The following is a 230686-nucleotide window of genomic DNA, read 5'->3' as shown; positions in this document are numbered from 1 at the left end:
TTGGACTTTACATCAGTCCGAAGAATCGTCTGATGAACTCTCTGCTTATCGCTCCGGGGCTTCCGGGTGGTATGATGGGAAGCCTTATGGCCGATCTCGAAACGAATCTGGAATCTATCAATAAATATAAAGCTAAACACAATTTGCCTTTCATGACGCAGGATCAGTTGTTGATTAAGCTTTTCAACGAAGTAGCTTATGTATGGCCGCGTGTCGGTTATCCTCCTTTAGTGACTCCGTTCAGCCAGTATGTTAAGAATTTAGCTATGATGAATGTGATAGCTATGGAGAAAGGTAAAGAGCGCTGGGGTATGATTGCTGATGACATTTGGGATATGATACTTGGCAAGGCTGGACGTTTGCCGGGTAAATTGGCTCCTGAGATTATAGAGAAAGCAGAGCGTGAAGGTCGTAAATTCTTTGAAGGCGATCCGCAGGATAATTATCCGGATGACCTTGATAAGTATCGCAAGTTGATGAAAGAGAATAAATGGGAAACAGGTGAAGATGACGAAGAGCTCTTTGAATACGCCATGCACCCTGCACAGTACGAGGCTTATAAGAGTGGTAAAGCGAAAGAAGATTTCCTTGCAGATGTGGCTAAACGTCGTGCAGAACGAGATAAGTCGCCACAGGAAGATGCGAAACCCAAGACACTTACTGTGCAGGTAGATGGACAGGCTTATCGCGTTACTGTGGCTTATGGTGATACCGAACTTTCTGCGACCCCTGCCGCCGCAGTAGGTGAGGGTAAAGAGGTACTTTCTCCGTTGGAAGGTAAATTCTTCCTTGTAAAGAATGCACAGGAGACAGCATTGAAAGTTGGGGATACTGTAAAAGAAGGAGATGTACTCTGCTATGTGGAAGCTATGAAGACGTATAATGCCATTCGTGCCGAGTTTGGTGGTACAGTGACGGCTATTTGCAGTAATCCGGGAGATACAGTTTCTGAAGATGACATATTAATGAAGATAGGATAATGAACGAGATATTTGAAAACTTATATGATATGACTGCTTTCAGCAATATCATTGCCGAACCGCAGTTTCTGATAATGTACGCCATCGCTTTCGTTCTGCTCTATCTGGGTATTAAGAAACAATACGAACCATTGTTATTGGTACCTATCGCTTTCGGTGTACTGCTTGCCAACTTCCCGGGAGGTGATATGGGGGTTATTCAGGCCGATGAGAACGGTATGGTGATGGTGAATGGTGTGATGAAGAGTATTTGGGAAATGCCTTTGCATGACATTGCCCATGAGTTAGGACTTATGAACTTCATCTATTATATGTTGATAAAGACGGGATTCCTGCCACCTATTATATTTATGGGAGTGGGTGCGTTGACTGACTTCGGACCGATGTTGCGTAATCTGCATCTTTCTATATTCGGGGCAGCTGCCCAGTTGGGTATTTTCACTGTGTTGCTGGTAGCTATCCTGATCGGTTTTACTCCCCAGGAAGCGGCTTCATTGGGCATTATCGGAGGGGCTGATGGTCCTACGGCTATCTTTACCACCATTAAACTGGCTCCTCATCTGTTAGGTCCGATTGCTATTGCCGCTTACTCTTACATGGCATTGGTTCCGGTGATTATTCCGATGGTAGTTCGCTTGCTATGTTCTAAAAAAGAGCTGAGTATCAATATGAAAGAGGAGGAGAAGAAGTATCCTTCAAAGACGGAAATTAAAAATCTGCGGGTATTGAAAATTATCTTCCCGATTGCAGTGACTACAGTTGTCGCCCTCTTTGTGCCCAGTGCTGTGCCATTGATTGGTATGTTGATGTTTGGTAACCTTGTAAAGGAAATAGGCAGCAATACCTTCCGTTTGTTTGATGCTGCTTCCAACAGCATTATGAATGCTGCAACCATTTTCCTGGGACTTTCCGTAGGGGCTACCATGACTGCCGAAGCTTTCCTGAACTGGACTACTATCGGTATTGTAGTCGGTGGTTTCCTTGCCTTTGCCCTGAGTATTACCGGTGGTATCTGTTTGGTGAAGTTGTTCAACCTCTTCTCTAAGAAAAAGATCAATCCGTTGATTGGTGCTACAGGATTGAGTGCTGTGCCGATGGCAAGCCGTGTGGCGAATGAAATTGCTTTGAAGTATGATTCAAAGAATCACGTGTTGCAGTATTGCATGGCAAGTAATATTTCCGGAGTTATCGGTTCGGCTGTAGCTGCAGGCGTATTGATTTCATTCCTTGCCTGATATCCTTTACCTCTGTGTGAGGTTTGTGAGTAAGTTTAAGAATGCCTCCCTAAAGTTTTGTCTCAACTTTAGGGAGGCATTCTTGCAATAAGCAGAGAGTTTTACTCTTTTATGCCTGCTTCAATGTAATAGAATTTATGTTAATAATCTGGTCGGATGAAATACAGTTGACTTGTATTTATGTTATTAATGTGAGTCAGTAGTTGGATATTTGATAAACAATGGAGTGATGTGCCAATATGTCAATGTGCCAATTGGATGTGTTGTACCGATACTCTTTTGTATAGCGCGGCTAATTGGCACATTATTTGTACCTGTTTCTGCATGATTACTTATCAACATGAGGACGGGATATTATGTATCTGATACTATCAATAATAGTAAGAGTTGTTATGTAACAATTGAGTGAAACTAATTTAATAAATAGAGCATAAAATGAATTTAGAAGAGGTCTTGAACTTCCGTCGTTCCGTACGAGTTTTTGATAAAGAAAAACCAATAAAACCGGAAACGGTGAAACACTGTCTGCAATTAGCAACTTTAGCTCCCAATAGCTCGAATATGCAATTGTGGGAGTTCTACCAAATAACGAACCCCGAATTGTTAGCGGAGATTTCAAAAGCCTGTCTTGGGCAGTCAGCTACTGCTACGGCTTCAGAAATAGTTGTTTTCGTTACACGTCAGGATCTGTATAAAAAGCGTGCAAAGTCCGTTCTTGAATTTGAAAAAGGAAATATCATGCGAAATAGTCCGAAAGAACGTCAGGAGAAACGTATCAAAGACCGGGAATTATATTATGGAAAACTAATGCCTTTCATTTACGCCCGTTTTTGGGGAATCTTAGGCTTTTTGAGGGTAATACTGGCTAAGAGTATCAGCTTATTCCGCCCGATGATGCGGGAAGTTTCTGAAAGTGATATGCGTGTGGTCGTTCATAAATCCTGTGCACTTGCTGCACAAACATTTATGATTGCTATGGCAAATGAAGGATATGATACTTGTCCTTTGGAAGGCTTTGATAGCAAACGAATCAAGAAGTTACTGAAACTACCTCATGGTGCCGGAATAAACATGGTAATTCCTTGTGGAATACGAAATGGAAATAAAGGAATCTGGGGAGAACGGGGGAGAGTACCGTTCAATGAAATCTATCACAGAATGTAGTATACAGTATCCAAAATCTAAAAGGGGATAGTAAAAAAGAATTGCTTATAAAAGTATGTCGGGGATTCTCCATTATTTGATAGCAATATATGCTTATTGCTTGGTTATTTTGTAGATAGCTAAGAAATTTGACTATTGATTAGTGTTGAGTCCAAGTAAAAAGATGAGGGAAGGCCGATTATCGGCCTCCCCTCTCACTTTTTATATACGTTATAGTAGTTTTACTGCTTAATTACTTTTACAACTGTCTCTTTATACTTCAATAGATATGTTCCGTTAGCGAGTTGTGTAGTATTAACCGTATTTTCTCCAGCTTTCAGGTTGAATATCATTATACTTTGTCCTGCTACATTGTAGAGTTCAGCTGTTCCGTTTTCCTGAACACGCACTACAAGGTGATCTTTGAATGGATTTTGCAGAACCGTTACTATGCTGTTTGCATCGATTTGTGTATCTTCGATACCTACCGGAGCACTTACTTTAACGGCAAAACTTGTGTCTACATACTTTCCGCCGTATTCATACATGTAGTTATCTTCACTGAATGCTACTGTATAACGCAGCGTGATTTGTGCAGTTCCGGTTTGTCCTTTGCTTGTAATGAGGACAAGTGAATCTGTTGTAACATCAATGCTGTCTGTTATCAGGATCGGGTTGTCATTAGCTACTACAGTTTTGGTAAATGTCTTTCCCCAAGTGCTGGTCGAAGGATATTTGAATACATCTTTCAAACTGAGTCTTAGCGTATCTACTTTAGTAGTGATAGCCGTATCTTTCAGGGCATTGACTACTAATGGTTTGTAGATCTCCGGCGTAATCTTGAGTTCAACTTGACGGCTGGCAGATAGTCCGACATTGTCAATGGCTTCGACAGTGAAAGTTACGAGAGAGTCGCTATCTACATCACCGCGATAGAACATTTTCAGTTCGATATCACCGTTGTCTTTATAGCCTTTCACATTGAGCCAATCGTTATACTGCTCGATGCTTCTTACATAGATGGAATAGTTGTTTTCTTTGTCGGTAAAGGCCGATTTTTGTAGAGTATAACTACCCGGTTCCGTCGCACGATCGTAAGGAGTAGAACCGTATCCGACACTACCTTTCGAAACTTTCGGCGCTTCATTATCGGCAACGTCGTTCATCATTTGTAAGTTAGCTGGTGTTTTACCTAAATTATAGATATCCTTCTGTTTGTTGAAATCTTTGTCATAGATAGCCCCTTGGTAATAAGTTACATCTTGGTCGGCATATGCCACATAATAATTACCGTTTGTAGTATCACGTATTGCTTCGGTAGGATAGATACGTTGGCCTTCCATAAATGTTCCGTCAAGAATTTCGCGTTTTTTGGTATTGTAAACCGAGAAACCTTTGTAGTTTGATAATAGGATAGAATCTCCTGTCATCGGTTTGATGGCTGTAGGTACTCCTTCGAAGAATGCCTCAATACCTCCTGTAGGAATAAGTGTAGAAGTATTATTAGTAGTGTTGAATTCGAGGATGGAAGCCTCTTCTTCTTTTACCGGATCATAGGCACGAATACCGTAAATCATGTTATCCTTGGCTACGAGTGTACTGGTATTCAATCCTTTTGTATTGAGAGTTACTTCTTTTTCAAGTTCAAAAGTATTTAGATTGATGATACCCATAGCGCTCTTTTCTTCGTTACTGATGATGAGATACAAGTTATCGCCAACTACTACCATGTCTTGGATTGGTTTAGATAGTTTGATTGTCCGTACCAGTTCCATATCTGTCTTATAGTAGATGGATATGGTATATGTTTCATTTGCTGTATGCGATGAGGCTATCAGCAAGTTACGGGTGGTTAATAATTTATCTACAGTTGCTTTGTTGAGTGTCTGTACTTTGTGTGTACATTCAGCTCCAGGAGTGTTATAACGGTAGAGACTATCATTAGTAGCAATATATGTAAAGGCTCCATCTGCAGTCAGGGCATGGATACTGTCAGCTTTCAGACCAGCTATGATTGCTTTTGTTTCATTACTTTCGGGAACATAGGCTTTCACTATATTCTTATCTGCAAAGAGCAAACGACGACTGGATGCCAATACATCTGGTGCATAGATTACAGGTAATTTTAATGTTTTCTTTTGACCATAGTGAGTAACGTTGAAAGTTAGTGTATCTGTCAGGTATTCACCTTGTGAATACTGATAGTTCAGGGCATTTTTTGCAAGTGTGTAAACCTTCTCTGTAATACCTTTTACATCTTCCAAATAAATAGTTGAGCTATTTCCGGCAGTGAAGAGAGCGCTACTGGTTAATATTCCTTCAGGCTCGTAGTAAGCTATCTTGAGCGGATCGGAAATAGGTGTAATTTGGGGAATGTCGTTTACAATTACCAATATTGAATCTGATAATTCTGGATTGCTGGTAGAGTATACATGTAACATGGTACGTCCTACTTTTTTACCGTGGAAAGAACCGTTGTTGATAATTCCAATCTCCGGATTAGAGGTGGTCCATCTGAATTTTTCGTAAATGTAACGGTTTCGGTTACGTCCGTTTAATGATTCGCCACGGCTGTCTTCACACTGTGTTTCGATATAGATAGTTTCGCCTAATATCATATTTATGCTATCGTTGGATACCGTACTTGCGTTTCCTTCAATATCGATGACTACCTTTTTCAGATCGACTACATCTATCTGGATAGAATCATGTGGTATATCTTCCTTTTGGCTAAAATAAATCCAAGTACTACCGAGACCGGTAGCACTGAATTTACCTGTATTGTCAATAGTACCTACTGTATCGGTCGATAACCACCATTTTTGCTCTCCTTCGTGTATCGGACGTCCATTTTTGAATAAGAAACCTTCGTATTGGCATTCTTGTCCACGGATGACCTGCAACTGAGTGATACCGATATAGTTCAGATAATAATCTTTAGGAACGTAATCGGGCTCAGGAGTAGTGATGGCAACTCCCAAAACTTCTGTTGACCATTCTCCCAGCCATCCGGCATTGGCACTACCGGCACAATATACTTTTACAAAGTCCACATGATCCAATTCTACATGGTTACCGTCTTTGTCGACAGCCCAGCTGATATCGAAACCATCTGCTGCGTTACCTCTTTCATCATTATAATAAGGGTTACTGGCTATAGTTAAATCTGTTTTATTATAACCTCTGTTATCACAATATCCGAAAGCTGGTGCACGATAGAATTCGATATAACTAGGTGAACTCATGTCAATAGAGCTACGGATAATATTACCACTATATGTCAGAGAATCGCGGTCGCATTCGAAATCAAATGGATCCGGGAAATAAGAGTGAGAGTGGAACTGATTGCTTAATACGGCTCCGGATTCTCCCTTATCGGTAGTCCAGGGCACAGTATAACGTTTGTCATAACTTGGATTATAGTAAGTCATTTCTACGTTATGTTTGGTAGTACTAAGCCAATAGTCCGATCCTGCTAATTCGTACCATGGTTCGTCCGGATCTGGTATTCCGTTACCATTTAAGTCCTGACAGACTTGTACTGCTCCCGGTTCTGTCCATACACCATACAAATTGGCAACGAAAGAGTTACCTCTAACGGTAAAGTCTACTCCATAAGGATGGCGAGGATCATTTTTTATTGGCTGGTCGAATCCGTAGATTACGTATCCACCGAACGATCCCAGGCTAATCATTCCTCCCTGATTTCCTAATGTCTTTTCTGCTGAATTCTTTTGGGCGATACCTTCATTCGTGAATTGTCCCGGAGCTGGCATGAAAGCAATAACTTTTGATGCATAAGCATTTTTGTGGATGTTGAATTTCACTATTGCTGAAGACGATTCGCTGCCATCGGCCAATGTTACGGTGTACTTCAGTTGATCAAAAGAGTAATTCTCCAAATCGGCATTGGGGATATACTGGATAGTATCTGGTTTTGTAGTACCTCCGGAGAGGATAGTGGCAGTACCATATACCGGTTGTTCGTCAATTGTCAATGTCGCTGTATTTTTGGCATTGTTATCCATAAAGTTATCATTAAACAATACGGGTGCTTTACATGTCTGTCCTAAATCTACCACATAATTGTCATCTTTGGCTATCATTGATACAATGTCTATTTTTAATAGATTTTCGACTTTTACACCGTTATATTCCAAAATAACTTTCACATCTGCTTTGCCAGTCTTTTTAGCTTTTTGTTGCAGATAGAGTTGTTGTACTTTTCCATAATTGTAGTATTCATATCTATATAAGCCTACTACTGTCTCATCGGTATATTCGAAAGTGGCTGTTACACCAGCTTCATCTAAATTGGCTGTTTTATCCATTCCGTCGGGATAAACAAATAAATCGGTCATCGGGATATTGATGGTTACATCCCAACTCTTTCCGATATCTGTGAAGGAGTAATCCTTCGGCACAAACTGATTACTGGCAAAAGTCCCAGCTACATACAGCCACGATACGAGTATCGCAACTGTAACCCTAAGAGTAATTTTTCTCATGTTGTTTTTACGTTAATAATTAATAAATCACTTTGTATTTTTGATTATCTATATTCAGGATATATACTTGGCCTCCGGGCAGTCCGTCAATACTTTCTCCGGGTTCTATGGTTATGGAACGAACCTTTAGTCCCTGTGCATTATATATAGTTACGTTAGATGTCTTTTGCAAGCCTTCGATATGAATCTGCCCGTTTTGTTCGAAAACTCTGATTTCATCCGCTTCTTTAGTCATGATGCCCGTAGTAGTGGAATTAATGTGGAGTATTTTGTCTACAAACTTTCCGTTTGAGTTGAAACGAACAGTGACATCTGTACTACCTTTTTTTAGAGGAGTTAGTTTTAGTCGGTTGTTCTTTATGGTAGCGGTTACTATTTCATTATTGCTGACTGACAGGATTTTTTTGGTAATGGCAATATCCAGGTTGTCTTTGTCAGTAGCCATAGTTGCCAGGTCAATTTCTACCGGTTCGTCTTTCAGGGTTATATCTGCGAAATCTTTAACCTCGGGTGCATAAATATCCGGAAAGATAAACATAGCAGGAAACCAATAACGGCGAATAGGTTCGTACTCTTGCAATACCTCGCCGGTGTTACTCATTTGGTATACCCAATAATTTTGTATGTTATTGTCTATATAAAGGGCACCATACAGCTTGTCGTCAAGAGGATTAATGCGTATGCCCGCACCATAAAAGTATCGTCCGTCTTCGCTACTGTCGTAAATAAGCTGAAAGCTCCTCCGATTGATATCGAACTTATACATTTGGGAAGTGGTAAACCAACTCCATTTGCTTGCATTGAATGTGAAATATAACACGTTTTCGTGTGTACTGGCACAGAGCGAACCGGCTGTCCAGGCATACCAGGTTTGATTGATGCCTCCTTGCGTGATAGCGATAGATTCGGTCTCCAATGTACCCGGATCTATTCTTAACAGTTCCGTGCCTTCCCAACACTCGCCACTGGAACCGTTTTCGCCGTACGGGTATTTCTGATAATCCATGTTGGTATTTCTACCTACCCAAATATTCCCGTCTTTGCTTTGTACCATTGTGCTGAAACACCCTTCGATGATTTTTTCTACTTTGTCGGTTTCGGGATTGATGACCAGTACTCCTTTATCCTGTTGAATGGCAAATACATAATCCGAAGAACGTAACATCATGCCAATCTGGTTTTGATAGAGAGGACCTACTCCGTCGGAATTTATTTCATCACCGGTGATTAACGGATTTTCTGTTCCTTCGATTTGCCGGGTAATTTCAAAATTATTGAAATCAAGGATATAGATACCGTTGGAGGTTCCTACGTAGCCTTTTGTTTCATCAACTCCTACAAAACCACGTCCGTCGGCAATAGATTGCCCCTTTCCATTAACCATGATTAATGGAATTCGTTTCTTTATTTCCATTGTTTGTGCGTCTGCGACAACGACTCTTCCTCCCCGACGCCCACTTTTATCACCTCCATCCTGGTCTTGTTTAGAGATAACGTAAAGATTGTCTCCATACACTGTCCCGAATTGTGAAGTACATCCCAAAGATTGTCCGTTATTGGCATTATTATTCTGAATGATATAATATAAAAAAGGCTCATCTATATTGTCGGGCCGTATGAAGTTTAAAGTACTGTTGTTATGACCATACCAATCTTCATTCAATAAAAAAACTCCATCTTTATAACTCTGAGCTTGCAAGCCCATTGAAATATACATGGCTGTTAATAAATGTAATGTCTTCCGGTTCATATAATAAATGTTTTTTTTATTATGGGTTAGGTAATGTTTCACCTCTTTTTTCAATATGTAAATCTTCGGCCCCGTTAATTTCGGTAGAGGTCTCTCCAAGCCAGCCACATGTCTGATTAACTCCGGTATATACCCGGATGAAGTCTGCTCCGGGCAGATATACGCTGTTTCCGTTTTTGTCAACAGCCCATCCTATGTCGAAACTTATTTTGTCTTCTTTATCATTGGGGTGGTTGTCTACGTATCCCCAATCGTAAGAGTATAATACAAAAAAACTGCCTTTTCCGCCACTCTCATCTACTGCATTATTTGCTAATTTGGTACCTGTAAACGTAATAGCATTAGCATCGCTCCATAGCGGGTAATAACTTTGTCCGTGATATTCGTTTTTTATTATATATCCCGTTTCCCCATAATTACTTTTCCATGCTATATAGGTAGTATCTGTTAATGGGGTTCCCGGCTTGGGAGTTGGTATCTTGTTTGGATCCGGGCGATAATAGGTGATTTGATATTCATGTTTGGTTTCCGGTTTGTAATATTCACTACCAGCCAGTTCATACCATTCATCATCCGGAATTCCGTTTTGGTTCAAGTCCAAAGAAACCATAACAATTCCCGGTTCACAACTCCCTCCCGATTTAGGAGCTTCCGGATTAGGATTAGCTTCTGCATAGAATGCATTTCCAAGTATCTTAAAATCTTTTTCTCCGGGAACATTTACTACTGTATGATCAAATCCGAAAGTAATATAACCTCCGTATCCTCCCAAAGATACCATTGCTCGCTCTTCTTCATTTCCGCTATTATTCTCGGAGTTAGCCAGACTTTCCTCTGCTTTTTGGCGCATGTCTTCTGCGGTATCACCTTTTTTATACAGAGGGAGGGTATTGATGAATTGCCCCGGTGCCGGACAATATTGATATACATTTGAAATATACCGGCTATAGAGTACCTCTTCTTCCTTTACAATAAAATGTATATCGTGTTCCACCGGATTTTCGCGGTCAATAATGTTCAGGCGGAGATAATATTCTCCGGGGTATTGGGCAAGAAAAACATAATCTCGTTCCTCGGATACGATAGAGTCTTTACCATTCTGGTCTTTCATAGTCCAACGATAACCTTCACCGGAATACTCTGGATGTAACACGGCTTTTCTCATACGCGACATGACATACAGATTATCTATGCCCAGACTGACCATAGGAATATCTTGTTGGCAAGCAACAAGCGTTGAAAGAAGTAAAATATAAATTCTGGTATGTAGTCGTTTCATATTCTTCTGTTTATTATTTCTTGTTTAAAAACACCATATGTCCGGGGATATCTCCGGTTCGTACACTCCACTTCTTTTTGCCATACCGGTCGTAACAGTGCAAGGCACCGCTTGATACGTAATTTTTAGCATCACTTATATAGATATCGCCATTGGTGGGATGTACTTTAATGCCATAGGGTATGACGATATTCTCTTCGGTTCCATCCGTAATAAAATGATCGGTTACTTTTTCTTTCGTTTTTACATTGATAATGCCATAGGATACTTTGTTTATCTGACTCGAACTATTCCAGGAAACACTGTAATAGTAGAGCGAATCGCCTTGTATATACATCTCTGAACACGGAATGTCGAAAGTGTCTTTCACTTCCATTTCGCGTGAATTTTTGTCTTTACGGTCAAGAACGTACAGGCGAGAAGGGATAGAGCCGTAATTTCCTCGTGAGGTGACCCACAATTTGCCGTATTTATCTTTTCGTACACGATGCAGGTTGATTCCTACGGGTATTTTTTGTATCTGCTTCATATCGTAGATTTCGACAACAGAAAGTGTACTGTCATAATCGGGAGCACGATATCCACCGGAGTTAGCTACATAAATATACTCTCCTATGATTTCCAGTTCGTCAGGCTGATAACCTACCGTAACTTTACGAGTCACCTTTAAAGAAGTGGTGTCAATTTCATAAACGGCTCCGGCTTGTGCTTGGGGATCTATTTGTACGGGAGCCACATAAGCCGAGACATAAGCTTTGCCCTTGGCAAAACGGATATACCGACAGTTGGGAATATCTATCTGACCGAGACGATGGCAAGTACGTGCATCCATCACTTCTACCTTGTGGGAACAATTGATAACGGCGTAAAGTTTATTACCATATATTTGTATATCATTTCCTACATCGCCCAGTTCTTTGATGACACTTGGATTACGTTCGGCATATAAATTACGTATGTAATAAGCATTTTGAAAATCCAAGTAATCTATGCTTGCTTTATTACTGCCCATATTACCTTCATTGAGTTGATACATACCCATAGGGTTAGCATTGGGTTGTATGTCAAATGGCAATAGTTCGTATTCGGTAGGTACTACCAATTCTATTTCACGGCATGAAATAATGCTTAGCAGGACAAAGGAGAGGATGATACTTATGATTTTTGTTGGTTTCATATCAGAATTCGGCAGTTATGCTAAAACGGTAATTACGCATTGGCATCGGATAATTCAGAATAACATCATAATCCTGATTCAGTAAATTGTTAACTTCAGCCGTACATTTTAAAAACACTTTCTTTATTTGCCATCTTTTCTGGAGAGACAAGTCGCTGGTATACCAAGGTTGTGTATGATTATATCGGATATTTTCTTGCTGATTATATCGTTCTCCTACGTAGATGAAACTATAATTGAGTGCCCAAGTATTCCAGTTGAGCATGACAATCGCCGAACCACTATGCCATGGGATATAAGGTATTTGATGACGATAATAATTATCAGAAGGATTGGTTATATCGATTGCTTCCTGATAAGTGTATTGCAATTTTCCAGTTATTGTCCAGTTATGAGGGAACTGACAGGTAGCCATGGCATTAGCATCTATTCCACGAATGTCTACTTTGCCTAAATTGAGAGTTGTCCAACGGAATTGCGGTCCTTGAGGCCATGATATAATTTTGTCTGTTACATAATTATAGTAGGCATCTGCTCCGATACGGAAATAGTTAAATGTTTTATTTTTACGGGTGAGTTCATAAGTTATTCCCACATTATATTGAGTTACTGTTTCAGGACGTAAAGCAGCATTTCCCATGTCCGTGTAATAGAGGTCATTAAATGTGGGCATACGGTAAGCTGTTTTATAAAAAGCTCTGAATATCAATTCGTGTTTTTTGAATGGTTGATAGGAGAGGAACAAACCGGGAGTGAGTTTCTTTTTATTAGGCGCTTTGTCAACTTGGTGGGCTTTTTCGTCAACAAAAGTCCCCAAAATACTGGCTTGCATTTTTAAACGGTCTGCCAGAGTAAATGCTGTAGCAAGTGATAGCCAATGAGTCCCACGGGTAGCTGCGTTGGAAATGTGTTCCATATTAACATCTTTAGCGGTGTCGAATACTTCTAAATCATTCCATTGAAAATCGTAGGATAAAGAAACGTCCCAGTTCGGATTAAGCGAATATTTGTTAGCCCATGACAGATACATTTCTTTTTGCTTATAAACATTGTTAGTTAGTTTGAGTAATATATCATTGTTTACATAACGTGTAAAATCATAGGCGTATTTAATATTGACACGGGTGCTGAGTTTAGGCAAGATATCTTGTTGATAAGTTCCTTGTGCGAACGAATTTCGATCCCATAATCGTTCTCCCCGTTTCCATACATTATTCACAATAGCTCCCGGAACTCCTCGTTCGGAAGTATAATGGTAAGCGAAAACACTCCATTTTCCTGTGTCGAATGTTCCATATAATCCGATATCCATTCGCATGGCATCCAGATCGCTGTTATGGCGGACAGCGGTGGTGTCATAAGCAAGCTCTCCTGCCGGAGTAACACGTCGGTACCGGAAACTGTATTTTCCACTTGAACTTATCCATTCGGCACTGATACTTGAACTTACTTTATCGTTGATTTTATGTTCGTAAAGGATAGCAGGATTGACAAGGCCGTAAGAGCCAGCTTTTAGCTTGGCTATCATATGGGCTGTTTCTCCATTATTGAATTTCGGATGGCGGGTGGTGAGATAAATACTTCCGGCAGAACCGAATTCCCGAGCGGATTGGAATATATCACTTTTTTGTCCGTTATACAAAGATACTTCTTCGATATTGTCGAGGGAAAATTTTCCTAAATCAACTTGGCCGTTCTGTGCGTTACCTAACTGTATTCCGTTATAATAAACTCCCATATGGTTGGTCCCCATACTACGGATGTTGATAGTTTTGAGTCCGCCTACACCACCATAATCTTTTATTTGTACTCCAGAAAAATAACGAATAGCGTCTGCAACTGAAAAGCTGTTCAATCGCTGCAATTCTTCTCCTTTTAAAATTTGTGCAGGTATAACTTCCTTATATTTTTTAGCTGTAACCACTACCTCATCCAGTCTTTGTATACTGTCCAGCTTGCTTTGTGCCTTTATGGACAAAACTAAAGTACACATTCCACATAGACACAGGAACCGTTTAAACGTAGTATTTCCCATTAATATATCTATTTGATAGTTATTTTATCCATCAAATAGCTTTAAAGAGTACCAATTATGTATGAATAATCATTTCTGTGACACATCACTCGTGTACAGATGATTGAATCCATAGCTTGTCCTCGAAAGCTATTGAACGTATTGCATGGCAGGTCTTCTGACTCGTTTCCGTAAGTAAACGCCTTCCCAATCGACTTAAAGCCTTTCAGTGGCATGAAGTATGTGTTTACTACGCTTGAATGAAACATACAGCAACGGGACTGTTCAGGATTCTCACCTGATTCCCTTTTAATCATTTTCTCCGAATGCATGGAGAAGATGAACCTATGCGGGGGCAAAGTTAGAAATTAATTGGGTAATAATGAAAGAGAAGGGAGGAAATATTTGTTTGTTCTGAAGGCAGGACTCGAGATATATTCAAAACGTATGGACATGAGTAAAAACCACCACAGAGTAACACAGAGTTCCACAGAGTACTATTTATTTGATGAAACGCGGATTAACACAGATTAAAAGACTATAGTTCTTTATCTTAGATTTGTTTCCCTTTGCGGGAATCTGCAATCATCTGCGTTTCAATAAAGATTTAGACTCTGTGGAACTCCGTGTTACTCTGTGGTGAAATACCATACAATAACGAAGATGATGGCCCTATCTTTTCGATGGCGGAGGTGCCCATAGACGGTATTGTTAGCCTTGCCCGGTGTTGTACTTTGTCTTTCTCAGAAAGGAACGTTCCTTTCCCCGGTGAGCAGCATTGTTTTACATGTACATGTTTCACTGCTTTAGATGTACATGTTTCACAGCTTTACATGTACATGTTTTACTGCTTTACATGTACATCTAAAACAACGTTACATACCGAGGCTTCATACGTTACTCTACGGGAGGGGGCTTTATCAATACCGGAGAAAGAGACGGATGGCAATGACAAACACCATTAGGCTCAAAACTGGATTTATTTACGATTAGACGATTTACGATGTACGATTGGGAGTACTTTGTCTCTGACAGCGCTGAAACAGGCTTTTAAAAGAGTAATCCCAATCGTACATCGTAAATCGTCTAATCGTAAATAAATTCGAAATGAATCGAACTTGCACAGAGTTTTTTATTTGGTGAAACGTGGATGATCGCAGATTAAAAGACTGTTGTTCCTCATCTTATACTTATTGTCCTTTGTGAAAATCTGCGTTCTGCATTTCAATTAGCCATCGCCCGGCGTACCTCCCCGTGCGGGAAGCACCTTAATAGCTTATCACCTTCTGGTATTCGGCTACTGCCATTTTAGCGGCAAGGTGTGCATTAATAAGATTTGAGTGTGCCTGCGTCCATGAAAGCTGGGCCGAAAGAACATCTACCATACTCGCTTTCCCTTCATTATAAGAGAAAGTGGCCAGACTGAGATTTTCTTCTGCCAAATCCATTGTTTCTTGTGCAGTAGTCACTTGATGTTCCGTTTCCGTTAGTTTGGTAAGAGCGGCTGAGAGTTCTTCGCTGATATTATCTGTCACATAACTTTGCTGTAACTTCTGAATACCAATATATGCTTTCTGCTGGCGGTTGGTTTTGAAGCGTGCGCCCCAGCGGAAAACAGGAATGTTCACGTTTAATCCCAAAATCGGAGTGAAAGCAACGTCATAGCCCATGTTGGGAGATGCAGTAGCCCATCCTCCGGATAGGAACATGTTCACTTGCGGGTTGTACTGGCTAAGGGCGGCCTTTCGTTGTGCTTCGCTTTTTTCTATGTTGATTTCCGTACTGGCGTAATCGGAACGGCGTTGCAGTACATCGTCCAGGCTAAGGAGTGTAACCGCTTCGCACGGTATTCCAATTTCATACAGACTGTCTACAGGAGTATTGGGACTTTCTCCCATCAGTATATTTAGCTTTTGTAAAGCCAACGTATAGTTCTGGCGTGCTTTGATGTATTGCAGTTCCGCTTCTTTTTTGCGGGTAGAAATCATCAGCAGATCCGTACGGCTTATCATTCCGTCGTCAAAACGGTCTTGGATAATATTGAATTGTTGCTGCACAATGTCCTCATATTGTTTGGCGGACAGGAGCATGGCATGGGCGGCAGAAGCATTCCAGTATACTGCATCACTTTGATAATGGATCTGATCGAGGGTGAGTTCCGTACTGAGCCGGTCTAACTTCTCATCTGCCTGAGCCACCTTGTTCCGGGCTTGCAGGGAACCACCGGTATAGAGAGGCTGAGCCACAACAAACGCCCCCTGATAGGTATGGTTACGATACTGTCCGGCAGGGCCGTTCCAGGCATCCATTTCTTTGAGATTCAATGTACCTTCTCCGGTGATATCTATCTGCGGCAGAAATCCGGTGAAGGCGATTTTACGTCCTTCGGTACTTGCCATACTTTTCAGCTTCTGTTGTTTTAGTACCTGACTGTAGTTCTCCACCCGGTCACGATAGGCTTCACGGGTGAGTTGTGCCGGTTGTGCCAGGAGGTTCAATCCGGAGCACAACCATGCGAATAGTATTATCTGAGTTTTCATTGTCATTATTTTAATCGTTTTAGTGATGATGATGCACTATGTGCGTCCGGCAACTTTGCGGGTACAAAGTTAATCCTATTTCACCAATCTTATCCTTTTATTTTCAGTATCGTGCAATAAGCTACCGGTAGTACAAACAGTGTCAGTGCCGATGCTACCAGTAAGCCTCCCATAATGGTTGCTGCCATACCGCCAAACATAGCGTCAAACAACAGCGGGAGCATACCTAAAATTGTGGTTCCCGAAGCCATTGCTACCGGAACAATACGGCTTACTGTAGCACTGACTACAGCGTCAAGAGGGGTTTTACCCGATTTTGCTTCAATGTCTATCTGATCTACTAATACAATTGCATTTTTGATATTCATACCAATCAATCCTAACAGACCGAGAACTGCAAAGAAGTCGAACGATTTGCCCAATACGAGTAAGCCCAATACGATACCAATAAAGATGAGCGGCAACATCAGCAGAATAACAATCGGTTTGCGATAGGTTTTGAACAGCAGCAGTAATACGGTAAACATCAGGAAGAATGTCAACGGCATGTTTGCTGCCAGTGCTTCGTTGGATTCTACCTGGCTCTCTTGTTCACCAAAATACTTCATGGTATATCCTTCCGGTACTTGTATTTCCTTTTGCACTTGAGACCATACCTGGTTGAAGGCAGTAATGGCATTCACTCCGCGACGTGGATCACACTGTGCCATCATCACCATCTGGCGATTGTAGTCTTTTACATTCGAGAAGCGATATTGGAAATCAAACTCCGATACTACCTGTTCGAGACTGGTGGTTTCTGTGCCTGTACCGAATACGGGTAACGTGCGGAGATCATTGATTTTGAATGAATCCACGGTATTTCCTTTCAGTAATATGGGAAGTACCTGATCGCCTTTGCGATATTCGCCTAAGGGCATGCCGTTTGTACCGATTTGGATACTTTGTGCCATTCCCTGGCGGGATACACCGAGTGGTTGGGCACGTTCCTGGCTATATATCGGTTTCCATACCGGGATCTTATTTCCCCAGGAGTTACGTATATTGATCAGATCGGGATTACGGTGCATTATTTCTAGTGCTTTATTGGTGAGCATCACCAACGTATCGACGTTATTGCCGATAAAACCAATTTCAATGGCGGCATCCACAGCCGGTGATAGTTTGAAGAGGCTGGTGCGGGTGATGGCATTCGGATAGTTTGCCTTCATGTATGCATCGAAATTCTCTTCCTGCTCTTTGGTGTATTTGCTGTCTTTAAGTTCTACCAGTATATTGCAGAAGTTAGGTTTGGGTCCTACGGAAGTAGATGCTAAGTAGTAACGCAGCGGGGTACTTCCGAAAGTGATGGATACTTTATCCACTTCCGGTTGTGCCAACAGATGTGCTTCAACCGCTTCCATCTCTTTGGCTACTTCATTGATACTGTAACCGTCGGGGTAGAAGACGTCTGCCCGATAATAAGGTTTATCGAGAGAAGGAAAGAAGTTTTGAGGCATCATTCCCATTATCACTAAGGAGGCTACAAAAAGAGCAATAACGGCACTTAGTGTCAATGCTTTTTTTCGTATCAGCACATGCAGGATAGAAGCAAATTTGTGATAGAACGGCTTATCGTATGGATCTTTTGCTCCGTTGGCAGGCTTTGCTTTCAGAATGAAATTACCGAATGTAGTGGTTTGTGTCAGTGCCAATACCCAACTGAGTCCGAGTGATATGGCAAGAACCACAAACAACGGTTTCACGATTTCTGCAACGGCGGAAGGTGCCAGATACAAAGGTAAGAAAGAGCAGATGGCGATGAATGTGGCGCCCAATAGTCCCCATTGTGGTCTGGTAGCTCCGTTAATCAGTGCTTTGCGTCGGTCCACGCCTCGCGCAATAGCTATTTGGGCATTGTCGGTTACCACAATGGCATTGTCTACCAGCATACCCATGGCTATGATAAATCCAGCCAGTGAGGTACGGTTTAGTCCTACTCCCAGGAAAGACATGATAAGCATTGTACCGCCGATAGAAAAGATCAGTGATGAACCGATAAGCACTCCGGCACGAAGCCCCATTACCAGCATGATGATGACGATAACGATAAGGATAGATTCTACCAGGTTGATAATAAATCCGTTGTTGGCCTCTTTGGCGATCACATTTTCCAGATAGAGTGGCTCCAGTTGCATTCCTACAGGTATGAGTGGCAGGAGTTCGGCAAGCTTGGCATCTACCATTTCGCCTGTTTGTACCACATCACGTTGCGGGTCGGTAGATACACCGATACCGATGGCACGTTTTCCATTGACACGCATAATGGTAGAGGCCGGATCCATATATCCACTTTCGATGACGGCAATATCACCCAGTTTTACTTGTCCGGCTTTAGTGGTGATCACCTGATTGCGTATATCGTCGACGGTGGTATACATCCCGTTTGCCACGACCCGTAGTTGCTGTTCACCGGCACTGATTTCGCCGGTATTGATAATCTGGTTCTGTGATTGCAGTAAGGATGCAAGTTGTTTGGGATCGATACCCATTCCCACCAGTTTGTTTACGGAAATGAAGATATTGACAACTTCCGTTTGTACACCGAACAGAGCAACTTTCATTACTCCATCAGCAGTGACTACCTGCGTTTTGATTCGTTCGGCCCAGTCGCGCATCTCTTCATAGCTGAACCCGTCATCGGCGGTCAGCCCGTAGTAAATGCCGAATACGTCTCCAAAGTCATCCGATACAGTAGGTACGGATGATCCGCTGGGGAGTTGAGGCTGTATATTGAGTACTTTGCGTCGCAGTTCGTCCCATTTTTGTGGGATGGAAGAGGCGGACAGGGAGGGTTGCAGTTCAAAAGTGATCTTTGAAAGACCATACATAGATTCGGACTTTATCTTATATACTCCGCTCATACTTTGTATTTCGCGTGAGATAGGTTCTGTGATGAGCCGTTCCACTTCTGCAGGTTCAGCTCCCGGATAGCGCGTCATGATGACGGCTGATTTGATGACAAACGGTGCATCTTCTTTCTTTCCCAAATTGCTAAAGGAGAAAATACCTCCAAGTAGCAATACGGCAAGGAAAAAATAGATGACTTTGGTGTTGTCTAATGAATATTTGGCTAAATTCATGAAAGTAGTGTTTAGTAAATTAGTGATTAGTGAGTAGTGATTAACGATTAGTGAGTAGTGATTAGTGATTAACGATTAGTGAGTGATAAGTGCTGGATGGTTAGTAACACTATAATGCCGCATGGCACTAATCACTAATCACTAATCACTAATCACTACTCACTACTCTAATCCTCTCTCCTTCTACGAGTTGGTTGACTCCTGCGGTGATTATCTTTTCTCCGGCTTTCAATCCTTTGGTGATGAATGCCTGTGCATCTCCGGTAGGGGACATGACGCTTACTTCGCGACGGTTTACTTTGTTGTCGTTTACTACCCATACATACATCTGTTTTCCATTGCCTTCACTAAACAGGGCACTCAAGGGGATTACAGTCATACTTTCTTCCAGGAACGGACCTACGTTGGCAGAGAAGCGGATGCTACATGTGAATCCCGGTTTTACGTCGTACAGTGCACGGTCAAATGCCGGATCGTCAATTGTGATTGTTACCGGAATACCTGTTCCGTCAGTTGATATATCCAGATATTCCTCTAATTTAGCATTGAATTTCTGACCTTTATATGTATCGAATTCTACGCGGAATTTCTGATCGCTGGAACGCAACAGATAGAGGTAAGCATCCGGAATGGTGAATTTGATACGTAGCTTTTTGGTATTTACCAGTTGGACGATACCTTCACCGGCATTGACGCGCTGGTAATTTTCTACCAGTCGTGTTTCGATAGATCCATCGAAAGGAGCGGTCAACTTGGTATCGCGCATATTGTTGGAGGATAATTCGAAAGCCGATTTGGCCCGTTGGTAGTTTGATAAACTGATTTCGTACTCTTGTACAGAGATAGCCTGCCGTGCCAGCAAACGTTTGTTACGTTCTACCTGAGCGGCAGCTGTTTCATAAGAAGATTTGTCTGCAGCATATTGCAAGGCGATGTCTCTGGGATCAATGGCAGCTATCAGCTGTCCTTTTTTCACTTTCTCTCCTTCGATGACCGGTAGGTTGATAATCTGTCCGCTCACGCGGAAAGCAAGCTTTACATAGTCTACTGCTTCTACAATTCCCGAAAAATCTTTGTTGATTTCCGATCGTGATTCTACTATTGCTGTCTTTACAGGTCGGATTGTAGTGCCGTTGTCTTCTTGTTTCTGTCCGCATGCAGCCAGAAGAAGGGCCGCAGTCAAAGCGATTACATAGTTTTTTTTCATACTCCCTTGGTTGGTTAAAGTCGTTTAAACAGGGGAGCGTGAGTAGTGATTAGTGAGTAAGTGATGAGTGATTAGTACCATGCGGTATGTAACGCAGCTATTAATCACTGATCACTAATCGTTAACCACTACTCACTAATCACTTTCACATCTCCTCTGGTGACATGATAAACAACTTTATGGATAAGGATGTTCAGTTCATCCCCTTCTATCATCGAGATTTTTATTTCGCTTTTTCCAATTCCTATCTGTAAGGTACATTGGCGGAAGTGGATTTTGAAGGTGTATCTGTTCCATTTTTCAGGGATGACAGGATTGAAGCAGAGCATATCGTCTTTTATTTGCATTCCTGCGAATCCGTGGACGATGGCAAGCCAGCTACCTGCCATACTTGTGATATGTAACCCCTGGTCCAGTTCATTGTTATAATCGTCCAGATCTAACCGGGTGGCATGGAGAAAAAGGTTATATGCTTTCGTTATATCGCCTATCCGGGAGGCGAGGATGGAATGTACATAAGGAGAGAGTGAAGACTCGTGCACCGTTCGTGGTTCATAGAACCGAAAATTACGTCGTACGGTTTCATCATCGAAGTTGGAATAATAAAGGTAAAGTCCCAATAGTACGTCACTTTGTTTGATGTAGCACGAACGCAGAATACGGTCCCACGACCAATGTTGATTAATAGGCATTTCTTCCGCAGGAATATCGTCTATTGTTTTCAGTTCCTTGTCCAGATACCCGTCGTTTTGTACAAATATTCCCAGTTCTCGGTCTTCGGGGAGGTACATGTTATCTATAATTTTTTGCCAGAGAGTCGTTTCCGGATATTGGAAACCGGTAACTCTACGGATGCGTGCATATTCGTCAGGATATTGATGCGCTACTAATTCTATGGTTTCAATAGTGGCTTTTAGTGTCTGTACACAAGAGTAATTGGTATACCAGTTATTGTCTACATTATTTTCATATTCGTTGGGCCCTGTTACTCCCAGTATCACATATTTCTGTTTAGGTTGTGAGAAAGAGACACGCTGGGCCCAGAAGCGCGAGATGGCTATCATTATCTCTAACCCATATCGGGCTATGAAATCAGTATGTCCTGTCATCGTTACATATTGCACTATTTCGTGCACGATGATATTATTGCGGTGTATCTCTTCAAAGGTGATCTCCCATTCGTTATGGCACTCATCTCCATTGAATGTCACCATAGGGTAGAGGGCTGCTCCGTCTTTAAAACCTAATTTCCGGGCATTGTCAATAGCTTTCGACAGTTGATTATAGCGATAGAGCAGCAGATTCTTGGCAGTCTCTTTGGGGCTGGACAGTAAGAAGAACGGTACGCAGCAAAGTTCTGTGTTCCATTGGGTGTTACCTCCGTATTTCTCGCCTGTAAATCCTTTCGGACCGATGTTGAGACGCGGATCGTCTCCACGGTAGCTTTGACTGAGCTGGAAAATATTGAAACGGATGCCTTGCTGTGCTTCCGGATCGCCTTCAATGGTGACATCTGTCTCATCCCAGATATGCTGCCATACATTTTGGTGGTCTTGCAGGAGTTTTTCCCATCCCTGTGCCTTGGCTTCTTTACTCTCTGCCACAGCGTGTTCTACGAGTTCCTGCCGGTCATAGTAGAGTGAGGAGAGGATAGTGGTATATTTGATAAGTGTAATTCGTTCACCCGGTTTGACGTCGGCACCGGCACTGAATCCGGTGAGTTTCTCTTTCTCTATTTTGATAGGACTGATGCTTAGCTCTTTACTGTTTTTGAAAACCTGATAAGTCATAGCGCAACACACTTGTGAGTCCTCTCGTTTGGTTTGTGTCCATAGATAAGCATATTCATTGGTGGTTTCGGCACGCAGTATATTCCACATCTTTTCGTTGAAGTTGGAGTTTTCGTGTTTCACATCTCCGTTAATGTAAGGGACAACGGAGATTTTACCTTCGTAATTGACAGAGGTTACGCTGTATTTAATGAGACACAAGTTCTGATGGGCCATGCTGTTGATATGTTCCACATGTATTTTCAGTGTATTCCCTTTGGGGGAAGTGACTTCAAAGTCGCGATAAGATATGCCCTTTTTCATGTCCAGCCGTCGTTCAAAGCTATCCACATCCCATTGGGCCAGATCTACTTCTTCATCAATGAGGCGCAGATGGATACCACTCCAGTTGGGAGCATTCGGTATACGTGAAAAGAAGTGGGGATATCCGTTTTTCCACCAACCAACGCGTGTACGGTCCAGAAAACTGATACCTGCCACATAGGAGCCTTGCAGACTGTCGCTGCTATAAGTTTCTTCAAAATTGCCTCGTTGCCCTAACCGTCCGTTGCCCAGGCTGAATATACTTTCTGATGCCCGAAGGTTATCTGCATGAAAACCTTCTTCTATAATGTTCCACTCGTCTGTCTTGAGGAATTTTTTCATAGCTATCTTCTTTATCATGTGTTTAATTGCGCAGAAAGATAGTGAAAAAAGTTGAAAGTTGAAAGTTGGGAGTTGAAAGTTAGCTGCACTGCCACGCTGTATAGCAACTTTTAACTTTCAACTCTCAACTACAACAGAGATGTTTTCAGTTTTTCGTTGAAAATGTCTCTGTTATGAAGTGTACACAAACAGCTCCTATAATTAATAGAACACCTGCCAATACAAGCATGTTGACCTGCTGACCACCTACCAGATGAAGTAATCCGCCGCCAATGATGGCAGCAACAATCTGGGGGATACAGATTGTCCCGTTGAATAATCCTAAGTATGCACCCATGTTCTTGCCCGATATTGAGTTGGTCAGGATGGTAAAAGGCATTGCCAGCATAGCTGCCCATGCGCAACCTATCAATAGATAGGAGATGAATAACAGATACTGGTTATCGAAGAACAAAGTAGAGATAAAGCCGATCCCACCTAACACAAGGCTCATTGAGTAAGCCAGTTTCCGGGCTTTGAACATAGGAAGGATAATTGCCCATATAACAGAACCAATGGCTTGTACGGCAAAGAGTACACCTACCCAGTTGCCTGCTTCCTGATATCCTGAAGCCTGTACGTCTGTTGTATTCCATACGGTTTCTGCGATGGCTCCGTTGGTATAAGTCCACATATACATAAATGCTGCCCAGCAGAAAAACTGTACCAGGCCGACTGTCCAGAATACTTTAGGTGCATGTTTCAGCAGATAGAAGAAATTTGTCTTTTCTTTCTTTTCGGCAGCGGTGATGCCATGGAACTCTTCAAACTCTTTGGGCGGCATTTCTTTTACCTTCAAAGTAGTGTAAATCACACAAAGAATGAGAATGGCTGCTCCAATATAGAAAGAATAGATTACAGAATCGGGGACGGTTCCTTTATCGGCAATGTTACTGATACCTATCCAAGTGAAAATAAACGGGAACAGGTAACCTACCAGACTTCCGGCATTGCAGAGGAAACTCTGGATGGAGTAGGCAAGCCCTTTTTGTTTTTCGTTCACCATGTCACCCACAAGCATCTTGAAAGGCTGCATAGCCATGTTGATAGATGTGTCGAGAAACATGAGTGACACAAGTCCGAATATCATAGCTGTACTGACTACCATGCCGAAACTTCCGGCATTGGGCAATAGGCACATAACCAATACAGCAACCAGTGAACCAACAAACAGATAGGGAATACGTCGTCCGAATCGTGTCCATGTTTTGTCACTGGCCGAACCAATGATGGGCTGTACAATAATTCCTGCCAATGGCGGTAATATCCAGAAATAACTCAAACTATGCGGATCGGCACCCAATGTGGCAAAGATACGGCTGATGTTAGCACTTTGCAGTGCATAGGCTATTTGTACGCCGAAAAAGCCAAAGCTGATATTCCACAGCTTCCAAAAACTCAGATCAGGTTTTACTTTCATGGTAATTAATAATGTGCCAATATGCCAATGTAGTAATATACCAATTGGGTGGCACTCGTTTTTTTAATTGGTTAATTATTTAGTTTCATTCTTTTTCCATTCAGTTTTAAATACAGCTCGCCACAGGTTTTCACAGATTTCTCACTGTAATCATCGCCTGGCGTACCTCCCCGTGCGGGAAGCACCTTATTTCGTTGTTCCTCTTACTACCAGGTTGGTTCTTACAATTTTGTTTGCACTTTTGGTATTGGGGTTCTCTTCTATTTTATCGATCAGGATATGTATGGCACTTTTTCCTACTTCCTCACCGTGCTGTTCTACCGTTGTTAGTTTAGGATCGGTACTTTGCGCAATTGCTCCGTCGGTAAATCCACAGATGGATACTTCATCCGGTACTTTCAGTCCCACCAGTTTGCAGGAGTATAGAATGCCCGAAGCAGTTTCGTCATTAATGGCGAAAAATCCATCCGGGCGGTCTTCTCTTTCCAGTATATCGGGGGTAATGGCAATGGCTTGTTCGCGGGTATCACAAAGTTTTATCATGCTCTCGTCCACAGGTATTTTATACTTTTTCATGGCATCCAGATAACCGTTTCTCCGGTTTTTTGAAATTTCGAGGTGGGGTGCAGCGCTATAAAAAAAGATGCGTTTGCAGCCTGTTTGTATCATATACTCCACAGCAGAAAATGAACCTGCGTAATCATCCACTACCACCCGTTCGGTATTAATACCCGTACAGATACGGTCATAAAAGACGATTGGAATATTATTGTCGAGTAATTCCTGATAATGATCATATTGAGAAGTATCTTTGGCGAGTGACGCAATAACACCACAAACCCGGGCTGCCTGAAAAGAGTGAACAATCTTAACCTCTTGCTCATATTTCTCGTTGCTTTGTGCTACAAGAATGTTGTATCCGGCCTGAGATGCCGTTTCCTCAATGCCACTCAATACACATGAAAAGAAATGATGTACCAGTTGCGGGATAATCACACCAATAGTATTGGAACGGCTGGTTCGGAGGTTTAGGGCCAGTGCATTTGGTTTATAATTATGTTCGCGTGCGTATGTATGTACAGCGTTTCGGGTTTCCTGGCTGATGTCCGGATTATCCTTCAGTGCCCTTGAGACAGTGGAAGGGGATACTCCCAATTCACGGGCTATGTCTTTGATGGTAATTTGCGGTTTGCTCATAGATTTCTATTAGTTTCAGCCAAAGGTACTTATCTTTGTCTTTATATGCAAAAATAAGAGAATTGGAAGGAAGAATTTTAAAGAATCTTCCGTTTCTGTATCAGAATTAAGTGCAAACGTTTGCATACTCTGCCGGATTGAAGATATAAATTTTATCTGAAATAGGGTATGTGCTTTTGTTGTTTTAGGTGCCCCCGACCTTCTTAATTGTATAAATACGTATTTAACTGTTACTTAAAATGCATATTAACAGTGTGTTAAAATGCATAGTTTGACCTTATAAAATACGTATTTTAATAATGTAGATTTACTAATGTTTTTTAAGAACAATCCTGTTTTCATAATCGTTTTATATTTGACATTAATAAAAATAAAATTGAATATGGAACAGTCATTTAAAAAAGGAGTTGTGCTCAATCTGGCTTCATTGGTAGAATATTCTGAAGGAGGAGTTATTAGTAAGCAGCTAATAAAAAGTCCGGCTGGAAATGTAACATTGTTTTCTTTTGATAAAGGAGAAGGACTCAGTGAACACCGTGCCCCGTTCGATGCTATTGTCCAGGTGCTGGAAGGTGTGGTAGATATTGTGTTGGATGGAAAAACATTTACCTTAAAAGCAGGAGAAAGCATTGTGTTTCCGGCTAATGCTCCACATGCTTTAACTGCTGTAGAAAAGTTTAAAATGTTACTGACTATGATGAAGGGATAAATACTCCCTGCCTCATGTAGGTAAAGAGTACCTGTGTATCATGTACAATAGTATATCTTTGTTTGTCTTAAATTGAATATTTATAAATAAACACAGTACAAAGATATCTTATTAAGAAAGTACTTTTATACGCGTACCTTGACTATATGCTTCTTTGGGGCTTTGCAATGCAAACGATTGCGTAGTTGCAAGCAGCGTTTTTCATATTTTTTCATTTGTTTGATTGACAATAAGTCTATTTTTGTTTCGTCGTAAGATAGGAACTTGAGTTACGTTCCTGTTTCGATAGAGAGAAATCATATTAATTTATATTGTTAACTTTAACTTATTAAATGCATGAAGCAAGTTAATCTTAGAATCTATCAAATGATTCTGCCCTTATTGTTGGGGCTATTCTTGTCATTAGGCGCTTATGCACAACAAATTTCTGTAAAAGGAAATGTGAAAGATGTTACAGGTGAACCTGTCATTGGTGCAAATGTCGTAGTCAAAGGTACTACTAATGGTTCAATTACTGATTTGGATGGTAATTTTCAACTACAGTCACCTCAAGGTGCAACACTCGTCGTTTCTTTTGTGGGATATCTTCCAGCCGAGGTAAAAGCAGCTTCTAGCGTAAATGTAGTGTTGCGTGAAGATTCTCAGTTACTTGACGATGTTGTAGTTATCGGTTATGCAACCGGTAGTCAGAGAACTATTTCAGGGGCAGTACAGAAGGTGGGGCGTGATGAAATGAATGCGGGTGTGGTGGTAAGTCCACTACAAGCCATTAAAGGAAAGATTGCTGGTGTAAATATCCAGAAGACCGGTGGCGACCCTACAGCTGGAGCCTCTATTCGTGTCAGAGGTACAACTTCTCTTTCCGGCGGTAATGATCCGTTAGTAATTATTGATGGTGTGTTTGGTGATTTAAACATGCTAAATGCTATTTCTCCCGCTGATATTGAAAGTTTTACTGTTTTGAAAGATGCTTCGGAAACTGCTCAGTATGGATCCCGTGGTGCAAGCGGTGTTATTGTAGTTACAACAATTAAAGGTAAAAATGGTACAAAAACATTAAGCTATGATGGTAGTTTCGGTGTTGAGACTGTTTACAAGAATCTGAAAATGCTTGACGGAAATGAATTTCGTAAAGTGGTTACAGACAGAGGTTATGCGAATGCTTTAGATGGGGGAGCTAATACTAACTTCATTGAAGAAATGCAGCGTATGGGTTATACTCAGAATCATCGCGTTTCATTTGGTGGAGGTACCGAAAGCTCAAACTATAGAGCCTCTATTGGTGTTATCGACCAGAAAGGTATCATCAAAAACAATTATATGCGTAATTATACTGCGAAGTTGGATGCTTCTCAAATGATGTTCAATAATAAACTGAAGATTGATTTTGGAATGTTTGCGGCAAGAAAGGATATGCGCTATCTTAATGATTATCAAAAGACATTCTATTCTGCCGCTTCTTTTAATCCTACACTTCCCAGTGTGGCGAATGCCGATGGTACATGGCCGGAAGATCCGAATGCAAATGAAACCCAGAACCCACTGGGACGTTTGACAATTGACGATCAGGAATCTAATTCGTATGTTAATGCAAATGCACGTTTGACGTGGACTGTTGTTGACGGTTTGAAATTGAGTGTATTTGGTTCGTATACTTATAATGTAAAAGAGAATTCCAAGTATGTTCCCAATAATATTAAAGAAGGAATTGGTACAAAAGGATTGGCTTCTAAAAATGACAATAAATCCAATATTCTTTTAGGTAACTTCACTGCTAATTATAAAAAATCTTTTGGAAAGCACTATATGGATGTATTGGGCTTGGCTGAAATACAGGATTATCAATATAGCGGATTTGGTTCGAATGCACGTTATTTTGCTACTAATTTCTTTGGTTTCAATAATCTGATGGCAGGAGCTGATATCAAACACGGAGATGCAACATCTTATGCCAACGGTAATAAACTGGTGTCGTTCATGGGACGTTTCAACTACTCTTATGCTGACAAGTATATTGCTACAATTAATATGCGTGGTGACGGTTCTTCAAAACTTGGAGCAAATAATAAATGGGGCTTCTTCCCTTCTGCTTCTTTGGCTTGGGTACTGAAAGAAGAAGATTTCCTGAAAGATGTAAGTGCTGTATCTAATTTGAAGGTGAGAGTTGGTTACGGATTGACCGGTAATCAGGATGCTATTTCTGCCTACAATTCTTTAATGCTCATGAGTCCTACGGGTACTACTACCGTTAATGGGAAGCCGGTGGTTACTTATGGTATTAATCGTAATGACAATCCTGATTTGCGTTGGGAGGTGAAGAAGATGTTTGATGCAGGTATTGACGCTTCTTTCTTTGATAACAGATTGTCTGCTACATTTGATTATTATTACTCAAAAACTACAGATTTGCTTTATAATTATTCTGTTCCTGTACCTCCGTTTGCATACGGTTCTATGCTTGCCAACTTGGGTTCTATGATGAATGAAGGTGTTGAATTTTCGGTTACGGCAATACCTTTGAAAAAGAAAGATATGGAATTAACTGTTTCTGCAAACTTCTCATGGCAGAGGAATGAATTACTTTCTTTGGATGGAACTTATAATGGGCAGCCTTTGAGTGCTGAAAAATATATGTCGCTCGCAAGTATGAATGGTGCAGGCTTTATTGGTGGTAATAACAAAGTTGTTTATCAGATGGTAGGTCAACCTGTTGGTGTTTTCTATTTGCCTAAGAGTGATGGTTTGGTTGATAAAGAAGGTAATGGCGTATATACATATCACGTTGTAAACTTAGATGGAAATAAGAAAATTGAACTTGAAGACGGAAAAGACCGTTATATCGCTGGTCAGGCAATGCCTAAGTTTTATTTAGGTGGTAACATTAGCTTCCGCTACAAACAGTTTGATATCCAGACTCAGTTTACTGGTGCTTTTGGACATAAGATTTATAATGGTACTTCTTTGACTTACATGAATATGAGCCAATTCCCTACTTATAATGTAATGACCGGTGCTCCCGAAAAGAATATTCATGATCAGACGGTTACTGATTATTGGTTGGAAAGAGGTGATTATGTTCATTTTGACTATGTTACACTTGGATGGAATCTGAATACAAAGAATTTAAAGAACGTCAACGCTTTACGTCTTACTTTCTCTGTAAATAATTTGGCTACTATTACGAATTATTCAGGACTTTCTCCTATGATTAACAGCTCTACGGTAGGTAGCGATCTTGGATTGGATGATAAACGCTTCTATCCTTTAACCCGTACTTATTCATTAGGACTTAGTGTTAACTTCTAAAAAGAAATATATCATGAAAAAAAGAATATTATATAGTTTTATTTTAGCGGCTTCTTTGAGCCTTGTCGGTTGCTCTTCATTCTTGGAGGAGGATCCAAAAGACCAGATGCCGGAATCGGAAGTGTACAAAAATCCCGATTTGATTTATCTGAATACTGTAGCGAATTTGTATACCATGATTGGTGCCGACTATGGTGGCGGTGGTCTCGCCGGTACTGACCGTGGGTTGTATGACCTGAATACATTTACAGCCGATGAGGCTATTCTGCCTACTCGTGATGGTGACTGGGATGATGGTGGGTTATGGCGTGATTTGTTTCAGCATAACTGGGGTACCAGTAATGATTTGGTGATTGGGACATGGGATTATTTGTATAAAGTGATCGTATCTTGTAATCAGTCAATCGATAAGTTAGTTATGTTGCAGAAAGAATATCCGGACAATGAGTTGTTTGGAACTTATAAATCGGAAGTTCGTGCGTTGCGCGCTATGTACTACTATTATTTGCTGGATATGTTTGCACGTGTGCCTATCGTAGAATCTTCTACTATTGAAATCAAAGATGTAAGACAATCCAAACGTTCTGAAGTATTTGCTTTTGTCAGAAAGGAATTGGAAGAGTCACTTCCTGATCTCTCTGATGCAAAAAGTGCAGCAGAAGGCGAATATTATGGACGAATGACTCAGTCTGTAGCGAATTATATTTTAGCTAAACTGGCTTTAAATGCAGAGATATATACCGATGATGACTGGACGGATGCTGTGAAGCCGGATGGAAAGAATATAAAATTTACCGTAGATGGTGAAGAAGTCAATTGCTGGGAAGCTACTGTGAAGTATTGTAATAGAATTACTGCATCGGGATATGCTCTGACTCAAGGTCTGAATGGTTTTTCTGCAAATTTTGCAGCAAAAAACGAAGGTTCTATAGAGAATATTTTTGTAATTCCGATGGATCCGACTCTATATAAAGCAAATATGATGTACCTTACTCGTTCTCGTCATTATGCTGTAGGAGCTGCTTTGGGTTTCGGTAATGGCGGATGGAACGGTTCATCAGCAACTTTGGAAGCAATGAAAGCCTTTGGCTATGGAACAGATACTCCGGATCCACGTTTGGATCGTACTTACTATACCGGCAAGGTGATGGTAAACGGACAATATGTGGAAGCGGATGGCAAAGTGCTTGAATATAAGCCATTGTCGGTGAAATTGAAATTTGATAAGAGTGATGCGGATATGAAAGTTGCGGGTGCGCGTATGTTTAAATATGAAGCTGATCCGGCTGCTACGAATGATGGCAAATTACAGCATAATGACTATGTGTTGTTCCGCTATTCGGATGTATTGTTAATGAAAGCTGAAGCTCTTTTCCGGGATGGAAAAGGCGGACAGTCCGAATTAAATCAGGTACGTGATCGTGTGGGTGCTTCTCAGGTTGTTATTAGTCTGGAAAATATTCTGAAAGAACGTTTACTCGAATTAGCTTGGGAAGGTGTTCGACGTCAGGATTTGATTCGATTTGGCGAGTTTACAAAAGCGATTACTGACAGGCCGAAGTCACAGGCATATAAAACGGTATTCCCGATTCATGAGAAAACTCTTTCTGTTAATAAGAATCTAAGTCAGAATCCAGGATACGGCAAATAAGTATAAGAATAACTAACTATTATAATAAAGAAATGTTATGAAAAAGATAATTCAATATATGGTAGCCGGACTGTTGCTTATGATGGTTAATACCAGTTGCAAGGATAATGAGAACTGGAGAATTATTCCTTATGAACCGGAACCACCTCAAACCATCAACATTACAGGTACTGCCACTGTTTATCCGCAAGTTGGAGAAGCTTCTCTTTTAAAAGAGATTCCTTTGGATAAAGGAGACGGATTCGATGAAAAAGCTGATATGATAGGTATCCTTACCTGGCTAAAAGCAAGTGGTGAATTTACTATTACCGATTCGGGGATTGCGTATGGAAAAGGAGATGTTACTTCTACCGATCCGTTTGAGACGGTTAACTTGAAAGAAGGTGGTGCAGGATTTACTGTTGCCGAAGATGGTTTGTATTATGTTGTTATGAATAATACAGAGCGCCAGTTGACTGTTATTCCTGCAAAAATAGGTATTATTGGCGATGCTACTCCTAATGCATGGAATGGTGAAACAGTAATGGAAATGTCTTTTGATCCTGCCGGATTGGTTGTTACTTCAAAATGGTCCGGTACGCTTAGTAATAAGCAGTTGAAATATCGCTTCTCGGGCGATTGGGGAGCTTCTCTTCCTTATGGCGATGTAAAAGCCAGGGTTCATACCAATTTTGGTAGTGTAGGAGAAAATGATGGCGATATTGAATTGGGAACAGAAGCGGTTCAATGTGTTGGCGGCGGTAAAAACTTTAAAATAGCCAAGAATGGCGAATATGATGTAACATTGGTTATTAATTTGAATACGCAGGATGTAACAGGAACAGCTAAGTTGACCAAAGAAGATACTTCAACAGCTACTTTACCGGAACATATGTATATTAACGGCAGTCCGTTCTCTGCGGATTGGAATTGGAGCGTTGCTCCCGAACTGACTTCGCTTCAGGATCTTGATGGAGTATTTTTCGGAATCTTCTATTTTGAAGCAGGTGCAGGCTTGAAATTTAACTCAAACAGAGACTGGGATGGCGGAGAATTTGGTGCAACAAACGATGAACCTTGTGACTATGGTGAACATGCTACTGGTGGATCTAATATGAATATTGCAGAAGCAGGTTTCTATCAGGTCGCTATTGTTTGTACCCTTTCTGAAGATAAACAATCGGTTTTGAAGAAGATTGTTCTGGAAAAAGTGAAACCTTTTCTGATTGGTGATTGTGTAGGTGCATGGGATATAAAGGAAACTAATGCGTTTACTCTTCAAGAAAATATTTTTATTTCTCCGGCTTGTCCTAATAATGGCGTGTTGCGTATGTGTGTAAAACTTCTTGATTGTCAGTGGTGGCAGTCTGAATTTACCTTGAAAGATGGTGAGATATTTTACCGTGGAAGGGGTGGGGAAGATGCAATGAAATTGACAGAAGTTGCTGCTGGTCAGACTGTAAGACTTGATTTTAAGACTGGTACAGGTAGCGTTAATTAATGGAATATTAAAATAACTATAAAGGTCATCCACACCGGATGACCTTTATAGTTAAAACATTTATGTTTATGCAGAAGATTTATTTTTTGTTATTGATCGTTTTCGGAGGAATTTTTACTGCCAGCGCCCAACTTGTGACAACTACTCCGGATTTTCCACTGGAAGGAAAAGAAGTAACTGTTGTTTTTGACGCTTCGTTGGGATCGGGTGGATTGATAGGATATACCGGAAATGTATATGCGCATACAGGTGTTATTACGAACAATAGTAAGAATGAATCCGATTGGAAATATGCTCCTTCCAAATGGGGAGATAATTCTGAAAAGTATAAAATGCGTTCATTGGGAAATAATAAATGGGAATTCAAGCTAACTCCCAGTATTCGCGAATATTATGGAGTACATGCTGGAGAGACAATTTTTAAGATGGCGTTTGTTTTTCGAAGTGAAGATGGCTCTAAAACAGGAAAAACTGCTGATGGAGGGGATATTTTTATTGATGTGCACAGAGAAGGAGTTACTGTTCGTTTTGAACAACCGGATGTTGCTACCACTTTGAATTTGGGTGATCTGCTTCCTATAAGAGCAAAAGCTTCTGTATTGGCAGATATGAAATTGTTTGTAGCAAATGAGCAGATTGTTTCCAGAACCAATGTTCAGGAAATAATATCATTACACACTTTTTCGCAGACCGGAACTTTTGAACTACGTGTGGAAGCTACGACGGGAGGTAAAACAGCTATTGCCACTCAAGTGGTAACTGTTTTGGGAGAAACAGAGCAGGGGATTCTCCCCCAGGGAGCACGTCCAGGTATAAATTATCTAAATGATACGCAGGCCACTTTGGTATTGCAGGCACCAGGAAAGAGAACCGTATATGTAGTTGGCGACTTTAATGATTGGCAATTTAAATCGGAATATCAACTGAAACAGGATGGAGAGTTTTTCTGGATTACATTGAGCGATCTGGAAAAAGGAAAGGAATATGCTTTTCAGTATGTAGTGGATGGTACGATTTATATAGCCGATCCGTACGCAGATAAAGTACTTGATCCCTGGAATGATCCATATATCTCTCCGGCTGTGTATCCCGACTTGAAACCGTATCCCACAGGCAAAGCAGAAGGTATCGTTTCTGTGCTTCAGACCGGGCAGACCCCTTATCAATGGCAGGTGACTGAATTTAGGAAACCTGATAGAAACCAGTTGATGGTATACGAGATGCATATCCGTGATTTTACTACAGAGCACTCTTTCAGTGCAGCAAAAGATAAATTGTCCTATTTAAAACAGTTGGGGATTAATGCCATTGAATTAATGCCTGTGAATGAGTTTGAAGGTAATAGTAGTTGGGGATACAATCCTTCATTCTATTTTGCGGTAGATAAGTATTATGGAGCAAAGAACGAGTTGCGTGCTTTTGTTGACGAATGTCACCAACAGGGGATGGCAGTGATTATAGACCTTGTTTTGAACCATAGTTTCGGACAATCTCCATTTTATTTACTCTATCGTGATGCTGATGGAACTCCTTCGGCGGATAATCCCTGGTATAATAAGGAATCCAATATTCCCAATAAGGATTTGCAGTGGGGGTATGATTTTAATCATCAAAGCACCTATACCCGTGCGTTGGTGGATAGTGTGGCCGGTTTTTGGATGAAAGAATATAAGGTAGATGGTTTTCGCTATGACTTTACCAAAGGATTTTCCAATACTCCTCAGGATACGTGGGCCAATAAGTACGATACGGAACGTATTGCGAACCTGAAACGGATTTCTTCAGAAATCTGGAAACGCAATTCGGATGCTTATGTCATTATAGAGCATCTGACGGATGGAACTACAGAAGAAAAAGAGTTGGGAGAGGCTGGCATTATGCTTTGGAGAAATATGAACTACGCTTATTGTGAGTCGGCTATGGGATGGCCCGATAAATCTAATTTTTCCGGGTTGTATGGAGGAACATCCAATATGCCTGTGAATAGCCTGATGGGCTATATGGAAAGTCACGATGAGGAACGTACTTCTTTTAAAGCCTGGAAATGGGGTACTGAAAGTATCAAGGGAGGAGGTACCAGTGCCAATCCGGTGAATGATAATAATCTGGAAAATCGTGTGAAACAACTTGCTACCAATGCTGCCTTCTTCTTTACAGTACCAGGACCTAAGATGATATGGCAATTGGGAGAATTAGGATATGACTATTCTATAAACAGTAATTCGGATGGAACAGTGGTTGATGATGGTGGTGCATATCGTACTGATCCTAAACCGATTCGCTGGGACTATTTTGAGAATACAACGCGTAAAGGATTGTATGATACGTATAGCAAGTTAATGGATCTGCGAACTTCGTATCCGGAACTCTTTACTCCTGATGTTGCTTTCAGCTGGAAAGTAAGTGGTAATACGAATTGGAATAAGGGACGTTTCATAACAATTACTACAGAGGATAGAGCCATTGTTATTGCTGGTAACTTTACGGCTGTTGCTGGTGACTATTCGGTTGTATTTCCTAAAACAGGTGTATGGTACGACTTTATGGATGAGAATTCTACACTGAATATCGCGTCGTCAACTGTAGCACAGAGCATTTCAGTTCCGGCTCATGAATTCCGTCTTTATACCAGTTTCAAACCGATACTTACCGGTATTGAGGAGAATGTAGCCAATTCGGATCAGATTCTAGGTTATTATAATAATAGTCTGGACGAATTGGTAATCAATGGAGAGGCTGATTTTGTAGAAATCTATTCTGTTAATGGCATGATGGTACAGAAGCAGGAAAATGTTACTTCTATGGGACTCTCTGTGTTACCCTCAGGATATTATGTAGCCCGTATTCAGACAAAAGATGGTAAAGTTGGTTCTTGTAAGATAATGAAGTAAACGAGCACGAATTACTTACAGGAATGTATCAAAAGCCTGATAAAGCTGTTAAAAGGCAGTTTTAGAAACACAGATTAACGCTAACTTACGCAAAGATTAAATCTGCGATAATTAGCGTTAATCTGTGTTTTCTTAAAAACTTGTAAGCATATCCTCTTCACTTCCTGCCAGACTATCGGGCAGGTATACCGTTATCGAATCTGTATCTTTGGGATGATAAATCCCTTGACAACCGTATGATTTATGGATTACCTCTTTAGGTTTAGGGAATTTTCCTCTATACTTTGTGAGATGTTTATCTTTTAATACACCCTCCATGAAGTAAGCAAAAACGGGTAGCGCAGTACGACTTCCTTGTCCCAACTCTCCGGTACGAAAGTGGATACTACGATGTTCGCTTCCTACCCACGAGCCTCCCACCAGGTTGGGAGTAACACCAACAAACCAGGCATCAGAATGATTGGAGGAGGTTCCTGTTTTACCTCCGAATTCTGTGTCATAGCGGAAAAGATCATACGCCCATAATGCTTTGGATGTACCACCCGGCTCAGTCAGTCCTCCTTTGAGCATGTCTGTAAGCAAGAAAGCGGTTTCGTAGGGAATAGCCTGTATTTCCTGCTGAGACTGGTACTTGAAAAGTTCCTTGCCATCTGCATTTTCAATACGGGTGATGAGTATCGGGTCATGTGCTCTTCCTTCATTAATAGCTGTTGTATAGGCATTAACAAGCTCAAGCAATGATACGTCAGAGGCTCCCAGGCTGAGTGCCGGTGTCTCTTCAAGCGGTGTGTTTATGCCCATGAGTCTGGCTGTCCGAGCCACTTCATGAATACCTGTTTCTTTGGCCACCTGTACCGCAATCGTGTTTACAGAACGGGCAAACGCACATTTTATTGACATGGTATCTCCGGTAGCCATTCCGTTCGCATTGTGGGGAATCCACTGGGTAGGTTTACCTTTTTCGATAACATCCCATACTACATTTTCATCAATTCGCTCGTCGCAAGGAGAAAGGCCTTTGTTTAATCCGGTGGCATAAACGAAAAGTTTAAAGGTAGATCCCGGTTGGCGTTTGGATAGAACTTTATCATATTTCCAGGAGTTGAAGTTTATATCACCCACCCATGCTTTTACATATCCGGTTTGTGGTTCTATGGCTACAAAGCTACAGTGCATAAAACGTTCCATATAGCGTATGGAATCCATAGTACTGATAGTCGTATCTCGTGTTCCGGTTTCATAATCAAACACCTTTAGGCGATGTGGCAGGTTCAGATAGTAGTGAATAGAGTCCGGCTGATCGGGATACTTTTCTGCCAGTTGTTTGTAGGCAATGGTGTGGGTGGCAAGGTCCTCTATAAAATGTGGAATTTCCTGATGGTTACGGTCGCGCCATGGATTCTGGTTACCCCAATGGTTGTCAAAATTGCGTTGTATCACTCGCATTTGTCTGTTCACAGCTGCTTCGGCATATTTTTGCATTCGGGCATTTACGGTTGTGTATATTTTCAATCCGTCGGCATAGAGATCTATCTTATTCTCTTTGCACCATTCTTCCAATTCTTCGGCAATGGCTTCGCGAAAGTACAGAGCTTGTCCGTCATAATTACTTTCAACGTTATAATTCAGCTTGATAGGAATCTGTTTGAGTGAATCAAACTCTTGTTGGCTTATAATCTGGTGAGTCAATAGATTTTCCAGTACTACATTACGACGTTTCAGACTGTTTTTGGGATTGAGACGTGGGTTGTAAGTGGTCGTTGCTTTCAGTAACCCCACAAGTGTAGCTGCCTGTTCATAAGTTATATCTTGAGGGTTGGTATGGAAATATGTACTGCTGGCTGTTTTGATGCCATAAGCATTACTGCCGAAGTCTACCGTATTGAGATACATGGTCAGGATCTCTTCTTTTGTATAAAAGCATTCTATCTTGACAGCAGTAATCCACTCTTTAGATTTCATTATCAGCAATTTCACTCCCGGGATTTTTCCTAATAGCCCTGTAGAATATTGAGAGCGCACCTTAAACATATTCTTTACCAGTTGTTGGGTAATGGTACTTGCGCCTCGTGCCTGCCCTCGTGCCATATCTTTAATGGCCGAGAAAACTCCTTGGATATCTATTCCGAAGTGATTATAAAACCGTTCGTCTTCTGTACATATCAGCGTCTTGATAAGTTTTGGAGATATCTCTTCGTACTTCACCGGACTACGGTTCTCACGAAAGAACTTACCGATAAGCACACTGTCCGCACTATAGATTTCTGAAGCTATCGGCTGACTCGGATTGTGTATGCTTGACAGGCTGGGAGATTTACCAAACATCCATAAAAAATTGATGTCCACCATACCCAAATAAAGCAGGAACAGAACAAGAAAAGTTGTACAAGAGAGGATTACTTTTTTATACCAACGAGCTTCGTGGTAAAGGTTTGTGTACCAGCTCCAAAAGGCTTTACATCGATCAGTAATAAAATGGAGGACGCTTTTGCTGCGTGATACCCATTTGTGGGAATCAAATGTTATCATATAAAGATATATAATAAAAACGGCTGCAAAAGTACGAAGGAGTTTTGGTATAGCAATGCGTTATACCAGAAAGTTTTATCATTGGGTTACAAAAATGTTTACCTCTTATAAAAGCGGATGTATAAATACAAACAGGCTTCCTTTTTTATACTCATTGTCAAGATAGAGGCTACCCTGAAGCCTTTGAACCAGAATCTGACAAAGAGATAATCCTAATCCGGAACCTTGTGTAAATGAATTTACTTTGTAGAATCGTTCAAAGACTTTCTTTTGTTCTTCTTTAGGAATACCTATTCCGGTATCACGTACCAGGAAATGGATTTCTTTTTTATCAGGAGTGATCTCATAACTTAGTTCAATTTCGCCTTCAGAGGTGAACTTTACAGCATTGTGCAATAAGTTGAACAGTATCTGATGAATCATTTTCTTGTCGGAGATCATTGTAAAGTCTTCTTCTTTGAGAGTGGCATGCAGATGAACATTGGTATTTGCAAACTCTTTAACTTCATCGATGACATGGTTGCAACATTCATTGACAGAGAAAGAACTCTTCATTGGTTCTTCACTGTCGCTGTCAAGACTTGCGATGGATAACATATCGCTGATAAGTCTTAAAAGATGGTCGCTGTTGGTTTTTATTGTGTTACTGATTTCTTTTATTTCATCAGAAGAAAAGGTGTTAGGAGTTGCCAGACAATCAGCGAAACCTACTATCGTGTTTAATGGAGTGCGGATTTCATGATTCATATTTTGTATGAATACATTTTTCATCTCATTTGCCTTTTGTATTTTTTCGTTTGCTGCAATCAATTGTAAATCCTGTTGGTGTATCTTGGCATTCAATTTTAATTGTCGTCTATAAACAGTCATGCGGAAAAACAGAATAAAGAGTAAGATTATACCAATACCAATGGTTAGTAATAATTGCATATTACGTGCTTTCAGACTGAGTTCCTGCTTCTCCAGTTTTAGCTTATTGACATCATATTTGGTCGATAGATAATTCAGCTGTTTCTGGGTCTTTTCCCATGAAAGGGTATCTCCCAACTCAATCACTGAAATCAGTTTGTGGTAGGCTTCATCGTATTTGTTTGCCATGGCAAGTGCATTTGCCCCGTTCAGATACATACGCCTCATATTCTCTTTACTGTTTCGCAATTTGTAGTAGTTGGCACACGAATCTATATAAGCAGCCTGCATAATATAATCTTTCATCAGATATGCGTAGGTCTGTTTGCTGTCAAATAGATAGAACCGGGGGATAGAAGGATATTTTCTATATACTTCTTCCAGCTCGGACAGATATTTTTTGAATGTTTTTATGTCGCCGCTACTGACGCATTTACCGAATACCAGATATTTGGTCATGGCAATATTTCTGGGTGGGAATCCATGTAATTTGCCTGCCAAAGCTAAATTGGCAAGTGAGTCTAATTGTTGGAATACTTTTTGAGATTCTGTTTCGCGATTTGCTGCCGACAGAAGAATTATCTCATTAGAGGCCAATACGGCATAGATATCCCATCGTTTCATCTGATAGAATTTCTGCATGGCCTGGATGAGGTATGGTTCTGCTTTTTGATTGTCTCTGGCTGCAAGATAACCGGAAGCAATGGCAAACTGATTGTATGCCATACCTGTTTCACTCTTGTTTTCTCTGGCATAGTTGTACATTTGTTCGTTTTCAAAAGTACCAGCCTTTCCATTTCCTACATTATTATAGCCTTCGCTAAGTAGGAGCCAGTTGTAATAAAATCCATGTATGTCTTTGTATTTCAGACATAGATCTTTTACTATGGCTGTGTATTTACGTAGACTGTCTATCTCTCCACCTATATAGTGAAAATAATTTCTGTCTTTGTACAAAAAGAACTCATCCCTTACACTATTTATTGAATCTGCCCTTGCCTTTAGTATATTCCAGTGTTTGATATATTCCTGGGGCTTTTGATAATATTCTTCGAGTGCTTGTATGGAAGCTGGTACAGAATCGGGATGAAATAAAAGAGAGTTACCGGCCTTGAGCGTAAGGCATGAGAATAAAAAGAGTATTAAGCCTGTACTTTGTATATAGGTCTTCATAGGAGAATATATTGCTTGTTGTTGTTTAGGATATGTTTTTGTATACAAAGATATATTTTTTACCCGGTTGATCAATGAATATCTATAAAAAAAGAGGAAGTTTCATTTGAAACTTCCTCTTTTTTATGGTCAACCGACTAACGGATTATTTTTTCTTACGGTCACCGTAACGGCTCATGAACTTATCAACGCGACCTGCTGTATCTACCAATGTAGATTTACCAGTGTAGAACGGGTGAGAAGTACTTGAGATTTCAATTTTCAGCAACGGATAAGTTTCACCTTCGAACTCGATGGTTTCTTTAGTGTTTACTGTTGATTGAGACAAAAACATATCACCATTTGACATATCTTTGAATACTACCGGACGGTATGATTCTGGATGAATACCTTTTTTCATTTCAGTATTTGTTTTTTTAATTATTATATCGTTTACTATTTGGTAAGAATAGTGTAATGGTCATTTTCAGTGCGCAAAGATAATGCTTTTCTGTGAAATAGAAAAAAGATTGGGAAAAAAACAATGATTCTCGCTTTTTTTTAAGACTTTTGTAGAGGATAATGTGCCATTGTGCCAATTGGCTTCGCTATGATGTTGCATAGTAATTGGCATATTATTATTTAGTACGATTAAGTAATCGTTCTAAATTATACGATATTATTATTGAAACGCAGAAACTCACAGATTCACGCAAAGCATATCATCGTTCAAGTATAGCGCAGCCATTTAATCTGCGAAAATCTGCGATCATGTGCGTTTCAATAAAACGCTGTCATAGTATGAACTAAATTTGAAATACTACTTATTAAATTATTTGTAATATGAAAAAATTGATTGTTGTATTAAACTTCTTGTTGCTGATTACTATTGGTGGACAGGCACAAGAATCCGACAAAGGCCTCTATAGTGTTGCGTTTTATAATCTTGAAAACTTGTTTGATACTATTCATGATGCCGGTAAGAACGACTTTGAGTATCTGCCGGACGGACCCAAACAGTGGGATACGGAAAAGTATATGGCAAAGTTAACGAATCTGGCGAAAGTGTTGAGTGAGATATCCCGGGATAAAGTGCCTGGCGGTCCTGCTGCTATCGGTGTGGCTGAAGCAGAAAACAGGAGGGTGCTTGATGACCTGGTGAAGCAACCTGCATTGGCTTCTTCCGGCTATGAGATTGTACATTATGAAGGACCGGATAAGCGGGGGATTGATTGTGCACTGCTTTATGATCCGAAACAATTTACGGTTTCATCAAGTAAATTGGTACTCTCTACCCCTTTTGAAGGAGATACGATACACAAAACACGGGGTTTTCTGATTGTAAATGGTAAGATGGCGGGAGATAACGTTTGTTTTATTGTAAACCACTGGCCTTCGCGTGGAGCTGCCGAACCTGTGCGTGTACATGCTGCCCGACAGGTACGTGCATTGATCGATTCTTTGCAACAAGATAATAAGAAATTGAAACTGATTGTTATGGGAGATATGAATGATGATCCGATGGATCAGAGTATGGCTACCCTGGGTGCAAAGAAATATAAGAAAGAGGTGAAGAAACATGATATGTTCAATCCCTGGTGGGAAACACTGGAAGATAAAGGAGTAGGCACGTTGCTTTATCGTGGCAAGTGGAACTTGTTTGATCAGATTGTTATTTCGCCTACGTTGCTCAATGCCAAAAAAGGATTGAAATACGATCACAATGAGGTCTTTATCCGTGAATATCTTTTTCAGCAGGATGGAAAGTACAAAGGTTCGCCTTTGCGTACACATGGCGGAAAACTTTGGCTGAATGGTTATAGTGATCATTTGCCGACTATTATTTATTTGAAGAAATAAGCTCTCCCTTTGCTACGTAGAGATTACAATCGACTATTAAATGATATTTAAGACTCTGAAATAGGATTGATTTGTACTCATTATCGAGGATATTTCTTACGCTTTGGTTTTGTATTAAAACTATAATGTGTACTTTTGCATAGAATTTTTATTCACTAACAATAAACTTTTAAACAAAATGGTAAATTACAAAGATTTAGGACTGGTAAACACAAGAGAGATGTTTGCTAAGGCTATTAAAGGCGGATATGCTATTCCTGCTTTTAACTTCAACAATATGGAACAGATGCAGGCCATTATCAAGGCTGCTGTAGAAACAAAATCTCCGGTTATTCTTCAGGTATCTAAAGGTGCTCGTCAGTATGCTAACGCTACTTTATTGCGTTATATGGCTCAGGGTGCTGTAGAATATGCAAAGGAATTGGGTTGCGCTCATCCTGAAATCGTTTTGCATCTTGACCACGGAGATACTTTTGAAACTTGCAAGAGCTGTATCGATTCAGGTTTCTCTTCAGTAATGATCGACGGTTCTCATCTTCCTTACGAAGAAAACGTTGCTCTGACTAAGAAGGTAGTAGACTATGCTCATCAGTTTGATGTAACTGTAGAAGGTGAGCTTGGTGTATTGGCAGGTGTTGAAGATGAAGTTTCTTCAGACCACCACACTTATACTGACCCTGAAGAAGTAATTGATTTCGCTACCCGTACAGGTTGTGATTCATTGGCTATTTCTATTGGTACTTCTCACGGTGCTTATAAGTTTACTCCGGAACAGTGCCACATTGATCCGAAGACTGGCCGTATGGTTCCTCCTCCTTTGGCATTTGAAGTATTGGATGCTGTAATGGAGAAACTTCCGGGCTTCCCAATCGTGCTTCACGGTTCATCTTCAGTTCCTGAAGAAGAAGTTGAAACTATCAACAAATATGGTGGTGCACTGAAAGCTGCTATCGGTATTCCTGAAGAAGAATTGCGTAAAGCTGCTAAGTCAGCAGTTTGCAAAATTAATATCGACTCTGATAGTCGTCTGGCTATGACTGCTGCTGTCCGTCAGGTATTTGCTGAAAAACCGGCTGAGTTCGACCCACGTAAATACTTAGGTCCGGCTCGTGACAATATGGAAAAACTGTACAAGCACAAAATCCTTAATGTACTTGGCTCAGACAATAAACTGGCTAAATAATTTTCCACTTTGATATATTAGAAAGCTGTACCTGCAAAATGGTACAGCTTTTTTTTTGTTTTTCTTGCTATAATGTATCTTTGATTCAGATTTTGTTTATATTTGTGGGTATAATAAGTAGTTGAGTGACAAACTTATTCTATTTTAATTGGAACATGCTATCCGATGCAGACAGTTTGTTGTCTGTTAGCCGGATGATAGCTGTGTTGTTTCTGGTTCATTGTAGAGCGCATCACACACGAATATACAGGGAGATCTTCCGGGAAATCACTCTTTGCATGGTGAGTATACCTCTTTCCGGAAGAAAAAAGAAAAGAATCGGCGGATGTTATTATCCAATACCTTCTGCAATGTTACTACTGTTAGCCGATTCTAACGGAGAATTGAGAAAACAGGGGCTGCTCTCTTAGCGTAAGGGAGCAGTCCCTGTCATTTTTATACCATATCATCTCCTGTTTTGACTACGGCCACCTTTATCGTTTTGTGGAATGTTCATGTTTCCCGATAGTATATGGGTGATATGTACCCTTTGTAGGAGATTGCTGAGCGGATATGCAAAAAAAGACCGGAGAAGCCATCACCTCTCCGGTCTATTGCAGTTTAACTGAAACTACTTTGTCATTATGTTTGTAAAGGTACGATAAAAAAGAGATATATCAAACTTTTCCCGGATTATATTCCTTCTCTTTCTTGAATAGTTTCCGTGAAAGTTTCAGGCTTTGCCGGTTAGTTGCTTTATAGCTCTATTACCAGAGACTCTCTCGGCGCCATTTTCAGTTCACCGTTTAGATTGATTATCTTTCCGGTCAGGATGTCTTTTCCCTGTACCTTATCTTTTAGAATTTCTTTGTAGAAAGTCAGTGGCAGAGTTGTTTCTTTATCTGTACCGTTTAGCATTACAAATACGGTTTTACCTTCATATTGGCGGGCATAAGCGTATACACCGTTTTGTACCATGAATTGTGTCATACTGCCTTTACCAATCACATCGTTGCCTTTACGCCAGTTCAGTAATGTTTTATAGAAGTTGTAACATTCGTTCTGCAATTTAGTACGTCCTTCGGCTGTCAGTGCATTCTCTTTATCACCTGCCCATCCGCCGGGAAAGTCTTTACGTACATAACCATCGCTTTTACTCTTTACTCCGTTCATCATGATTTCTGTTCCATAATACAGTTGTGGGATACGGCGCGTAGTCAATAATAGGGTAGAGGCTTGTTTCAGCATGGCCAGATTACTACCTTCACCTAAAAAACGATCTGTATCATGGTTTTCGATGAATGCCAGTACGGAAGTCGGGTTAGGGTAGAGGAAGTCGTATACAAAACTGTTATATACACGGTCCAGCCCTTTAAACCAAGTCTCTGTTTGTTCATTCTTTGCTGTATTGATCTTATCAAAGAAACTGAAATCCATAACTGTTTTCAGATTACTGTTTTGAGGAGCTGACAGCTTTGAGTCTTTCTGCCACCAGGCTGTATAAGCCGGTTCTGTCACCCATGTTTCGCCTACTGTGTTGTAGTTGGGGTATTCCTCGTTCAGTTCCTTCATCCAGTTACTCATGGCATCGTAATCTGCATACGGATATGTATCCATACGGATACCATCAATATTGGCATATTCAATCCACCAGAAACTATTTTGTACCAGATACCTATAAACATGTGGGTTTTTCTGGTTCAGGTCGGGCATTACTGTCACAAACCAACCATCGTTCATCTGATCGAAGTCATATTTAGAGGCGTATGGGTCAACGTGCGGAGTCAGTTTGAAAGAGGTCTGCACGAAGTTTTTCTCATGATCGGGATTATTGAAGAAATCCTTTGAAGGCATGTCTTTTATCCAAGGATGTTCTACACCGCAATGGTTGAAAATCATATCCATCACAATCTTTATGCCTCGTTCGTGAGATTTAGCAATGAGTTGGCGATACTCCTCATTTGTCCCGAAACGTGGGTCAACTTTGTAATAATCAGTAGTAGCATAGCCATGATAGGAACCACCTTCCATATTGTTTTCCAGTACCGGAGTAAACCAAAGAGCGGTTACACCTAAATCTTCAAAATAATCCAAGTGTTGCTCGATACCCGTCAGATCACCACCATGACGGGCGTTGGGATCATTACGATCTACTTTATAGGGTGACATACCCGGAATGTTATCATTGTCCGGATTTCCATTTGCAAAACGGTCCGGCATCAGCAGGTAGAGAGCGTCGGATGCATCGAAACCTTTGTGTTCGCATCCCTTTTTACTGCGTGCCTTCAGTTCGTATTCTTTTACCAGTTTCTTTTTTCCGATAGTAAAAGTAAGGGGCAGTTTACCGGGTTTCACCTCTTTATTCAGGTACAGGTAGACGAGCAGATAGTTATTACTTTCCAGCTTTACGGTGCTGCTGAGTGATACTCCGGGGTAGTTGACGGATACGGAGGCATCACCAATACCTTCACCGTAAACCATAAGCTGGAGTTCCGGATTCTTCATGCCGGCATACCAGAAAGGTGGATCGATTTTGTTCACATTCATAGCTGCATAAGTATTAAGAGACAGTAGAAAAGAACCTAAGATAAATAACAATTTCTTCATGATATTAGTGTGTTATGGATTTTACCGATGCTAATATAGGACAAATTCCTGAAATGAGTTATTTTCTTTTCCTGCTGTCTCTTATATATTTATGCAAACGTTTTCATTGTTGTGCCAGTGAGGGGGGAAGGTGTTGCCTGCATATAATAAAGGCGTTCCCTGCATATAGAGAACGCCTTTACTATTTTGATAATTAAATGATGGCTTACATAAGGAATCCTAACAAGATACCGGCGGCAACTGCTGAACCGATAACACCTGCCACGTTCGGGCCCATAGCATGCATCAACAGGTAGTTGGTCGGATCATATTCCAGACCTACAACCTGTGAAATACGTGCAGAGTCAGGAACTGCGGATACACCTGCATTACCAATCAGCGGATTGATCTTATTATCTTTCTTCAAGAAGAGGTTGAAGAATTTCACAAATAGAACACCAGCTGTTGTAGCAATAATAAATGAGATAGCACCCAGGATAAAGATCTGTACAGAACTCCAGGTTAAGAATTCGGAAGCCTGTGTAGAAGCACCTACCGTCAATCCTAATAAGATAGTGATTGTATCAATCAACGGACCACTGGCCGTATTTGCCAAACGACGGGTTACACCACTTTCTTTCAATAAATTACCGAAGAACAACATACCTAACAAAGGTAGACCTGAAGGAACAAGGAATGTTGTAAGCAACAGACCTACAATCGGGAAGATAACCTTTTCTGTATGAGATACGGTTCTTGGCGGTTTCATACGGATCACACGTTCTTTCTTAGTAGTCAACAGACGCATGATAGGCGGTTGTATCACCGGAACCAATGCCATGTATGAATAAGCCGACACGGCAATGGCACCCATCAGGTTCGGAGCTAATTTAGATGAAAGGAAGATAGCCGTAGGACCATCCGCACCACCGATAATACCGATAGCACCGGCCTGATTCGGCTCAAATCCCATAAGAAGTGCAATGATGTAAGCACCGAAAATACCAAATTGTGCAGCAGCTCCGATCAGCATCAGTTTCGGATTGGAGATCAGTGCCGAGAAGTCCGTCATGGCTCCGATACCCAGGAAAATGAGTGGCGGATACCAACCAGAGGTTACTCCCTGATAGAGTATATTCAGTACGGAACCTTCTTCATAGATGCCTATTTTTAGTCCGGCTTCCATGTTGAAGGGAATATTACCGATGAGGATACCAAAGCCAATAGGGATAAGAAGCATCGGTTCAAACTCTTTTGCTATTGCGAGATAGATAAAAAAGAGTCCAACCAACAGCATGACAAGATGTTCCGGCGTTGCATTTGCAAAACCCGTAAATCCCCAAAAGTCAATAAGGTTATTCCCCAAAAATGATAAGAAATCTCCCATAATTATTCAATGATTACGAGGTCTGTACCTTCCAGTACGGAATCTCCTTGTTTAACTTTGATTTCTACAACCTTTCCATCCTTGTGAGCGTTGATATTGTTTTCCATCTTCATAGCTTCAAGGATGATTACGGTCTGGCCTTTTTTCACTGTGTCGCCTTCTTTTATTTTAATATCAAGGATAACACCTGGTAGCGGAGATTTCACACCGTCTTTCTTTCCGGAACCAGTGTTTGCAGGACGTTGCACTACAGGTGCACCACTATCTGTTTTTGGAGCAGCAGCGGGACGGGTTACAGGTTTCGGAGCGACAGCAGGTTTTACCGGTTTGTCCAACTCCACTTTGTAAGGAGTTCCGTTTACCTCAACGTTCACGATATTTTCCTCCGGATCGTTTACTGTAACGTTGTAGAGGTTTCCGTTGATTTTATATTTATATTGTTTCATTGCTTCAATTTATTAGGGTTAATAATTATCTTTTAGGAGTCTGACGTAAAGTGTAGATCTTAGAACTCCAAGGTGAATAGGTACGTTTTACTTTATTGATAGTCAGAATCATGTCTTCAACATCGTGTGCATCATTCATGAATTCGTGCAGAGCCATAGCGATGGCGGCAGCTTCTTCTCCGGAATGACTACCTAAGTTCTTTTCTTTGGCTTCTGCCTTATCAGTGATACCAATTGCTTTCATTGCATTTTTCTTACCTAATTTAACTGCAATATTACCTACTATTTTGAATGAAACATACAATAATATCAAACCAATAAACACAACCGACATTGCAATGATAGCCATACCAAAACCATCCTCATCGTGTTTTTTGAAGTTTTCTATTTTTTCATTCTTGTCTTGAGTCATATTATTAGTACTCGGAGTTACATAACTGTGTTCTCCTCCTCCTTTAATCACCCAATTTGCACTTCCGTCCTCTTGGCGGGCATATGACTGGTCGGCAAGTATTCCGGCAGGAATAGTGACTTCGTCAATCAATGTTTTGCCGTTCGAATCATACAAAGCAATGTAATTTTCCTTATTGGGGTCAAGCGTAAAGTTCACATGGAATGTTCCACGATTTGGCATTCCGTCTGCCCAAAACAGAGTATGTTGGCGAGGTTTAATCTGCGTCAGTATATCTCCTTTAGGAATAGGATATTTTGTCGGATTATCTTTATCGTTCGTCAGATAGCAGCCTTCGATATTGACCGTAGCAAAAGAGGTGTTGAATATTTCTATCCATGCATTATGCAAGCCATAGTCATCTTGATAATTCTGTTCGTTGGTTACCAGAACTTCATTGATTTTAAGACTTGTAGCTCTTTGTGCGTTCAGTCCTAAGCAAACTACTGCTACTAACGCGATAAATATTCCAATTCTTTTTTTATTCATAACAATCAGGTTTTATTTGTTACAATGGAATATTGCCGTGCTTTTTGGCAGGGTTTGTTAGTTTCTTAGTCTGCAACTGTTGCAATGCACGGATGATGCGGAAACGAGTGTTTCTCGGTTCGATAACATCGTCAATGTAACCATATTTAGCCGCATTATACGGATTAGCAAATAGCTTAGTGTATTCTGCTTCTTTATCTGCCAGGAATTGAGCCGGGTTTTCCTGTTCTTTGGCTTCTTTTGCATACAATACTTCCACAGCACCTGCACCACCCATTACAGCAATTTCAGCTGTTGGCCATGCATAGTTCATGTCACCACGGAGTTGTTTGCAACTCATTACGATGTGTGAACCACCATATGATTTACGCAGTGTTACAGTTACTTTAGGCACAGTAGCTTCACCGTAAGCGTAAAGCAACTTCGCACCATGCAGAATAACACCATTGTATTCTTGTCCTGTTCCCGGAAGGAATCCCGGAACGTCTACCAGGGTTACCAAAGGAATATTGAATGCATCGCAGAAACGAACGAAGCGGGCACCCTTACGAGATGCATTGCTGTCAAGTACACCTGCCAGATATTTGGGCTGGTTGGCAACTACACCTACAGATTGTCCGTTCATACGGGCAAATCCGATGATAATATTTTTGGCATAATCTTTTTGTACTTCGAGGAATTCGCCATTATCGATGATAGCACCAATCACCTCATACATATCGTATGGCTTATTCGGGCTGTCCGGAATAATCTCATTCAGAAGATCATCCATACGGTCGATAGGATCTGTACACTCCATTAGCGGAGCTTCTTCAAGATTGTTCTGCGGGATAAAACTAAGAAGGTGGCGGATTATTGACAGACCTTCTTCACCGGTTTCGGCAGTAAAGTGAGTTACACCTGATTTGGTTGCATGAACACTTGCGCCACCGAGGTCTTCCTGCGATACGTCTTCGCCTGTCACAGTCTTTACCACTTTCGGACCAGTGAGGAACATATAAGAAGTTCCTTCAGTCATCAGTGTAAAGTCGGTCAGGGCAGGAGAGTAAACAGCACCACCTGCGCAAGGACCAAAGATACCAGAGATCTGTGGGATCACTCCTGATGCCATGATGTTACGCTGGAATATCTCAGCATAACCGGAAAGTGCATTGATACCTTCCTGAATACGTGCGCCACCCGAGTCGTTGATACCGATAACAGGAGCACCCATTTTCATGGCCATATCCATCACTTTACATATTTTCTGTGCCATGGTTTCCGACAGTGAACCACCGAATACAGTGAAATCCTGTGCGAAAACATATACTAATCTTCCTTCGATTGTTCCATACCCAGTTACAACACCGTCACCTAAGAAGTGCTTTTTTTCCTGGCCAAAGTTAGTACATCTGTGTTGTACGAACATATCCAATTCTTCGAAACTGCCTTCATCCAGCAGCTGTGCAATACGCTCGCGGGCAGTGTATTTGCCTTTTGCGTGTTGTTTTTCAATAGCCTTTTCGCCACCACCTAAACGAGCCTGAGCACGAAGTTCAATAAGCTCTTTTACTTTTTCAAGCTGGTTACTCATGAGTCTTTCTTGTTTTAAAGGATTTATAGAATTTACGATTAGACAATTTACGATTTACAATTGAAATAACTGTTAGTAATTTAGTAAAAGAAACTTCAATCGTAAATTGTCTAATCGTCAATGATTTTAGTGTTCACAAAGTTCAGTCAATACGCCCAGCGTTGATTTCGGGTGAAGGAAAGCGATGTTAAGTCCTTCGGCACCTTTACGGGGAGCTTTATCGATGAGACGAATTTCTTTACTTTCAGCTTCTGCCAATGCATTGGCTACGCCGTCTTCAACAGCAAATGCCACATGATGAACGCCTGCACCTTTATTTTCAATAAACTTAGCAATGGTACTTTCGGGACAGGTTGGTTCTAACAGTTCGATTTTTGTTTCGCCTACTTTAAGGAAAGCTGTTCTCACTTTCTGGTCTTCTACTGTTTCGATATTGTAACATTTCAGACCTAATACATTCTCGTAGTACGGTAGGGCTTCTTCAATGCTTTTTACAGCAATGCCCAAGTGTTCAATGTGTGAAATCTTCATAACTGTGTTCTTTATATTGGCTTTAAATTAGTTTTTTGGTTCCTTTTAAACCAGCACAAAGAAAATCAATTCTTCGTTAATAAAGAAATATTTCAGCATTTAATTTCAAAAGTCAATCAGCAGTCTGACGTTGATTTGACGAGATGTAAGGTAATTGGGTACTGCAAACTGGTTATTGTGCACATCAGTTACCCAATAATAGGAGTTAACGTTGCTGATATTGAGCAAATTGAAAACATCCAACCCTAACCACATGCTACGAATATTGCGTCCGAATCCGGTTTTGTGCTTGTCTGTATTGTCTATCAAAACACGAGACATACCAATGTCTACACGGCGATAGGAAGGCGTACGGAATACGGCTTCTTCACGTCCGCTGTGGGGAGGTCCGAAAGGAAGTCCACCGGCAAGAGTACCTTTGAGATTCATCTTCCATTTCGTACTTCCCGGAAAGTAATCAGTGAAGTAGAGCGAAAGATTATATCGCTGGTCGGTAGGGCGGGGGAGCCACTTGCCGTTTATCTTTTCTTCGGTTTTCATTACCGAAAATGTGAGCCACGAATCAGTTCCGGGTACGAACTCTCCAAACAGTTTCATATCGAGTCCTGTTGCGTAACCGCTTGCCATATTGCGTCCGTAGTAACTGACGCGGACGTTATCAACGTTATAAGGAATAAGATTGCTTAACGCTTTGTAGTACACCTCTGCCGTGAATTTGAATGGGCGTCCTACAGCCCGGAAACTGTAATCGCTTCCGGCAACAAAATGTATGGAACGTTGTGATTTGATATTCTTGTTGAGTGTTACGGTTGCCATTCCGTTCACCATAGTCGTATCGCGGAATTCTTTATAGAAAGGAGCCTGATAATATACACCTGCTGCTACCCGGATTGTAAACTTTTCGTTAAGTTTGGGGATGAGTGCAAGTGAGGCTCTTGGGCTTACGATAAATTCTTTGTTCCAGCTCCAGTAGCTGCCACGGATTCCTGCTGTAAGAGTGAATAGCCCTGCTCCGGTCTGAAACTTATAGCTATCTTGTGCATAAAGAGAGAGACGGCTACTATTGATATCATTTTTGGAGGAGAGGCTGTAAATCAACTCTGGGCCGTCCGGCACCTGTGGCAATGAATATCCGGCAGAGTCACGCATTTCCCACTCACGTAGTTTATCTTTGATACGTTCGGTCTTTAACTCCAATCCCCATTGGACGGCGTGGCGTTTGATACGATGGCGTCCTGTAAAGGAGTAACTTTGTACTTTGGCATTAAGATAGTTGCGGGCATGTTCCATATACGTACCTACCCCTATTGTTTCGCCTGTTTCAGTATCAGACTCTTCTCCGGAAGAGTCAAGCTCATTGAGCCAGTACTGTCCGCTGATGTCATAAGTTTCCTGTTCTTTGGTTTGGAAAGCAGAAGCCTGAAAGGTCAGGCTGTTACTTTCGTCAAAGTTATAAGTAGCATTGGCTGCACCAAAGAAAGTACGGAAAAGATCTCGTTCCTGTCCGTCAAAGTATACTTTGAATTCGCGTGCAGATTCTAATGTCCCGAATCGTGTGGTACGGTCCTCGGGTTGAAAGATATACTTGTTTTCAGATATATTCCCGATGAATCCTACTTCCCATCTTTTACTTGGTCTCCAGCTTATAAATGTTTGATAATCTATAAACTGTGGGTCATATTCTCCTTTTGTATCCAGTGTTCCCAGTAAGTAGCGGTTACTTTTATAACGGATACTGTTGGTCCATGAAAACTTCTTATTGCCAAAACCTGCATAAGCAGAAACTCCTAATAAGCTGAATGCTCCTGTTGCTTCAAAATGCTCTGGTTTTTTATAGGTGATATCCAGTACAGATGACATTTTGTCTCCGTATCGTGCTTCGTATCCACCCGATGAGAAACCTACGCTCTCCACCATATCCGGATTGATGAAGCTTAATCCTTCCTGTTGGCCGGAACGCACCAGCAACGGACGGTAAACTTCTATTCCGTTCACATAAACCATATTTTCGTCAAAACTTCCTCCACGTACATTATACTGAGAACTCAGTTCATTGTTTGAGCTTACTCCGGCTTGTGTTGCAATGATCGACTCGATATTTCCTCCTGACGCATCCGGCATCAGTTTATTGGCTTTCATGTCTATCTGTTGTACTGTGTTGGTTTGCCGGCGGCTTTCTGTAATGGTTACCTCTCCCAGTTCATATCCTAAAGCAGGCAGGGTCATATTGATACTGATATTTCCCTGTGGATTTACCAATACGCGTTTCCGGGTGTTATATCCTATCATTGAATATATCACCGTTACTGTATCTCTTGACGTAAATTTAAGTGAATATTTTCCTTTCAGATTACTGACAGTACCAATAGCTGTTCCCTCTATACGTACGGTAGCCAGTTCTACGGGTTCTCCGTTTTCATCAGTAATGACACCTCCTATCTTGACCTGTTGAGCCAGGACGGGGAAAGTGAATAGTAAAAATAGAAATAGATTTGAGAGACGCTTATTCATATCCGCTATCGTTGCCTAATGAGATAATAACGGAAAAATCGTTCTAAACGTATATCTTGGTAAATAAATTATTCAGCCACGTCCATCTGAAACGGAACCAGCGGCGTGTGCTGCTTTGTTTTCCGCCGAAACGAAGAACGAATTCACGATATCCGTGTTTTTTGAAAGGAAGCCCTACATCCATGAATTCCAAATGCCGGTATCCGCGTTCGTATGCATCTTTTAGTGCCATCCATACTGCCAAAATACCAGGATATTGCAATGCATATGTTTTTCGCATACCTCCCGAGAACCACAAGTAAGCACTGTCTCCCGAATAGATACATGCAGCCCCGCCAATGATTTTCTCTTTATATCGTACAATGAAAATTTTTCCCTGATCGCTATGCATCAATCTTTCTTCCATGTGGCGAAAGAATTCGATGTGAGGAAAATGTTTGCGTATATGCGATGAGTATATTTTATACAGCATGTGTGAGAATTCCTGTATTTCTTCTACCGAGTGCGCTTCTTCCACTTTAGCTCCGTTTCTAAGACCTTTCTTAATTTGCCGGATTCGTGAAGGACTGATTCGCTCTTCTGCCGTTTTCTGGCTATGCAATGAATTGCGTACCCGCAGCCAGTTGATGGGGAAGTACCCATTTGCCCTGAAATGTTTGTATCCGAATAGTGCATTATCCAGGTTACGAAATTCTATCATAAAAGAATCCCGTAGTACTTCCGCAGTAAGATGTTCAAGCATTTCTCCGAATATGGCTTCTTTGTCGGTGGTATCCTCTAACAGATATTCTCCCGTGCCATACACTTCACAACGACGAACGATAGAAGGAGGAAAGAGCCTTTTGTTTGTACGTATCCCCGCAAGCAGTCTGGCTATCGGTTTTCCGTTGTCAGTTGCAACGATAAACACCGGCGCATATCCTGGTGTTGCTTCATATATCAGAAACAACTCCTTGGAGTGAAATGTATTTTTTCCCGGTAGCTCGGGAATTTCACTCCCGCGATAATATGTAGTAAGCTTTAAGGGCATCTTGTGGCAAATTTACATCTTTTTATTTATCTTTTCAACAAGAAAGACGATTGTTTTGTTGTAACATAATGCAGATGTTTACTACATTTGTCATAACATTTAGAAATTGACTGAAATTATGGTAGAAGAAATTATTGCTTTTAACAAGCAGTTTGTAGAGAATAAGGGTTACGAAAAATATATAACTAATAAATACCCTGATAAGAAGCTTGCTATTCTTTCTTGTATGGATACCCGTTTGACAGAATTACTTCCTGCCGCTCTTGGTCTGAGAAATGGTGATGCAAAAATAATAAAGAATGCCGGGGCCGTTATTTCCCATCCTTTCGGTAGTGTTATCCGTAGTTTGTTGGTCGCTATCTATGAACTTGGTGTAGAGGAGATTATGGTTATTGCTCATTCTGATTGCGGAGCTCATCACATGGATAGCGAGGAGATCCTTGAACGAATGAAAGCCCGGGGAATTCGTGAAGATCTGATCGATATGATTCACTTTTGTGGTGTTGATTTTCATTCCTGGTTGGGTGGCTTTGATGATACGGAGAAATCTGTATGCGAAACTGTTGATTCTATTATTCGTCATCCGCTGATTCCTTCTGATGTTCGTGTGCATGGTTTTATCATTGACTCACTCACCGGAAAGCTTACGCAAATTGTATAAAAAAAGGCAGAGCCTTATCGCCTGCCTTCATCTTTTTGCGGTTATATACTTTTTTTGACTGGTGCACCCGTTTGTAGCAAATAGGATGACCGTACTTCTCAATTTCAGCCTCACGGCTGGCTTTACGATTCGCTTTGATGTAATCGTCTCGGGTTATTCGATTTTTCATAATGATAATTTGTTTATCAGTGCAAAGATACGGATTTTATTTCAATTTTAATAATAGCTTGGGAAAGAGGGATTTATCAAAATTACCCTATTTGTTAGAAGAGGTGAAATGTAAGGGGGAAGAGATAAAATGTAAACAGAAAGAGAGTATGAACTCAGAAAATGCGAACATTTTTCCTGTTCAGATGGAGTTGAGTCTGGAAAATGCAGACATTTTCAGACAAAGTAAAGTAAAAGAAAGTAAAGTAGAAGAAAAGAAAAAGAGGGGGGAAGATTCTGTTTTGCCTCCACCTCCGGAATATGCACTCAACAAAAAGACGCACAATTATGACGGATTGCTATTGACATTGGATCGAATTAAGGTGACGGACACCGGAGATATAAAGGCCATTCTACGAATGTCGAATTATGGGGAGATCGGTACTCCGGTGTGGAAGGTGCTGGCACAGACCTCGTGGGCAAAGATAGTGATGCCGGGAAAATATCTCATAAATATGCTTGTAAGTGGTTGATAATCAGTATTTATTAGATTGTACATCCTTACCATGCAAAAGTGTACAACCTTGCACTACAAAGCTGTACATTCTTGTCATACCAAAGTGTACAGTCTTGTTATATGACTTTCCAGTTTATAGCAAGCCTGCTGAACTATTTAGTTTTTCGGTTTTTATCCTTATCTTTGTCGAAAAGCGAAGATAAGCTGCACCTTGGCATAAAAAATGAACAAGTTCACTTTATTCTGTTCTCAGTTTGCATTATCTTTGCACTTGTCTTTGCAAGTATAAAGAAAGTAAAAATAGCATGGAAAATTTCAGTGAATTAATAAAGAACCGCCGCAGTATGCGGAAGTTTACCGACGAAGAACTCTCACAAGAGCAGGTAGTGACCTTGTTAAAAGCCGCACTGATGGCGCCTACCTCTAAACGTAGTAATGGTTGGCAGTTTATTGCCGTAGATGATAAAGAGACATTGGAGAAGCTTTCGCACTGTAAGGAACAGGCTTCTGCTTTTATTGCCGATGCTGCACTTGCCATTGTTGTTACTGCTGATCCATTGGTAAGTGACGTATGGATTGAAGATGCTTCTATTGCTTCTATTATGCTTCAATTGCAGGCTGAAGATCTGGGATTAGGTAGTTGCTGGGTACAAATCCGTGAACGCTATGCTGCTACCGGCATGCCGTCGGACGAATATGTGCGTAGCGTACTTGATATACCTTTGCAACTTCAGGTTCTGTCTGTTATCGCCATCGGACACAAAGGCATGGAACGTAAACCTTTTGACGAAAGCCACCTGCAGTGGGAGAAAATTCATATTAATAAATTCGGAGGAAAATAACAGTGAGTGCTGCTAAAGCCAACAACAATAGAGATACATACAAGGCAACTGCTGTCACTCTGATTGTGATAGGCGTGCTTTACCTGATTGACAAGCTGATACACTTTTCTGCCATTGGATTGCCGTGGGTGATGAATAAAGATAATTTCCTGCTGTATACAGCTGTTATTTTCTTATTTCTCAAACATGATAAATCTGTTGGTCTGGTGCTGATAGGGCTTTGGCTTGTGATGAATATCGGTCTGATTGTAGCTTTGTTAGGAAGTATGTCCGCCTATCTGCTGCCTTTGGCATTGCTGATAATCGGAGGAATATTGTATTTGATATCAACGCGATGAAAAGAAGTATAGAAGATACGCCAATTGTATTTATTGGTGCCGGAAATCTGGCGACAAACCTGGCTAAGGCATTGTATCGTAAAGGATTTCGTATCGTGCAGGTGTATAGTCGTACGGAAGATTCGGCCCGCCGGTTGGCAGAAGAAGTGGAAGCGGAATTTACTATTCATCCGGAAGATATAAATTCATTTGCCCGGCTGTATATCGTTTCGCTGAAAGATTCGGCTGTTGCGGAATTGCTTCCTGCAATTGTGTCTGGGAAGCGAAAAGAAGCTTTGATGGTACATACGGCTGGTAGTATCCCAATGAGTATCTGGGAGGGGCATGCAGAGCATTACGGTGTTTTTTATCCTATGCAGACGTTTAGTAAACAACGTGAAGTAGACTTCCGTGAGATTCCTTTCTTTATTGAAGCGTCCACACCGGAGGATACGGAACTACTCAAAGCTATCGCTGTCACTTTGTCCGAGCGTGTTTACGAAGCTACTTCCGAACAACGCAAGAGTTTGCATCTTGCTGCTGTGTTCACTTGTAACTTTACGAACCATATGTATGCGCTGGCAGCTGAATTGCTGGAGAAGTATAATCTCCCGTTCGATGTAATGCTTCCTTTGATTGACGAGACAGCCCGTAAAGTACATGAGTTGAGCCCTAAAGCTGCCCAAACCGGGCCTGCTATACGCTATGATGAAAATGTAATCAACAATCATCTCGCCATGCTCTCTGATGATCCCGGAATGCAGCAACTTTATGAGCTTATCAGCCGCAGTATTTTCAATCGTAAATCGTAAACCGTTTAATCGTAAATATCATTATGAGTACAATCAATTACGACCTCAAAAAGATAAAAGCCATTGCCTTTGATGTAGATGGGGTGTTGAGTGCGGATATGATTCCATTACATCCGTCGGGTGAGCCGATGCGTACTGTGAACATTAAAGATGGCTATGCTATCCAGTTGGCTGTAAAAAAAGGGTTGCGCATTGCCATTATTACTGGCGGGCGTACGGAGGCTGTGCGTATTCGTTTCTCAGCTTTGGGAGTGACTGATCTGTATATGGGTTCGGCTGTGAAGATACATGATTATCGTGAGTTTCGTGATAAATATGGTTTTACGGATGAGGAAATAATGTACATGGGAGATGATGTGCCCGATATTGAAGTGATGCAGGAATGTGGTCTTCCATGTTGCCCGAAAGATGCTGCTCCTGAAGTAAAGAAGGTGGCAAAATACATCTCTCACGCTGCAGGTGGTTACGGTTGTGGTCGTGATGTGATAGAACAGGTACTGAAGGTACACGGAAAATGGATGTCAGATGATGCCTTTGGGTGGTGAATGGAATTGGAATTTGGAATTTTGGAGTTGGTAGTTAGAATCCTCTGTGTATTGGAGTTGTGCCGAACGGATTCTGACTACTAACTACTGACTACTGACTACTAACTACTGACTACTTATTTATTATGCTTGATAATTTAAAGAAATACAATATTGTGTTAGCCTCTAATTCTCCTCGTAGAAAAGAGCTGATGTCTGGCCTGGGAGTGGATTATGTGGTAAAAACTCTTCCGGATGTAGACGAATCTTATCCCGATACTTTGCAGGGGACAGAAATTCCTGCTTATATCTCCCGTGAGAAAGCCGATGCTTATAAATCTCTTATTCAGCCGGATGAGTTACTTATTACAGCAGATACCATTGTGTGGTTGAATGGGGAGGTGCTTGGGAAACCCAAGGGTAGGGAAGGGGCTATAGATATGCTGCGCAAGCTCTCCGGAACTTCTCATCAGGTTATTACTGGGGTTTGCCTTACTACCAGTGATTGGCAGAAAAGTTTTACTGCTGTTACGGATGTAACATTTGCCACATTGACCGAAGAGGAAATCATTTATTACGTTGATAAATATACCCCGATGGATAAAGCCGGGGCTTATGGTGTGCAGGAGTGGATTGGTTTTATCGGTGTGGAATCTATCTCAGGAAGCTATTTTAATGTAATGGGATTGCCTATACAGCGGTTATATCAGGAGCTCAAACGGCTGTAATAGTGTGTGCCTGCTTTAAGGAATAATTCCAATAAACAAAAAAGGATATCGCCAAGCGATATCCTTTTCTTTCTTATCTCAGAGTTTAATCTTAATTTCTGGGCAATGCTTCTTTCACTACCATCGGACGGCCTGCATATTCTGCTCCGTTCAATTCTGTGATTGCATTTTTTGCTTCCGATGCTTCCGGCATTTCGATAAAGGCAAAACCTTTTGATCTTCTTGTGTCGCGGTCGGTGATGAGTTTTACAGATTCTACTGTTCCATACTCTTCCATTACTTGTCTCAAATCTGATTCCTTAACATTGTAGCTAAGGTTTCCAACATACATGTTCATAAACGTAAATATAAAAAAATTAATAATGCAATAAAAAAGTTTTGAGAAAAAGTAATCAGAATGGAAATACTCAATGTGGATAACTGAGGAGATACATATATGAAAGCAAATTATTATAAACCTCTTATTGTTTCGTACTGCAAAGAACGACATTCTTTTGGGATATCACACTATGTAAGGCTGTTTATTTGCTATATTATATCCTTTTTTGTGAATAAAGGTCATAAGTTAACGTTTGAGTCATTATAGGTATGTCAAAAGCCGGAAGGAAATTATCAATATGCAACTTTAGAAACGCAGATTAACGCTAATTATCACAAATATAATTTATTCTTTACGTAATTCAGTGTTAATCTGCGTTTTAATAATAGTTGATTTTACTATTGCCCCCCTCGATGAATTATAGTAAATCCAGCATTAACGGGATATCCTCTTTTTTTATTCCTTGCTTGATGAGGTAGACTTTATCTTTGTTGAACATATCCAGAAATATTTCCTGATCTCCGCTCATCTCTTTAGAACGGGCATAAAACTCTGCGGCCTTCTCTATATTTCCGGACACCCATGCTACGTGTCCGGCATTCAGATAATCTACTGCAAGTGGGGCTTTTTCTATCACCTTATTATAATAATTGATCGCTTGCTCCAGTTTACCACTGATGAATGAACACCAGCCGATACCTCTCCATGCCTTGATGCAATCGTTTTCCATGAAGTCAAGTTTGAAGAAGTAATTCAGTGCTTCTTCAAATTGTTGCAATTCGGCCAGGCAGCTACCTATATAAAACACAATACTATGATTCTCCGGCAAAGCTTCTTCGGCTTTCCGGTAATATTCCAGTGCTTTTTTGAAGTTGCGCAGCAGGCGGTAACAACTGGCCAGATGACGGTTTATCCATATATTATCCGGTTTTATGGTATCTGCCTTCAGGTAGGCAGCAATGGCTTCCTCCAATTTTTTCTGCTTTTGCAGAGCATAACCTAACTTCTGATAAAACTCCGACTGTGTGCTCAGAGGGCCGTTCATCTGCTCTATTTCCTTATATAGTTCAACAGTCTCTGCCCAATGTTCTTTTTTAAAGTGAAAATCTGCTATGGAGGTTAGTGTGCCCTCCTGGTACAGGAAATTTTTCAATGCTGATATTTTGTGTAACTCTATCTTTTCTTTGAATATATCTCTAAACTCACTTCTGCGTATGTTTAATTTGAAGAAGCGATACAAGTCATGCAGATATTGGCTACTGATCGTACCCGGACGTTCGGAAAACCTCTTTAGGGTTTCAGCTTTAGACTGTTCGGCAAACTCTTCCGCCTGTTGTTCGGTGAGTTGGCTGAAGATCAGATTGCGCTGTGACTGTGGAAATTGCTCCATAGTGAAGAAGAGCGAATACTTATCACTGCTGCAGAAGAATCCCGATTGCAGGAGTATGTCTATCATCCTGTTTTCTTTACTGGTTTCCTTTCGCATCATTTTGATAACATTTGACTGTTGTCTGTCGAAAGGATAAAACCAGTTGTGTAACTCCTTGAAGAAAGGGAAATTTTTCAATTGTGAAAATGTACTCATATATACATCGGCCCCCTCTATTTGCAGTTCGTTCATTTCGCGCAACTTATCGCCTAATGGTGAGTTTTCAAACACATTGCCCCAATCCGGATTTCGATCGTCTTTTTCTTCATCAGATTCTTCGAATCCAAATTTCATATTACGCATGGAAGAGACATTTTTCAGCATTTCCGGAATGATCTCTTCACGCATCTTCTTATCTATTTTTTCCGTTTCCTGACACAAGAGGAGTTGACGGTATATACGTGCGAGGTCTTCGTCTAATGGGAATTCTTCATTGACCAGGTCCAGACGCTTGCTGAATTCGGGGTATAGATCGAGCCGGGCATTATAGATGTGTAAAGCAAAAATGATTCCGATCAATGCCCGTTGGCTGACGTGTATATTATTGCATTGGTATGCATCTAACAACCACATCAACTTTCGCAGATCAAAGCACTCCATCAGACTCAACATTACAGCACTGGTAAACAGACACAGGTCATTGACCGGAAGTAGTTCCGACTTCAGCATAGCTTGTGCTTCGGCTTCATTTTCTACAGTCCAGCTACTATTTGACCAGGTTTGCAGAAGTAGGAATTTCTGTGTTTCCTCGTGTCTTTTCAGAACTTCATCCAAATTATTGTCTGACAACAATCCGCTGACTGCCAAATCGTCGTTAAAAGATTCCAATACATGCATCAGAACGCTTGTAGTATAAGGCGCTAACTCCTGTGTACGCTTGCTGCGTACTATGTGATAGAAATGCGTTGATACATCATCAAGCATCAATAGACGTCCCTTATCGGCTATTTCTAATGCATTAGCACGAAGTTTTGTATATAATTTTTCTCGTTCCGGATCGGCTATGCCCTGTTTCATATACTGTAGCATGAAATTATAGGAGGTTTGTAGCTGCTCCAGCTGGTGGCGGAGCTCCCAATCCGAACATTGCCACAGGAAAGACTCCAGTTGCATTAAAGCTTCTTTTAATCGTTTTTGTTCGATTAAATTACAAATGTATATATGTTGCTCGTTGATAGCTCTTTCGTTCATAATTTCAAGGTATTTGTACTGTTATCATAGTTAGTAGAACAAAAATAATGCCAAAAAGAAGTTATTTTCTTATTTATTATAAACGAAATTTGGCATTTATAATATTTATTGGCTGGTGTTTGGGGGGTAAGAGGGTATTTTATATGGAACGGTGAAGGTGGTGTCTATCAGATTTTCTCCCTGATAATGAGCTGGTATCCTGTTTTTTTCTTTCAACCATTTAAGAGTATTGTTGATCTCCTGAATGTTGGGCCGGCTGGCAGGGGTATAAGATGGTAACAAGATAAGCCTGGCCAGGTTTTCTGATATTCTGAATTCTTCGGCTAATAGAGTTGACACTTCTTGGGATGAATGTGTTTGTATGTACTTTACCCCAAGGTTATATCCCTGGATGAGTGATATTATCTCCGCTTTCTTCTCTTGTAGTGCAGCTTCTGTAAAAGCCGTTCCGGTGAGATGGATATTCAGTTCGCGGGTACTGATCAAGGATCTGTTTCCATCGTTCATAGCTATGGTTGCAAAAGGGTCGGGTAGGAAGGAAGCTTCTATTTGTCCATATTCCAGCATATTGAGGCGCAATGGGATTTGTGCTATTTCAGGCTTGTTTATTTCTTCTGTTTTGATACCGGATTTTGTACAAAACAGGTCGGTAGCATATTCTATCACAGTCCCGCGGGAGATGGCTATACTTTTCTTTTTTAATTGTTCCGGTTGGTTAACTCCGCTTTTCTTGCTTGATATAAAACAGAAATATCCGTTGTTTTCCATTATAACGGCTAATCCCGGATGATGCAATTGCAGCAATACAGCACTGGGGTAGTCGGTTATCATTCCGTCAATGCGACCTGCCTGAAGAGCAGCATCCCGGTCATTAGCTGAATTAAAACGCACTAAATTTACTTCCAGTCCCAGTGAATCATAAATGCCCTGCCGATGGGCAACGATAAACGGAAAACCATCCATGGTAGGCATCAACCCTAAAGTGACGGATTGAAGCTTGACTTGTGTGGTCGTTACCTCTTTGGATCCGCTATGACATGCAAGGATAAAGAGGGCAGATATACTGAGTAACAGTAGCTTTTTCATTATCGGAAAGGAAAAAGGCAACTCTTTTTTGTGTGAAAAAAGAGCTGCCTTTTATATTATAATGAAGATGTTTTTTTATTATTCTTCGATAGCAGCAATACCCGGAAGTATCTTTCCTTCGATAGCTTCAAGCAGTGCACCACCACCTGTAGAAACATAAGAAACACCATCGGCCAATCCGAACTTGTTGACACAAGCTACAGAGTCACCGCCACCTACGAGTGAGAAAGCACCTTTCTTGGTAGCTTCAACAATAGCTTCGCCTACTGTGCGAGAACCGTGAGTGAAGTTTTCGAATTCAAATACACCTGTTGGGCCATTCCAAAGAATTGTTTTAGAATTCTTGATAACTTCAGCGAAGATTTCTTCTGACTTCGGACCGATGTCAAGACCTTCCCATCCGTCAGGAATTTCGTTTACGGCACAGAATTTAGTGTTAGCATCATTAGAGAAAGAGTCAGCGATCTTAGCATCCACAGCCAATACCAGATTAACTCCTTTTTCTTTTGCTTTCTTCATCAGATCTAAAGCAAGATCAAGTTTGTCATCTTCTACGATAGACAGACCGATTTGGCCACCCTGAGCTTTGGTGAATGTATAAGTCATACCGCCGGTGATAATCAGGTTATCAACCTTGTTCAACAGGTTCTCAATGATTTCGATCTTTGAAGAAACTTTAGAACCACCCATGATAGCTGTGAACGGACGTTGGATGTCATTCAATATTTTATCTACTGCCTTTACTTCTTTCTCCATCAAGTAACCAAACATTTTGTTATCCTTGTCGAAGTATTTAGCAATCAGAGCTGTAGAAGCGTGTGCACGGTGAGCAGTACCGAATGCATCGTTTACATAACAGTCAGCATAAGAAGCCAATTTCTTTGTAAATTCTTTCTGGCTTTCTTTTACAGCTTTCTTGGCTGCAGCTTTTTCTTCATCTGTTGCATCGTCAGCAAGTCCTCTTGGTTTGCCTTCTTCTTCAGCATAGAATCGGAGGTTTTCGAGCAATAACACTTCGCCCGGTTGCAGAGCAGCAGCTTTAACAGCAGCTTCTTCGCCCATGCAGTCGTTTGCAAATTGAACTTCTACACCTAACAAGTCTGATACATGCTTAACAATGTGCTTCAGAGAGAACTTATCAGCAACGCCTTTCGGACGTCCCAAGTGAGAACCGATGATTACACTGCCACCATCTGCTAAAATCTTCTTCAGAGTAGGAAGAGCTGCACGAATACGTGTGTCGTCTGTAATGTTGAAGTTTTCGTCCAAGGGTACGTTGAAGTCAACGCGAACGAATGCCTTTTTACCAGCAAAGTTGAATTTGTCTATTGTCATAATACTCTATTATTTAAAAGTGTTAGTTTTTCTTTTTTTCAGTGCCCGCAAAGTTACTATTAATTTTTTAGAATATACCAGTCGGTAGTTAGAATTTAGTAGGCATTTGGCTTTAATTCTGACTACTTGCTACTTAATTTTGGCTTCTTGAAAATATTTACACATCATTTGCAAACCACAGGTGTCACATTTAGGGGTACGTGCCTGACAGATGTATCTCCCGTGAAGGATTAACCAATGATGGGCAATTGGTACCAGTTTCTCAGGGATATTTTTCATTAACTCCTTTTCAACACTAAAAGGAGTGGTATGGTTCGCACCTACTAATCCGATGCGGTGGCTTACACGGAAAACATGGGTGTCTACTGCCATTGCTGCCTTGTTGAATACAACAGACTGGATGACATTGGCGGTTTTTCGTCCTACGCCGGGTAATTTCACCAGTTCTTCCAGTGTGCCGGGAACTTCACTATTAAAGTCTTTTACCAGCATTTTTGCCATACCTACCAGATGCTTGGCTTTATTATTGGGATAAGAAACGCTGCGGATATATTCAAATATAACTTCTGGCGTACTGGCAGCCAATGCTTCCGGGGTAGGGAAGTCGTGAAAGAGTGGTGGAGTAATCATATTCACACGCTTGTCTGTGCATTGCGCAGACAAGATGACGGAGATTAGCAGTTCGAACGGATTGTTGTAATGCAGTTCCGTTTCTGCCACGGGTACATTTTCCTGAAACCAGGCGATTACTTTCTCATAACGTTCTTTTTTTCTCATCGTAATTTGTTTTTATGATAGTGAGGAGCCACTTTCAGTTTGAAATAAAAAATAGAAACTACTGTCAGGCAGGCACCAAAGAGATATGCCATATCAAAAGAAGTCAGCTGGGCAATATAACCTCCGGCTGTAAGTCCGATACCGATACCTACATCCCAGGAGGTGAGGTAGGTAGAGGTAGCTGTACCGCGTTGGCTGTTGGGTGCCAGGTTGACAAATAAAGTATTGAATGCCGGAAACATTGTGCCAAAGCCTACTCCTAATAACAATGCGATTATAAAGAAGAGTACTTCAGTGAATTCGGGGCTTATTTTCATCAGTTTGTCACAACCTGCAAGAAAGAAGAAGCAGATTGATACCAGATATAGTCCTAAGGTGATAACCTGTGTGATGCGTCCTTTGTCTACTTGTCGGCCTGAGAACATACGTGAAACGGCCATACCTACTGCCATAAAGGTGAAAAATAACCCTGAACTCAGTGTAATACCTATCTCTTTGGCATACATTGCTATGTAGGTACTTGTCATTCCGTAAGGAATAGAGAGCAGTAATAGGGCTATACCGGCAGGTATTCCTTTTATTAATACAAAGCGGTCTAATGATAATGGTTCTCGTTTTACGGATTGTTTAGGAGGAGTTTTCACAAGGCAGGCAGCGATAAATCCTAATATTCCTGCAATAAAGGAACAGAGAAAGATTGTTTCAAATGAATAGGCATCGTGCATGAACAGTCCTGTCATGGGACCGAAACTCATTGCCGTGTTATTCATTAATCCATAGTATCCTACCGCTTCACCCCGGCGTGATGAGGGAGTAATGTCAATTACGATCGTGTTTCCGGCCACTGTGACCATACCGAATGCTAATCCATGTGCTATGCGTAGCATGACGAATAAGGTCAATACCCCTGCCAGCATGTATCCGGCAAATATGGAAATAAAAATGAAATAAGCAATCAGGTAAAGAGGTTTTCGGGATAATGTATCCAGTAAATAACCGGAGAACGGACGGATACAGAGTGATGCAATGGTGTAACACGACAGAATAACTCCTATTGCCGCATTTCCGGTATGGAAAATCTCAGTCAGATAAAAAGGAAGGATGGGAAGTATCAGATAGAAGGCAAAATACAAAAGGAAGTTTGCCATTAGTATAAGGCAATATCCGGGAGTAACGAGCCTGTCTTTCATAAAATTGGGAACTTATTTAGTTGAGAATTAAAAGTTGAAAATTGACTGTGCTATCATGCTGAATAGTAATTTTCAACTTTCAATTCTCAACTTTCAACTTTTTTTGGTATGCTGCTTCTAAGACTATGTCTTTTATAACAAATTGGACAATTTACAAATTTCGATGTCTACCTGATTTATTGATAAATCAAAGTCTTTTTAATCGTAAATTGTAAATTGTCCAATTGTAAATTTAATAGGCTGCTTCGAATTCTTTCAGGAATCGTGTATCATTTTCTGAGAACATACGTAAGTCTTTTACCTGGTATTTTAAGTTTGTGATACGTTCAACACCCATACCAAGAGCATATCCGCTATATACTTTACTATCAATTCCGTTAGATTCGAGCACATTCGGATCTACCATACCACAACCCAGGATTTCTACCCAGCCGGTGTGTTTACAGAACGGACATCCTTTACCACCACAAATATTGCAACTGATATCCATTTCTGCACTTGGTTCGGTGAATGGGAAGTATGACGGACGCAGACGGATTTTTGTATCTGCACCAAACATTTCTTTGGCGAAGAGCAATAATACTTGTTTTAAGTCTGTGAACGATACATTTTTATCCACATACAGTGCCTCTACCTGATGAAAGAAACAATGCGCACGGTAGCTGATAGCTTCGTTACGGTATACACGTCCCGGGCAAATGATACGGATAGGAGGTTGCGACACTTCCATAACCCGTGTTTGTACAGAAGAAGTATGTGTGCGTAGCAAAATATCCGGGTGTGATTCGATGAAGAAAGTATCTTGCATGTCACGTGCCGGATGATCTTCAGCAAAGTTCAGTGCTGAAAATACATGCCAGTCGTCCTCTATTTCCGGACCTTCGGCAATGCTAAATCCCAAACGGGCGAAAATATCAATAATTTCGTTCTTTACGATAGAGAGTGGGTGACGTGTTCCCAACTCTACGGGATAAGCTGAACGGGTCAAGTCCAGTTCGCATGCGCCATTATCCTGACTTTCAAACTGTTCTTTCAGTGCATTGATTTTATCTAATGCTTTTGTTTTTAGTTCATTCAGTCTCATGCCGACTTCTTTCTTCTGCTCAGCCGCTACATTACGAAAGTCAGCCATTAGGTCATTGATGGCTCCTTTCTTACTGAGATACTTGATACGGAGTGCTTCAAGTTCTTCTGCATTGGTGGCTTTCAGTGCTTCAACTTCTTCGAGAAGTTGGTTAATCTTAGCTATCATATCTTTGGTTTATTGTTATTTTACAGTATAAAACGTTGCAAAGATAGTGGTTTTTATCTTATTCAGCTTCCAAACAGGCTATTGTTTTTATGAATATCTTATTGAAGTGTTAACAAATTTCTGGTATCTATTAAACGATGTTATAATTCTTACAAATATATGCAGAATATTTGCAAGTGTCCTGAAAGTCCGTATCTTTGTACTGTGTTTTTCATAGTATTAGATTTAAGGTTAACAAAGATTGGCTGTCTGGGATAGATAGCCTTTTTTTTTGTTAGCCTTTTGATTTATTTAATTCTTTGTTCTTCTTCTGAGAGAATGCTTCTTTTCTTCTTCGACAACTCACTTGTTTCTTAATATTGCTTTATTCGCCAATCTTTATAGATCTGTTTTCTGTTACGCTGTGTAATATGTAACAATAAAAATGAATCATTATGAGTGAAATGCATAAAATGTCATCTGATAAGCTGACAACGAGTGAACGAAAAGAGTTGGATACTTCAGAGTTTGGAATACCTGAATTACGAGAGTTTCCTATTCATGATGCTGCCCATGTAAGAGCGGCAGAAGCTTATTTCCGGTATGCTCCTGAAGAGTATAAAGCGCAGTTGGCACGTAATATACTGGCAAAGACACATTTGTTTGGGGTAAATGTGAAGAGTCCTGTGATCCTTGAGTGGGCAGAAAAATAATCAGATTTATACTGTAAATACTGTTATATGAGTATCTTGTGATGATGAACAGGTATTTTGTTTATGCGTATGTTTTCGTCGGTTTGAATAGAAGGAGTTTCTTTTTCAGACCGAGTGAAAACCTTTATCAGAACGATCAGTGGTGATTTTCAATTGATTTTTTATCCTTTTTTGTTCATTTGTTCTTTATTGTTTTCTGCATCATTGTCTGGTGGAGAAACAACATCTATTTCTTTCTTTACCTTATTGGCTTTTATTGCTGATTTTATCAGTGCGAATATAGTTATTGCTATGATAATTGCTATTATTATTTTCATGACTTTATATAATTAAGTATTGTAATCCTAATCTACTAATTTAAATTGGAACGTTCCAATGGCTTTTTTGTTCTGTGATTGTGTAATTACTGTTTTAACAAATGAGTGTTATGATGGATAATGTAGTGCGTTGATATTCTGTAATGTTAATTTATAGTTAATGGTATTAAATGAGCTATAGGTATAGTTATGATTAATTTTTGATTTAAGATCTTTGGCAACTGTAGAATGAGATGCAATCTGAAGAGCAGAGTTGTGATTAGCTTTCAAATTAGTATCTTTAAGAGGTGCACTTCATTTTTAGACACCCTCTTTTTTTTCAGTAGTTTACGGGCCTTGTTATATAGAAATTTTGGGGTGGAGGTAGTTACTTATTCTCTGTTATAAATGAAAGAAGTGGTTTGAATTGTAGGCTCCAAAACTATAAAATTTAGAGTTATAATCAATCTATAGATGAATGAAATATTTTTTATGATGATATTTCTTTCTTTAAAACTCTTGATGAAAGTATCTGATAGTGCTTCTAATACCAAATTGTTCTTTAGGACTTAGTAATAATGATAACTTATATTTGTGATTAATATAGAAAGATACAAAAACTATGCTGTATAACCTTTAGAAGAGGTGGAGAGTATCGGATTTTCCTCTATTGAAAAATAGAGGAATTATACCTTGAAAATTAACTACTTACTTCTTCATAATTATGGTTAATATTTTTTGATTTGTCCGATATTTGTCCTTATATACTATGCTACGGTGTTAAAATTGCTGTTATTGTTGTTTTAAAAGAATTTGAATGGTTCTTTCTTTCTCCTCAAGTAGTTGTTTAAGATGTACTAATTCCTTTTGACATTCACTTAAAGTAATATCTCCAGATACATTATTTCCACTACCATTAACGTGATGACCTATATTTATAGATGAGTTATCTGCCTCTCTATCAAAAAAATAATCCATTGATACTTTGAAAAAATCGGCAATCTTCTCAAGATTACCTACTCTTACATTTGCACCTGCAATTATTTTATCTAATCCCGGACCACTAATGCCAATAGAGGTGTATAAATTTACCTTAGTAATTTTCCTCTCTTCTAAAAGTTTATTTATTCTTTCACCTATAAACATAACTATAATTTATATTTTGTCTAAATAACACAATTAATAGATTATTTTATAAACAATAGTTTTGTTTTATAGCAACTATTGTTTATGTTTGCAGTATAAATATAGAACTAAAAATTGTACTGACATGGGAAAAACAGAAGAATCTCAAAAAATGGTACTTAAAGACCATTACGATGCTCTCTCTGATGAAAACAAAATTGCACTCCGAAAAGAGTATATGGATACCACAGGAATGGCGTATACCACTTTTTATACGAAACTACGTACTGACTCATTTAGACCATTAGAACGGCAACTCTTTGAAAAGATGATATTGGATTATAAGGTTCCAACATTAGTAAAGGCATAATTATGAAATATCGGAATGTAGAATTTTACAACACTCCTGATGGAGAAGTAATGATTAAAGAAGAGAACAAAGCTGCTCGTACATTCACAGAAATGGATCGAGAGTTGATTGATGATATCCTTTCTTTGATTCGTGATAGGTACACACAAGCTTATAATCAGTTACTTGAGATTTATTCGAAGAGTTCTCGCAACCGGACGTATTATGAATTCCGTATTGTACATCGATTCGTTAGATGCAATTTCGGCGAGTACGATCAATTCAATTATGATATTGATGCAATGGGAAATTATGACTTTGAGGAAGTCAAATGTCCAATGCGCGGTGAATGTTTATATGAAGGTGTCATTTGTAAGCCTAAACTTACCACTGAGTTAACCGAACGCGAAATGATGGTATTCCGCTTAATAGTTTCCAATATGCAAGCTGATGAAATATCACAGGAACTTGCAATATCTATTCCTACTGTCAATCGACATCGTGAAAATATCAAAGCTAAAATAGGTGTTAAGACTGTTTCTCAGATGATTAATTACTGGCATAATAACCACATGAAATAACCATGATGACAGAAGACGAAAAACAAGAAATCAAAAAGATTTTAAAGATAGCCGGTTGGTGTTTGTTTCTAATTGGGGCGGGATTAGCTTTATTCTATCGTGTGATTGAATACTTCATTTATATAGCAATTGATATATGAAAAAAAGGAGAAGAAATCATAAAACGAGACGATATCTTTCTTTGAAGGATATTAAGTTTCAACCTCGTTATAAATCAGGTGTCTGTCGATATTGTGGTTGTACGGATAATGATCCGTGTTATAATCCCAATTATGGTAATTGTTGGTGGGTTGATAAAGAGCATACAATATGTTCGCACTGTGCAGATGAATTAATTGTAAATGATGAAGGTACAATCCATTGTATTGTTTCTAAAGGACTTATTTAGAATAAACGACTCCATATAGAGTCACATTTTATTAATTACTTAAAGAGCCAACTGAAAGGACAGTTGTAGGGTAAAGCCCCTGTTAGGGTTTGTTTATTTTTATATAGGCCGGAATATTCCCGGTCTATATAGAAAAATCCTCAAAATAAATTAAATATGAGCGAAAGTTCTATTGTTATTCCTCGGAAGTTGGTTCATTCAGGAAAGAAGAGAGCATATCCATCAAGTTTTATTTGGGATTGTCCTTTATGTGGTCATTGGAATATTTGGAATACAAATAAACTGATAGGAAAGACAAACGTTAAGTGCATGGAATGTTTAAAACCTTTTGTTTTAGACAAATCCAATCCTAAAGAAGAAATTACCCGAACTAAGAAAATGAAGTCTATAATTGATTAATAACAAGATAGAAAGGAACAAAAATGAGAGTGGTAAGTGTTTTCGATGGAATAAGCTGTGGTCGTGTTGCGCTTGAACGAGCAGGAATAAAAGTTGATGAGTATTTCGCCTGTGAGATCAAGGAAGATGCTATCAAAGTAACACAAGCTAATTATCCCGATACAATTCAACTTGGTGATGTCCGCAATGTTGATTTTAAGAAAATAGGAAAGATAGATTTGTTTATTGGCGGCTCCCCATGTCAAGATATGAGTCAAGCCAATCGAGATAGAAAAGGACTGCAAGGTAATAAAAGCTCCTTGTTTTGGGAATATATGAGAGGATTAAACGAAACCCAAGCTCCATTTTTTCTTTTGGAAAATGTAGAAATGCCCGCAGCAGACTATGCTACTATATCTAATAAACTTGGAGTTTGTGCAACAAATATTAACTCTGAACTGGTTTCTGCTCAATTAAGGAATAGATACTATTGGACTAACATCGGTCCTAAACATACAGATATGTTTGGTATGAAATATTCAGCCATACCACTTCCAAAGGATCGGAAAATATATTTGCAGTCAATTCTTACGCATGGATATGCTGACAGGAAGAAAGCAAGATGTTTACTTGAAAGTGACAGTAGACCGTTAAGGACTGTTAGTAGAATGCTTTACAGATATTTCGATCAGGGATTTACAACGCTTGTGTTTGACGAAAAAGATGTAAAGGAGTCGTGCCGTTATCTCAATCAGATAGAGCTCGAACGCTGCCAAACTCTTCCGGATGGATATACAAGTGTATTGGATAGAGATAGGGCGGCGGGATGTATTGGTGATGGGTGGACGGTTGATGTGATTGCGCATATATTTTCTTTCATGAAAGAAAAATTGAATATTAACGTATCCTGAAAAGGTTTAAACCAATACAGAAAGGAATTAAATAGCCTTGGGCGGCTTTGTAAAACCCACTTGATAAGTAAATGAGAAAATTTAATTTATTCGACAAAGTAGAATTTACAGAGAAAAACACCGGAGAAAAGAATGTAGGTTGCATCGTAGGATTTACGACCGATGAAGAAGACGGCTGCATCATTGACAAAGAAAGCGGTACTTGCGTAGAACCGGATGAACACGCTTATCTTTTGCTCATAGGTGAGATGTCGCAGACAAAGAGCCGTTTTGAAGAGTTTATGGAAACTGAATTGAGTGTCCCAAACCTAAATTTACCCTTTGGGCAAGCTTTAGTCGCTCTCCAACAGGGTTTCAATATAGCTCGTAAAGAATGGGATGGTAAATGCTTTATTGTAAAGCAAATCAACTCTGATATAGCATCGGATATTGTTCCTAAGATGCAATCACTACCGGATGCAGCCAAGAAAGAAATCAGCAAGTGTGCGGACGGAACAATTCATTATCGTGAACAATGTTTGGTTATATATCCAGATGCAGAATGTGGCTGCATGGCTACAAACTACGTACCTGATTGGCAGGATATGTTTGCTAATGATTGGATGATAGTTGAGTAATCACATTGCCGTACGGCGGTTGAATGTCTGCCGTATGGTTCAATACGAATCAGAAATGAAAGAAATAGACGAAAATTATAATAAGCGTATTGCGGACGCTGAACGACTTACGAAAGAGGTACAAGCTATTTATTCAGATATTATGGTATTTGAAAATGCTTATAAAAAACAGATTACTCCACTTAAACAAAAAATCGCTCAACTGGAAGAATCTTTTTTGAATAAGTGGTTGGTTGATTCAACAGGAAGACCTGTTTGTAAAGGAATGGTTATTGAGAAAAATGGGAAACGGTTTAAGGTTCTTAACCGATATCAACAATGTATCTTTCAATATTTGGGTAATACAAGAGTTTCAGTTTTACCTGAAGGTAAAAAACGGGCAATTGATATTTTTCCCTCTGAATTAGTTGAATTTACTATTGTTGATTAGTGTAAATCTGAATAAATATGAAACAAGAAGCAGGATATGAGTGGCTGGATGATGTAAGCGATGAGGTTCGTGATATGTACTGCAAAAAGTGCCATTGCATCACGGAGCATGAGGTGAATCCCGTCACAACAGACGGCTGTGGACATATTGTTTTCGGCTGGACTTGTTTTGAGTGTGGAGATTGGGATGAAATGTACGAAAAAGAATAGATATGAAGAAGAAAACAGTAACAGTACTGGCGATTGAATATTCAAAAAGGGTGTGTGATCCTCAACCTGAATTTATTGATCGAATGGATGTAAGAGGATTGGTTATGAGTGCTTATAGAAGTGGATATAATAAGGCTCATTCAGAGCATGTAAAGCGCATCACCAATATCGTGGAGCTAAAGCCATCTGACATTGATTCCCCTGTGTTTACTCATACAAAAGAGTTTAGAGAACATTTTGATTACATAATGTCAAAAATCAAAGAACAATTTGCGTAAAACAAAATAGTTATGTATACAACAGATATATTTGAAACCGCCATTAACTCATGCGGCTATACAATCATTGAAATTAAGTATGTGAATAAAAACGAGGTTCATAAGGTTGAAGGGACGGTCCCTATCCCTAAAAAAGTAACCATTGACGGAAAGCGCCAGACAGTTATCCATGAGAAGAAAGTCCGTTGGGATGCTAACGGTTCCTGTTTCTCTTTGAGATCTAATATCCGCCAGCGCAACTTTGACTTACCTCTTTCAACAATAGCCGAATGGAAAAAACTGGAGAAGGAAAAACAGAATCTGGCCTAACGCTTCATCCGGATTGGGCCGATGTTGCCATTTTTAACATGGGTACCGCAGGCTTTAGCGAATATAAGCAACGTGTTTTCATGGCTTTGGATAAGTTGCAGCCTAACCATTATTATGATATAATAAGTTCAGTTCCGGTTTATCGTCGAGAAATATTTCTTGGCATTTGCTCCACCTATATCGATAGCCATCCGGATTATGAACTAACTGAAGATAATTGTCGAATTTATAACAGAAAAAGAAGATGAATAACGGTAGATGGACTCCTGAAGAGGAAGAATATATCCGGAAGAATGCCGGAAAAGCAACTTTGGCAGAAATGGCCGAACATGTCAGCCGGTCCGAATTGGCGGTTCAGTTATTCATGCATCGACGTAAGATCGTCGTTCGCCAGGTAGTGAAAAGAAATCTGGTGCAAGAAATATTGCGCATGAAGTTCAAACATCCGGAGAATTTCATGCCCAACCGTCCCTTTTATAAGGCCGTTGGCATTAATCAGATGCGTTTTTGGGATTTATATTACGGGCGTAAACCTATCACTCAAGAGGAATATCTTTCGCTCTGCGATTACTTCGGGATTACTCTCCAAGAAGCTTTCGAAGCGCGTCAGTTGAACATATTTAATAATGAGAATTATGATTGATAAACAGACCATTGACCGTGTAAAGTCAGCATTAAATATTGTTGATGTCATCGGTGAATTTGTCTCTCTCAAGAAAAAAGGATCCAATAGTTATGTTGGTATCTGTCCCTTCCATCCCGATAGCCATCCCTCAATGACAGTTAGTCCGGCCAGGCAAACCTTTAAATGTTTTGTCTGTGATAAAGGAGGAGACGTTATCGCTTTTGTCCAGGAACATGAAAACTTCTCCTTTGCTGAAGCACTTGAATGGTGTGCCAGGAAAGCTGGAATACAGATAGAAAATAAAGAGCTGACGGAAGAAGAAGTTCAAAAGGCAAAAGATATAGAAGCCATGAGGATCGCTCTTCGGGCCGCTGGAATCTTTTTTCAGAAGCATCTTCCGGAGGCACAGAATTATCTTGATCAGCGTGGATTTATATTAACCGATAAAGTCATTAAGAACTTTCAGATTGGTTATGCTCCGGAAGGGAACCTTGCACATAAAGAATTGATTCAGGCCGGTTATTCAGAAACCATATTGAAAAAAGTAGGTATTCTGGCCGAGAATGAACGGAAGTACATTTATGATGTATTCCGGGATAGAATCATGTTTCCTTTCATTGATTTGAATGGAAACATCATAGGTTTTTCCGGACGCTTCATTACTCCAAAGGAAAATATAGGGAAGTACGTAAATACCGGTGATACACCTGTTTTCAAAAAAGGTACACAGCTCTTCGGTCTTTATCAAGCCAAACGGGCTATTTCCCGTATGACTTTTGCTTATTTGGTCGAAGGGCAGTTCGATGTAATGTCCCTTCATGCTGCAGGAGTTGAAAACACAGTTGCTGGTTCCGGTACCGCTTTTACCCCGGAACAGATAAGATTACTTAGTCGTTTTACCCAATCTGTCACACTTGTGTATGATCCGGATCCGGCAGGAATTAAAGCCTCCTTAAGGATTTGTGAATTGTTTTTGCGTGCTGGATTTTCAGTACAATGTGTTCGTCTTCCTGAAGGCAAGGATCCGGATAATGTTGCTTCTGAAGAGAAGGATAATACTGCTAAATGGTTACTGAATCATCGTAAAGATTTTCCCACTTATTTTGCAGACGTCTTCTTAGATAACAATCCGGTTCCGGATCCGAATGAACAGGAAGAAGTTCTCAACACGATATGCAACCTTATCTCCTGCATATCTTCAGAGACTTCACGGCTGAACCATATACGTGCTTTGGCTGATCGATTTGATATGAATACGGAAATCCTGGGTCGTAAAGTTCGCGATATCCTTCGTAACCTGAAAGATGCTCCGAAACAAGAAGAACTGAAGCCCGGAGTTTATGGACTCGATTTGATTAAAGATTTGCGTAAAGAAGGGCAACCCTGTATTTTAACCTGTGATTTCTCGGAATTTCTTAATGCGTATGGTGATCTGCCAATACTTCTGATCAATGGTATTCCATCAGCGACAGACATTCAGGAGATCCGTCGTGAATGTACCTTTTTTACTACCGATTCTTACGGGTTATCTATCAATAAAGACGGTGACGAGTCCGAATACCTCTCTGCCCTGACTATGATATATCGGGCCGGTATGACTAATATTACAGTCACACTTCCTGCTGGAGAACAAGAACCGGAAGAAGAGGAAGATGAAGAAGGATATAATCAGGAAGTACAACGTTTTGATAAAAGCTTTACATTTATAAAATATTATGTACTTTTACATGGCAAATTCCTTCCGGGTTACTTCGGTGAACGTACTCCTTTTATCGAACGTTGTGCTGATCTGATTAGCTACGCGGACGATTCAGTCAGGATCGTTAATCTTAAGTTTTTTTACGAATGTCTTTTTTTAAATAAGGGAGCTTTCAATGAAATTCTAAAGCCCTACTTGGCCAAACGAAAATCCCGGATGGCTATCAATGCCCAGCGTACAGATGATGATGAAGAAGATTATGATCCGGATGAACTTCCCGGTTATGTCGATGATAACCCGGAATACAAGGAAATGTATCGGCAATGTGGCTTTTATCCCAAGCTTAATAAAGAAGGCGAGCCCGTGTGCTACATGTTCCGGCAAGAAAAAGGAGGTCATCTGCAGGTGGCCGATTTCTTCATGACCCCTCTTCTACATATCTATTCCGATGATAAAGACGCCAATAAGAGGGTACTCAAGATTAATCGCCGGTATTACAAAAATCCACTTTATATTGAAATCCCTTCCAGGGCACTTCTTAAGAAAGCAACTATCGAAGAGGAGCTGATCCAATTAGAGGCCGTCAACTTCACCTCCGGAGAAGAGAAACATTGGACTAAGATAAAAGAGTATATGTCCCGGCATTTTGTCACCTGCTATGAAATAATGACTTATGGAAATCAACAATCCGATGGAGCATCTCGCCAAGAGAGTAATATGTTTTTTGCTTTCTCCAACGGAATATTCCACATTGTCGATGAACAAGCACGTTTTGACCCGGTCAACGAGCTTGGGGTTGTTACCCACAATAACAAGAACTATTATCTTCCTGCATTCTCCACTATATATGCCGGTTCCGGGTACCAATCCGAAAAGTACGAACTTGTTTCGCAACTGGTATATAAAGATATCCCTGCCGAGAAACAGTGTTCTTTTGAACGATGGGCAAGTCTGATGGATCAAGTATATAAGATCAATGACAATGGAAAATGGGCTATTCTCTTTGCTATCATGTGCGCCTTCCGTAGTAACATCCATAACATCGACCGCCTGTTCACTGCTCCTTTTTTCATGGGTCCTATGTCCTCCGGAAAGACACAGATTGCCATTTCGATACGGTCTTTGTTCATCTCTCCTAAGATTCCGATCTTCAACCTAAATACGGGTACGCTTCCTGCGTTGTCCTCTCTTCTTTCAACTTTCCGGGATGTCCCTGCAGTACTCGATGAGTATAACAACAAAGATATAAAGGACATCATATTTCAGTATCTGAAAGGTGCTGTCTACGATGGCGATGGCCGTCAAAAAAGGAAGGGTACATCCGGTAAGGAAATAGAAGTCGAGAAAATATACGCCCCGGTTATCATTTGCGGGCAGGAGACACCCCAGCGTGATGACAATGCCCTTATGTCCCGTATCATCGTCTGCGAGGTTCCGAAACCCAAAAACCGTATTCCGGAGGAAGTTCAGCTATTTAATGAACTCAAGGACATCGAGGATCCCGCCAAAGTAGGGCTATCCAATGTTCTATTTGAAATTCTGAAGCTTCGCCCCATTGTCATGGATAATTTCCGAGCCCTCAAACAACAGTGCTATGATGAACTGAAAGAAGCACTTATCAATGCCGGAGAAATTGACCGTCTAATGAAAACCGCTTCATTATTTTTAGCCACATGTAAACTTATTGAAAATTATACAGATATGAAATTGCCATTTACTTACAAAAGTTTTTTTAAAATTGCCTGCGACAAGATTAAGTTCCAGGTAGAATTGATCAGCAAGACAGATAAGCTCGCCACCTTCTTTAAGGCCATGGACGTTATGATCGACAGCAAGGCCGTTCGCGAAGGCCGCGACTTCACGATCGACACCCCGGATCGCGTTACTATCAAGCTCCCCGGCGGCGAGAAAAAAGAAGTCACCTTCCCTGCCGGTACGCGTGTTCTGTTCCTACGCCTCAGTCCGATCTACACACAGTTTGCCCGCAGTTCCTACAACAGTGAGGAGTCCACTCAATCCACTATCGAACAGAACCTTCGTTCACATCCCAGTTACATCGGATTGATCCATGCCCGCCGTTTCAATTGGTACGATGTAGTCGAAGTACCTCGGGGGGGATTCGTCGCGGATGAGAATCTTCCTTTCCGACCGGAAGAAGGTGTCAAGATTGATAATACCATGGTGCGTAAGATGGAGAAGCAGACCACGAACTCAAGTTGTATCGCCCTCAACTACGATATCTTTCGCGAACTGTATGATATCGACCTTCAGCGAAAGCCTGACGACGAAAGCCAACAAGAACTTGGCGAACTCTAATGCATCTCGATTCCCGCTGCTCACCCGGCGGGAATCTTTGTTTTTCTCTTTTCCAATATACGGACATTTCTCACCCTAATTAACACTATCTATTATGATATCCTATTTCAATCCCCCACACCCCCTGAATAAAAAAAGAGGGAACATAGAAGCGAGAGTTTTGAAAAGAAAACTTTTCATAAAGTACGTCCAACCGTCCAACAGTCCAACAAGAAAAAACATTTTAAAAAGTAAAAGCCTGTAGGATAGTAGTATATCTATTTTATTAAAGTATATATATATCCTACACATCTGTTGTTTTGTAGGACGCTGTTGGACGTGTTGGATTTACCTCTCTCTACTATCCAACATTGAAAATTACGTTCTGTCCAACAAAAATGTGTTTTGTTGGACGTGTTGGACGTCCAACAACATAAACTTTAGTTGAGTAAATTTGCATAACTAAATAGAAATCAGTAACTTTAGTTTTGATTCAAACCCCATGTTGGACGGTTGGACAGTTGGAAGCAAAAACGAATAAAAACTATTTCAAAAAAATAATAAGAGAAAAAGCCATGATTACCACCAGTATTCAAATTGAGCCATACCTTGCAGAATATCTTCGCGGAAAGTTTAACAATGGTTCTGATGAACCTTTTCGTATTCCCGACAATACGGACCTGTATCACATCATATGGACATTGATGGCTAAAAGGCGTTCAGATCAGTCACCCGTCGACAATGGCAATTTGACTTTTATCCTTCCCGAACGGCGTATCGGGAAAGATCCTTTGGTTTATAATTACCTCTCTTCAAGATCAGCCAGGATCATAGAAATTGAAATACGTCGTATGTTTAACCGTGAACTTCATTCTGTAATGGACGAAAACGATCAGAACGGACACGAATTTAACAATCTGGATATAGTTCATAATTTCCTGTGTTCTTATTGTATAGAGAGTATATCTGAAGATGCACTTTTAAAGAACTTCTATCGGTGGCGTGAGAATATTCGTAAGAGGAAACGACGTCGGGAATATAAAAAGAAGTTAAAAAACGGCTGAAAAATCACCGACCAGACTATGCTTTTTGTCCCAAAATGGCGGACAAAATGTCCTATGTGTGGCGAACTTGTTGATTATAAATTAATTATGTTAATTATGAAAGAACTATCCATTATCATTTCAGTAACTCCGAAGAATAAAATGAAGAAATCATCTTATACCTTCATTGCTGATCCGTTTGATTTTAATTACACTATCGAAAAAACATCTGCTGGTAATTGCTTTAATTGTGATAAAGATATCACCATAGAATTACCCGACTCTGATATAGTACGTGAATTTTCTGTCACGCGCCAGGTGATTGTACATCTCCGTGATTCTTCCAATCGGATTATTAATCTCGGAACAACAGATATCCCGGCATCGGTAACTATAATTCCGTACCTTAATACTGCAACTCTTAATATTGTGTGTAAGATGCTCCGTTCTCCCTTTATTCCATAAAGCCACGGTTTACCGTCCTTCATAGCCTTCTGTTCATCCTCTATCTTCGCTGAAAAGATATTCAGATGAACAGAACTTATCTTCGCCAGCTTCTTCTTTCAAACAAACTTCTTATCACCGCAGAGGGTTATACCTCCGCGATGATGGAATGTTTTCCATTGATCTCGGCTGACCGTCCGTTACCGGGAGCATTTTTCTTTAATGAAAATCCTCCTACCTATCAAGAGCTTTCAAAAAAAGCCTTATCTAAACTTCTTAAGAGTATCGAAACTCATGCTGAAGCCCAAGGTATCAATATAACAGATGACTTCTCTTCTGAAGAGTTGCCTGAAGGCAGTATAGCTTATCACCGTATCTGGGGAATTGTAACCTCTTCATCTTGTTGGTATTTCTCAAGCAAACAATTTGAACAGGATCTGATAGCTGCCGAATCCAATCCGGCCATTGCTACCCATTTCTTACATATTAATACGCCGGGTGGTGAAGCCTGGTACCTTGACCGGCTATCTGAAACAATAAGTTCCCTTAAAAAGCCAATCGAAGTATTGATCGAGCGATGTTGTGCTTCTGCCGGATATTATATCGCATGTCATGGTACCAGAATCAATGCACTTACTCAGAATGATTCCATTGGTTGTATTGGCACTATGACAGATTACTGGGATTTCTCATCCTATTATGAAAGTCTTGGAGTTAAACATATTACAGCCAAATCTAACTATTCCGATCTGAAGAATAAAAAATATGAAGACCTGCGTGCCGGTAATAAGGAACAGTATATCAGTGAAGAACTGGATCCTCTTGCCGAACAGTTTATTTCCGAAGTGAAACGTTCCCGGACTAAACTGACTGAAACTGATCCCCCTGAAGATAATCCGATCTTCAGGGGAGAAACGTTCGATGCAACTCATTCTGTAACTAACGGTCTCATTGATAATATCCTCACTCTTCCTCAAGCTATTTCCGAAGCATACCGCCTCGGACAGGAATATCTCGACAATGAGGAACTCAAACAGCGTGCTCTCAGCTATGTATAATCAATAATTTCTTATCAGTATGAATGTAAAAGAAAAAATTCAAACCGTACTCCAAAAACTTAAACTCTTCGATAAAGCCAAGGCCAATACCTTGACTAATGAGGATTGGCAATCTATTGTCAACTCATACCAGCAGGAGTATAAGGTAACTCTTCAGGACGATATGGCAGCCGAACAAGCTGCACAGCAGAATCCTCTTGATCAGGACGCGTTAAACCAGGCACAAGCTATTCTTGCTGGAATTGTTTCAGGAGTTTCTACCAGTGAAGATCAGGAAAGTTCTGACACTCAGCAAGAGAACCCGAAGGCACCAGAGTCATCATCAACTCCGGCTACTCCTGAAACACTTGTTAAATTGACTCAAACCGTCAGTGACCTTGTTTCCACTATGAAAAGTCAGGCCGCTGCAGATATTCCTTTATCTGAAGCTCGTGTTTCAACAGTTAGTTTCATGGGGCCGGCAAGTACTTCTAAGTATCTTTTCGGTGTTGAAAATTCTATGTTCTCCATGGATTATCGTTGGAATAAGATTACCGCTAATCCTCGCGCGGCATCCAGTCTCGATGATGCTGACGAAGAAACAGATGGAGTCACTTTCCGAAAACAGGCTGTTGCCTATTCACGTTCTTTACAGAAACGTTACAACTATCTGCATGCCAATAGCATGCTTGACCCCAAACGTCTTGCTGCCGGTGAGTTTGTTACAAACTATGAAGAGGTCAATACTGCAGGTGTAGGAAATCAGCATGTAGTTCTTCGTCAGGATTATCTGATAGCCCGTGTATTGTCTAAACGCGATCTTACACAGTACTTCCCCGTAAGATATGGTATTCAAGATCATGACCTTGTTTTCAACGCCTTCTTCTCTGAGGTTTCCCAGGCTTATCAGGTAGGTGAGATCTGGAAAGGTGATATGAAACTCGAGAATGAGATGGGGCATGTAGACGATGCAATGATCAAGATAAAGTTTGGACCCATGAAAGAGCTCGAACGCATGTATATCGCCTATCTTAATAAAGAAGGATCCGATCCTATTAAGTGGTCTATGATTGAGTTTTGTATTCTCAATTCGCTTGAGACTGCTCAAGTAGAACAAAACAAACGTCGTATGCGCGGTATTTATGTGAAACCGAAATCTGGTGTTCCGGGAAGCTATTTAAACGCCGGTACCGGAATTCTGTACACCTTACTCCGCTATGTCCACGAGAATAAGTTGTTGTTGCATGATAATGAATCTTATCGTTCTTATACTTCAGCTGATATGCTTGAGTCCGTTCAGGAGTTTTGTTCCGATGTTGTTGCGTCTTGTACAGAAGATATGGATCTGGACAAACATGTTCTTTATCTGAATAAACTTCATCAACCTTGGTGGATCAAAAATATTCGTGATACGTATCGAAGAGATACTGACTTTACAGGTCCCGATAGTTATCTCAATACGGTTCCTGACACCTCCATCCGTATCATTTGGCTGCCATATCTGGGGCAACTGCCTTTCATGATGATGGACGTTCCTGGAAACCTTCAGTTTATTGAATATATTCCGGGTGAGATGTTTGCCATTAAAGCAAAGGAAGACATGGAACTTGTGAAAGCATGGTCCACTTGGAAAGAAGGTACGGCAGCTGCCTTCCTTGGCCGTCGTTTTGATTCCTTTGAGAAAATGCAGGCAAACAATTATGAATGGCAGCAGATTTTTATGAATAAATTTTCTGTTGACTTGGCAGCTGATGCTACCACAGTCGATGCAAAGGCTGGCTTTTGGCAAATTACTGTCGAGAATACCAAAGAGACTGCCATAACCGATATCACCGGTGCAAAAAAAGGTGTCGCTTATGTTATTGAGTGTGGCAATACAACCAATGCCACCACAATCGCGAAATCTGAAAAGTTCAAAAATATCACTGAGGCATATACTCCAACCAAAGTTGGCGATTATATAATGGTGATTCTCGATGACGAAGGAAACTTCCTCGAACTTGAACGTCAGGTAGGAGGCAATCGTAAGGTCAACGCAGCACTCCAACCGAACATTCCCGGCGTGCGATAGTCCATTTTTCATGTGTGTTTTAATAAGTTAGTTGTTTGTGGGCGGGTTTTATGGCCCGCCCTTCTTTTTAAATGAAAATTTTATGAAAGCAAGAAAAATTTCCAATCCTTATAAAAAGGGTAACGAGTACGCTCGTAAAATGTCTGTCAGGTTCTTCCTCTCATTGATGATGCTCCTGGCTATCGTCTTTGTTGTTGGCATGTTTATGGACCCGGACTCATTTTTATGTATCTCCGGTTTTGGTGGTACATCATTGGCAACTATGATGATCATCGGTGATGTGGGTGATGTTTCGGATCGCCAGACGCACGGTTCTAATATTGCATATAAAGTGTATCTGATTGAACTTTCCCAGATTAACCCTGATGTGAAGTTTCCCAAAAAGAATGCCAATCGCGAAGTTGGTACCATTCCGATGAAAGCCGGTGAGTATATGAAGTACTTCGAAGCCCATGATATACCTACATATACAGCTACTGGAGAGAAAGGGGATATTACCACATCCGGAGAAAACAACTTTGTAATCATTATGGGGGGGATGCGAGATCAGCTGCTCAACTTTATCGAAGAACACGCTGGGGGTAAATTTATAGTCTTGTTCAAAGAAGTAGGAGAGGAGCAGTGGTACATTATCGGTGAGTACGACCGGCCAATGATCCTGCAATCGTTTGAAGCAAAGAATGATAAAGATGGGCGTTATGTCACCTTTACCTTCAAGCGTACCTCTATTGATCAATATTGTAAATATACCGGTGCCATCGTTCGTACTCCGGCAGCAAAACATACGGCTTCAGCCACTACACTTGCCATCAAGCCAGAAAGCAACCGATATGAAATCCCGGATGGCACTGCTGCCACCTATGCCATTTCTGCTGTATCTGGAATCACCGCAAATGACAAAGGTCGTTATATAACTCTTGAAGGTACCGGTACTGACAAAGCCGCTACAATTGCTGATGGAGCATCATTCGTTCTTGAAGATGGAGCTACATGGACCGCCCGTGCAGGATCCGCGATTACATTCCGGATTATGGATACTACTACTCTCGTCGAGGTTCCTGGAACCCGTATTCAGACAGCATAGTTTATTTATTCATAGAGCAGAGAAATCTGCTCTTAATACTTACTAAAATGTACTCATTCAAAGAAAAGCAAAAACATTTTTCTGAACTTCAGAATCCGGATGCAGCTTCTTTAGACTTAAAACTCTTAACTCAGAAGACTCCCTCACATCCTCTTCTGAGAAAGTTTTCGAGAAGTCCGCAACGTTATGCTAACGAGATCTTGTACCAATTACTCGATGTTGCAGAGCGGGATGAGATTCGTAATAATCGCCGTCCACCTGTTTCCAAATCCAATGTAGTTAATGGCTCTCAGTCCTCCAAAAAGGAGACTGAAATACTTCTCATTGAGAAGTCTGAAAAGGTTGAAAATGTAACTTTTGAATCTTCTGATGCAGATCAGCAAGATAAGATATCTGATGTAACCGATCAAATAGTAGAAGCCGAAGAACATGTAGAGGAAGCCGAAGAACATGCAGTAGTAGCCGAAGAACGTGCAGAGGAAGCTGAAGAACGTGCAGAAGAAGCAGAACTTCGTGTAGAGGAAGCTGAAGAACGTGCAGAAGAAGCAGAACTTCGTGTAGAGGAAGCTGAAGAGCGTGCAGAAGAAGCCGAACTTCGTGCAGAGGAAGCCGAAGAGCGTGCGGATAATGCTGAAGCAGCGCTTGAACAAGAGAAAAAAAAAGTAGCCACTACTTCAAAACCGGTTTCAAATCCGAAAGTAAAGTCCAAAAGTGGGAAGAGTACCCGAAAATCGACTGGGACAACCTCTCCGACCCGCAAGTCCAGACAGCCACGATCATCTACAACGACCGGATCGTAACCTGGAAACAAATGAAGCAGCTCGACGAACAGCTGGATAAGAAACCGACTACACAAGCGGTCATTGATATGGCCGAACTACGTATTCGTAATCTTCTGGCGTTTGAAGAGCTGCAGTCGTTCAACGATACTGGGAAGTTCCGTTACAAGCATCCGTTCATAGCCCACCAGTCGGAGAGAGCACAACTGGAGGATCTGTTACGGAAAGATCCGCAAGAGTTTCTGCGGCGTCATAAAAATGTACTCGACAACATCCGCAGATACGAATCCTACCTGAAACGGGCCGACCGTGACAGTCGGCGCACTCAGGACAAAGAAAACCTTCGTCGTCATCGTGAGCGCGAAGCACTATTCAAAGCCATTCTCGAATCAACAACAAATAAAAATTAATCATGGAATCATTTGTACAGCGAATTATTGATGAAAAGGAAGAGCTTGATGAACGTATTGGCAAGCTAAAGATTTTTATTGCGTCAGACAGATTTAAAACTCTTAATACTGAAATGAGAGCATTAATGGAAGAGCAATACTTCACGATGGATCACTATTCTCAGATTCTAAGTAAGAGACTTCTGTTACTTGGATAATAACATTTATCGAATAAACAAATAAAAATTGATCATGGAAAAGCTAATAGAAGTATTTAATTTGGGTGGTTTGCCTACCGCCCCGCTGGATTCATTCTTAGAGCTTCAGGAAGACTTCAAAAAGTCGGATCCTGATAAGTTATCGAAACTACAGATGCTCATCATCACTCGTGGTTTCAAGTATGCATTTAAGGCTTGGAAGGACCCGGACGGAAAACTCTGGATCATCGATGCCCATCAACGTCGAAAGGCACTACTTGCACTACGAAAATCCGGCTTTACCATCCCGGAGATTCCGTATGAACCAATATTTGCTTCGGACAAGAAAGAGGCTGTCGAGGAGATTGCAGCCTACAACTCTGAGTTTGCAACTAAGAACCCGGATACCTTACTCTTCAAAAAATACAATATCGATACCGATACTCTTTCCCGGTTCAATCTTGGTTATGAAGTGAAAGCAATAGATTTCGGTCAAGTAACAACTCCGCTATTCGGATCAGAACACGAATCGACCGATATCCAAGAAGATGCCATTGATTTTTCAATTCCGGCTGAAGACGATACAAAGTCTGTATTTGTTCAGCCGGGTGATATTTGGTTACTTGGTGAACATCGTTTAATGTGCGGTGATTGTCGTTTAAAATCAGATGTCATAACACTGATGGATGGTCATTATGCAGACTTAATTGTAACTGATCCACCTTACAATGTCGCTTATGAAGGTGGTACAGAAGATGAACTCACCATTCAAAACGATTCCATGGAGAACGATTTGTTTATAACCTTTTTGAAGCAGGTGTTTACTGTTATGTATTCTATCTTAAAGCCAGGTGGATCCTATTATGTTTTCCATGCTGATATTGAAGGTGAGAATTTTCGTGCCTCTCTTAGGAAAGCAGGATTCAAAATAGCACAATGTTGTATTTGGGTAAAGAACAGTATGGTCATGGGACGCCAAGATTATCAATGGCAACACGAACCATGTTTATATGGATGGAAACCAGGAGCTGGTCACTTTTGGAATTCAGATCGAAAACAGACTACTGTTTGGAACTTCGATAAACCGCAACGTAATGCTATCCATCCGACAATGAAACCTATTGCTCTGATAGCTTATCCTATTTGTAATTCCAGTACATCTGGACAAATTGTAGCAGACTTCTTTTCCGGATCAGGTTCCACTCTAATGGCTTGTCAACAAACCGACCGTATCTGTCGCGCAATGGAGATAGATCCTCGTTACGTTTCAGGCACAGTTCATAGGTATCGTGCAATGTTCCCGGAACAGCCAGTTCGTTTAATTCGTGGTGGTGAACTTCTCACTGTTGAAGATACTTTTAAAATTATTTCATGAAACAAAATCTGACACCCACTTCTGATGTAGATAAAGCCATTCTGATTGGTGACGAATATGTCTCTCAAGTGCGTACGTTTGGCGCACTTGGATACTCTGCAGATCGCATCTGCAATCTCTTGGGTTTGCGTGGAAATGAAAAAATAGCTCTTAGTATCCGGATCACTCTGCCTGGTGATGTCTATAACGATGCTTACAACAATGGGCGTGTTTTGGGGGAGTACAATATTGATGCAGAGTTGGCGAAACGCGCTGAATCTGGAGAGATTGATGCTATTACTGCTTTAGAAACCCGCAAAAATGAACGTATAGAACTTGAACTTCGAAAGAATTTATTCGGCGTATGACACAACTTGATATACTTGATAAGATACATCCAGATATGATATCAGCTTTCCTGGTTTCAGGGAAAAGCGATGGCATACCGGCTGATGTGCAACTCTTCCTCAAGCAGCTGCAATGGGCTGCTGAAATATACGAATACGAACGGAACATTACCCGTGCTGCTAAATTACTAAAGCAGCGCATTAATGCCTTACAGCATCTTAATCTTGATGAACGTACCTGTAAAGCACGTATATATGCTGCCATCAACTACTTTTCGATTGATAATAATGTGTCTATCAAAGTTTGGGAGTCCAATTATGCAGATAAATATGAAGATCTTGCGAAGCTATGTTCCGTTCGCGGTGATTACAAAACACAGAAACAGTGCTATGATGCTGCCGCCGAATGTCGCCGACGGGCATCGGAAATTGCTGAAGCTGATCGTGATCTTGGTGTTGTTTTCTTGATTTCTCCGGATATCACTCCGGAGGAACTCGGGTACTCTAAGAAGTCGTTGAAAGAGATAGCGTCCAAGCATAACGCAGGTTTCTATTTGAACTTGATTGATAAGCTTCCCATCGAGAAAGAAGAGAAAAAACGCCTCTTACGTGATGCTGACATTCAAGAGGCTGAGTTTGAAGAAGTAAACGAAGAATAGTCATGTCAATAGAACTCTATTCCCAATCTCAAACGAAGCTTTCTGCAGGCTGTGATACCTTCGATGCCACTGCCTATTTTGAAAGTTACTACATGAACTCCATGCAGATTCAGGTGAATGTTCTGGATCCTAACAATATCTTTGTTGAAGGTGCTCGTGCTGTTGGTAAGACTGAAGGTGTTATGGGACCGCGTATTATCCGGGTAGCAAATGATATGCCTGGAGAACTTTCTTTCCTGGTACACAAAACTTATATTGCCCTAATGACCAATGTATGGCCTAATATCCAAGCGTACTTTTCCCGCCCTGTCACCGTTGCTGGTCGTGTTCGTCCGATGTTAGAATATGGCATAGACTATGTGGTGGGAGAGGCTAAGATACCATCTCACTTTCGCCGCCCACGTTACCCTATTGCCTATCCTAAACACAGTATTTTGTTTCGTGATGGCCATCACTTGCAGATGGTAAGCTCTGACCAACCAGAGTCTGTCGCCGGTCGTTCAGGTGTGCATGCTTTCATTGAAGAGATGAAACACAATAAAGGTGAGAAGTTAAAGACGCGACTATTTCCGTCACTTCGTGGATCTTCTGCCGAGATCCGTATGTCGCAATATTATCAGGGGGTAACAGGTGTGTCCGATACAGCTCGTGTAGATCTTGGCGAAGATGACTGGTTCGAAGAGTATGAAAACAATATTGACCAGGCACTTCTTGAGGAAATTGCTACAGTTTCTCTGCATGTTAATGCAGCTATGTACAAGCGTTACAAGCTGTTTGCCCAACAGAAACAAACAACGAATCCGGTTATACTCGAAGCTATCCGTCTCGAACTTCAGAAAGTAGAGCGAACTCTTGACTTATGGAAACCTCGTCTTGCTGATATGCGTCGCAATGCTACATTGTATGTGCGTGCCAGTTCGTTTTGTAACAAGGAAGTGTTAGGCCCTAAATTCTTTAAAACTCAGCTTGAAACTCTTGATATAGACGAGTTTCTTACTTCTATCTGTGCTATTCGACACAAAGAAGTTGTAAATAAATTCTTCGCTAATTATAAAAAAGAGTTTCACCAATTTTCCGACAGTTATATTTATGAGTCTATCCTGAAGCTCGACCTCCGGGAACACTTTATTCTAACAGCCCGTTATTTGAAGCATTATAATAAGCGTGATGAACTACTTGTTGGTTATGATCCCGGACACTTCTCCAGTCTGGTTGTTGGCCAGGAGAAAGACTATGGTTCAGAACTCAGGATACTGAAGGAGTTCTTCTGTTACTATCCGGATGAACAGCCTGAGCTTGCCCGTCAGTTCTACGAGTTCTTTGGTCAGGATGCTGTCAATAAACATATCATTCTATATCCGGACCGTGCCGGCAACAAGAAGAAAGAGGACTTGGAAAAGATAACTACCGACTCCCGTATTCTCAAGCGAGAGTTGGAGTCTTACGGCTTTACTGTTGAGCTGATGAACGAAGGCCAGGCGACAGTTTACCACTGGCAACAGTTCAAGCTCTTGCTTCTTATCTTTGGCAATCGCAGTAACGCATTACCCCGCGTTCTTATCGACGAAAACGAGTGCAAAAATTTATGTAGTGCTATTATGTTATCTCCCCTTAAAAAAACGGATGGTCGTATTGAATTGGACAAAAATTCAGAAGTGAAAGTACCGCTTAAACTTCAAGCCGGGCTTACAACACAGATACCAAGTGCACTTATTTACTTACTTTTTGGACGTTACGGTGACCGTGTTCAAAGTGAATTATCATCAATCCCGATAGATTTACCGGATAATTTCTCTATAAATTAATTATTAATTCTATGAAAAGTTTGTCTTTATCCATAATAATAGCCCTGTTTGACATTGAGAAATATGCTAATCTATTGAAACCTAATCTAATTACGTTTCAAAAGTTTATTTCTTTTTTTTCGTCAGACTCCTATCTCCACGCCCCGCTGATAATTCGATGTGAGGTGCATCCCTCTTCTTTTTACAGGAAATATGAGGGAGTGCCTCTTCCGGTCCTTTTGGAGGTGTTCTCAAACAAGTATTTTCGAGCATGGAAACTACAATGACAGGACCGCATGCACTGCAATGGGCAAAAGAGATATCGAAGCTTCCTGATGGATGTTTTACTATTGCATTCTTTCCTTATTCAAGGCAAAAGGGAGAGGCTTCTGATAAGCTAACCATCCGGGAGGGGTGTAAGTTCCGGACTCAGTTGCCACATGAAAGGTTTAGTATCGATGGTGAGAACTTGTTCCTCTTCAGTGATGCTGGTGGAGAACCAAAGATGTGCTACAGGATCCTGATTCGATACATGGGTTTTCCACAGGATAATTTTAAACTTCATAAAATCGATTGGTTATGAGTGACGTGAAGATGCTGGGTGACTATGGTTGCTACATCGATGAAAGTAATGTGATATCGTTCCAGGTTGGGGATAATCCTCGTATAGGAATGGAAGATCCTGGTTTTTCAGTGGAAGACTACAATTCGTTCCCTGATTTACAATGGCAGACGATTAACGGTTATCAAGTGTGTAGTCGTGGACACAATAACATGAAGTGTGAAGAGGTAGCTGCAGATCTTAAAAAGAACCGGTTGTTACCTCGCTTAATTACTAAGCAGATGAATATGCTGTATGGAAAGGGACCAGCAGTGTATAAAACAGTGTTTGCTGATGGTAAATTTAAGCGCGAATGGGTTGAGTGTCCGGAAATCATGAATTGGCTGGATTGTTGGAAAGATCGTGGACTTGAAAGTGACTATAAAGAAGTCGCAAAAGCTCTTATTAAAGACTTCTATTATTTTCGTGACTACTTTGTGAAGTGGAGATTTTCGGTCGGTAGAAACTTTGGAGCACTGCCTGTTGCTGGTATTGAGACGATGGAGAACAGGCATTGTAGACTGGCCACAACAAAGAAAGATGCCGCTACTGATTTGGTATACTATCGTGACTTTCGTTTTATAGCTGTTGGGCGTTGGAATTATGGGATATCCAATTTTAAGATTTATCCGAAATTTAATTTGGCTGATGTAGATAACTATAAGTATGCAGCTATTTCGCATCACCGGGAAAAATCAGTAGATGAGTTTTATGGTGTTAATGAGACACACGAAGGTACCAAAGAATATATTAGAGGGTCTAATGCAACTGCACGATATATTAACTCCTTTTTGCGTAATAGCTTGGCCGCAAAGATACATATCATTATTCCTAATGCATGGATCAATGCAAAACGCACTCAAATTCAGAAGCTTTGTGATGAGAATAAAAAACGGAATAAAGATGGAGTGAAATTGTATGTGTTTAATGGAATCGATATAGGTACTGAATTTAAAGAGTCTACACTGATTAAATATATTCAATCTGAACTTCGTAAGATATCTCAATACCTTTCTGGAGCTGACAACCAAGGTAAAGCGTATGCAACGATTAGTTTTAAAAGTGGTGGTACTGAAGAAGAACGTTGGAAGATTGAAACAGTGGATTTGAAATACAAAGAGTATATTGAATCGCTTATTACTTATGATAAGCGTGCTGATGAAGTGTTATTATCGAGTGTTGGTCTCGACTCTTCTATTTCCAGTGTTGGGAAGGATGGTGTGATATCCAAGTCCGGATCGGATGCATATTATAATTATCTGATTTATTTGATGTCTCTCACTCCGGACGAAGAAATCTGTTGTGAACCTTTTAATTGGGCTATTCAAATAAACTTTCCTTTATTATATAAAAAAGGATATAGAATTGGTTTCTACCGGGAAATTCCAAGTCGCCAGGAAGAAGTTAAACCGAACGAACGATTAAATCAGCAAGAGTCATGATTATATTAGAAGAGTTATTTAAAAATTTGACAGAATTTCGCCAATATGCACCTTATTCTGAAACAAATATTGAATTTAAGGACCTCAATAGCTCAGCATCGTCTGCTCGAAAGCAGATATGTATTATTATTTCTAAAAAGGTTTATGATATAATCGTTAAGAGGGAAGGAGAGATACATGATGCTTTACTGACTGCAATGGCCAACTTAACGTTGGCAAAACAGTTAGTTTTTGACGTTGTCAAGCAGCGCAAATCCGACATTGACATATACAAGTATGAAATGGAAGCTATGCGCCGATCTTATATTGAGAACTATTTTAGCGGAATGGATACTTTGATTCAGTTACTTGATCAAGAAAAATTAGAAGATTGGAGTGGATCCCGCTATTGTAAACTGCTTTCTTCTCTTCAGATACAGACTGCAGAGGACTTTGATTTTCTTTATTCAATTGATCTTTCCTATCTCTTTTTCTTCCGGATTATTCCACTTCAGAAAGAAGTACTTGACGAAGTCATGACCGGCTACTTCGAGCGTGTAGGTGATAATCAAGAGATAAAAGGTTTGCTGTTACATGCACTTGCAAAGGCTACAGTTGCTCTTGCATTGCGTCGATTGGATATTCTTGAGTTCCCGGCAACAATACGTAATCTTTTTGATGATTCTAAAACTAACCGATCCGGAAAAGATGAACAGGAACGTATGCTTACGCTTGCCAGTCAGTTAACCGACGAAGTACAATCTTTATTGAGAAGTGTCGATCTCATTTTATCTAACAATGATTCAGGGATAGTGGATACAGAAACTTCTTTTAATTCTCCGGACGATATAATCGTAATGCTGCCATGAAAGATACTATTGAATTTACGCTCCATGGGGACACCTACTTCATCCCTAATTCATGGGATCTCCTTACTCCGTTTTTATTTTCCAGTCTTGTACAAGATTTTAATCGGATGGTCAAAGGTGAACTTTCTCCGGCCATGGTGAGAGTAAACTATGTATGTAATGTCATGGGCTGGAAACCAAAGAAGATCAAAGACGAAGACTCTTTTCAGAATCTGGCTTTTCTTGCAGAGCAAGTAACATTCCCATTCGTTATCTTATATCCGGATAATGATTTGGACCTAAAAGATATGGATCCTGAAACCAGAAAGCTTTGCAAAAAAACTCCTCCTGAGCGACTAACCAGTCTCCCCATCGCACGATATCTCTCACGTTTGGACTATCAATTTACCTTGGATAGTTGCTTTTGCAAACAACTTGTACCGGAGGTGATTGTGAATGACGAAATTTATCCTGCATATTCCATTGATACAAGTTTTAATGTTTTGACCTGTTCATTAACTGCGTTGCAATATATAGAGGCTCGTGCTTTAATGGGAAAGTCTGTAGATATGCTTCCACTTCTGGCTGCTATCTTATATTACCCAGGTACGTATTCTTCCGCAGGTGCTCATCGGTTAGCTTCAGAGTTTGCCAGCTTGACAGAATATGAACTTCAGGCAATAGCTTTCAATTTTCAGGCTTTTAATAATTATCTGTTTTCTCAAACAGAGTTTCGGTTACTCACAGCATCGAAAGAAGGTAAGAATAGTACTATTAGTACCGGTGCTCTTGAATCTCTTTATAACTTGAGCAATGATGGACTTGGGGATATTACAGTCATCGAGCAGATGAATGTTATCAAGTACCTGACTATTCTCCGAAAGAAGATTATTGAAACTGTCCGTAGCATGAGTTCTATGAAAATGGAGAAAGTTGATATTGAGAAAGAAACAGGATTGCCTATTCACATCATTAACCAGATATTATGATACTTGATTTATTCTCTTATTTCGCAAAGTTCCCCTCTAAATCGGGGGTACTTTCCATCTTTAATAATGGTAGTAGTACTTATGCTCAGTATTCTGAACTGCACAATGTAATAACGAATCTTCCAGAACCTTTAGTTCCTGCGATTCAATCATACGTTTTTGGGCAATCATTTGAATCTGTCAAAGCACGTATCGATAACTTAACAGGTACTTATCTTTTTATCGATTACGGTGAGTTTTCTTCCAAGAGCGATTACCGGAATTCTATCGAAGATTCTCAAAAGTTGGCGGCTACTGTTGCAATGAAGCTATCGGATACTTCGGATCTTGTTGAAGAAGCCATTGCTTCGGATGTCTGTTTAGAGCTTCTTACTACTTTACGTACGTATTTTCTTTACGATGCGGAAAGTGGGAATATACCTTGGCTTAATCGCTCAACTATAAAGAATCATGATATTATTCCTTTTGTAGCGAAAGAATTGAAGTCAATTGGATGGACTATGATTTTCGAGGCAAATGCTTCTGATCTGTTTAATGTCAAAAGACGAGCTATGGTTTCTGATATTAAACAGTAATCGTAAATTTGTCAAAAAGAAAATAACGGACCTTTTTTATCTCCTTTTAGCTCAAGCTAAACAAAGCTAACTTGTTGATAATAAGTGAGTAATTGCTACGCTGTTCGCACTTATAGTGTTATCTTAGCTGTATAATAATAAAGGAGATAAAACATTATGAACGAGCAAATTAATAACATTCTTAACCAGCAAATAACGAAGACAGGTAAAATCCAGCAACTTCTTCTTTTAGGACTAACTCGCCGCCAGGTCGCTGACCTTGTAACAAACGGAAATTACGGTTTCGTACAGAACGTATATAAGCGCATGCTTGAAACCGGAGCCTTTCAGCCCACTACCAATAATATCAATACCTTTTCCGAAATAGACTACACTTTCAACCGCCGTTTTGGTGTTGAAATAGAAGCCTACAATTGCACTCGCGAACGCCTTGCTCAAGAACTTAGGGAAGCCGGGATAAACGTAGCTGTTGAAGGATATAACCACGATACCCGTAACCACTGGAAACTGGTAACCGACAGCAGCCTTTCCGGTTCAAATACTTTTGAACTTGTTAGCCCGATTCTCGAAGGCGAAGCTGGTCTTAAAGAGCTTGAAAAGGTATGTTGGGTACTTGATTATTGCGACGTAAAAGTAAACGACTCCTGCGGCCTTCATATCCATATGGATGCCGCCAATTTCACTCTCAATACCTGGAAGAACCTCATACTTACTTATCGGAGAGCAGAACGTGTGATTGACGCTTTTATGCCGGCATCGCGCCGGAACAACCCTTACTGTAGAGGAATACAATCCATAACAGAAAGCAGAATTCAAGAAGCCGCAAGCCTTAACGATTTGCGCATGGCTTTTGGGGGCGACCGCTACCATAAACTTAACCTTGAATCTTACTCCCGCCATCGTACGGTTGAGTTCCGCCAACATTCAGGAACAACGAATTTTACGAAAATGGAAAATTGGATACGCTTTATTGCCAATATGATTACCTTTGCGCAACAGACCAATATTACTACCGGAACAGCCTTGGCAAACTTGCCATTCCTGACTGCCGATCAAAAAACATATTTCAAACTTAGAACAAAAAAACTTAGCAGATAATGAATAAGACCTACACATTGCAGGATGGCGGTATAATTACCGCCACCTCCGCCACCGATTTTGTAACTAAACTCCGTCAGAGCAGTCATTTCGATTCAGAATGTACCGACCAGGAATATATGTATCGTTTTGCTGATCGTTTCCACGACCAAACCGGTATTGTTATCCGTGCCGATTCTCCGGAACATTTCTTCTCTGATTTGTTAAAGGCGAAATTTGTTTCAGAAAAAGAATAAAATAAATCCCTAAAAACTTGCATAATAACCAAAAGGTTATTATATTTGCATTGTCATTAAGAATCGCGATCTTTGTATGACTGAAGAAGAAGAGCTAAAGGCTCGGATTGAAGCTGCGGAGAAAGACCTTAGCTTCTTTTCCCTCTATTCCGATCAAGTTCTTGCAGAAGGATTTGCAACGAAAGAGGAGCTTGAAGATAGTATCAATGAAACCTTAGATGACTTAATTGATGCAAAGAACAAGCTGAATGAAAAAAAGTAGCCCTTCCCCCTTCGGGGGGGCTACTTCATTTCACTCACTGTAAAATATATAACTTATGGATGTACAAAAGGAATTAGAAAAATGGAAGGCTGAATTTCTTGCTGCAAAAACGCCAGAAGAGCAAACCGACCACAGGAAACGTTTTAATGCATTTCTCCAGTCTCTTTCTCCGGAAGATAAAAAAGCTTTTGCTATTGCTTTTGAAAAAGGTGCGAGAAAATCTATAGGTCAAGCCGAAGAAGTAATCAAGGTTGTTGAAATAAGAAAGAAGCTTGATCGGGTTTTAGATTTTGCTTCGATGTCATATATTGCAAAAAATTACTTCGGAAAAACCCGTCATTGGCTTTATCAGCGTATCAATGGTAATCTGGTAAACGGTAAGCCTGTTGATTTCACTCCGGAGGAACTCGATACACTATCTGTTGCTCTATCCGAGTTGGGCGACATTATGAAAGATACTTCTCGGTCTATCGCGAGACCGTAAGTCTTAATGACAACTTGAGAAGGGTTCTGGAAACAGGACCCTTTTTTTTATGCTGTTGTTTGCGAATGTAGACATTTTAATGTTAAATATTAGTTAATTGTGTGGTGTAATTATTTGATAGTCAAATTGTTATGCTATATTTGTGGCGGTTTTTCAAATAATTAATTAAAACAATTAGCATTATGGAAACAAAAATCTGTATTTTTAAGGAGAATCCGATCACTTTTGTATTGGATAAGAACAATGGTATGATGGTTAATGCAACAGAAATGGCGAAGCCATTTGGCCGGAAAGTAGAAGCGTTTATGAGAAATGAAGGTACAATTTCATTTGTTAATGAAGCTTTAAAAAGCGAGAATTCTCGCTTTTTAAAGCTTTTTTCACAGTCTGATTTATATTACTCAAGTCAGAATACAGGAACCTGGATGCATCGTGTTCTGGCATTAAAGTTTGCAGCTTGGTTAAATCCGGCTTTTGAGATCTGGGTATATTCCACTATTGAACGAATCCTTTTCGGAAAGCATGCACAACGTGAAGAATCTTTAGAACGTTCCTTGAAGTTTCAAAATGAATCAAAGCAGTTGAAAGATAAAGCTGATAAAACAGGAGAGGATTTTACGCGCTACTTAGAACTGGAACGTCAGTTGAAATATGAGAAGTCATTTCGTAAATCACTAACTGCAGCAGCTGTTACTGAAATGCGTAGTCTCTTCGAAGAAGATGAAGAGTAATTAAAAGAAAACAGCCGTGAGAGTACAGACTCACGGCTGGATATTAGTTTCCATAAATTCAATATCTATTTCTATTTATAGAGATAGTACTAAAAGTCTTATCCAGTAAAAGGGTAAGACTTTTTATATATGTTCTTTTTAAGTACAAATATTGTACTATAATTGGTTTATAACTATCTTTGGAACATCGATTATTTATAATTAAAATTGGATCAATGAAAAAAGTATTATTGTCTTTGTTATTAATGTTAGTCACTTTGACTGTCTTTTCACAAGAAGAATTGAAATTTTCTAAAGTAATTCAATCCGAATCCGAAGCGGATAAAACTACACTTTATTCTACACTACGCAGTTTTATTTCTACTTATTTCCATGATTCCAAGCAAGTCATTCAAATGGATGATAAAGATGCAGGTATCATTATTTGCAAAGCAACTTCAATATTTAATTCTCCAAGTCTAATGCTTTCAGCTTACGAAGGATGGATTGACTACAACCTGAAGTTACAAGCTCGTGATGGACGCGTTCGCATAGAAGTATTTCACTTCTTTCACCACAACAAGCCTGGTAATCAAGCTAAAGCACAACTGGGTATTCTCACCACCGCTGAAGAATATGCTAATAGTGGTATTCAAAAGAAATACCATAACAAAGTATGGCTGCTGCTTAAAGAACAGGCAGAAGATATTAGTAACAAAGTGTTTGCTGGAATAGAAAAGGCAATGAAAGAAGGCGCTACAATTAATTCTCAGGAAGAGGAGTGGTAAATATGAAGTGACCAAAGCTGAAAAATTATTTTTTATGAAAAAAATAATTTGCTTTTTTGCTATTTCAAATATTATCACCATCTTTGTAGAGCTAAACAGTACAAGGACTGATTCCTTGAAGGAGCATAGGATATGCTCAATTTATATGGGCTTTTTTTATGCCTATACAAGACATATAAATAGGCGGTTGCCTTTCCCAACACATTGTATTACTCTTTCGGGAGTGTCATTGTACTGTTTAGCGACACGGGAAATGGCAGCCGTTTTTTCTGCCTAAATGCTAAACAGTACAATGATATGAAAAAGAAAATCCCTTCCGGTAAAGTTCCGGTATCTAAGCTCCAGGCATTTCTTAGTGAGCTTTCTGGCATGTTATCTCAAGAGAGTAACGAGCTTTTTGTTTGTCATCCCAATGATGGCACTACTTCCATCCGCCTTTCTCAAGGTCAGTATTTAACCATTTCCGTACAGAAAGGTGATCGATCATGACTACTAATATTAATGGAGCTTTTATTACCGCTGAAGCGGTTGAAACCATTAAGTTTCTACAACAGGAAAATTATGTTGATCAAACTCTAAATCAAATTAATGAGGTTATAGATATCGTTATTGCTGAAGATATTCCGGCCGTTTTGGAATCAGATAAGGATTGTCTACGTATTGTGCGCAATCTTCGTTATCTTGCACAACATATATCATCATTTAAAAGACCTGATAACCATGAATAATAATCAAGAAGAGAAAATCACCGATGTCAGCATCTATATTGCTGGATTGCAAGCTACGTATCGTCCTGCACCTGATGCCCGGCATACTACTCATTGGTTCTCCACCGATGAAGTCTATACTGCCATTAAGAATCTGGATCCTTCGGCCTCTATTACTAAAGAGCAAGTCTTTCAGGCTATGATCGATGCCGGTTTTAAGTTCCAAAATCGTCCTGGTGCATCCGGATGCGATTTTCGCTGGATGTTTCAAGAGCGTAATCAATAATAAAAGGTCCGGGAACTACCTTCGTTTAATTCCGTTACACAAAAGATTGGCCGGTAGTTCCCGGCTTTTTTTGTGTCCTTTTCCCTCTATTTTTCCCTCGCTACATTCGCTGAAAATAAGTAGCGAATCATGATCACAGAAGACTTAATCAGAAAAAGATTTGTCCACGATACTATTTCTCAAGGAATTAATCAAATCTATCAAACTCAAGAAAGTGTAGTTAGTACTTATCTGCATACACGTTCTGGCAACTTATTGGCACATCTGCAACGACGTCCGTTTTCCTCTCATGTTTCGGACGCTAAAGCAGAGTATTTTATGCGCATTTTCCCCTATCTGCGATACTTGGACATCTCTTACAGAAAGAGCAATGATCGCATTTCCCGTCGCATCCGTAGTAATCTTGCTCTCTATAATAGAACGGTTTGGGGAGTTCTCTATCATGAAACCTTCCCGGAACTTCGATATGGTTTCAATGATGAAATCCGGAATTCCATCCGTAAAGAACTCGAGCAGGCACTTCAGTACACATCTTCAAATAGTTAAACCATGTCAAAGAAACATTTATCCGAAGACGAGATCAGATACATAGTATCAGCTGAGACAGGAAAAGCTCAACAGGAAATTCATGCTCTTACGAAAGAAACAAAGGATCTCAAGAAAGAAGAAAATGCACGTCGTAAGGCTATGGTCGATCTTGAGTCACAGGGAAAAAAGAATTCCAAAGAGTATAAGAACCTTGAAAAGGAAGTTAAAGAGTATTCTAATCGGATATGCGAAAACACTGATAAGGTCCGTAAGCTTACTCGGCAACTTGATGTTAATGCCATGTCAATGCGTCAGTTAAAGAAACTTGCAAAGGAGCTTACAGGAGAACTTGAAGATATGTCCGAGGCCGCAAATCCGGAAGAATATACAGCATTGAGTAATCAACTCCGTTCAGTTCGGATGCGGATGGATGATCTTCGGAATAAAGGTAGGAATATTAGTACCGAATTTGGTTCGGCAGAATCTATGCTTTCCAAATGGAAAATGGCAGCAAAGGCATTTATTGCTGTAAAACTTGTCGGATACCTCACTCAACTGAATTCAGCCGTTTATCGTACCCGTAAAGAGTTTGCAAAATATGAAGCCGTTTTACGCAATACTTTTCAGTCACAGGAGAAGGCTACTCAGGCAATGAAGATGCTCCAGCAATTGGCTGCTGATACTCCCGCCTCACTTAAGGAGTGGACCGAGGCCTATATAAAACTCGTTAATCGTGGTTTAAAGCCCACATCTCAGGAACTTACTAACATGGGTGACTTAGCTGCCTCTCAGGGTAAAAGTGTCGATCAGCTAATTGAAGCTATTCTTGATGCCATGACCGGAGAAAACGAGCGACTGAAGGAATTTGGTATTAAAGCAGCTAAAAATGGTGAAACCACTAAGTTTACATTTCGTGGGGTGACTACAGAAGTGAGAAATTCAGAACAAGCCATTAAAGATTACTTGCTCTCATTAGGGCAATTAGAGGGTGTAGTGGGTTCTATGGCCGTACAGATGCAAGAGTTGGAGGGGATGCAGTCTAACTTTGGTGATACGGTAGATTCTGTACTTAACAGGATTGGGAAAAAGATGGAACCTTTTTATAAAGGACTATTGCGTAGAGGAATCTCTTTCTTTTCTACAATTGATAAACTCTTTACTTCGCACACTGAAGTATACGAAAGTCATCTGGATCAGATGGTTCAGTTGGAATCTGCTGTACCACAATTGATGTCCCGTTATGAAGAGTTGAGTTCAAAGACGTCACTTAATACTACTGAGCAAAAGGAGTTGGCCGGTGTCATATCTCAGATAACATCTTTAATTCCTGGAGCAGTCTCTGCTTTTGATGATTTGGGAAATGCCATAGCTATTTCCGGAGAAAAAGTAGATGAATATTTAAAGAAGCAAAAAGCTCTCCTGGAGTTTGAAAATGCTCAGGCTATATCTGAGTTGGAAAAGCAGATAGAAGACTACACGAAAAAACGTGATGAGTTACAAAAACAATATAACCAGGGAGGTAAAACTGTTTTTCAGAGCAATGGCATGTTTGGAGGCTATACATCCTACGTAGATAACAGTAAGGAGGCTCTTGAACAGATTGATGCTGAGCTTAAAAAATATACAGCTCTTGTTATTGGTGCTAACGAAAAACTAAAGAAAATAAATGGTCAGACTTTAGAGGATGCCGTTCAACAACACAAAGACAAGGAAACAGCCCAGGAACGTTTCAATAATATGAATAAGTCCATGCTCTCCGCTTGGCTCAAGGACGAAAAGAATGCTGCTGATCAATACCGTGAGATAGCTGAAGAAATCTACAAAAGCCGGTTTCCCGATAAACCGGCAGATCCTAAAGCTGCGCAAAAAGCTCAAGCTGCTGCCGAAAAAGAAAAGAAAGCCGTCCTCGATACTGAGAAGGCTGCTATTCAGTCCATGGAGGCTCTTCGCGAAGAAGATTTGCAAAATCAACAGAAGTGGTATAACACTTCGGTCTCAGCATTAAATGCCGATCTTTCTGAAGAGCTAATTACTAAGGAGCAATATGAGCTTCTCATGATCGAACTCGACAAGCAGAATGCAGAGAACCGCCTGAAGATAGAGAAGTCATACCATCAGGATGCCCAGTCACTTGAGCTGAAGAACGCTGACCTCAAAGAAGATCTTGTCCGTAAATCCAATCAACGTGTACTTGATTCCGAAAAATCGGCTAACGCTGCCCGTGCTGTGGAACAGGCTAAGTTAAATGATCTAATCAAAGATTTTAAATCGCAGTTTAAAGTCACTACGGTAGAAGAGGATTTTCAGGCGCAAATGTCGGTACTTGAGGCTGCTTACCAGGCCCGAAAGGAAATGGCTGAGAAGAACAATCTCGATACCACTGAACTCGATAGAGCCTATTACGCAGCCAAAGAACAACTCGAAGCAGATCATCAGGCCAAGATATTGGCTATCCGCAATCAGTATGGCCTTTCTACCCAGCAAGAACGGTTCGATACCGAACTTTTACAACTGAAGACAGCACGTGATCAGCAGCTACTCACCGAAGAAGAATATGAACAAGCTGTTCAGAATCTGAAACGTGATTCCTACAAAAAACAATTCGATTACTATTCCGGCCTTTTTTCCGGTGCTGTTCAGGCACTTCAACAAGCTGAGATGGACAATGTCGATGCTCAATATGACGCTGAGATTGAAGCAGCAAAGGGTAACTCCAAAGAGGTAGAGCGTCTTGAAAACGAAAAGGCACAAAAGAAACTCGACATTCAAAAAAAATATGCTGATGTCAATTTCGCCATCAAAACCTCTCAAATCATTGCCGATACTGCAGTCTCTATAATGAAGGCTTTTTCCGATCTCGGTCCGATAGCCGGTGCCGTTGCAGCTGCACTCATGGGTATTACTGGTGCGGCCCAGATTGCGTCTGCCAATGCCGAGCGTAAAAAAGTCAAGAATATGACTCTTTCAGGAAGTTCCTCTTCTTCCAAAAGCGGTGCCCGTGTTGCTACTGGCCGTGAGTCCGGAGGAAAAATCGATGTCAAACGTGCCCAGGATGGTAAGTTCTTTCCCAATGCTGATTACGATCCCGACGCTCGTGGTTTCATTGATCGTCCTACCGTCATAGTAGGAGAGGGGCCTTCGGGACACTCTAAAGAATGGGTTGCCAGCAATGCTGCTGTATCCAATCCTACCATTGCTCCCATTCTCGATATACTTGATAAGTCCCAACAGGCAGGTACTATCCGCACGCTCGATCTGAATCAGGTTATTCGTGCTCGCATGGCCGGTTACTCCTCAGGGGGTACTATCTCTAAGACTACCGTTTCTTCACCAGATCCCGTATCTTCGGATTCGGGAGTAACACTTACTCCCGAACTTATGAGGCGGTTTGCCAATGCCATCATTAATATTGATGAATATGGAATTCCCGCCTCCGTTTCTCTTACCGAGTTTGAGGCAAAACAAAAACTACGCTCACGTTCTCGAGCAATAGGTTCTAAATAATAATATATAGTATGAAAATAGTCAATCTAAATTCCGGACTTCCATACCATCTTAATCCAGGTACACAACTCGAAGTTGAACGAACTAATTTATTCTTCAATGAATGGGGAGAGCAAACCTTGCCCGTTGATCTCCCGGATACAGATCATAACCGTCGGATGCTTGGATATCCTGATCTTTTGGGTTCTCTAAAGAAACCACTTACTCGAATTCCTGTTACTATTCAAGATGGAGAATATTTCATGTCTTGCCGGCAAGCTATCCTTGGAGCTCAGAGACGCAACAACATTTCTACATCATTCTATATGAACGAAGGCTCTTTCCTTTCACGCCTGTCAGATGTTTCGTTGGCCGATATCTTTGGGGAGGAAACTATACCTGGTATTACTTCTGTGGAACAGGGTATTGAATTTTGTCGCTCCCTGGTTTCAGGTTCTAATCCGCATTATGCTATTTTCCCTGTATTAATAGATTCCGAAGAAACCTATAGTAATGGATATCCCAAATACAAGTACATTAATCGTTGGGGATATGTCGATCAATGGGGGCAGTTTCGTGACTCTCTTCAGGCAGGTAAGGATGTTGATTTCTATAACTCCGTAGTGCGCTCAGAAACGATCAATGGTGAAACTATAACACTTAATCCCGGATTCTATATTACTCCTTTTATCAGAGGAAATTATTTGTTAACTCGTATTTTTAGCTACTTTGGATACACCATGTCCCCGAATTTCTTTACTCGTACAGTTCCTTTTCCCGACTTGGTGTTTGTGAATAATTGTGCCGACTCTTTAGTTAATGGTACTATTCGGGTTTTAGATTTATTGCCGGATAGTATGTGTACCACAATCCTTGAAGTTTATCGAAAAAAATTCTGCTGTGAGTTTATTCCGGATGAAGTCAATCAAACTGTCGATATTCAGCTTTTCTCAGAAGTTTCACAGGCTGATCCTGTTTATGACTTAACTCCACATCTTACTTCATTTCCTAAGATTGATACTCCTGAGCATTATCAGCAATTAATATTATCTTCCGAAGAACAAGTTTCCGACAGTCAAAGCGTAGAGAATATTGATTCCCTTCCCCTTTTGTTTTCAAAATATCCAGGTACACTATTAGATTATTATGAAGGGTATTTTAGTCGGACAGGATATGTCATTTCCAGAAAATCTTCGGGCTCAGATTATTATTTGAAAGCAATTAAAGAGATTGTAGCAAATTCATCCATGAGGTACTATGATGGTGGAAGTCTGAAAACGAAGGAAATTGTTGTTCCTGATAAACAACTTGAGTTTCGTAGGGTATATTTATCCGATTCAAGAGCTATGGACGATACATACGAAGAGTATTTACTTTATATCGGTGCTCCCAATTTTCTGAATTCAAAGATTCTTTCTTATACATCAACAGAAGAAGATGTGACCGAAACAAATCGGTCTGACAATACGAATTTGAAACCAATGGTTGCTTTTTTCTATTCAGTGAGAAATAATCCTCGTGGGACAATATGTAACTATGGTAGAATTGTGCAGAATGACGAAGGGACCTTTGTTAAAGGAGAGCGTCTTTTTGAATACACATTGTGCTATAATGGAGAAGATGGAATATTCGAGCGTTTCTATCGAAGGTACGACGATCTTCATCGTAATTCTTTGTTCGACGTCCAAGCTGATTTACTTTTACCCGATTCTGTCAAACAGTCATTGCCGGCACATTTACCGGTTTTACTTAATGGACAGAAACTTTTTATAAATACTTTGTCTTATCTTATCGGAGGGAAGCAACAACCGTTTTCCACTAAACTTCTCACAACAAAACTATATGAACCTTTATCCTCTGCCAAACAAATTACCAGCTATTATCCAGATTATAATTTTGATCCGGATAATTGGTATATCTGGGTCTTAAAAAATGTACTTACAGAGATTTCCAAAGCAGAATATGATGATTCTCCTTATAAGGACAAAGGGTTTGATGTCTTTTATCCCGATTATCCATCTGAAAAGTATGTAGGTCAACAGTTGTATAAACAGTACTATTTATGGGAAGCAAGTGGACATTATTATAAACGAACCTTTTGGTTGGAATCAATAAAGTTCATGGATCAATAGTTTTGTCCTTTTATTCCCACCCTCTTATTCCTACTTTCGTTTCAAAATAATAGCTATTGATATGACGATTCTTCAGCAACCAGATGCGTTATCTCTTTCCGGGAATATTAAGGATTTCCGCATTAGTACTTCCGGAAAAATTTCATTCGTACTCCTGCAGGGAGCTACTGAAATCTTGTCGCAAAGTTACGATCCCGGCCAGGATGGTCTTGTTACTATAAGTTTGAAAGATATCATTCATTCATGTCTCTCTTTTCAGCTTCAGGAGTTGTCTCAGGTCTATCTGCAACCAACCCTTGCCGATACGTTTACTGCCCGTTTTTCTGATGAGTATGTTGTCAATCCCGATGTTTCCGGAGATCCGGTTTATACCGATATCACTTTTCGTGCTGTTCGTGCAGGTATAGATCGTTTTGCCGATACAGCAACAAATTTTCTGACTCAGAACTTTCTTACCTGGCAGCCTACTGTTAAGCCGGTTACTTATTATTCACCGGAGTTTCTTACCTATTATGCAGTTGTCCCCTGCATCGTGAAGTTACGTGCATACTTTACCGATGATTCCGGATCCGTCATTACTCAGAAAGATATTACTCTTTCTGACTTCGAAGCTGGAAAAGCATATACCATTCCTTTGCAATATGCTTCTGTTGCAGGGAAACTCGACAATGAGCTTCCTGGTTATTATGACGTATGGATTGAAAATACAGAAGGTGTTCGTCTTACCTATATACAAAGATATTATGCCTCCGATATGTTATCCGAGCAAGAACAATGGATCCTATTCGAGAATTCTCTGGGAGGTATCGATACTTTCCGTGCATATGGTTCATGTGATTTCACTGGCGAACATACCCATAACATAGCCGAGATAGAAGACAACTCTTTGGAATATCGTGTTGACACCGAACGCAAATTTCAAAAAAATACCGGTTATCTTAATATCCAGGAACGTCGTTGGCTACTTGACTTTTTCCCCTCTTTGTCAAAGTACATCTATACCGGATCTTATCTTCGTCCGATTGTTGTAACAGAGAGCAACGTCACCTATACAGATCGTGAACTCCCCAGCAATTATACTTTCACTTACAAGTATGCCGATGCCCGACCCTTTCTTAACATTCCGCGAACCGAACCTGCCGGAGATTTAAATATCACCGTTCCCGGTGTCGGGTCTTTTACGGTGCCCCCTCGGCTTGTTGAATTTCCCCGCCTTCCACTCACCGAGGGGGCACTTTTTCCCGTGCAGGATCCTTATTCCGAAAAGTGGTATACCGCCACTTCAGGATCCTTAAGTGACTTTATCGCCGAACGCATCGCTAAGAACTATGTTGGGGGTGGTGGTATTGGTCACCAACACAATAATTTTAATCTTCTGGAATTACTTTCATATGGCGAAGAATACTTGCTTGTTTCCGGAAAGAAAATCAAATCTGGAATAGCTGACGAAGCTCATTCTTTTCATAAAGATACTGCCAGAAATCAGATATCTTTTCTTAAAGGCTTATCCTCAGAGAAGTTGATCGAAGCAAAAGAGGGGATACGTATTGGCGACGGACTTATAGAATGGGACCCTGAGTACAACATTCTTAGAATTTCAAAATCTGATGGTAGTGCTGCTGGTATAGCAGCTTCCGGTAGTGTATCTGCAAAAGGTTATTCGCCTGGTTCCGCGGGAGGAGTTGGCGGTGCTTCAGCTCTTTATCAATTGGTGGATGTCATTGCAAATTCTACTGGCACAGGAGTCGAAGGGGCCGTAGATGGCTCTATTCTGAAATATGATGCCTTAGCTGATAGATGGAAAGCAGGAGAAGCCGGATTGAATGAAAACCAACTTGCTGCTTACTTGTCTAAAAACAACTATGCCAAGAAATCGGATATTCCCTCCTTGGCCGGATATGCTACAGAGAAATGGGTTGCGGACAAAGGCTATCTCGCAGCTACTGCATCCGATAAAGCGAACTGGAATGCGGCCTACGGCTGGGGCAATCATGCTTTATCTGGCTATGCAAAACAGACAGATCTAAAGACTGTTTCGGATAAGCTAAACAGTTTCTTGTCCGGAGAAAGTATATCGGATACTATCGACAACTGGAAAGAGTTTCAGAAGGTATTCGAGAACTTCCCCGATTCTGCCAACATGGTTGAACTCCTTCGGGGAAAAGTAGATATCACAACCTCCGTCAAAGCTGGTACAGGTCTTACCGGTGGTGGAATACTATCTAAAGATATCACACTCTCATTAGGTGAGACTGGTGTTTCTGTCGGAACATATACAAAACTAACGGTTGATAAGTATGGCCGTGTTACTTCCGGCACATCTTTGATTGCATCTGATATTCCGTCTTTGGCAATCAGTAAGATCACAGGTCTGCAAGACGCTTTAAATAGTAAACTAAACTCTAATGATTTTCAGAGCAAATTTGACGCAGCCATAGCAGCCTGGTTTGTACGCGATGAAGATAATAAGGGTATCCGCCCTGCTACATATAAAGGTGAAGAGGTCGGGTTCTACAGTAACACTTATCTTTCTGCAAAAGGTCGTGCAGCCGGTTCCGGTGGTGGCGGAGGAGGTGCTTCTGCGTTATACCAGTTGTTAGATGTTATTCCTAATGCATCCGGTACGGGAGTTGAAGGGGTAGCAGATGGATATGTTCTGGCATACGATGCCTTGGCCGGTAAGTGGAAAGCTGCACAGCGACTTGATGAAACTGCTTTGAAGGCTTATCTTACCACTAACAAGTATGCAACGCAAGGTTGGGTATCAGGACAAGGATACCTTACTCAACATCAATCTTTAGCTAATTATGTTACACTTAATACTGCTCAGGAAATAACAGGAGATAAGACTTTTTTCAGCAGTAATGGTAATCTTAGGACTGTTATTAATGGTAGAGATATAATAACTGTTCACAATAGTAATTACGTCGGGGGCTGGACGAGAGGATTAATCTTTAGAAAAGCTGATGGCGCGACAAACTATGGAACCTTTGGCGCTTATGGCAGCGACCAAGCATTAAATTATTTATATATCGGACAGAATTATACAAATCCGTGGATTACCTTTAATGATACTCTTGTTAAGAGTAATGTTGCTTTTGAAGCTTCATCTATTAGAAAGACTGGCGGTACTTCTGCTCAGTTCTTAAAGGCTGATGGTAGTGTGGATAGCAGTACTTATTTGACTACTGTTTCTGCATCTTCTACTTATGTACGTAAAGTAGGAGATATCATGACCGGTGCTTTGACTGTTCCCAATCTTGTTATAAGTAGTACTGATGGAGTGAAACATATTGCTTTCAGTAGAGGTAGTTATAATTATATAACAACTCCTGCAAATTCTTTATTAGCTTTTGTAATGAATAATAAGGTTACTGATCCTAATAATGCAGATTTCATCATTACAAACAACGGGATATATTCCGGAGGCACGGGAATTGTTACCAATGGAACTAATGCCCACAGATGGTCTAACGTATTTTCTGTTTTAGGAAACTTTAGTGGTGTTATTACAGCAGGAAGTAGTATCAATGCAGCTGGTACCATTAATTCTGGTGGAAATGTTAATGCTGAGAATTATATTGTCACCAAAAAGGGTTGGTTTCAGAATGATTTAGTCGGAGGCGGATTGTATAACAAAGGTGGTGATGCACGTTGGTTCTATGACGGCTTTCAGTGGTACGCTGATAAAGCAGTTCTTTCCATATCAACAATCACTGGGACAAGGTTAGTATCTAATATTGCTAATGGAACTGCACCTCTTATTGTTAGTTCTTCCACAATGGTTAATAATTTGAATAGCCAGTATTTAGGTGGATACGATAGAGGTAGATATGTATATCATAATGCTTATAGTAATACTAATGGTTGTCTTGTTAGATTAACTGCCCGTGCCACAGAAGCATGTATGATAACTGTACATATTATTGGCAATTCGTATAATGCAAAAAATGTACCTATTGATACAACTATTCAGTTCTACAATTACCCACCGGAAAATAAGATAGTTAATCCATCTGCCGTTCACAATGGATATAATTTTGGCAGCATAGACGTTTTTAATTACGACGGGCAAGTATATCTCTGGTTTAAACAGACGGGGCTTTATCAATCTTTCAGTATAATTGCCAGATATACAAATGGTAATGGTAATTATTATGGAGTTAATGTAGTAGAAAGTATTACAAACGCTGCTAAGCCTACAGCGGAAGTTACAAGATCAGTAACTATAACTCCTTCTGTTTCTGCGTTGCTTACTGATAATGTCGCTTCTGCTACTAAATTAGCTAACAGTAGGAGAATATTCGGACAGTTATTCGATGGTACTACTGATGTATCTGGAGAAGCGTCTGGGATTACGAGAGTTAGTAATACTTCTGGTTCTAATTTATTCTTAGGTAATAGTGACGGTACAGGATGGGTACAAGCAGGAAATATGTGTGCCAGTTCTGGTACTACATATTGGTCTCTAAGAACAACAGGAGTTGGACATCTTAGAAGATTAAATTTAGGAGATTCAGAAAATGATGATTCAAATTATAGATTAGCAGTAGCAGGTAATCAGTATATAAATGGTAGTATAGTATCTCCTTATTATCGTATTAATTATAGTAATACTAATCCGTATTATAGCCTTACTAAAGGTGATTTAACAGCGCATTTCCAAATATCTGGTGAAAAAGCGTATGTAGGATTTGGAATTAATGGAGCAATTAATATAACTCAGGATGGTAAGGTCGGTATCGGTCTTGGTGCTACTACGCCCTCATATAGATTGCATGTAAACGGCGACTCATATTTTAATGGAAGTTTGATCATCAGTGCCAACAATGGAAAGAAATATCGAATCTCTGTGAACGAAGATTATAATGGGTTGGTAATATCAAGAGAAGATGGTACAGTTGCTAATCTTGTATCAACTGGTGGTATGTCTGCTAAGGGATATGCTTCAGGCTCAGGCGGCTCAGGCGGTGGACTTATTCAAAATGTGTATGGGTATGATGATCTTGGCAAATCATATAGTAGTACTGATTACACCAACACTTTCAATGCAGATACAACTAATAGACTTGCTGCTCGAATAGCTTCATTAGAGGGAGGAAGTGCCTTAAACTTTGTGACTGCCGGCACAGGGGAATTTTTAAAATCGGTTAGTAAAAGCGGAACTACTGTTACTTTTACTAAGGGAACGCCTAATTATATCAATTCTTCTACAACAGAACGTGGCGTAAAGCCTAATGCCACAGGAAATGGTCTACTTAAATTGTATTTTTTAAATGGTACACAATCAGGCATAGGCACAGGTACTTATTATGATGCTTTATACCTAAGTAGTTATGTAGATAATTCTGGTGGTGGTAGTAATCTTATTACTTTTAATAAAAGTAACGGTGAAATGGCTATTCACTATCAAGCGTTCGGGGCTACTGCATGGGGTACCCGTCGTGTCGTTCTTGACAGTGGTAATTTTGCTAATTATGCTCCTACGAAAACTGGTGGCGGTGCATCCGGTAGTTGGGGTATTAATATTACTGGTAATGCTGCTACTGCCAGTTCTGCTACGACAGCTAATAGTTCCAATGTCTTAACTGTTACCACAAACTTTGATCCTGCAAATTTAGCAGTAGACGCATTGAAAGTAAAGGCATACGATAGTTATACTATTGCCAACACTCCTTCTACTTATGGAAATGTACTTGAAATAAATGGTATTTCGGGGCATTGGAAACCTCAATTGTGGTTTGATGGAAGTTCTACCGGTAGTGTCAGACATAGAAACAGAAACTATAACGCTACTTCATGGGGAGCCTGGTATACATTATTAGATACCAATAATTACGCTGTTACTCTTGATCCTATATATTTGAAAAAAGCCGGTGGCATAATGACCGGAGCGTTGTCTGTACCTACTTTAACTATAACAAGTCAAAATCAAGAAGGTCATATAAAGTTCTCAAGGGCCGGCGTTAACTATATAACTTGTCCTGCTTCTGGTTATATGGCATTCGTATCCAATGGTAAAGCTGTAAGTGCTGCAAATTCGGATGTCATTATAAGTGGTGACAGAATATATCCCGGAACTCATAACTTAGTTGCTAATGGTACGGATGCCAATAGGTGGAAAAATGTTTATTCGGTATTAGGTAACTTCAGTGGCGCAGTAACAATGAGCGCAGGATTAAATGTTACTGGAAGTATTGTTTTAGCAACAGATTGGGTTAGATTTAGTAAAATCAACATTGGGTTATATAATACACAAGGTGACGCAAGATTTGTTTATGACGGAACTTATTGGAGAGCAGACAAGCATATTTATAGTACTAATAATATGTTGGCCAATCAATTTGTTTCAAATGTCGCCACAGGTGCTGCTCCGCTTATAATATCTTCTACTACTAAGGTAACAAATCTTCATGCTGACTTATTAGATGGTTATCATGCAACTACAAGTTCTTCTGCAAGTACTATTGTGGCAAGAGATAGCAGTAAATATGTTTATCTAAATTATATTAATAGTGATACTGGTAGAGGTGAAAATGGTGTATTAGATCAATTCATATGTACTAATAGTTCTGATAATTTCTATCGTAAATATAGTAGAGATTATGTAAGAGTACGATTAAATGATTTTATTAATAATTGCAAGACATTAGATTTAACTTCATTGGATCAGAACACTTATTACCCGTGTAGTGTCACTATTAGTGCCAAAGAACCTACTACCATTAATATCTTTGTTTCTCTTAACAGTGGTAGTAAACCATCATGGTCTACACATACGAACGGTTTTACCATGAATTTAAGTTGGCAAGTGTTTGGCGGTGGATGGGGAACTACTGCAATTCAGAGAAAAATATTTAATTACTATGTTTCCAGTGTTACTACCGGTGTTCAACCTTGTGGTGGAATTGAACAAAACGCATATGCATCTACTGAGATTGTTTACTTAAGAGGTGGGGCTAAATATCTATATACGATAAGCAACTCAACTTCTGCTATCGCTATAAATACAAACGGATACAGTTGGTCAAGCGGCAATTATAGTTATTCTGCACCATTAATATCTGCACCTAAGAAACACCCTTCATTATGCTATGAATCAAGTTCTATGTTAGGGTCTTATAATATTTATTGTGCATACTTACAAGTTGATGATATTAAGGTTAATGGTACTGTTACGGCTGCAACGTATAAGTCTGGAAAAAGCATGTTTCAGGACGGGCAACTGGAATTATCTGGTCCAACTCCTTATATTGATTTTCACTACAACAACTCTACGGCTGACTATACACACAGAATTATTGCTGCCACAGCTAATAGGATGGATATCACAACCAACTTGCAGGTCAATGGAGTTCTTTCTACCAATGCAGCTTATTTAGAAACGTCTAATCCCGGATTTAAGACGGGTAATGTTATATTCAGAGCTACCAATACTAATATTGCAGAGATATCTTCTTATAATGCTGAACTGATATTTAGTGGTGGTGGGACAATGGCAGTCAATGTTAGAGCGAGTGGATCCGGGAGAACTATTCCGACAAAATGGAATTGGCATAGAGGTGCTGCTAATACATGGGCTGATTTTGAGATAGGTCTGCTTACAACCCATGCATCTGCGCATTTAGGTGGGGATGTTACTATAACAGATGATCTTAACGTTAGTGGTAGTACTACATTTGCAGGACATGTAATAGCTGGAATGGGATTAGATGTAATTGATCTCACATACTTGCAGGATGATTTACAAGTTGATGGCTATTCTTCTTTTAATAGTGATGTTACTATTAATGCTAATTTAGGCATGAGGGGTACTATTGATTTAATAGGCGGAACAATCCGGGGTGATTCAAAAAGTAAAATAATATGTGATGGTATCGGTATTTCAACCGGAAATAAAGAATCCGGTTGCATAATCTCCGGTAACCCTTCTTCCTGGAACATCGCTTTCGACCACAACGATATTCAGGCCCGTAACAACGGTATCATGTCTGTATTGTATCTTAACGATTACGGTGGTGACGTGTCTATCACGAATGCATCCTCCGCCTATGGTGTGAAGATCTTGTCTACTAAAGCATCCACAAGTTATAGTAATGGAGCATTGACCGTAGGCGGCGGCATCGGTGTAGGTGGAAGTATCTATACACGTGGAAACGTAATTGCTGACGGTGGCATAAGTGCTAAATCAGCATCTGATCAACGTCTGAAAACAAACTTTGATAGGAATGTTCGATACGACGAAAGGCTGTTGTCTTTAGGCTGTGTACTTGATTATAGTTATAATGATCTCGCCTTGCAACGTGGCGAAGGTGGGGTTGACAGAAAAAGGCATACAGGACTCATATATCAAAATGTAGAGAAAATCATGCCTCATATTACATATAAGTCAGCAGATGGCTACGGCTCGATCAACTATATATCACCTGACTTTATAGCCACGATTGCCGGTGCTACACAACTCAATACATTAGGACTAAGATCAGTCGTAAGAAATGCCGCAAGTCTTGAAAGCAGAATCAATGCATTAGAGAAAGAGAATGAGAAACTTAAATCAGAAATAAAGAGATTGGGAGGTAGGATATGATAAAGAGGGCATTAGTCGTATATGGCAATCTATATATAGATGTTATAGATACAGAGAATATATACGCCCAGGGAGGAAGTATCATCAAGACTTCTAAAGAGATGATACAAGGTTTTCTCAAAGACTTTAATTCTTGTGATGTGAAGATTGCCTATGGTAATGTAAGGTACACCAATCTTATCATTGAGAATAATGTACAGCTTTTCATCTATGCAACTGGAAGTATCAACATGGGAGAAGTTGTTGCCGCCCGTATGAGATCTGTTAATTTGCAGGAAGAGCATATAGAACAATATACTGCTTTCTATGCACTTTCCTACAATGTCATCAATGCCCCCATTAATCTCTCAGAACCATACCAGGTTATTGGATTAGGGCAATACAACGGTTTTTGGGATACAGTATATGTAGCTAATTCAATTAAAGTAAATATACTTAGCAAGCATAAGCCTGTCGAAAGTAATAACCCTGCCATGGATATTGGGGTAGGAAACAATTACCGGGGAGAAAGCGGGCGATTGGGAATGTTACCAATATATACCGGATTACCAGCTTCCGGAGAAATCAATTCCGGTTTGATAGATACCATAACCCACGTTTGGCAAAAGAACACCCTTTTGCCATGGGGACGTTTAACGGATTTTGAAGGCTACTGTCATAGCGACGATTATACTTCTATAGCCGGACACAGACACCTGATATCGGTAGATGGTTTTGACCCTAAGTTCCAGATTACGTTAGAAGATGTTGTTGTTCCTCCTAAGATTGCCTTGTCTTGTTACCAGGGCACTAATGATGCATTATTAAGTATTAAGGATATATTAGGAGAGTATTACGATGCAGCTTACCTGACTTGTGTCGTCTACAATAAAACGAAGAACATAATACATAATTATAAGGATTCAGTACTACTGAAGAACAGACCGGAGACATTTGCTTTCTATCCTAATATAAGTTCCGATCACAAATGGATTGACTTTAACGACGAAGTCCTTATTGCCGTATGTATTACTTCCACCAACAGAGTGTATTCCATAAAGGCATATAATGTATCCGGCTACGAGGTGAAGAAGGAATACACTTCAGAGGTTTATCGAGCTTTAGACCTTCCGGGGCTGTATGTAGATTATACTGAGAGCTCCCAAGTCAGAACCTTAGAAATGGATAGTGTCCGCGAGTTGGTTTTCAATTTCTACAACAACAGCGATGTTGCAATATCTTCTCCGGCAAAAGTCAAAATAGTCGTTCAATCAACTGCAATTGTAACGCAGTTATCCTACTATAATACTCAGATCATAGAACTTAATAATCAAGGTACCATACAACCTTATGATTTCCGATATCAAACGGCTAAGATCTCAACAGCCGGCTTTGGCATATACTTCGCAAATACAACCTTGCAGAATCCTCGGTCCTGGACCATGTTCATCTACACGGTCGATTCAAACAACAATGAAGATAAACTGATAGGTGTGTACAATAGAGACGATTACAGAGGCGAGTTGTATCCAAGCCTGAATCATGCTACCTTCTTAAACGACGACAGCTTGACTTATAGAAAGTCATTGCAATACAGTAATAACACTTGGTACTGGCAGTTTACGGTTCTTCCCAATACGACCCATGAGAATTATAAAGTATGGTTTAAACTTAATGATCAAAAGACAGGAGAGGACTTCTTGCAATGGCAGGAAACAATAACCGTAATAAAAGGCAAGACTCAAACTTTCGGGGGTTCTTTTACCCAGACAGAACATTATATGAACCCTGCAACAGCTGTTATAAATGTTCAGGTTCAGGTATAAGCAAGGAAAAGATATTAACGTAGATATATTATATTATTAACTCATTAAACTAAAGAAACAATGAATGTAACAAAAGGTAAGACCATTAGCGCAAAGTATAGTTTTAGTGGTCAAGAAGGCGGATTTAAACTGAGTGCTGACTGTGAAAGTAGAGAAGGTGTATTAGCAGTCGTTGAAAACGGAACAATAGTCAATGCTGCAAATGTCCAGATTGGATCGTTTAACCAGCGTGATCAAACACTGAGCACAAATTTCTACGATTCCTCTCAGGCAGTTCCTGCTATTAGTGCAATAACAGGGTTTATTACCGCTGTCGAAGAACAGTTCGCAGCTGAATTGGCAACAAAGTAATTAACCGGGGCGGTTCTGTATCGTCCCACTTTAAAAAGAAGAATTAATCAATTAAAATATAAAGTTATGAAATACGCAGAAATTTTCAACAAAGCAGCTATCGTTAGAAACATTCCTCTGATATGTGAAGGAAGAGAGTTACCTTCCGGCATGAATGCCATTGTGGTTTTAACCCGTGTACAGTATGATAAGCATATGCATGCTTTTGAAGAAGAGATGAAGGATGTTCTGGAAAGCTTGAAAAAAGAAGGATTCGACGAGCGTTCAGAAAGACAGGAACGCCTGAAAGACATTGATTCCCGTGCAGAAGCCGCGAAGAAATGGAAAAAGGGCGATAAAGATGAAAATGGAAATCTTATCGAGAAACCGGCTGCACCAACTCCGGAAGAGCTTAAAGAAGCTGAAGAAATTCGTAAAGAGAAAGATGCCTATGACGAGGAGCTGGAAAAACTGAACTCAGACTACGGTGAAGCTCATGATAAGAAAATGGAGGAAGAGATCAAATTTGATGAACGTAAATTCACTGCTGAACAATTTGAGTCGATCATTAAAATGATCGGTATTGAAGGTGATATCGAGGTTAATGGAAATAAAATACCTAAAACTCACTTCATTAACATGATTGGAGCCTTGTTCGTAGAATAATCTTTCGTTGCCTGGTCTTATGACCGGGCAACAATTAATACAATAAGCGATGGGATTAAATGACTGGCTGGCAATTATCGGGGCTATAGGAGGTAGTTCTACGATCACATGGTTAATCACTTTCTGGGTGAATCGTAAGACGAATGCCCGGAAAGAAGACGCTTCTGCTGATGGGATGGAGATACAGAATCTATTGAATATTATCAATGCTCAGTCATCGCAGATTGATAATCAGGAGAAACGGATGGCTACCAGAGACGCTAAGGTTGATTTCCTTTATTCTGAGAATAATAAGTTGCGTTCTGAACAACTTGAATTGATAAAGGAAAGGCATGAACTTGAACTACGATTAAAAGAGGCCGAGATAAAGAAGTGTGATGTGAGAGGGTGTGCTAACCGGCAACCACCGAGTGATTACTAATTAATAAGAAAATAGAGACATGAATAAAATAGACTCCATTATTATCCACTGCTCGGCCACACGTGCCGGTCAGGATCTGCGTGCAAAGGACATTGATCGTATGCACAGACAGAGAGGCTTTTCCCAGATTGGTTATAACTTCGTAATTGATCTCGATGGTACTGTAGAGAACGGTCGCCCACTCTCTATTGATGGTGCACACTGCAATACGAAAGGATTCTCCGGGGTGTCATACAACAAACACTCAATCGGTATCTGCTACATTGGCGGACTTGATGTGAATGGCCACCCGGCAGACACTCGTACCGAAGCACAAAAGCGCGCCCTTCGTAATGTGGTAGCAAAACTATGCAAGGAATATGATATAGTTGAACTATTGGGCCACCGGGATACATCTCCTGATCTTAATGGAAATGGTGAGGTAGAACCGGCAGAATATATCAAGGTTTGCCCGTGTTTCGATGTACGTAGTGAATTTTGCAATTTTCTTCGTAATACAGTAGTGAAACCATGAAAGCGTTACCCTGGGTTTTAGTAACATTGTTGCTGATTGTTTGTGTGGCGGCTTGGTTCCGTCCACACAAGTCTGTTCCGGTAGAAGTGATTCGGGATACAGTAGAGTATTGGGATACAGTGAAAGAACCTGTTCCGTATCCGGTATATATTACTGAGGTTGATTCATATCCGGTATTAGTACCTGTATATATCAACCAATATGGTGATACTGTACACGATACGGTAACGGTGTTTGTTCCTATTTCGCAGTCAGTATACGAGACTGAACTTTACAAAGCATGGGTATCTGGATATAGGGCAAAGTTAGACAGTATTGATATATATAATAAAGTGCAGACAATCTATGTTCGGGAGCAGGCTAAAAAGAAACGATGGGGATTGGGTATACAAACCGGATATGGGTTGTGTCCTGGACAAACGGGCTTTTATGGAGGAATTGGAGTGAGTTATAACTTATTTATGTGGTAATTGTTATATATGTGTAGAAGCTTACTTGTAGAGACAAGTGGTAGCCTCGGTTCTTCGGAATCGAGGTTTTTAATTTGATTATTTTAAAGAATACTTTTTTAATATCCAAATAGTGATTATATTTGAAGACTGACAATATAATTCTTTATTGAAATATTGGATTTTGATTTATGGTAAAAATAAAAAGATATGTAAAAGATTGGCTCATTTTGGGAAGTGTTATTTTCGGATTAATCGCAGTAATTATTATGGTTGTCTATTTTTATCAAACGGGAAGTGATTTTGCAGATAAAAATATCGACTGGGGAGAGTTTGGTAGTGTAGTAGGAGCGATTAGTGGATTTATAGCATTCATTGGAGTTCTTTTTACATTAAGACAGAATAAACAGCAATTTTTGAATAGCGAGGACAGATCCGTCTTTTTTGAGTTACTTAGGATTTTTATTTCATATCGGGATACCTTACGAGTGAAAAGAATAGATTGGAAATACGATTCAGAGAAATTTCAATGGAAAATAACTCCATACAATGAGTTTGTTACACCTGAGAAAACTTACCGACAGATTTATGTAGAATTATACCATACTTTTTATTTGGAAATAAGAAGAGGTATTCCAAAGAATTTTTCCAAAGAGGAGTTCGCAGGTAGGATTATTCCCAAAAATATGTCAGAAAAGCAATGGATCTTGAGGTATAGCCATTTGGCGGTTGCCATTGATAACATTTATGCAGAACATAGATTTGAGATGTACGGTGGGAGGGTTACTATACAGCCCGTACATTTAAATTCCTATGATTACCTATGTTTGAATGCTATTAAAATTTATTTAGAACAGAAAAACTTTAAATCTATAGCTGAAGCTTGTACTAAAGCTGCAGACCATTGTTTTGCTCCATATAAAAATCAACTTGGTACATATTTTAGGAATGCTTACTATATTTTGGAAATGGCTTCGGAGTTCAACTCACCTAAAAATTACTCAAAGATATTTCGGGCACAACTATCAAAAGATGAACTAACTCTACTATTTTTCAATTCATTTAGTTCGCTATCAACTCCCAAGACACGAGAATTATACTTGAGTGCTGATCTATTCAATAACCTTGAATTAAAAGATATACGATTGCGGGAGGGGATAAATGATGAGTCTGTATCCCGTATGGAGTATCTAAACTTTCCATCCATTTTGTCTCAAACTGTGGTTGAAAATGAATATGTTTCCTGTGACCTTCTAAAGAAACTATACAATTCGGTTCAGATAGAAAACAATAAGAATGTTATAAAGCAGATTTAAAGGGAGGGCTGAACTTTCCCTTCATTATTACAAAAAATATGTTTCACACAGGCAATTTAATAGGGAAGTATAACAGAAGGTATATTTTAGTTTATAAATGGTACACTGTGGATTGAGAATAAGATAATAGTAGAAGCTTACTTGTAGCGACAAGTGACATTTCCCGGTTCTTAATGGATCGGGGATTTTTATTATATTTGCCGGAAAATTAAAAATCATGGCACATAATTACGACTACGAATCAGTACAAGAACTGCTCTCTTGGGCAAAGAATATGCTTGAAAATAAGACATATCCTGAAGCCCCCTATCAACTTAACAAGTGCACAAAGATACTTGATTGTGAAATCTATCTTAATAGTGCAATAGCCACAATTTCGTCTCATTGGGAGAATCCTACGTTCCATCCTACGATTGAACATCTGTGGGAGTTTAGAGAGAAGGTAGAAGGAAAGACTGAGTAATTACCTGGTCTATATAAACCAGGTAATTACTCAGCCATTTATATCTTGTAGGATGGTAGGACAGTAGATTCCATTTTAATATAACCAGATAATTTTTTTTATTAGAATGAACCATTAAAATGTTTTGTTTCCTCGTGCACTTTTAAATCAGTTCCTTTCAAATATTTATTTGTCGTTGATATATCCGAATGTCGTGCCTGATCTCTTGCTATTACAATCCCTTCCGCATTTGCCAAATCTCTAATTCCTGAATCTTTTAATGAATAAAACTGGTAACTTTTAGGAAATTTTAGAGGTATACGTATTTTGGTAAAATACTCTCTAAAAACTCGTGCATCAGTTTTCTTCTCTGCAGGTTGAAAGTTTCTACCAAATAGATAATAATGAGAAGGTGAATCGAAGGTCTTGAGATCAAGCATTAGTCTTATGAGTTCATCGTTGAGTCCCACCATTCCGTCTCTACGATTTTTAGAAATTGTTGAAGAGACGAAAACTTTCTGTTCCTTAATGTTGATATCACACAACCGAATGTTCGATAATTCGTCTGGACGAATTAGTGTATAGTATTCCATTCTGCAGGCAAGTAGAAAATATTTGTTTGTTTCCTCAAGATAATCCTTCATTCGTTTCAGATCCTCTTTTGTAATAGCAGATCTCTTTTTTTGCTCAGCAGATAAACTTTTTATTTTTTCTACAGGATTGTTTTCTAAGTATTGTTTTTCAAGTAACCAACCACAGAAAGAGGAGGCCCATATTCGATAATTGTTGCGTGTTCTTGCTGATGAGTCACGATCAAGAAGTATGTAATCCAAGAAATCGCTAATGAAAGATTGATTAAGTTGGTATATATATATAATAGGTGTTACTAAACTATTGTTGTATTCGACTAATACATTTAGTCGTGACTTATAATCTGTATTGGTTTTCTCTTTAATAGCCTTAGATATCATTAATTTATCCAAGTACTTTACGTAGATCTCGCAAATATCAGCCAGCTTAGTATACTGCCTGGAACCAGATACGTCTGCCCAGGGATTCCATCCGGATCGAAGTCTAAGAGTACAGTTAGTGATGATTTCAGTTGCACGTCTTTTTCGTTCTGATAATTTGGGAATAGAATCAAGCATATACTTTTTCCTTTTCATTTTTCCTTCAATAGGATCATAACATAAAAAGTCTATATACCAGTTTTTTCCGACATGTAATTTGGGGAGAGTGTAGTTGATTACTTCTGAAATAGAAGCTCCTTTTCTTGTTTTGTTATACATTTTTTTTACATTCTTTCAAATATGAAGAATGTAGCAGTTAGTAATCAATCATTTATATTGTCCGATTCGTGTCCGACTAAATAATAAAAATAACAATTAAATTTCTGATTTATAATATGTTATTTGTTGAATTGTGGAGAGTATCGGACTCGAACCGATCACCTCAACACTGCCAGTGTTGCGCTCTAGCCAGATGAGCTAACCCCCCAATTAAGTTACGTCAACGATTGCAGGCTTTGTTCCGTTTTCGTGGCGCAAATATAATGCATTATTCTGAAATAATTGCTATGTTTGCGGTAAATAATAATCAAAAAAGAAAATATGCTTATCTATAATACAACCTTTCAAGTGGATGATGAGATTCACGATAATTTTTTGATATGGATCAAAGAATGTTATATCCCTGAAATAGAGAAACATGGAGCGTTGAAGTCACCACGTCTTTGTCGGATACTAAGCCATCGGGATGAGGGTACATCTTATTCTTTACAGTGGGAAGTGGAGAGTAGTGGAGTGTTGCATCGCTGGCATTTGGAGCAAGGGGTGAAACTGAATGAAGAATTATCAAAAACATTTAAAGATAAAGCTATTGGATTTCCTACACTGATGGAGGTAATAGAGTGATACAGCCGGTCAAAGAAAAGATAATTCTGGGCATTGATCCTGGTACTACCATTATGGGATATGGGATTTTGCGAGTAACGGGCACAAAGCCTGAAATGGTTGCTATGGGGGTTATCGATTTGCGTAAATTTGGTGATCACTATTTGAAACTTAGACATATACACGAACGTGTATTAAGTATTATTGAGAGTTATTTGCCGGATGAACTGGCCATTGAGGCACCCTTCTTTGGGAAAAATGTACAGTCGATGCTGAAGCTCGGACGTGCGCAGGGAGTGGCAATGGCAGCAGCATTGAGCAGAGATATTCCGATTACGGAGTATGCTCCGCTAAAAATAAAAATGGCAATTACAGGTAATGGTCAAGCGTCTAAAGAGCAGGTGGCGGATATGTTGCAACGGATGCTCCATTTGGCAAAGGAAGAGATGCCTGTCTTTATGGATGCTACAGACGGATTGGCAGCAGCTTATTGCCATTTCCTTCAGATGGGACGCCCTACGATAGAAAAAGGTTACCACGGATGGAAAGATTTTATAGCTAAGAATCCGGACAAGGTAAGGTGAATTGTTTTAAAAACAGGAAATTTGGATTTTAATATATTAAGGATACTATGAAGTTTAATTATCTGGCAATAATTGGAGTGACAACAGTTGTGGCAATGAGTTGTACTCCTGCAAAAAAGGAATATACTTCTTATGAACTGTACCCCGTACGTTCGGGAAATCTGACGGAGATGGAATATACACCTGCTGCTACAAAGTTTTCTCTTTGGGCTCCAACCGCAGATGAAGTACGGTTGATGTTGTTTGAGGCCGGAGAAGGTGGGCATGCTTATGAAACAGTGCCATTAGTATCGGGCGAAGAAGGTATCTGGACGGTTACAGTGGATAAGGATTTACTGGGGAAATTTTATACTTTCAATGTAAAGGTGAATGATAAGTGGTTAGGCGATACCCCCGGAATTAATGCTAAAGCGGTAGGGGTGAATGGAAAGCGTGCTGCAATTATCAATATGAGGGATACCGATCCTGAGGGATGGGATACAGATACCCGTCCAGGATTGAAGTCGCCGGCGGATATTATTCTTTATGAGATGCATCACCGGGACTTTTCGGTAGATTCTGCTTCGGGGATTAAGAATAAAGGAAAATTCCTTGCATTGACAGAGCATGGTACTATGAATCCTGATAAATTGTCGACGGGAGTAGATCATTTGATAGAGTTGGGAGTGACCCATGTACACTTGTTGCCATCTTATGATTATGCTTCCGTGGATGAAACAAAGCTGAACGAGAATAAATATAACTGGGGATATGATCCTCAGAATTATAATGTACCGGATGGTTCATACTCTACTGATCCATACAATCCAGCTGTACGTATTAAGGAATTCAAACAGATGGTGCAGGCTCTTCACAAAGCAGGTATTCGTGTAGTACTTGATGTGGTCTACAATCATACATTCAACACGGCTGACAGTAACTTTGAGCGTACTGTGCCCGGCTATTTTTATCGTCATAAGGAAGATGGAACATTGGCCAATGGTTCCGGTTGCGGGAATGAGACTGCAAGTGACCGTGCCATGATGCGTAAGTATATGATTGAATCGGTATTGTACTGGATTAATGAATATCATATCGATGGTTTTCGTTTTGACCTGATGGGAATTCACGATATAGAGACAATGAACGAGATTCGTAAAGCGGTGGATAAAGTAGATCCTTCTATTTATATATATGGAGAAGGATGGGCGGCTGAGGCTCCTGAATATCCGGCCGATTCGTTGGCTATGAAGGCAAATGTGCATGAGATGCCAGGCATTGCTGCATTCTCAGATGAATTACGCGACGGGTTGAGAGGGCCTTTCAATGATAATCATAAAGGTGCATTCCTTGCTGGGCTACCCGGAGGAGAAGAAAGTCTGAAATTTGGTATCGTGGGAGCTATCCAACATCCGCAAATTAATTATGATTCGGTGAATTATAGTAAAGCACCGTGGGCATTACAGCCTACCCAAATGATTAGCTATGTATCTTGTCACGATGATATGTGTCTGGTAGATCGTTTGAAATCAAGTGTCCCGGAAATCACTCCGGATTTATTGGCACGTTTGGATAAGCTGGCTCAGACAGTAGTATTTACTTCACAAGGTGTGCCTTTTATTCAGGCAGGCGAAGAGGTCATGCGTGATAAAAAGGGAGTACACAATAGTTATGAGAGTCCGGATTCTATTAATGCTATCGACTGGAAACGCAAAACAACAAATAACGATGTGTTTACGTACTACAAACGGTTGATAGACTTACGTAAATCACATCCTGCTTTTCGTATGGGAGATGCTGATCTGGTACGTAAGCATCTGGAATTTATTCCTGTAGAAGGTAGTAACCTGGTGGCATTCCGTTTGAAAGATCATGCTAACGGAGATAAATGGGAAGAGATTGTTGTGGCCTATAATTCACGTAATACTCCGGCGAAGTTGACGGTACCGGAAGGTAAATATACAGTAGTTTGCCGTGACGGAGTGATTGATAGCCGTGGTATGGGAATGTTGTACGGACCAGAAGTTACTGTTCCTGCACAGTCGGCATTGATAATGTATAAATAAAACAGATGATACAGAATACTATTAGTATAGCGGGGGGCATAACACGCAACCCGCTTATTCGTTTGGCACAACCGGTAACGGTGGCACTGTCAGCAGGAGAACATATTGCCGTGGTGGGACCTAATGGAGGTGGAAAGAGCTTGTTGGTGGATACGCTTTTGGGAAAGTATCCGCTAAAGGAAGGAAGTTTAGTGTACGACTTCTCTCCGTCTGTTACCAATACGGTATATGACAATGTAAAATATATTGCTTTTCGTGATACTTATGGGGCAGCGGATGCCAATTATTACTATCAGCAGCGTTGGAATGCGCACGATCAGGAGGATGCACCCGAGGTTCGTGAAATGTTGGGAGAGATAAAAGATGAGGTTCTGAAACAGGAATTGTTTGAACTGTTTCGCATTGAACCAATGCTGGATAAGAAGATAATTCTGCTTTCGAGTGGGGAATTAAGAAAGTTTCAGCTGACAAAAGCGTTGCTTACTTCTCCACGGGTACTTGTTATGGATAATCCTTTTATCGGATTGGATGCACCTACGCGTGAACTGCTTTTCAGTCTGCTCGAACGTCTTACGAAGTTGTCGTCTGTACAGATCGTTCTCATACTATCAATGTTGGACGATGTGCCTTCGTTTATAACTCACGTTATTCCTGTAGATCATTTGACTGTGTATGATAAAATACCTCGTGAAGACTATTTGGAGAGATATCGCGAACATGTGATGGAAGAACCGTTCACAGAACTACAGCAACGTATTATCGATTTGCCTTACGAAAGTACGAATTATGATTCGGAAGAGGTCGTAAGATTAAACAAAGTCAGTATTCGTTATGGAGACCGTATTATTCTTAAAGAGCTTGACTGGGTTGTACGTCGGGGTGAAAAATGGGCGCTCAGTGGAGAGAATGGTGCAGGAAAGTCTACCTTGCTCAGTCTTGTTTGTGCCGACAATCCACAGTCGTATGCTTGCGATATTAACTTGTTTGGGCGTAAACGCGGTACGGGAGAAAGTATTTGGGAGATAAAAAAACACATTGGTTATGTGAGCCCTGAAATGCACCGGGCTTATTTGAAAAATCTGCCTACTATTGAGATTGTGGCAAGTGGATTGCATGATAGTATCGGACTTTATAAACGTCCGCAACAGGAGCAGATAGCGATATGTGAATGGTGGATGGATATTTTCGGCATTGTCCGGTTAAAAGATAAACCTTTCCTACAGTTATCGAGTGGTGAACAACGGCTGGCATTATTGGCACGTGCATTTGTTAAGGATCCTGAGTTACTGATTCTGGATGAGCCACTTCATGGACTCGATACATTTAATCGCCGGCGAGTGAAGAAGGTGATTGAAGCTTTTTGCCGTCGACGGGACAAAACGATGATCATGGTGACTCATTATGAATCTGAGTTACCAGATGTAATTTCAGATCGTATTTTCTTGAAAAGAAATAGATAAGAACAAGATTTTCTCTTGGATTCTTCAAGTTATGAATGGAATTTTAGTGGATAGAAGAGCAATAGTTTACTTCTTTCAAATGTGATGAATATTTGCGACTTCTATCCACTAAAATATATCAAAGCGTTATTTAGTTTAACGGGTGAGTGAACCAAAAACAAGAACCTTTACCTGGTTCTGATTCAAGACCAATTTTACCACCTAATTGTGCGACAATGCTTTGACAAATGGAAAGTCCTAAGCCGGTACCCAGGATAAAAGAGTTGAGCTTGACGAAGTGTTCGAATACTTCTTTTTGTTTTTAAATCGGCTTCCCACCAACCCATATTTGCTTTGTTCATCAGTTTAAAGATAAATTCGCTGTCTGACTGTTTGTTTGTCTTCAAAGTGGTATCTTTTTATTCGGTGTTTTAACGCTGTAAAAGTACACATTTGAATTGAGAAAGAAAATAATAAATCGGTATTTTGGGGTATTGACAACTTTATCTGTTATAGTGAACTTTGCTCTTGCTAAAAGTGTTGTATACTAAAACAGAAAGGAGTAATGGCAGATGAAAAAAATAGTTTTGCTTCGCCACGGAGAAAGTGCGTGGAATAAAGAGAATCGTTTCACCGGATGGACAGATGTAGACCTTACGGAAAAAGGCATTGCCGAAGCCAACAGAGCAGGTGAGTTACTGAAAGAAAATGGTTTTAATTTTGATAAAGCCTACACCTCTTATCTTAAGCGGGCAGTGAAGACATTAAATTGTGCATTGGATAAGTTAGATCAGGACTGGATTCCGGTAGAGAAAACTTGGCGTTTGAATGAGAAGCATTATGGTGCATTGCAAGGATTGAATAAAGCAGAAACGGCTGCTAAATACGGTGATGAACAAGTGTTGATCTGGCGTCGTAGCTATGATGTAGCTCCTCATGCATTGGCAGAAGATGATTCGCGCAATCCTCGTTTTGAAAATCGCTATAAGGAAGTTCCTGATACCGAATTACCCCGTACGGAGTCTCTTAAAGAAACCATTGAGCGTATTATGCCTTACTGGAAGTGTATCATTTTTCCAAATCTGAAAACTGCTGATCAGTTACTTGTTGTAGCTCATGGAAACAGTTTACGAGGGATTATCAAACATTTGAAACATATCTCTGATGAAGATATTGTGAATTTAAATCTTCCGACAGCAGTGCCTTATGTTTTCGAGTTCGACGATGATCTCAATTTGGTGAATGATTATTTTCTGGGTGATCCTGAAGAGATAAAAAAACTGATGGAAGCAGTGGCTAACCAGGGCAAGAAAAAGTAGTTGGGATGCTAACTTTCAACTACTGGTTTTATTAATTTTTAAAAAAACAACATTATGAGTAAAATAACAGATTTATTGGGTGACAAGGCCGCATATTACCTTGACCATACTTGCAAGACTATAGATAAATCGATGATTCATATTCCTTCTTCCGAAACGATTGATCGTATTTGGATAGATTCTGACCGTAATATACAGACTTTACGTAGTTTGCAAACAATTCTCGGACATGGTCGTCTGGCCAATACCGGTTATGTTTCTATTCTTCCTGTTGATCAGGATATTGAACATACTGCGGGTGCTTCCTTTGCTCCGAATCCGATTTATTTCGATCCGGAGAATATTGTGAAACTGGCTATTGAAGGAGGGTGCAACGCCGTAGCTTCTACCTTTGGTATATTGGGTGCTGTGGCACGTAAGTATGCACATAAGATTCCTTTTGTGGTGAAGCTGAATCATAACGAGTTGTTAAGCTATCCTACTACGTATGATCAGGTACTGTTTGGCACTGTGAAAGAAGCCTGGGAAATGGGAGCTGTAGCCGTAGGTGCTACTATTTATTTCGGTTCAGAACAGAGCCGGCGTCAATTGGTGGAGATAGCCGAAGCATTTGATTACGCCCATGAATTAGGTATGGCAACTATCTTGTGGTGTTATTTGCGTAATAGCGATTTCAAGAAAGATGGTGTGGATTATCATGCTGCTGCTGACCTTACCGGACAGGCTGACCGCCTTGGTGTGACTATCAAAGCTGATATTGTAAAACAGAAACTTCCTGTAAACAATGGTGGCTTTACTGCTATCGGTTTTGGTAAAACAGACGAACGTATGTATACACAGTTAGCTTCGGAACATCCTATTGATCTTTGTCGCTATCAGGTAGCCAATGGCTATATGGGACGCGTTGGATTAATAAATTCCGGTGGAGAATCTCATGGTTCTTCCGATTTAAGAGATGCCGTAGTTACAGCTGTTGTTAATAAACGCGCCGGAGGTATGGGGCTGATTAGTGGACGTAAAGCTTTCCAAAAGCCTATGAATAAAGGTGTCGAATTATTGAATGCCATTCAGGATGTTTATCTTGATCCGGCGGTGACGATAGCGTGATAAATAGTGGTAAGTGATTAGTGATGAGTGATTAGTGCCATGCGGCATAATAGCGCAGCCACTAATCACTCATCACTAATCACTCATCACTTCATTCATCATTCCCTCCTAATTTTCCCCCTTTCTCCTACAATTTTGTAGCTCTGTCCTTTCTGAGTTTTGAATGAGAGAGTTTGGTCACCATATTTAATAGTACAAGGTGTTCCGGCTTTTGATGTGACAGTTGCTTCTTTTAGTTGGTTATTTTCCCAGGCGATAGAGACCTCAAAATTACCTTTGGCACAAATGCCATTGATTGAACCTTCTTTCCAGGCATCAGGAAGTGCCGGCAACAATTGAATAAATCCCATATGGCTTTGTAACAACATCTCTGTAATGCCTGCTGTTCCTCCGAAGTTTCCATCAATCTGGAAGGGAGCATGGGTATCCCACAGATTATCTAAGGTTCCGTTCTTTAATAAATTTCCGAATAACATATAGGCGTGATTTCCATCTTGTAATCTTGCCCATTGATTTAATTTCCATCCCATACTCCAACCGGTAGCACCGTCACCACGGTGTTGTAATACTACTTTGGCAGCCTGAGCCAATTCCGGAGTCGTAATGGGAGATAGAGTATGTCCCGGGTGTAACCCGAATAAGTGGTTAACGTGGCGGTGTTTGTCGTCGGGATCATCCATATCTACTGACCATTCCATCAGTTGTCCGTATCGGCCAATCTGATAAGGAACCAGGTTCTTTAATATATTTTCCCATTGTTTGCGCTCTTTTGCGTCTACTCCTAATATCTTACTTGCTGAAATAGCATCTGAAAGGATTTCCCGTACGACTGCATGTACGAAGGTAGCACCCTGATCCACCGGACCATGTTCTGGGGAAGTAGAAGGGGCTGCTGTATATGTTCCATCCGGTTTATGCCACAAGTAGTCAGCAGTGAACTGTGCACTACTTTTTATCAGTGGATATCCTATTTCTGAAAGAAATTTTTTGTCGCGCGTATAATCATAATATTCCCAGATGTGTGTAGCCAGCCAGGGGCCGGCCATTGGGTTGAAGTTCCACTCCATCTGTTCACTGGATAGGGGAGCGGTGAATCCAAAGATATTTGCAGAAATAGAAGCCGTCCATCCACGCGCATTAAAATACGCCTTTGCTGTTTTTTCTCCGGGTTTCACTAATCCACGTATAAAGTCGATTAGAGGTAACATACATTCGTCCAGATTGGTAGAACAGGCAGGCCAGTAGTTCATCTGGATGTTAATGTTGTTATGATAATCTACCCTCCATGGGCCATCCAGGTTATTGTGCCATATACCTTGCAGGTTTGCCGGCATATTTCCGGGACGTGAACTGGCTATCAGCAGATAACGTCCGTATTGATAATAAAGTTGTTCTAAATAGTAGTCCGGAGTTCCCTGGCGATAATGCTTCAGCCGTTGATCAGTAGGCAGGTCTGCAATGGGCACTTGAGGGTTCAGACTCAATTTCACACGGTTGAAGAGTGCGGTATAGTCATTTTGGTGGCGAAGGTAAAGTACTTCGTAAGTCTTTGTTTCCGCTTGCTTCATCATGTTCCGGGTAGTTTCTGCCGGGTTATTTCCCACATACGTTTCCGGAGTGTTGAAGTCCGGGTTAAAGTTCATTTTATAATCCGTATCGGCTGTGAGTAGAAAGACAACTTCGTTTGCATCTTTTATCACGAGTTTTCCGTTTTCAACTCTTACTGTTCCTCCTTTGTTTATGGCGCGGAACCGAAGTGCAAACTTCATTTGATTGTTATTTAGCTTTCCGGCGTAGCAAAGACCGTTTGTTCCATCTGCTTCTATCTTTCCTTGTGCCTCAGTATTGGGGCTGTAGCTGAATGTGAGATTTTGCATTCCCGGTTTGTCCGCAGTAAATCTCATCACCATCACACTGTCCGGGTAAGAGATGAAATAGTTTCTTTGATATTTAATTCCGTCTTTAAGGAAGCGGACCGTTGCCGTGGCTGAATCCAATGACAAAATGCGTTTGTAATCACTCATGCCGATTTCACTTAATCCGGTTTCCACATATACCTCTCCCATGGTAGTGAACGAACCGAAGCGGAAGGGAGTCTCGTCCTTTTCTTCATAAGCTGCCAGACCATTAAAATTTTTGCGGGTCAGTGTCTCTGCCCGTTTTTGGTCACCAGCTGTGAATGCCTGGCGTATCTCTTTTAATATTGGTGCCGATTGTTTATTTACATTCCAATAATAGTCTGCTCCGCCGGAAGTATTTGGTCCGCCCTTCCATAGGGTCTTTTCGTTTAATGTAATACGTTCGGCAGCAATGGAACCCATAATGTTGGCTCCAAGACTACCATTTCCCAAAGGTAGTGAACTTGTTTCCCAAGCTTTGTCCGGGTTTTCACCTTTACCATCGGCTCTTTGCCAGATAGCGCGTCCATCAAGGTTGTTGGGGGTATCAAACCAGATGGAAAGAGGGGGGACGTTATCCGGTTTCTCTGCGCGGGCACCTACAATGAATAGGGCAGTCAGAATAGATAAATAGAGCTTTTTCATATAAATATGATTAATAATTTAGCAAAGATGATTATTCAATTGTAATAATAACGTGTGATTTATTTTCTTAGTATCGGATTTTCTTTGAAAAGCGGATAATAAAATTCGGATTGGATGACTTTGGACAAATTCGAACATATCAAAAGACAAAAATGGAAAAGCCTTTTCAAAGAAAACCTTATCTTTGTGACGAAAATCTTAAATATTAGTACATAATGAGAAACAGAATTTTATACGGAAGTGTATTACTTATCGGTTTTTCCGGAATTCAACCGGGCTTTGCACAGAAAAAGAAATCAAAAACTCCCCAACGTCCTAATGTTGTTTTTATTTTGGCTGATGACCTGGGGTACGGTGATCTGAGCTGTTACGGGCAAGAAAAATTTGATACTCCCAATATCGATTTGTTAGCTCAGAATGGAATGCGTTTCACGCAATGTTATTCCGGTACAACGGTCAGTGCTCCTTCACGATCATGCCTGTTGACAGGTACTCATAGCGGTCATACAGCTATCCGGGGAAATAAAGAATTAAATCCCGAAGGGCAGTTTCCTTTACCGGCAGACTCCCGTACTATTTTTCATTTGTTCAAAGATGCAGGTTATGAAACCGGTACGTTTGGTAAGTGGGGATTAGGATTCGTAGGTTCCACAGGTGACCCCAATAAGCAAGGCGTCGATCATTTTTATGGTTATAACTGTCAGTTACTGGCTCATAGTTATTATCCCGATCATTTATGGGAAAACGATCAACGTATTGAACTCAAAGATAATGTACTGGAAGTGGAATATGGCAAAGGAACCTATTCTCAGGACTTGATTCATTCTAAAGCACTTTCTTTTTTAGATAACAGGAAGCAGGAAGAACCTTTCTTCTTATTTTATCCTACTATCATCCCACATGCCGAACTGATTGTACCCGAGGATAGTATTATAAATAAATTTCGTGGTAAATTTCCGGAGGTTCCATACAAAGGCTTTGAACCCGGAAGCCCAGCATTTCGTAAGGGAGGGTATTGTACTCAACTCAATCCCCGTGCTACATTTGCTGCAATGGTCTATCGGCTCGATGTATACGTTGGTCAATTGGTACAAAAGCTGAAAGATAAGGGAATATACGATAATACGATTATTATCTTCGCCAGTGATAACGGGCCTCATAGAGAAGGGGGAGCTGATCCGGATTTCTTTAATAGTAATGGTATCTGGCGTGGTTATAAACGCGATTTGTATGAGGGAGGAATTCGTGTGCCTATGATTATTTCCTGGCCGGGACATATCCAGGCGGGTACGGAAACAAATTTTATGTGTTCTTTTTGGGATCTTATGCCTACTTTTGAAGAGCTTTTGAATCCAAAAGCTGCTGTCAAAGAGATGGATGGTGTGAGCATGCTTCCTTTGCTTGAAAATAGAAAAGGGCAGAAAGAACATGAATACCTGTATTTCGAGTTTCAGGAACTGAATGGGCGTCAGGCGGTACGCAAAGGCTCGTGGAAGTTAGTACACATGAATATCCGTGGTGAAAAGCCATATTATGAACTTTATAATCTGGCGGCAGATCCTTCTGAGAAGTATAATCTACTGAATAAATATCCGGAAAAGGCAGAAGAATTGAAAGCTATCATGCTGGAAGCTCATACGGATGATCCGAACTGGCCACTCTTTTAATACTCTTTTTTTGGTAGAAGAGAAAGAAACGTTTATTTTTGCCCTGATCACATACGAATCTTACTTATGAAAATATCTAATAACTTTCGTCTTTTTTGTTTGATAATAGGCTTGTTTCTTTATTCTAATGGTTTGAAAGCCAGTCATTATTATTTCAAACAGATATCCTTAAATGAGGGTTTACCCTCTACGGTTCGGTGTATTTATGCCGAAAAGAAAGGATTTGTATGGATCGGGACAAAAGCTGGTTTGGGGCGTTTCGACGGACATGAGTTAAAACATTATATACATCAGCCTGACAATCCTAATTCGTTGCCTCATAATCATGTTCATCAGATTATGGAGGACAGTCTGCATAATATCTGGATTATGACAGATAAAGGGATAGCCCGTTACCGACGCAGGAGTGATGATTTTGATGTTATTAAAAACCGGAACAATCAGAATATAATAGTTAATGCTTCATGTAGGATAAATCAGGGGATCTTGTTTGGTGCACGGAATAAAATCTACTTTTATAGCTATAAAGATGATTCCTTCACTCTTCTTCAGGATTTTACTTCCGATACTCAATTCTCCATTTCGTTTATTGGTATGTGGGATGCAGAAACACTGCTTTGTGCCAGTCGCTGGCAAGGTGTTTTACTGCTTAATCTCCGTTCCGGGCAAGTAATTTCTCCTCCTTTTGATTGTAGTAAGGAGATTATGGAAATAATGATAGACTCCCGGCAGCGTGTTTGGGTGGCTCCCTATAATAATGGGATTCGGTGTTTCTCAAAAGACGGTACTTTACTGGCCTCTTATACAACTCAGAATTCTCAGCTCAATAATGATGTGGTTCTGTGTATGACCGAAAGAGATGATCATATCTGGATAGGGACCGATGGTGGAGGAATCAATATATTAGATCCCGGATCAAATGAAATGTCTATTCTTGAGCATATTCCCGGTAATAGCTATTCCCTGCCTGTAAATTCAATTTTATGTCTGCACAATGATGTTAATAATAATATGTGGGCAGGTAGTATCCGGGGTGGTCTGATCAATATTCGTGAAATATCGATGAAAACCTATACGGATGTAGTACCAGGGAATGATGACGGGTTAAGTGACAATGCTGTTCTTAGTCTATACCAGGATTCTGTATCCGATGATATATGGATTGGTACGGATGGAGGCGGTCTGAACAGATTAAATCCTGAATCAGAGAAATTCCGGCATTATCCTACTACCTGGAAGGCTAAGGTTGCCTCTGTTACCGGCTATACGCCTAATGAATTGTTACTTTCTCTTTTCTCCAAAGGATTGTTTGTCTTTAACAAATCGACGGGAACTCTCAAACCGTTGGTCATTGACAACGAAGAAATAAACAATCTGCTCCGGTATAGTGGCAAGACAGTAAATGTTTGTCAGGTATCTTCGGGTTCTGTGCTATTGCTTGGCTCTCATATTTACCGGTATGATATCGCTTCCGGAAAGGTTGAAGCAGCTATCGAAGAGGAAGGAAATGATTTGGTCGGAACAATTCTTCCGGTAGCCCATGAAGCAGAGGTAAGTTATTTTTGTGATCTGAGGCGAATTTACGTATTAAATCACTCTACTAATAGGTTACATACGGTGTATACTTGTGGCAGAGATACGCTTATCAATGCCGTATCACGGGACGAACGTGGTGTTTTTTGGATTGGCAGCAACCAGGGGTTGAGCAGTTATAATCCGGAAACCCGTCAGTACAATCATTTACCTACCTCGCTTTTTGGTGAGATCACTTCCATAATGTGTGATCAGAGAGGTAAAATATGGATAGGTGCGGACAATATGTTGTTTGCATGGCTTGTCAATGAAAAGAGGTTTATTCTGTTTGGCGAGTCGGACGGAGTTTTTATAAACGAATATTTGTCTAAACCCAGACTGATTTCTACCCGGGGAGATATTTATATGGGTGGTATCAGAGGACTGTTGAGGATAGACAAGAATTTGCCGGTAGAAAGTTCAGAGTATCCACAAATGCAGTTGACGGATATACTGATTAACGGAGAGTCGGTAAGTGATGCGTTAAGTGCAAATCCCACCGGTATTTCCGTATCCTGGAGCAGTAAGTCTATTGCGGTTCGTGTAATGTCTTGTGAGAAAGATATTTTCCGTCAGAAAATATATCGTTACCAGATTGTCGGATTGAATAACCAGTACATTGATTCCTATAGTTCGGAGTTAGTCATTCGTTCGTTACCTCCCGGAGATTATCGGATTATGGCTTCATGCAGTACAAAAGATGGAAATTGGACTCCTTTACAACAGGTTTTGAGTTTGACCATATTACCACCGTGGTATCAGACGTGGTGGTTTATCCTATGTTGTATATTACTTGTATCCGGTGTCATTATTCAGGTCTTTCTGGTCACTATGCGCCGTAAAGAAAACAAGCTAAAGTGGGCGATGAAAGAGCATGAAAAGCAAATGTATGAAGAAAAAGTACGTTTTCTTATTAATATTAGTCATGAGCTTCGGACACCATTGACATTGATACATGCACCACTCAATCGTATACTGAAATCTTTGGCACCTACAGATTCCAATTATGTTCCGCTTAAAGGAATTTACAGGCAGTCACAGCGTATGAGAGACTTGCTTAATATGGTGTTGGATTTACGAAAAATGGAGGTTGGAGTCAGTAAGTTACAGGTCTACCCACAGCTATTAAATGACTGGGTATTAGAGGTCTCTGCCGATTTTATAAGTGAAGGAGAAGCACGGAACGTACATATACGCTATCAGTTGGATGAACAGATTACAGTGGTTAGTTTTGATAGGGAGAAATGTGAGATCATTCTTACCAATTTATTGATTAATGCCTTAAAACATAGTCCGGAGGGTGGTGAAATTTTGATTCAAACGCAGCTGCTGCCGGATGAGCAGTCGGTTCGCGTTTCCGTAGCCGATCAGGGTTGTGGATTGAAACAGGTAAATATACATAAACTCTTCACCCGATTCTACCAGGGAAGTGGTGAAAGGAATGGTACGGGTATTGGTTTGTCTTATTCCAAAATATTGGCAGAGCTGCATGGAGGTAGTATTGGTGCCAAAGACAATGATACAGCTGGTGCCACTTTTTTCTTTGAACTTCCGCTTCAGGTAGTATCAGAGGAGATTATTTGTCAGCCCAAAGCCTATCTGAACGAATTGATAACGGATGATAACGAAGAAAAAAATACAGAAACAAATACTTTTCAGACGAAGGATTATTCATTGCTTGTAGTAGATGATAATCAGGATTTGATTGATTTCCTGAAAGATACCATGAAAGTACACTTCAAACAAGTATATACTGCTGCAGATGGTGTAGAGGCTTTGGAAATCGTTCGGAGGTACCAGCCCGACATTGTAGTCAGTGATGTAATGATGCCACGTATGAACGGATATGAACTCTGTAAACAGATAAAAGAAAATATTGACATCAGCCATATACCGGTTATTTTGCTCACTGCACGTGATGACGAACAAAGTCAGTTGCACGGATACAAGATTGGGGCAGATGGTTATCTGACCAAACCGTTTGAGGAAGAAATGTTGTTGGAACTGATTCGCAGTCGTTTGCGCAACAGAGAGCAAACTAAAGTACGCTATCTCAATGCAGGGTTATTGCCGGCACCGGAGGAAAGTACTTTCAGTCAGGCAGATGAAACTTTCCTTTTGAAACTGAATAAGATTATTGTAGAAAATTTGGATAGTTCAGTATTGGATATTGCATTTCTTTGTAAAGAGATGTATATGAGTCGTGCTACATTGTACAATAAGCTGAAAGCTCTGACGGATATGGGAGCCAATGATTACATCAATAAGTTCAGATTGGAAAGGGCAATACAGCTTATTACTACTACTGACCTCAACTTTACAGAGATAGCAGAGCGTACGGGGTTCTCCACTTCACGTTATTTTAGTACAGCGTTCAAGCAATACACAGGAGAGACGCCTACTCAGTATAAAGAGAGCCATAAGCGGACCTCTTAATCTGAATATTGATATACTTTGAGTTCAAACTTCGGAACCATTGCGAGCAGATGGTCGAAGATATCAGACTGGATTCGTTCATATTCTTTCCATATCTTGTTGCGGGAAAAGAAATATACCTGGATAGGTACACCATATTCGGTTGCCTCTTTCTGGCTGATGATCAGGTCCAGATCCTGATTGACTACAGGCAGACTGCATAGATAACGTTCTATATAAACACGGTAAACCTGTGAATTGGTAGGTATTACTCCTTCTTCCGGTTGGTAGTCGGCCAATAAAGGAATTTCTTTCCGAAAGTTATCCAGCATTTCCGGGGTACAGAACTTCAGGGTAGTGAGGTCGAGTGTGATATTCTTCATAACACGCCGTCCCCCCGATTCTACCATTCCACGCCAGTTTTGGAACGGGTTACTCACCAAGCTGTATGGAGGAACTGTAGAGATGGTATTGTCGAAATTCTGAATTTTTACGGTATTTAATGTGATTTCCTGCACCACTCCATTGGCATTTCCTGAAGGGAGAGTGATCCAGTCGCCCAAACGTACCATATCATTGGCAGAAAGCTGAATACCTGCTACAAAACCAAGAATTGTATCTTTAAACACCAACATCAGAATGGCTGCCGAAGCACCTAATCCGGCAAACAGGCTGGCAGGAGATTTATTGACGAGGATAGCAATCATGATAATACCACCCACAAAGAAGAGAAGAACCTGTAATACCTGGATGAAGCCTTTCATCGGACGATTTTTCGCTGTCGCTTTCTCTGTATATACATCCAGTATCATTAGCAGGACTCCGTTCAGAGCGAGCAACAAAGACATGATAATGTAAATAGCACATATTTTTTGCGAAATAAGCAGTAACTCTTTTCCTCTGACGAAAGCCATCGGAAGCAGTGCATATATCAATATGCCTGGAATGGTATGTATAAGATTATGGAATACACGGCGTTTCATCAATAATGTATTCCATACATGGGGAGAGTGCTTGGTGTACTTCTTCATCCCGCCAACAAAAATACTTTGGCAGAGATAATCAAGCCCCACAGCAATACAAATCATTAAAACAGCGATAATAGCCTCATCGAAAGTGTTAGCTATCTTTGGGTCTACTCCCCATCCGATGAGAATCTTATTCATCCAATTTCCTAAGTCCATAGTTATATCTTGTTTTTATTAAGTATAACGGCAGACTCAGGAAATTGTTTGGCCCGGATTTTTATCCGTTTACCTTTTTATAGTCCTCCAGAAACTTTTTGAGTCCGGAATCTGTCAATGGATGGTTAAGCAACCCCTTGATGGCGCTTAGCGGACAAGTGGCTACATCTGCACCGGCCTCTACACAGTCCATAATATTTTTTGTACTGCGTATGGAGGCAGCCAGTACCTGAGTTTTATAATTATAAAATCTGTACATTCGTACGATTTCGGCAACTAAGCCTACGCCATCTTCACAAATATCATCCAGCCGACCAACAAAGGGAGATACGTAGGTGGCTCCTGCTTTGGCTGCCAATAGTGCCTGTCCGGTAGAGAAAACCAGTGTACAGTTGGTACGGATACCTTTTTCTGTAAAATATTTAATAGCCTTAATACCTTCGGCAATACATGGTACTTTTACTACAATATGCGGATTGAGTGCTGCAAGTTCTTCACCTTCGCGGATCATTCCTTCGTAATCGGTGGCTATCACTTCTGCACTTACATCGCCGCCTACAATGTTGCATATTTCAACATAATGTTTACGTTGATTTTCGGTACCTTTGATTCCCTCCTTTGCCATGAGCGAAGGATTGGTAGTAACTCCGTCGAGCACTCCGAGTGCATATGCCTCGCGTATCTGCTCCAGATTGGCTGTGTCTATAAAAAATTTCATAACTTATATAGTTTTAGTGGTTAACTATCTAACGTCCAAAGATAAGTATTTGTTTATCCATTTCCAAGATTATCAAAAACAACCTTTTTCTGTTTCCAAATTTGTCTATCAATATGTCCATAAACGTCTTTTTTTTCATTGCACGCAAAAAGTATTGACTGATATAGGATGTAAATCTCTTTGTAAATGACGATATTTGTTTCGGAATCTAATATTAATTAATTATGGAAAAAAGATATTTTGTACTTCCTCTTGTTTTAACTCCTTGTCTGGCTCAACAGATTGTTGCGCAAAATAACGAACCTCAGCGGCCCAATGTAGTTTTTATTTATGCCGATGATATTGGTTTCGGTGATTTCAGTTGTAATGGTGCAAAAACGATCCACACTCCTAATGTAGATCGTGCTGCTGCTCAAGGTGTGCGTTTCACCAATGCACATAGCGCGGCGGCTACGAGTACCCCTTCCCGTTATGCTATGCTTACGGGCGAATATGCCTGGCGTAAAGCCGGAACAGGTATTGCCGATGGTGACGCTGCTTCAATTATCCGGCCGGAACGTTATACTATGCCGGATATGTTTAAGCAAAGCGGCTATGCAACCGGAGTGGTAGGTAAATGGCATCTTGGGCTGGGAGATAAGGGAGGCGAACAGGATTGGAATAAACCCTTGAAACCGGGTACTAATGATATTGGTTTTGATTATTCGTTTATTATGGCTGCCACCGGTGATCGTGTGCCTTGTGTATTTGTAGAAAATGACCAGGTGATCAATCTTGATCCTACCGATCCTATCCAGGTGAGTTACAAAAAGAACTTCCCGGGTGAACCTACCGGTAAGAATAATCCGGAGTTGTTGGTTATGCACCCTTCGCACGGGCATGATATGAGTATTGTCAACGGAATCTCCCGTATCGGGTTTATGAAAGGTGGAAAGTCGGCACTTTGGAAAGATGATAAAATAGCCGAAACACTGACCGGAAAAGCTGTATCTTTTATTGAAAAGCACAAAAATGCTCCCTTCTTCCTTTATTTTGCCACACAAGATGCTCATGTTCCTCGTGTTCCCGGAGCACAATTCGTAGGTAAGAGTGGCATGGGGCCTCGTGGCGATTGTCTATTGGAATTTGACTGGAGTGTGGGTGAGATCCTGAATACTCTTGAAGAGTTGGGATTGGATAAGAACACATTGGTCATTATTTCCAGTGATAATGGGCCTGTGGTTGACGACGGTTATAAAGATCAGGCCGTAGAACTGTTGGGTGATCATAAACCCGGAGGTGAATATCGGGGTGGTAAATATAGTATTTATGAAGCCGGAACACGTGTTCCCTGTATCTGGAGATGGCCGGGACAGATTAAGCCGGGAGTATCCGATGCATTGCTTTGCCAGATTGACTGGTTTGCTACCTTTTCCCAGATGTTGAATCAGTCTCTTCCCGAAGGTGCAGCACCGGACAGTCGTCCAATGAAAGCTGCCTGGATGGGAAAAGAGAAGAAAGGACGTGACTATCTGGTATTGCAGAATGCACAAAACAACCTTTCTATTACAGACGGGCGTTGGAAATATGTCCGTCCCGGTAAGGGCCCTGCTTATAATAAGACTGTGAATATCGAATTGGGTAACAGTATGGAACCACAATTGTATGATTTGAAAAAGGATGTCGGTGAAAAGAATAATCTGGCAAAAGAGCAGCCCAAACGCATACAACAATTAAGTACTGAATTGGAAAAAGTGGTAGATGGGCGATATGGGTTGCCGCTGTACTGAGATTGCTATTGATTTGAATAAAACACACCTATGAAACATTTTTTTGTTAACCTTATTTCGAAGAAAAGTATTATTTTTCTTTTCTTATATGTTGGTATGGGGCAGCTTGTTGCCCAGAATAATTTGCCGACAGTGAAAACTCCGGTCTCTCCGGTAGCGGCTTCATTCAATGTTTATGGTGAGATTCCCGTATCTAAATATACGGGAATCCCTGATATTTCTATTCCTTTATATACTATTGATTTAGGAAGTCTTCAGATTCCTATTTCACTAAGCTATCATCCGGCAGGAGTAAGAGTTGAGGCGGAGGCATCCTGGGTTGGTCTGGGTTGGACTTTAATGGCTGGAGGTACTATAAGTCGTGAAGTTCGAGGGATAGACGATTTAAACGTGAATGGTTATTGGAATCGTTATCGTGTTGCAAGTAGTGAAGATTATCGGAAGCCTGTTCCTTATAGTGTTCTGGATTGTTATAATGAAAGTGGTGATTGCTCGGAATATTTTGATTATGATAGAAGGTCTGATATTGATTGTACAGGGAAATTGGATTATGTAGCCAAACGCCGTTTACGAATAGATTGTGATCCAGATCTTTTTAGTTATAACTTTATGGGATATAATGGGCGGTTTGTGATGAAAGAGAATGCTAATTCTGCTATTTTGGAAAAACCGGAAGACAATTTGAATATCTATTTTGAAGACAGTAATAATGGGGTGGATATCAATATAATAGTGGTACTTCCAACTGGGGATAAATTTTATTTTACACAAACTGAAAAATCAGCTTCTTATTCTGGTACAACACATATATATGATGCCGGAGAACGGGCAGGAGAGAGTTGTATCGTGACGTGGTATTTGACCGATATAGAGCTTGCTAATGGCAATTATGTTTCTTTTGAATATGTTGTCAAGAAGAATATTGAACGAAATGTGTATCGTACACAAACCCTTTATACCGATCAGTTAAGTAATATGCCGCTTTATAGTCCTAGTGTAAATAAAAGTTTGTCTCAGAGTGAAATTCCTTCTTCAAAATGTGGTGGACTATATGCATTACCTGAATTGTCTCCGTTTAATAATGTAATAGATGTTCATGGAAGTTTTGCTTATACCGAGCCTTATCTGAAGAGTATAAGTTGGAATGGTAATAAAATAAATTTCACTCATGCTCCTCGTACTGATTATGGTTTACCATATGTTGCTAAAGATAAACCGGTATGCTTGACAAATATAGAGATTCGGAATAACAGAAATAAGCAAGTCAAAAAATACGACTTTTATTATTCGTATTCGGCAAGACGACTACAGTTGGATTCACTTTCTGAATCTTATGAAAAAGCCTCTTTACCTCCTTATCGTTTTTATTATGATAATAGGTATACCTTACCTCTCCAGACATCTCTGTGTTTTGATGTGTGGGGATATTACAACGGTAGTAGTTCTCCATTTCCTAATCAAAACTTATACCCGGAGATAGTATTTGATGGTCAGTTCCGTTATTTCGATTGGGAATACCCACCCAGAGGGGGGGGGATAGCTGTTTCTGGTAGAAATTTCAGATGTAATCCGGAATATCTCACCACGGGTATGCTGAATAAAATGGTTTATCCCACAGGAGGATATGCTGAGTTTACTTTTGAGCCAAATACTTATATGAGTTATTTACAGATGGGGTTGGAGAAAAAAGGTGGTGGTGTTCGCATAGCTAAAATAAAAACAGATGCTCAGGAACGTATTTTTAGTTATAATGATGGCGAGAAGAGTAGTGGAGTGCTTTTAGTAGGGCCGGTATATGCTTACAGATTATCAACTGCAGGAGAAGCTCCCCGGGTTGTTTACACTTCCCGAAGCGCAACCCAGCTTCAGGGTAATACATTTGGAAATTGTGTAGGATACACGAAAGTGACTGAAACCATTATAGATGGTGGTAAAACATCTTCAACAGTCGATCATTTTTATAGTAATAGAGAGATTCCTGAAGGTGTTTTGTATACTCGTGATGAATATGGAAAGAACGGGCTGTTATTGAGAAGTGAACTACTTGATGATGGGATATTAGTGCAGAATACATTATATCAATATGAATCAATACCAGATGAATTGCGTCCTAATCAACGGGCTATGAAGTATAATGATGGCATAATGTATTGTTATACGGTTTTCCCTTATCATCCCAGACTTACAGTGAAGACTCAAACATCTTATTTTGATGATGTAGCTGTAACAACTTCTTTATCTTATGCATACAGTGATAAGAATTATTGTGTAAATCAGATAATAGAGAAAACGGCAAACAGCAAAGAGATAATTACTCGTTCTCTTTATTCCGGAGATTTGAATAAAGGAGTCTATGTAGATATGAACAGCCGCCATATTGTGAACAAGCCGGTTGAAGAAACAAGATATGTGAAAGAAGATGGTGTCGAAAAAGTTATTAGTAGCCAGCTGACTCTGTACAATGATATGGCTTTTCCGGCAGCAGTTTATTCTTTGGAAATAGATAGTCCGTTATCCAATTTTACAGCTTTCAATACTACAACCGGAGAGAGTCGGGATGTGCACTATTCGGTAAGTCCTGAACTTCAAATCTCTTATTATAACAGAATAGAAGTGGTACTTCCGTCAGAAACGATTGATTGGAAAGGAGTACATAAAGTATATATTTGGAGCTATAATTATAGTTCATTGGTAGCAACGATTGAGAATGCCACAAGGAATGAGGTTGAAAAGGTGTTTCCTGATATCGAAATGATTTGCGATGGTGATTTAACAGATGATTATATCAAGCAACTAAAGAAACTTCCGGCGGCTTTACCTGGTGCCAGGGTTACTCTTTATGTTTATGATAATCTGATAGGACTCAAGCAGTGTGTAAGTCCGGACGAAACTTCTGTTTCTTACGAATATGATGAATGCAACCGACTAAAGAAAATAAAAGATCATTCGGGAAATGTATTAACGCAGTATCAATATGGATATAAACAATAAAAAATGTTTTCTATTTTTTCTGATTATTATCGGAAATATATGTTTTTGTTATGCACAATATCCTTTGCTGAAAGAGTATGTTTGCATACGTGCCAATGATACTATCATAAAGCAAGAAGTAGCTTATATAAACCCAGGTCGTAGCGGTTCTGATGTATTTTGGAATTTTAGTAAGTTACAGAATTCAAAGGTTCCCTATCGAGTGTGTTACAAAGGTGATGATCGGTTTGTTTCAGGAATGGAACATCAGACGGTCTATAATTATATCTTGAATACGGGCGATTCCTTATTCTTGGCGGCTTATCGGAATCGGACTACTTCTTTTAAAGCTATACTTCCGGGACTGGAATTTAGGTATCCTTTTCAGTATCTTGATTCCATAGAGAATGTCTTTTATGGTGAGGGTAAATATAGTGATAAACTTGCATTTGTTTCGCAGGGAAAAAGTGAAGTCATAGCAGATGCCTGGGGTACAATGTTATTACCTGATAATGATACCTTGAAGAATGTGATGCGTATTTGTTTCCGGAAAGAAATCTATAAACAAGTATCGAACAGTGATTCTATTCTTTTACGGATACATGCCGATTCAGCTGTGTTGAATAGAGAACGTATACTTTCGCATCTTCAGAATGATACGGTTGTACTTAGAGTTAGGAATTATCGGTGGTATGCTGAAGGATACCGTTATCCGGTATTTGAAACGGTTCAATGCGAAACTATCCGATCCGGAGTTCCTATTGCTTACTATACTACGGCCTTTTATTACCCGCCCGAAGAACATTCTTACTTAGACCGTGATACACTAAACCGGCAGTTACAGATGAATTTGAAGGAACAGAGCCTCATTGCAAACAATCAAAATTTTCCGCTGAAAGAAGATGAGAACAAAATGTCGACTGAACTGTCTGTTTATTATAATTTCTATCCGAATCCGGTAGAGGATGGATTGAAATTGGAGTATTATATGTCGGGAAAGGCTCCTGTCTCCATCTGCCTGTTTAATTTAAGCGGGTGTTTACTGGAACAGAGAGCTTGGAATATGCAAGATTTTGGAGTACATATTGAAGTGTTTCCGATGAGTTTTTATCCAAAAGGTAATTATCTTCTTCGGCTGATTGTAGCTAATAAAACATATGTCGAAAAAATAATAAAAGAGTAATCTATGAAACGCTGTTTAATATTTATTTTGTTCATTGGCTTTGCGTTACTTATAACCAATGCTCAGTCACATATGCAGAATTATATCCGGACTTTTACTCCTCGTGTGACAGTGGCGGATGCCACTACTATTTCTCCGGAATATGTTCCGGCTGTTACGAATTATTTTGATGGGTTGGGGCGTCCGATACAAACCATATATGAAGGGATTACTCCTCAGGCAACAAATCTTGTTACCATGATTGAATATGATTCTATCGGACGAGTTTCCAAAGAATGGCTTCCTGTTCCGATATCGGATGGCTTAACTGCTGCTTATAGGGATCCTTCCTACGTGAAGTCTCAATCCGTCTCTTTTTATGATGGGGATGCCTATGCTTATACGCAGATTGCTTATGACTCTTCACCTTTGAAGCGTATTTTGAAGAAAACTGGTCCGGGGGCTTCTTGGCATGTCAACGATAAGTCGGTTCGTCTTGACTATCTTACTAATACTACGACCGGTATTTTGTCTGTCCCTTATTATACGGTAGAAGGTGGTAAACTGAAGAAGAGCGGCAATTATCCGATTGGGACCTTGTATGTAAATGTAACTAAGGACGAAGACGGCATTACCGTTTATGAATTTACCGATACAGAAGGCAAACGTATCCGATATAAAAATGTAGATTATGTTTATGATAACCTCGGACATTTGCGCTATGTACTTCCTCCCCGTCTTCAGCTCAAGGCAGACGGTTTTTATGAAGTTACCCCGGGTAGCGATTTATATAATTTAGCTTTTGTTTACACATATGATAAGCGCGGAAATTGTCTGACTAAAAAACTGCCAGGTATTGCTCCCATCTATTATGTTTATGATCGTGCTGACCGTTTGATTCTTGTACAGACTCCCAATCAACGTCCTCATGCCGAGTGGAGCTTTACCAAGTACGATATTTATTCCCGCCCTGTATTGTCGGGTACGGTTATTTTACAAAATAAGAACCATTCACAGTTACAAGATGAATATTGTAATATCCTTGTTCGCGAATATTTTGTCGGAGTTTCTCAAGCCAATTGTTGGGGATATAGTAACGAAACTTTGCCTACTACCAATCTAACTGTATTGAAAGCAGACTATTACGACGATTATGGTTTTAAGGCGTTGACGAGCTTTGGTTCCATACTCGATTATCAAGTTAGAAGCGGTTTCCTTTCTACTCATTATCCCATTTTGACTGGAGCTCATACAGGAAGTGCTGTCAAAACTTTCGATAATAGTATCACTACATTACTTTACACTGCTTATTATTATGATATTAAAGGTCATTTGATTCAACAACGTGGCAACAATCTGATTGGTGGTTATGATCATTTTTATACTTCTTATGATTTCTCAGGAGAACCTCTTGAGATTTTGCATGAACATTCCAGTAGTCAGATATCATTATTAACCGAACGTTATTCTTATGAATATGATCATAGAGGGCGTTTAATTAATGCTACCCATTCTTTGAACGATCGTTCCACAGTATATATCGGTCATTACAGTTATGATAATTTGGGGCGTTTAATTTCTTCCGGGCTTTTTTATAATCTGTCCGATATCAATTATTCATATAATATTCGTAGCTGGCAAACAGGTATTTCTTCTATTTATTATCGTGAGTCTGTGCATTATGGTAAATGGTTAGGCAGAATTTTACATGAGCCTTACAATGGTAATCCTAGTGGAGTGAGTTACTCTACAAGTTATATAGATCCTGTCAGTCATGCATTAAAAGAATCTGAAACCATTCATCAACATTATAGTTATGGTGAACAAGATGAATTAGTCGGTGCGACTTCTGTAACATTTGATGGTAGTGGTTTCAGTGCAACCAATCAATTAAAAGAAGAGGGCGGTTCATCTCCCTATCTTCGCTTATTGAGATATTATAAGAATAATAGTGAAGATTACGCTTATTTGGAATCTTCATCCAATCGTTTGGAATCCATTCATGAAGACGGGGATGATGATGTGTCTTCTTTACCTATTCAGTTTGTTACGAAATATCCTGATGGTACTCCTACTTTTTTTTATGATGCCAATGGGAATCTTTCTAAAGAACTAAATCGCGGTATTACGGAGATTGATTACAATATTCTTAATCTGCCCAATCGCATTACCTTTGAGAATGGTAGTGACATTCGCTTCACTTATGATGCTGACGGTGTGAAACATCGTGCCGATTATAAAACGGTTTCCAATCAAATCTTAGTTCCGATTGGTGCACCTTCTCTTACCGGTTCTGGCTCTCTACTGGTTCAGCATCATACGGATTATTGTGGTAATTTTATTTATGAAGATGGGGTATTAAAGAAAATTCGTATTGATGGCGGTTATATCAACTATAATGCTTCCACCGGCGGTGGTGAGTACTGCTATTATATCAAAGACCGGATGGGTAATAATCGTGTCGTTCTGAGTGCTGCCCGTGGTGTCATTCAATATGCTGATTACTATCCTTATGGTATTCCTTTTTCAGAGATACCTATGGAAGAAGATAATTTCCTCCATGCCGGTAAAGAACTTGAAAAGATGCATGGGCTTTATTGGTATGATAATGGCAAGCGTTGGTACGATCCGATTTTATGCCGTTTTACGACGATGGACCCGCTTTGCGAGCAATTTTATGATAAAAATCCATATTCATACTGTGCTGAGAATCCTATGAAGTATGGAGATCCAACCGGTGAACTTGCTTCTCCGTATTATGATATTGATGGAAATTTTCTGGGTGTAGACGAAAATGGTTTTTCTGGTAATATTTATATTACAGATTCTAAGACTGTCGATAAGTATTCAAAGGATAATATAATAAACTCAAAAGCCATTCAAGCGGATAAAAATACCACATTTGTGAGATCTGTTTCTCTTACGGTTGCGGCTGAATCCCATATTTATACGGATGTTTTAAAAAAATCTTCAGATCCTAATTTAGATATGTCTCGGCTTTATAATGGGGAGATTTCAGTATTGGAGAAACCTGTAACTAGGGGTAATGATACTTATGGAAAAGGATATAATGATCCTTATCCAGATCGTCGTCAAGCTAAATATACAGAAATTGATGTTGGTGAAGAGATAAAGGTAACTGTGTCAGTAAGGTCATATGTAACAGATCTATACACAGTCGAAAGTATATGGAATCAGTTAGGTATACACGAATATTACGGACATGGTATAAAAGGTTGGAAAGGAGACAAAGATCATTGGCGATGTTATCAAGCTCAAATGAAACACCCATCTTACCGAAAATTACCTCAAGATCAAAAAAAAGAAATATATGGAAGATATAATGAATTTTATAAAAAAAGTCAAGGGTATTAAACTTAGTAATAATAAGTGCTATCTCCTTTTTCCGGTTCTTGTTTGGTTTACCGGTATTAATGCTTTTGCCCAACATGGAGGTATTTCAATAAAATTGGAATTTGCTTCCGTTACGCGAAGTTTAAATCGTCACAACCCTTATAAAGGCGTTGCAGATAAAGATACTGTTCCTTATTTGATAAGTTTTGCATTCTTTGTTCAGAATCATACAGACAAAAAATTATTGTTCGGAACTAATACCAAGGGCTATTATTGGAAGTATGAAAAATATTATTACAAAGATTATAATTATGGAGTTATAGGTCGTTTCTTTATGATAAATGGAGAGGATGTTATTCCTTTGTTTACAGATTATTATAATATCGTACCTTTTCCTGATGGTGAAGAACCAATGTTGTGGGGTGGTATTGAGTATCGTAGTTCATATAAACGTACTTCTGTTTTTAGGGATTTTCTCTGTCGTTTTTCTCGTCCGGGTACTAACACAAAGGAATATATATATGAATACTTACGTCAGGCGCGTATTATTTATGTTCCAGTTGTTTCGGATTATGAACGGTGGTTTAACATGCCACGGAATGAGTTAAAAAAGAATGAGGTTGTATATCCTCAGGATACCATTGAAGTGTACAAAAACGATCCTTTTCAAATATTCTTTTTATGGAGTGATGACCAGGAGTTTTATGAAATATATCCTCGTATTGATTATAACAATAGAGAAATGGAATCGGATGACGATAACTGAATTTAGAAAATTTACCTGGAATTCGGTTATCTCTTTAGGTCTGGGAAATATTTTTAGTTATATATTCTTTTTTCAGACGGGATAGAATGATCAGAAAATTTTTTTTTTATGAAATACTTTATGAGGCAATTGGATCAAAGATTTCCCAATCCGATGAGGTATAGGGATGCTAATGGAGGAAATTATGGTCAGCGGCTTGATTATACTGCTACTTTTATTCCTCCTGCTGTTTTTATTCCTTTTGATGTTCGTTCTCAATCTAATCTCAAAAATGGAATTATGCCTTTTCCTTTAAATTATAAATATATAAAAACAGGATTATGAAAAAAATAATTATTGCTATTTCTGTACTTTTATCTTGTATATTGGATATACATTGTCAAGACTCATGTCGTATATCTGCCATAGTGTATGAAAATGCATACAATTATATAAAAAAGGCAATGCCGGAAAAGTGTTTAGTCTGTGTTTCGAATCATATTATTGATTTAGGTTTTTATGTTGTTAGTGAACTGGACTCTTTTCCTGATTTAAAAAAGGAGTTACAAGATTTAGATGATAAAAAGTCTGTAGAAAAGGGGTATAGTGATTTTTATAGCAAAACACTCGACAAATTATTTGCTAAGCCTGTAAAAGCAAAAGCAATTATTTATTTTTCAAAAATGCAAGGAAGTATATTGAGAGTGGATTTGGTTATTTGTAGTCGTTATATCAAAAGAAGTATTGATTTTGATTCGGCTATTTCTTTAGGTATGGGAAATACTTTTAGCTATATATTCTTTTTCAGAAAAGATGGAACGATAAGAAAAGCGTTTTGTTATGAAATGCTTTATGAGGCAATTGGACCCGTACTGCAATAATCTGATTTATGAGAATAATATTCCTGATGAAAATTCGTGTTGATGGTGGTTATATCAACTATAATCCCTCTACAGATAATGGTGAATATTGTTATTATATTCAAGATCATATTGGCAATAATCGTGTTATTCTGAGTGAAACCCGTGGTGTCATTCAATATGCTGATTACTATCCTTATGGTATTCCTTTTTCAGATATACCTATGGAAGAAGATAACTTCCTTCATGCCGATAAAGAACTTAAAAAGATGCACGGACTCAGATGGGTTTATATAGAATATCCTATAGATTCTCCTTCAGGAATAAATGTTTTGTTTGCGTCATCACCCCTTGGTTTAATGTAAAAAGTGAATTTATTTGATAGGATATACTTATGAGAAACAGTTTGTATTTAATCTTGATATTGCTATTGAGTTCCATCTTTAATAAAAAGGCTTCCATATGTTGGGAGCCTTTTTATTTTTTCTAAAATTTTGTTTCAATGTATCGTTATTAGATTATTGTTGAAAATAATTAGAGAAGTAACTTAGTTGCTAAAAAAGTAAGTATGAATTTTTATATAAATAAGATATAAAGTGATATTTGAATGTTGTGGCTAGTCTAATTTATTGATTATCAGCTGAAATAAAGGCGCTGTTTCATTGGATTCAAGAGTGTACACTTTTTATTGTGTTAACTGGACACTTTTGCTATGTGAAAGTGTACAAGTTTGTGTAGCAAAAGTGTACATTCTTGCATAACAAAAGCAATTGTTAATATCGAGTGTTAATAATGTGTTTTATTTTAACCGATAATTTATTAAAGAACTATAACTTTAACCAGTGTTTGATAGATAGTTGATTCATCACAAACCATGATTAAATACAAGTAGAAATAAGTATTCTTGCAGTACAGAAGGTTGATTCTGTATCTTCTTAAAACAAAATAGTTGTTAATTTTATTTTAATACCCCGAACTAAAATTAAATATATTATGTTCTTTAATATGAAAACGATATTGAATATTGTTTTAAATATTGAATTAAATAGAAAGTTTAGTCTCTTAATTTGAAACAATGTATCTGCTTGATAATGTTTGGGATACATGAATTATAAATATATGGACTTTACTTTCATAAATAAACTTTCAACATGAAATGTATGATATGTTTATTTAATAACCAACTTAACTCATTTTAATTATGAAAAAATTTATTATTGTATCTGCTTTTGCACTGGGAGCATTTACAGCAAATGCTCAGACAGGCGAGACTGCTCTTCAGGGAACTAAATTTGGTGATAACTGGTCTATAGGAATTAATGCTGGTGCTGTGACCCCTCTGACTCATAGTTCATTCTTTAAAGATGCTCGTCCAGCTTTCGGATTTGGAATAACTAAGCAACTTACCCCTGTTTTTGGTTTGGGTATTCAGGGTATGGGATATGTGAATACGACCCAAAGTAAGACAGCATTCGATGCTTCTGATGTCAGCTTGTTAGGTAAAGTCAATTTGATGAATTTGTTTGGAGGATACCAGGGAACTCCCCGTTTATTTGAGATTGAAGCTTTGGCTGGTATGGGCTGGCTACATTATTATATGAACGGTCCTGGAGATCAGAATTCCTGGTCAACTCGTTTCGGCATGAATTTAAACTTCAATTTAGGAGAGACTAAGGCATGGACATTAGGAGTAAGACCAGCTATTGTGTATGATATGGAAGGCGATTTTAATGCGGCAAAGAGCCGTTTCAACGTAAATAACGCTGCTTTCGAACTGACAGCTGGAATTACTTATCACTTTATGACAAGTAACGGGACACATCATTTTACGAATGTCAAACCTTATGACCCCGTTGAAATAGCTAACCTGAATTCTGCTGTTAATGATCTCCGTTCGCAGGTAAACAACAAGGATAATCAATTAATTAATGCCAACCAGCAAGTCAACGAGTTACAAAGTGAGCTGAATGAATGTCGCAATAAGGTTGTTCCTGTTGAAACGGTTGTAAAGACCAACCGGATTCCTGAATCTATCATTACTTTCCGACAGGGTAAATCAGTCGTTGATGCATCGCAGTTACCCAATGTAGAACGAGTAGCTTCTTATATGAATAAGCATGTGAATACAACTGTCGTTATCAAAGGATATGCATCTCCTGAGGGAAATCTGGCATTCAATGAGAAACTGGCAAAAGCACGTGCCGAAGCTATTAAGACTATTCTGGTGAAAAAGTATAAGATTGATGCTGCACGAATTACGGCCGAAGGTCAGGGGATTGGTGATATGTTCTCAGAACCGGACTGGAATCGCGTAAGTATCTGTACGATTGATGAATCGAAATAATCTCTGAAAAGGAAGATTACATAAAGCTGTATAAACTTTAGATATACTATTATTTTGCTCGGAATCTATCTATTCTCCTGATAGGTGAATAACGAAAATAGATGCAACAAGAAAATTAATCATGCAAAAGAATGAAAAAATATGCATCTTGTTTCGTATATTTTGATTCCATTTGAATATATATTCTACTTATCCCGGTGTCATATCTCTCTTATGATATCGGGATAAGTTTTTTCCTCTACGAGGAACGATCCGAAGCTCTACGAGGAACGACTCGAAACTCTACGGAGATCACCTCGATGCTCTACGGGAAAAGTTTATTTGTCCTCAAAAGAGGCTATTTTTCGCTGGCTACATCTGACTTTTAACCAAACGATATATAGCAAGATGTATTTAAATGTGTGCTGTATTTAAATAAAATGCAATGCAAATATCTAAAAAATGAACTTCGTGCTGTGAAATAGAAGATAAGGTAAACTATAATGAAGTTACTACTTCAAAAAGAAGAAGATTTTTATATTTCAGTCCGCATTTATCCCCAACGAGGCAATTCTACGAGCTTAGGAATGTCATTTTGACAAAATGATATAAGAGGGGGAGAGCAATATCCTTCAAAGGGGAGTTTAAATAGCTTCCTGTTCGTACTAAGTTTTTTATAAAATCGGACTTATATATTTTAGGAATAAAAGTTTTTTTTGAATGTAATATAGTATCTTTGTTGTTAATTCTAATTTACTATGTTATACTTAAGAGCAACTTGATGGTGGCAGACTTCTTTTCTGTAAAATGTGCAATCGATAAGGGGGGCTTTTATAAAATCGGGCTATATATGAGAAAGTTCAATCATTTCTTTTTTTTTCTATTCCTGCTTTTTTTGTGTTATCGAGTTGATTCTGTAAAAGCTGGTAATTATTATTTTGAGCAAATCTTTTTGCAAGATGGACTATCTTCTACGGTTAATTGTGTTTATGCAGAAAAAGATGGTTTTGTATGGGTTGGAACAAACACCGGTTTAGGTAGATTTGACGGATACGAAATGAAAAAGTATGTTCATTCTCCGGAAGATTCTTATTCATTGCCGCACAATAATATTATTCATATTACGGAAGATAGTCTGCATACCGTTTGGGTATTAACTGAAAAAGGAGTAGTGCGGTATAGACGCCAAAGTGATGATTTTTATCTTCCTAAGGATCAGCATGGAAATGTCGTTATGGCGAATGCTGTTTGTTGGACAAATGAAGGTATTCTTTTTGGGGGAAGAAATAAGGTTTATCAATATAGTTATAAAGATGATGCGATAACACTACTTTATGACTTTAGCTCCAGAGGATTGTTTTCTATTTCGTATATTAACTTCTGGGATGCTAATACTTTATTGTGTTGTAGTCGTTGGCAAGGTATCTTATTATTGAATATGAAGACCGGGGAAATTACTGCTCCGCCTTTTGATTTTGGCAACGATATTAAAGAAGTCCTGACAGATTCTAAAGGTAGAATTTGGTTGGCACCTTACAATGGTGGTATCCGGTGTCTTGCACCGGATGGTATTTTGTTGGCATCTTATACTGTTCAAAACTCAAAGTTGAGTAATAATATAGTGCTTTGCATGGCCGAAAAGGATTCATTGATCTGGATTGGGACAGACGGAGGTGGAATTAATGTATTGAACCCCGAAACCAAGGAGATTTTCGTACTGAAACATGTCTCCGGAGAAAGTAGTTCCTTACCTTGCAACTCTATCGTGAGCCTTTATAATGACAAGAATAACAATATATGGGCCGGTAGTGTCCGTTGTGGGCTTATCAGTGTGAGAGAAGTTTCAATGAAAACTTATACAGAAGTCATTGCCGGTAATAATAAAGGTTTAAGCAGCAATATGGTGTTGAGCCTTTATCAGGATACTTCTTCCGATGAGATATGGATCGGTACAGATGGGGGTGGTATTAATAAGTTGAATCCTGTGACGGAAGAATTTACACATTATCCCAACACTGTAGGAGATAAAGTGGTTTCTATTACCGGTTTTTCTTCGTCAAAGCTGTTGTTGTCTCTTTTCTCAAAGGGGGTGTATGTTTTCGATAAATTAACCGGGCAGTACCGACCTTTGGAAATAAAGGACAAAGAGATAAACAGATTGCTTTTCTATACCGGAAAATCGGTTAATATTTATCAGCATGCGCCCAAGTCGCTCCTGTTGTTGGGCTATCACATCTTCCGCTACGATATTGAAACCGGAAATATAGAAATTGCATCTGAAAAGCAAGGGGTTGAAATTGTAGGAACTTTGACTCCCGTTTGCCATGATGACCGTACTACCTATCTGTTCGATATGCGTAGCATATATGCATATGATAGTAGTTCCAATCAGTTGGAGAGCCTGTACAGCGTAGAAAAAGATACTTTTATAAATTGCGTCTCCAGAGATGAGCACGGGTTATTCTGGCTTGCTACCAATAAGGGAATAGCCTATTATAATATGAAAGAACAAACTGTACGGCAGATACCTACTTCTTTATTTACCGGTGTGAATTCTATACAGAGTGACCAACATGGCAAAATTTGGATTGGAACAGATAATATGCTTTTCGCATGGTTAGCTAACGAAGAGAAATTTGTTCTTTTTGGAAAGTCAGACGGAGTCCTTCCCAATGAATATTTAGGGAAAACCAGATTGATTTCTAATCAAGGGAATGTTTATATGGGAGGAAACAGAGGACTGTTGTATATTGATAAGAATTTGCCTATTGAAAGTTCTGCCACTTCCCGGATGTGCCTTACCAATGTTCTTATCAATGGAGTTTCCATAAACGGGCAGTTAAGCGACGAACCGGCAGGTATATCCGTTCCCTGGAATAGTAAAGCTATTACGATACGTATCATGGCTTGTGAGAAAGATATTTTTCGCCAAAGAGTTTATCGTTATCAGATTGATGGTCTCAATGAGCAGTGCATTGATTCATATGAGCCGGAGATTCTTATCCGGTCATTGCCTCCCGGTACTTACCGGATTATGGCTTCTTGTAGTATGCAGGATGGAAGTTGGTCTCCGTTACAACAAGTCCTGGCATTAACTGTTTTGCCCCCCTGGTATAAGTCCTGGTGGTTTATCCTCTGTTGCGTGTGTGTGCTATTAGGGGTATTTGTCTGGATCTTTTTGCTTACTTTACACCGCAAGGAGAATAAGTTGAAATGGGCCATGAAGGAGCATGAAAAAGAACTATACGAGGAAAAAGTTCGTTTCCTTATTAATATTAGCCACGAGTTACGTACTCCGCTGACATTGATATACGCACCGTTGAACCGCATTTTGCACTCATTGTCTCCTGCCGATGCCCATTTTGTAGCTTTAAAAAGTATCTTTAAGCAGTCAAAGCGTATGAAGAGCTTATTGGACATGGTGCTTGACCTGCGTAAGATGGAGGTAGAGGAAACTAAATTGCAAATGGGTTCTTATCGGTTAAATGATTGGGTAAGGGAAATTGCAGCCGACTTTATCAGCGAAGGTGAAGCAGAAAAAGTGGATATTCGTTGTCAGTTTGATGAACGGGTGGCAGAGGTTTGTTTTGATAAAGATAAATGTGAGATTGTTCTAACCAATTTATTAATAAATGCTTTAAAGCACAGTCCGGAGAATTCAGAAATCATAATTCGGACAGAATTTTTATCTGCCCAGTTTGTACGTATCTCCGTTGTAGACCGGGGATGTGGTTTGAAGCAAGTGGATCCGCAAAAGCTTTTTACCCGGTTTTATCAAGGAAGAGGCGAGCATACGGGCACGGGTATTGGTTTGTCTTACTCTCGTATTTTGGTAGAATTGCATGGAGGTCAGATTGGGGCTGAGGACAATGAAGAGTCCGGAGCTACTTTCTTTTTTGATCTTCCGCTTCAGCCTGTATCGGAAGAGGTGATTAGCCGGCCTAAAGCTTATTTAAATGATTTGGCATCTGATGCGTCTGGTGGGGTGGATGAGAAAAAGGTGGATGAAGATCGGTTTAAGACTGATCAGTATGTATTACTACTGGTGGATGACAATCAGGATCTGATTGATTTTTTGAAAGAGGCATTAAGTGGGAAATTCCGTCGGATACTGACTGCTGCCAATGGGGTAGGTGCATTGGAAATGATAAAAAAATATCAGCCGGATATTATTGTCAGTGACATCATGATGCCACAGATGGATGGATACGATCTTTGCCGGCGGATTAAGGAAGATATTGATATCAGCCATATTCCGGTGATCTTGCTGACGGCTCGTGGTGATGATGCGAGCCGGTTGCATGGGTATAAAATGGGTGCGGATGGATACTTGGGTAAACCTTTCGAAGAAGGCATGTTATTGGAATTGATCCGTAACCGTTTGCGGAATAGAGAACTGACAAAAGCACGTTATCTGAATGTCGGGCTGTTGCCCGCTCCCGAAGAAGTGACCATCAGCCAGGCAGATGAGAGATTTCTTTTTAGTGTAAATGAAGTAATTATTGAGCATATGAGTAATCAGGAATTAGATTTGAATTTGCTTAGTAAAAAATTGGGTTTGAGCCGTGCCACGCTTTACAATAAATTAAAGAAACTGACTGACATGGGAGGAAATGATTATATCAATAAAGTCCGGTTGGAAAGAATTATATATCTTATGATAAATACGGAGCTCAATTTCACAGAAATAGCCGAAAAAACAGGATTCTCTTCCTCCCGGTATTTCAGTACGATGTTTAAGAGATATACAGGGGAGACTCCTACCCAGTATAGAGAAAAACATCGTGTTCGTTGAATGTTTGTATAGCGCGATACATTGTTTTTATGATATGAGGTTGTGCCAAAAGTTAGATAAAGCTATCTGTAATTTTACTAAATGCAGATGAATATTAATTGGGCTTTTGGACACATCCTCATCTTTATATTGAGAGTTCGTTTTTGTTTTTAGTCTGTTATAGATGAGTGAATGCGGTATGTTATACCAGTATACAATTACCCTGCTTTCAATAATTCAAATATACTTTCGTTGATAGAATTAATACTTTATTTATCAGCGAAGGATGTTTTATAATCTGCTTTTTCCTGAGTATTGAGTACTATCCCATTAATACAATGTTTGTTTTTATCAAATAATCTTTCTCTTTTTATATAAGTTCCTTTTCAAAGTACGCAATTTAGCTATTTTGTAGAAATAATAATTTACTATTGAACATCCGTTAGCTTACAATGTGATACGTTTGCAGGCAGAAACACAGTCTGTTATCGCCGGAAGTGTTCATTCAATATGACAAAGACTAAAAGGCAGTAACACTTGATTTTATTAATTAACAACTTTAATTTTATTATTATGAGAAAAAAATTACTTTTCTCGGCAGCTATGTTAATAGTGGCTGCTGGTGCTATGGCACAGTCTGACATTACTCCTTCGCGTTATAAGTTTGCCAACCTGCCCGAAGGACCGTTTACGATAGATAATTGTAGTACAGGTTGGGGACCTGGAAATGTTACCGACGCAAGAGCCTCCGAAAATGGATATGTAAATGCTACAGGTGGTGCCTTTTGGACAGGCAAAGATACAGATGCCTTTAAAAATTTTCAATCGGGATGGCAGATTCTGGATTTGACAGAGGAGGGGATTGGAAAAGTTTTATGTTTCAAAGGTTCTGGGTGTAGCGATGATATTCTTGCTAAAGGTACTAAAGCTACAGGAACTAACGTGCCCTGGCCTCAGTTAGCTTTTTATTCAGACCCTAAAAATACCCCAACTGCATCCGGAGAAGAAGGAGCTGTAGCACCATTTATCCGTCTTTCCATTACCTATAAAGCAATGGAAAATGAGTTGAGTGATACTGGAAGTCCTATTACTGCGTTAGAAGTTAAAGCTGTAGAACCTAATGAGGTGAAAAATTCTTATGGTGGTCCATTTAACACTTCCGATATGATGGTAAAAGATATGGCCACTGAAGAGATGTTTGAATTGAATGAAGGTTGGCAAAAAGTAGAATATGACTTCCAGATAGGTACTCCCACAGGTAATCCGTTTGCTATTTCCATTAAGATGGATGGTGCAAAATTGGATAAGGGGGCTATCCTGATTAAAGAAATTAAGTTCTTGACTCCGTCAGATGGTACATATGCTAAAGGACAGCCCGCAAATGTACAGACGAAACTGACTTTTAAAGAAGGTGGTTCAGGAATTAATGACGAGATAGTTGAAGGTAATACGATTCAGTGCAGGGTTTTGGATAACGTTTTATCTGTTTCTAATCTGAAAACAGGTGATAAGATTGAATTGTATTCTGCTGCAGGTGCATTGGTCGCTTCTCAGGTCGCTACTTCTAATAAGGAAACTCTTCCTTTAAATGGTAAAGGATTTTATATTGTAAGAGTGGGCACTACATCAGTAAAAGTAACGAATAACTAATCGATAAGTGTTTTTTTGAAGGATATACTTTTATAAAAGAGGTATATCCTTCTTTTGTAATATCATAAATTTAATAGTATGAACAGACTTTTTGTGTTTCTTATGGTTTCTGTTTTTTATCTGGCTTCTGTTGCACAGGTGAAAAACTATGCAGTAGCTTTTGATGGCAACAGTGATATAAATTTTAATAAAATAGACGAATTAAACGGTCTTTCTAAATATACCGTACAATTCTGGATATGTCCTTCGGAGTGGATGCCCAATGCATCCGTATTCAAACGAGGGGCAGCAGCAACTCTTTTCGAAGCTTGCCTGGGTGCAAACGAAGGGACAATCACTTATCGTATAGGTGATAAAAGTATTGATATCCAATCGGATAAAATATCGGTAAACAGTTGGGTGCAGTTGAGTCTTCTTGTAGATGAAAGCAAACTGGCAGTCTATGTGAATGGAGAGGAAGTAGAAATTCCCCTCATAAATGTTCCGTTACCGATTCCGGATAGCGATTCGGAATTTAGAATGGGGCAGGGTTTCAAAGGCCAAATAGACGAATTCCGCATTTGGAGTACATCACTTGATGTTACGGAATATCTAACAAAAGACACCACAGTGAAAGGATATCTTTTATGGGATAATACAATTAACAAGTTCCATCCCGATTATTCTTCTTTGCTGGTTTATTATAAGTTTGATCAGGATCTTTGTGAAAATATTGTCGATTATAAGTTCCGTCATCATGGGATAATGAGTGGGAATACCCATCGGGTAGAGGTCAAAAATAATCCTCTGTTTAAGTATCGCATCATGTCTGCTTATACCGAGTTTTCGCGTTTCACGGATACCGGTACTGATCGTGACAAGTATTTGCTATGCAATGATTTGGTTGCTTTGGCAGCATCTTTAAACGATGATGGATCGGCATCTGTTAGCTTACCGTTTGATGAAGGCAAATTGGTAGGCGGAGCTTCTTACATAGAATCATACGAAGGACGTGATGGAGGAATGTTGGCATTGGATGGTACAGGGAAAATGAATGTGGGTACTACCGCCATGAACTCATCTGGTACTTATTCATTTTTTACCTGGCTTTATATTGACCGTTGGGTGGAGAATGCTTTCCTCTTCAAAAAAGAAAAAGATGAATATACGGGAATCTCTCTTCGGCTGGGTAAAGAAGAAAATACAGAGGTGGTCCTTAGAGTAAATGGAAATGAATATCGATATAAAGCTGCCAAGGAACTTGTGGTGGGTAAATGGATTCATCTTGGATTCTCAACTTATGATGCTACATCATTGGAAAGAACTTTTGTTTTTGCCTGTAACAAGAAAAAGTTGGGTAGTTATCCGTATTCTTATCCTGAAACAATAAAATCCTGGACCCTTCCGCTTACCGATCTGGCAGATGTGGAGGCAACCGTTGGAGAAAATTTCGTAGGCAAGCTTGACGAGACTATGATTTGGAATTCGAGCAATAGCCGTGACGGAATTTATTCATTTGCTGATAACGGTGCAAATATGCCGGGATTCGGAAAAAACGTAGGTACCAATTATGCATTTTATGCAGGCTGTTATTGGAAATATGATAAACCGGATAACCCCGGATACGATTATTTTTCTTATAAAGAGTATCTGAATATTATGCGTTCGGCTTATACGAATTATCGTGGATTTAAGATACGCCTGAGTGTTTCCGGAGGATCCGATTGGAAGAATACCATTGCCAATGCCAAGAAGAGGGAACGTTTTGCTACGGAAATGGCTGATATTATTAATAATGACGATCAGCTGGACGGGGTTGACTTTGATTTGGAATGGCCGGGATATAATGGGCAAGATGCAATATGGACTAATTATGGAAAATTGATGACTTTACTTCGCAGTAAGCTAAAAGAAGATAAAATCCTGACTATTTCTCCGCATACTGTGTCTTATTGGTTTCCGAAAGAAGATATGAAATCTGTTGACTATTTCTTGTTCCAGAATTATGGGCCTGCCAAAGCCCATTTCACATATGAAAGCTTTCCAGCTGCTTATAATAAGTTCTTAGCATGGGGCTATCCGAACGAAAAAATAGTGATGTCATTTGCTGCAAGTACAAGTAGGAAGTCGGTAGATGGCGTAGAAGTGGCCGGGGCGGCAGGTGCACCGGTTCGTATCCATCAGGTGGGAGCCATTGGACCGGATGATGACTTTTCTAACGGCTATTCGTTTACGGGATTCAATCAGACCCGATGGCGTTCAGAACAAGTTAAAAAACAAGGTTTAGGTGGTATTATGTGTTGGTCTTTGAATATAGATTTTCCGGATACCAACCACCCATTGAGCTTATTCAAAGCTTCGGCTTATGCTATATCCTCCAATGTAGATACTCTTGTGACCAGGGTAGATCTGGCTCCTGTAGGTATTGAACAGATGAAAGTGAAAAAATCCGATTTTATGATCTATCCGAATCCTTCGGAAGGGGAAGTAAACCTGCTGATCCCGCAGGGAGAGAAGGGGCAGGAAATATACATCTATTCAAACGTGGGAAAAGTGGTACGTATGGAGAAAGTAGTCGCTGAAAACACATACAATTACAAATATGGAAAAATAGAACCGGGTGTCTATATCTTGAAATTAACAACCATATCCGGAAAACAGTATACTAAAACCATGATAGCGAGATAGTGGGTTATGTTTAATTTAATCTAATATGAAAAATGAAAAAGATTAGCTTTATTTTTATGCTCTTTTGGGCCGCCGGTGGCATATTGGCCGGTTGTGATAATACTTTAGACGGTTCGGGAACCTATGAGCCACTCTATCTGGAAGTGGCTGTAAGCGATTCTTTAGGGAATACTTATACGGGAGATTCGATCGTTATTCCCACAGATAAAAACAAAATAATTTTTGATATTTCTACTAATAGCGGGTGGAGAGCAAGCCGTGAAAACAAGGTGGGACTTAATGGATGGCTATCTATTCCGTCAAAAGCAGCCGGAGGAGGAGATGCGGTCATTACATCTACCGTAGTAGCCAATCTGACTTCCAAAGATAAAAAAGTATACTACTATATTTTGACTACTGATTCCGCTGTTGTGAGAAAAATAGTCATAGTACAACCTCATCCATCTAAACAATGAATTAATATATTTAATAATGAAGTCTATGAGAAGCAGATTAATAATATTTGTGATATGCTTGTTTGTCTTAAATGGCATAGGATATGCACAAAGTATTAAAGTTACCGGACAGGTAATTGACGAGCAGAATATGGAAATGCCGGGAGTAAGTGTTGCTTTAAAAGGAGCATCGGGCGTGGGTACCATTACCGACCTGGACGGAAATTTTACATTGATGGTTACAGGTACAAAACCGGTTTTGGAAATCTCTTTTATCGGATATAAAAAGCAGGATGTAGCCGTTACGAAAGGAAAACCTATGAGAATTGTATTACATGAAGATGCACAGCAACTGGATGAAGTAGTGATTGTTGGGTTTGGTAGTCAGAAAAAAGAGAACCTGACAGGGGCGGTGAAAAGTGTAGATACTAAAGTATTGTCCTCGCGGCCCATAACGAGTGTGGTAGATGGTTTGCAGGGAGCAGTTGCCGGACTGAACATAACGAATGACATGGGAGGAGCGCCCGGTCAGAAGATGCAGTTTAACATTCGAGGCGTGGGACTGGAAGATATAGATAAGGATGGTAGCGGAAGTGCGGCCACACCATTGGTGTTAATTGACGGTATGGAGGGTGATTTGTCAACAATAAACCCCAATGATGTGGAATCAATTTCCGTGTTGAAGGATGCTGCTGCAGCTTCTATCTATGGTTCGCGTGCTCCTTATGGAGTTGTACTTGTCACGTTGAAAAAAGGAGAGCGAGGATTCTCTATGTCTTATTCGGGCAATGTTCGTATTTCTCAACCTATCAATACTCCACATACTGTCGATTCTTATCGCTATGCTTTGGCCGTTAATGATGCTTTTTCAAATTCCGGTGGTAGTAGTCAGATTAATAATCTGAACTTGATACAGGCCTATATGAATGGAACTTCACTTCCGGATGTTGAAAACCTGAATTGGGGAATAAAATCTCAGGAACCAGATAAAGATGGTAACTTGTACTGGATCGGTGATCAGCAGTGTTGGGCCAATACGGATTGGTATGATGTTCATTTGAAGAAATCGACTTATTCACAGGAACACAATCTGAGTATGAGTGGAGGAAGTGATAAATTCAATTACTTTATTTCCGGACGTTATCTCAATCAGAACGGTTTGTTCCGCTATTCGGATGATAAGTATGAGACCTTTTCTTTGAATGGAAATTTTACAATGAAAATTAATAAATACATTACTGCCTACTGGACTACTCGTATGGTTTTGGACCAGAACAGTAAACCCTCTATAATGAATGATCTCTTTTTCCATAATCTGGGACGCATTTATCCGCTCGTTCCACTGACATTGCCCAACGGAGAGTTTCATAGCAGTTCATTAATTAATGCTTTACAAAATGGAGGCGATCAGATTGCAAATGGAAAGAGTTTCAGTAATCAGGGGAAAGTGGTTATAGAACCCATTAAAGATTGGAAAATTTATGCGGATTTCAGTAGCCGGATCGAATCACCGAATGACACCAGGCAATTCAAGAAAATATATTATACACAGCCCGATGGACGGGTACAGGCCGCTGGAGTGATGAAAGATGTGGCAGTGAAACATGAAGTAAAAGAGAACGGTTCTTTCACTGTACAACCTGCTTCCGGTGAGAGCTATTATGAAGTGGGAAACGGGCATGTGAATTATTGGAACTTCAGTGTGCGTACGGATTATGAGAAAAAGTGGAATGACCATTATCTGAAAGTGCTGGTTGGTACACAATCGGAGTATTATTCTACATCAACTTCGAGAGTAGGATGTAGTGTTGTTGTATCGGATGATCATCCGTGGATTGTAAATGACCCTACCAATCTGACCAGTGAGAGTAAGTCCGAATGGGCTACATTAGGAGTCTTTTCACGTATTAACTATAGCTATGCGAACCGATATTTAGTAGAGGTTGATTTCAGAGGTGATGGGGCATCCCGTTTTCCTTCGGATAAGCGCTGGGGATTTTTCCCCTCTTTCTCTGCCGGATGGAATATGGCTGAAGAACCTTTCTTCAGTAATTTAAGAAACTGGGGATGGGATATGTTTAAAATCAGAGGATCATATGGAACATTGGGTAATCAGAATACGAACAGTAATTATCCGTATTTTCAGAAGATGTATACACAACCAATGTCCGATTATGTGTTTGGTGAGAGTGCAGGAGTGAAGTTGAGCGCGCCGGCACCTTTTACGACAAATATCTCTTGGGAGACGGTACAGCACATCAACCTCGGACTGGACTTAGCGATGTTTGCCGGACGTTTGAACTTTACGGGAGAGTTGTACGAGCGTAAAACGAAGAATTTGGTAGGCCCTGCCTTACCGGTACCAGCTGTATATGGAGCAAATGTACCTAAAACAAACAATGCGGAGTTACGTACTCGTGGCTGGGAATTGGAAGTAAGATGGGCCGATCGCATCAATAAAGACCTGAGTTACGAAATTTCGGGTACATTGAGCGATTTTAAATCGGTTATAACTAAATATGACAGTCCGGATAAGAAACTGTCAGGATATTATAGTGGAAAGGTATTGGGAGACATCTGGGGATTGAAAGTGCTTGGTATAGCTCAGAGCGATAAAGAAATGGATGAGTATCGTGCTATACACGACCAGGATAAACTTGGTAACTCAACTTGGGGAGGCGGAGACTTTATGTATGCGAACTTAGATGATGATCCGGCCATATCCAAAGGAGCTGAAACAGTAGATTCACATGGTGACTTGTCTGTAATAGGAAATTCCACTCCACGTTTTTCTTATGGATTCCGTGGCTCTGTCACTTATAAGTCTTTTGATCTGAGTTGTTTCTTTCAGGGAGTCGGTAAAAGGGATATTTTTATAGATAGTTCTACTTTCTTTGGAATTACGGCACCTTATCAGCGGACTATATATGAAGAGCATATGGACTATTTCCGTTATGCGGATCATCCATTGGGCGCTAATAAAGATGCTTATTATGCACGTATCCGTACAGACCGTAATAACACTCAATGTAACGACCGCTATCTTCAAGATGCTTCTTATCTGCGTCTTAAAAATGTGACAATCGGCTATACGCTTCCCCAGATATCCAGATTGAAAGGTCTTATTAAGAAGTTGAGGATATATGCATCAGGTGAAAACCTATTGACATTCACTAACTTATTGATTTTTGATCCGGAGGCTTTTGGCTCTGATGCACAGGCTTATGGAGGTGGTAAAACGTATCCGATGTATCGTACCTTCTCTATTGGATTAAATGTAATGTTTTAATTAAACGAATTCGAGTTATGAAAAAATATATAAGTTTATTTGTGCTTTTGGGAGGATTCATGGTCTCCTCATGCTCTGATTTTCTTGAAAGAAAACCTCTTGATTTTGGTGATCAGGAAGTTTTTCTAAAAACAACGGCTGACCTGAAATATTATGCGAATCAGTTTTACCCTCTTTTCCCTTCCAATAAAGCAAATGCGGATGGAGGTCCTTACCGGGATGATGAAAATAGTGATAATCAGACAAGTTTTTGGTCTAATTCAAACTTCTTTCCCGGAGTAAAAGAGGTTCCTAAATTAGGGGATTCCAGTGAATGGAAGTTTAAGACGATTCGGGCCTGTAACTTTTTTATTAATCTTGTTACGGAAAGAATAGAAGCGAACGAGGTAATAGGCACACCGAGTGAGATCAATCATTATTTAGGTGAAGTTTATTTCTTCAGGGCTTATGATAACTTTCGCCTCTTGAGGAATTACGGAGATGTTCCCATTATTGAAGAGGTATTGCCGGATAAACTGGATATTCTTAAGATAAGTACCCGGCGTGCTCCCCGTAATGAGGTGGCCCGTTTTATCATCCGTGATTTGGAAAGGGCTGATAGCTTGATGCTTGATAAAACACCGGAGGCTGGTAGATTGCATAAAGATTGTGCCAAATTACTGCTTGCACGCGTAGCTCTGTTTGAAGCCACTTGGGAAAAATATCATGCCGGAACGTGTTTTGTGCCTGGCAATGCTAAATGGGTAGGAGCTAAAATGCATCCGGACTTCCGTTTTAAAGCAGGCAGTGCAGAGAAAGAAGTTGAGTTCTTCCTGGATAAGGCCATTGAATATTCTGACCTTGTGGCCGGTACTCGTACGTTGAGCAGTAACTATAAAGCGATGTTCACTTCTGTCAGTGTAGATGCGATTCCGGAAGTGTTGTTGGCTAAGAATTATATTTCAGGCGTAAATGGACATGGGGTTAACCGCATGTTGAGCTTGGCAGGCAAAACGGGATATACCCGTTCTTTGATTGAGTCTTTTTTGATGAAGAATGGGTTGCCTATTTATGATTCGGATTCCGATTATAAAACGGATGTGTATATAGAAACAGTAATATATGGTCGTGATAATCGATTGGTAGAATCACTTAATCCTATTAGCTTGCCACGTATTTATTCCCGTGAAGCCGAGTATACACCAACAGGTTATCAGGTTTCAAAATGGTTAAGTGACCTTCCCGGACAAACAGATTCTGCGACAGGAGGCACAACGGCCAATCCGATATTTCGTGCTGCAGAAGCATATTGCATCTACTTGGAAGCGTATTATGAGAGGCACAAAACGCTGGGTGGGAATTGTGATACTTATTGGAAAGCATTACGAACCAGGGCTCAGGTAGATACTGACTATCAGAAAACGATTGATCATACGGATCTTTCCAAAGAGCGTGATCTGGCTGCGAAGACGAAAGGGATCGATGCAACATTATATAATATCCGTAGGGAACGACGTTGTGAATTTATTGCCGAAGGAATGCGTTTAGATGATTTGAGGAGATGGAGAGCTCTTGATAATATGAGGAATTATGAAATAATGGGAATGAACCTGTGGAAAGAAATGTTTAAGAGGTATGCTATGGCCGGTCTTGATTTAAAACCTACTGTCGTTTCACAATACGATGCCGGTGATCCGGAAAGTACTTATATCAAAGTATTTAAAGTAAATGAATCGGATAAAGCATACAATGGTTATAATTTCCCGAAACCGCATTATCTGGAACCGATACCGTTAAGTGAGATATTATTAACGGCAGATGATGCCAATAATCCGGAGAATTCTAATATTTACCAAAATCCGGGATGGCCAATATCAAGCGGATCATTGGCGGATTATACGTATGATTGCGATTAAAGCTTGTATTACCGGAAAGAGGACGTTTGGAAGGTCCCTAAAATGAGAAATCACCCTCGCTACAATACCTTGTTGCGAGGGTGATTCTATTTTGGGACAGCTTCTTTAATCATAAATTATAAAAAAGCTATTGATATGATTTAATAATCAATATTTAGAATTTATATCCGTATCCCAACATGATAACAACATTGTCATCGTGGGCAAACATGAATTTCGCTTCCGCATTTAAATAACTATGCTCCGAGAGTGGAAGCGTTATACCACCACCGAGATTGAAAGCGAGCTTGGTGGTGTTATCTCTACCTATCTTAACATGCTGCCCGTCAATTTCAGCATTTTGTTTCCCATAGAAATTGTTTTGCATGCCAAACCCGGCAAGAGGGTAAACGGAGAATCCTTGTCCGTCTTTGCTGAAATTAAAGACATAATGAAAGTTGATGTTTACATCCAATCCTGTGATCTTATCTTTAGGGAAGAAAAATGTAACATCCGGAGCTATCCGAAGATTTTTTGCTATTACATAACGTCCTTGTACTCCCAAACCAAATCTTTCATAATTAGTTTGATAACCTACATTCCCAAGAAGAGAACCCTCGCCTTTTAGTGTTTGGGCATTTAATCCAATAGCTGCCATTGCTATCATAAATGCTAAAAATAATTTTTTCATAATTTAAGTGTTTAGTTAATACTCTATTTTCTTTGACAAAGAAATTTTTCTTTACTCAATTAAACCAACAATTCTTGATTGAATTTTGTTTTCCGGCAGCAAGATAGGTTTTAGTGGTGTTTGTTTTATTAACAAAGTATAGGGGGGAGTTGTATTTTGCATGTGGAATAATAAATAAAATGGAGGTCTGTAATATGAATAATTCTATATCTGTAATGTCTTTATTGAAAAAGGAATTGGAAATTAGTTTAACTGTATGGTAATGGATGATCTTCTCTTATGTTTAGCTATAAGTTGAAAAATAAAATTTTATTTCCGGAAACCAGATAAAAAAGGATTTTAATTTGGCTTTTTTGTGAAACGATCTGTTAACATTGTTAATGGAGAATTCAAACATCTAAACTTAACAGTGTAAAACTACTATCTTTCAGGGTATAAAGTAACGTTACTTTATACCCTGAAAGATAGTAGTTAACACGCTATTAAATACGTACTTTGGCAGTCTAAATTATGTATTTCTTAAGGTATTGAATATAAGTGTTTAAATGTCGTTTATTCAGTACTTTTCCGGATAAAAGCAGTTTATCCGGAAAAGTACTGAATAAGAAATAGTTGTTAAAAAAGTAATTTGGGGTGTGTAATTGGGTGTCTCACCCCTTTCTTCTGAGCTTGTTCTACTACAGTTCTCTTTTTCTAAAAGACTTCCAATTTTTGTTTACCCTGCTTCCAGTAGTGTCTCTATTTTACATTTTTAGCTTGTTCTAATTATTTTTGGAAGCATAAAAGCTATTTTTGAACATTGATTTGTGAGTAGCATCGTATGTTTGCGATGACAAAAGTCGTTTATGAAATGGATTGAATGAAATTTCAGAAAGGGCGATTGGAGTCAAATTATTAACTTTTAATTTTCTATTATTATGAGAAGAAATGTACTCCTTTCAGCAGTCGCACTGATGATGGCTGCTAATGTTTTCGCACAAGAAGATGTAACTCCTGCATCATTTAAGTTTAAAGATCTTCCGGTAGGACCCGTCCAGATGTATTGGGGAACCGGGGCTAATCCCAGTGTTGCAGAATTGAATGTAGCAGGTTCTATTGTGGCAGGTGTTGCTCCTGCGAACATTACAACTGAAGAAGCCATATCCTCTGGCCTCTCTATTGTTGATAGTGAGTTTGGACATCTTTTATTATTAAAAGGTAAGGATGCTCCTACATCTGTAGCAGGTCCGGCTTCTACGGGAAATTTATCTATGGGTTGGTTTAACTTGGCATTTGTTGGACCGGCAAGTGCTGAGGGAGGAAACAATTATCGTGTCACTTTCCAGATGAAATTAGCTTCCAGTCTGGCTGTAGGTGCTAAAAAAATAAATTTAGAGTTAGTTTCCGGTGGTGGTAATAATAAACTGCTTGGATCAAAAAATGAAGTATTGTATACTGGAGATACCGGTTGGTGGCAATGTCAAGTTGGTGCAGTTACTGGCACTACAGATCCTTTCCGTGCTCGTGTTGGTTTTGAAGGGCAAATGATGGGACAGTCCGCTTTGTATCTTTATGAAATTACTTTTGTGAAAAATCCGGAAGGAGATTTTGTAAATACAGAAGGTACTTCGAATGCAGATGGTTCTATGCATGGTATGGACAAACCGAATGGGGCAGAAGGTGGTGGTTCTGTAGGTATTGGCTCAATGGAAGATGCAAATGCTCCGTTTGTTGCTTGGGATCGTCATTCAATCTATGTAAATAATGCAAATAACGGCGAAGAGGTTTATATCTATAATTTGGTTGGACAGTTAGTTTACAGTGCTGAAGCAACACCCGGATTTATGGAAATTCCAATGACTTCAGGAGCTTATATTGTAAAAGTAGGTACTAAATCAACTAAAGTAGTATTGTAATCAATTGAATATTATTTCAGGTGACAAAGAAAAAGAGTGCCGGTATAGTTCCGGCCTCTTTTAATTTCTATTTCTTTAAATTTAATATAACTATGGGACAGGTAGGGAAGATATTTTCATTGGTTGTGGGCTGTTGTTTCTGTTTCTCTTGGGTACAGGCACAAGTTGTTAATTATGCTTTAAGACTTTCAGGAAGTGATTATGTTACTTGTGGACAAGTATCTGAAGTGGATGGAAAAAATGAATATGCCGTTCAGTTTCTGATGTCTCCACAGGAGTGGAGTACGGGTGCTTATATTTTTAAGCGGGGGTCTGGGACCAGTGAATTTTCAGTTAGATTATCCTCTGTTCAGGGAAATATCATTTTCAAAGTAGCAGATCAGGAAATTTCGGTAACAGGAATTTCTGTCAATGGATGGACACAGGTTTCGTTAGGAGTATTTGCAAATGGAGCAGATACATGGGTGAATGGAGTGAAGACGTGGAATGCTAATAATAAACTACAAATGCCTTCATCAAATGAAAATCTGGTGTTAGGTCAAGGTTTTAAAGGGCGTTTAGATGAATTTCGTTTGTGGAATACTGCAATGCCGAGTGATAGTAAGGAGCTTTTGATGTTTCAGAATACGGTTAATAAATTTCATCCGCAGTGGGAACATCTTGTTTTATATTACAAGTTTGACCAGGAACAGTGCCCGGACATTGTGGACTACAAATTTACACATCATGGTACTTTAAGTAATGGTATTGCTCAACGTGAAAAAGTGACAGATAACGATTATTTCCGTTATCGTGTTGTGAGTGGATATTCTGATTTTAATCGTCATTCTGATCGTTTGCAGATAGATAAAGATATGCATTTACTGACAAATGATCTGATTTTTTTGAATGCTTCGGTAAATGGGAAAACCGGTGAAGTGACGATGACAGCTTTAGATGATGCTACTGTGACAGGAGGAGCTGCCTATCTGGCCATGGATGGAGAACGTTCGGGTATTTTAGTTTTAGATGGCACCGGTGAAGTGAATTTAGGTAAAGCGCTTCGTGAAGGGGCACCAGCAAGTGCAGCGGCAACTATTGAAGGCTGGTTTAATGTGAAAGAATGGGCAGAGAATGCTGTTTTATTTGAGCAAAAAGAGAGTGATACTAATTTATTTGGTATATATCTGGGAAAAGATGAAAATAAACAGTTGGTTATTAAAGCGGATGGATGGCAGATGGAGTGTAATGACGTTTTCAATGTAGGCCAATGGCAACATATTGCTGTGACAATGGATCCCAATTCATCCCGTAATCCGATTCGCCTTTATGTGAATAATAAAGTTACAAGTGGAACGATAACAAGACCTTCTAACGGAGTAATGTATACCCTCAAAGATATTAATGCCGATGCTATGGCAGGCTTCGGTTTTATAGGAAAGATGGATGATTTGATGGTTTGGAGAAATGCGCGTACTTCTTTTGCTTCAGATATGGATGGAACATTATCTGCTGCAAAATTTCCGGGTGGTGGAAGCGATGCCATATTCTTTGATGGTTATTGGAGATTCGACCGGGAAAATAATATTGGATATAATTCCAGAGGTTGGAAAGCAATGATCGAGCAGACCCGGAATTTATATGAGGGTTACAGAGGATTTAAAATAAGAATAGGCCTGATCAGTTCGGATAGTGACGCGAATGGAAATAAAAACTGGCCTAACTATATAGGTAATGAATCTTGGCGCACTAATATAGCTAAAGGAATTGAGGCGTTACTTCCTTATTGTGATGGTGTGGATATTGATTTGGAGTGGTTGGATAATAATCCGAATAATTCTAAATGGGCATCTTATGGAGCAATGGTAAAAGCTATACGTGCAGTAATGCCGGATAATAAAATTTTTAGTGTAAGTTTGCATCCGGTTTCATACACAATGCCTTTGGATGCTATTGGAGCAGTTGACTTTGTTACTTTCCAGAATTATGGACCACGAAAGAGTAGTTTGGTATGGGATGCTTATGCTTCATTTTATACTACTGCTGTGAATTATGGTTATCCTGCAGAAAAGATTCGCCTTTCTATGGCAACAACGGCTGTTATGAGTGATAACTCTGCAAAAAATGTAAAAGGATATAAGGACTTGGACTTTTCTACAGTGACACCAGAATCGAATACAGGTACTATTGGTGGTGTGAGTTATACATTCAATGGTGTGAAGGAGGTACAAAAGAAAATGCAGTTATTGGTTGATAACAATACTGGTGGATGTATGTATTTTGATATGGGAAATGATTTGAGTGTACAGAATGAGTTGAGTCTGGTTCGTGCTTTGAGTCTGACTATTCATTCCAATGTAGATACATTAGTAACAAAGGTGGATAAAGACCCTGTAGGCATAATAAAAGAAAAGTATCCGCATTCAACTCAGATCAATGTATATCCCAATCCTTCTGATGGTAATTTTCAGGTAGACGTACCTTTTGAAGGCAAGGTTGTGTGTGATCTGTTTTCTATATCCGGTAATAAAGTATATAGTACAATAGGTGAAAAACAAATTCGATTTTCATTAGACTCCCTTTTGGAGGGATTATACGTACTGAAGGTAAGTTCTTCTACGGGTGGAGCTACAGCGAAAGTACAGATAAAATAACAGTGAAACTTAATATAATAACGTATGAAAAACAAATGGCAATTTAGTTTATTGGCTTTTGCTCTGTTTATGATTATTCCTTTTCTATCGTTACATGCTGCTGTTGACGATGTGCAGCAGTCTAAGGTAGTGAAAGGACAGATCACAGACGAGTCAAATGAAGGAGTTATTGGTGCAAATGTTTTGGTAAAAGGGACTACAAATGGAGTTATTACAGATATTGATGGTAACTATTCAATTTCTGTATCTGGTAATAATGCTGTTTTGGTAATTTCATTTATCGGATATAAAACTCAGGAAATAAAAGTTGGTAATCAAACAACTATTAATGTCAAATTGGTTGAGGATTCAGAAGTGTTAGATGAAGTAGTAGTTGTAGGATATGGAACAGTTCGTAAGGGCGATGTTACCGGTGCTATTTCTTCTTTGAAACCTGATCAGAACGAAGTGGCAAAGGTTGTTTCCATTGATAATCTGTTGCAAGGTAAAATAGCCGGTGTAAATGTTGGAGCCACTGTAGCTACTCCAGGTGCAGCTTCTTCGGTGACAATTCGTGGTGCCAACTCTCTGCGTGGCGATAATCAGCCTTTGTATGTAATTGACAACATACCGCAGGCTTCAACCGGTGAGTTTGCCGCCAGTGCATTTGGTGATGGTGATTTTCAGACAGCTCAAAATCCATTGACCAGTTTGAATCCACAGGATATTGAAGATATCCAGATTCTGAAAGATGCATCGGCTACGGCTATTTATGGTTCGCGCGGTGCTAATGGAGTTATCCTTATCACGACGAAGAAAGGAAAGAGCGGGAAACCCAAAGTAAGTTTAAGTGCCAACTTTACAATAGCGAATGCTACGAAACTGAAAGATATGTTGAATCTGGAAGAGTATGGACGTTTTCGTAACGAGCAACTGGGAGAAAAGGCTGCACAATTCTTTTTTGAAAATAATGAAGTGCGTTATATTTATTCCGGTGGAGAGTATGATCCTGAAAATCCGGAATCTTACAATGTATTAACTTATCATAATTGGCAAAAAGAGATCTATCAGAGTGCTTTTTCTCAGAATTATTCAGCCACTATTAATGGTGGTAACGATAAAACTACTTATTATGTTTCTGCTTCTTTTAAAGATATCAATGGTATTGTTTATAATACAGGTTTAAAACAGGGCGACCTGCGTACAAATCTTTCGATGGATTTGTCTAAGAGCGTGAAACTTAATTTGGCACTGAATGGCTCTATCAAACAGAATGATATGATGTCGGGAGGAGATACCAGAGGGGGAGCAACCGGATCTGTTACTCGTACAGCCCTTGACTCGGCACCTTATGTGGCTCCATCTGGTGAGCAAAATCTGTCGGCAGAACAAAAAACAACTGTATGGAGCTGGATTAATGATTATGATGATATTACGACAGAAAAAACATTCAGAGCTTCGGCAGATCTGACATGGAATATCGGTGCAGGTTTTTCATATAATGCACGTGTAGGGGGTGATATCTTTACACAAAATCGTGGACGCTGGTTTGGACTCCAATTATTTAAAGGAGAAAATGATAATGGTTCTCTTGGTCTGACAAATTTGGAAAAGAACCATTATACGGTTGAGAATATTGTAAATTACAATACGAAGATTAAAAACATTGTTGATATTGCAGCCACTGTAGGTGTCACTTATGATGACTATGGATATTTGAACAAAGTTACTTCGGCTCGTAATTTTGAAAATCATTCGTTCCGTACCAAAGGGTTACATATGGCAGGTACCATTAATGAAGAGCAACCCATTCAGAAAGACTATCAGTTACTCTCTTATCTGGGACGTTTAAACTTATCTTTTATTGAAGGACGTTATTTGTTAACGGCAACATTCCGTGCTGATGGTACAAGTAAGTTTGTGAAATCCAACCGCTGGGCATACTTTCCTTCTGCAGCTTTGGCATGGCGTATGGAACAAGAGGACTTTATCAGAGAAAATACTCCTTGGATTGATCAGTTGAAATTTCGTTTAGGATATGGACAGACAGGAAATCAGTCTATAGATCCATATAATAGTTTTTATAATTATAAAAAGACAATTGATTATGCAGATGCTAACGGTAATAAAGAGTTGGCTTTGGCTGTAAGTAATTTGCAAAATCCTGAATTGAAATGGGAGTCGACCACTTCCTATAATATTGGTCTTGATTTTGCTATATTCAATAATCGCCTGTCTGGTACATTAGACTGGTATTACAAACGTACAGATGACTTACTTATCGATCGTTCTGTTTCTTTCACTACAGGTTTTGCGAATATTCTGATGAATCAAGGTTCTTTGTCAAATAGAGGTTTTGAAATATCTTTGGATGCAGATGTTATCCGTTCTAAAGATTTCACCTGGAATGTATCGGGTAATATTGGCTTTAATAGTTCTAAGATCAGAAAATTAGGATTACCTCTTGCTTTTTATGGCAATAATCAATATTCTGCTTATTTAGGAAACTCAATAGGTGACCATTTTGGTGTTGCAAATATTTTTATTGAAGGAAAAGCTCCGGGGTTGTTTTGGGGATATAAAACAGATGGTATAATTCAGAAGGGAGATGATGTTCCTCAGAAAAGTGAAAACAAGAATACGATTGCAGGTAGTACGGACCCGGGTAATATTAAATTTGTCGATAGTAACGGTGATGGTATGATTACTGAAGATGATAAAGTGATTCTGGGAGATCCGAATCCGGATTTTACATATGGTTTCCAAACCAGATTGACTTATAAAGACATTTCTTTATCAGCTTCCTTTAATGGAGTTTACGGAAATGATTTATTAAATAGTAATCTGCGCTATGAAGCTATGCCTGCCAAGAATTCATCTAATAATATTCGTAAAGAGGTTTATGCTAATATATGGAGGGCTGATAATCCTACAAACCTTTATCCGGGAGTAAATAGTACAAATCCGTCTTCAGCTGTACTTGACAGATATATTGAAGATGGTAGCTTCCTGAGATGTTCGGATATAACATTGGGATATACTATGCCGAAAAGTATTGTCAGTAAAATAGGTTTCGAGAATATAAACATTTTTGCTTCTGTAAAAAATGCATTCATTATTACCAATTATTCTGGATATGATCCGGAGGTGAATACTTTTGCATTCGATGGTTTAAAAAGAGGCGTTGATATGAACTCATTTCCTCAGTCACGTTCTTATATTTTTGGTTTAAGTGTAACATTCTAATCAGGTATTATGAAAAAATTAAAATTAATATATTTCTTATTAGCTATTTGTACTTTTTCTTCCTGCCTGGATGAAGATCCGCAATATGCTTTGAATAGTGAATCTGTGTTTTTGGATGAGAATACAGCTCAGTTGGCACTGCTTTCCTGTTATGGACAGTTGACTACTTATGATGGTTTTGGGCAGGCTGCTCAGGAATTACTGGTGGGAGCATCCGGTTTGGGATGGGCACAGACAAATGCCAGTGATCAGGACCGTTACGTATCTCTGAATGTATCTTCTGGTTGTGTGATAACCAAGATGTTTTGGAGAAGTTTATATAAAACGGTCTCAGAGACAACATTTTTTATAGAGAATATGAAAGAGAGCCCATTGGACGAGGACTTTAAAACCGGATTGGTAGCACAAGCTAAATTTCTGAGGGGATTCTCATATTACCATCTGTTGACTACTTTTGGTGGAGTACCTCTGCGTAATACAATTCCATCTCTCAAGTCGCTTTCTATTCCGAGAGCTACTGAAGAAGAGATTGCGGCACAGATTGAAAGTGACTGGAAAGATGCTATTGGTGGATTGACTGAAACCGCAGATGCCGGAAAAGCTTCGGGACTTGCAGCGCATGCTTATTTAGCTAAACTATATTGGTATTTGGCATGTCAGGGAAAACAAGCTTCGGGTAATAAGACTTATTGGGAGTTAGCTTTGGAACAATGTGAATTTGTATATGGAAAATTTCAATTGGAACCAAACTATTCAAACTTGTTTGTACAACATTCAAACTCGAAAGAATCTATATTTCAACTCAATTTTTCAACAGAATCTTCTACTACCGGTAATCGTGGAAGTTGGATATTTGCTCCTCAAAACTCTACAGCCGGTATATCATGGGGACGTATTCGTATTTCAAAAGCTTTTCATGACTATCTGAAAGGTACCTATCCGGACGATCCGAGATATAGTGCAACTGTTCTTTCGACATGGGTAAATAAGAGTAATGGTGAAAATCAGTTTGCTTATCCGAAATTGAGTTACAAAGAGGGTCGGGTTACTCATAATGTAGAAATAAATTATAGTATATGTAACGATCCTACCAATCCTACAGTTGAAGAGTTAGAGGCGGTTGATGATAAGTTGGTGAAACGTTTTGTACAGCCTACCGGAGAACATTACGGATGGTCTTATTATAAGAAAGCGATGGACTTGAATTCTACAGCTCAAAATTCGCATATGAATCTTATTGTATATCGTTATGCTGATTTCTTATTGATGATGGCGGATGTGCTGAATGAATCTGGTGAAACAGGAAAGGCTATTAGTCTGGTGAAAGAAGTATTACAGAGAGCGCGGCAGTCAGGTACGCCGAATGCTGTTTACCCTAAAGACTGGGAAACTAATCTTACTAAAGATCAGGTGAGAGATAAAATATTCTGGGAACGTTTGGTAGAATTGGCTGGTGAACAAACGATGTATTGTGACGCACGAAGACGAGGAACTGAATATTTGAAGAAGGTTTTGGAGATTCAGAATAATCATCATATTACAAGAGCCATTGTTGAGAACAAGGAATTAGGTGAACATCGATTTAAAGAACGTCTGTTTAACAATGGAGATTTAACGGAAAATTTCTTGAAGAAAAACTTACGGTTGCCTATACCACAGGAAGAATTGAATACTAACGAGTCAATATCTGCCGGCGATCAAAATTACGGATACTAATTTTATTATTCTGTTGATTTGTAATGAAGCAGCAGAAACATCCGAAAGAGTTTTGTTTTCTGCAACAGGGGTAGTAGCATGATTTGCTACTACTCTATTTAAAAGCTATCGTTTATTGTTTTTGTTCTTTTTTTCAAATAAAATTCAAAAAGGACGCATTTTGGACATTTTTGGAATATATAAAATTATTTTCGAACATTGGATTAGTACCTGCTGTCGTAAATTTGTATTTAAAAGAAACATAGAACTACTAAATAATAAAGGGTAGAGAAATTATTGTATTTATATTAATCTTGTTTTACCATGAACCGACCAGACTTAAAAATAGTTTATCCCTTTGCCGGATTGGCGACATTGGCTACTGTAACTTCTTGTCAGCAACAAAAAAAGGAAGAAGCAAAACCATATAATATTGTATATATTATGACGGATGATCATACGGCTCAAATGATGAGTTGTTATGATACCCGTTATATGGAGACTCCTAATCTGGATCGTATAGCCAATGATGGTGTACGCTTTACCAATAGTTTTGTTGCTAATTCGCTGAGTGGTCCAAGCCGTGCCTGTATGATTACCGGTAAGCATAGTTGTGCCAATAAATTTTATGATAACACGACTTGTGTTTTTGATAGTGCACAACAAACTTTTCCGAAACTGTTACAGAAAGTTGGTTATCAGACAGCTTTGGTAGGGAAGTGGCATTTAGAAAGTCTGCCTACAGGGTTCAATTACTGGGAGATAGTACCGGGACAGGGCGATTATTATAATCCGGATTTTATCACCCAGGATAATGATACGATTCAGAAACAAGGTTACGTCACAAATATTATCACGGATGAGGCTATTGACTGGATGGAGAACAAACGGGATAAGGATAAACCTTTCTGCCTGTTGATTCACCATAAGGCTATTCATCGCAACTGGATGGCGGATACCTGTAATCTGGCACTGTATGAAGATAAGACATTTTCTCTTCCCGGAAACTTCTTTGATGATTATGAAGGCCGTCCGGCTGCTGCTGCACAGGAAATGAGTATTGTGAAGGATATGGACATGATCTATGACCTGAAAATGCTTCGTCCGGAGAAGAACTCGCGACTGAAATCTTTGTATGAGAAATTCCTCGGACGTATGAATACGGAGCAACGGGCTGCCTGGGATAAGTTTTATGGTCCGGTGATTGATGATTTCTATAAGCAGAATCTAAAAGGAAAAGAATTGGCCAACTGGAAGTTTCAACGGTATATGCGTGACTATATGAAGACAGTGAAATCTCTGGATGATAATGTAGGGCGTGTACTTGACTATCTGAAAGAAAAGGGAATGTTGGACAATACGTTGGTGGTTTATACTTCCGATCAGGGATTTTATATGGGCGAACATGGCTGGTTTGATAAACGCTTTATGTATGAGGAATCTATGCGTACTCCGCTTATAATGCGTTTGCCTAAGGGATTCGACCGGAAAGGTGATATAACAGAAATGGTACAGAATATTGATTATGCACCTACTTTTCTTGAGTTGGCAGGTGCTCCTGTTCCTGATGATATCCAGGGGGTATCTTTGTTGCCTTTGCTGAGAGGAGAGCATCCCAAAGATTGGAGAAAAGCATTGTACTATCATTTTTATGAATATCCTGCCGAACACATGGTAAAACGCCATTACGGTGTTCGTACAGAACGATATAAGTTGATTCATTTTTATAATGATATAAACTGGTGGGAGTTGTATGATCTTCAGAAAGATCCTGCTGAGATGCATAACTTATATGGAAAAGCAGAGTATGAACCTGTAGTGGGAGAACTTAAAGAAGAAATGCTGAAGTTGCAGGAGCAATACAACGATCCGGTTCGTTTTTCACCGGAAAGAGATAAAGAGTAAAAAAGGAATATATTGATTTATGATGAAATACACCTTATCAATTATAATAGCGTTACTGTTTTCCCCTATCATAGCAGTACAGGCTGAAGATTTAACACAAACGATCTCTATAGTACCCACCCCTGTGCAAGTTGTGCCAGGGGAGGGGAGCTATCGTTTTTCGGAGAATACGGTATTTGCTGTAGAGAATGCAGGGCAAGCGGAAATCGCTCGTAATTTTATCGGTCTTTTTACTTGTGCTGGCGGATTCACTCCGTTGTTGAAAGAAGGAAGTAACACCGGGGATGTTTGTTTTATAACAGATCGTAGCTTGAAGAGTGAGGCCTATCGGTTGGATGTCACTTCGGATAAGATTGTGATTAATGCTTCGGATGTAAAAGGCTTCTTCTATGCCTTGCAGACGATCCGTATGTTGCTGCCGGCTTCTATAGAGAATGCAAGAAATGTAGGCGGAGATGTTGACTGGGCCATTCCTTCGGTAAAAATCAGTGATGAACCTCGTTTTGGCTATCGCGGGTTATTATTGGATGCTGCCCGTTTTTTTATACCCAAAAAGAATGTATTGCGCATCATAGATTGTATGGCGATGCTGAAAATAAATAAACTGCATTTTCATTTGTGTGATGATAACGGTTGGCGCCTGGAAATAAAGAAACACCCTCGTCTGACAGATATAGGTGCATGGCGGGTAGATCGTACCGACGTTCCTTTTCATTCCCGGAGGAATCCGATGTTAGGAGAATCTACTCCAATTGGTGGATTTTATACTCAGGAAGATATGAAGGAGATAATAGCGTATGCTACCGATCGCCAGATAGAAGTAATTCCTGAAATAGAGATGCCGGCACATAGCAATGCTGCCTTGGCCTCTTATCCCGGATTGGCTTGTCCGGTAGTAAAGAATTTCATAGGTGTATTACCCGGGTTGGGAGGTGCGCATGCTGAGGTTATCTATTGTGCCGGAAATGACAGTGTGTTTACTTTTTTACAAGATGTGATTGATGAAGTGGTGGAGTTGTTTCCTTCCCGTTATATTCATTTGGGGGGTGATGAGGCCAGAAAGACGAACTGGGAAAAATGTCCGCTTTGCCAGGCACGAATGAAAAAAGAACATCTGGCCAATGAAGAAGATTTGCAGGGGTACTTTATGAAACGGATGTGCGAATATGTACAGAGTAAAGGCCGTGAAGTGATAGGCTGGGATGAATTGACGAATACGACTATACCGGACGGAACCATCATCTTAGGCTGGCAGGGATTGGGTACTGCTGCCTTGAAAGCTGCAGAGCAGGGACACCGGTTTATTATGACTCCGGCGCGTATAATGTATCTGATACGCTATCAGGGACCTCAGTGGTTTGAACCTGTGACTTATTTTGGTAATATAACTTTGAGGGATGTATTTGATTATGAACCGATACAGGATGATTGGAAACCTGAATATAAGTCTCTTTTGATGGGGATACAGGGTTGCATGTGGACTGAGTTTTGCAATAAACCCGAAGATGTGGACTATCTGCTCTTTCCGCGTCTGGCAGCAGTGGCCGAAGGGGGCTGGGCTAAACGGGAAATGAAAGATTGGAACCGTTTTTTAAAAGGATTGGATGTATATAACTGCCATATTGCAGCTAAAGGAGTGGGGTATTCCCGTTCAATGTATAATATTCAGCATACAATAACACCTGAAAACGGGGCTTTAAAGGTTAATTTGGAATGTATACGTCCGGATGTGGAAATTCGTTATACGCTGGATGATAGTGAGCCTTCTGCAAAATCCCCCCGCTATATCAAAGAATTGACTATTCGGGGCGTACAAACTTTAAAGTGTGCTACCTTTGTGGGGGATAAGAAAATGGGAAAAACATTGATTTTACCTGTTATCTGGAATAAGGCTACCGGTAAACCTGTTTTTGGAGATAATAAAAATGTGGAAGTAGTAACCAACGGAATACGTGGAAGCCTGAAACAAACAGATTATGAATGGGCTTCCTGGGAAAAAAGTGATACGGTATCTTTCACAATTGATTTATTGAAAAAGGAAACACTCCATACGGTTACAGTAGGTTGTATTACAAATTATGGCATGGCAATACATAAACCGGCATCGATAGAAGTAGAAATATCAGATGATAACCGTAAATTCAGGAAGGTGGGTACATTAAGCTTTACTCCTCAGGAGATCTTCCGGGAGTGGAATTTTGTGGAAGATCTGTCTTTGAATATCAACGGGAAACAGGCACGCTATATCCGTGTGACCGCCAAAGGACCAGGGGCTTGCCCGGAAGATCATGTACGTCCGGGACAGGAATCCAGAGTGATGTTTGATGAAGTGATAGTGAAGTAATTTAGTAGTAACTAGCCCAGTAGTAAGTATTTTAGTAGTTAAGTAGTCAAGTAGTTAAGTAGTAAGTATCAATACTATCGACTACTTACTACTTAACTACTTGACTACTTAACTACTATAAAAACATAAAACCATGAATAACTTATTAAAACGAATTTATCTGATGATGCTGGCAGTGCTGGTTATCATTCCCGCTGCGGCACAACAACAGCCCGAATGGCAGAGCCAGTATGCGGTAGGACTGAATAAGCTGAATCCCCATGCCTATGTCTGGCCGTATGCAACTGCTGCTGATGTACAGAAAGGAGCTTATGAAGAATCTCCTTATTATATGAGTCTGAATGGCAAATGGAAGTTCCATTGGGTGAAGAATCCCGATACCCGTCCGAAAGATTTTTATAAACCTTCGTTTTATACCGGAGGATGGGCCGATATCAATGTGCCGGGTAACTGGGAGCGTCAGGGGTATGGTACGGCTATTTATGTAAACGAGACTTATGAATTTGATGATAAGATGTTCAACTTCAAGAAGAATCCGCCGTTGGTTCCATCTGAAGAGAATGAGGTGGGGTCTTATCGTCGGACTTTTACGATTCCTGCCGGTTGGGAAGGCCGTCGCGTGATACTTTGCTGTGAAGGGGTCATTTCATTTTATTATGCATGGGTGAATGGAAAGTTTTTAGGATACAATCAGGATTCTAAGACCCCTGCCGAATGGGATATTACCGACAAACTGAAAAAAGGTGAAAATACAATAGCCCTTGAAGTCTACCGCTGGAGTGCAGGTGCTTATCTTGAGTGTCAGGATATGTGGCGGTTAAGCGGTATTGAGCGGGATGTGTATCTCTACAGTACTCCCAAGCAATATATTTCCGATTATAAAGTGACCTCTATCCTTGAAAAGAATACTTATAAAGACGGCGTTTTCGAACTTGATGTGACTGTAGAAGGAGCGGCAGCCGGAATAACTACCATTGCCTATGAATTGCAGAATGAGGCCGGAAAGACGGTATTGAATGGTAGTCAACCGGTTAAATCCCGTGGTTTGAGCAATCTGATTACTTTTGATGAGAAACGTATTCCGGATGTTGAAAAATGGAGTGCAGAACATCCGAATCTGTATACATTGATATTGGAATTGAAAGACGCTAATGGAAAAGTGACTGAGGTGACCGGGACGAAAGTCGGTTTCCGTACTTCTGAAATAAAGGACGGTCGTTTCTGCATCAATGGTGTGCCTGTATTGGTGAAAGGGGTAAACCGTCATGAGCATTCACAGTTGGGGCGTACAGTAAGTAAGGAACTGATGGAAGAGGATATCAAGCTGATGAAACAGCATAATATCAATACCGTCCGTAATTCCCATTATCCTGCTCATCCTTACTGGTATCAGCTTTGTGACCGGTATGGCCTTTATATGATTGATGAAGCAAATATCGAATCTCACGGTATGGGCTACGGACCTGCCTCTTTGGCAAAAGACAGTACGTGGCTTACGGCTCATATGGATCGTACGCATCGTATGTATGAGCGTTCAAAGAATCATCCTGCCATTGTGATCTGGTCATTAGGCAATGAATCCGGCAATGGAATTAATTTTGAGCGTACGTATGACTGGCTGAAGTCGGTAGAAAAGAACCGTCCCGTACAATATGAACGTGCGGAAGAAAATTACAATACGGATATCTATTGCCGTATGTACCGCAGTGTGGATGTCATTAAAGAGTACGTAGCCCGTAAGGATATTTACCGTCCTTTTATTCTTTGCGAATATCTGCATGCCATGGGGAATAGTTGCGGTGGCATGAAGGAATATTGGGATGTTTTTGAAAATGAACCGATGGCTCAGGGTGGTTGCATCTGGGATTGGGTGGACCAGTCTTTCCGTGAGGTAGACAAGGATGGCAACTGGTATTGGACGTACGGTGGCGATTACGGCCCTAAAGATGTGCCGAGCTTTGGTAACTTCTGTTGTAACGGTTTGGTGAATGCCGTTCGTGAGCCCCATCCGCATCTGTTGGAGGTAAAGAAGATCTATCAGAATATCAAGAGTACATTGGTTGATAAGAAGAACCTGACTATCCGTGTGAAGAATTGGTTTGATTTTTCGGATTTGAATGAATATCTTCTTCATTGGAGCGTGACGGGAGATGACGGAACGATTGTTGCTGAAGGAAGTAAAGAGGTGACTTGTGCTCCGCATGCCGTAGTGGATATCACTTTGGGAGCTGTGAAAATTCCTAAAACGCTTCGCGAAGCTTATCTGAATCTGAGTTGGACGCGGGTGAAGGCTACTCCGTTAGTAACATCCGATTGGGAGGTTGCCTATGATCAGTTTGTACTTCCTGTATCTAAAAACAGTTGGTCCGGCAAACCTGCCAAAGCGGGGAACACAACGTTTGTTGTTGATGAGGCTACCGGTGCTTTGAAATCTCTTTGTCTGGATGGAGAAGAATTATTGGCAAGTCCGATAACTTTGAGCCTGTTCCGTCCGGCTACGGATAATGATAACCGCGATCAGAATGGAGCTAAACTCTGGAGACAGGCTGGTTTGGACCATTTGACACAAAAGGTGGTTTCTTTGAAAGAAGGTAAGAATAAGACGACTGTGAAAGCTGATATTCTGAATGCCGAAGGAAAGAAAATAGGAAATGCCGAGTTTATATATGCTTTGAACCGTGATGGTTCTATGAAAGTGCAGACTACTTTTGAGCCGGATACTTCATTGGTAAAATCGATGGCTCGATTGGGAATTACTTTTGAAATGAAGGATACCTACGAAAATGTAACTTATCTGGGCCGTGGGGAACATGAAACCTATACTGACCGGAATCAATCGGGAAAAATAGGTGTTTATAAAACAACTCCTGAACGGATGTTCCATTATTACGTTGTTCCTCAGTCTACAGGTAACCGGACGGATGTCCGGTGGCTGCAATTGACTGACGAACATGGGAAAGGTTGCTGGATAGAGGCAAATTCTTTCTTCCAGTTTAGCACTTTTCCTTTCTCAGATGTAATATTAGAGAAGGCACGTCATATTAATGAATTGAAACGGGACGGCAAAATAACAATACATCTGGATGCAGAACAAGCTGGAGTAGGTACTGCTACTTGTGGTCCGGGAGTTTTGCCTTCCTATCTGGTTCCATTGACAAAGCAAACCTTTGATTTCACTATTTATCCTGTGAAGTAAAAAAGAGAGAGTAATATATACTAATGAGGATATCTCCGGAAGGAGGTACCTCATTGGTTTTTCTGTTTTTCTTCCGGAATTAAATCTATAAAATACCATGAACAAAGTACCGGAAAATGATTTTACCCGATTAGCCTCATTGGATATACTTAGAGGTTTTGATTTATTTCTTCTTGTCTTTTTTCAGCCGGTGTTCGTTGCACTGGCACGACAGTTGAATCTGCCATTTCTCGATGAGGTTCTATATCAGTTCGACCATGAAGTCTGGGAAGGGTTTCGTTTCTGGGATCTTGTAATGCCGCTTTTTCTCTTTATGACAGGGGCTTCAATGCCTTTTTCCTTATCTAAATACAAAACTGCTTCTGTAGATTATTGGCCTGTTTACCGACGGATTCTTAAACGGGTTATTTTACTTTTTATCTTCGGAATGATTGTCCAGGGAAATTTACTTGGATTTGATAGTAAGCACATTTATTTCTATTCTAATACATTACAATCGATTGCTGTTGGTTATTTTATTGCAGCAGTTATCCAATTACATTTTTCATTCGGATGGCAGATAATAATAACGCTGTTATTGCTTCTTGCCTACTGGATTCCTATGACATTTCTGGGTGACTTTACCCCGGCAGGAAATTTTGCAGAGCAGGTAGATCGATGGGTTCTGGGACGTTTCCGGGATGGAGTTTTTTGGAATGAAGACGGAACCTGGAGCTTTTCATCTCAATACAATTATACATGGATATGGAGTAGCCTGACATTTGGGGTTACTGTGATGCTTGGAGCTTTTGCCGGAAAGATAATGAAAGAAGGCAAGGCGAACCGGAAAAAGGTGGTACAAATATTACTGCTTATTGGTCTGTTATTGATCGGTCTGGCAGAGTTGTGGAGTTTGCAAATGCCTGTCATTAAGCGTTTATGGACAGCCAGTATGACGTTACTGTCCGGTGGATATTGCTTTTTGCTCATGGCATTGTTTTATTACTGGATTGATTATAAAGGGCATACACGGGGATTGAATTGGTTGAAAGTGTATGGTATGAATTCTATTACTGCCTACGTGCTCGGTGAGGTAGTGAATTTCCGTTGTATTGCAGCTTCGGTCAGTTACGGATTAGAGCAATATTTAGGAAATTATTATTTAGTATGGTTGACCTTTGCCAATTATCTTATTCTTTTTCTACTTTTGAGAGTAATGTATAAATGTAGGTTCTTTTTGAAGGTTTGATTAAATAAATGTTATGAAAAGCTGTAAAGTATATTTGTTCTTTATTGTTTTATCTGGTATAGCCGGATTGTTGAATGCACAAGGTGCGAGGTATGTATATAGTGTACCGAATATTCCCTGGGAGGAGTCATTGGGGAATCATCGTGCCATATTACAAATAGATGAATCATCGGAAGTGTTTACACTTGATTTTGACTGGCGTCGTCCGGACCGGAATATAGATGAGACGTGTTTTTTGATTTTACATGCGGAAACGGGTGATACGGTACAGAATATAAAAAGAGTGGATGTATCTGCTGAAAAATGTAAATTGATGTTTGGACCAGCCGTTAAAGGATTGTATTACTTTTATTATCTGCCTTATAAAGTGGTGCATGGATATGGTGCTTATAATGGTGATTATATAGCTAAAGAGAAAGCACCTGATTCGGTCTGGTTGACGGAGATAGACAGAGTAAAAGATATTCCGCAGGCATTGGTGACAAAGGTAGAATCACGAACGAAATTTGACAGCTTTTATCCGATGGAAGTTACAGCTACCGGGATAGAGAAAGAGCAGTATATGAAAAAGTACAGAACGCCACTCTATCTGTTTTCGGAGGATCGGACTAATCCGATCCGGATGCGTGATCATCTTCCGTTGAAATGGATGGACCAACCACAGGGACAGGTTTTCAGAGGTATGGCAGCTCCCAATGAATATTATACTTTTCAGATTGGGTTATGGGCCGGTAGAGGAGAAGTTAATAAAATATCTTATAAAGCCTCTGCATTGCAATGCGGTGCGGAGCGTATTCCACAACAGGCCATTACCTGTTTTAATGTAGAAGGTATCGATCCTTATGGAAAAGAATTCCGCAAAGAGGTTAATGTAGGCAAAGGGTATGTACAACCTTTATGGTTTGGAATAGATGTCCCTGCCGGGCAAAAAGCGGGACTGTATCAGGGTACGATAGTGATAAGTGACGAATCCGGAAGAAAAGGAGTAGTACCGTTGAGCATTCGTATCGAAGGAGAGCCTCTTGCTGACAGAGGGGATAGTGAACTGTGGAGACATAGCAGGCTGAGATGGCTGAATTCTACTTTGGGCATATCGGATATGCCGACTCAACCGTATGCTTCGATGACGGTGAGCAAGAATGAGGTGGGCTGTTTGGGACGTACAGTATCAATTGATGAGCCAACAGGGCTACCGGGACAAATAGAAGCATGGAATACGGAAATTCTTGAAAGTCCGGTGAAATTTATTATCCGGACCACTGAAGGAGATAAAGAATTGAAAGGTTCTGCTTTACTGACAGAACAGACAAATGGACACGTGAGCAGGAGCTGGAAAGCGGAAGATAACGATTTGATTGTGACTTGCAGAAGTGTGATGGAGTTTGATGGCTGGATGAATTATGTATATACACTTACCCCTAAAAAAACAGTTGAAGTAGAAGATATTCGATTGGAGATTCCGGTGAAAGCTGAAGTCGGTTCTTTTTTTCTGGGAGCAGGATTACTGGGACAAGAGACACCGCAACAATATAACGGGAAGTGGGATGCTGCGGAGAGAAAAGTAGAGGAGCCGGGAATATCTTTAGCTACTTCTAAAGAGCAACACGGTTTATGGCCATTTGATAGTTTTTGGATCGGGAATGCACATGCTGGTATTCATTGTGAATTCAGGGGGAGTACTTATAGCGGACCGTTATTGAATTTGTATCGTCCGGCATATCCTGAAAGCTGGTATAATAGTGGGAAAGGAGGATTCTCCATCCGAAAGGAGGCGGGAAAAGTGCAGGTTACCGCATATAGTGGTAGCAGGACTTTGGAAGCGGAGAAACCCATTCATTTTGATTTTGCTATGATTATTACTCCGGTGAAACCCATTCATTTTGACAGGCAATTTACAGACCGTTATTATCACAACGGCCCTAAACCAACTCCACAGGCTGAAGATCTGAAAGCTGGCATACGCATTATTAATATGCATCAGGGAAACGAGTATAATCCGTTTATTAATTATCCGTTCCTGACCGGAGGTAAAATAAAGAATTTCACAAAAGAATGGCATCAAAAGGGATGCAAGGTGAAAATTTATTATACACTTCGTGAACTGAGTAATGCGACTGCTGAGATATGGGCTATAAGGAGTTTGGGACATGAAATTCTGAAAGACGGTAAGGGAGGAGGGTTTCCGTGGTGCCGTGAACATTTTGTGACAGATTATACACCACAATGGTATGAGCATTTTGAATATACAAATGAGTTGGGGATTACTGCCGATGCTTCTATTTTGACAGCAGAAAGTGATTCTCGTTGGTATAATTACTACATCGAAGGACTTGCCTGGATGGTACGTAATTATGATATTGACGGGATTTATCTGGATGATGTTTCTTTTGATCGTTGTATATTGAAACGTATGCGCCGGGCTATGGAAAGTGTAAAGCCGGATTGTCTGATAGACCTTCACTCTAATACTGGTTTCTCTAAAGGGCCTGTCAATCAGTATATGGAATTTTTCCCGTATATAGATAAACTGTGGTTTGGAGAAAGTTTCTTATATGATAAAATGTCGGCAGCCAACTGGCTGGTTGAATCATCGGGTATTCCTTTCGGACTGACAGGAGATATGCTCTTCAGAGGTGGAAATGCGTGGTTAGGAATGCAGTATGGTATGACAGTACGTTATCCATGGTTTACGGAGGGAGTCAATTGTGATCCGCGTGCGGTATGGCGTATTTGGGATGAATTTGGAATAGCCGATGCTACCGTATTGGGATTTTGGGAAAATACACCGGCAGTGACTGTTTCTGATGAGGCTGTGAAAGTTACGGCTTATCGTAAATCCGATAGGGTGTTACTCTCTTTGGGTAATTATTCGGATGAAGTGAAGGTGGTAGAGTTAAATCCGGATTGGAAACAGTTGGGGATGGAACCGGGCAAAGTGAGGATAATTGCACCGGAAATACCGGATTTCCAACCAGCGGGTGAATGGAAAGTAGGAGATAAGATTACACTTCAACCCCGGCAAGGGTGGTTACTCTATTTAGAGTATTGATTTATTCTTTTAACTGAGGGGATGTATTGAATTATAATTGATGAAAAACAATAATAAATGACGAAATGATTATGAGGAAAGATTTTTATTTATTGCTCTTACTCCTGATGTCGATCGTTCCGGTAAAGGCAGCTTTTCAGCCTCAATATTCTGTGGCTGGTTTTTATCCTCTGGAGCACACAGGGCGTGAAGTATATTCGATGAACCCGGCCTGGCGTTTTTATAAAGGAAGTGCTCCGGAGGCTTATCGGGTAGATTTTGATGATGATAACTGGGCGGTTGTTTCATTACCGGACGGGATAGAATATTTACCGACTGAAGCAAGCGGATGTATAAATTATCAGGGGGAAGTATGGTATCGTAAGCATTTCACTCCTGACAATAGTCTTAAAGGTAAAAAGCTGTTTCTCCATTTCGAAGCTATTATGGGGAAGTCAAAGGTATGGATAAATGGTCAGTTGATTAATGAACATTTCGGAGGATTTCTGCCCGTAATTGCCGATATAACTCCTTATGTGACTTTTGAAAAAGAGAATGTAATAGCGGTATGGGCCGATAATAGCGATGATCCTTCTTATCCTCCCGGGAAGGCACAGGATGTATTGGACTTTACTTATTGCGGGGGCATTTACCGGGATTGCTGGTTGATAGCTCACAATGATGTTTATATAACTGATCCGAATTATGAGAATCAGGTAGCAGGAGGTGGTTTGTTTGTGGCTTTTGATAAAGTGTCAGAGCAGACAGCGGATATTTTACTGAATATACAGGTTAGAAATGACCGTAAACAGTCTTTTAACGGGAGGGTCGTCTATGAACTGTTGGATGCTAATGCTGAAAAGGTTGGTGAAGCTACTCACAAACTTTCTGTTGGAAAACAAAAGGCTGCGGTTGTTGCCAATAAGATCAGAATTTCTGACCCTCACCTTTGGTCGCCGGATTCTCCTTATTTGTATCAACTGCATGTATATGTACAGGATAACCACGGAAATACGATTGATGGATATAAACGTCGTATTGGTGTACGCAGTATCGAATTTAAAGGAAAAGACGGTTTTTGGCTCAATGGGAAACCTTATGATGCTCCATTGATTGGAGCCAATCGCCATCAGGATTTTGCTGTTGTAGGCAATGCACTTTCTAACAGTATGCACTGGCGGGATGCGAAGAAGTTGAGAGATGCAGGACTGAAAGTGATCAGGAACGCCCATTATCCACAAGACCCGGCTTTTATGGATGCTTGTGATGAACTTGGACTTTTCGTGATTGTCAATACTCCGGGATGGCAGTTCTGGAATGAGGCTCCCGAGTTTGCTCAGCGGGTATATTCGGATATCCGGAACATGGTGCGGCGAGATCGTAACCATCCTTCTGTATGGATGTGGGAACCTATTCTGAATGAGACCTGGTATCCAGCCGACTTTGCACAGAAAGTGAGAGATATTGTGATGGAAGAATATCCATACCCTTATTGCTATACAGGTTGTGATTCAGAGGCCAAAGGGCATGAATACTTCCCTGTGCTTTTCAAACATCCTCATTTGAGAGGAGTAGATAAAGAAGAAGCAGAACATCCGGAAATAACGTATTTCACTCGTGAATGGGGAGACAATGTGGATGATTGGAGTTCGCATAATTCTCCCAGTCGTGCCAGTCGTGCCTGGGGAGAAACACCTATGTTGATTCAGGCACAGGGATATGCTAATCCTTCTTATCCGTATACTTGTTATGAAACGTTGTTCCAAACAACCCGTCAACATATCGGAGGCTGTTTATGGCATTCATTCGATCATCAGCGGGGATATCATCCCGATCCGTTTTATGGAGGGATTATGGATGCTTTCCGCCAGCCCAAATATTCATATTATATGTTTAAGTCACAGCGTAGTCTGCAAAAGACAGATTTGATTGCCGAAACCGGGCCAATGGTATATATTGCGCATGCTATGACTCCTTTCTCACCAAAGGATGTGACGGTTTACTCCAATTGTGAAGAAGTTCGCCTGACGGTATTTAAGGATGGTAAACAGTATAATTATAAAAAAGAAAAAAGAGAGAAAGGGATGCCTTCGCCTGTGATAACATTTAAGGATGTATATGATTTTATGCAGGATAAGGCTTTGTCCCGTCAGAGAAAACAAGCAGATGTATATATGCTTGCAGAAGGACTTATGGATGGAAAAGTAGTGGCTACTCATAAGGTGTCACCGTCACGTCGCCCTTCAAGGCTTTTGTTATGGGTTGATAATGAGGGTATGAATATGGAGGCTAACGGTTCGGATATTGTGACGGTGATTGCAGCTGTTGCTGATGATAATGGAAATATTAAGCGTTTGAATAATTATTTTATTCGTTTTGAAATAGAGGGTGAAGGTGTAATTTTGGGTGGAGAGGATGTGATGGCCAATCCTCGTCCCGTACAGTGGGGTACGGCACCTGTGCTTGTGAAGTCCACTACCACTCCGGGGAAGATTAAAATTCGTGCTTCTGTATTGATAGAAGGTAAGCAGATGCCTGCCAGTGAAGCGATTGAGATAGAGACACATCCGGTCATTTATCCTTTAATTTTTGATGTAGCGGAAGAAAACGCAGCTGTTAAAATGGTTCGGGAAAAAAGTGTAGATAAAGTGAGAGATGAAGATTGTGCCCGTGAAGTAAAGAAATTGCAGATGGAATTGAATCAATATAAATTGAAAGAAGTGGAACAGCAACAAACTGATTTCGGAGAAAAAAGATAATATTCACCACAGAGTTTCACAGAGTCACACAGAGTTTTATTTATTTTAGTTTCAACAATAGTACTCTGTAGTGTGCTCTATGGTGAATATAGTGAAGTAAACGTAAATATACAACCAATGAAAAAACTTTTATTATTAGTCATTCTGTTCGCTTCGATTTGTAGTGGACAGGCACAAAATGAGAAAGGGTATTATGTGAAGCATTTGGAGTTTCCACAGAATGCCACACTTCAGGAGAAAGTAGATATGGCGGCGAGGTTAGTGCCGACTCCACAGCAATTGGCCTGGCAACAGATGGAACTGACAGCATTCCTGCATTTCGGTATTAATACTTTTACCGGGCGTGAATGGGGAGACGGGACAGAAGATCCGGCTTTGTTTAATCCTTCACAGTTGGATGCAGAGCAGTGGGTACGTACACTGAAAGATGCTGGTTTTAAAATGGTCCTTTTAACGGCTAAACATCATGATGGTTTCTGTTTGTGGCCTACCAAAACTACAACCCATTCCGTAGCTTCTTCTTCCTGGAAGAATGGTAAAGGGGATGTTGTGAAAGAACTTCGTGATGCTTGTGATAAATATGGAATGAAGTTCGGTGTTTATCTCTCTCCATGGGACAGAAACGCTTCATGTTATGGCGATTCTCCGAAATATAATCAGTTTTTTATTCAACAATTGACGGAGTTGCTTACTAACTACGGAGAAGTACACGAGGTGTGGTTTGATGGTGCAAATGGTGAAGGTCCTAACGGGAAAAAACAGGTCTATGACTGGGATGCGTTTTATAAAACGATTCAGAAGTTGCAGCCTAAGGCTGTGATGGCTATAATGGGAGATGATGTGCGTTGGGTTGGTAATGAAAAAGGAATTGGCCGTGAAACGGAATGGAATGCTACGGTACTTACTCCGGGAATCTATGCCCGTTCGGAGGAAAATAATAAACGGTTGGGAGTGTTCAGTAAGGCAGAAGATTTAGGGAGTCGTGATATACTGAAGAATGCAACCGAACTCTTCTGGTACCCGTCTGAGGTGGATGTTTCTATTCGTCCGGGATGGTTCTATCATAAAGAAGAGGATAACAAGGTGAAAAGTCTGAAACATTTGGCGGATATCTATTTCCAATCCGTTGGTTACAATTCTGTCTTGTTATTGAATATTCCGCCGGATCGTCGCGGATTGATTAATGAGGCGGATGTGACTCGTTTGAAAGAGTTTGCCGAATATCGTAAACAGGCTTTTGCCGATGACAGGGTGAAGGAGGGACAGAAATTATGGGAAGCTATTTCGAATGGAGAGCGTACCTATAAACTGAAATCCGGCTCGGAAATTAATGTAGTGATGTTGCAGGAAGATATCGCAAGAGGACAACGTGTAGAAGCTTTTTCTGTGGAGGCACAGACTGCTGATGGTTGGAAAGAGATAGCTCAGGGGACTACGGTTGGTTATAAGCGTTTGTTACGTTTTCCTGATGTAAAAGCCAATCAGTTAAGAATTAAAATTAAAAGTTGTCGTCTGACTGCTAATATCAGCCGGGTAACAGCTTTCTATGTGGCTCCTTTGCAAGAAGAAAGTGAAGAGGTGGATTGGAATAATTTGCCGCGTACTACCTGGAAACAGGTGTCTGATTCTCCACTTACCATTGATTTAGGTAAATCGGTAATATTAAGTGCTTTTACATATGCTCCTGCTAAGGCTGAGGCAAAACCGACCATGGCATTCAAGTATAAATTCTTTGTAAGTACTGATGGAAATAATTGGCAGGAAGTGCCTGTAAATGGTGAATTTAGTAACATCATGCACAACCCGCTTCCGCAAACAGTACCATTTAAGGAAAAAGTGAAGGCACGTTTTATCAGGTTGGTAGCTACTACGCCGACTGATACTCCTGCAAAGGTGGAAATGAATGAGATTGGCGTAACTACTGAAAAGTAAATTAAAGCAGTTGTCAAGTTGTAACAGAAAAAAACTATTAAACAAGAAAATACCATGAATGTAGATAAGCGTAAATTATGGACTGCTGCTTCTGTCTTGATTTTATCCGGACCGTTAACAGCCCAACAACAGCCTAATATCATCCTCTTTTTGGTGGATGATATGGGGTGGCAGGATACTTCGGTTCCTTTCTGGACGGAGACAACGGAACTAAACCAGATTTATCATACGCCCAATATGGAGCGACTTTCTCAAATGGGGGTTAAGTTTACTCATGCTTATGCCAACTCGATCAGTTCACCATCACGGGTGAGCCTTTTCACCGGAGCTAATGCAGCAAGGCACCGGGTGACTAACTGGACCTTGAAGAAAGATGTTTCGACAGACAGGAAGAACGATTTGCTGGCATTCGGTGATTGGAATTATAATGGCTTGTGCCCGCAGGAAGGTATACCTTACACTTTTTATGCTAAATGTCTGCCGGAATTGCTTCGTGAAAACGGATATACAACCATGATGGTAGGTAAGGCGCATTTTGGTTCCTTGGATACTCCGGCTGCTGATCCGTTGACTATTGGTTTCGATTATAACATCGCCGGACATGCTGCCGGGGCTATGGGAAGTTATCTGGGAGAAGAAGGATATGGTGCGAACGGAAATCCGGAATGGGCAAAGATATGGGCAGTACCGGATCTGGAAAAATATCATGGTACGGATACTTTCCTGACTGAGGCTTTGACTTTAGAAGCCAAAGGGCTTATGGATAAAGCACTTGCCAAAGAAAAACCTTTCTTTTTGTATATGAGCCATTATGCTGTTCATGCTCCTTTTGCTACTGACAAAAGATTTTATGATAGATACATAGCCAAAGGGCTTTCGCATAAGGAAGCGCAGTATGCCGGATTGGTGGAAGGCATGGATAAGAGTTTGGGAGATCTTATGGACTATCTGGAAGTAAAAGGTATTGCTCAAAACACAGTTATTATTTTTATGTCCGATAACGGGGGATATACCATTGGACGTACAAATAAAAATTATCCGTTGAGTGAGGGAAAGGGTTCGTTAAAAGAAGGTGGGATTCGTGAGCCAATGATTGTTTGTTGGCCGGGAGTCACACAACCTGCTACAGTGAATGTAACTCCTGTGATAATAGAAGATTTCTTTCCCAGTATACTGGAGTTAGCCGGAATGAAAGGGAGAATACATACTCCACAGATTATTGATGGTAGAAGTTTTGTTGCACAGTTAAAAGGGAAACAGGGAGATCAGAAGAGACCTTTGTATTTTCATTATCCTAATAACTGGGGAGAACGGTACGAAACGACCGGTGCTCCGCAAAGTGCTGTTATTGAAGGAGACTGGAAGTTGATTTACTACTATGAATCGCAGACGTCGGCTCTGTTCAATCTGAAAGAAGATATCTCGGAACAACAAAATCTCATCGGCGAAAAAGCATATCAGAAGATAGCTTTGAAACTGGCAAAGGATTTGACTCGCCATTTAAAGAAGACAAATGCTACCATGCCTGTAGTAAAAGTTACCGGAGATTTTGTGAAATACCCGGATGGGTCAGGAGTGGAATAATGGAACATTAGAAACTGTTTTGATTTTCTTTCAGCTCAAAATCGGTATATATAGGTAGATGGTCACTGTATCCGCCTAAATATTTCATACCATAATAAGTGCGGAAAGGTTGTTTTCCATCATATTTATCATCATCGGATAACAGAAAGGGCAGGCGGCTTACGTTTGCCCTTTCTTCATTGGTAAAAAAAGGTGCAGAAATATTCAGGAGAGTGCCGGAAACAATCATGTGATCCAATAGCCCCCATTCTCCCTGATATTTATAAGAGCCGAATGTATGTTTTCCGGCTTTGGCTTTTCCGGCTAATAAATGATATAGTTTTAATGCTTCGGGATAGGGAGGAGGCGCAATGGCTGCAAGGACTTCCGTAATAGATTTATTATCCGGATAGTCATTGAAGTCTCCCATGATGATCAGTTGTGGACGACGGCGGGAGGTTAGTATACTGTCTGCTTCTAATCTGATTTTCTTTGCAACGGACAGGCGATAAGGTTCCGATTCTTTGGCTCCTCCTGAACGGGAAGGAAGATGAACTACCAATACGTCCAGGCTGTCACCGGTGGATAAAAGTCCGCAAACATGTAGAATATCTCTTGTAGGGCGCTTGTGTAAATGGACGTTGTCTATTGGAACAGATCGATGGAATAATAATTTAAAACGGTCACGCTGATAAAGCAAGGCCACGTCGATGCCCCGTTCGTCGGGAGAGTGAGTCATAACATAACGATATCCATGTTCTTTTAAAGGGGAGTAATGTACAAGATCTCGCATGACACTGTCATTCTCTACTTCGCAAAGTCCTACTAATGCGGGAGGAGTCCATTCTCCAACCGCTGTAATAACACGTGCTATACTTACCAGTTTCTTTTTGTAACGGGTGTAATTCCAGTGACGAAGCGCATTGGGGAGAAATTCATAATCATTCTTTAGAGAGTCATGACGGATATCGAACAGGTTTTCCACATTCCAGCACATCACACGGAAATTCTTTTCTTTTTGCGCTGTGAGTAAGGAGGGGGATAAGAAAAGTAATAATAAGATAATTATCCCTTTATTCATTTTCTTCTGTTTTCTCTTTCCATTCGTAACATCCGGCATCCGGTGCTTCATCTTCAAGACGGGGCATTCCTTTTAAGTCCTGCGGATAGTTGCGGGCATCATCAGCCAGTCCTATATTGATGGCGGCCGATTTAGGAGTTAATTGGAAATCGTACAATTGTTCTCCCCGTTTGTCTATCAATTGGAAGTTATCATCTTTTTTCCATATAACATTCACTATCTTATCATTTTTTTCCTCTATTGAGTTTATAAGGCAATAGGAGAAATAATAATTAAAAGGTATAGAAGAGTCTTTTGAACGTCCGCCACTAATCTCATCACTGGACGAACCGGCTATGATACAATTACGGAACGCAGCTAATGTCAGTGGATAAGCAATTTCTTTCTTCTCGTTACTGAGGGCAAGGGCGACCCCTTGCTTGATATCCCAACTGTAATAATTGGCCAGTGTGCAGTGTACGAATTCATAATCACCTCCAAGCAGGCTGACACAGTGGCCACCGGCATTACTAATCTCACTGTTTCCTATGGTTGCCTGGCAGGAAGTCATTTCCAACCCATTGCCCGATACCTGGCGGATAACAGAATTAGTAAGTGTGAGTTTCTTTCGGTCTACAGCAGCCGAATCGCAGCGGATACCATATATTCCTCCGTGAATATCGACAAAGTTCAGTGAGTTCTCATAGCTGGAGGTATGGAAGCGAATACCATCCCATTGACCCGGCAAACGGTCGTAGGGGAGGTTAGAAAACATTTTATCAGTACGGTCGCCCCGGAATACAACGGGAGCATTAAGTGTACCTTCTGCCACAAGTTGTCCATGTACCTGTATACTTGATTTACCATGGAAATAAAGGCGTGTTCCGGCAGCAAGAGTAAGCCGGGCACCTTCTTTTATGCTCAAACTATCATAAATAACGATAGGGCGGGATGAACTGATTAGTGTATCCTGGGTGATTTCTTTTTTACGTAAAGAGAGAAAGTCTTGTCCGTATGCTTGTAATTTAACATCCTGCCAGTTGCCATTCGTGATAAACACGATGGAGTCTTTTTTGAAAAAAGGAACATCACGGTCTTCGGGAGCTAACGTAGCTTCTACAAAAATAAGCAAGCTATCTTTACCCCGTAATTCAACGTCTGAAAAGTGGTTGCCTTTAGCTCCATCTACATTGATGCGGAAACCGGAGTTGGCTGCATCTGCCAGGGTGATGGATGAAATGACCAGCGATTCCTTATTGCGATTGTACACTTTTAACTGGTAAGTGGAAGTACCGATACCTGCCAGCACAGTATCCATACGCAGGGTGTCATAAGAGAAGGCCAGTTTGAGAGAAGAATCGGTAGAAAAGTTCTCATCGTCACAAGCTGAAAACAATGCCAGACCTGTAAACAGAAAGAGGAGAATATGTATCAGATTTCTTTTCATACCTTAATTTTATATATAAAAATCAGGCACGGATAGAGGAATCCGTGCCTAATATTAACGGCAAACGCGTTGGTTTATTATTTCTTTTCCGGGATATTTGCCAGTACGTCCAGCAGATGACGCCAGAATTTATCTACCGAAGGAATGTGCATACGCTCATCCGGTGAGTGGACCCCGGTCAATGTAGGACCAAAGGAAATCATGTCTAATGAGGGATATTTGTCGAGAAAAAGTCCGCATTCCAGACCGGCATGGATGGCTTTCACTTTAGCGTCTACACCAAACAAGCGTTTGTAAGAAGCAGCCGCCACTTCAAGGATGGCTGAGTGCGGGTTAGGCTTCCAGCCTGGGTAGCCTTCTCCGAAACTGACCTTTGCACCTGCCAGTTGGAAAGCTGCACGGACTGTATTTGCCATGTCGTTACGGGCAGAAAGGATAGAACTGCGTTGGCTGGTTTCAATGCGGATAACGTTATCCGGTTTCATCTTGACAGATGCCAGGTTAGTAGATGTTTCTACCAATCCGGGAATATCCTGACTCATGGCATATACTCCGTGGGGTACTGCATAGAGTGCTTTGAATAAACGGGCGGTGGTATCCTGATCAATTGCTTTAGCACGGGGAGTTTCTGATTCTAATACAAGTTTTAAATCAGGTTCTGTTACGGCAAGTTCGTTTTCTACCTCAGCTGTGAATACGTTAAGGTCTGCCCGTACGTCATGTTTTGCATCTTCAGGAACAGCACAGATAGCATATGCTTCGCGAGGAATGGCATTGCGCAGGTTTCCTCCATTGATTTCGCACAGATATAAGTCGTACTTCGTACTCATCTGACTGAGGAAACGATTTAGTATTTTATTGGCATTGCCACGTCCCAAATGGATATCACCACCGGAGTGTCCACCTTTCAGGCCTTTCACTTCTACTTTAAAGAAGAAATATCCGGCTGGTACTTCTACCTCTTTATATGTGAATTCGGCAACAGAATCAATTCCTCCTGCACACCCGATAAACAGTTCTCCTTCGTCTTCTGAGTCGAGGTTTAACAGGATATCTCCGTTCATAAATCCTTCTTTCAGGGCAAATGCTCCGGTGAGTCCGGTTTCTTCGTCTACAGTGAATAAGCACTCCAATGGTCCGTGCTCAATAGTATCGTCGGCAAGGATAGCAAGTTCGGTAGCTACACCGATGCCGTTGTCTGCTCCCAATGTTGTACCTTTTGCTTTCAGCCATTCACCATCTATTTCTGTTTCGATAGGGTCGGTGAGGAAGTCATGCTCCACATTGTTATTCTTTTCGCATACCATGTCTACATGCGATTGTAATACTACGGTTTGCAGGTTTTCTTTGCCTGGAGTAGCGGGCTTCTTGATTAATACATTTCCGGCTTCATCTACTTTGGTTTCCAGATTATGTTTTTCTCCGAATGCTTTTAAATATGCGATAATTTTTTCTTCCTTCTTTGAAGGACGTGGCACCTGGCATATTTCTGCAAAATACTTGAATACGCCTGTTGGCTTTAGTTCTTGTTTTTCCATTCTTTTTCTTTTTATTTAAGTGAATGATTCAAATTTAACGTCATACTGCTAAATATGGTTAAAACTCTTGAGGTTTATGAGCACGTTTCTCTTTTTTTATAATAAAAAAGGCGGTTGAGTCCATACAAAAGTCTATATTTGCACCCACAAAATTAATAGAAATGCTTAATACAATACTGTTTACTCTGTTAATAGTTGCTATTTGTCTCGTATTATTAGGTCTCAAAGTCTTTTTTGTAAAGGGTGGAAAATTCCCTAATGGACATGTGAGTGGTAATAAATCACTGAGAGAAAAGGGAATTGGCTGTGCTCAGTCTCAGGACCGTGAAGCACAACAAAGGCGTCGTTCTATTGCTGATCTTGAAAAAGCCTTAAACGATAGTATGAACTAATTAATTAAAAACTATATTTTACAAGTTATGAAGAGAATAAATTGCCTCATTAACGGTTTTGCTGCTCTTGCGATTATCGTTTTATTTTCACAATGCGCAGGTAAGGCTGACACACAAACTACGACAACTGGCGGAGAAGCAGCGGCTGCTACTGTATCCGGTGATTTAAAAATCGCTTACGTTGAAGTAGATACATTGCTTTCCAAATATAATTTTTGCATTGACCTGAATGAGGCCATGATGAAAAAGGAAGAGAACATCCGTATGACGTTGAATCAGAAGGCTGCTGCTCTTGATAAGGAACAGAAAGAGTTCCAAAAGAAATATGAAAACAATGCATTCATATCTCCGGAAAGAGCTCAACAGGAGTATAACCGTTTGATGAAGATGCAGCAAGATCTGCAGGTGTTACAAAATAACCTGTCCAATCAGCTGGCTACAGAGAATCAGAAGAATAGTTTGCAGTTGCGTGACTCTATCAACGTTTTCTTGAAAGAGTATAACAAAACTAAAGGTTACAATCTGATTTTGAGTAATACAGGTTTTGATAATCTGCTTTATGCCGATAGTTCATTCAATATCACACAAGAGATTATCGACGGTTTGAATGCAAGATATACTTCTGCACCTAAGAAGTAATAGATAAAAAACTTAGAGTTAAAGGCAGTTTCGTGATAAACGGGATTGCCTTTTTTTATTAGTAATGAGTTCAAAGCTGACCGGAAATAAATCAGTTCACCACAGAAGACACGGAGGGCACAGAGATATTATTTTCTCTGATGAAACGCGGATGATCGTAGATGAACACAGATAAAAAACGGTAGTTCTTTATTTTATTGTTATTTCCCTTTGCGAGAATTTGCGTTCATTTGCGTTTAGTAAAGATTTAAAACTCCGTGTTCTCTGCGTTCTCTGTGGTGACATATTGATCAAAATCGCACTAATCTGCGTCAATAATAACCATTGCTGATGTACCTTCCGATGCCGGAAATATTATTGTTGTAGTTTGGCTTCTTCCTGTGGAATACGGAAAGCTGTGTAGAGTTCGAGAATGGCAGCAATAGTGAGACATGCGATCCAGTCATTGCCACGCGTGAAAAACATGAAGGCTCCGGTCAGTACAAGTGCAATTGCTCCGAATATCTGCTGAATGCGCAAGCGTTTCAGTGTTTTACTTTTACCGTGAACGGGAGTGTTGATTTGTGCCAGTGCTACAAAGCCTGCACCAATGGTATATATATAAGGTGCATAAATCCATCCGGTGATGAATACTGCTGCTCCAATAAGAGCCATGAGAGCGCCTACGGCGAAAAGTGCGGGTATGAGTTGCTTCATTATTTATCTTCAAATACGTAAATGTCTTCGTTCGGTTTCTTCATCAGGTACTTTTCACGTGCTATCTGCTCAATGGCATCCGGATTACTGCTTAGTTCGTTGAGCTTCTTTGTGTTTTCTTCGTAATCGGCACGATATTTATCAATTTCGCTTTGCAGGCGACTGATTTCACGTGTGTATCCAATGCGACGAATGGCACTGTTCTCATCCAGAAAACCAATGATGGCTGCAAAAATCAGAATAGTGATAAGGTATTTATGCTTACCGATGAACTCCCAGATTGTTAGTAAATTGCCCATGATTTCTCCTTTAATTCTGAATGCAAAGATAAAACTTATAACTTAAAAGTTGCCACTTCTTGCCTAAAACTTCTCACTCGTCACTTATTACTTCTTACTTTTTTTGCGTACATTTGCAGTGAAAGCAAAAATAGGTTGTACTTGACATAGCTTAGGCAGCCCTGACTTTGTTCTCATTGCACTATTTTTGTAGAAACTCAAAAAAACAGAGAGATTCTGACGTATGGAAAACTATATTGTATCTGCCCGTAAGTATCGTCCGTCCACCTTTGAGTCGGTGGTAGGTCAGCGGGCATTGACTACGACACTGAAAAATGCCATTGCCACACAGAAACTGGCTCATGCCTATCTGTTTTGTGGTCCCCGTGGAGTAGGAAAAACAACTTGCGCCCGTATTTTTGCCAAGACTATCAACTGTATGTCGCTTACTGCCGATGGGGAAGCGTGTAATGCTTGTGAGTCTTGTGTGGCTTTCAATGAGCAACGTTCGTATAATATACATGAACTTGATGCAGCTTCCAATAACTCGGTGGATGATATCCGTCAGTTGGTAGAGCAGGTGCGCATCCCGCCTCAGATAGGTAAGTATAAAGTGTATATCATTGATGAGGTGCATATGTTGTCTGCTTCTGCTTTCAATGCTTTCCTGAAAACGCTGGAAGAGCCTCCCCGTCATGCTATTTTTATTTTGGCTACAACGGAGAAGCATAAAATACTTCCTACTATTTTGTCGCGTTGCCAGATTTATGATTTCAATCGTATCAGTGTGGACGATACGGTACAGCACTTAACTTATGTTGCTTCCAAAGAGAATATAACAGCTGAACCCGAAGCGCTGAATGTCATAGCACTGAAAGCAGATGGTGGCATGCGCGATGCTCTTTCTATCTTTGATCAGGTAGTTAGTTTCACCGGTGGGCATATTACCTATAAGAGTGTTATTGAGAATCTCAATGTGTTGGATTATGAATATTATTTCAGACTGACCGATTGTTTTCTCGAAAATAAAGTAAGTGATGCGCTGCTGTTATTCAATGATGTATTGAATAAAGGCTTTGATGGTAGCCATTTCATAACAGGGCTTTCGTCGCATTTTCGTGATTTGCTTGTGAGTAAAGATCCCGCTACTTTAGCATTGCTTGAAGTAGGAGCCAGTATTCGTCAGCGCTATCAGGAGCAGGCGCAAAAGTGTCCGCTACCTTTTCTATATCGGGCTATGAAGCTCTGTAATGATTGTGATATGAATTACCGGGCCAGCAAAAACAAGCGTTTGCTGGTAGAACTGACTTTGATACAGGTTGCCCAGCTTACCATCGAGGGGGATGATGTGGGTGGTGGGCGTGGCCCTAAACAAGCTATAAAACCCATATTTACGCAATCTGTAGCTGCTCAGCAACCACAGAATGCTCCTGTTGCACCCCAAGCTCAGCAACAAACTGCAAATGTTCATCCGGCTCAATCTGCTCCGGCTCAATCTGTTTCTGCTACCGGAACTTCTACTTCGTCTGCTGCGGGTGTATCTGATGTTGTGGTGAAAGCCGCTGTGCAGGAAGAGAAGAAAATTCCTGTAATGAGTAAGTCCAGTCTTGGAGTGTCTATCAGGCATCCTCAAAAGGAAGCTGCTGCACAGAGTACAACAGCTGTCCAGACACCTGCTCACGCACAGGTTCAACCTGAAGAGGATTATATATTCAATGAAAAGGATTTGAATTATTACTGGCAGGAGTATGCCGGTCGTCTTCCTGTGGAGCATAAAGCACTTGCTATGCGTATGCAGAATATACGTTTGACATTGCTTAGTGATGCTATAACTTTCGAGGTTGTGGTAGATAATGAGATTGTAGCAAAGGATTTCACTTCTATGATTCCGGATATACAGAACTATCTTCGAAGCCGTTTAAAGAACCGGAAAGTGAGAATGACGGTCCGTGTCAGTGAGGCAGCAGAAAATGTACGGGCGTTTAGTCGTGTGGAGAAGTTCCAGATGATGGCAAAGAAAAACGAAGCGTTATTGCATTTGAAGGAGGAATTCGGGTTGGAATTATATTAGTGTACGTTGTAAAGATTAAGCCAATATATGTAATGCCCCGTTACAATATATGTTATCATGGATAATAATATATGTAACGGGGCATTATATTTAATGCTGCTTTGTAGAGTTGCATGCTTTTAGAAACGTCCCTTTCAATTCATCAGATGCTTATATCTCATTTGTCGTAAACAGGTCATAAAGTTCCTTTTCGTTTTGTTTTTTTTCTAATTCTTCCAGCGTATCTGCTTCGAACGATCTGAAGATAAGATACTGGAGATAGCAAAACTCCTGACCGGGCAGTATATCTTTCATCCGGTTGTGTATCTTATACAGAATTTCTCCTTCTGTGAAGGTTACACCGTTATCTGCTTCCATATCATATACCTCCATGTGCCTTGTTTGCGGGTTGTAATAGCAAAGGGTGAAGGATGGTTGTTTAATCACGACAACATCCGGATTCCAGAAATGGTTTCCGTGTTCCGATTGAAATACGATTACTTCTCTTATAAAGGTGCGGTAATCCGTATATTCCGTTTCTGTAAACTTCCAGATGACATCTGCCAATATCACATCACTATCTTCCAAAGACGAGAAGAGTGACAAATCGCATTTCATTTCCTTTCCTGCTGTCCATCCTTTGAGAATCCATACATTCGCACTGTCAGGTTCTCCCAGGCTTTCCATATAAGGAGCGAGTTCATTCTGAAGTTTATATATCCATTCGTCCATAGAAATGTATTTTCCGTTATCGGGAAGGATTTCTATTTCAAAGTGAGGTGAGTTCTTTTCAGTCATTCTATTGTATCGGATTAGGATACAGGGTGTCTCATATGTTTTATCAGAATAATCCTCCATGTCCCATTCTGCACGGCAATGTTCCAGTTCACTCTTGAACTGGTCGAATGTTTCGTACTTCTTATTTTTGAAGTGCCATGGGAAATAGATATAATCTTGATAGGGAGTATCATGTTTTGAATGCCGGGTGCGAAATACTTTCTTTAATAGGAAATTGAATTTACCATAGCACAACAGGAAGTTCAGCAGCAGGAGAATACCGGTAAGGAGTATCTGGTTCCAATTTCGAAGCGTGTATTTCTGCATATCGACAACCAGCTTCCTTGCTGTATCATCGTAACGAATGGGAATGCATGTCTCTGAGTCTACTCCGCCATCGAATGTGCATACTCCTTTTACTACAACAGCGATACTGTCTGCTGTGACAAAGTGGAAACCAGTGTAATCATACTTGGCGGCATATTCCTTTCCTGTATTCCTTACGATCAGTTCGTCAAAATCAGTATATAGGGAAGAAAACATAAAATAAAGTATGATACTTTGTATGACGACAAAGTATAGCATGAGAAAAAACATGCCTTCTTCTTTGCGGATAGAAGGGAATACTTTTTTGGACATCACCCAGACAAAGATGACTGCAACGAGTATTGAAAGTAGCACGAGCGTTGGCGTAGCACCTTCTCCAATATGATTGTGCAGGTAATCTACCCGGGGCGAAGCATGAATCCAGCTTCCCGTCCTGCTCGTCCCGTCTTCTTCTATGATAATGCGGATAGATGTATTTAGTTCCCACTTTTTATGATCATAGTTTCCGGTTTCCATCAGATTGCGCAAGCTATCCTGTTCGCGCAATTCTGCCAGTTTTCGTTCTTTTCTTTGTTGCTCTTTTTGTTGTTCTTGTTTGGCCTCTTCTATGAATTGCAGTCGAAGCAATCTGAACTTAAGGCTAAGTTCCGTAGCTTGTTCGGAAGAAATAGCATACATGCTCAGAAGTTTACTGTTTTTAATGTCCTGTGGGCTGACTGTTATTTTTTCACCCTGTTGCAACCAGAGTTTTAATGCCGGCGTGTAATCATCTGCTCTCATGTGTTTTTTTTTCATTATGCTGGTAGGTCAGGTAACACAATAATTCTTTTATCTCCTTTTCATCCACTTTGGCTCCTTTTTCCAACAGATAACACGTCATAGTAAGGTTGTGGAAAAAACTGATTTCTGCAGTGATGGATAATCCTAATGGTCCTTTTTTGTTCAGGTCGGCACCAGCCTTCAGTAGCATATCAATGGTTTCTTTCTGGTTTTCACTGGCTGCATAATATAATGGAGTATACCCCTTATTGCTTTTTTGCTCCACATCGGCATCGGCTTCGAGTAAGAATTTTATTTGTGCTAAATCGCCTTTGGCAGCAGCTTTCATCAACAGTGTTTTTCCGTCTTCCTCTGCAGCATCCACCGGGACTCCCTCATTCAACATCTGACGTAATGTCAAAGTATCACCCGTTTTTATGGAGGCATATTGAGCCGGGAGAAGAGTTCTTTTTGTGTTTTGTGCCTGAATTGATAGGGAAAGAAGGCAACATAGAAGCTTCAATAGTAGTTTGGTCTTTATCATATCTAATAATTGTTGTTGAATCTAATCTACGAAAGTATGAAAAAGTAGAAATACATCCGCAAATGTCTTCCACCCCCAAAGAAAGAGGAATCTCATTACTGAAATTCCTCTTTCTTTGGGGGTGGAAGACCGGACTCGAACCGGCGACATTCAGAACCACAATCTGACGCTCTAACCAACTGAACCCTTTTATTGTCAACGCGTTAATAATCTCTCTGGAAGTTCATTAGTCAACAATTAGTCAACATTGAACTTACTATACAAATTTACTAAAAATCTTATTCACAATGAAACATTTGATCTTGTGATTTGCTTCAAACAAGAATAATTACTATTTTTGTATTATTCTAAAACAGAGAGTTATGTCAAGTGAGGTGGTGAAACAAGAATTATTGGCGAAGTTGAAGCAGGAACATTGTTTCTGGTCGTACAATGAAAACTCAATCAAGGATATTCCAGATGATATGCTGATTGAGAAGACCTTGTTGCATCTTGATTTGGACGAAATCAGCCAACTATTTCTTATTTACCCTTTCAAGAAAATCAAGCAAGTATGGTTGGACTATCTTGTTCCTCAAGGGGAGTATCTCTACACGCTGAATCGTTTCTTTGCTTGGTACTATTTCAAGGTGAAGAAACCGGATGCTTATATAAAGTCGATGGCTACTCGCCACCTTAATAAAATGTTCGCATGAAAGGTTTAGCTCCACATACCTTGCAAGTCTTTGAAACTGTTTCTAAATTAGACTGCATCAAGCCCTATCTCTTGGTAGGTGGTACTGCCTTATCTTTGCAAATTGGCACTCGTCAAAGTGAAGATTTGGATTTTATGAAATGGAGAACTTCCAAAACAGAGAAAATGGAAGTGGCTTGGTTTCAGATAGAGAAAGAGCTTGCTACGATTGGAGAAATTCAACATAAGGACATATTGGATATAGACCATGTGGAGTATCTGGTATCCGGAGTAAAGTTCTCCTTTTATGCTTGTTCCAAATATTCTCCTGTCAGTGAGCCTGTCGAATATCTGAATAATTTGCGATTGGCAGATGTAAAATCTATTGGTGCTATGAAGATGGAAGTCATGTTGCGCAGGAGTAATTTTCGCGATTACTACGACATTTATTCTATCTTAAAGTCTGGCGTACTTGTCAATGATTTAATTTCTTTGGCTCTAACCTATTCTGGACATAAGTTGAAATCTAAAAACCTATTAGCTATGCTTACCAATGGGTCTCGTTTTATGAGAGATGCTCATTTTGAACAACTTGAACCTACTTATGATGTAACTGCCCAAGAAATAGAGGGCTATATAAAGTCTTGTTTATTATAAATTGCTGCAATATTTTTGTGGATGGGGTTATGTGGGGTCAACAGCAAAGCAATTTTAGTCAATTTCTGTCTCTTTTCGGACTGACCCGAAATGAAGCTAATGTGATACTTGAAAACAAACCGTTTAAAACGAAGAAATCCTCAATAATCTACTGATTATCAAGGATTCTCTTTGGGTGGAAGACCGGACTCGAACCGGCGACATTCAGAACCACAATCTGACGCTCTAACCAACTGAACTACATCCACCATGTTTGCGTTTCTCTAACGCGGTGCAAAGATAGATATAAACTTTTAATCTGCAAATATTCCATGAGATTTTTTTAATAAAAAGTGTACTCTTTTATTCCTTTGTTATGCTTCCTAAATAGTGATTGAGCATCATTTATGAAGATTTTCAGGTGGTTACGCTCTGTAACAGAAAGTGAGTCTGCCGGATAATTAATGGGATATAATATATGATTTTTTTTTCGGGAGAGAACGGGACGTGATGTCCACACTAAGCTATAACCGCAATTGGCTACACGAGTGACACTATCTTTTTCGAGTTCTAACTTAAATAGTAAACCACCATCAGTACGCCGGGCAGACATATTAGAGATGAAATTTCCGAGAGAATAGACTACCACATGCTGATTTCCGGTTATACTGTCCGTACGGAGCTCCATGGGTTGCACTACGTGTGGATGCGAGCCGATAATGTGGGTAACTCCCTGCTGTAATAACCAGTCTGTGAGATTCTTTTGTTCTTTATTGGGAAGTGACTGATATTCATCACCCCAATGCATGCAGGCAATGAGGGCGTCGGGATGTTGTGCCCTGGCAGCTTCAATATCTTGTGCCATTACTGCCTTATCGATATAGTTTACCACATTGGGAGAGATTACTTTGATACCGTTTGTACCATAAGTATAATTTAAAAGGGCAATGCGAAAGCCGTTTTTTTCCAGCAATAAAGGGTATTGCTGTTCTCGTGATTCAGTATTGACATAAGTTCCTGCATGTGGAATTTGTAATGAATCGAGCATTAGCAAGGTCCTCTCTAATCCTTTTTTACCTTTATCAAGACAATGGTTATTGGCCGTTATCAAAACATCGAAACCTGCATCGCGAATGGCGAAAAGATATTCATCCGGTGCACTAAAGGCTGGGTAACCGCGATAGGGTTTTCCACCCAATGTTACTTCAAGGTTTGCAATTGCGATATCTGCCCGGTTTATTTCTTCCTTAACGAATTTAAAACAATCTGAATAATCGTATCCTGTAGAGGTACGGGCGGCATTAATCTGCGCTTGGTGCTGCATAAGGTCTCCCGCAAAGAGGAGGGTGAGCCGTGAGGTGATAATGCTATCTTTTTGACAGGAAATAGAATCCGAAGTATTAATAACAGAATCTCTCCTTTCCTGCGACATGGATGTGCAGGAGTAGGAGAGAAAGAAGAGGATTACCAAAGAGATATTTCTCATTTATAGATGGCTTTTTTACCCGCCAACAATGTATTCTTCATTAAAGAAACAATAGTCATCGGACCTACACCTCCCGGCACAGGAGTGATGTATGAGCACTTTGGTGCTACTTCGTCGAATTTAACGTCGCCTGTCAGCTTAAAACCGGATTTTTTGGTAGCATCGGGTACACGTGTGGTACCTACGTCGATGATTACTGCACCTTCTTTTACCATATTTTCTTTTACGAAATTCGGTTGTCCTAAAGCGGCAATGATGATATCGGCTTCCTGACATTCTTTTACCAAATCGTGGGATCGACTGTGGCAGACAGTCACTGTTGCATCGCCCGGATAGGCTTTTTGCATCATGAGGGCAGCCATGGGCTTACCGACAATGTTACTGCGTCCCAGTACTACGCACTTCTTCCCTGAAGTTTCTATCTTATAGCGTTTTAGCAGTTCAAGAATACCGTTCGGGGTGGCAGACACGTAACAAGGCAATCCGATGGACATACGTCCCACGTTGATGGGATGAAAGCCATCTACATCCTTCCGATAATCGATGGTTTCGATTACTTTTTGTTCGGAGATGTGTTTGGGTAGGGGTAATTGTACGATAAAGCCGTCTACGTCCGCATCTTCATTGAGTTCGCGTACTTTGGCCAACAGCTCCTCTTCTGTCACATCACTTTCGTAGCGGATGAGGGAAGATTTGAAGCCACAAACTTCACAGGCTTTTACTTTGGCAGCTACATACGTTTCGCTCCCTCCATCGTGGCCAACAAGGATAGCAGCCAGATGAGGACGTTTGCCACCGTGGGCTACAATTTCTGCCACTTCAGCTGCAATCTCTTGCTTTACTTGCTCGGAAATGGCTTTTCCATCTATAAGGGTCATGTTCAATAGTATTTTGGTGATGGACAAAAGTAAAATAAATAACTGAATCAGCCAAAAGGAATTCATTTTTTGTCAATAGCCGATTTATAGATTATTAATGGAGCGAAAAGCTTGGGGAAGAGGAACGGGTATTTCATCAAAATAACGGTTATATATGAAACTCACTCACTTTTTATTTGAAATCGGTTTGATTGGAACTTTTTTGTGAATTAATGGTACGAAAAAAGGAGAAAGCCATAGCTCTCTCCTTATATACTGGTTTTGTTTCAATCTGCTTTATGATTAACGAACCAAGGTCACAAAATAAAAACACCAAAGTCAAACGTTTACTCTTTAGAAGATTAGCGTTTCATTTTTGGCATCATTTTACCCATTTTGCTGCCTGTTACCATCTTCATCATTTTACGGGTCTGATCAAATTGTTTCAGCAGGCGGTTTACTTCCTGAATAGTTGTACCACTACCTTTAGCGATGCGGGTACGGCGTGAACCATTCAGTATTTCCGGATTGGAACGTTCTGCAGGAGTCATAGAATGAATGATGGCTTCAATGCTCTTGAAAGCGTTGTCGTCAATATCAATATCTTTGATGGCCTTTCCTACACCAGGGATCATAGATGCAAGCTCTTTGAGGTTACCCATCTTCTTGATCTGAGCTATTTGGCTAAGGAAATCATTGAAGTCGAACTGATTCTTGGCAATTTTCTTTTGCAGACGTTTTGCTTCTTCTTCGTCGTACTGTTCTTGTGCACGTTCTACCAGTGAAACGATATCACCCATACCTAAGATACGGTCTGCCATACGTGCGGGATGGAACTGATCAATAGCATCCAGCTTTTCACCTGTACCTACAAACTTAATGGGCTTGTTGACAACCGAACGGATAGAGAGTGCTGCACCACCACGGGTGTCACCGTCAAGCTTAGTCAATACTACACCGTTGAAGTCGAGGCGATCATTAAATTCTTTTGCAGTATTAACAGCATCTTGTCCGGTCATGGAGTCTACCACGAAAAGGATCTCATTCGGGTTGATGGCTTTCTTAATAGCAGCAATTTCGTTCATCATCTCTTCGTCTACAGCCAAACGCCCGGCTGTATCGACGATTACAAGATCGTATCCTTTGGCTTTAGCTTCTTTAATTGCATTTTGTGCAATTTCTACCGGATTCTTACTATCTGGTTCAGAGTACATCGGCACTTCAATCTGTTCAGCCAGTACACGAAGCTGTTCGATAGCAGCAGGACGATACACGTCACAGGCTACGAGCAACGGTTTGCGATTCTTTTTAGTTTTGAGCATCCGGGCCAGCTTTCCGGAGAAGGTAGTCTTACCCGAACCTTGCAGACCGGACATCAGGATAACAGCCGGATGACCATCTGTATCAATCTCAACGGTTTCTCCACCCATCAACTGAGTAAGTTCGTCGTGAACGATTTTCACCATCAACTGGCTTGGTTTCACAGCAGTAAGTACGTTTTGTCCCAACGCTTTTTCTTTTACTGTATCGGTAAAAGTTTTCGCTACCTTGTAGTTAACGTCGGCATCCAACAGGGCTTTACGCACATCTTTCAGTGTTTCTGCTACATTGATCTCAGTGATTTTACCTTCACCTTTTAAAATCTTAAACGACCTCTCCAGTCTCTCGCTTAAATTATCGAACATATTTTATACTAATTACTGATTACTAAACTTATAGATCAGTTTGCCACAGAGGATACAAAATTTTAGGGGAGTAGTGAATAGCGATAAGTAATTTAGTATCATGCAGCATGATAGTGCAGCCTGTTAATCACTAATCACTTATCGCTACTCACTAAAAAACTGTCCCCTCTGTATCTTCTGTGGTAAACCGGGATGCAAATGTACAAAAATCTCTTGTATTTATATCTTTTTATTCTGCCATTTTGCTTTTTTGAAGTAAATATAGCTTGTGGTGAGTAACAATGTATAGTACACAATCTCAATGGTAAAGCACCATGCAATGGGAGCTTTCAGCCACATTCCGATGAAGATTATATACGAACCGTAGATGACGATAGTTATAACTTCAAGTAACAAGGCGGCTTGTGTGTTACCAGTACCGGATATTCCGTTAAATACGATATTGGCTACGGAGGCTATCAACATGGCAACGCAGATAACATAGACAGATGGAACTGATTCGGCTATCAGGGCAGCCTCATTTGTATAGATGGAGAGCATGGCTTGCGGGAATGTTGCGGTGATAGCGACTAATGCCAGCATAACAAAGAATGAAAAACGGGCTATTTTATTGATAAGTGTCATCACATATTGTATGCCTCCTGCACCAATGGCATTACTGACCAAGCTGTTAGTGGTGGTGGCCAGTGCGTTTACCGGAATGAGCATTACGATGTATATGCTTCGCACAATGTTGGCAATGGCAAGTTCACGTTGTCCCAACCTTTCTACAGCTACGAAGAATATGAACCAGGTAGCCATTGACAAGAAGTACTGCAACATAGTGAAGCAGGAGATACTAAGTATACGCATCAGTAACTGAGGATCGAAAGAACGTAATTTATTCAGGCCATACTTTTTCAGGTCGACGGTGATATACGTATAAATGAGGAAGAACAGAATGGAACTGGCTTCTGCTACTACAGAGGCAATGGCAGCGCCTTTGATACCCATTTCCGGGAAGCCGAAATGTCCGAATATCATTGCATAGTCCAGCACTACGTTTGTCAGTGCCATGACGACGGCATTGATGGTAAGTACCTTTGTACGCGTAATGCCGATATAAAGTGCCCGGAACATTACGTTGATAAACGAAAAGAAGAATCCGTAGATACGCCAGTCCAGAAATTCCATTGTGGCATCGTATATGGATTCGGAAGAAACCAGCATCCGCATAATATTGCCCCCAAAAGCTTTTGTAAAGCTGAATAATAGCAATGCCATCAGTAACATGAACATAACACCTTGTATCATTACCGGTCCTACGTCAGAATAGCGACCTTCGCCATTGCGGCGGGCAATCACAATTTGCGAACCGGTGCTAAAACCGAAAGCAATAGTAAAAACGCAGATATAAAAAAGTCCACCCATAGCCGAAGCTCCGAGTGCTACTTCGCCAACACGTCCGAGAAAGGCGGTGTCAGTGACATTAATAACATTTTGTGCCAGTAAACTAAGAAGTATCGGGTAACTGACACTCCAAATTTGCTTATTAGTGTACATAAATGAGCGTTTAGGTTTACAATTTGCAAAGATAACGCTTTTATCCGGATATACTGTCGGGGGGGAGAGTAAAATCAATGACCTGTCCGCCCTGTTTGTCGGTGGTGACGGCATAGCTACCTCCGAAGTGCTTTAATAACAAGTCATTTATTTCATGGCGGATACTTACTTGTTGTGAGTGGTATTTCGGATCAGCCAGTGGGCTGTTGATAATTTGGAAATGAATGATCTTTGACGTATCATCCCGGTTGACCGTAAAGATTATTTCTCTTTCCTCTTTACTTTTGTCCGGATAGACCAATGTGCTGAGCAGGGTTTGCGTTATTCGTCCGGTATCTGTTGTGATGTTCTGTGCGTCAATATTAGTGCTGAACAGAATTGATATAACTCCCTCATTGTGCATCTGTGCCATATAAATGGCATCGTTACAAAGAGCTATTACATCATAAGTCTGTATCTGAAATTTCATCATATTGGCTTCCAGGCGAGACAGATCGAGTACATCATTTACCAATTGTATCAACTCTTCGGAGTTTTTTTGGATGATGGCTGAATATTCTTGTCGTGTACTTTCGTCCATATTGGGTTCCGAGGCTATGAGTTGTGAAAAACCTACAACTCCGTTGAGAGGGATACGGATATTGTAACTCATATTAGAGAGAAAATGATTCTTGGTCTCATTGGCCTTCTCAATCATCAGGGTGGCTTTACGAGTTTCACTTTCTGCCGTCTTTAAGGCTTTTCGCACCTGATAGGCACGTATTGTGAAGAAGATTAATACGAGCAGGGCAATAGCGATAATACAGAATACGAGCAGTTGAATTTTGCTTTTCAACTGTTCTTCTTCAAGTTTCATTTTATCTACATGGTAGTTGTCTTGTATCAGATTCATTTGTTTGTCAGATAGTTCGGTAACCAACGAATCTTTCATCTGTATAACCTTTTCATAGATTGGTATTGCTTCCAGGCTACGTCCGGCCTCGGTCAGAATATCAGCTTTGATAGACAGTTGGTTGACGTAATCGCTGCTAAAAGCGTTTTTTAACAGTATAACAGTAGAATCCAGTTGACTGATAGCACGATTATATTCTTTGCAAAGGCGGTAATATGAGGCGTGTGCATCATGATAAAGCACCCGATACATAAAATAAGTATTGGGGGTGAGATACTCGTTTCCTTTTTTAAGATGTTGGAGAGCCAGCTGAGGCTGCTCCATTTCTACATAATAATAGGTATAGTAGATGTCATTGAAAATCATCGGATCCTGAAAAGCTTCTTTCATCGTTGGATTTTCTGCGATATAATCAGAAAGAATCTTCTTTTGTTCATCCAGATACTTTTTCTGATCCTGAAGTTCTTTGTTGGCTTTACTGAGTGAGATAAGTTGGCAAAGTACGGAATTTCTTACAATTACATTGTTCATTTGAGGAAGAAGCTTATGAGCTTCTTCCAAAGCCTGTTTACCTTCTTTCCAACGGCCAGTACCCATATAAGCATTGGCCAGACACTGCTTGGCACCTATCAGGCCACGTATGTTGTTGGCTTCTTGCGCTTTCTTATACATTTCAAGTGATTTGTTGATTGCAAGCTCTATTTGTTCTCTATAGGAGTAGAGATCTATCTGGCATCTTTGTGAATCGAAGTAATAATCCCACAAACCGGCTTTTCGGGCGTAGGGCTCCAGGTCTGCTATTTTTTGGATTACACTATCCAGTTCATTTTGATTATAGTAATAAATAACCTGGAAGTAGAGTGCTATTCCGGCGTACTTGGGGTTGTCTTGCGCAACAGCCTCCTTTAACAGCATATTTGAATAATAGATGCATTTGGGGGTTGTCTGCTCCATCCGCGTGATACTTTGTATGGTTTGTAGGCGTAGGGAATCATGCGGCATAGCAGACAACAATCTTTCCAAACTATCAGTTCGGACTCCTGATGGAGCTGCCAGACTTATCAGGAAATGGCAGCATAAGGCGAGTATGAAGATCAGTTGTTTCATTGTAACTTTTCATTTTTGGCTGCTGCCGCATCCGGTTTGATAGGATGAGTGAATACGAAGCGGGCGCCTGCTGTATATTCCGGATCAATCCATATTCTTCCTCCGATCTGTTCAACAATAAGCTGGCAGATAGAAAGTCCCAACCCTGTACCCTGTGCACCTTCATTTAGTTTCTCAAAACGGTTGAATATTCGGCCTTGATTTTCCGGAGGAATACCACAACCGGTGTCAGTGACAGAGAAGACGGCGGTGTCGTCCGACTCTTTTCGTATCTCAAGTGTGATGGAGCCTTCCGTAGTGAACTTCGTGGCATTAATAAGCAGATTGATAAGCAACTGTTGCAAGCGTGAATCATCTGTTAATAGCGGTAGCGATTCAAGAGTTGTGACAAAATGAACATCGGCTTGTGTTTGCTTTACTTTTCTTACAGTATCAATAACATTACGGCATATAACTACTGCATCGCACTTTTTAAAATTAAATACCAATTTACTCATATCCAGGCTGGAAAGGTCTATTACATCATTGATCAGGTTTAATAATAATTCAGAGTTTTGTTGTATGATGTCATTGCACTGTCGCCGTGTTTCATTGTCAATTGAATCATCCGTGAGGATTGCAGAGAAACCTGAAAGCGCATTCAATGGGGTACGGATCTCATGACTCATATTTGAAAGAAACAGACTTTTGGTTTTAATGGAGTTTCTTGCACGCTTTTGTGCTTTTTCCTGTTCTTCTTTTGAATGGCGCAAACGTTTATTCTCTGATCGTATATGGAAAATGAGTATGGTGATAAGGATTGATAAAGAAAATACTGTTAGAATACCCCATAAGATAGTCTGGTTACGTTCCTGCTGGTTCTGGATTTCCATTTGATCGATTTGATAGATGGTTCGCAGTTCGTTGATCTGACGTACATAGCTAAGGTTGTCCAGAGAATCTTGCAACACATTTGCCGTTTGATAAATGAGACATGCTTGGTCTGTTTGTCCTAATTTAGACAGAAGTTGGGCTTGCTGAAGATTGAGCTGTATATGCTGGTTAGGAGAGTAGGCCGGATTTATCTCTTTAATAAGGTTACCATATTTTTCCAAAGCCCGATCATATTGTTTATTTTGTTTATAGTAACTGGCATACAAATAATCCAAAACAAAACGCATATAAGGATAATCATGTTCTGAATTGGCTTTTGTGGCCTCTGTGATATATATAAGTGCCTTGTCTGGCTGATTGGTTACTACATAATAGTAGGCACGGCATATCGAAACATAAAAGAGAGTGGAAGTCGTTGGATATTTATCGAAAAGAACTTCAAGTTGTTTTAAGTATACAAGTGCTTTGTCGGTTTCTCTTATCTTTAACAATGTGAGGATCAGATTCGGAGAGATATGTATTTTCAGATGATCTGCACCTTCTAAAGTATTTAGAACATTAAATGCTTCTATATAAAAATCGATGGCTTGTTGCCTCATGTTTGCACCCAGGTAGGCATCACCGATAGCACGAAGAGAAAGGGCTATTCCTTTATCATAGTCCATTTCTTTGGCTTTCTCATACATGATGTGGGCTTTATCTACAGCTATTGTAATATCACCACGAATTGCATATGCACCGGATACGAGTTGTTTCAAATGGAAAAGAGTGCTGTATTGCTTGTCTTTTTCCAATTGTGGTTCAAGCTCTTTTTCCCATAAAATGATACTGTCTGCTGTTATATTTTGGGTATAAGGTAAATTGTTGTCTATGAGAATTTGTAAATTGGTAAGATGTTCTGAAGTCGTAGTCGCAGAATAGACTGGGACAGAATATAGAAAACCGGCCAGCATTCCTAATATGTAATAGATATAAATTCTCACTGTTTAACGTTCTGTTCGCATTGTTTGCTGCAAAAATAAGTAAAAAGAGTGAAGATAACATGTAATCTCCACTCTTTTTACTTATTTATTTTCTGTTTATAATATCCCGTGCTCCAGGATCTTCATGATTGGGATGACCGGGAGTATGGTTACGCCAACATTTATCTGCGTTTACTTTTAGAGTACGGTTGTCATCTTTGGTCCGGTTAATATAATCATCGAGCATTGCGCGATGTTCTGCCAGTATCCGGGTTAGAATTTAACTTATGAATTAGTTTCGTAAGGTAAATGTAGGCAAATGAAAATTGCCGGAAAAGGAGGGTAAAGTACTTTTGGACGTTAATAGTACATAATTGTACAAAAGTGATAAGAAGGAAAGGGGGGATTTACGATCAGACGATTTACAATTTACGATTGGAGTCACTACTCCTGTATAATGATACGAACTTTTGTGTAAAGCCTATCACATTTCAATCGTAAATTGTAAATCGTCTAATTGTAAATTGAATAAATATTTTTAGCTATTCATGCTCATCAGGAATTCGTCATTGTCTTTTGTTTTTTCAAGACGGTCTTTTACAAAGTCCATTGCTTCTATTGGATTCATGTCTGCAAGGTATTTGCGCAGGATCCACATACGGTCAAGTGTTGTCTTGTCAAGCAACAAATCATCACGACGCGTACTTGAAGCCACAATGTTGACAGCCGGGAAGATACGTTTGTTGGATAAGTTACGGTCAAGCTGCAATTCCATATTACCTGTACCTTTGAATTCTTCGAAGATAACTTCATCCATTTTTGAACCGGTATCGATCAATGCTGTCGCGATAATGGTTAGTGAACCGCCATTTTCGATATTACGTGCAGCACCAAAGAACCGTTTGGGTTTATGCAATGCATTTGCATCCACACCACCGGACAATACTTTACCCGATGCCGGAGAAACTGTATTGTAAGCACGTGCCAAACGTGTGATAGAGTCCAAGAAGATAACTACGTCGTGTCCGCATTCTACCAGTCTTTTTGCTTTTTCGAGTACGATACCTGCGATCTTCACGTGGCGTTCTGCCGGTTCGTCAAAAGTAGAGGCGATAACTTCTGCATTTACACTACGTGCCATATCGGTTACCTCTTCCGGACGTTCGTCAATCAACAGCATTATCATGTATACTTCCGGGTGATTGGCTGCGATGGCATTAGCGATATCTTTCATTAACAGGGTTTTACCTGTTTTAGGTTGAGCCACGATCAAGGCACGTTGTCCCTTACCAATCGGTGAAAAGAGGTCTACTACACGTGCAGACATCGAATCAGAGTATCCGCCTTTGCAAAGTCTGAATTTCTCATCTGGAAAGAGAGGGGTCAGGTGGTCAAAAGGTACGCGGTCACGTACGAATGCGGCATCACGACCATCAATTTTAGATACTTTTACCAATGGGAAGTATTTCTCTCCTTCTTTGGGAGGGCGAATGATACCTTCTACCACATCACCGGTTTTCAGACCGAATAATTTGATTTGCGATTGAGATACATAGATATCGTCCGGAGATGAAAGGTAGTTATAGTCTGAAGAGCGAAGGAAACCGTAACCATCCTGCATAATTTCCAGAACTCCTGTACCGGTGAGAATATCATCGAATTCGTAGGGTTTTTCACGCTCAATCACTTTGCGTTCCGGAGCCGGAGCATTTTCTCCCGTATTTTGCTGTTGTACAGGTCTCTGCATCGGCAGTCGGGGATTATTGTTCCTTGGTGCGTTATTATTGCTGTTAGGATTATTGTTGTTATTATTGTTGTTATCGCGGGGACGGATAACGCGGGGACGCTGTTGGTTCTGTGTCTGTTCAGGAACAGGCGTAACTACAGGCTCTGTTTTTGTTGATTCGAATTTACCGAAAAGTTCTGTTGGTAATTCTACTTTCTCAGAAGGGAGATCTTCAATTGGGATAAAATCGTCATCGGCACTCTCGGATAAGATATTGCTTTCTTCATCGATAACTGCTGGTGCTTTAGGTTTAATAATGGGTTTTGAAATAGGTTTTGTCTCTATTTTCTTTACCTCTGCCTTTTTCACTTCAACCGTTTTTTCAGTTTCGGCTGCTGCAACTGGAGCTACTTGCTCTTCTTTGGGTTTGTTTTCTACGGCATTTTTGCGAGGACGACCTACTTTCTTTTTTGGGGGTGCTACTGCTTTTTCTGTGGCAGGAACAACTTCTGCTTTTACTGGCTCAGCTTCTTTAGGTTGTGCTTTAGCTGCCGGAACGGGAACGGCTGTTTCAGTTTTGGTTATCTCACCATTTTTAGTAGCGGAGAATACTTTATTTTCTTTCTTCATTGCTACCCGTGAACGTTTCTTCTTGTCTTCATTACGCTCCTCTTTCAATTTATCTGCAGCAACCTTCTTAGTAGCGCCTGCGATAGCTTGTTCGTCAAGGATTTTGTAAACAAGTTCTTCTTTCTTTAGTGAGTCTGTCTTTTTTATACCCAGTTCGCGGGCAATAGTTTGTAGTTCCGACAAATCTTTGTCGTTTAATTGGATAATGTTATACATACAGTATAGTAAGTTATTAATATTTTTTTGTTCAGCTGGGATACGGACGTCACAACACAACTTCACCAGTCATTGGTTATGCGAACATATGCTTTAATTTATTATGAATCAGGGATGTTTCTGTTGAACTGGATATTTACCTGTTTCTCTCCTATGAGAGGTGGCAAAGTATTTCAACGGCGCAAAGATAATAAATAATTTTGGTTTCATAAATAAATCATCATTTTTTTCATTTATAAAGTGTATCTTTGTTACTCAAATTATAACATTATGATAATTACTGAAGCTCATCTTATTTATTTTTCGCCTACCCATACTTCTAAACAAGTGGGAGAGGCAATTGTTCATGGAACGGGGGCAACAAATGTGTTAACGACGGATTTGACCTTAAAGCCGGTTGAAGAAATGGAACTTCCTACCTCGGCATTGGCTATTGTTGTTGTTCCTGTATATGGTGGACATGTGGCTCCTTTAGCTATGGAGCGTCTGGAGAATATTCGTGGTACGGATACTCCGGTAGCTTTGGTAGTAGTTTACGGGAATCGTGCTTACGAAAATGCGCTTACGGAGTTGGATGCTTTTGTTTTACTGAATGGTTTTAAAGTAATAGCCGGAGCTACTTTTATTGGAGAGCATTCTTATAGCAGTACTAAATATCCCATTGCAGCAGGCCGTCCTGATACTCATGATTTAGAGCTTGCCAGAGAATTTGGTAAGAAGTTGAGGATAAAAGTTGAGGCAGCCTCTTGCCTGGAGACTCTGTATCCGGTTAATCTTCGTTCTATTCCTCGTCCGCAACAACCTTTTTTCCCCTTATTCCGTTTTTTACGTAGAGTAATAAAACTACGTAAGAGCGGGGTACCCTTGCCACGTACTCCGTGGTTGGATAATGAAAGTCTTTGTACGCATTGTGGTGCATGCGTACGTCATTGTCCTGTTGGCGCTATTGTAAAAGGAGATGAAGTGCATACAGATGCTGAAAAATGTATTAAGTGTTGTGCCTGTGTCAAATCATGTACACAACAAGCGAGGGTTTATGATACTCCGTTTGCTGTATTGCTTTCTCAATGTTTTACCCGTCAGAAAGAGCCAAAAACAATCTTGTAATAAGGGTTACAAAAAGGCTCGAGTAATAGATATTGTAAGAGTGTACATTTATGTCATATAAGAGTGTACACCTTTGTGGTGCAAGGTTGTACATTCTTGTTATACAAAAATGTACAACCTGACTATGCCTGTATTCACTTTACACATTTTGGTTAATATCTACTGTTTTCCTTCACAGTTTCTTGATTGTTTTACTGTTTCACTTTACACCTTCAGGAATACCTTATTGATTATCTTACCTGCTCGTCTTTCCGATCATAAATCAATACATCCCATAAACAGTGTATTTTTCCAGCTTCTAAATTAGCTATTTATTGACTATCCTGCAAATCATATTATGAAAAACACCGCGGCGGTTCGCCTTAGCGGCTGGAGGCGCGAAGCCTCCAAAGAGCGTTAAGCGGCTACACTTGCTCTCATAGCTTTGGGCGTTTTCATGTTATTGCTCATATGTGGTCGCACATTATTGTAGAAGTCAATGATTTCCGTTATCTTACTTCTAGCTTCAACAATGTCTTTTGGACGTTTCTGACGGTATAGCCACTCCTGTTTAATAATACCATTAACCCGCTCGGCTATCGCATTGTCAGTAGGGTTACTATCTTCCGTCATGCTGATAGAGATTTGCATTTCTTTCAATCTCTCAACATATCTGTTACAACAATACTGTGATCCTCTGTCAGAATGATGAATCAATTTACTGAAATCGGTATCAGGAAACATAGCAATAGCTTGATTAAGTGCTTCTAAAGTGTTATCTGCAACGAGACTACCGGATAGGATCCAACCCACTATTTCATGAGTAAAGGCATCTGTAAGCAAGTGGAGATAGCAAACACCGGCATCTGTTTCAATATAAGTAATATCTGCCACCCATAAACGATTTAAAGTCTTTGGCTTATAGTCTTTTATCAGGTTTTTATACTTCCGATAGTTATGGTTGGAGTTGGTAGTATGACGCCTTTTCAAAGGAGAAAGCATGAGACCTTTGCGACGGAGCAGGTTATAAAAACTGTCCCGCCCCATCAACTTCCCCTCATATACTTCCTTTAGGATCAGAAATAACTTATAGGCACCAATACCGGGTGCTGATGACCTGATTTCGCGTACAAGTTGGGCGACTTTGACCTCCGTGAGAATACGGTCTGAAAGTACTTGCGTACTTACTGAATAATACCCTTCTCTACTCTTACCAAACAGTGAGCACAGGCTTCCGATGGAAATCTTTGGATGCCTGTGCCGAAGGGTATTTACTGCTTGGCGCCAGCTTTTTTTAATAAATCGATGCCGTATTCTTCACGACCGATTTTTAAGACTTCAGACAGAGCCTCATTGCGAAGTTCGGAGTATTCCAAAGCTTTACGAAGACGAAGTAACTCCGCCTGCAACTCTTCTTCCTTAGATAAGGAAGAGGTTACTTGGGACTTTTTTTCTTTCGCTTTGCGCATCGTTTCTATTTGAGATAATAAATCCTGGGACAAAGATAAGTCTTTTGCAGACAATATCAAGGCTTTTTCCCATCTGTAAATACTCCCATGAACCAAACCATCTCGCTGCTCGATGAAATATTTGGTCAAACCAGAACGATAATAATCACTTAATACTTTAAGTTTAAAATCTAAACTATACCTACAACGAGGAGATACTTTACTTGCCATATGAATTTTTATAATGTTAAAACGGTGTAAAGTAAAACTGTATTAAGTCAACCTTTTAAGCGTTGATTATTAGCGGATTATCTATTGCTTTCTCACTCATCTTGAATACTGTTACTTTCTTTGTTTTTTCGTCTATCCGGAAGCGATTGTCAGTCCGTTCTCCTACAATCCAGATTATTTTGTCTCCACAACAAAGTACCCATTGGTTTTCTTTTTGGATAATTGAAAACTTCCTGTCTGTCAGATAATCACTGACTTTCTTTTTGCCTTTCATACCGAAGGGAATAAATATATCCCCCGTTTGCCATTTTCTTAAGTTAATTTCTCCGATTAGTTTGTCGGTGTCGAAACAGGCAATATGTTTCTCACGGGGAATAATAAAATCTTTTGTGTATTCTTTCTCTTCTTTAATCAGGCAAAAAGGAGGGGTTTCTTGCTTTTCTTTCTTGTCGATTAATAATAACTCTCTGTTTTTGACTACTCTCCAGCCGTCTTTACTGATAAACTGTTTTCCGGTTTGTCCTTCCAGCATAGCCAGAATATTTTTTGTTTGTGCTGCATTGAATCCAAGTGGATAGAGTATCTCGAATAATAAAGCTTCTGGTGAAGGTTCTTTTAAAAGAGGGACGATACGGATGTTTCCTTTCTCTATAACCCGTTGCTTTCCTTCTTCTATACCTTTATTATATATCCGATTTACATCATTCAGATAATTGCTTGTATCAATAATATGCTCTTTGACTAAAGGGTTGATTTCCTGCATCAGTGGCAGTAGGTTTAGGCGTATCTTATTGCGTGTATACTCGTCCTGTAGATTTGTACTGTCCGTCATGTATTCTTGTCCGGCATTTTGCAGATAGTCTGTAATTTCTTTGCGACTGATACATAGGAGCGGACGTACAATATCTCCGTTTTTAGGGCGTATTCCTAATAATCCGTTGATACCCGTTCCTCGTATGAGGTTGAGTAATACAGTTTCTACACTATCGTCCTGATGGTGGGCTACAGCGATCACATTCGCCTTGGTTTTCTCTTTTATTTCCGCAAACCATTGATAACGTAGTTCGCGCGCTGCCATTTCTATCGATATTTTCTTTTCAATAGCATATTGTTCTGTTGCAAAATCAATGGTGTGCAATGGAGTTCTCATTGTTTTACATAACTTTCGGACAAACATTTCGTCCCTGTCTGATTCTGTTCCCCGCAAATGAAAATTACAGTGAGCGGCTTCACAGTCATATCCTAATGTGTGAAGTATACGTAATAGTGCTACCGAATCAGCGCCACCACTCAATGCTACTATTATCCGGGCATTTATGGGAAATAACCTCTCATTATCAATATATTGTGCGATCTTTTTTTCTATCATATCGCAAAGATAAACAATGTAGTTAAATTAAGAATTAATAATTAAATATTCTTTTCTATCGCCCGGTGTACTTCCCTGTACGGGAGACGCTATTTAAAAACATTCTAAATAATTTGTCTCCTCGGAACTAATCTGTTATCTTTGCCGAAAATTAAGAGAACAAAGTATGCGTTTGTCCGAATTAAGAACAGGAGAGAAGGGGGTTATCGTCAAAGTGCTCGGCCATGGAGGTTTTCGTAAACGTATTGTCGAGATGGGCTTTATTAAAGGTAAGACCGTAGAAGTTTTACTCAATGCCCCTTTGAAAGATCCTATTAAATATAAAGTATTAGGTTATGAAATTTCGCTTCGTCGGCAAGAAGCTGAGATGATCGAAATTATAAGTGAACAAGAAGCGGCAGAACAGGCACAGGGACAGGAAAGTTATCACCAGAGTATCAGTGAAAATATTTATCCGGGGGAAGAGGAATTGAAACGTCTGGCCCTTGGTAAGCGAAGAACAATCAATGTGGCACTTGTTGGCAATCCGAACTGTGGAAAGACTTCTTTATTTAATCTTGCGTCCGGTGCCCATGAGCATGTTGGCAACTATAGTGGGGTGACTGTCGATGCAAAAGAAGGTTATTTTAACTTTGAAGGTTATCATTTTAAAATAGTCGACCTTCCCGGTACTTATTCACTTTCGGCATACACACCGGAGGAAATCTATGTACGTCGTCATATTATTGACGAAACTCCCGATGTAATTATTAACGTTGTAGATTCTTCCAATCTGGAACGTAATCTTTATCTTACGACTCAGCTTATTGATATGAATGTCCGTATGGTAATTGCTCTTAATATGTATGACGAGCTTGAAGCCAGTGGCAATACCCTCGATTATCGTCTGTTGAGTAAACTATTCGGTGTACCTATGGTTCCTACTGTTTGTAAGAGGAATTTAGGTATTGATCATCTGTTTCATGTGATTATTAATCTTTATGAAGGGGGTGATTTCTTTGATAAAAATGGTAATATTAATCCTGAGGTAGTTAAAGAATTGCAGGATTGGCATCGTACGCATGTCGATGAAACTCATCATGAGGAACATCTTGAAGATTATATTCATCCTCATAAATCGGGTGAACGTGTTTTCCGCCATATACATATCAATCATGGGCCCGATCTGGAAAAGGCCATTGATGCGGTAAAAGAGGAGATTTCAAAAAATGAAGCCATCCGGTCTAAATATTCTACCCGTTTTCTTGCAATCAAACTTTTAGAGAATGATCCGGATGTTGAACGGATTATCCGAACCTTGCCCAATGCAGAAGAGATTATCCGTATACGCGAAAAAGCGGCGAAACGTGTGATGACTGCATTGAATGAGGATAGTGAATCTGCTATAACCGATGCCAAGTATGGTTTTATCAGTGGTGCACTGAAAGAAACCTTCACAGACAACCATCAGGAAAAGGCGCAGATGACGAAAGTGCTTGATTCTATTGTGACTCATCGTATATGGGGGTATCCAATCTTTTTCCTTTTCATGTATATCATGTTTGAGGGTACGTTTGTACTTGGAGAGTATCCGATGATGGGGATTGAGTGGTTGGTAGAGGCATTAGGAAATCTTATAAATAATAACATGTCCGAAGGTCCGTTGAAAGACATGTTGGTCGATGGTATTGTAGGTGGAGTAGGAGGAGTTATTGTTTTCCTGCCTAATATTCTTATTCTCTATTTTTTTATCTCTCTGATGGAAGATTCCGGATATATGGCTCGTGCAGCTTTTATTATGGATAAGATAATGCATAAGATGGGACTTCATGGTAAATCGTTTATTCCTCTGATTATGGGATTCGGGTGTAATGTGCCTGCTATTATGGCTTCTCGTACCATTGAGAACCGGAAGAGCCGTCTTGTTACCATGCTTGTTAACCCATTGATGTCATGTAGCGCTCGTCTCCCTATTTATCTCTTGTTGGTAGGTGCATTCTTTCCGAACAATGCGGGGCTGGTATTGTTTTCTATCTACTGTATTGGCATATTGTTGGCAGTGTTATTGGCGCGTCTGTTCAGTAAGTTTCTGGTTAAAGGAGATGATACTCCGTTTGTGATGGAATTACCGCCGTATCGTATGCCAACTATGAAGTCTATTTTCCGGCATACCTGGGATAAAGGCGAACAATATCTTCGTAAAATGGGAGGAATTATTATGATTGCATCCGTTGTTATCTGGTTCCTGGGATATTATCCCAATCACGATGCCTATGAAACCGTAGCCGAACAACAGGAAAATTCTTATATCGGGCGGATTGGAAAAGCCATTGAACCTGTTATCGAACCTATGGGTTTTGATTGGAAATTAGGTATTGGACTGATTTCCGGAGTTGGTGCAAAGGAGTTGGTTGTTAGTACGCTTGGTGTACTTTATACAAATGATGCTAATGTGGATGATACCACTTTGGGCGAACGAATCCCTATTACGCCATTTGTAGCTTTCTGCTATATGTTGTTTGTACTGATATATTTCCCATGTATTGCTACATTTGCAGCTATTAAGCAAGAGTCTGGAAGTTGGAAATGGGCATTTTTTACAGCCGGATATACTACTGTGTTAGCATGGGTGTTAACTTTTGCTGTTTATCAGATAGGAGGATTATTTTTATGACTTTGAACTGGCAGGAATGCGTTGTTGCTGTATTATTAGTTCTTTGTGTGATTCGCATTGTGTATGGAATTTATAATTTTTTTCGTCGCACGAAAAATAATGAGAATCCTTGTGCAAACTGTGCAAGTGGCTGTGAATTAAAGCGTCAGCTTGACAAAAAGCAGCAGGAGTGCAAAGAAACCAAAAGCCATTCTAAGAAAAATTGCTGCGGATAGTTTGGTGATTTGAAAATTAGTATTACCTTTGCAACCGCAAACGAGGAAATAAGGTTCCTTGGATGAGTGGCTTAGTCAGCGGTCTGCAAAACCGTGTACGGCGGTTCGAATCCGCCAGGAACCTCAACCATCACTTTAAAGCCCTTGAAAGTCAAGTACTTTCAAGGGCTTATTTTTTACGGAGACCGTTTCGGGGACCACTTGAAAATTTGAGAATATTCTCCAATATTTCTTTTGATTATTTTTAGGATTCAGTTTACAGTGGAAGCACAAATGATTTAAAGTGATTTGCCATTCAAGAATCTCGTAGTCCTTAAGTGCTCTTTCTATTATATGTGATTTATATGAAGAAATATAGAATGATAAATTTGAAGCGGAGGCTTAAAAGGGGGGCAGTCCGAAAACCCTGTGGGTATGTTATGTTAATATGCGAAAGTGAACTATCTTTGCATTAAGATAAAAAAAATAACAATCCAATGAATTCTAATCGCAATCTAGATAAGTTACTACGAGTCATCTTTCCCGAAGTTTTAATGGAGTATTTCGATATCTCCGGTTGGCATGACGGCTCTGATAAAATCGAAGTTTGGCTTGATGAAAAACACTACCTGGAACGTTCTGACTACAAGAGCGGAACCGTGATCTCCCATGGTTTTACCGATGAGAAAGTTATTCAGGACTTTCCTTTGCGTGGCAAACCTGTTTATCTCCACGTAAGACGTCGTCACTGGTATGACAAAGCTACCGGGGAAACGTTTTCTTATACCTACGATGATCTAACTGCCGAAGGAACGAAACTCACTCCTGAGTTCGTTGCTTTTTTAAAAGAAGAAGATTGAAACTACCGCGGCCAGCATAAGCTCCATAGCAGATGCTTATGGGGTAAACGGTAAACAGTTAACTTCCCAGTACAAGGAGTTTATCAGCTCATACCGACAGTGGGACCAGTTAGGTCATGCCTCAGAATATGTCCTGTTCAAACAAAACATAGGTCCCAGCCTTTGTATTGACGAGACTTCTTTGAGCTGCGGAGAATTGTATACTGTTGTCACTAACCGTGCAGGACATGGTGGCAGAGGTACCCTTGTGGCCATGATACGTGGCACGAAGTCTGAAGACGTCATAAAGGTGCTTGAAATGATTCATCTCTCCAAGCGTAAGACAGTCAAAGAGGTCACTTTGGATCTTTCACCGACCATGATGCGGATTGTCCGAACGGCTTTTCCTAATGCCACCATGACCAATGATCGGTTTCATGTACAGAAGCTCTTTTATGAGGCAATTGATGAGCTCAGGATTACTTATCGCTGGATGGCACGGGATTTAGAGAACGATGAAATTCAGCGGTGCAAAGAACAAAATATAGAGTATGTCCCGTTTCGATATGCCAATGGTGATACCCGTAAGCAGCTGTTGGTAAGGGCTAAACATGTACTTGTCAAGCATTATAGTAAATGGACTGAATCCCAAAGAATACGTGCGGAAATCATATTCGAACATTATCCGGAACTGAAATCAGTTTACGACTTGGCTATAGAGTTGACCAATATATATAATAAGCACTATGACAAGGATGTGGCACGTGGAAAGCTTGCCTTGTGGTACAATAAAATAGAAAAGCTGGGATACGGATGTTTCAGAACCGTAACAAATACCATGCAGAACTATTATGAAACAATACTAAACTATTTTGTTAGCAGGGAAACGAATGCATTTGCAGAATCATTCAATGCAAAAATTAAAGCATTCAGAGCACAGTTTAGAGGAGTAGGAGATATACCATTCTTTATGTTTAGATTATGCAAACTGACAGTGTGAATTTAACATACCCACAGGGTTTTCGGACTGACCCCTTAAAAGTAGTGAAAAGATGAATATAGTGCGGATTGGCTTTCTAATCATCACCTAAATATAAAGTGTGGTTTTCTAATTATCGTAATATTTGCAAAATAGATGGAACATAAAAACTTATTCAGCATAGCATCAAGCCGGTAGATGGATAAGATTTCCTGCTACTTTACGCATATATATGGGGAGGCTGTAATTCTTTGAGTTTATGCATAGCAAAAAACGGATAATTTTATTACTTTTGTTCTGTAATAATCATACTGTTATGCTTAAAATATCACAATCCATCAATAGGACTTATCGTCAAGTTAAAATTACTACAGATAATTTTAACCGCTTTGTGGCAAATTTGAAGAATTTATTATCAAATATTTCTGATACTGAAACTGAAGAGAATACCAAAACTCACTTGATGGATTTCTTTAAGAATACATACTATCATCCCGACTATTTAGTTGCCCAGAAAGGTAGGATTGATTTTGTAATACACTCGTCAAAACAGGCTAATGCGCCTGTTGCTGTCTTGTTTGAAGTCAAAAAGAATAATAATGCAACAGAAATGATTACACCCGAAGAGCTTAATCGTAAAGCGATGCAAGAGATTCTCTTATATTATCTTCGAGAACGTATTGATGCAAAAAATACAGAATTGAAATATTTGGTTATTACAAATATCTATGAATATTATATTTTTGATGCGCAGGAATTTGAACGTATTTTTCACTCTAATCAAAAACTGTTAAAAGAATATCGGAACTTTAAGGATGATAGGCTTGTTAGTTCTAATACTGATTTCTTTTATAAGGAGATTGCTGCTAAGTACATTGAAGAGGTGAAAAATCAGATCGAATTTACACATTTTGATTTGCGAGATTACTCCAAGCTACTTGAGCGAAATGACAATTCTGAGAATAAGAAACTTCTTGAACTATATAAAGTTTTTAGTCCAGCACATTTACTCAAGCAGTCATTCCAGAATGATAGTAATTCTCTTGATAAGAATTTTTATAATGAGTTGTTGCATATTATGGGTTTAGAAGAGGTTGCTGACGGAGGTAAAAAAATAATCAATCGTTCGTCTTCTAAAAATAGACAAGAAGCTTCAATTATAGAGAATGCTATTAATATTCTTGATGCTGAGGAGCATATTGATAAAATCCCCAATATAGCAACGTATGGAAAAAATCGAGAGGAACAGCTGTTTAATGTTGCATTAGAATTGACTATTACGTGGATAAACAGGATTCTTTTCCTTAAATTACTCGAAGCTCAACTAATTAGATACCAAAAGGGAGACAAACATTATGGATTCCTCAATAGTGAGAAAATTAGTGACTATGATGAGTTGAATCGTCTCTTTTTCCAAGTTCTTGCACGAGGGTATGAAGATCGTTCGGCATCCATTAAAGAGAAATATACTCATGTGCCTTACCTAAATAGTTCACTTTTCGAGGTGAGCGAGTTGGAGCACAGGACTATTTTGATGAGTAATCTTGATTCTAAACTTCTGCTATCTATACCAAATACAACAGTACTTAAAGATAAAAAAGGGAAACCCAAATTTACAAAACTGACTACGCTCGAATATCTTTTTCAGTTTCTTGATGCGTATGATTTCGCAAGCGAAGGAGAGGAAGATGTTAGAGAGGATGCTAAAGCTCTTATTAATGCCTCGGTATTAGGGCTTATTTTTGAGAAGATAAATGGGCATAAGGATGGAGCCGTATTTACTCCAGGGTTTATTACTATGTATATTTGTCGTGAAGCTATCGAAAAGACAGTTATTAGAAAATTTAACGAATATTATGGCTGGGGATGTGTTACGATTGTAGATTTACATAACAAGATAAGCGATATTCCTCAGGCTAATCATATTATTAATTCGTTGAAAATATGTGATCCTGCTGTTGGTTCTGGACACTTCTTAGTATCAGCTCTCAATGAGATAATAAGACTAAAGTACGAACTTGGTATTTTGTCAGACATTAACGGCAAAAGAATACGTGATTATAAAGTTGAGATAATAAATGATGAGCTTGTAATTACTGATGACGAAGGAGATACTTTTGGTTACAATCCTCAAAGCCCAGAGAGTCAAAGAGTACAGGAAACTCTTTTTATGGAGAAGCAGACAATAATTGAGAACTGCTTATTTGGAGTGGATATTAATCCTAATTCTGTTAAGATTTGCCGCCTGCGTTTGTGGATTGAACTACTTAAAAACGCCTACTATACAAAGGAAAGTGGATATGTACATTTAGAGACTCTGCCTAATATTGATATAAATATCAAGTGTGGTAATTCATTGCTGTATCGTTTTTCATTTAATACAGATATTAGGCAAGTACTTCGACAGTCGGGCATTACGATTGCGGAGTACAGAGAAGCTGTTTCTGGATATAAAAATGCACCAAATAAGTCAAAGAAAAAAGAGATAAGTTCGATGATAGCATCGATAAAATCTACACTTCGCACAGAAATTGCAAACAATGAACCTAAGCTTAAGCAACTCAGAAGTAAAAAGGCTAAATTAAATGATTTGGAAGCACCTTCTCTATTTGAGTTTTCAAATAAAGAGCAGAAAATTCGTAATAAAGAGATAGCCAATTTAAAAGAAGAAATCCGAAAAATAGAATATTTTTTTGAAGAAATCAAAACTAATCGTATCTATTTGAGTGCATTTGAATGGAGACTCGAATTTCCTGAAGTACTTAGTGATGAAGGGGATTTTATAGGTTTCGATTGCATAATAGGAAATCCGCCATATATCCAGTTGCAAAAAATGGGAACGGATGCAGATGCTCTGCAACAAATAGGTTATCAGACTTTTGTAAAGACTGGTGATATATTTTGTTTATTTTACGAGCTTGGTATTGCCTTACTCAAGAAACATGGATTATTAGCCTATATAACTTCAAATACATGGTTAAGAGCTGGATATGGGGAGTGCTTGCGTAGATTTCTTATTGAAAATAGCAATGTAATACAGCTGATTGATTTCTCAGAATTCAAAGTTTTTGATTCTGCTACTGTTAGGGCTAACATACTATTTGCTGAAGCTTCGTCTTCTGAAGGAACAACACAAGCGTGCGTAATTGATAAGGCTACTTTTAGTATAGATAAATTGAGCGATTACTGTAAGCAGAATTTAACCTCAATGCACTTCAAAGCTGAGAATAGTTGGATTGTACTTTCACCAATTGAAAAACGAATTAAAGAAAAAATAGAAAAAGCAGGTAAACCTCTGAAAAATTGGGATATTAACATATATCGTGGAATACTTACTGGGTACAATAAGGCGTTTATTATTGACAAGGAAACTAAGGATAGATTAATTGCAAAATCGTCAAAAAATGCCGAAATTATTCGACCAATTTTACGTGGCAGGGACATAAAACGATATAGGGCAGATTTCGCAGACCTGTGGATAATTGCAACATTCCCAAGTATGCATTATAATATTGACAACTACCCAGATATAAAAGAGTATCTTTTGTCATTTGGGTATAACAGATTAAAACAAACAGGAGATAATGGTGCACGTAAAAAGACTAATAATCAATGGTTTGAAACGCAAGATAGCATAAGTTATTGGGAGGATTTCTCTAAACAGAAAATCGTCTGGGGAGAAATTTCTGATAAATCAAAATTTGCACTCGATGAGATGGGAATGTACCCAGAAGCTACTACTTTTTTAATGACTGGTAATAATTTGAAATT

At 40.0% G+C, this 230686-nt stretch carries 169 protein-coding genes, 3 tRNA genes, 2 pseudogenes and 1 riboswitch (2 of these 175 only partly in view); of the genes and pseudogenes, 116 read left to right on the top strand and 58 right to left on the bottom strand.

Translation table 11 applies throughout. From position 1 onward, the window contains the following. The 3 genes from K8P02_RS12510 to K8P02_RS12500 form a co-directional block, all read left to right on the top strand. Positions 1-980, top strand: partial view of a biotin/lipoyl-containing protein gene (locus K8P02_RS12510; protein ID WP_025867017.1) — the 3' portion only. It extends 844 nt beyond the left edge of the window; 980 of the gene's 1824 nt are visible here — the last part of the coding sequence; its start codon lies beyond the left edge, outside the window; the stop codon is at positions 978-980. Next, positions 980-2215, top strand: a complete 1236-nt coding sequence (locus K8P02_RS12505) for a sodium ion-translocating decarboxylase subunit beta (protein ID WP_002561075.1) — start codon at positions 980-982, stop codon at positions 2213-2215. Before K8P02_RS12510 ends, K8P02_RS12505 begins: the two co-directional genes overlap by 1 nt. Before the next feature lie 435 nt (positions 2216-2650). Continuing rightward, complete coding sequence (locus K8P02_RS12500; protein ID WP_025867018.1) at positions 2651-3379, top strand: nitroreductase family protein; 729 nt, start codon at positions 2651-2653, stop codon at positions 3377-3379. 221 nt (positions 3380-3600) lie between these two features. On the opposite strand, the gene K8P02_RS12495 is transcribed toward K8P02_RS12500, so the two are convergent. From K8P02_RS12495 to K8P02_RS12445, 11 genes are all read right to left on the bottom strand, one after another. Beyond that, positions 3601-7866 (bottom strand): T9SS type A sorting domain-containing protein, encoded by a 4266-nt coding sequence (locus K8P02_RS12495; protein ID WP_025867019.1) that lies wholly within the window; start codon positions 7864-7866, stop codon positions 3601-3603. Between the two features lie 19 nt (positions 7867-7885). After that, positions 7886-9616 (bottom strand): DUF5074 domain-containing protein, encoded by a 1731-nt coding sequence (locus tag K8P02_RS12490; protein ID WP_025867020.1) that lies wholly within the window; start codon positions 9614-9616, stop codon positions 7886-7888. A gap of 19 nt (positions 9617-9635) precedes the next feature. Further along, positions 9636-10895, bottom strand: coding sequence for a hypothetical protein (locus K8P02_RS12485; protein ID WP_025867021.1), 1260 nt, complete (start codon positions 10893-10895; stop codon positions 9636-9638). A gap of 13 nt (positions 10896-10908) precedes the next feature. Then, on the bottom strand, positions 10909-12072 hold the full coding sequence (locus K8P02_RS12480) for a DUF5074 domain-containing protein (RefSeq protein WP_025867022.1): 1164 nt from the start codon (positions 12070-12072) through the stop codon (positions 10909-10911). 1 nt (position 12073) lies between these two features. After that, positions 12074-14107 carry a TonB-dependent receptor gene (locus K8P02_RS12475; protein WP_025867023.1) on the bottom strand — a complete coding sequence of 678 codons (2034 nt, stop codon included), beginning with the start codon at positions 14105-14107 and terminating at the stop codon, positions 12074-12076. 130 nt (positions 14108-14237) lie between these two features. Then, a riboswitch (cobalamin riboswitch) is annotated at positions 14238-14451 on the bottom strand. Positions 14452-15354: 903 nt separating this feature from the next. Next, positions 15355-16626, bottom strand: coding sequence for a TolC family protein (locus K8P02_RS12470; protein WP_025867024.1), 1272 nt, complete (start codon positions 16624-16626; stop codon positions 15355-15357). 89 nt (positions 16627-16715) lie between these two features. Continuing rightward, positions 16716-19748, bottom strand: a complete 3033-nt coding sequence (locus tag K8P02_RS12465) for an efflux RND transporter permease subunit (RefSeq protein ID WP_025867025.1) — start codon at positions 19746-19748, stop codon at positions 16716-16718. A 148-nt stretch (positions 19749-19896) separates the two neighbouring features. Then, positions 19897-20955 (bottom strand): efflux RND transporter periplasmic adaptor subunit, encoded by a 1059-nt coding sequence (locus K8P02_RS12460; RefSeq protein WP_025867026.1) that lies wholly within the window; start codon positions 20953-20955, stop codon positions 19897-19899. A 128-nt stretch (positions 20956-21083) separates the two neighbouring features. Next, complete coding sequence (locus K8P02_RS12455) at positions 21084-23390, bottom strand: family 65 glycosyl hydrolase domain-containing protein (protein ID WP_007486239.1); 2307 nt, start codon at positions 23388-23390, stop codon at positions 21084-21086. Between the two features lie 145 nt (positions 23391-23535). Continuing rightward, complete coding sequence (locus K8P02_RS12450; RefSeq protein ID WP_025867027.1) at positions 23536-24849, bottom strand: SLC45 family MFS transporter; 1314 nt, start codon at positions 24847-24849, stop codon at positions 23536-23538. 186 nt (positions 24850-25035) lie between these two features. Further along, positions 25036-26046 carry a LacI family DNA-binding transcriptional regulator gene (locus K8P02_RS12445; RefSeq protein ID WP_007486243.1) on the bottom strand — a complete coding sequence of 337 codons (1011 nt, stop codon included), beginning with the start codon at positions 26044-26046 and terminating at the stop codon, positions 25036-25038. 382 nt (positions 26047-26428) lie between these two features. On the opposite strand from K8P02_RS12445, the gene K8P02_RS12440 reads away from it, so the two are divergent. The 5 genes from K8P02_RS12440 to K8P02_RS12420 all read left to right on the top strand — a co-directional run bounded on the left by K8P02_RS12440 (position 26429) and on the right by K8P02_RS12420 (position 36083). Beyond that, the gene (locus K8P02_RS12440; protein ID WP_025867028.1) at positions 26429-26755 is read left to right on the top strand and encodes a cupin domain-containing protein; all 327 of its coding nucleotides are present in this window, start codon (positions 26429-26431) and stop codon (positions 26753-26755) included. Between the two features lie 336 nt (positions 26756-27091). Beyond that, positions 27092-30061 (top strand): SusC/RagA family TonB-linked outer membrane protein, encoded by a 2970-nt coding sequence (locus tag K8P02_RS12435; protein ID WP_007486245.1) that lies wholly within the window; start codon positions 27092-27094, stop codon positions 30059-30061. Positions 30062-30074: 13 nt separating this feature from the next. Further along, on the top strand, positions 30075-31712 hold the full coding sequence (locus tag K8P02_RS12430) for a RagB/SusD family nutrient uptake outer membrane protein (protein WP_223381335.1): 1638 nt from the start codon (positions 30075-30077) through the stop codon (positions 31710-31712). Positions 31713-31749: 37 nt separating this feature from the next. Beyond that, positions 31750-33192: a SusF/SusE family outer membrane protein gene (locus K8P02_RS12425; protein WP_195349073.1), complete on the top strand. Its 1443-nt coding sequence runs from the start codon at positions 31750-31752 to the stop codon at positions 33190-33192. A 68-nt stretch (positions 33193-33260) separates the two neighbouring features. After that, positions 33261-36083, top strand: a complete 2823-nt coding sequence (locus K8P02_RS12420; protein WP_025867029.1) for an alpha-amylase family glycosyl hydrolase — start codon at positions 33261-33263, stop codon at positions 36081-36083. A gap of 132 nt (positions 36084-36215) precedes the next feature. Here K8P02_RS12420 and K8P02_RS12415 read toward each other — a convergent pair whose 3' ends face one another. The 3 genes from K8P02_RS12415 to K8P02_RS12405 form a co-directional block, all read right to left on the bottom strand. After that, the gene (locus K8P02_RS12415; RefSeq protein ID WP_223381332.1) at positions 36216-38612 is read right to left on the bottom strand and encodes a transglycosylase domain-containing protein; all 2397 of its coding nucleotides are present in this window, start codon (positions 38610-38612) and stop codon (positions 36216-36218) included. Positions 38613-38717: 105 nt separating this feature from the next. Beyond that, positions 38718-40694: a sensor histidine kinase gene (locus K8P02_RS12410; protein WP_044166657.1), complete on the bottom strand. Its 1977-nt coding sequence runs from the start codon at positions 40692-40694 to the stop codon at positions 38718-38720. A 145-nt stretch (positions 40695-40839) separates the two neighbouring features. Further along, on the bottom strand, positions 40840-41094 hold the full coding sequence (locus K8P02_RS12405; protein ID WP_002561096.1) for a type B 50S ribosomal protein L31: 255 nt from the start codon (positions 41092-41094) through the stop codon (positions 40840-40842). Positions 41095-41516: 422 nt separating this feature from the next. Between K8P02_RS12405 and K8P02_RS12400 the strand changes: the two genes are divergently transcribed. The 3 genes from K8P02_RS12400 to K8P02_RS12390 all read left to right on the top strand — a co-directional run bounded on the left by K8P02_RS12400 (position 41517) and on the right by K8P02_RS12390 (position 44126). After that, positions 41517-42533, top strand: coding sequence for an endonuclease/exonuclease/phosphatase family protein (locus K8P02_RS12400; protein ID WP_007486251.1), 1017 nt, complete (start codon positions 41517-41519; stop codon positions 42531-42533). 178 nt (positions 42534-42711) lie between these two features. Continuing rightward, a complete protein-coding gene (locus tag K8P02_RS12395; protein WP_002561098.1) occupies positions 42712-43716 on the top strand; it encodes a class II fructose-bisphosphate aldolase in 1005 nt (334 codons plus the stop codon). A gap of 125 nt (positions 43717-43841) precedes the next feature. Then, positions 43842-44126: a hypothetical protein gene (locus tag K8P02_RS12390; RefSeq protein ID WP_155921427.1), complete on the top strand. Its 285-nt coding sequence runs from the start codon at positions 43842-43844 to the stop codon at positions 44124-44126. Positions 44127-44451: 325 nt separating this feature from the next. Here K8P02_RS12390 and K8P02_RS12385 read toward each other — a convergent pair whose 3' ends face one another. From K8P02_RS12385 to K8P02_RS12350, 8 genes are all read right to left on the bottom strand, one after another. Continuing rightward, the gene (locus K8P02_RS12385) at positions 44452-46302 is read right to left on the bottom strand and encodes a glycoside hydrolase family 13 protein (protein ID WP_002561099.1); all 1851 of its coding nucleotides are present in this window, start codon (positions 46300-46302) and stop codon (positions 44452-44454) included. Between the two features lie 205 nt (positions 46303-46507). Continuing rightward, positions 46508-47668 (bottom strand): sodium ion-translocating decarboxylase subunit beta, encoded by a 1161-nt coding sequence (locus K8P02_RS12380; RefSeq protein WP_002561100.1) that lies wholly within the window; start codon positions 47666-47668, stop codon positions 46508-46510. A 2-nt stretch (positions 47669-47670) separates the two neighbouring features. After that, positions 47671-48114: a biotin/lipoyl-containing protein gene (locus K8P02_RS12375; RefSeq protein ID WP_002561101.1), complete on the bottom strand. Its 444-nt coding sequence runs from the start codon at positions 48112-48114 to the stop codon at positions 47671-47673. A gap of 25 nt (positions 48115-48139) precedes the next feature. Beyond that, positions 48140-49054 (bottom strand): OadG family transporter subunit, encoded by a 915-nt coding sequence (locus K8P02_RS12370; RefSeq protein WP_002561102.1) that lies wholly within the window; start codon positions 49052-49054, stop codon positions 48140-48142. Between the two features lie 19 nt (positions 49055-49073). After that, the gene (locus K8P02_RS12365; RefSeq protein WP_002561103.1) at positions 49074-50627 is read right to left on the bottom strand and encodes an acyl-CoA carboxylase subunit beta; all 1554 of its coding nucleotides are present in this window, start codon (positions 50625-50627) and stop codon (positions 49074-49076) included. Between the two features lie 126 nt (positions 50628-50753). Beyond that, positions 50754-51158, bottom strand: coding sequence for a methylmalonyl-CoA epimerase (gene mce, locus K8P02_RS12360; RefSeq protein ID WP_002561104.1), 405 nt, complete (start codon positions 51156-51158; stop codon positions 50754-50756). A 105-nt stretch (positions 51159-51263) separates the two neighbouring features. Then, the gene (locus K8P02_RS12355) at positions 51264-53669 is read right to left on the bottom strand and encodes a TonB-dependent receptor (RefSeq protein WP_223381330.1); all 2406 of its coding nucleotides are present in this window, start codon (positions 53667-53669) and stop codon (positions 51264-51266) included. A 43-nt stretch (positions 53670-53712) separates the two neighbouring features. Beyond that, positions 53713-54699 carry a GNAT family N-acetyltransferase gene (locus tag K8P02_RS12350; protein ID WP_007486254.1) on the bottom strand — a complete coding sequence of 329 codons (987 nt, stop codon included), beginning with the start codon at positions 54697-54699 and terminating at the stop codon, positions 53713-53715. 118 nt (positions 54700-54817) lie between these two features. Between K8P02_RS12350 and K8P02_RS12345 the strand changes: the two genes are divergently transcribed. Beyond that, entirely contained in the window at positions 54818-55360 is a 543-nt protein-coding gene (locus K8P02_RS12345; RefSeq protein WP_002561107.1) for a beta-class carbonic anhydrase, read from the top strand. Here K8P02_RS12345 and K8P02_RS12340 read toward each other — a convergent pair. Next, complete coding sequence (locus tag K8P02_RS12340; RefSeq protein ID WP_025867030.1) at positions 55344-55529, bottom strand: hypothetical protein; 186 nt, start codon at positions 55527-55529, stop codon at positions 55344-55346. The genes K8P02_RS12345 and K8P02_RS12340 overlap by 17 nt on opposite strands. A 148-nt stretch (positions 55530-55677) precedes the next feature. On the opposite strand from K8P02_RS12340, the gene K8P02_RS12335 reads away from it, so the two are divergent. From K8P02_RS12335 to K8P02_RS12310, 6 genes are all read left to right on the top strand, one after another. Beyond that, a complete protein-coding gene (locus tag K8P02_RS12335; RefSeq protein ID WP_223381329.1) occupies positions 55678-56040 on the top strand; it encodes a hypothetical protein in 363 nt (120 codons plus the stop codon). A 289-nt stretch (positions 56041-56329) separates the two neighbouring features. Beyond that, positions 56330-56866, top strand: coding sequence for a nitroreductase family protein (locus tag K8P02_RS12330; RefSeq protein WP_002561110.1), 537 nt, complete (start codon positions 56330-56332; stop codon positions 56864-56866). 2 nt (positions 56867-56868) lie between these two features. Continuing rightward, on the top strand, positions 56869-57204 hold the full coding sequence (locus K8P02_RS12325; protein WP_002561111.1) for a hypothetical protein: 336 nt from the start codon (positions 56869-56871) through the stop codon (positions 57202-57204). Continuing rightward, complete coding sequence (locus tag K8P02_RS12320; RefSeq protein WP_007486259.1) at positions 57201-57995, top strand: Rossmann-like and DUF2520 domain-containing protein; 795 nt, start codon at positions 57201-57203, stop codon at positions 57993-57995. The genes K8P02_RS12325 and K8P02_RS12320 overlap by 4 nt, the downstream gene beginning before the upstream one ends. Before the next feature lie 23 nt (positions 57996-58018). Continuing rightward, positions 58019-58540, top strand: coding sequence for a KdsC family phosphatase (locus tag K8P02_RS12315; protein WP_002561113.1), 522 nt, complete (start codon positions 58019-58021; stop codon positions 58538-58540). 125 nt (positions 58541-58665) lie between these two features. After that, positions 58666-59247: a Maf-like protein gene (locus tag K8P02_RS12310; RefSeq protein ID WP_195349069.1), complete on the top strand. Its 582-nt coding sequence runs from the start codon at positions 58666-58668 to the stop codon at positions 59245-59247. A gap of 91 nt (positions 59248-59338) precedes the next feature. Here the strand turns inward: K8P02_RS12310 and K8P02_RS12305 are convergent, their stop codons facing one another. From K8P02_RS12305 to K8P02_RS12275, 7 genes are all read right to left on the bottom strand, one after another. Next, a complete protein-coding gene (locus K8P02_RS12305; protein WP_002561115.1) occupies positions 59339-59584 on the bottom strand; it encodes an RNA recognition motif domain-containing protein in 246 nt (81 codons plus the stop codon). A 400-nt stretch (positions 59585-59984) separates the two neighbouring features. Continuing rightward, positions 59985-62186 (bottom strand): tetratricopeptide repeat protein, encoded by a 2202-nt coding sequence (locus K8P02_RS12300; protein WP_002561116.1) that lies wholly within the window; start codon positions 62184-62186, stop codon positions 59985-59987. 105 nt (positions 62187-62291) lie between these two features. After that, positions 62292-63272 carry an ABC transporter substrate-binding protein gene (locus K8P02_RS12295; RefSeq protein WP_195350793.1) on the bottom strand — a complete coding sequence of 327 codons (981 nt, stop codon included), beginning with the start codon at positions 63270-63272 and terminating at the stop codon, positions 62292-62294. A gap of 78 nt (positions 63273-63350) precedes the next feature. Beyond that, the gene (locus K8P02_RS12290) at positions 63351-64610 is read right to left on the bottom strand and encodes a phosphoglycerate kinase (RefSeq protein ID WP_025867323.1); all 1260 of its coding nucleotides are present in this window, start codon (positions 64608-64610) and stop codon (positions 63351-63353) included. A 126-nt stretch (positions 64611-64736) separates the two neighbouring features. Continuing rightward, positions 64737-65384, bottom strand: coding sequence for an endonuclease III (nth, locus tag K8P02_RS12285; RefSeq protein WP_025867324.1), 648 nt, complete (start codon positions 65382-65384; stop codon positions 64737-64739). Further along, a complete protein-coding gene (locus K8P02_RS12280) occupies positions 65381-66574 on the bottom strand; it encodes an MFS transporter (protein ID WP_025867325.1) in 1194 nt (397 codons plus the stop codon). Before K8P02_RS12280 ends, nth begins: the two co-directional genes overlap by 4 nt. Before the next feature lie 232 nt (positions 66575-66806). Continuing rightward, entirely contained in the window at positions 66807-67826 is a 1020-nt protein-coding gene (locus K8P02_RS12275; protein WP_002561121.1) for a phenylalanine--tRNA ligase subunit alpha, read from the bottom strand. Between the two features lie 434 nt (positions 67827-68260). Here K8P02_RS12275 and K8P02_RS12270 point away from each other — a divergent pair, with 434 nt between their 5' ends. Continuing rightward, positions 68261-68518: a hypothetical protein gene (locus K8P02_RS12270; protein WP_044158159.1), complete on the top strand. Its 258-nt coding sequence runs from the start codon at positions 68261-68263 to the stop codon at positions 68516-68518. Positions 68519-68679: 161 nt separating this feature from the next. Here the strand turns inward: K8P02_RS12270 and K8P02_RS12265 are convergent, their stop codons facing one another. Both K8P02_RS12265 and K8P02_RS12260 read right to left on the bottom strand, forming a co-directional pair. Further along, positions 68680-68835 (bottom strand): hypothetical protein, encoded by a 156-nt coding sequence (locus K8P02_RS12265; protein WP_002561123.1) that lies wholly within the window; start codon positions 68833-68835, stop codon positions 68680-68682. Between the two features lie 771 nt (positions 68836-69606). Further along, positions 69607-69960, bottom strand: coding sequence for a helix-turn-helix domain-containing protein (locus K8P02_RS12260; RefSeq protein WP_025867327.1), 354 nt, complete (start codon positions 69958-69960; stop codon positions 69607-69609). 124 nt (positions 69961-70084) lie between these two features. Here K8P02_RS12260 and K8P02_RS12255 point away from each other — a divergent pair, with 124 nt between their 5' ends. The 50 genes from K8P02_RS12255 to K8P02_RS12010 all read left to right on the top strand — a co-directional run bounded on the left by K8P02_RS12255 (position 70085) and on the right by K8P02_RS12010 (position 119895). Then, a complete protein-coding gene (locus K8P02_RS12255; protein ID WP_025867328.1) occupies positions 70085-70309 on the top strand; it encodes a hypothetical protein in 225 nt (74 codons plus the stop codon). A 2-nt stretch (positions 70310-70311) separates the two neighbouring features. Continuing rightward, positions 70312-70869 (top strand): response regulator transcription factor, encoded by a 558-nt coding sequence (locus K8P02_RS12250; protein WP_025867329.1) that lies wholly within the window; start codon positions 70312-70314, stop codon positions 70867-70869. 2 nt (positions 70870-70871) lie between these two features. Next, positions 70872-71009, top strand: a complete 138-nt coding sequence (locus K8P02_RS12245; RefSeq protein WP_155921449.1) for a hypothetical protein — start codon at positions 70872-70874, stop codon at positions 71007-71009. A gap of 670 nt (positions 71010-71679) precedes the next feature. Further along, complete coding sequence (locus K8P02_RS12240) at positions 71680-72546, top strand: DNA cytosine methyltransferase (protein WP_025867331.1); 867 nt, start codon at positions 71680-71682, stop codon at positions 72544-72546. Between the two features lie 71 nt (positions 72547-72617). Then, complete coding sequence (locus K8P02_RS12235; RefSeq protein WP_025867332.1) at positions 72618-73163, top strand: Thoeris anti-defense Tad2 family protein; 546 nt, start codon at positions 72618-72620, stop codon at positions 73161-73163. A 55-nt stretch (positions 73164-73218) separates the two neighbouring features. Then, positions 73219-73593 carry a hypothetical protein gene (locus K8P02_RS12230; protein WP_044158179.1) on the top strand — a complete coding sequence of 125 codons (375 nt, stop codon included), beginning with the start codon at positions 73219-73221 and terminating at the stop codon, positions 73591-73593. 17 nt (positions 73594-73610) lie between these two features. Further along, positions 73611-73802 carry a hypothetical protein gene (locus K8P02_RS12225; RefSeq protein ID WP_025867334.1) on the top strand — a complete coding sequence of 64 codons (192 nt, stop codon included), beginning with the start codon at positions 73611-73613 and terminating at the stop codon, positions 73800-73802. 2 nt (positions 73803-73804) lie between these two features. Further along, positions 73805-74080 (top strand): hypothetical protein, encoded by a 276-nt coding sequence (locus K8P02_RS12220; protein ID WP_025867335.1) that lies wholly within the window; start codon positions 73805-73807, stop codon positions 74078-74080. Positions 74081-74092: 12 nt separating this feature from the next. After that, complete coding sequence (locus tag K8P02_RS12215; RefSeq protein WP_025867336.1) at positions 74093-74389, top strand: hypothetical protein; 297 nt, start codon at positions 74093-74095, stop codon at positions 74387-74389. After that, positions 74350-74637: a hypothetical protein gene (locus tag K8P02_RS12210; RefSeq protein WP_025867337.1), complete on the top strand. Its 288-nt coding sequence runs from the start codon at positions 74350-74352 to the stop codon at positions 74635-74637. The genes K8P02_RS12215 and K8P02_RS12210 overlap by 40 nt, the downstream gene beginning before the upstream one ends. Continuing rightward, positions 74634-75032, top strand: coding sequence for an XRE family transcriptional regulator (locus tag K8P02_RS12205; RefSeq protein ID WP_223381326.1), 399 nt, complete (start codon positions 74634-74636; stop codon positions 75030-75032). Before K8P02_RS12210 ends, K8P02_RS12205 begins: the two co-directional genes overlap by 4 nt. Further along, positions 75025-79029 (top strand): DNA primase, encoded by a 4005-nt coding sequence (gene dnaG / locus K8P02_RS12200; RefSeq protein WP_223381324.1) that lies wholly within the window; start codon positions 75025-75027, stop codon positions 79027-79029. Before K8P02_RS12205 ends, dnaG begins: the two co-directional genes overlap by 8 nt. A gap of 554 nt (positions 79030-79583) precedes the next feature. Beyond that, positions 79584-80072, top strand: a complete 489-nt coding sequence (locus tag K8P02_RS12195) for a hypothetical protein (RefSeq protein WP_002559751.1) — start codon at positions 79584-79586, stop codon at positions 80070-80072. Between the two features lie 96 nt (positions 80073-80168). Then, positions 80169-80516 (top strand): hypothetical protein, encoded by a 348-nt coding sequence (locus K8P02_RS12190; RefSeq protein ID WP_044158183.1) that lies wholly within the window; start codon positions 80169-80171, stop codon positions 80514-80516. 65 nt (positions 80517-80581) lie between these two features. Next, positions 80582-81553: a S49 family peptidase gene (locus K8P02_RS12185; protein WP_025867340.1), complete on the top strand. Its 972-nt coding sequence runs from the start codon at positions 80582-80584 to the stop codon at positions 81551-81553. Between the two features lie 19 nt (positions 81554-81572). After that, positions 81573-83603, top strand: a complete 2031-nt coding sequence (locus K8P02_RS12180) for a hypothetical protein (protein ID WP_025867341.1) — start codon at positions 81573-81575, stop codon at positions 83601-83603. 82 nt (positions 83604-83685) lie between these two features. Continuing rightward, positions 83686-84687, top strand: coding sequence for a hypothetical protein (locus tag K8P02_RS12175; protein WP_025867342.1), 1002 nt, complete (start codon positions 83686-83688; stop codon positions 84685-84687). A 47-nt stretch (positions 84688-84734) separates the two neighbouring features. Further along, entirely contained in the window at positions 84735-85487 is a 753-nt protein-coding gene (locus tag K8P02_RS12170) for an alanine-zipper protein (protein WP_025867343.1), read from the top strand. A gap of 11 nt (positions 85488-85498) precedes the next feature. Further along, the gene (locus K8P02_RS12165) at positions 85499-85876 is read left to right on the top strand and encodes a hypothetical protein (protein ID WP_002559757.1); all 378 of its coding nucleotides are present in this window, start codon (positions 85499-85501) and stop codon (positions 85874-85876) included. 2 nt (positions 85877-85878) lie between these two features. Beyond that, on the top strand, positions 85879-86073 hold the full coding sequence (locus K8P02_RS12160) for a crAss001_48 related protein (protein WP_025867344.1): 195 nt from the start codon (positions 85879-85881) through the stop codon (positions 86071-86073). Positions 86074-86107: 34 nt separating this feature from the next. Further along, positions 86108-87427 (top strand): DNA-methyltransferase, encoded by a 1320-nt coding sequence (locus tag K8P02_RS12155; protein WP_025867345.1) that lies wholly within the window; start codon positions 86108-86110, stop codon positions 87425-87427. Next, complete coding sequence (locus K8P02_RS12150) at positions 87424-87774, top strand: hypothetical protein (protein ID WP_025867346.1); 351 nt, start codon at positions 87424-87426, stop codon at positions 87772-87774. Before K8P02_RS12155 ends, K8P02_RS12150 begins: the two co-directional genes overlap by 4 nt. Then, entirely contained in the window at positions 87771-88412 is a 642-nt protein-coding gene (locus tag K8P02_RS12145) for a hypothetical protein (RefSeq protein ID WP_025867347.1), read from the top strand. The genes K8P02_RS12150 and K8P02_RS12145 overlap by 4 nt, the downstream gene beginning before the upstream one ends. A 2-nt stretch (positions 88413-88414) precedes the next feature. Then, complete coding sequence (locus tag K8P02_RS12140) at positions 88415-90217, top strand: hypothetical protein (RefSeq protein ID WP_025867348.1); 1803 nt, start codon at positions 88415-88417, stop codon at positions 90215-90217. Between the two features lie 250 nt (positions 90218-90467). Continuing rightward, positions 90468-90779: a hypothetical protein gene (locus K8P02_RS12135; protein ID WP_025867349.1), complete on the top strand. Its 312-nt coding sequence runs from the start codon at positions 90468-90470 to the stop codon at positions 90777-90779. After that, positions 90776-92239 carry a hypothetical protein gene (locus tag K8P02_RS12130; protein WP_002559765.1) on the top strand — a complete coding sequence of 488 codons (1464 nt, stop codon included), beginning with the start codon at positions 90776-90778 and terminating at the stop codon, positions 92237-92239. Before K8P02_RS12135 ends, K8P02_RS12130 begins: the two co-directional genes overlap by 4 nt. Then, on the top strand, positions 92236-93087 hold the full coding sequence (locus K8P02_RS12125) for a hypothetical protein (RefSeq protein ID WP_025867350.1): 852 nt from the start codon (positions 92236-92238) through the stop codon (positions 93085-93087). Before K8P02_RS12130 ends, K8P02_RS12125 begins: the two co-directional genes overlap by 4 nt. Further along, positions 93084-94055: a hypothetical protein gene (locus K8P02_RS12120; RefSeq protein WP_025867351.1), complete on the top strand. Its 972-nt coding sequence runs from the start codon at positions 93084-93086 to the stop codon at positions 94053-94055. The genes K8P02_RS12125 and K8P02_RS12120 overlap by 4 nt, the downstream gene beginning before the upstream one ends. After that, the gene (locus K8P02_RS12115; protein ID WP_025867352.1) at positions 94052-94630 is read left to right on the top strand and encodes a hypothetical protein; all 579 of its coding nucleotides are present in this window, start codon (positions 94052-94054) and stop codon (positions 94628-94630) included. The genes K8P02_RS12120 and K8P02_RS12115 overlap by 4 nt, the downstream gene beginning before the upstream one ends. Positions 94631-94786: 156 nt before the next feature. Then, a complete protein-coding gene (locus K8P02_RS12110) occupies positions 94787-95728 on the top strand; it encodes an amidoligase family protein (RefSeq protein ID WP_223381321.1) in 942 nt (313 codons plus the stop codon). Beyond that, positions 95728-95964 carry a hypothetical protein gene (locus K8P02_RS12105; protein ID WP_025867353.1) on the top strand — a complete coding sequence of 79 codons (237 nt, stop codon included), beginning with the start codon at positions 95728-95730 and terminating at the stop codon, positions 95962-95964. Before K8P02_RS12110 ends, K8P02_RS12105 begins: the two co-directional genes overlap by 1 nt. Positions 95965-96040: 76 nt before the next feature. Continuing rightward, positions 96041-96226 (top strand): hypothetical protein, encoded by a 186-nt coding sequence (locus K8P02_RS12100; RefSeq protein WP_025867354.1) that lies wholly within the window; start codon positions 96041-96043, stop codon positions 96224-96226. A gap of 55 nt (positions 96227-96281) precedes the next feature. Next, positions 96282-96710, top strand: coding sequence for a DUF5053 domain-containing protein (locus tag K8P02_RS12095; protein WP_223381319.1), 429 nt, complete (start codon positions 96282-96284; stop codon positions 96708-96710). Between the two features lie 182 nt (positions 96711-96892). Next, entirely contained in the window at positions 96893-97441 is a 549-nt protein-coding gene (locus K8P02_RS12090; RefSeq protein WP_223381318.1) for a KilA-N domain-containing protein, read from the top strand. 215 nt (positions 97442-97656) lie between these two features. Beyond that, positions 97657-98208 carry a DUF4468 domain-containing protein gene (locus K8P02_RS12085; RefSeq protein ID WP_081768132.1) on the top strand — a complete coding sequence of 184 codons (552 nt, stop codon included), beginning with the start codon at positions 97657-97659 and terminating at the stop codon, positions 98206-98208. Positions 98209-98505: 297 nt separating this feature from the next. Further along, complete coding sequence (locus K8P02_RS12080; protein WP_044158187.1) at positions 98506-98697, top strand: hypothetical protein; 192 nt, start codon at positions 98506-98508, stop codon at positions 98695-98697. Next, positions 98694-98936 carry a hypothetical protein gene (locus K8P02_RS12075; protein WP_025867358.1) on the top strand — a complete coding sequence of 81 codons (243 nt, stop codon included), beginning with the start codon at positions 98694-98696 and terminating at the stop codon, positions 98934-98936. Before K8P02_RS12080 ends, K8P02_RS12075 begins: the two co-directional genes overlap by 4 nt. Next, on the top strand, positions 98929-99201 hold the full coding sequence (locus K8P02_RS12070; RefSeq protein WP_025867359.1) for a hypothetical protein: 273 nt from the start codon (positions 98929-98931) through the stop codon (positions 99199-99201). The genes K8P02_RS12075 and K8P02_RS12070 overlap by 8 nt, the downstream gene beginning before the upstream one ends. Positions 99202-99330: 129 nt before the next feature. Continuing rightward, the gene (locus K8P02_RS12065) at positions 99331-99747 is read left to right on the top strand and encodes a hypothetical protein (protein ID WP_025867360.1); all 417 of its coding nucleotides are present in this window, start codon (positions 99331-99333) and stop codon (positions 99745-99747) included. Between the two features lie 3 nt (positions 99748-99750). Next, a complete protein-coding gene (locus K8P02_RS12060; RefSeq protein ID WP_223381317.1) occupies positions 99751-103233 on the top strand; it encodes a hypothetical protein in 3483 nt (1160 codons plus the stop codon). 11 nt (positions 103234-103244) lie between these two features. Continuing rightward, entirely contained in the window at positions 103245-105344 is a 2100-nt protein-coding gene (locus K8P02_RS12055) for a hypothetical protein (RefSeq protein WP_223381316.1), read from the top strand. 61 nt (positions 105345-105405) lie between these two features. Continuing rightward, positions 105406-113931, top strand: coding sequence for a tail fiber domain-containing protein (locus K8P02_RS12050; protein ID WP_223381315.1), 8526 nt, complete (start codon positions 105406-105408; stop codon positions 113929-113931). Beyond that, positions 113928-115736 (top strand): hypothetical protein, encoded by a 1809-nt coding sequence (locus K8P02_RS12045; RefSeq protein WP_025867365.1) that lies wholly within the window; start codon positions 113928-113930, stop codon positions 115734-115736. The genes K8P02_RS12050 and K8P02_RS12045 overlap by 4 nt, the downstream gene beginning before the upstream one ends. Before the next feature lie 60 nt (positions 115737-115796). Then, positions 115797-116087, top strand: a complete 291-nt coding sequence (locus K8P02_RS12040) for a hypothetical protein (RefSeq protein WP_025867366.1) — start codon at positions 115797-115799, stop codon at positions 116085-116087. A gap of 66 nt (positions 116088-116153) precedes the next feature. Beyond that, complete coding sequence (locus K8P02_RS12035) at positions 116154-116732, top strand: hypothetical protein (protein ID WP_025867367.1); 579 nt, start codon at positions 116154-116156, stop codon at positions 116730-116732. Between the two features lie 49 nt (positions 116733-116781). Next, positions 116782-117153 carry a hypothetical protein gene (locus tag K8P02_RS12030; RefSeq protein ID WP_025867368.1) on the top strand — a complete coding sequence of 124 codons (372 nt, stop codon included), beginning with the start codon at positions 116782-116784 and terminating at the stop codon, positions 117151-117153. Between the two features lie 19 nt (positions 117154-117172). Further along, positions 117173-117667 (top strand): N-acetylmuramoyl-L-alanine amidase, encoded by a 495-nt coding sequence (locus tag K8P02_RS12025; protein ID WP_025867369.1) that lies wholly within the window; start codon positions 117173-117175, stop codon positions 117665-117667. Beyond that, complete coding sequence (locus tag K8P02_RS12020) at positions 117664-118137, top strand: DUF6808 domain-containing protein (RefSeq protein ID WP_025867370.1); 474 nt, start codon at positions 117664-117666, stop codon at positions 118135-118137. The genes K8P02_RS12025 and K8P02_RS12020 overlap by 4 nt, the downstream gene beginning before the upstream one ends. Before the next feature lie 170 nt (positions 118138-118307). Next, on the top strand, positions 118308-119432 hold the full coding sequence (locus K8P02_RS12015; RefSeq protein ID WP_223381314.1) for a putative phage abortive infection protein: 1125 nt from the start codon (positions 118308-118310) through the stop codon (positions 119430-119432). 217 nt (positions 119433-119649) lie between these two features. Continuing rightward, complete coding sequence (locus K8P02_RS12010; protein WP_025867371.1) at positions 119650-119895, top strand: DUF6965 family protein; 246 nt, start codon at positions 119650-119652, stop codon at positions 119893-119895. A 101-nt stretch (positions 119896-119996) separates the two neighbouring features. On the opposite strand, the gene K8P02_RS12005 is transcribed toward K8P02_RS12010, so the two are convergent. Beyond that, positions 119997-121163, bottom strand: coding sequence for a tyrosine-type recombinase/integrase (locus K8P02_RS12005; protein ID WP_025867372.1), 1167 nt, complete (start codon positions 121161-121163; stop codon positions 119997-119999). A 134-nt stretch (positions 121164-121297) separates the two neighbouring features. Continuing rightward, a tRNA-Ala gene (locus tag K8P02_RS12000) sits at positions 121298-121371 on the bottom strand. A gap of 113 nt (positions 121372-121484) precedes the next feature. Between K8P02_RS12000 and K8P02_RS11995 the strand changes: the two genes are divergently transcribed. From K8P02_RS11995 to K8P02_RS11980, 4 genes are read left to right on the top strand one after another with little or no spacing between them, the layout of a single operon-like run. Further along, positions 121485-121787 carry a DUF4286 family protein gene (locus K8P02_RS11995; protein ID WP_025867373.1) on the top strand — a complete coding sequence of 101 codons (303 nt, stop codon included), beginning with the start codon at positions 121485-121487 and terminating at the stop codon, positions 121785-121787. After that, complete coding sequence (ruvC, locus tag K8P02_RS11990) at positions 121784-122350, top strand: crossover junction endodeoxyribonuclease RuvC (protein ID WP_002561125.1); 567 nt, start codon at positions 121784-121786, stop codon at positions 122348-122350. Before K8P02_RS11995 ends, ruvC begins: the two co-directional genes overlap by 4 nt. 47 nt (positions 122351-122397) lie before the next feature. Continuing rightward, a complete protein-coding gene (gene pulA, locus K8P02_RS11985) occupies positions 122398-124395 on the top strand; it encodes a type I pullulanase (protein WP_195349065.1) in 1998 nt (665 codons plus the stop codon). A 5-nt stretch (positions 124396-124400) separates the two neighbouring features. Continuing rightward, the gene (locus tag K8P02_RS11980) at positions 124401-125855 is read left to right on the top strand and encodes an ATP-binding cassette domain-containing protein (protein WP_025867374.1); all 1455 of its coding nucleotides are present in this window, start codon (positions 124401-124403) and stop codon (positions 125853-125855) included. A gap of 130 nt (positions 125856-125985) precedes the next feature. On the opposite strand, the pseudogene K8P02_RS21840 reads toward K8P02_RS11980, so the two are convergent. Next, positions 125986-126141, bottom strand: a pseudogene (locus tag K8P02_RS21840) (ATP-binding protein); the annotation flags it as partial. A 265-nt stretch (positions 126142-126406) separates the two neighbouring features. Here K8P02_RS21840 and gpmA point away from each other — a divergent pair. Then, positions 126407-127153, top strand: coding sequence for a 2,3-diphosphoglycerate-dependent phosphoglycerate mutase (gene gpmA / locus K8P02_RS11970; protein ID WP_025867375.1), 747 nt, complete (start codon positions 126407-126409; stop codon positions 127151-127153). A 54-nt stretch (positions 127154-127207) separates the two neighbouring features. Continuing rightward, positions 127208-128260: a class I fructose-bisphosphate aldolase gene (locus K8P02_RS11965; RefSeq protein WP_007486405.1), complete on the top strand. Its 1053-nt coding sequence runs from the start codon at positions 127208-127210 to the stop codon at positions 128258-128260. Between the two features lie 98 nt (positions 128261-128358). Here K8P02_RS11965 and K8P02_RS11960 read toward each other — a convergent pair whose 3' ends face one another. Next, positions 128359-130803, bottom strand: coding sequence for a glycoside hydrolase family 95 protein (locus K8P02_RS11960; RefSeq protein WP_025867376.1), 2445 nt, complete (start codon positions 130801-130803; stop codon positions 128359-128361). 215 nt (positions 130804-131018) lie between these two features. On the opposite strand from K8P02_RS11960, the gene K8P02_RS11955 reads away from it, so the two are divergent. Then, positions 131019-132470, top strand: coding sequence for an arylsulfatase (locus K8P02_RS11955; RefSeq protein ID WP_122200752.1), 1452 nt, complete (start codon positions 131019-131021; stop codon positions 132468-132470). 66 nt (positions 132471-132536) lie between these two features. Beyond that, entirely contained in the window at positions 132537-136478 is a 3942-nt protein-coding gene (locus K8P02_RS11950; RefSeq protein WP_025867377.1) for a response regulator, read from the top strand. On the opposite strand, the gene K8P02_RS11945 is transcribed toward K8P02_RS11950, so the two are convergent. Both K8P02_RS11945 and fsa read right to left on the bottom strand, forming a co-directional pair. Beyond that, on the bottom strand, positions 136475-137641 hold the full coding sequence (locus K8P02_RS11945; protein ID WP_002561133.1) for a mechanosensitive ion channel family protein: 1167 nt from the start codon (positions 137639-137641) through the stop codon (positions 136475-136477). The two genes, K8P02_RS11950 and K8P02_RS11945, sit on opposite strands and share 4 nt — an antisense overlap. Before the next feature lie 61 nt (positions 137642-137702). Beyond that, a complete protein-coding gene (gene fsa, locus K8P02_RS11940; RefSeq protein ID WP_002561134.1) occupies positions 137703-138359 on the bottom strand; it encodes a fructose-6-phosphate aldolase in 657 nt (218 codons plus the stop codon). A gap of 224 nt (positions 138360-138583) precedes the next feature. On the opposite strand from fsa, the gene K8P02_RS11935 reads away from it, so the two are divergent. The 15 genes from K8P02_RS11935 to K8P02_RS11865 all read left to right on the top strand — a co-directional run bounded on the left by K8P02_RS11935 (position 138584) and on the right by K8P02_RS11865 (position 166251). After that, on the top strand, positions 138584-140128 hold the full coding sequence (locus K8P02_RS11935) for a sulfatase family protein (protein ID WP_223381313.1): 1545 nt from the start codon (positions 138584-138586) through the stop codon (positions 140126-140128). Between the two features lie 30 nt (positions 140129-140158). Beyond that, entirely contained in the window at positions 140159-143119 is a 2961-nt protein-coding gene (locus K8P02_RS11930; RefSeq protein ID WP_223381312.1) for a hypothetical protein, read from the top strand. Next, positions 143103-144281, top strand: coding sequence for a T9SS type A sorting domain-containing protein (locus tag K8P02_RS11925; RefSeq protein ID WP_025867381.1), 1179 nt, complete (start codon positions 143103-143105; stop codon positions 144279-144281). Before K8P02_RS11930 ends, K8P02_RS11925 begins: the two co-directional genes overlap by 17 nt. A 3-nt stretch (positions 144282-144284) precedes the next feature. Beyond that, a complete protein-coding gene (locus tag K8P02_RS11920; protein WP_025867382.1) occupies positions 144285-147635 on the top strand; it encodes a DUF6443 domain-containing protein in 3351 nt (1116 codons plus the stop codon). Continuing rightward, positions 147592-148380 (top strand): hypothetical protein, encoded by a 789-nt coding sequence (locus K8P02_RS11915; RefSeq protein WP_122200746.1) that lies wholly within the window; start codon positions 147592-147594, stop codon positions 148378-148380. Before K8P02_RS11920 ends, K8P02_RS11915 begins: the two co-directional genes overlap by 44 nt. 108 nt (positions 148381-148488) lie before the next feature. After that, entirely contained in the window at positions 148489-148704 is a 216-nt protein-coding gene (locus K8P02_RS11910) for a hypothetical protein (protein WP_025867384.1), read from the top strand. Then, positions 148701-149240 carry a hypothetical protein gene (locus K8P02_RS11905; protein ID WP_025867385.1) on the top strand — a complete coding sequence of 180 codons (540 nt, stop codon included), beginning with the start codon at positions 148701-148703 and terminating at the stop codon, positions 149238-149240. The genes K8P02_RS11910 and K8P02_RS11905 overlap by 4 nt, the downstream gene beginning before the upstream one ends. Before the next feature lie 8 nt (positions 149241-149248). Next, positions 149249-149584, top strand: coding sequence for a hypothetical protein (locus tag K8P02_RS11900; RefSeq protein ID WP_155921450.1), 336 nt, complete (start codon positions 149249-149251; stop codon positions 149582-149584). Positions 149585-150420: 836 nt separating this feature from the next. Further along, complete coding sequence (locus K8P02_RS11895) at positions 150421-151563, top strand: OmpA family protein (protein ID WP_025867387.1); 1143 nt, start codon at positions 150421-150423, stop codon at positions 151561-151563. A gap of 829 nt (positions 151564-152392) precedes the next feature. Further along, positions 152393-156337, top strand: a complete 3945-nt coding sequence (locus K8P02_RS11890) for a hybrid sensor histidine kinase/response regulator transcription factor (RefSeq protein WP_025867388.1) — start codon at positions 152393-152395, stop codon at positions 156335-156337. A 552-nt stretch (positions 156338-156889) separates the two neighbouring features. Continuing rightward, positions 156890-157966: a T9SS type A sorting domain-containing protein gene (locus K8P02_RS11885; RefSeq protein WP_007486421.1), complete on the top strand. Its 1077-nt coding sequence runs from the start codon at positions 156890-156892 to the stop codon at positions 157964-157966. Positions 157967-158044: 78 nt separating this feature from the next. Beyond that, positions 158045-160633, top strand: a complete 2589-nt coding sequence (locus K8P02_RS11880; RefSeq protein WP_007486422.1) for a LamG-like jellyroll fold domain-containing protein — start codon at positions 158045-158047, stop codon at positions 160631-160633. A 32-nt stretch (positions 160634-160665) separates the two neighbouring features. Next, positions 160666-161088: a BACON domain-containing protein gene (locus tag K8P02_RS11875; RefSeq protein WP_007486423.1), complete on the top strand. Its 423-nt coding sequence runs from the start codon at positions 160666-160668 to the stop codon at positions 161086-161088. Positions 161089-161113: 25 nt separating this feature from the next. After that, positions 161114-164356 carry a SusC/RagA family TonB-linked outer membrane protein gene (locus K8P02_RS11870; protein ID WP_007486424.1) on the top strand — a complete coding sequence of 1081 codons (3243 nt, stop codon included), beginning with the start codon at positions 161114-161116 and terminating at the stop codon, positions 164354-164356. Positions 164357-164373: 17 nt separating this feature from the next. After that, positions 164374-166251, top strand: a complete 1878-nt coding sequence (locus tag K8P02_RS11865; RefSeq protein WP_007486425.1) for a RagB/SusD family nutrient uptake outer membrane protein — start codon at positions 164374-164376, stop codon at positions 166249-166251. Between the two features lie 154 nt (positions 166252-166405). On the opposite strand, the gene K8P02_RS11860 is transcribed toward K8P02_RS11865, so the two are convergent. Then, complete coding sequence (locus K8P02_RS11860; RefSeq protein WP_007486426.1) at positions 166406-166921, bottom strand: outer membrane protein; 516 nt, start codon at positions 166919-166921, stop codon at positions 166406-166408. 917 nt (positions 166922-167838) lie between these two features. Here K8P02_RS11860 and K8P02_RS11855 point away from each other — a divergent pair. From K8P02_RS11855 to K8P02_RS11800, 12 genes are all read left to right on the top strand, one after another. After that, complete coding sequence (locus K8P02_RS11855) at positions 167839-168816, top strand: T9SS type A sorting domain-containing protein (protein ID WP_002561138.1); 978 nt, start codon at positions 167839-167841, stop codon at positions 168814-168816. A 20-nt stretch (positions 168817-168836) separates the two neighbouring features. Then, positions 168837-171449 carry a LamG-like jellyroll fold domain-containing protein gene (locus K8P02_RS11850; RefSeq protein ID WP_223381311.1) on the top strand — a complete coding sequence of 871 codons (2613 nt, stop codon included), beginning with the start codon at positions 168837-168839 and terminating at the stop codon, positions 171447-171449. A 24-nt stretch (positions 171450-171473) separates the two neighbouring features. After that, positions 171474-174674 (top strand): SusC/RagA family TonB-linked outer membrane protein, encoded by a 3201-nt coding sequence (locus K8P02_RS11845; protein ID WP_025867938.1) that lies wholly within the window; start codon positions 171474-171476, stop codon positions 174672-174674. A gap of 9 nt (positions 174675-174683) precedes the next feature. Continuing rightward, the gene (locus K8P02_RS11840; RefSeq protein WP_007486431.1) at positions 174684-176390 is read left to right on the top strand and encodes a RagB/SusD family nutrient uptake outer membrane protein; all 1707 of its coding nucleotides are present in this window, start codon (positions 174684-174686) and stop codon (positions 176388-176390) included. 303 nt (positions 176391-176693) lie between these two features. Further along, positions 176694-178274 carry a sulfatase family protein gene (locus tag K8P02_RS11835; RefSeq protein ID WP_002561142.1) on the top strand — a complete coding sequence of 527 codons (1581 nt, stop codon included), beginning with the start codon at positions 176694-176696 and terminating at the stop codon, positions 178272-178274. Positions 178275-178293: 19 nt separating this feature from the next. Beyond that, positions 178294-180618, top strand: coding sequence for a glycoside hydrolase family 20 protein (locus K8P02_RS11830; protein ID WP_025867937.1), 2325 nt, complete (start codon positions 178294-178296; stop codon positions 180616-180618). Between the two features lie 133 nt (positions 180619-180751). Further along, entirely contained in the window at positions 180752-183814 is a 3063-nt protein-coding gene (locus K8P02_RS11825; RefSeq protein ID WP_025867936.1) for a glycoside hydrolase family 2 TIM barrel-domain containing protein, read from the top strand. Between the two features lie 97 nt (positions 183815-183911). Continuing rightward, positions 183912-185042, top strand: a complete 1131-nt coding sequence (locus tag K8P02_RS11820; protein WP_025867935.1) for an acyltransferase family protein — start codon at positions 183912-183914, stop codon at positions 185040-185042. 13 nt (positions 185043-185055) lie between these two features. Next, positions 185056-188091, top strand: coding sequence for a glycoside hydrolase domain-containing protein (locus K8P02_RS11815; RefSeq protein WP_223381310.1), 3036 nt, complete (start codon positions 185056-185058; stop codon positions 188089-188091). A 65-nt stretch (positions 188092-188156) separates the two neighbouring features. Further along, on the top strand, positions 188157-190829 hold the full coding sequence (locus K8P02_RS11810) for a glycoside hydrolase family 2 TIM barrel-domain containing protein (protein ID WP_007486439.1): 2673 nt from the start codon (positions 188157-188159) through the stop codon (positions 190827-190829). 117 nt (positions 190830-190946) lie between these two features. Beyond that, the gene (locus K8P02_RS11805) at positions 190947-192761 is read left to right on the top strand and encodes an alpha-L-fucosidase (RefSeq protein WP_223381309.1); all 1815 of its coding nucleotides are present in this window, start codon (positions 190947-190949) and stop codon (positions 192759-192761) included. Between the two features lie 54 nt (positions 192762-192815). Further along, positions 192816-194345, top strand: a complete 1530-nt coding sequence (locus K8P02_RS11800; RefSeq protein ID WP_007486441.1) for a sulfatase — start codon at positions 192816-192818, stop codon at positions 194343-194345. A 7-nt stretch (positions 194346-194352) separates the two neighbouring features. On the opposite strand, the gene K8P02_RS11795 is transcribed toward K8P02_RS11800, so the two are convergent. The 3 genes from K8P02_RS11795 to K8P02_RS11785 all read right to left on the bottom strand — a co-directional run bounded on the left by K8P02_RS11795 (position 194353) and on the right by K8P02_RS11785 (position 198369). Continuing rightward, positions 194353-195405: an endonuclease/exonuclease/phosphatase family protein gene (locus K8P02_RS11795; RefSeq protein ID WP_025867934.1), complete on the bottom strand. Its 1053-nt coding sequence runs from the start codon at positions 195403-195405 to the stop codon at positions 194353-194355. Next, complete coding sequence (locus K8P02_RS11790; protein WP_007486443.1) at positions 195398-196831, bottom strand: hypothetical protein; 1434 nt, start codon at positions 196829-196831, stop codon at positions 195398-195400. The genes K8P02_RS11795 and K8P02_RS11790 overlap by 8 nt, the downstream gene beginning before the upstream one ends. Before the next feature lie 77 nt (positions 196832-196908). Beyond that, on the bottom strand, positions 196909-198369 hold the full coding sequence (locus tag K8P02_RS11785; protein WP_002561152.1) for an aminoacyl-histidine dipeptidase: 1461 nt from the start codon (positions 198367-198369) through the stop codon (positions 196909-196911). Between the two features lie 161 nt (positions 198370-198530). On the opposite strand from K8P02_RS11785, the gene K8P02_RS11780 reads away from it, so the two are divergent. Both K8P02_RS11780 and K8P02_RS11775 read left to right on the top strand, forming a co-directional pair. Then, complete coding sequence (locus K8P02_RS11780; protein ID WP_002561153.1) at positions 198531-198761, top strand: hypothetical protein; 231 nt, start codon at positions 198531-198533, stop codon at positions 198759-198761. Between the two features lie 27 nt (positions 198762-198788). Further along, on the top strand, positions 198789-199400 hold the full coding sequence (locus K8P02_RS11775; RefSeq protein ID WP_002561154.1) for an OmpH family outer membrane protein: 612 nt from the start codon (positions 198789-198791) through the stop codon (positions 199398-199400). Positions 199401-199754: 354 nt separating this feature from the next. Here K8P02_RS11775 and K8P02_RS11770 read toward each other — a convergent pair whose 3' ends face one another. Further along, on the bottom strand, positions 199755-200096 hold the full coding sequence (locus tag K8P02_RS11770) for a hypothetical protein (protein ID WP_007486445.1): 342 nt from the start codon (positions 200094-200096) through the stop codon (positions 199755-199757). After that, positions 200096-200395: an FtsB family cell division protein gene (locus K8P02_RS11765; RefSeq protein ID WP_002561156.1), complete on the bottom strand. Its 300-nt coding sequence runs from the start codon at positions 200393-200395 to the stop codon at positions 200096-200098. Before K8P02_RS11765 ends, K8P02_RS11770 begins: the two co-directional genes overlap by 1 nt. Before the next feature lie 223 nt (positions 200396-200618). Between K8P02_RS11765 and K8P02_RS11760 the strand changes: the two genes are divergently transcribed. Further along, on the top strand, positions 200619-202445 hold the full coding sequence (locus K8P02_RS11760; RefSeq protein ID WP_007486447.1) for a DNA polymerase III subunit gamma/tau: 1827 nt from the start codon (positions 200619-200621) through the stop codon (positions 202443-202445). A gap of 150 nt (positions 202446-202595) precedes the next feature. Here K8P02_RS11760 and K8P02_RS11755 read toward each other — a convergent pair whose 3' ends face one another. Continuing rightward, complete coding sequence (locus tag K8P02_RS11755) at positions 202596-204308, bottom strand: hypothetical protein (protein WP_007486449.1); 1713 nt, start codon at positions 204306-204308, stop codon at positions 202596-202598. Next, entirely contained in the window at positions 204295-204831 is a 537-nt protein-coding gene (locus K8P02_RS11750) for an ankyrin repeat domain-containing protein (protein WP_007486451.1), read from the bottom strand. The genes K8P02_RS11755 and K8P02_RS11750 overlap by 14 nt, the downstream gene beginning before the upstream one ends. Positions 204832-205193: 362 nt before the next feature. Between K8P02_RS11750 and K8P02_RS11745 the strand changes: the two genes are divergently transcribed. Both K8P02_RS11745 and K8P02_RS11740 read left to right on the top strand, forming a co-directional pair. Further along, positions 205194-205526, top strand: coding sequence for a hypothetical protein (locus tag K8P02_RS11745; protein ID WP_002561159.1), 333 nt, complete (start codon positions 205194-205196; stop codon positions 205524-205526). Continuing rightward, positions 205523-206161: a nucleotidyl transferase AbiEii/AbiGii toxin family protein gene (locus K8P02_RS11740; RefSeq protein ID WP_025867932.1), complete on the top strand. Its 639-nt coding sequence runs from the start codon at positions 205523-205525 to the stop codon at positions 206159-206161. Before K8P02_RS11745 ends, K8P02_RS11740 begins: the two co-directional genes overlap by 4 nt. A gap of 173 nt (positions 206162-206334) precedes the next feature. Here K8P02_RS11740 and K8P02_RS11735 read toward each other — a convergent pair. From K8P02_RS11735 to rho, 9 genes and pseudogenes are all read right to left on the bottom strand, one after another. After that, a tRNA-His gene (locus K8P02_RS11735) sits at positions 206335-206410 on the bottom strand. 73 nt (positions 206411-206483) lie between these two features. Further along, positions 206484-207626 (bottom strand): CapA family protein, encoded by a 1143-nt coding sequence (locus K8P02_RS11730; RefSeq protein WP_025867931.1) that lies wholly within the window; start codon positions 207624-207626, stop codon positions 206484-206486. After that, positions 207623-208504 (bottom strand): bifunctional methylenetetrahydrofolate dehydrogenase/methenyltetrahydrofolate cyclohydrolase FolD, encoded by an 882-nt coding sequence (gene folD / locus K8P02_RS11725; RefSeq protein WP_007486456.1) that lies wholly within the window; start codon positions 208502-208504, stop codon positions 207623-207625. The genes K8P02_RS11730 and folD overlap by 4 nt, the downstream gene beginning before the upstream one ends. Positions 208505-208845: 341 nt before the next feature. Then, positions 208846-210168, bottom strand: a complete 1323-nt coding sequence (ffh, locus tag K8P02_RS11720) for a signal recognition particle protein (RefSeq protein WP_007486457.1) — start codon at positions 210166-210168, stop codon at positions 208846-208848. A gap of 219 nt (positions 210169-210387) precedes the next feature. Continuing rightward, positions 210388-211710 (bottom strand): MATE family efflux transporter, encoded by a 1323-nt coding sequence (locus tag K8P02_RS11715; protein ID WP_002561164.1) that lies wholly within the window; start codon positions 211708-211710, stop codon positions 210388-210390. A gap of 40 nt (positions 211711-211750) precedes the next feature. After that, the gene (locus K8P02_RS11710; protein ID WP_223381308.1) at positions 211751-213709 is read right to left on the bottom strand and encodes an ATP-binding protein; all 1959 of its coding nucleotides are present in this window, start codon (positions 213707-213709) and stop codon (positions 211751-211753) included. Further along, positions 213706-215535 carry a sensor histidine kinase gene (locus K8P02_RS11705; RefSeq protein WP_002561166.1) on the bottom strand — a complete coding sequence of 610 codons (1830 nt, stop codon included), beginning with the start codon at positions 215533-215535 and terminating at the stop codon, positions 213706-213708. Before K8P02_RS11705 ends, K8P02_RS11710 begins: the two co-directional genes overlap by 4 nt. A 115-nt stretch (positions 215536-215650) precedes the next feature. After that, positions 215651-215818: pseudogene (locus tag K8P02_RS11700) on the bottom strand (sulfatase family protein); the annotation flags it as partial. A gap of 264 nt (positions 215819-216082) precedes the next feature. Beyond that, entirely contained in the window at positions 216083-218116 is a 2034-nt protein-coding gene (gene rho, locus K8P02_RS11695) for a transcription termination factor Rho (protein WP_025867930.1), read from the bottom strand. A 270-nt stretch (positions 218117-218386) separates the two neighbouring features. On the opposite strand from rho, the gene K8P02_RS11690 reads away from it, so the two are divergent. Next, on the top strand, positions 218387-219223 hold the full coding sequence (locus tag K8P02_RS11690; RefSeq protein WP_025867929.1) for a 4Fe-4S binding protein: 837 nt from the start codon (positions 218387-218389) through the stop codon (positions 219221-219223). A gap of 396 nt (positions 219224-219619) precedes the next feature. Here K8P02_RS11690 and K8P02_RS11685 read toward each other — a convergent pair whose 3' ends face one another. The 3 genes from K8P02_RS11685 to tilS are packed head-to-tail and all read right to left on the bottom strand — an operon-like array spanning position 219620 to position 222250. After that, positions 219620-220432 (bottom strand): IS3 family transposase, encoded by an 813-nt coding sequence (locus K8P02_RS11685; protein WP_226812517.1) that lies wholly within the window; start codon positions 220430-220432, stop codon positions 219620-219622. A 41-nt stretch (positions 220433-220473) separates the two neighbouring features. Further along, a complete protein-coding gene (locus K8P02_RS11680) occupies positions 220474-220881 on the bottom strand; it encodes a hypothetical protein (protein WP_002558726.1) in 408 nt (135 codons plus the stop codon). Positions 220882-220936: 55 nt separating this feature from the next. Continuing rightward, entirely contained in the window at positions 220937-222250 is a 1314-nt protein-coding gene (gene tilS, locus K8P02_RS11675; protein WP_025868286.1) for a tRNA lysidine(34) synthetase TilS, read from the bottom strand. A 166-nt stretch (positions 222251-222416) separates the two neighbouring features. On the opposite strand from tilS, the gene feoB reads away from it, so the two are divergent. The 6 genes from feoB to K8P02_RS11645 all read left to right on the top strand — a co-directional run. Next, positions 222417-224903: a ferrous iron transport protein B gene (gene feoB / locus K8P02_RS11670; RefSeq protein ID WP_002561170.1), complete on the top strand. Its 2487-nt coding sequence runs from the start codon at positions 222417-222419 to the stop codon at positions 224901-224903. Further along, entirely contained in the window at positions 224900-225118 is a 219-nt protein-coding gene (locus K8P02_RS11665; protein ID WP_002561171.1) for a hypothetical protein, read from the top strand. Before feoB ends, K8P02_RS11665 begins: the two co-directional genes overlap by 4 nt. A 52-nt stretch (positions 225119-225170) precedes the next feature. Further along, positions 225171-225242: transfer RNA gene (locus K8P02_RS11660), tRNA-Cys, on the top strand. Between the two features lie 352 nt (positions 225243-225594). Next, complete coding sequence (locus K8P02_RS11655) at positions 225595-225957, top strand: ISAon1 family transposase N-terminal region protein (RefSeq protein ID WP_044158603.1); 363 nt, start codon at positions 225595-225597, stop codon at positions 225955-225957. Beyond that, positions 225953-226936, top strand: coding sequence for an ISAon1 family transposase (locus K8P02_RS11650; protein WP_449500916.1), 984 nt, complete (start codon positions 225953-225955; stop codon positions 226934-226936). The genes K8P02_RS11655 and K8P02_RS11650 overlap by 5 nt, the downstream gene beginning before the upstream one ends. 295 nt (positions 226937-227231) lie before the next feature. Further along, a protein-coding gene (locus tag K8P02_RS11645) for a type IIG restriction enzyme/methyltransferase (RefSeq protein WP_223381307.1) crosses the window boundary here: on the top strand, positions 227232-230686 show its 5' portion. The gene runs 271 nt beyond the window's last position; only the first 3455 of its 3726 coding nucleotides appear in the window; the start codon lies at positions 227232-227234; its stop codon lies off the right edge, out of view.

It is taken from the genome of Bacteroides nordii, from assembly GCF_019930665.1.
Taxonomy (GTDB): domain Bacteria; phylum Bacteroidota; class Bacteroidia; order Bacteroidales; family Bacteroidaceae; genus Bacteroides; species Bacteroides nordii.
The sequence above is the reverse complement of the archived record's forward strand: the minus strand, read 5'-3'. Positions and strand labels throughout refer to the sequence as shown.

Excerpts from the sequence above, each read along its gene's own strand:
- K8P02_RS11895 (WP_025867387.1), top strand. The coding sequence starts at position 150,421 with ATGAAAAAATTTATTATTGTATCTGCTTTTGCACTGGGAGCATTTACA.
- K8P02_RS12495 (WP_025867019.1), bottom strand. The coding sequence starts at position 7,866 with ATGAGAAAAATTACTCTTAGGGTTACAGTTGCGATACTCGTATCGTGG.
- K8P02_RS12230 (WP_044158179.1), top strand. The coding sequence starts at position 73,219 with ATGAAAGAAATAGACGAAAATTATAATAAGCGTATTGCGGACGCTGAA.
- K8P02_RS12065 (WP_025867360.1), top strand. The coding sequence starts at position 99,331 with ATGATCACAGAAGACTTAATCAGAAAAAGATTTGTCCACGATACTATT.
- K8P02_RS12435 (WP_007486245.1), top strand. The coding sequence starts at position 27,092 with ATGAAGCAAGTTAATCTTAGAATCTATCAAATGATTCTGCCCTTATTG.
- K8P02_RS12440 (WP_025867028.1), top strand. The coding sequence starts at position 26,429 with ATGGAACAGTCATTTAAAAAAGGAGTTGTGCTCAATCTGGCTTCATTG.
- K8P02_RS12030 (WP_025867368.1), top strand. The coding sequence starts at position 116,782 with ATGGGATTAAATGACTGGCTGGCAATTATCGGGGCTATAGGAGGTAGT.
- K8P02_RS11765 (WP_002561156.1), bottom strand. The coding sequence starts at position 200,395 with ATGGGCAATTTACTAACAATCTGGGAGTTCATCGGTAAGCATAAATAC.
- K8P02_RS12205 (WP_223381326.1), top strand. The coding sequence starts at position 74,634 with ATGAATAACGGTAGATGGACTCCTGAAGAGGAAGAATATATCCGGAAG.
- K8P02_RS11655 (WP_044158603.1), top strand. The coding sequence starts at position 225,595 with ATGAATTCTAATCGCAATCTAGATAAGTTACTACGAGTCATCTTTCCC.
- K8P02_RS11750 (WP_007486451.1), bottom strand. The coding sequence starts at position 204,831 with ATGATAAAGACCAAACTACTATTGAAGCTTCTATGTTGCCTTCTTTCC.
- dnaG (WP_223381324.1), top strand. The coding sequence starts at position 75,025 with ATGATTGATAAACAGACCATTGACCGTGTAAAGTCAGCATTAAATATT.
- K8P02_RS11820 (WP_025867935.1), top strand. The coding sequence starts at position 183,912 with ATGAACAAAGTACCGGAAAATGATTTTACCCGATTAGCCTCATTGGAT.
- K8P02_RS12125 (WP_025867350.1), top strand. The coding sequence starts at position 92,236 with ATGATTATATTAGAAGAGTTATTTAAAAATTTGACAGAATTTCGCCAA.
- K8P02_RS12235 (WP_025867332.1), top strand. The coding sequence starts at position 72,618 with ATGAGAAAATTTAATTTATTCGACAAAGTAGAATTTACAGAGAAAAAC.
- K8P02_RS12135 (WP_025867349.1), top strand. The coding sequence starts at position 90,468 with ATGGAAACTACAATGACAGGACCGCATGCACTGCAATGGGCAAAAGAG.
- K8P02_RS12165 (WP_002559757.1), top strand. The coding sequence starts at position 85,499 with ATGAAGCAGCTCGACGAACAGCTGGATAAGAAACCGACTACACAAGCG.
- K8P02_RS12370 (WP_002561102.1), bottom strand. The coding sequence starts at position 49,054 with ATGAATAAAAAAAGAATTGGAATATTTATCGCGTTAGTAGCAGTAGTT.
- K8P02_RS12255 (WP_025867328.1), top strand. The coding sequence starts at position 70,085 with ATGGGAAAAACAGAAGAATCTCAAAAAATGGTACTTAAAGACCATTAC.
- K8P02_RS11890 (WP_025867388.1), top strand. The coding sequence starts at position 152,393 with ATGAGAAAGTTCAATCATTTCTTTTTTTTTCTATTCCTGCTTTTTTTG.
- K8P02_RS11900 (WP_155921450.1), top strand. The coding sequence starts at position 149,249 with ATGAGAATAATATTCCTGATGAAAATTCGTGTTGATGGTGGTTATATC.
- K8P02_RS12075 (WP_025867358.1), top strand. The coding sequence starts at position 98,694 with ATGACTACTAATATTAATGGAGCTTTTATTACCGCTGAAGCGGTTGAA.
- mce (WP_002561104.1), bottom strand. The coding sequence starts at position 51,158 with ATGAAGATTTCACACATTGAACACTTGGGCATTGCTGTAAAAAGCATT.
- K8P02_RS12055 (WP_223381316.1), top strand. The coding sequence starts at position 103,245 with ATGAAAATAGTCAATCTAAATTCCGGACTTCCATACCATCTTAATCCA.
- K8P02_RS12155 (WP_025867345.1), top strand. The coding sequence starts at position 86,108 with ATGGAAAAGCTAATAGAAGTATTTAATTTGGGTGGTTTGCCTACCGCC.
- gpmA (WP_025867375.1), top strand. The coding sequence starts at position 126,407 with ATGAAAAAAATAGTTTTGCTTCGCCACGGAGAAAGTGCGTGGAATAAA.
- tilS (WP_025868286.1), bottom strand. The coding sequence starts at position 222,250 with ATGATAGAAAAAAAGATCGCACAATATATTGATAATGAGAGGTTATTT.
- K8P02_RS11705 (WP_002561166.1), bottom strand. The coding sequence starts at position 215,535 with ATGCTGGCCGGTTTTCTATATTCTGTCCCAGTCTATTCTGCGACTACG.
- K8P02_RS11880 (WP_007486422.1), top strand. The coding sequence starts at position 158,045 with ATGAACAGACTTTTTGTGTTTCTTATGGTTTCTGTTTTTTATCTGGCT.
- nth (WP_025867324.1), bottom strand. The coding sequence starts at position 65,384 with ATGAGAAAAAAAGAACGTTATGAGAAAGTAATCGCCTGGTTTCAGGAA.
- K8P02_RS12470 (WP_025867024.1), bottom strand. The coding sequence starts at position 16,626 with ATGAAAACTCAGATAATACTATTCGCATGGTTGTGCTCCGGATTGAAC.
- K8P02_RS11810 (WP_007486439.1), top strand. The coding sequence starts at position 188,157 with ATGATTATGAGGAAAGATTTTTATTTATTGCTCTTACTCCTGATGTCG.
- K8P02_RS12130 (WP_002559765.1), top strand. The coding sequence starts at position 90,776 with ATGAGTGACGTGAAGATGCTGGGTGACTATGGTTGCTACATCGATGAA.
- K8P02_RS12405 (WP_002561096.1), bottom strand. The coding sequence starts at position 41,094 with ATGAAAAAAGGTATTCATCCAGAATCATACCGTCCGGTAGTATTCAAA.
- K8P02_RS11945 (WP_002561133.1), bottom strand. The coding sequence starts at position 137,641 with ATGGACTTAGGAAATTGGATGAATAAGATTCTCATCGGATGGGGAGTA.
- rho (WP_025867930.1), bottom strand. The coding sequence starts at position 218,116 with ATGTATAACATTATCCAATTAAACGACAAAGATTTGTCGGAACTACAA.
- K8P02_RS12060 (WP_223381317.1), top strand. The coding sequence starts at position 99,751 with ATGTCAAAGAAACATTTATCCGAAGACGAGATCAGATACATAGTATCA.
- K8P02_RS11790 (WP_007486443.1), bottom strand. The coding sequence starts at position 196,831 with ATGAAAAGAAATCTGATACATATTCTCCTCTTTCTGTTTACAGGTCTG.
- K8P02_RS12280 (WP_025867325.1), bottom strand. The coding sequence starts at position 66,574 with ATGAAAGACAGGCTCGTTACTCCCGGATATTGCCTTATACTAATGGCA.
- K8P02_RS12445 (WP_007486243.1), bottom strand. The coding sequence starts at position 26,046 with ATGAGCAAACCGCAAATTACCATCAAAGACATAGCCCGTGAATTGGGA.
- K8P02_RS12160 (WP_025867344.1), top strand. The coding sequence starts at position 85,879 with ATGGAATCATTTGTACAGCGAATTATTGATGAAAAGGAAGAGCTTGAT.
- K8P02_RS12180 (WP_025867341.1), top strand. The coding sequence starts at position 81,573 with ATGAATGTAAAAGAAAAAATTCAAACCGTACTCCAAAAACTTAAACTC.
- K8P02_RS12385 (WP_002561099.1), bottom strand. The coding sequence starts at position 46,302 with ATGAAGAAATTGTTATTTATCTTAGGTTCTTTTCTACTGTCTCTTAAT.
- K8P02_RS12050 (WP_223381315.1), top strand. The coding sequence starts at position 105,406 with ATGACGATTCTTCAGCAACCAGATGCGTTATCTCTTTCCGGGAATATT.
- K8P02_RS12380 (WP_002561100.1), bottom strand. The coding sequence starts at position 47,668 with ATGGGAGATTTCTTATCATTTTTGGGGAATAACCTTATTGACTTTTGG.
- K8P02_RS12120 (WP_025867351.1), top strand. The coding sequence starts at position 93,084 with ATGAAAGATACTATTGAATTTACGCTCCATGGGGACACCTACTTCATC.
- K8P02_RS12270 (WP_044158159.1), top strand. The coding sequence starts at position 68,261 with ATGAGTGAAATGCATAAAATGTCATCTGATAAGCTGACAACGAGTGAA.
- K8P02_RS12410 (WP_044166657.1), bottom strand. The coding sequence starts at position 40,694 with ATGAAGACCTATATACAAAGTACAGGCTTAATACTCTTTTTATTCTCA.
- K8P02_RS12485 (WP_025867021.1), bottom strand. The coding sequence starts at position 10,895 with ATGAAACGACTACATACCAGAATTTATATTTTACTTCTTTCAACGCTT.
- K8P02_RS11980 (WP_025867374.1), top strand. The coding sequence starts at position 124,401 with ATGATACAGAATACTATTAGTATAGCGGGGGGCATAACACGCAACCCG.
- K8P02_RS12340 (WP_025867030.1), bottom strand. The coding sequence starts at position 55,529 with ATGAAAAATCGAATAACCCGAGACGATTACATCAAAGCGAATCGTAAA.
- K8P02_RS12035 (WP_025867367.1), top strand. The coding sequence starts at position 116,154 with ATGAAATACGCAGAAATTTTCAACAAAGCAGCTATCGTTAGAAACATT.
- K8P02_RS12190 (WP_044158183.1), top strand. The coding sequence starts at position 80,169 with ATGAAAGAACTATCCATTATCATTTCAGTAACTCCGAAGAATAAAATG.
- K8P02_RS11830 (WP_025867937.1), top strand. The coding sequence starts at position 178,294 with ATGATGAAATACACCTTATCAATTATAATAGCGTTACTGTTTTCCCCT.
- K8P02_RS12365 (WP_002561103.1), bottom strand. The coding sequence starts at position 50,627 with ATGAGTAACCAGCTTGAAAAAGTAAAAGAGCTTATTGAACTTCGTGCT.
- K8P02_RS12505 (WP_002561075.1), top strand. The coding sequence starts at position 980 with ATGAACGAGATATTTGAAAACTTATATGATATGACTGCTTTCAGCAAT.
- K8P02_RS12085 (WP_081768132.1), top strand. The coding sequence starts at position 97,657 with ATGAAAAAAGTATTATTGTCTTTGTTATTAATGTTAGTCACTTTGACT.
- K8P02_RS12185 (WP_025867340.1), top strand. The coding sequence starts at position 80,582 with ATGAACAGAACTTATCTTCGCCAGCTTCTTCTTTCAAACAAACTTCTT.
- K8P02_RS12115 (WP_025867352.1), top strand. The coding sequence starts at position 94,052 with ATGATACTTGATTTATTCTCTTATTTCGCAAAGTTCCCCTCTAAATCG.
- K8P02_RS11770 (WP_007486445.1), bottom strand. The coding sequence starts at position 200,096 with ATGAAGCAACTCATACCCGCACTTTTCGCCGTAGGCGCTCTCATGGCT.
- ffh (WP_007486457.1), bottom strand. The coding sequence starts at position 210,168 with ATGTTCGATAATTTAAGCGAGAGACTGGAGAGGTCGTTTAAGATTTTA.
- K8P02_RS12090 (WP_223381318.1), top strand. The coding sequence starts at position 96,893 with ATGGAAACAAAAATCTGTATTTTTAAGGAGAATCCGATCACTTTTGTA.
- K8P02_RS12450 (WP_025867027.1), bottom strand. The coding sequence starts at position 24,849 with ATGAAAGTAAAACCTGATCTGAGTTTTTGGAAGCTGTGGAATATCAGC.
- K8P02_RS12245 (WP_155921449.1), top strand. The coding sequence starts at position 70,872 with ATGATGACAGAAGACGAAAAACAAGAAATCAAAAAGATTTTAAAGATA.
- K8P02_RS12250 (WP_025867329.1), top strand. The coding sequence starts at position 70,312 with ATGAAATATCGGAATGTAGAATTTTACAACACTCCTGATGGAGAAGTA.
- K8P02_RS11795 (WP_025867934.1), bottom strand. The coding sequence starts at position 195,405 with ATGAATAAAGGGATAATTATCTTATTATTACTTTTCTTATCCCCCTCC.
- K8P02_RS12275 (WP_002561121.1), bottom strand. The coding sequence starts at position 67,826 with ATGATAGCTAAGATTAACCAACTTCTCGAAGAAGTTGAAGCACTGAAA.
- K8P02_RS11905 (WP_025867385.1), top strand. The coding sequence starts at position 148,701 with ATGAAAAAAATAATTATTGCTATTTCTGTACTTTTATCTTGTATATTG.
- K8P02_RS11805 (WP_223381309.1), top strand. The coding sequence starts at position 190,947 with ATGAAAAAACTTTTATTATTAGTCATTCTGTTCGCTTCGATTTGTAGT.
- fsa (WP_002561134.1), bottom strand. The coding sequence starts at position 138,359 with ATGAAATTTTTTATAGACACAGCCAATCTGGAGCAGATACGCGAGGCA.
- K8P02_RS12305 (WP_002561115.1), bottom strand. The coding sequence starts at position 59,584 with ATGAACATGTATGTTGGAAACCTTAGCTACAATGTTAAGGAATCAGAT.
- K8P02_RS11780 (WP_002561153.1), top strand. The coding sequence starts at position 198,531 with ATGCTTAATACAATACTGTTTACTCTGTTAATAGTTGCTATTTGTCTC.
- K8P02_RS12355 (WP_223381330.1), bottom strand. The coding sequence starts at position 53,669 with ATGAATAAGCGTCTCTCAAATCTATTTCTATTTTTACTATTCACTTTC.
- folD (WP_007486456.1), bottom strand. The coding sequence starts at position 208,504 with ATGACCCTTATAGATGGAAAAGCCATTTCCGAGCAAGTAAAGCAAGAG.
- K8P02_RS11950 (WP_025867377.1), top strand. The coding sequence starts at position 132,537 with ATGAAAATATCTAATAACTTTCGTCTTTTTTGTTTGATAATAGGCTTG.
- K8P02_RS12015 (WP_223381314.1), top strand. The coding sequence starts at position 118,308 with ATGGTAAAAATAAAAAGATATGTAAAAGATTGGCTCATTTTGGGAAGT.
- K8P02_RS12455 (WP_007486239.1), bottom strand. The coding sequence starts at position 23,390 with ATGAAAAAATTCCTCAAGACAGACGAGTGGAACATTATAGAAGAAGGT.
- K8P02_RS12220 (WP_025867335.1), top strand. The coding sequence starts at position 73,805 with ATGAAGAAGAAAACAGTAACAGTACTGGCGATTGAATATTCAAAAAGG.
- K8P02_RS11910 (WP_025867384.1), top strand. The coding sequence starts at position 148,489 with ATGAAATACTTTATGAGGCAATTGGATCAAAGATTTCCCAATCCGATG.
- K8P02_RS12080 (WP_044158187.1), top strand. The coding sequence starts at position 98,506 with ATGAAAAAGAAAATCCCTTCCGGTAAAGTTCCGGTATCTAAGCTCCAG.
- K8P02_RS11960 (WP_025867376.1), bottom strand. The coding sequence starts at position 130,803 with ATGAAAAAGCTCTATTTATCTATTCTGACTGCCCTATTCATTGTAGGT.
- K8P02_RS11740 (WP_025867932.1), top strand. The coding sequence starts at position 205,523 with ATGAAAGGTTTAGCTCCACATACCTTGCAAGTCTTTGAAACTGTTTCT.
- K8P02_RS11885 (WP_007486421.1), top strand. The coding sequence starts at position 156,890 with ATGAGAAAAAAATTACTTTTCTCGGCAGCTATGTTAATAGTGGCTGCT.
- K8P02_RS12345 (WP_002561107.1), top strand. The coding sequence starts at position 54,818 with ATGGTAGAAGAAATTATTGCTTTTAACAAGCAGTTTGTAGAGAATAAG.
- K8P02_RS11925 (WP_025867381.1), top strand. The coding sequence starts at position 143,103 with ATGGATATAAACAATAAAAAATGTTTTCTATTTTTTCTGATTATTATC.
- feoB (WP_002561170.1), top strand. The coding sequence starts at position 222,417 with ATGCGTTTGTCCGAATTAAGAACAGGAGAGAAGGGGGTTATCGTCAAA.
- K8P02_RS11825 (WP_025867936.1), top strand. The coding sequence starts at position 180,752 with ATGAATAACTTATTAAAACGAATTTATCTGATGATGCTGGCAGTGCTG.
- K8P02_RS11690 (WP_025867929.1), top strand. The coding sequence starts at position 218,387 with ATGATAATTACTGAAGCTCATCTTATTTATTTTTCGCCTACCCATACT.
- K8P02_RS11665 (WP_002561171.1), top strand. The coding sequence starts at position 224,900 with ATGACTTTGAACTGGCAGGAATGCGTTGTTGCTGTATTATTAGTTCTT.
- K8P02_RS11955 (WP_122200752.1), top strand. The coding sequence starts at position 131,019 with ATGAGAAACAGAATTTTATACGGAAGTGTATTACTTATCGGTTTTTCC.
- K8P02_RS12490 (WP_025867020.1), bottom strand. The coding sequence starts at position 9,616 with ATGAACCGGAAGACATTACATTTATTAACAGCCATGTATATTTCAATG.
- K8P02_RS12025 (WP_025867369.1), top strand. The coding sequence starts at position 117,173 with ATGAATAAAATAGACTCCATTATTATCCACTGCTCGGCCACACGTGCC.
- K8P02_RS12330 (WP_002561110.1), top strand. The coding sequence starts at position 56,330 with ATGGAAAATTTCAGTGAATTAATAAAGAACCGCCGCAGTATGCGGAAG.
- K8P02_RS11935 (WP_223381313.1), top strand. The coding sequence starts at position 138,584 with ATGGAAAAAAGATATTTTGTACTTCCTCTTGTTTTAACTCCTTGTCTG.
- K8P02_RS11915 (WP_122200746.1), top strand. The coding sequence starts at position 147,592 with ATGGAAGATATAATGAATTTTATAAAAAAAGTCAAGGGTATTAAACTT.
- K8P02_RS11840 (WP_007486431.1), top strand. The coding sequence starts at position 174,684 with ATGAAAAAATTAAAATTAATATATTTCTTATTAGCTATTTGTACTTTT.
- K8P02_RS12070 (WP_025867359.1), top strand. The coding sequence starts at position 98,929 with ATGAATAATAATCAAGAAGAGAAAATCACCGATGTCAGCATCTATATT.
- K8P02_RS12045 (WP_025867365.1), top strand. The coding sequence starts at position 113,928 with ATGATAAAGAGGGCATTAGTCGTATATGGCAATCTATATATAGATGTT.
- K8P02_RS12350 (WP_007486254.1), bottom strand. The coding sequence starts at position 54,699 with ATGCCCTTAAAGCTTACTACATATTATCGCGGGAGTGAAATTCCCGAG.
- K8P02_RS11855 (WP_002561138.1), top strand. The coding sequence starts at position 167,839 with ATGAGAAGAAATGTACTCCTTTCAGCAGTCGCACTGATGATGGCTGCT.
- K8P02_RS12480 (WP_025867022.1), bottom strand. The coding sequence starts at position 12,072 with ATGAAACCAACAAAAATCATAAGTATCATCCTCTCCTTTGTCCTGCTA.
- K8P02_RS11860 (WP_007486426.1), bottom strand. The coding sequence starts at position 166,921 with ATGAAAAAATTATTTTTAGCATTTATGATAGCAATGGCAGCTATTGGA.
- K8P02_RS11920 (WP_025867382.1), top strand. The coding sequence starts at position 144,285 with ATGAAACGCTGTTTAATATTTATTTTGTTCATTGGCTTTGCGTTACTT.
- K8P02_RS12400 (WP_007486251.1), top strand. The coding sequence starts at position 41,517 with ATGAAAAAATTGATTGTTGTATTAAACTTCTTGTTGCTGATTACTATT.
- K8P02_RS12040 (WP_025867366.1), top strand. The coding sequence starts at position 115,797 with ATGAATGTAACAAAAGGTAAGACCATTAGCGCAAAGTATAGTTTTAGT.
- K8P02_RS11785 (WP_002561152.1), bottom strand. The coding sequence starts at position 198,369 with ATGGAAAAACAAGAACTAAAGCCAACAGGCGTATTCAAGTATTTTGCA.
- K8P02_RS11730 (WP_025867931.1), bottom strand. The coding sequence starts at position 207,626 with ATGAGAAATATCTCTTTGGTAATCCTCTTCTTTCTCTCCTACTCCTGC.
- K8P02_RS11715 (WP_002561164.1), bottom strand. The coding sequence starts at position 211,710 with ATGTACACTAATAAGCAAATTTGGAGTGTCAGTTACCCGATACTTCTT.
- K8P02_RS12500 (WP_025867018.1), top strand. The coding sequence starts at position 2,651 with ATGAATTTAGAAGAGGTCTTGAACTTCCGTCGTTCCGTACGAGTTTTT.
- K8P02_RS12150 (WP_025867346.1), top strand. The coding sequence starts at position 87,424 with ATGAAACAAAATCTGACACCCACTTCTGATGTAGATAAAGCCATTCTG.
- K8P02_RS11775 (WP_002561154.1), top strand. The coding sequence starts at position 198,789 with ATGAAGAGAATAAATTGCCTCATTAACGGTTTTGCTGCTCTTGCGATT.
- K8P02_RS12210 (WP_025867337.1), top strand. The coding sequence starts at position 74,350 with ATGGAAAAAACTGGAGAAGGAAAAACAGAATCTGGCCTAACGCTTCAT.
- K8P02_RS11745 (WP_002561159.1), top strand. The coding sequence starts at position 205,194 with ATGTCAAGTGAGGTGGTGAAACAAGAATTATTGGCGAAGTTGAAGCAG.
- K8P02_RS12005 (WP_025867372.1), bottom strand. The coding sequence starts at position 121,163 with ATGTATAACAAAACAAGAAAAGGAGCTTCTATTTCAGAAGTAATCAAC.
- K8P02_RS12295 (WP_195350793.1), bottom strand. The coding sequence starts at position 63,272 with ATGAAAAAGCTACTGTTACTCAGTATATCTGCCCTCTTTATCCTTGCA.
- K8P02_RS12460 (WP_025867026.1), bottom strand. The coding sequence starts at position 20,955 with ATGAAAAAAAACTATGTAATCGCTTTGACTGCGGCCCTTCTTCTGGCT.
- K8P02_RS12375 (WP_002561101.1), bottom strand. The coding sequence starts at position 48,114 with ATGAAACAATATAAATATAAAATCAACGGAAACCTCTACAACGTTACA.
- K8P02_RS12215 (WP_025867336.1), top strand. The coding sequence starts at position 74,093 with ATGTATACAACAGATATATTTGAAACCGCCATTAACTCATGCGGCTAT.
- K8P02_RS12395 (WP_002561098.1), top strand. The coding sequence starts at position 42,712 with ATGGTAAATTACAAAGATTTAGGACTGGTAAACACAAGAGAGATGTTT.
- K8P02_RS11965 (WP_007486405.1), top strand. The coding sequence starts at position 127,208 with ATGAGTAAAATAACAGATTTATTGGGTGACAAGGCCGCATATTACCTT.
- K8P02_RS12105 (WP_025867353.1), top strand. The coding sequence starts at position 95,728 with ATGAATAAGACCTACACATTGCAGGATGGCGGTATAATTACCGCCACC.
- K8P02_RS12310 (WP_195349069.1), top strand. The coding sequence starts at position 58,666 with ATGCTTGATAATTTAAAGAAATACAATATTGTGTTAGCCTCTAATTCT.
- K8P02_RS12430 (WP_223381335.1), top strand. The coding sequence starts at position 30,075 with ATGAAAAAAAGAATATTATATAGTTTTATTTTAGCGGCTTCTTTGAGC.
- K8P02_RS12475 (WP_025867023.1), bottom strand. The coding sequence starts at position 14,107 with ATGGGAAATACTACGTTTAAACGGTTCCTGTGTCTATGTGGAATGTGT.
- K8P02_RS11835 (WP_002561142.1), top strand. The coding sequence starts at position 176,694 with ATGAACCGACCAGACTTAAAAATAGTTTATCCCTTTGCCGGATTGGCG.
- K8P02_RS11870 (WP_007486424.1), top strand. The coding sequence starts at position 161,114 with ATGAGAAGCAGATTAATAATATTTGTGATATGCTTGTTTGTCTTAAAT.
- K8P02_RS12170 (WP_025867343.1), top strand. The coding sequence starts at position 84,735 with ATGTACTCATTCAAAGAAAAGCAAAAACATTTTTCTGAACTTCAGAAT.
- K8P02_RS11930 (WP_223381312.1), top strand. The coding sequence starts at position 140,159 with ATGAAACATTTTTTTGTTAACCTTATTTCGAAGAAAAGTATTATTTTT.
- K8P02_RS12420 (WP_025867029.1), top strand. The coding sequence starts at position 33,261 with ATGCAGAAGATTTATTTTTTGTTATTGATCGTTTTCGGAGGAATTTTT.
- K8P02_RS11760 (WP_007486447.1), top strand. The coding sequence starts at position 200,619 with ATGGAAAACTATATTGTATCTGCCCGTAAGTATCGTCCGTCCACCTTT.
- K8P02_RS12145 (WP_025867347.1), top strand. The coding sequence starts at position 87,771 with ATGACACAACTTGATATACTTGATAAGATACATCCAGATATGATATCA.
- K8P02_RS12300 (WP_002561116.1), bottom strand. The coding sequence starts at position 62,186 with ATGAACGAAAGAGCTATCAACGAGCAACATATATACATTTGTAATTTA.
- K8P02_RS12195 (WP_002559751.1), top strand. The coding sequence starts at position 79,584 with ATGATTACCACCAGTATTCAAATTGAGCCATACCTTGCAGAATATCTT.
- K8P02_RS12020 (WP_025867370.1), top strand. The coding sequence starts at position 117,664 with ATGAAAGCGTTACCCTGGGTTTTAGTAACATTGTTGCTGATTGTTTGT.
- pulA (WP_195349065.1), top strand. The coding sequence starts at position 122,398 with ATGAAGTTTAATTATCTGGCAATAATTGGAGTGACAACAGTTGTGGCA.
- K8P02_RS12260 (WP_025867327.1), bottom strand. The coding sequence starts at position 69,960 with ATGTTTATAGGTGAAAGAATAAATAAACTTTTAGAAGAGAGGAAAATT.
- K8P02_RS11755 (WP_007486449.1), bottom strand. The coding sequence starts at position 204,308 with ATGAGAGCAGATGATTACACGCCGGCATTAAAACTCTGGTTGCAACAG.
- K8P02_RS12335 (WP_223381329.1), top strand. The coding sequence starts at position 55,678 with ATGAACTCAGAAAATGCGAACATTTTTCCTGTTCAGATGGAGTTGAGT.
- K8P02_RS12265 (WP_002561123.1), bottom strand. The coding sequence starts at position 68,835 with ATGAAAATAATAATAGCAATTATCATAGCAATAACTATATTCGCACTG.
- K8P02_RS12320 (WP_007486259.1), top strand. The coding sequence starts at position 57,201 with ATGAAAAGAAGTATAGAAGATACGCCAATTGTATTTATTGGTGCCGGA.
- K8P02_RS12110 (WP_223381321.1), top strand. The coding sequence starts at position 94,787 with ATGAACGAGCAAATTAATAACATTCTTAACCAGCAAATAACGAAGACA.
- K8P02_RS11680 (WP_002558726.1), bottom strand. The coding sequence starts at position 220,881 with ATGGCAAGTAAAGTATCTCCTCGTTGTAGGTATAGTTTAGATTTTAAA.
- K8P02_RS12010 (WP_025867371.1), top strand. The coding sequence starts at position 119,650 with ATGGCACATAATTACGACTACGAATCAGTACAAGAACTGCTCTCTTGG.
- K8P02_RS11815 (WP_223381310.1), top strand. The coding sequence starts at position 185,056 with ATGAAAAGCTGTAAAGTATATTTGTTCTTTATTGTTTTATCTGGTATA.
- K8P02_RS11845 (WP_025867938.1), top strand. The coding sequence starts at position 171,474 with ATGAAAAACAAATGGCAATTTAGTTTATTGGCTTTTGCTCTGTTTATG.
- K8P02_RS12095 (WP_223381319.1), top strand. The coding sequence starts at position 96,282 with ATGGATGTACAAAAGGAATTAGAAAAATGGAAGGCTGAATTTCTTGCT.
- K8P02_RS12315 (WP_002561113.1), top strand. The coding sequence starts at position 58,019 with ATGAGTACAATCAATTACGACCTCAAAAAGATAAAAGCCATTGCCTTT.
- K8P02_RS11710 (WP_223381308.1), bottom strand. The coding sequence starts at position 213,709 with ATGAAACAACTGATCTTCATACTCGCCTTATGCTGCCATTTCCTGATA.
- K8P02_RS11800 (WP_007486441.1), top strand. The coding sequence starts at position 192,816 with ATGAATGTAGATAAGCGTAAATTATGGACTGCTGCTTCTGTCTTGATT.
- K8P02_RS12225 (WP_025867334.1), top strand. The coding sequence starts at position 73,611 with ATGAAACAAGAAGCAGGATATGAGTGGCTGGATGATGTAAGCGATGAG.
- K8P02_RS12140 (WP_025867348.1), top strand. The coding sequence starts at position 88,415 with ATGTCAATAGAACTCTATTCCCAATCTCAAACGAAGCTTTCTGCAGGC.
- K8P02_RS12100 (WP_025867354.1), top strand. The coding sequence starts at position 96,041 with ATGACTGAAGAAGAAGAGCTAAAGGCTCGGATTGAAGCTGCGGAGAAA.
- K8P02_RS12415 (WP_223381332.1), bottom strand. The coding sequence starts at position 38,612 with ATGATAACATTTGATTCCCACAAATGGGTATCACGCAGCAAAAGCGTC.
- K8P02_RS11865 (WP_007486425.1), top strand. The coding sequence starts at position 164,374 with ATGAAAAAATATATAAGTTTATTTGTGCTTTTGGGAGGATTCATGGTC.
- K8P02_RS12465 (WP_025867025.1), bottom strand. The coding sequence starts at position 19,748 with ATGAATTTAGCCAAATATTCATTAGACAACACCAAAGTCATCTATTTT.
- K8P02_RS12240 (WP_025867331.1), top strand. The coding sequence starts at position 71,680 with ATGAGAGTGGTAAGTGTTTTCGATGGAATAAGCTGTGGTCGTGTTGCG.
- K8P02_RS11995 (WP_025867373.1), top strand. The coding sequence starts at position 121,485 with ATGCTTATCTATAATACAACCTTTCAAGTGGATGATGAGATTCACGAT.
- K8P02_RS12175 (WP_025867342.1), top strand. The coding sequence starts at position 83,686 with ATGAAAGCAAGAAAAATTTCCAATCCTTATAAAAAGGGTAACGAGTAC.
- K8P02_RS12425 (WP_195349073.1), top strand. The coding sequence starts at position 31,750 with ATGAAAAAGATAATTCAATATATGGTAGCCGGACTGTTGCTTATGATG.
- K8P02_RS11875 (WP_007486423.1), top strand. The coding sequence starts at position 160,666 with ATGAAAAAGATTAGCTTTATTTTTATGCTCTTTTGGGCCGCCGGTGGC.